Origin of the sequence: Limnohabitans rimovensis (SeqCode) (assembly GCF_965234775.1) — a bacterium.
GTDB classification, from domain to species: domain Bacteria; phylum Pseudomonadota; class Gammaproteobacteria; order Burkholderiales; family Burkholderiaceae_C; genus Limnohabitans; species Limnohabitans rimovensis.
Window position 1 is genome coordinate 54,296 of sequence record NZ_OZ248566.1, and the last position, 221,856, is coordinate 276,151.

Consider the following 221,856-nt stretch of genomic DNA (forward strand, 5'->3'; position numbering starts at 1 on the left):
CTACCAAATCACCAAGTGCTTCCGCGACGAAGATTTGCGCGCCGACCGTCAGCCCGAATTCACCCAAATCGATATCGAAACTTCGTTTTTGACCGAAGAAGAAATCCGCGCCTTGTTCCAAGACATGATCACTGGCGTGTTCAAACACGCCTTGGGCATCGACCTGGGCGAGTTCCCGGTGATGACCTACCAAGACGCGATGCATTTGTATGGCTCCGACAAGCCCGACTTGCGCGTCAAGCTCAGCCTGACCGAACTCACCGACGTCATGGGCGATGTGGACTTCAAAGTGTTCAGCGCCCCTGCCACCAGCAAAGGCGGGCGTGTGGTGGCTTTGCGCGTGCCAGGGGGTGGCGACATCAGCCGTGGAGAGATCGACGGCTACACCGAGTTTGTGAAAATTTACGGCGCCAAGGGCCTGGCCTGGATCAAGGTCAACGATGTCAGCGCGGGGCGTGACGGCCTGCAGTCGCCCATCGTGAAAAACTTGCACGACAAAGCCATTGCCGAAATTTTGCAGCGCAGCGGCGCCCAAAACGGCGATGTGTTGTTCTTTGGTGCCGACAAGGCCAAGGTGGTCAACGACTCCATGGGCGCCTTGCGCTTGAAGGTGGGCCACAGCGACATGGCCAAAAAGAATGGTTTGTTCGAAGACCGCTGGACCCCGCTGTGGGTGGTGGACTTCCCGATGTTCGAGTTTGACGAAGAAGCCCAGCGCTACACGGCGGTGCACCACCCCTTCACCGCGCCCAAAGACGGGCACGAGGACTGGATGGTCACGGCACCCGAGAAATGCATTGCCAAGGGCTATGACATGGTGCTCAATGGTTGGGAGATTGGTGGCGGTTCTGTCCGCATTCACCGCGCGGACGTTCAGCAAAAGGTGTTTGACGCCTTGAAGATCACCCCCGAAGAAGCCCAACTCAAATTTGGCTTTTTGCTCGACGCCTTGCAATACGGCGCGCCACCCCATGGCGGCATCGCTTTCGGCTTGGACCGCGTCATCACCTTGATGACTGGTGCCGAATCGATCCGCGACGTGATCGCCTTCCCCAAAACCCAACGCGCTCAGTGCTTGCTCACCCAAGCGCCTTCGCCGGTGGACGAAAAGCAATTGCGCGAACTGCACATCCGCTTGCGCAACCTCGACGCTGTCAAAGCGGCTTGACGACGACGCAAACAAAGCGGGTCTGTGGGGATTGCCGCCTATAGGCGGTGCCGCAGTATGGGCACGTGCTGCGCCCCTTTCCCCGTTGTGTTGGCTACAGACACTGGCAACGAATGCATTGAAACCGTTTGAGCGCTTGTGTGGGACCCTTTGCCCAGCACTTGCGAAGCGCTGGGTGCGCCCCATTTACGCCGAGGGTGGGTACATGCTCACCCATTGGCCCCAGCGCCCACAAGGCTTTGTCATGGTTTTGGCCGTGACCTGTGTTGCAATGACCCACCTGTCGAACTGTCAAAGGATTGCCCCATGAACCACTCTTTCCAAACGCGGTTGCAACGCATGTTGCTCGCCCTGACCTTGGCCTTGGCCGCGGGTTGGGCTTTGGCCCTGCCCAGCCCCAAAGACATCGAGGCTGCCGTGGGTGCGGGCCAACTGCCCCAGGCCGAGACCATGCTGCGCGAGGTTTTGCAGGCCAAACCCCAAAGCGCCAAGGCCCACTATGAGTTGGGCCAGGTGTTGGCGCGCCAAGGCAAATACTTCGAGGCCCAACAGGCTTTGGACCAAGCCAAAACCATCGACCCCACGCTCAAGTTCGCCACCAGCCCAGAGGCTTTTGCCAAAACCTATGACACGGTGCTCGCCCAGGTGCGCGGTGCACCCAGCCCTGCCAGCGCGAAGGCCGATGTGGCGCCTCCTGCGGCGCCAGTGACCCAAGCGGCGCCAGCCAGCCCAGCCCCCAGTGGCGGTTTCAACCTGATGTATGTGTGGATCGCGGCCGCAGGCTTGGTGGTGTTGGGCTTGGTCCTGCGCCGCCGCGCTGCTGCGGCCTCTGCCATGGCCGCACCAGCCGCCCACTCAACAGCCCCTGCGGGCATGCCCCCAGCCGGGCAGCCCACGGCCTATGCCGGCGCCACCATGGCCACGGGCGGCATCATTGGTTCAGGCCTGACCCCGGCGCAGGCCGCAGCCCCCGCACAGCGCGGCTTTGGTGCCCAATACGCGCCCCAAGCCCCAGCCCAGGCGCATTACCCACCAGCCGCTGCCCCCGCAGCGGGTGGCATGGGCGCCATGGGCGGTGCGGTTTTGGGCGGCGTGGCCGGCTTGGCGGCGGGCTATGCCTTGTCCAAGGCCATGGAGGGCGGCGCCAGCCAAACCAACCCTGCCGCCAGCAGCAACGCGGCCAACCCTGCAAACGACAGCGCAGGTTATGTGCCGTTTGACAACCCCAGCCGCCCCGACATGGGTGCGTTTGATGCGGGTGCGGGCGGGGACAGCTGGGACGTGGGCCAGGCCCCCATGGACGACGACGAGTGGTGATCAGCTGGCGCACCCATGTGCACCAATTTCACACCCACCCGACAAACCGAATGGGCGGCCCAGGCCTTGGGTGTCAGCTGGCCCCAAGGGCATCCTGAAGAAGTCTTTCCCGGGCAACTGGCCCCCATCGTGTTGCGCAGCCACCGCCAAGAGCGGCACGCGGCAGGCTTGGCCCGATTTGGCCTGATCCCCACCTGGGCCAAAGACCTGGGTCAGGGCCGCCACACCTACAACGCGCGCAGCGAAACCGCCTCAGCCAAGCCCAGTTTTCGCCATGCCTGGCAATCGCGCCAATATGCATTGTTGGTGGTCGATCGCTTTTATGAGCCTTGTTACGAGACCGGCCGTGCCGTGCGCTGGTCGATCGCTGCCGACAACAACGGCACGCCCTTGGGTTTGGCTTGTTTGTGGGAGCGCTGGGTCGAGCCCGAAACCCAGCAAATCGTGGCCTCTTTTGCCATGCTCACGGTGAATGCCGATGCCCACCCGGTGTTGAAGCGCTTTCACAAACCCGGTGAAGAAAAACGCAGCCCAGTGCTCTTGCCGCCGGACCAGTGGCAGCACTGGTTGTCGGCCACGCCAGAGCTGGCCCTGAAAATGATCGACGCCCACCAAGCCCCGCCTCTGCGGGTGCAAGCGGACCCCTTGCCGTCACGCCAGCGCGCAACCGTCAGCGCGAGCTGATCAGTCGGTGGCGAATTGCTGCGGGTTTTTGCCCTTGAAGGGCGCGTAAAAGGCCTTGATGCGGGCCATGTCGGCCTCGATGTCGCCACTGGGCTCAAACACCGGGCCCAGGCCGGTGACTTTGCGGGAATAGTCCAAATAGCCCAAAACGATGGGCACTTGGGCGCCTGTGGCAATGTAATAAAAACCAGTCTTCCAATACCTAGTGTGGCTGCGCGTGCCTTCGGGGGGCACCACCAATTGCACCGGGCCTTCGGCTTCCATCAAGGCTTGGGCCGAGGCGGCCACCAGGTTATTGGCCTTGTCGCGTTGCACCGGAATACCGCCCAGCCACATCATCAGGCCGCGAAACGGAAAGCGAAAAATTTGCACCTTGCCCATCCAGTAAATGTTCAGGCGCAAGGCAAATGCCACCATCAAGGTGTAGGGCAGGTCCCAGTTGCTGGTGTGGGGTGCGGCGATCAACACGCTTTTTTGGCCCTCCACCGGCAGGTGGCCTTCGATTTTCCATCCCGTGGCTTTTAAAAACGCCACGGAAAAACCGCGCAGCAAGGTGTTGACGATGGGGGTTTGGAAGATGGTGCGGTGCATGGGGCTGGGGCCTGGCCAGCCTTGCAAAGCCGACAATCCGGGGTAAAACAATGTCAATGATTATGGTGTGTCGACGCTTGTCAAAAAGGCATTTTTTTGTATTCAAAAATACCGCCTCAGGCGTGCCATCGAAGTACCCGGCGGTTTCCCAAAGCGGTAAGGGGCCAGCTATTAACACCCCGGGAGCAAAATGCTTGCGACGCACACCTGCTTTCAGCATTGCAACCCACCACCCATGACGCCCTCTTATAAATTGCCCCAATCCGTGTTGGTGGTCATCCACACCCGCGAGATGCAGGTGTTACTGCTGCGCCGTGCCGACATGGGCAGTTGGCAGTCGGTCACCGGCAGCAAAGACCATGCGCGAGAGAGCTACGCCCAAACCGCTGCCCGCGAAGTGGCCGAAGAAACGGGTTTGGACGTGAACGCACCGGCTTGTGTGTTGTGGGATTGGGGCTTGGAAAACATCTACGACATTTACCCCCAATACTGGCCGCGCTACGCCCCTGGCGTGCGGCGCAACACCGAGCATGTGTTTGGCCTGCAAGTGCCGGCTGACAGCCCGATTGTGCTCAGCCCCAGCGAACACACCGAATACCGGTGGCTGCCTTGGCTGGCGGCTGCCGACGAGGTGTTTTCCCCATCGAATGCCGAAGCGATATTGATGTTGCCACGCCAAATCGCGCAGCGAACAGCGCCCCCGCCCGCAACAGAAGGGGCGACATGACGGGCCTGCAAACCTTGCGCGTGGCCACCTACAACATCCACAAAGGGGTGCAAGGTCTGGGGCCGGCGCGGCGCTTGGAAATCCACAACCTGGGCCATGCCATTGAGCAGCTCGACGTGGACATCGTGTGTTTGCAAGAGGTGCGCAAGGCACACCGCTTGGGCCAGCGGCATTTTGCGCGTTGGCCCGACATGCCGCAGGCCGATTTTTTGCGCCCCGAGGGTTTTGTGGCGGTGTACCGCACCAATGCCATCACGCGCCATGGCGAGCATGGCAACGCCTTGCTGTCGCGCTGGCCGGTGGTGGGTCATCAACATGAAGATATTTCTGACCACGGCTTTGAGCAGCGCGGTTTGCTGCATGTGCAGCTCAGCGTGGACCAGCGCGAGGTGCATGTGATCGTGGTGCATTTGGGCTTGCTGGCGGGCTCGCGCTTGCGCCAGGTGCGGCGCTTGTTTGATTTTGTCGAGCGTGAAGTGCCGGCCCATGCCCCGTTGATTGTGGCTGGTGATTTCAATGATTGGGCGCGGCGCCTGGACCGGCCCTTGGCCCAGATGGGTTTGCGTTGCCACCATGGTTTGCCCACACCCACTTTTCCCGCGCGCATGCCCATGGTGCAACTGGATCGCATTTATGCCCGGGGTTTGCGCCCGTTGAACAGCCACACCCCGCATGGCGCGATTTGGGCGCGCATGTCGGACCACCTGCCACTGACCGCTGAATTTGCGTTCTGAGATGAACCCCAGTTCGAGCGCGGCACACATCAGCTTGTTGGAAGGCAGCCGCGCGCTCTTTCCGGCCATGATCCAAGCAATGGATGGGGCGCGGCATGAGATCCATTTGGAAACCTATATTTTCGATTTCCATGGCGCTGCGGCTGAAGTGGCCCAAGCTTTGGAGCGCGCCGCGCAGCGCGGGGTGCAAACCTGTGTGGTGGTCGATGGGGTGGGCACGCCTGTGGTGCCTGTGGAGTGGCAGCAACGCTTGGCGCAAGCCGGCGTGCAATGGCAAACCTTTGAACCGGTGGCGCCTTTGGGTCTGTTGGTGCCCAGTCGCTGGCGGCGCTTGCACCGCAAACTGTGCATGGTCGATGGCGCGGTGGCATTTTGTGGCGGCATCAATGTGTTGGATGACTTTTTTGAGGGCCAAACACAGGCAACTTTGCGCCAACCCCGCTTGGATTTTGCGGTGCGCTTGCAGGGGCCGTTGGTGAACGATGTGCGCCACACCATGCGCCAACTGTGGTGGCGCACCCAAGCCGTGCGTGATTGGCGCGACAGCAAGCTGTCGGCGGCGGTTGAAGCCCTCAAAGAAGCGGCAGGAGACCGCCAGCGCCTGACAACGGGCCGCTCGCGCTTGGTGTTGCGCGACAACCTGCGCCACCGCACCCGCATTGAGCGGCACTACTTGCATGCCTTGGGTCGTGCACGCAACGAGGTGTGGATTGCCAACGCCTACTTTTACCCCGGTGCGCGTTTGCGCCGAGCTTTGCTGGCGGCGGCCCAGCGTGGTGTGCGCATCACCATTCTGGTTCAGGGCCATTACGACCATGTGGTGCCCTATCGCGCCGCCCGCCACTTGTATGGCCCCTTGCTCGCTGCTGGCGTTCACATCCACGAATACCACGCCAGTTTCATGCATGCCAAAGTGGCGGTGATCGATGCACAGTGGGTCACGGTGGGTTCGTCCAACCTCGACCCCTTGAGCCTGCTGCTGGCGCGTGAGGCCAATGTGGTGGCGCGCGATCCTGAATTGGCGCGGGTGCTCAAGCTTCGCCTGGCGCAGGCCTTGCATGAAGGCGCACACCAAATTCAGCCTGCTGAACATGCCCACCGGGGTTGGGTGGCACGCGCCTTGGACGCCATTTCGGCGGGCTTGTTGCGCTTGGCGATTTTCATCAGTGGCAAGCGCTACTGAGGGGAAGCCATCTGGCCCTTGGGGGACATGGCTTGGCTGATACCATCTGTGCATGTTGAAGCCCAATCCACCTGCGTCCAGCGCCGCTCAACCCGATGTGGGCACGCCCATGTCCGTCAAAATCCGTCAGCGCTTGGCGGCGGCGCGCAAGCGTTATCACTCCAATGACAATATTGCTGACTTTTTGGAGCCTGGCGACTTGGAGGCCTTGCTCGATGAAGTGGAAATCAAGATGCAGGGCGTGTTGGACTCGCTGGTGATTGACACCGACAACGACCACAACACCGGCAACACAGCGCGCCGTGTGGCCAAGATGTACATCAACGAGGTGTTTCGTGGCCGCTATGTGACCTCGCCCACGGTGACTGAATTCCCCAACGCCGAGCACCTCAACGAGCTGATGATCGTCGGCCCCATCACCGTGCGCAGCGCTTGCAGCCACCACTTTTGCCCGGTGATTGGCAAAATTTGGATTGGTGTGTTGCCCAACGAGCACACCAATGTGATTGGCTTGTCCAAGTACGCCCGTTTGGCCGAATGGGTGATGGGCCGGCCACAAATCCAAGAAGAGGCGGTAGTCCAGTTGGCCGACCTCATCCAGGTCAAAACCCAGCCCGATGGTTTGGCCATCGTGATGGAAGCCACCCACTTTTGCATGGCTTGGCGCGGCGTCAAAGACATGGACAGCCGCATGATCAATTCGGTAATGCGCGGGGCTTTTTTGAAAGACCCCAATTTGCGCCGCGAATTTTTGTCCCTCATCCCACAAAAGGATTGACCCCATGCTGGTTCGAATGATTTATGTCAGCCGCGCCGTCAACCCCACCAGCGGCAGCCCCACCGACTCCATCTTGGCGTCCTCGCGCGAACACAATTTGTCCAGTGGCATCACCGGCATCTTGTGCTATGGCGGTGGCATTTACCTGCAGGCCTTGGAGGGCGGGCGCAACCAGGTCAATGCCCTGTATCACCAAATCGCCAACGACGAACGCCACCGCGATGTGGTCATCTTGTTGTACGAAGAAATCAAAGAGCGCCGTTTTGGCGGTTGGACCATGGGCCAGGTCAACCTCACGCGCTTGAACACCTCCATTGTTCTCAAGTACTCGGAAACCCACGACCTCGACCCTTACGCTGTTTCTGGCAGCGTGTCGCTGGCCTTGCTGGAAGAGTTGATGGCCACCGCCTCCATCATTGGGCGCGGCTGACCGGGCCATGCTGGCCGTTCTGGGCTGCGACTTCAGCAGCAGCCCATCCCGACGCAAACCCATTGTGTTGGCCTGGGGCCGCTGTCAGGGTGCGCGCGTGCACCTGGACCGTTTGCAGCGCTGTGACAGCCTGACCGAATGGGGCCAGGTGATGGCGCAAGACGGTGACTGGGTGGGCGGCTTTGACCTGCCCTTTGGTCTGCCGCGTGCATTGGTGACGCAGCTGAATTGGCCGCTCGATTGGCGCGCATGCATGGACCATTACGCCAGTTTGGATCGCGCACAAATTCGGGCCAGCTTCAAAGCCTTTTGCGATGCCAGGCCCGTGGGCCATAAATTTGCCCACCGCGCCACCGATGGCCCTGCGGGCTCAAGCCCGTCGATGAAATGGGTCAACCCGCCTGTGGCCTTCATGCTGCATGCGGGGGTGCCCTGGTTGATCCAAGCCGGGGTGCATTTCCCAGGTTTGCACCCAGGTGACCCGCGCCGCGTTGCCTTGGAGGCCTATCCCGGCTATCTGGCCCGCGCGGTGCTGGGGGGGCGCAGTTACAAAAGCGACGACCGCGCCAAACAAACCCCTGAGCGATTGATTGCCCGCAAAGACCTGATCCATGCCATGGAAATGGGCCAGGCCTTGGACATGCGTTTGGTGCTCAGCCATGCCCAGCGCGACGCTTTGGCAGAGGACGCCAGCGCCGATAGCTTGGACGCGGTGTTGTGTTTGATGCAAGCCGCCTGGGCTGCCCAGCGCCGCGCGCAAGGCGACCCCTTGTGCGGCTTGCCCGCGCAGCTCGACCCTTTGGAGGGGTGGATCGTCACCGCCCCTTGGCCAGCCCCGCAAATTTGATTTCAACAGCCTCCGCAACCCCGAAGACTGGGCCGCACACCATGGGTCATTTGCCACAACTGTTCATCCATGGCCGGGCCATGGCCCGTGCTGGCCTTTGGTTGATCGTGCCCTGGGTGGCGCTGGTCGCAGGATCTGTGGCTTGGGCCGAGGGTGCGGCCCCACCTCTGCAACCCGTTGCCCAGAGCGCAAACCTTGGCACGCCCGCATCGCAATGGGTGGGCTGGGTCACCAAAGTGGTCGATGGCGACACCTTGCATGTGCAGCCAGCCCAAGGTGGGGCCAGCCAGAAACTGCGCATCAAAGGCATTGACGCGCCCGAGGTGTGCCAGGCCTGGGGCATGCAGTCGCGCGAAGCCTTGGCCCGGTTGGTGTGGGGCCAGCGTGTCACGGTGCAATTGAATGATGTGGATGACCATGGCCGCTGGTTGGCCCAGGTGTTTGTCAATGGCGAAGATGTGGGCGCTCGGTTGGTGGCGCAAGGCCATGCCTGGTCATACCAATTTCGCCGCGACCCCGGTCCTTATGCCTTTCAGCAGCAGCAAGCGGCCATCAACCGACTGGGTTTGTTTGGCCAGCCCCAAGCCATGCGCCCACGTGAATTTCGTCAACGCCACGGGCCATGCCCATGAGGTGAAGGCCGCTCAGCGGGCCTGCCTGCTGCCGCACACTGGGCAATCGGGCTGTCGTGGCAAGCGCAATTCGCTCCAAGCCATGTGCCGACCATCGAGCATTTGCAAGCGGCCCATCAAGCTGGTGCCCACGCCCGCGAGTAATTTGAGGGCCTCGGCGGCTTGCAAGCTGCCAATGACGCCCACCAAAGGTGCCAGCACCCCCATGGTGGCGCATTGCACTTCGGGCGGGGGGTGGTCGGGTGCAAACACGCAGGCGTAACACGGTGAGGCACTTTCGCGCGGATCAAACACCGTGACCTGGCCATCCCAGCGGATCACCGCACCCGAGACCAGCGGCACCCGGTGTTGCACGCAGGCGGCGTTCACCGCTTGGCGGGTTTCAAAGTTGTCGCAGCAATCGATCACCACATGGCTTTGGGCCACCAAGGTGTTGAGCAGCGCGGCATCGGCCCGTTCGGTCAGGGCGTGCACCTGCACATCGGGATTGAGGGCTTGCATGGCCGAGGCGGCTGAACTGGCTTTGGGGTGGCCCACACGGGCCGTGGTGTGGGCAATTTGGCGTTGCAAATTGGTCAGGTCCACGTGGTCGTGGTCCACCACGGTGATGTGGCCGACACCGCTGGCGGCCAAGTACAACGCCACTGGGGAGCCCAAACCCCCGGCACCAATCACCAGGGCATGCGCATCGAGCCACCGTTGCTGGCCTTCTACACCCACCTCATCGAGCAAGATGTGGCGAGAGTAGCGCAGCAACTGGTCGTCGGTCATTGCTCCTTTTTCGCAGCAGGTCGTTCGGTTTGGGTTTTGCTGACCACCACCGGGCGACCCTTGAGCTGGTTGATGGCTTGCTGCAGCGGAAAGTCCTCTGCACTGCCCAACTCGGGCGGGCGGCGTTCGCTGTTGGGCTTTTTGGACTCTTCCTCCAAGCGTTTGAGGGCTGCCTCGCGGGCCTTTTCACGCGCCGGGTCTTTCACTTCAGCGCCTTGGCCGCTGTTGAGGTGTTTCTCCAGGTCGGCTTCGCGGGTGCGCAGCACGGCAAAGGGGCTGCCCTCCAAGGTGTCGTCGAGCAACACATCGGGGACGATGCCCTTGGCTTGGATCGAGCGGCCACTGGGGGTGTAGTAGCGTGCTGTGGTGATTTTCAAGGCGGTGTCGGGGCCCAACTGGCGCACGGTTTGCACCGAGCCTTTGCCAAAGGTTTGGCTGCCCATCACAGTGGCGCGTTTGTGGTCTTGCAAGGCGCCAGCCACGATTTCGCTGGCTGAGGCCGAGCCTTCGTTGACCAGCACCACCAGCGGTATCTTTTTATAAATGCCCTTGGTCGTTTCGGTCAGGCGGCGCACGGGGTCGGCTCCACGTCGCAGGTAGAACTGGGGCGAGGCCTTGTAAACGTATTTGCTTTCTTCGAGCTGGCCGTTGGTGGATACCACGGTCACATCGTCAGGCAAAAAGACAGCCGAGACCGCCACCGCCGCGTCGAGCAAACCGCCGGGGTCGTTGCGCAAGTCCAGCACCAGACCTTTGAGTTGCGGGTCTTGGTTGTAAATGTCTTCCAGCTTTTTGACCATGTCCTCGACCGTGCGCTCTTGGAACTGGGTCAAACGCACCCAACCGTAGCCGGGCTCGATGGGTTTGCCTTTGACGCTGACCACCTTGATCTCTTCGCGCACGATGGTGACGGGGAAGGTGCGGTTCTCTGATTTGCGGAAAATGGTCAAAACCACTTTGGTGCGCGGCTCGCCGCGCATGCGTTTGACAGCCTCGTTCAAGCTCAGCCCGCGCACAGCAGTGTCGTCCACCTTGGTGATCAGGTCGCCCGACTTGATGCCTCCCCGGTCGGCGGGTGAGCCTTCAATGGGGGAGACCACTTTCACCAAACCGTCTTCTTGGGTGATTTCGATGCCCACGCCGACAAACCGGCCAGCGGTGCCTTCGCGAAACTCTTTGTAGGATTTTTTGTCAAAGTATTGTGAATGCGGGTCCAGGCTGGACACCATGCCGGCGATCGCGTCGGAGATGAGTTTTTTGTCATCCACCGCTTCGACGTAGTCGCTTTTGACCATGCTGAACACGGCGGCGAGTTGTTGCAACTCTTCCAGCGGCAGCGGAGACATGGCGCTGCGGGCGCCCGAATGCAGCGACAAGGTGGTCAAAGAACCCACCAAAACGCCAATCGAGACCCAACTCACGATTTTCAGTTTTTGACCCATGTTGTCCTGCCGCAGCCGCGAATGAATAAGTGTGCAATATACAACGAGCACGGGGGCCGTGCATGGCCATGCTGGGGCAAGGCCCATCTCGCCTTATTGGATTGGCCTGGGTGCATCAAGCGCGGCCTTGTTGGGCCACTGCCGCTGCGGCCTTGGCGGCCGCTTCTGGGTCGCCCAAATAACGGTGACCCAAGGGGCGCAGTTGGGCATCAAGCTCGTACACCAAGGGGATGCCGTTGGGGATGTTCAAGCCCACGATGTCTTGGTCCGACACTTGGTCGAGGTATTTCACCAAGGCCCGAATGGAATTGCCGTGAGCCGCCACCAATACCCGTTTCCCGGACAAGATGGCGGGCGCGATGGACTCGTTCCAAAACGGCAGCACCCGCGCCACGGTGTCTTGCAAGCACTCGGTCAGTGGCACTTGCTCGGCGGGCAGTTGAGCGTAACGGGGGTCGCCACGTTCGCTGCGCGGGTCGCTCTCGCTCAGGGCAGGGGGCGGAGTGTCATAGCTACGGCGCCAAATCAGCACCTGCTCGGCGCCATATTGCTTGGCCATGTCGGCTTTGTTCAGGCCTTGCAATGCCCCGTAATGGCGCTCGTTCAAGCGCCAACTGTGGGTGACCGGCAGCCAGGGCCGGTCCATGCCGTCCAGGCAATGCCACAGGGTGTGGATGGCGCGCTTGAGCACGCTGGTGTAGGCCACATCAAATTCAAAACCTTCGGCTTTGAGCAAGCGACCGGCGGCTTGGGCCTGGGTCACCCCAGTGGGGGTGAGGTCCACATCGGTCCAGCCGGTGAAGCGGTTTTCCAAATTCCAGGTGGATTCGCCGTGGCGAAGAAGGACAAGCTTGTACATGGTCTTTTGAGGTGTCTGAGGGCAGGGCAAAGCGGGTGATTTTAGAATGGTCGTTTTCCACCCCCACAGAACAGGACACCCGTTGACTTTCATTGCCGACAATTGGATGCTCATCAGCATCGCGCTGAGCTCTGGACTTTTGCTCTTGTGGCCCACTTTGCAAGGCTTCAGCGCCCCTGGTTTGAGCGTGAATGACGCTGTGTTCAAAATCAACCGCGAAAAAGCCGTGGTCATTGATGTGTGCAGCCCCGAAGAATTTGCCGCTGGGCATGTCGTGGACGCCCACAACCTCGGTTTGGACCAACTCGAGGCCCAGCTGCCCCAAGTGGCGAAAAACAAAACCACCCCCTTGTTGATGGTGTGTGCATCGGGCCAGCGCGCCCAACGTGCCGCGGCCAGCGCCAAAAAATTGGGTTACGAGCAGGTGTTTTGTTTGCAAGGCGGCCTCAAGGCCTGGCGCGACGCCAACATGCCCACCGAAAAGGCCTAACCCCTGCGCCCCACCCCAGACCCTTGAATTGCCTCACCCGATCCAGACCTGAAAGGACCCCCATGCCCCCCATCAAGATGTACACCACCGCGGTCTGCCCCTACTGTGTTCGGGCCAAGAACATCCTCAAGTCCAAAGGGGTGGAGCACATCGAAGAAGTGCGCATCGACACCGACCCGAGCCAGTTGGCCCACATGATGTCCATCACCGGGCGGCGCACGGTGCCCCAGATCTTCATCGGTGACGTGCATGTGGGCGGCTGCGACGACTTGATTGCCCTGGACGGCCGTGGCGGCTTGCAGCCTTTGTTGCACCCCTCAACCTGAGATAATCTTCCCCACCCAACCCGACTGGGCGCATGTCCGGTCGGGATTTTTTTCGCACAAGGAACCCCGTCATGGCCGAAGACCAAGCCCCCGTATTCCAAATTCAACGCATTTACCTCAAGGACTTGTCTTTGGAGCAGCCCAACTCTCCCGGCATTTTGTTGTCGCAAGAGCAGCCTTCGGTGGACATCCAATTGGCCTTGGCCGCAGAAAACGTGGCTGACGGGGTGATCGAAGTCACCGTCACCGCCACGGTGACCACCAAAATCCAAGACAAAACCGTGTTTTTGGTCGAGGCCAAACAAGCCGGCATTTTTGAAGTGCGCGGCATTCCCGAAGACCAAATGGGCCCGTTGGTGGGGATTGCGTGTCCGCAAATCGTCTACCCCTACCTGCGAGGCAATGTGGCCGATGTGGTGCAGCGCGCAGGCTTTCCGCCGGTGCACTTGACCGAAATCAACTTCCAGGCCATGTACGAGCAGCAGGCCCTGCAAGCAGCGGCCAACCCCGCCGTTCAATGAGCCACTGAGCGCGCACGGATGTTGGCGTGAGCACCCACAGCATGAAGGTGGCCGTGGTGGGCGCCGGTGCCTGGGGCACGGCATTGGCCATCAGTGCCGCGCAGCAACATCATGTGGTGCTGTGGGGGCGCAACCCGGCCCATGCGCAAGCTTTGCAGCGCGAACGCTGCAACACCCAATACCTGCCCGGCGTGGCTTTGCCCAGCGCTTTGCACATCAGCCACGGGCCCGTGGCCGACTTGTTGCCGGGCTTGGACTTGTTGGTGTTGGCCACCCCTGTGGCTGCGCTGCGCAGCACCTTGGAAAGCTTGGCGCCACACATTGGCGCCACACCGGTGGTGTGGGTGTGCAAAGGTTTTGCGCCAGAAGATGGCGGTCCTTTGCCCCACGAGGTGGCCCATGCCGTGAGTCCCTCATTGATGGGTGGCGCTTTGAGCGGGCCGAGTTTTGCCATCGAAGTCGCGCGCGGCCAACCCACGGCCTTGGTCGCGGCCAGTGCCCATGCCTTGGTGCGTGAGCGCATGGCCGCGGTGTTTCACAGCCCCAGCCTGCGCGTCTACGGCAACGATGACATCGTGGGCGTGGAGGTGGGTGGCGCGGTCAAAAACGTCTTGGCCATAGCCACCGGCTTGTGCGACGGCATGCAACTGGGCTTGAACGCCCGGGCGGCCCTCATCACGCGCGGCTTGGCAGAAATCACCCGCTTGGGCCTGGCCATGGGTGCGCGCGCCGATACCTTCATGGGTTTGAGTGGCTTGGGCGACTTGGTGCTCACCGCCACTGGCGACCTGAGCCGCAACCGCCAAGTCGGCATGGCCTTGGCGCAAGGCAAAAGCCTGCCCCTTATTTTGCAAGCCCTGGGCCATGTGGCCGAGGGCGTGTACACCGCCCACACCGTGGTGCAACGCGCCCAGCACCTGGGCGTGGACATGCCCATCGCCCAAGCGGTGGTGTCGGTGTTGCAAGGCCACACCACGCCGCAGCAGGCCGTGGCGGCGTTGATGGGGCGAGGCGCTAAGGGCGAATAAGCGCTTTCAACCCAAGCGCGAAATTTGTTGACTGGCGCTGTTGAGATGAACTTCTAGCGCATCAATACAAACTTGAAACCCGTCGCTGAACTGGGTGCAGTTTCGCAGGGTCGTCAAGTAACTTTGGGCCAAGGCCAAGGCTTGTCGCCAATGGCTATTGCGAACACTGGCGTGCAGCGTCAAGCTGGGGATGGTGTTGTTCAACTTGCCGCCGCTGTTGGGTGCAAATGCCATGGGCGTCATGTCGTACGCCGGGCCCAGGTGGTAGGGGCGGCCTGTGTTAGACACAAAAGACAAATTGCCTGCGTGCATATCGGTGTTGCCGATGAGAACACCAAAAGCCCACAGAAACTCGGTGGCATCGGCGGCTTCGGGCGGCACCACGCCCAAACCTGCTAATCGACTGACCACCACCGGCCAGGGTTGGTGCGCGTCACCCACAAACTCGGCGTCCAGCGCCCGCAAAGACACCACGGCTTTGCGCCCCATCGCACCGGCGCGGTCAAAGCGCATCACCTCTAAAAACCGTTGGCCAGCGTGGTCCACCACAGTGGAAACCGCCGCCGCTACGCCGGCTTGGCGCAGGGTGTTCAAAGCCAAGTTTTCAGCCAACAACAGGTCGCGCCAGCGCTGGCTCACGGGGTTGTCGGGCAATTCGCTGAACTTGACCAACACATGCGCGGGGCCTGCGCTGGTTTGGGCATAGGCCGTGAACTTGGGTTGCTCGCCACCTGCTGAAGAACCGGGTGAATCGCCTTGTGAAGCACCCTGGGCCAGGTGGGCATAGGCTATTGGTTTATCCAATAGGGGCACAGCAGTGGGTTCTGGCATGCCGATGAACTTTTCTCGCGAAGTGGGGCCCAGCAACAAGTTGCCCACCCCATCGTGCCCATGCACCAGCAAAGCCCGCAGGGCGTGGTTGTCAGTCCATTCCTTGAGGTTGCTTGGCAAGCCCAGCGTGGCCCCATGGTGCGCTGCATAGGCGCGGCCCAAGTAGCCTTGCGGCAGCATGTCCAGCAACCACCAGGGCAAACCATCGCTATGGACTTGAAGTCCATCGGCTTGGGTGAACACAAAACCATCGGGCCGAACGGGTGTCAAAACGCCCAACTCGTGGAGTTTGCCTTGGGCATCCACGCGAAACACGGGCACATCACCAAAACCGCGACCTGTGTCGCGCAACACATAGCGCGAGCCTTTTTTTTGCCCCAACTGAAGCACCTCGCCCGCCATGGCCGCCAAAGCCCGTGACACCGTGGGCTGGCTGATGCCCAACCCTTTAGCCAATTGCGTGCCCGAATGGGGGCCAGCGGCCAGGCGCAGGCGCAGCAGATCGGTGTGAGCGGGCATGAATTTGAATTTAATATTGAATGAAAAATGAATTATAAATGGCGTAAAGTAGTTGGTGTAATTTTTAATACTTAAGTTTTTAAAACTAAGCCAACTTTTGAAAATTTTATTAGTCTTGTCTTTGCCACTTTCCGGTTGATTACCCCTGATATCAGAAGACCTTTTCTACACTATTCACCTAGTTGTTGGTGGATTCGATCCCACTTTGACTTTCTATCAAATTACCGCAGAATCCAAAGAACGCACTAAAGAGTCATTGCTTGATCTACCAGCGCAAACTGCACGTGGTTTTCTGGAAATAGTGCAAGACGAAGTTGAGTGACTCTTATTTTGTAGTTTAAATTTCCCTCAAATCTCTAAGTTATCAATCAATCGCGTGGCCCCCAACTTCGCCGCGCCCAGCACCACCAGTGCATCACCCGCTTGCGGGGCTTGCAGGTCTTGGCGACGGCGCACGGTGAGGTAGTCGGGTTGCCAGCCGCGCTGGCGCAGGTGGTCCATGGCTTGGGCTTCCAACAGGGGCAATTGGGCGGGCAAGGCTGGTCCTGAGGCCAAAGCGTCTTGGCCCAATTGGCGCAGCGCCAGCGACAGTTGCACTGCCTCCGCGCGTTCCGCTTGGCTCAGGTAGCCATTGCGCGAACTCAGCGCCAAACCATCTGGGGCGCGGCAGGTGTCCACGCCGCTGATGTCAATGGGCAGGGCAAACTGGCGCACCATTTGGCGAATCGCCATCAGCTGTTGGTAATCTTTTTTGCCAAACACCGCCACACCTTTGGCTTTGCCAGCAAACACGGCCATGAAGAGTTTCATCACCACGGTGCTGACGCCCGTGAAAAAGCCCTGGCGAAACTGCCCTTCCAAGATATCGGCCAACACCGGGTCGGGTTGCACCTTGAAGGTTTGCGGCTGGGGGTACAGCTCGGCTTCATCGGGCGCGAACAGCAGGTCGCAGCCCTCGGCCTCGAGTTGGGCGCAGTCACCGGCCCAGGTGCGGGGGTAGCTGTCAAAGTCTTCGTGCGGCAAAAACTGCAAGCGGTTGACAAAGATGCTCGCCACGCTCAAGTCGCCCAAAGTTTTGGCCTGGCGCAGCAAGGTCAAATGGCCTTCGTGCAAATTGCCCATGGTCGGCACAAAGGCCGGCTTGTGGGCTGCGGCAAGGTGCTGGCGCAATTCGTCGATGGTTCGGGCGATGAGCATGGAAAGGGTGCTTAAAGAACAGCGCGAAGGGTGAACAGCATCACCAAGCGTGCAGCGCGTTGTCGGGGAATTGGCCGCTTTTGACCGCAGCCACATAAGCAGCCATGGCCGCTTGCACACTGTCGGCACCGGTCATGAAGTTGTGCACAAATTTCGGGTTTTTGCCCAGGTTGATGCCCAGCATGTCGTGCATCACCAGCACTTGACCTGCTGTGCCATCGCCCGCGCCAATGCCAATGGTGTGGCAGCGCGGCAGGGCCAGGGTCAGGCTGCTGGCCAGAACGGCTGGCACCATTTCCAGCACCAACATGCTGGCCCCGGCGTCTTGCAAGTCCACGGCCTCTCGGTGCAGTTGGGCCGCAGCCTCTGGCTCGCGCCCCTGCACCCGGTAGCCGCCCAAGGCGTGCACGGTTTGCGGGGTCAGCCCCAAATGGGCGCACACGGGTATGCCGCGCTCGACCAAAAAATGCACGGTCTTGGTGGTCCAGCCACCGCCTTCCAACTTGACCATGTGGGCACCGGCTTGCATCAGCACCAAGGCGCTGCGCAGGGCTTGTTCGCGCGACTCGTGGTAGCTGCCAAAGGGCAGGTCGCCAATCACCCAAGCCGTGCCTTGCACTCGGCGCAGCCCGCGCACCACGCTTTCGGTGTGGTAGCGCATGGTCTCCAGGCTCACACCGACGGTGCTGGGCAAGCCTTGGCACACCATGCCCAAAGAGTCGCCGACCAAAATGCACTCAACCCCCGCCGCATCGGCCACGGCGGCAAAGGTGGCGTCATAGGCGGTCAGCATGGTGATCTTGTCGCCGCGCGCGCGCATGTCGTTCAAGCGCGGCAGGCTGATCGGCTTGCGCGTGGGCAGCTCGGACGCGGGTGGCAAGGTCCCGTAAGGGGTGGCAGCGTGGGAAACGGTCATGGGGTGGCCTCGGTGAGGCGAAAATTATGCGGGGGTATAGCTCAACCGCACATAAATAGGGGCATAGACCTCGGCTTGGGTGACCTCAATCAAGGTCTCTTTGGCCAGCTCCAGCACGGCGATAAAGGTCACCACCAACACGGATACGCCTTTGTGGGCCTCAAACAAGTCGCTAAATTCAACAAATTTGCGACCTTGTAATTTTTTCAGCACCATGCTCATGTGTTCGCGCACGCTGAGTTCTTCTTGGGCGATTTTGTGGTGCTCGACCAAGCGGGCGCGGCGCACGATGTCGGCCCAGGCTTGGCGCAGGTCCACCACATCCACCTCTGGAAAGCGCGGTTGCAGCGATTGTTCGATGTAGACCTGGGCGCGCAAAAAATCGCGGCCAAACTGGGGCAGCTCGTTGAGGCGGGCCGCGGCCAGTTTCATTTGCTCGTATTCGAGCAAGCGGCGCACCAACTCGGCACGCGGGTCTTCGGCCTCTTCGCCCTCGGCCACCTTCTTGGGGGGCAGCAGCATGCGCGACTTGATCTCAATGAGCATGGCAGCCATCAGCAAGTATTCGGCCGCCAACTCCAGGTTGTGGGTGCGAATCTCGTCCACATAGGTCAGGTACTGGCGGGTCAGGGCCGCCATGGGGATGTCGAGGATGTTGAAGTTTTGCTTGCGGATCAAATACAGCAGCAGGTCCAGCGGCCCTTCGAAGGCCTCCAAAAAGACCTCCAATGCATCGGGCGGGATGTAGAGGTCGGTGGGCAGTTTGAACAGCGGTTCGCCATACAAGCGGGCCACAGCAATGTGGTCCACCACCTGGGGCATGGCTGCCAAAGAGGGGGCGTGCTCAGAGTTCAAATCAAAGCCGGTGGCGGCGCTGGCTTGGGGTGGGTCGCCCAGCAAGTCCGTGTCTGCCGGGCCGGGTGCGGCGTTGTCGCTCACGCTTGCGGGTGATAGACGTAAGGCTTTTGGGCCACTCGGGCGGCGGCGAATTCGGCCGAGGTTTGCCTGTCAATGGTTTTGTCCCACAACAGGGCGCGGCCTTGGCGCTGCTCGGCCTCCAAGCTGGGCTTGTCGGACTTGAGCTGGGTGATGAACTGAGTCACATCCGACTGGTAATCTGGGCGGCGAAAAATCGACATGGGGAAATCCTTTCGGGCCATTTTACCGACCGCCTGAGCCCACCCCGAAGGTCATCGCCGGGAGCACCATTTGCCTTGATCCGTGGCGAGTGGTGGATTGAGGGCCTGAGCCGCCTGGGGTGGAGATGGTGAAGTTTGCTTTCACGTCAAGGTCACGGGCCGGGCCTGGGCCAGGCCGGTGGCCAAATCCGGCGCCAGTGAGCCAGTGCCCAGCAAATTGACCAAGCCACAGCGGCGCGCCATGTCCATGGGCTGGTGGTCCAGGCCGCACAGCACCAGGTGCACGCCTTTTGCGGTGCACAAGCGCGCCAAGGCCAGCATGGCATCTGCCCCTGATGAGTCCATGTAAATCAGGTTTTTCAAGTCCAGCACCAGGGCTTGGCTGGGCAAATCGTCTTCCATGGCCTCGATCAAGCGCACCGCCCCAAAAAACAAAGCCCCATGCAGCCTGTGAGCGCGCACTTGCGGTTCATGGCTTGCCACACTTGGCGGGATGGGCACGGCCTCGGCCCGGGTCAGGCTGGAAATGCGGTAAATAAAGGTCAGGCCAGCGGCAAACAAACCCACTTCCACCGCCACAGTCAGGTCCAGCACCACGGTCAGCACAAACACCGCCAGCAAGGTCACGCGGTAGGGCAGGCGAAATTGCCGCAGCTGTCCAAAGGCGCGCCAATCGCCCATGTTCCAGGCCACAAACATCAAAATCGCCGACAAAGCGGCCAAGGGCACGTGGTAGGCCAAAGGGGCGGCCACCCCAATCACCACCAACAAAGTCAAGGCGTGCACCATGCCCGCCACTGGACTGGTGGCACCACTTTTGGCGTTGGTCACGGTGCGGGCAATGGTGCCGGTGGCAGGCATGCCCCCGAAAAATGGCGTGACAAAGTTGGCCACGCCTTGGGCCATCAGCTCTTGGTTGGGGTTGTGGCGGTCGCCAATCATGCCGTCGGCCACGCGGGCGCACAGCAGCGATTCAATCGCCCCGAGCAAAGCCAGGGTGAGGGTGGGCATGACCAAGGCTTGGGCGCTGGCCCAGCTGAACTCGGGCCACACCCAGCTGGGCAGGTTGGAGGGAATGCCACCAAAGCGGCTGCCAATGGTCTCCAATGGCAAACCCCACCAGGCGGTGAGTGCCGTGGCCAACACCAGCACCACGATGGAGCCGGGCATACTGGCCACGCCACGCACCCACGGCGAAGGCGCGTGGACCAGGCGCCGCCCCCCCGCTTGCCAGACCAACAACACCAGCACGCCCGCGCTGGCCATGCCCAATGCCCAGGGGTTGAATGCGCCCAGGTTTTGCCCCAAGGTTTGCAAAATGCCCCAAAAATCGGCCGGCATGTTGGGCACATTCAGCCCCAAAAAATCTTTGATTTGCGACAAGGCCACCAACACGGCAATGCCATTGGTGAAACCAATCACCACGGCCACGGGGATGAATCGGACCAGGTTGCCCAGCTTGAGCAGGCCCATGGCAAACAACAGCACGCCCGACATCGCGGTGGCCAAGATCAGGTTGGCCACGCCATGGCGCTCCACAATGCCGTAGACGATGACGATGAAGGCGCCCGCTGGCCCGCCAATTTGCACCCGGCTGCCGCCCAATAAAGAAATCAAAAAGCCCGCAATGATGGCGGTGAACAAACCGGACTGCGGGCTCAGGCCTGAAGCAATGGCAAAGGCCATGGCCAAGGGCAAGGCCACCACGCCCACGGTCAAGCCTGCGCCCACGTCTTTGAAAAACCTCTCAGATGTGTAGCCTTGGAGGGCGTCGAAAAGCTTGGGTCTGAAGAACATCAAACCACTATATACCTGTGGTGGTGGCTGCCTTTTGATGCAGCTTAAAGCAACGCCAAATTCTCAGGGCCGGCGAGTTCAGCCCCGCGCATCAGTGGATACGCATGCCCGGCGTCGCACCCGGCCAAGGGTGCAGCACATGGATGCCGGGTTGGGCTTTTTCGTCGGCGTGGGACGCGGCCAGCACCATGCCCTCGGAGACGCCAAACTTCATTTTGCGCAGTGCCAAATTAGCCACCATGACGGTGAGCTTGCCCACCAAGTCAGACGGTTGGTACATGCTGGCGATGCCGCTGAAGACATTGCGGGTGCGGCCTTCGCCCACGTCCAGCGTCAAGCGCAAGAGCTTGGTGCTGCCCTCCACCGCTTCGCATTTGACGATCAAGGCGATGCGCAAATCGATCTTGGCAAAGTCGTCGATGGAGATGGTCTCGGCGATGGGCTCGCCGCCGGGGACAGATAAATTGGGGTCAGATTCCAATTTTCCGGAGGACAACTCGGGCGCTGACACCGCCGCATCAGGCGGTGGCTCAAACAAAGCCTCCAGCATCTTGGGGTCCACGCGTTGCATCAGGTGTTGGTAGTTGCCAATCGTGTGGCCGGCACCCATGCGTTGGTCGCGCTGCGCAAACTGCAAAGGAGCGATGTTCAAAAAGGCTTCCACGTTGGCAGCCAATGCGGGCAGCACAGGTTTCAAGGCGAGGCTGAGCAAACGGAAGGCCTCGATGCAGGTGCTGCACACATCTTGCAAGCGGGCGTCTTGGCCTTCCAACTTGGCCAGTTCCCAAGGCTTGTTGGCGTCCACGTATTCGTTGACCCGGTCGGCCAAGGCCATGGTGTCGCGCAAGGCTTTGGCGCAATCGCGGTTGTCGTACAGGGCTTCAATGGCAGGAAGTCCCGCGTGCAGCTGTGCCAGCAGCGCTTCGCCATCTGCGCTCACCGCACCCAATTGGCCACCAAAGCGCTTGGCAATGAAACCCGCCGCGCGGGAGGCGATGTTGATGTACTTGCCCACCAAGTCCGAGTTGACCCGCGCCATGAAGTCCTCGGCGTTGAAGTCAATGTCTTCGTTGCGGCCATTGAGCTTTGCAGCCAAGTAGTAGCGCAGCCACTCGGGGTTCATGCCGAGCTCCAAGTACTTCAAGGGGTTCAAGCCGGTGCCACGGCTTTTGCTCATCTTCTCGCCGTTGTTCACAGTGAGGAAGCCATGCACAAACACCTTGTTCGGCACTTTGCGGCCGCTGAACTTCAAAATGGCCGGCCAAAACAGCGTGTGAAAGGTGACGATGTCTTTGCCGATGAAGTGGTATTGCTCGGTGTCCTCAGCGGCCATGTACTCGTCAAAGCTGCGCGTCTCACCATGCTGAGCCTTGGGCCCACCCTTGTCGAACCAGTTTTTCAGCGACGCCAAATAGCCAATGGGCGCGTCCAGCCACACATAAAAATACTTGCCCGGTGCGTCGGGAATTTCAATGCCAAAGTAGGGCGCATCGCGGCTGATGTCCCAGTCGCCCAAACCTTCGCTGGTGGAACCATCGGGGTTGGTGCGAACGCTGAACCACTCTTTCACCTTGTTGGCCACTTCGGGTTGCAGGTGTTGGCCGTTTTGTGTCCAGTCTTGCAAAAATTCCACGCAGCGCGGGTCGGAGAGTTTGAAGAAAAAATGCTCGGCGTGTTTCAACACCGGCGTGGCACCCGACAAGGCCGAGTACGGGTTTTTCAAATCGGTGGGTGCGTACACCGCACCGCAACTTTCGCAGTTGTCGCCATACTGGTCTTTCGCGCCGCACTTGGGGCACTCGCCCTTGATGAAGCGGTCCGGCAAAAACATGTTTTTCTCGGGGTCGAAAAACTGCTCAATGGTTTTGCGCTCAATCAGCGTGCCGCCTTGTGTCTCGGACAGGTCACGCAGGTCGCGGTAAATCTGCTGCGCCAAGGCGTGGTTCTCGGGGGCGTCGGTGCTGTGCCAGTTGTCAAAGCCGATGTGAAAGCCATCCAAGTACTGTTGCCGGCCCGCCGCGATGTTGGCGACAAATTGCTGCGGCGTGAGGCCAGCTTTTTCAGCGGCGATCATGATGGGCGCACCGTGGGTGTCGTCAGCGCAAACAAAGTTGACCGCGTGGCCCTGCATCCGTTGGTAACGCACCCAAATATCGGCTTGGATGTATTCCATCATGTGCCCGATGTGGAAGTTGCCGTTGGCATAGGGCAGGGCGGTGGTGACAAATAAGCGGCGCTGGGTCATGGGGGAGTAACCTTGTTTGAAGGGCGCGATTTTAGGCGCTGGCCCTGGCTTTGTGGGGGAATGCGCCCCGCACCGGCAGCAGCCCAGGGCGCTTGGGTAGACTCTGCCGCTTTGCCAGGAGAGAACCATGTCCTTGAACGATGCCACCTTGCGCCAAGCAATCAGCACCGTGGTGGACCCCCACACCGGACAAGACTTTGTTGCCAGCAAGGCCTTGAAAGCCTTGCGCATCACTGGCGCAGACGTGTCGGTCGAGGTGGAATTGGCTTATCCCGCCAAAAGCCTATTTCCGACTTTGCGCCAGCAATTGGTCACGGCCATCAAGCAAGTGCCGGGCGTGGGCCAGGTCACCGTGCAGTTGAGCAGCCGCATCGTGGCCCATGCGGCGCAGCGCGGCGTGCAACTGCTGCCCCAAGTGAAAAACATCATCGCTGTGGCGTCTGGCAAGGGCGGTGTGGGCAAAAGCACCACCGCCGTCAACCTGGCCTTGGCTTTGGCTTCCGAAGGGGCCAGCGTGGGCTTGCTCGACGCCGATATTTACGGCCCCAGCCAACCTATGATGATGGGCATTGAAGGTCGACCTGAGAGCAGCGACGGCAAAACCATGGACCCGCTGGAGAACCACGGTGTGCAAGTCATGTCGATTGGTTTTTTGGTGGCCAAAGACGAGGCCATGATTTGGCGCGGCCCCATGGCCACCCAAGCACTTGAACAGTTGCTGCGCCAAACCAATTGGCGCGACTTGGACTATTTGATCGTTGACATGCCCCCGGGCACCGGCGACATCCAACTCACCTTGAGCCAGCGCGTGCCCATGACCGGCGCCGTGATCGTCACCACCCCGCAAGACATCGCCCTGCTGGATGCCAAAAAAGGCATCAAGATGTTCGAGAAGGTGGGTGTACCCATCCTGGGCATTGTGGAAAACATGGCGGTGCACATTTGCAGCCAATGCGGCCACAGCGAGCACATCTTTGGCCACGAAGGGGGCAAGCGCATGGCCGAAGAATTTGGCATGCCCTACCTGGGCGCCTTGCCCCTGGATTTGAGCATTCGCCTGCAAGCCGACAGCGGCAAACCAACCGTGGTCTCCGACCCCGATGGTTCGGTGGCAGCCATTTACAAAGCCATTGCGCGCCAAGTGGCGGTGGGCGTTGCGGCCAAGGCCAAAGACTTTTCGGCCAAATTCCCCACCATCACGGTGTCCAAAGACACCTGAAAAAAGGCCCGCGTTTCACAGCTTGGTAAACGTAAAGCCGCGCAACAAATGGTGATGTGCCCAGTCTGACAAAGCGTACCAAGCGGGCTCGGCGCGCAAGTCCCAGGCGATGAAAGTGGCCAACACCGCGCTGTGCTGCCACATATGGGGGCTCAGGTGCAAGGCATAGCCCGGTGAGTCAATGAAGTCATCGTGGTGCATGGCCGTCAAGCCCAGGGTCATGGCCGCTGTCAGTGCCAGCAAATGCTTGCGCAGCCCGGCGGCCCAATTTGGATGCCCCTGTCGACGCAGCAAAAGCAGCACACACAGGCCCAAACCCTGGGCAAGGTTCAGCAGGCCAAAAAATGAGGACAAGCCCAGCGCAATCGGTGGGGTAATGGTGTTGCGGTAGGCGTTGTCCAGCATTTCGGGCGAGACCGATGTGGGCAGTGCCGGGGCTTGGGCCACCCAGCCCGAGGCTGGGGCTTCAAAGTCGACCAGCGGTGTACCCAATGCCGCCGCTGGAAACAAAGTTTTGACCGCCTCGCGCACACTGGGCGACATGTTCTCTGTGCCCAAAGGCACACCATGGATGCGCAATTGACCCTGGGCGGCCAAGTCTGCGATGTTGAGCAGGTAAACACTGAGCCTTTTTTCCTCTACCGGCGCGGAGTCCACCAAATGGTCAATCACCATTTTTTGGAAGTGCCACATCAAGGTCATGCCCAGGGCAAAACTCAGCAGCACAGCTTGCCAGCGTTGGGCCATGCGCAGGTCCAGCCAGCGCAGCAGTAGCATGCTCAAACCAAAACCGGCAATGATGCGGCCCCAAAACTGCACGCCATCCAAATCTTTGTCGGACAACACCACATCGGTCAATTCCAGCATCCGGTGGTTGAACGACAGCTCCACCAAGGCGTACAGCACCAGCACCGCCGCAAACCAAACTTGGTCTTGCAAACTCACGGGCGGTTTAGGTTCTGTGTTGGTCATGGGTGGGGGATTATCTTTGATAAATATTCATCGCCCCTCAGACCACTGGTTTTCAGCTCGGTTGCAGGCCGCATACAGCTGGTGGCGTGCGGTGTCAAAACCTCTGGCCAATCTGAGTCGCCCATCACGCTCTCAATGTGCGATTGCAGGGAATCTGCATGGACCAGTTTGGCCAGGTGCTGTGCGTGGGATATGGAGACATCCAAAGGAGCAGTGGCTTTTGGTGCGGTTTTGCGGTTGGCAGGTTTTCGGGCCGGCTGACGGGCACTTTCCATTGGACCTTCATGGCTTTGGCGCTTTTGCCACAGAGGATGTGGTCGCCTTTGCTGCGGATGAGCATGATGGCAGCCAAAAAACCTGTGCAAATGCCCAAGTCCCACAAGCTTGGCCGAAGTGTTTCCAACGCCCATAAAGAATATGCGCGGCTAAAGGCCCTTGCTTTAACATCAAGCTGCTTCATTCTGTTTCAAATACAAACCATTTGTTTCATGCGCACCCTTTCCCAATTCATCCATCAATCGGGGTTTTTCAGCACCTCGGGTGAAGGACAAGCTCGGTGCATGGCGGGGCTTTTTGCCTGGGTGGTGTGCGTCAATTGTTTGATGGTGGCCATGGTGCCCATGGCGCAATACCCCTCTTGGGTGGTGGGCTTGGCCGCGGTGTTTTTTCTGGCCTTGGCCATCTGCATTCAGCGCAACCCCAACCCGGTGTGGTGTATCCATGCGATGCTGGGCTTGTTGATAGCCTTGTTGTTTTTCTTGGTGGTGCACACCGGCGGTGTGGTTTCAGTCGCAACGGTTTGGTTGTCGGGGGTGGCCCTGATTCCTTTTTTGTTGCTACCCATCAAGCCTGCTGTGATGTGGTTGGCGGTTCAAACCCTGGGCTTGGTGTTGGTCATGGCTTTGGATTTTGTGGGTTGGCCCATGGGGCCGGCCGACGCACCCGACATGGTGGTTTGGGGGTGGGCCAATAAAGTGCTGGCCACATTGACCCTGTTGGGCATTTTGGTTTACCTGGGTGAGTCGCAACGTCAGCAACTTTCGGTATTGCAGTTGCAAAGTGATGAACTGAATCGCACCCACGAGGCCCTGATGCGCGCACAAAGCCACAAGGATGAATTCATCGCCTCTGTGGGCCATGAATTGCGCACACCGATGAATGCCATTTTGGGCCTCAACAGCGTGCTCAAAGACCAGCTGACCCAGCACCCCCAAGACTTGGAGCGGGCTGAGCTGATTCGCCAGTCCACCCAGCGCTTGCTGACCTTGGTCAATGACATTTTGGATTTCTCCCAATTGCAAGCCCAGCGCATGAGTTTGGGCAGCCAACCCTATGCCTTGGGCCTTGGGGTGCAAGCACTGTTTGCCCGTTACGAGAACAAACCCCGTGGTGCCCACATTCAAATGCATTGCAGCATCGATCCGAGCTTGCCCCCGTGGGTGTTGCTGGACGCCAGGCGGTTTCACCAGGTGTTGGAGAACTTGCTGGACAACGCACTCAAATTCACCCGCGCTGGGCGCATTGATTTGCGCTGCCTGCCTTGCGAGGTGGGCTTGCGCGTGGAAGTCCAAGACACAGGCATTGGCATGACGCCAGAGCAACAAGCGCAGGTGTTTGGGCGCTTTGAGAAAGCCCATTCAGACGACTTTCACTTGCACGACGGCACGGGCTTGGGCTTGTCCATTTGTGAAAAATTGGTGCAACTCCAAGGGGGCCAGTTGGGCGTGACCAGCCAATTGGGGCATGGTTCAAGCTTTTGGTTGGAAGTGCCACTGCTGTCTGCACCCACGCCGCCGCTGGGTGCGCCAGTCGCATCACCCCCGGGCGCGATCGCTGGTGCCGCCTTGCGATTTTTGATCGTGGACGATCACCCGGTGAATTTGCTCGTGGCCAAAAGCATGGTTTTGAAGCTGTGGCCCAACGCAACGGTGCAGACTTTGGGTGAAGGGGTGCAGGCACTGGCCTATTTGGCCGAGCAAACGGTGGATTTGGTGCTGATCGATATGTACATGCCTGATATGGATGGCCTGGCCTTGACCAAGGCCATCCGCGCCCTGCCTGGCCCCATCCACCACATGCCGGTTCTGGGCATGACCGCCAGCAACCAACCTTTGGACATGCAGCGCTGTTTTGAGGCGGGCATGAACAATGTGGTGCTCAAACCAATGGACGTGCACAAACTCCAAGCGGCGGTAGACATGTGCTTTTGGGGCCCGGACAAGGGGCTTGCCCATGTGGGCTGACCTGCGCACCCATTGGCAGGCTCGCCAATGGATATTGTTTTTTGGGGCCCTCACGCCTCCCAATCTTCGTGCGGGCCGATTGCCCTTTGTGTTTTTTGCGGGCGTGGGTTTGATGGCAGCGATCGGCATGCTGTGGCTGTTCACGCCCAATGTGGGCAGCCAAGAAAGCCGATTGATTTTCATCGCATTCATCGCCTTCAGTTTGGGGTTGCTGAACATGGGGATGTCCACCCAACGGGTTTTGACCTTGGTGGGTGTGTATGCCACGGCACACATTGGCTTGGCAGCCTATTTCGGGCAGGGCATTTTTTCACCCCGCATCAATTGGCTGTACCTGATCCCGATTTTGATGTTCCACATCATTGGCCGCAGAGCTGGTTTGTTGTGGGGTGGTGTGGTGGTGGGGACTTTTTCATTGGTGGCCTTTTTCAACCACTGGGGGGCCTTGCCGCATTGGATGCCCATGACCAAGGGCCACGATGTGTATGCGTTTTTGGTGTACGCGGTGACGGCCACCAGTTTGATCACCATCACCCTGACCTACCAAAGTTTTAGCGCCAAGGCGATTGCGGCCTTGCGCGCCAGCAACCAAGAATTGGAGGCGCGGCGCCAGGAGTTGCAGCAAATTTTGGATATCCGCGATCGTTTCATTTCTTCGGTCAGCCATGAGTTGCGCACACCCATGAATGCCATCATGGGATTCAATGAATTGCTGTGCGAAAACCAAGCGGGCAATGCAAAAGCCATGGAAGTGTTGGCGCTGACCCAGCAATCGGGTGAGCATTTGATGACAGTGATCAACGATGTGCTGGACTATTCGCAGTTTCAATCGGGCAAGTTGGCGGTGAACCCCGAGTCCTTCGAGCTGCGCAAGACCGTGGACAACGCCACGGGTTTGTTTGCCCATCGCTTGAGCAGCATGAAGCTGGATTTCTCACACGCGGTGGATGACAAATTGCCGACCTGGGTCTGGGCCGATCGGCATCGGCTGATGCAAATATTGGTCAATTTGCTGGGCAACGCCATCAAGTTCACGCCCCAAGGCCATGTCAGTTTGGGCGTCAGGCCCGATGGGGCTTTCATCTTGTTTGAAGTGCAAGACACGGGCATTGGCATTGCTGAAGAAAAGCTGTCCATGGTGTTTGACCGTTTTTCACAAGCCACCGACCAGACCCAAAATTTATATGGCGGCAATGGCCTGGGCTTGACCATTTCCAAGCGTTTGGTGGAGCTGATGGGGGGCACGATAGGTGTGCGCAGCCAGTTGGGAGAGGGCAGTTGTTTTTGGTTCAAGCTGCCCCTCAAAGTGGGCCAGGCACCACCCACCTCCGACGTGGCCGATGCCCAACAAGGGGATATGCGCCAAAGGCCTTGGCGTTTTTTGGTGGTCGATGATGTGCAAATCAACCGCATGTTGCTGCGCCAGATGTTGATGTTGGAGTGTCCTCAGGCCCAAATCACCGAGGCGGTGAACGGTGTGGAGGCGCTGAAAACCATGCAGACAGAGGCCTTTGACCTGGTGTTCATGGACATGTTGATGCCCCAAATGGATGGCATCGAGGCAAGTCAGCGCGTTCGCGCCGACTTGCCGGAACCAGCCTGCCACACCCCGATTCTGGGCTTGACCGCCAATGTCAACACCAGCGACAAAGATCGGTTTATGACGGCCGGTGCCAACGAGTTTTTGCTCAAGCCCTTTGCCCGCAAAGACCTGATGCAAGTCACCCAGCGTCTGTTGGTGGGCGACAAACATCCACCCATTGCCCCTGGGTGATGTGCGCCAACAAGGTGACCGACATGCGCACCGCGCTGTTGACCGAGCCCGCCGCGGGCAGCACTTCGTCAAATGCCTGCAAAGAGGCATCCAGGTAAATGGGTAATGCCTGGGCCAAACCAAAAGGACACACACCGCCCACTGGGTGGCCAGTGATGTCGGCCACCACATCGGGGCTGAGCATCTTGCCTTTGCCCAGGGCGGTTTTGAATTTGGCGTTGTCGATGCGAGCGTCACCGCGGGCCACCAACAACACCACACGCTTGTCGTGTAGTTCAAAGGCCAAGGTTTTGGCAATGCGGCCTGGCTCGACCCCATGGGCCGCCGCTGCCAAGGCCACGGTGGCCGTGTTTTCGGCGGTCTCCAAAATCGGGATGTGGAGGTTCAATGCTTCGAAGTGCGCTTTGACGGATGCCACGCTCATGCCAAGGGTCCTGTGTGTGAGGGCGGCGCCATGATAGCCAAGGGAAAAGCCCCGGGTGTGGGCGTGTGGATCGGGTTAGCATCGCCCCCAACATGAAATCCGTTCAACTCGGCACCACCGAACAATTGCGCGACAGCGCCCGGCGTGCGCGCAAACAAGTCAAAGGCCGTGTGCCCGATGCCCAGGCCTTGGTGGCGGTGCGATCGCTGCTGGGCCAAGCCCCACTGGATGGCTACCCACGCGATGGGTTGATCGAACATTTGCATGTGTTGCAAGACGCCCATGGCGCTTTGCACAAAGGCCATTTGGTGGCCTTGGCCCAGCTCATGCGATTGAGCTTGTCAAAGGTCTACGAGGTGGCCAGTTTTTACCACCACTTTCACATCTTGGATGAAGGCCAAGCCGCTCCGCGCTTGACCCTCCGGGTGTGTGACGGGCTCTCCTGCAGCATGGCCGGTGCCGATGCTTTGTTCGAGCAATTGCAAGCGCAGATGGACCCAGGGGTTCAAGTGCTGCGTGCGCCATGTGTGGGGCGTTGCGAAACCGCGCCGGTGGCGGTGGTGCACCAGCGCGCTGTGGTCCATGCCAGTGTGGATGCGGTGAAAGCCTGTGTGGCAGCGGGGGCTTCGCCGCAGGCGCCAGTGCCCCCACCAGCTTGGCCGCAAGCACCACAGGCCTGGTGCGAGCCTGCCCACCCGCAGGCGGTGGGGCTGGACGCTTACCGCGCCGACGGGGGCTACCGTTTGCTGGTTGATGTGGTGGCCGGGCGTGTCGACACCGAGTCTGTGTTGCTCACCATGGAGAGCTCGGGCTTGCGCGGTTTGGGCGGGGCCGGCTTTCCTGCCGGGCGCAAATGGCGCATCGTGCGCGATCAACCCGGGCCGCGTTACATGGCAATCAACATCGACGAGGGCGAGCCCGGCACCTTCAAAGACCGGGTGTATTTGGAGCGTGATCCGCACCGCTTTTTGGAGGGCGCGCTCTTGGCGGCCCAGGTGGTGGGCTGCGAGCGCATTTATATCTACCTGCGTGATGAATACCACGGCTGCCGCGCCACCTTGACCCAAGCGATGGCCGAGCTGCAAGCCCAGCCACCCTGTGCTTTGCCCCACATGGAATTGCGCCGCGGTGCGGGTGCCTACATTTGTGGCGAAGAGTCAGCGATGCTGGAGAGCATTGAGGGGCGCCGTGGCGAGCCGCGCCTGCGCCCACCCTATATTGCAGAGAAGGGTTTGTGGGGCAAACCCACGTTGGCGCACAACTTTGAAACCCTGTACTGGGTGCGCGACATTGTCGAGCGCGGGGCGGCGCATTTTTCCCAGCAAGGCCGGCATGGGCGCACGGGTTGGCGCTCTTTCAGTGTCAGCGGGCGTGTCCGTGAGCCCGGAGTCAAGTTGGCACCGGCGGGCATTACGCTGCGCGAATTGATCGATGAGTACTGCGGCGGCATGGCAACCGGGCATCGCTTGTATGCGTATTTGCCGGGCGGTGCTTCAGGCGGCATCTTGCCGGCGCGTTTGGCCGATGTGCCCCTCGACTTTGACACCTTGCAAGCGCACGGTTGTTTCATCGGGTCGGCGGCCATCGTGGTTTTGGGTCACAACGACCGGGCCCGCAATGCGGCCTTGAACGTGATGCAATTTTTCGCCGACGAAAGCTGCGGCCAATGCACGCCATGCCGGGTGGGCACCGACAAGGCTGCCGCCTTGATGCAAGCCCCGGTGTGGGACGCCGCCACCTTGCAAGACTTGGCCCAAGTGATGGGCGACGCTTCGATTTGCGGTTTGGGCCAGGCTGCGCCCAACCCGATTCAGTGCGTGCTGAAGTTTTTCCCGCATGAAGTGGGCGCCAGCCCTGAGGAGGCCGCGTGAGCCAGCCGATTGCTTTCCACCTCAACGGCCTGCCGGTACACGCCCAAGCCGGCGAAACCTTGTGGGAAGTGGCCCAGCGCCAAGGCATAGAGATTCCGCATTTGTGCCACAAGCCAGGTTACCGACCGGATGGCAACTGCCGTGCTTGTGTGGTCGAAGTCAAGGGCGAGCGCACTTTGGCTGCCAGTTGCTGTCGCACACCGACGGTCGGCATGGTCGTGCACACCGACAGCGAACGGGCGCAGAAAAGCCGCGCCCTGGTGATGGAGTTGTTGTTGGCCGACCGACCCGACAGCGGCGTGCAATGGGTCGACGGAGAAGCCGACTTGCCCCATGGCGAACTCAGCCAGTGGGCGCGCCAAATGGGGGTGAGCGTTCGGCCGGCCTTGCAAGATTTGCGCAACGGGGACACGCACGACGCACAAGGTGTGGCATGGCGCGATGATTCGCACCCCGCGATGGCGGTCGATTTGTCGGCGTGTATCCAATGCGACCGTTGTGTGCGTGCCTGTGGCGAGGTGCAGGTCAACCAAGTCATTGGGGTGCAAGGGCGGGGCGCTGAATCGCGCATCGTGTTTGACCTGGCCGATGCCATGGGCGAGAGCACTTGCGTGGCCTGTGGTGAATGCGTGCAAGCTTGTCCCACGGGTGCCCTCAGCGCCAAGACGCAATTGGGCGACCAGCAGGTGGATCGCCAAGTCGATTCGGTGTGTCCGTTTTGTGGCGTGGGTTGCTTGCTCACTTACCATGTGAAAGACGAGCGCATCATCAAAGTGCAAGGCCGTGCAGGCCCCGCCAACGAGGAGCGCTTGTGTGTCAAAGGCCGCTTTGGTTTCGATTACGCACACCACCCAGACCGCTTGACCACCCCTTTGGTGCGCAAAGCGGGGGTGCCCAAGTCGCTGGACCTCAACCGCGAGCCTTCGCGTTGGGCCGAAGTTTTCCGGCCCGCCACTTGGGACGAAGCTTTGGATCTGGCGGCTCAGGGTTTGATGCGCTTGCGCGAGCAACACGGGCCCAAGAGTCTGGCCGGTTTTGGTTCGGCCAAGGGCAGCAATGAAGAAGCTTATTTGTTTCAAAAATTGGTGCGCACTGGTTTTGGCAGCAACAACGTCGACCACTGCACCCGCTTGTGCCACGCCTCCAGCGTGGCCGCATTGCTCGAAGGGGTGGGCTCTGGCGCGGTGAGCAACCCAGTGCGCGATGTGGCCCAGGCCGAGTTGATCGTGGTGATTGGTGCCAACCCCAGCGCCAACCACCCGGTGGCGGCCACCTGGATCAAAAATGCGGTGGAGCGGGGCGCGCGCTTGGTCTTGATGGACCCGCGCCGCACCGACCTGGCCCGCCACGCCTGGCGCCATTTGGCGTTCAAGCCCGACACCGATGTGGCGTTGCTCAACGCTTTGCTGCACATCATCATCACCGAGGGCTGGACGAACCAAGCCTTTGTGCGCGAGCGCACCCGCGACTTTGAAGCGCTACGTGCGCATGTTCAGGCCTTCACCCCCGAGCGCATGGCACCGATTTGTGGTATCGATGTGGCCACCTTGCGCGAAGTGGCCCACGCCTTTGCCCACTCGCCGGCCGCGATGGTGTTGTGGGGCATGGGCGTGAGCCAGCATGTGCATGGCACCGACAACGTGCGCTGCCTGATTGCATTGGCCAGCGTCACTGGACAAATTGGCCGACCCGGCACCGGCTTGCACCCCTTGCGCGGCCAGAACAATGTGCAAGGGGCCAGCGATGCGGGCCTCATCCCCATGATGCTGCCCAACTACCAACGGATCAGCGACCCCCAAGCTTTGAAATGGTTTGAGGATTTTTGGGGCCAGTCGCTGGACCCCCAACCGGGCTACACCGTGGTGGAAATCATGGACAAGGCCTTGGCCGATGACAGCGACCCGCACAAAGTGCGGGGCATGTACATCATGGGCGAGAACCCGGCCATGAGTGACCCCGACTTGAACCATGCCCGCGCGGCATTGGCTGCCTTAGACCATTTGGTCGTGCAAGATATTTTCCTGACCGAGACCGCTTGGCTGGCCGATGTGGTGCTGCCCGCCAGTGCTTGGCCCGAAAAAATGGGCACAGTGACCAACACCGACCGCATGGTGCAAATGGGCCGACCTGCTTTGACCCCACCGGGGCAAGCCCAGTTGGATTTGTGGATCATTCAGCAATTGGCCCAGCGCATGGGCCTGGACTGGCATTACCCGGGCGAGCACGCCGGTGTGGCTGCCGTGTATGAAGAAATGCGCCAAGCCATGCACGGTGTGATTGCGGGGATTTCTTGGCAACGCTTGTCAGCGGCGTCCAGCGTCACCTACCCCTGCTTGAGCGATCAAGACCCGGGCCAAGCCATGGTGTTTGAACATGATTTCCCCACGCCCGATGGGCGGGTTCGGTTGGTGCCGGCCGATCTCATTTCGGCCAATGAATTGCCCGATGCCGAACACCCATTTGTGCTCATCACTGGGCGCCAGCTCGAGCACTGGCACACCGGCAGCATGACCCGGCGCTCTGCGGTGCTGGATGCGATTGAACCCGAAGCCAGTTTGTTGATGTGCGCTGCCGATCTGCACCGCTTGGGCGTGCAAGCCGGTGACCTGGTGCGGGTGCGCTCTCGCCGGGGCGAGCTGCAAGTGCGGGTTCGCCAAGACGAGGGCACGCCCGAGGGCACGGTGTTTTTGCCGTTTGCTTACAGAGAGGCGGCAGCCAATTTGCTCACCAACGCTGCCTTGGACCCGGTGGGCAAAATACCCGAATTGAAGTTTTGTGCGGTGCAGGTGCTGGCGCTTTCGCTGCCAATGCCGGTGCCTGCCCTTTGAGACCTTCCACCCCAGTCACCTGCCCCACTGAACGACCTTGTTCATCAACCACGCCATGATCATGAAGTACCGACCCATGCAGCGTTTCACTTTTGTTTTTTCGATGGGTTTGGCCCTGGTGACAGCCCTGTGGCTGGGTGGGCCCAGCGTGAAGGCACAAACGCCCCCAGCTTGGGAAAATTTGACCGAGCAATTGGTGGCGGTCGAGTTGTCGGCTGGTGTGCGACAAGAAGGGGTGTTGTCTTTGCGCACCGGCACCCAAAGTCCCGATGTGTTGGCCGTTTTGCTCCCCGGTCACCCATCGGTGTTGCGACCCGTGGTGGCGGATCAACGCATGACCGCATTGCGCTTGCCGGGTAACTTCCTGGTGCGCGCGCGGCGCCATTTGGCCGATGAGCGCATTGCTTTGTTGCTGGTGGACTGCCGCAGCGACAGTGGGGACGAGTGCTCATCCAAATACCAAGCGTCGGCAGGCCGACAAAGCGATGTGGCGGCACTCATCCAATCGGTGCGCCAGCAACTGCCCAGCATCCAAAAAGTGTGGTTGGTGTCCACCAGCATGGGCAGCATCTCCAGCGCTTTCATGCCCATGCATGCCAAAGGGGTCTATGCCGGGGCGATTCACACCGCTGCCATCACCGAGCCTTATGCCATGCACTCTTACCGAGAACTCGGCGGTTTTGACTATGGCCAAATCACCGGCGTGCAGGCCTTTGTGCACCACCAAAACGATCCTTGTCCGATGACCACCCATTCAGGGGCCGCCAAATTAGCGCAGAAATTCAGTATTCCCCTGGTCACCGTGCATGGGGGCAGCGGTTTTCAAGGCCATCCCTGCCGTGCCTTCACAGAGCATGGTTTCACTGGCAAAGAGCGCGAGGTGATGCAGCATATTGGCCAAATTTTAAAAACCGGCCAGGCCAACAACGCCGATGTGCGTTGATCCGCTCATGACCGACTGGACCCCCCTCACCACCAGCGTTTTGATGCGCCGCGAGCGTGTGCCTGGTGCCATGTCCAAATGGCAAACTTGGCGCTGGGTGTTGCACGATGTGGTGTTGCAAGACCCCAGCCACAGCGGACCCGCACGCTTGTTGAGCGACAGCGAAGATGTGCAAATTTGGCTGCACACGGGCTTTGAGGTGGGTTTGTTCAAAGACGATGCCGAAGGCTACTACCTCAACGCCACCTCGCCCCAGCCCTGTTGGTTTGTGCTTTGGCGCATGGAAGAGGAGGCGACATTGGCCCAAGAACCGGTGGCCGTGCCCATCATGGTCAGCTTGAGTTACCACGACGCGGGTCGTTGGCTCGATGCCCAAGAAAGCGTTGACCAAGTGCCCGCGCCGCCAGAGGTGCTGGCTTGGATGAGTGAGTTTGCCCAAACCCATTGGGTGGCAGAGGGCAAAAAACGCCAACGCCCGGAGAGCTTTCGGGGCTTGCAAGACCGCTTTGGCAACCCCGCCTCGATCACCACCGACAAAAACCGCAAGCTTTGATGGCATGGCCTGGGCCTTAACATCTCGCCATGGCTGAAGACGGTTTTTTGCAGCGTTGGTCCAAGCGAAAAGCATCGCTGGGGGGCCCTGTGCCTGATGGGCCTCCAAAGACCCATCCGGCACCACCGCCCAAGGCCGCCCCGGCCATCGGCGGTGTGCAAGCCCCAGACGCTTTGATTTCAAGGGGCGGGCAACAACCGCTCAACACGCCGCCCTCGGCGTTTGCGCCCGCCCCTGGCAGGGTGCAGCCCAGCGAGCCCCACACCGATCCTCAGCCGGTACCCAGCCTGGCTGACACACAAGCACTCACGCCTGCGTCAGATTTCCGACCTTTCATGGGCCAGGGTGTGGCCCCCGAAGTGAAAAACGCTGCGATGAAAAAACTGTTTGCCGATCCGCACTTCAATGTGATGGACCGCATGGACATCTACATCGACGACTACAGCCAACCCGACCCCTTGCCCCTGGCCATGTTGCGGCAAATGAATGGGGCCAAGTTTCTGAACCTGTTTGAAGACGAAGACCAGGACAAAGACAAAGACAAAGCAGCATTGGCTGGCGCGCCTGATGAAGGCACTGTTCAAGCGCCTTTGCGGCCTGTGCCTGATGACGCATCCGTGCCCGCACCTGCACCAACCGTGGCCACCGAAGCGCCTTTGAGCGCGCATGCATCTGACGTGGTTGATGTGAGCGACAGTTCAGATGACCGTCCCCAGCACCTGCGTGGCACCAGCCTTGCTCCCTCGACACTGCCTGTGCCCAAGACCTAGGCCGCTCGGGGGCCAAGCCACAGTCATGCACAATCCGCCGCCATGACCACCTTGATTTGCGACTGCAACCAGACCATGCCCTTGGAAGCCAAGGCGCTGGGCCACAGCCTCGATGAGTCACTGCACCTGCACAGCAGTTTGTGCCGGCGCGAGGCCCAAGGTTTTTTGAATGCCCTCAAAGGCGGCGAAGGGTTGGTGGTGGCGTGCACCCAAGAAAAGCGTTTGTTTGAAGACCTGGCGCAGCAAGCGCGCGAAGCCGATCCCGCTTTGCCATGGGTGCCCATCAAGTTTGTGAACATCCGTGAGACAGCGGGCTGGGGCCGCGAGTCGGCCCAGGCCATGCCCAAAATCGCCGCCTTGTTGGCCCAAGCCCAGATGCCCGATGCCGAGCCGGTGCCCACGGTCACTTACAAAAGCGCGGGCCGTTTGCTCATCGTCGCCGAGTTGGGCCGCGCCCAAGCCTTGGCCGATGTGTTGGGCGATGGCCTGGACATCACCTTGATGTCTGACGGCGTGACCCGTGGCATGCCGGCCCAAGAGCGTCGCTACCCGGTCATCGCCGGTGAGTGGTTGGGTTTGAGTGGTTGGTTGGGCGCATTCACTTTGCAATGGCGACGCAGCAACCCCATTGACTTGGACTTGTGCACCCGCTGCAATGCCTGTGTGGCCGCTTGCCCAGAGCAAGCCATTGGACTGGACTACCAGATTGATTTGACGGCGTGTCAATCGCACCGCGATTGCGTGAAAGCCTGCGGTGTGGCTGGCGCCATTGACTTTCAGCGCGAGCCCAGCACCGAAAGCGCTGAGTTCGATCTGGTGCTGGATTTGCGCAGCGCCTCGGCCTTTGACCGGCATGCCCTGCCCCAAGGTTATTTCCGCCAGGACGACATGGCCACCTTGTTGCGCTTGCGCGAAATGGTGGGCGAATTTGAAAAGCCCAAATTCTTTCAATATAAAGCCTCGATTTGTGCGCACAGCCGCAACACCCAAATTGGTTGCAACGCTTGCGTGGATGTGTGTTCGGCCCAAGCCATTTCATCGGAACCCGCGCGCCAACAAATCAAGGTCAATCCTCATTTGTGTGTCGGTTGCGGGGCTTGCACCACGGTGTGTCCCACAGGCGCATTGACCTATGCCTATCCCCAGGCCAGTGCCTTGGGGGTGACGGCCAAAACATTGCTCAGCACCTATGCCCGCGCTGGCGGCAAGGACGCGGTATTGCTGTTGCACAGCCAAGGCCAAGGTCAGGCCATGCTCAACGAGCTGGGCCGTGCAGCCCAGCTTCAACGCGCCCATGGTTTGTCGGCCCGGGTCATCCCCATGTCGTTGTGGCACACCGCCAGTGTGGGTGCCGATGTGTGGTTGTCCATGCTGGCTTTTGGTGCTGCCCAGGTGGTGGTGTTGGCCACCGACGAAGAGGCGCCGCAATACGCACAAGCGGTGCAAGACCAAATGGCCCAAGTGCAAGCCGTGTTGCATGGTTTGGGCTACCAGGGTCAGCACCTCACCTGGCTGCAGGCCGACAGCGTGGACGCCTTGGATGCCCAGCTCAAAACCTTGCCCGCTGCACCCGCCCGGCCTGCGACGCCTGCGAAATTTGCCTTGACCAGCGACAAGCGCAGCAGCTTGGCACTCGCTTTGGACCATTGGATGAGCCATGCCCCAGCCGCACAGGCTTGGCCCGAGGCGATCGCACTGCCCACCGCTGGGGCTTTTTGGGGCGGTGTTCAAGTGGATGCCCAAGCTTGCACCTTGTGCTTGAGTTGCGTCAGCGCCTGCCCTGCCAGCGCACTGCAAGACAACCCAGACCAGCCAGAGCTGGCCATCATTGAAAAAAACTGCGTCCAGTGCGGTTTGTGTGTCACGACCTGTCCAGAAAATGCCATCCAAACCGTGCCGCGTTTGTTGCTCACCCCCGCGCGCCATGAGCGCCAGGTGCTGAATCAAAGCCAGCCTTACAGCTGCGTGCGTTGCAGCAAACCTTTTGGCACCTTGAAAGCCATTGAAGCCATGCTGGGCAAACTCAGCGGACACGCCATGTTCCAGGGCGCGGCCGCAGAGCGGCTCAAAATGTGCAGCGATTGCCGGGTGATTGATATTTACTCCGCGGGCGATGAACAGCGCATCGTTTAGGCCATGTTCGCCCTGAAGCGCCCCATTCAACCCTTATGAACCTGCCCTTGAACCCGCCGCCCACCTCGTCGGCCATGGACGAAGAAACCGCCCGCGCTGAGCTGTACGGGTTGATAGCGACCCTCTTTTATGCGGCCCCCGATGAGGCCTTTTTGAGCCAGCTGCGCGTGGCTGTGACGCAAGCCCCCGCGGCGGGCGGCTTTTTGGAAGAGCCCTGGCGTCAATTGGTCAGCGTGGCCCGAAGTTGCAACCAAAAGCAAATTGCCGATGAGCACGATGCGTTGTTTGGTGGCCTGGGTCAGCCAGAGGTCTATTTGTTTGCGTCCCACCACCTCAGTGGTTTTTTGAATGAGAAACCCCTGGCCGCTTTGCGCACCGATTTGGCCGAATTGGGCTTGAGCCGCGATGAAAGCTTGCCCGAAACCGAGGACCATGTGTCGTATCTGTGCGAGGCCATGCGCTACTTGATCGCTGGCGATGATGTCGCCGTGGCCAACCTGAGCCGCCAACGAGAATTCTTTGCCCGCCACCTGCAGCCCTGGGTGTACCTCATGTGTGACGCCTTGCAGGCCCACCCGCGCGCCCAGTTTTATGCGGCCTTGGCAGGTTTGCTCAGGGCGTTTGCTGAGGTCGAAACCCAGGGTTTTGACATGCTCGATTGAGCCCAGGTTGACACTTGGAGAGGGTTCAGGACTGCATGTGGCTGAATGAAAACTTACAAATTGGAGGGGGTACCTGGGCAAACCCCTTATGAATTCGATTGCAAAAGGCCTGAAAATGTCCAAAGTCTGGCGAGCGGGCGTGTCCCGCCATGCCAGAGGCGTGAAGCGCCCCATTTCTTTTTGGAGAATTGAATGAACAACGACCAGCCATCTACTTCCCGCCGTGGGTTTTTTTGGGGAGCGGCTGCGGCCAGTGCGGCTGTGGCCACCGTCGCAGGCGTCAAGGCGCTGGACACACCGTCCGTGCCCAACACCGAAAGTCTGCCAGCCGCGCCGGCCAAAGGCGGCGGTTACAGCTTGAGCGAACACGTCAAGCGTTACTACCAAACCACCCGCGTCTGAACGGAGCCACCCATGCTACTCACCAAAAAATCTGACAGCACCGCCCGTGCAGGCTCTTCATTTGTGCACCGTTTGCAGCGCGGTTTGGCCCAGGCCATTCCCACCATGGACCGGCGCGCTTTTTTGCGCCGCTCGGGTTTGGGCGTGGGCGTGGGCTTGGCCGCCAGCCAACTGACCTTGGTGAAAAAGTCCCAAGCTGCTGGCCCCAACAAAGGTGACGGTTCTGGCAAGGTGGAAGTCAAGCGCACCGTTTGCACCCACTGCTCGGTGGGTTGTGCGGTCGATGCGGTGGTGGAAAACGGCGTCTGGGTGCGCCAAGAACCGGTGTTTGACTCCCCCATCAACCTGGGCGCGCATTGCGCCAAGGGTGCGGCTTTGCGCGAGCACGGCCATGGTGAGTTCCGCCTGCGCCACCCCATGAAGTTGGTCGATGGCAAATACCAGCGCATCAGCTGGGACCAAGCGCTGAATGAAATTTCCGAGAAATTGCTGGAGCTGCGCAAGACCAGTGGCCCTGACTCTATTTACTGGGTGGGTTCGAGCAAGCACAACAATGAGCAAGCCTACTTGTTGCGCAAGTTTGTGAGTTTTTGGGGCAGCAACAACTGCGACCACCAGGCGCGCATTTGCCACTCCACCACCGTGGCTGGCGTGGCCAATACCTGGGGTTATGGGGCGATGACCAACTCGTACAACGACATGCAAAACAGCAAGGTCGCCATGTACATTGGCTCCAATGCGGCCGAGGCGCACCCGGTCAGCTTGCTGCACATGCTGCATGCCAAAGAAACCGGCACCAAGATGATCGTGGTCGACCCGCGATTCACCCGCACGGCGGCCAAGGCCGACGAGTTTGTGCGCATCCGCTCAGGCTCAGACATTCCCTTCTTGTTTGGCTTGTTGCACATCATCTTCAAAAACGGCTGGGAAGACAAAAAATACATCAACGACCGGGTCTTTGGCATGGACAAGGTCAAAGAAGATGTGATGTCCAAATGGACGCTCGACAAGGTTGAAGAGGCCTGTGGCGTCAAGCCCGAGCAAATGATCAAAGTGGCCACATGGCTGCATGAAAACCGCCCCGGCACGATTGTGTGGTGCATGGGCCAAACCCAACACACCATTGGCAATGCGATGGTGCGTGCCTCATGCATTTTGCAATTGGCCTTGGGCAATGTGGGCAAGTCCGGCGGCGGCACCAACATCTTCCGTGGTCACGACAACGTGCAAGGGGCCACCGATGTCGGCCCCAACCCCGACTCACTGCCCGGTTATTACGGCTTGGTCGAGGGCTCTTGGAAGCACTTCGCCAAAACCTGGGGTGTGGACTTTGAATGGATCAAGGGCCGCTTTTCCGCCCCGGCCATGATGAGCAAGCCCGGCATCACCGTGTCGCGCTGGATCGACGGCGTGATGGAGAAAAACGAATTCATCGACCAAGACAGCAACCTGCGCGGCGTGTTCTTTTGGGGCCATGCGCCCAACTCGCAAACCCGTGGCCTGGAGATGAAACGCGCCATGGACAAGCTGGACTTGTTGGTGGTGGTCGATCCCTACCCATCGGCCACTGCGGCCATGGCCGCCATGCCGGGCAAGGCCGAAGACAAAAACCCCAACCGCGCGGTTTACCTGTTGCCGGCGGCCACACAGTTTGAAACCAGTGGCTCCTGCACCGCATCCAACCGCTCTTTGCAATGGCGTGAAAAGGTCATCGAACCTTTGTGGGAGAGCCGCTCTGACCACATGATCATGTACCAGCTGGCGCAAAAGCTGGGTTTTGACAAAGAGCTGGTCAAAAACTACAAGATGCAAAAAGTCAAAGGCTTGGACGAGCCGGTGCCCGACGACATCTTGCGCGAAATCAACAAGTGCGTGTGGACCATCGGTTACACCGGCCAAAGCCCCGAGCGGCTGCAAGCCCACATGCGCAACATGCATTTGTTCGATGTCAAAACCCTCAAGGCCAAAGGCGGCAAAGACGCGGCCACGGGTTACGACTTCACCGGCGATTACTTCGGTTTGCCCTGGCCATGTTGGGGCACCCCGGCGCTCAAACACCCTGGCTCGCCCAATTTGTACGACACCTCCAAGCATGTGATGGACGGCGGCGGTAACTTCCGCGCCAACTTTGGTGTGGAGCGTGAGGGCAAGAGCTTGTTGGCCGAAGACGGCTCGCATTCGCTGGGCGCCGACATCACCACCGGCTACCCCGAGTTGGACCATGTGCTGCTCAAAAAGCTGGGTTGGTGGGACGAACTCAATGACGCCGAAAAAGCCGCGGCCGAAGGCAAAAACTGGAAGACCGATAGCTCTGGCGGCATGATCCGTGTGTTCATGCAAAACCACGGCTGCCACCCGTTTGGCAATGCCAAAGCGCGGGCGGTGGTGTGGAACTTCCCCGACGCCATCCCCCAACACCGCGAGCCTTTGTATGGCAACCGGCCTGATTTGATGGCCAAGTACCCGACCCACGACGACAGAAAAGCCTTCTGGCGCTTGCCCACCTTGTTCAAAACCGTGCAAGACAAGAACATCGCCGACAAAGTGCATGAGAAATACCCTTTGATCATGACCTCTGGCCGCTTGGTCGAGTACGAAGGCGGCGGCGAAGAAACCCGCTCCAACCCCTGGCTGGCCGAGTTGCAGCAAGACATGTTTGTCGAGCTCAACCCCAAAGCCGCCGCCGATCGCGGTGTGCGCAATGGCGAGCAAGTGTGGGTCAGCACACCCACGGGGGCGCGCATCAAGGTCATGGCCATGGTCACCGAGCGGGTGGGTCCGGACACGGTGTTCTTGCCCTTCCACTTCTCGGGCCGTTGGCAAGGCGCTGACATGTTGGCGCATTACCCCAATGGTGCGGCACCTGTGGTCCGGGGCGAGGCGGTCAACACCGCCACCACCTATGGCTACGACAGCGTCACCATGATGCAAGAGACCAAGACCACTGTTTGCAATATTGAACGGGCGTGACGGTTGCACAGCGCACCCAGCAGCCAAGCCACCCTCACCCCAGACCTGAATAGGAGATCCCCATGGCCCGCATGAAGTTCATCTGTGATGCCGAGCGTTGCATCGAATGCAATGGCTGCGTCACCGCTTGCAAAAACGAACACGAAGTCCCCTGGGGCGTGAACCGCCGCCGGGTGGTCACCTTGAACGACGGTGTGCCCGGCGAAAAGTCCATTTCGGTGGCTTGTATGCACTGCTCTGACGCCCCTTGCATGGCGGTGTGCCCGGTCAACTGTTTTTACAAAACCGACGAAGGCGTGGTCTTGCACGACAAAGACGTCTGCATCGGCTGCGGTTATTGCTCATATGCCTGCCCCTTTGGTGCGCCGCAGTTTCCGGCCCAGGGCACGTTTGGGGTGCGCGGCAAGATGGACAAATGCACCTTCTGTGCGGGTGGCCCAGAAGCCAATGGCAGCCAAGCCGAGTTTGAAAAATATGGTCGCAACCGTTTGGCCGAAGGCAAATTGCCAGCTTGCGCCGAAATGTGCTCGACCAAGGCCTTGCTCGCCGGTGATGGTGACGTGGTGGCCGACATCTTCCGCAACCGCGTGCTCAAACGCGACAAGGGCGCTGAGGTGTGGGGTTGGGGCACCGCTTATGGCAGCAGCAAACCCGGTCAAGCACCGGCCAAGCAAGGCGGCAAATCATGAGCAAAACCCTTTTATCCGTGGCTTTGGTGGCCTCTTTGGGGCTGAGCGCTTGCATGGAAAAACCCCAGATCTCGGGTACCAAGTCCGACGCCGCCCCCTTCACCGGCACCGGCAATGCGCCAGCTGCTTTTGTCAACGGCGGCTGGAAGGCGGGCGACAAAACCAGTTGGGAGCAAGCATTGCGCGCCCGGGCCCAGGACGGGCAAAACGATTACGCCAAATCCAACTGAGCAAAGGCCAAACACCATGAAACGCACCATGATTTGGGCCATCGCTTGGGCCTTGCCCTGGCTGTGCAGCGGTGTGGCCGCCCAAGACAAGCCAGCCACGCCACCTGCGGCTGTCGAGGCATCGGCCGACCCCAAATACCTGCAACAAAGCAATGCCGAGCGTGCCCAGGTTCAACCCGGCAACAACGCACCGGTGTGGCGCCAAGTGGGTCAAGGCACCACGGGTTACAGCAGCCTTCCCCTCAGCCAAGCGCCTGAGGCGGGCAACCTGGTTCAGCCCTTTGTTCAATACCCGGGCTCGAGCTTGACCAATGCGGGCGAGGCGTGGCGTCAAGTGCGCAACAACTGGATCATTCCTTATGGCGGGTCGCTGCTGGTCATTGTGCTGGGTGCCTTGGCCATCTTTTACTGGCGCCGTGGCACCATGGCTTTGCACGGGCAGACCACGGGTCGCAAGATCGAACGCTTCACACCGTTTGAGCGCAGCGCGCATTGGACCAATGCCATCGCTTTTTGTGTCCTGGCGGTGTCCGGTGTGGTCATGGCCTTTGGCAAATTTTTCCTCTTGCCCATCATGGGCAGCTCCTTGTTTGGTTGGCTCACCTATGCGCTGAAAAACGCCCACAACTTTGCCGGGCCGTTGTTTGCGGTCTCGTTGGTGGTGGTGTTTCTCACCTTTGTGAAAGACAACTTGCCCAGCAAGGGCGACCTGACTTGGTTGCTCAAAGGCGGTGGCATGTTCGGTGGTCAGGAAGTTCCCTCACACCGTTTCAATGCCGGCGAAAAAGTCTTGTTCTGGGGCGGTGTGTTTGCCCTGGGCGTGGTGGTGGTGGTCTCGGGCTTGTTCCTGGACAAGTTGTTGCCCAGTTTTGTTTACACCCGCGGCGAGATGCAAATCGCCCACATGGTGCACGCTGTGGCCACAGTCTTGATGATGGCCATGTTCTTGGGCCACATCTACATGGGTACCGTGGGCATGGAAGGCGCTTACCAAGCCATGCGCACCGGTTATGTCGATGAAACCTGGGCCAAGGAACACCACCAACTCTGGCACGAAGATATCCAAGCAGGCAAGATCCCTGCCCACCGCAGTCCAGCGCCCACCTCGGGGCCGGTGCAAGTTTGAACAGGAGAGCAGCATGAACAAAGTATGTGTTTGGGTTTTGGCCAGTGTGTTGACCACCTCGGCCTGGGCCAAGTTGCCCGCCCCCAGCGATGAAGCCAAGGCCAAAGCCGCTGAAGCGGCGGCCAAGACCGCCCATGCTGGCAAGGTGGATGGTTTCTTGTTGTGCAAGTCACAAGACAAAGTGGCTGCCCATGTGCAGCGCACCAACAAAGCCAAAGCGGGCAAGCCCATGGCGACGCCGGCTTGCGCCGACCCCGGCAAGTTTGAATACAACCCCAACCCTGCAACGGCCACCGCTGCACCTGCACCGAGTCCTGCCAAAAAATCTTGAAGTTTTTGGCCCAAGTCAACACAAGCCCATTTTCCGATGGGCTTTTTATTTTTTGACAGTAAGATTGCCAGTCAGTCATCAAGGGTTTGTGATGCCCATGGTGTGAAAAATTTCAGGAATTGGATCGGGAAACGCGTATGTTGACACTTTTAAACCAGTATGGCGGCTTGCCATTTCTGAAAAAGGTCATCACGGCTTGGCATGAGGCGGTGGTGGAGGAGCGCGATATTCGGCACTACTTCATCAATGTCACGCCGGAAATTTTGATGAAGGACCAAATCAATTACATGGCCTTCATCATGCAACAACCCGACCGCGTTTACCGCGAGTCGCCTTATCAATCGGCACCCTTGGATGTGCAAGTGGGTAGCGGGGTGTTTGACGAAGTGATGGTGGTGTTGCGAAAAATCCTCACCGAAATGAGCGTGCACCGCGACTTTGTGCCGCGCATGTCCACCCAGATTGTGGAGATTGTTGAAGAATCGCGGGCGCAGGCGGAAGATGTCGTCATCACCACTTGGAAGCCGGTGGACATCACGCCCGACAACATCTTGCGCTTTTACAACAAGCAACGTGGAGACGCCCGCTTAGAGGCCAACAACGACATTTTGGCCAGCCGTGGTTATGCCTATCCATTTTGGACCCGCATTCTGCGCGATACCCAACAAATCATGTTTTTTGCTTCGGCCGACATCCAAGAGTGGAGCAACATGGACGAGTTGAAGAAATTGGTGGGCCAGGCCAACGAAAAAGTAGCCAGCCTCACATTCGAAGCGGTGGACGCCAAACCTTTGCCTCAGTTTCGCACCCAGTTTGTGTTGCCCTACCAAAATGGCGTGCCCACGCGATTGTTTTTGCGCGCCGCACGGCAGTTCGCCACCTTTTTTGATACTGGTATGGGCATCGACAAAAAACGCGAAGTTTTACGCAGCGTACTCACCTGAAGCGTCACCACCGCTGTCAAGTGGCCCCAAGCGGCACAATCGGTGACTGGACAGATCCACACGGATAAATCATGCCCCGATTCGCTGCCAATCTCTCTTTCCTGTACGCAGAGTTGCCCTTTTTGGAGCGGTTTGAGGCCGCTGCCAGCGATGGCTTCACAGGGGTGGAGTACATGTCGCCCTATGAATATGAAGCCAGCGAGATTGAGTCACGCTTGCAGGCCCATGGCCTGGCGCAGGTGCTGTTCAACACGCCAGCGGGTGGCTTGGAGCGCGCCGGCATGGCGCGCGCTTGGGCGGCGGGCGAGCGTGGCCGTGCCTGCCAGCCCGGACAAGAAAAAGAATTTCGCCGGGGCATCGAGATGGCCTTGGATTACGCGCAGCGCTTGCGTTGTCCGCGCATCCACATCTTGGCCGGTTTGGTGCCCGAAGACCATCGCCGTGCCCCCCAACCCTTTGATGCGTGTGACACCCATGGCCCGCTGGCGCGCGAAAGCGGGCCCTTGCGCGATACCTTTATGACCAACCTGCGCTGGGCAGCGCGATTGGCCGCCCAGCAAGGCTGCGATGTGCTCATTGAGCCGATCAACACCCGTGACATCGCGCATTACTTTCTCAACCGACAAGCCGATGCCCATGCCATCGTGGCAGAGGTGGGCGAACCCAACCTCAAGGTGCAAATGGACTTGTACCACTGCCAAGTGGTGGAGGGCGATGTGGCCGCCAAAGTGCGCGCTTATTTGCCGACGGGGCGGGTGGGGCATTTTCAAATCGCTGGGGCGCCCCAGCGCCAAGAGCCCGACGCCGGTGAACAAAACTACACCTACATATTGGAAGTGATTGACGAGGTGTCTCAGGCCTGCGGCTGGCAGGGTTGGGTGGGTTGCGAATACCGGCCCGCACGTGGCGAGCAGTCCGGGGCCACACACACCGGGTTGGAGTGGTTGCGGCGCTGGCGCGCCCAGCACCCAAGCGTTATATGATGCTTGAACTACAGCATAGCTTGGAGAGAAGATGAATTTTCATAAGTGGGACCAGTACGGCGACATCTTGGTGGGTGTCTTCCACCGCATCACCTTGTTTGCCATTGGAGCCGCCACGGTATGGGCGGCGGGCTTCACCTTGTTTGATATTGTTTTGACCAAACGCCATGCGTCCATCCAGGACTTGCTGCTGTTGTTTATCTTTTTGGAAATCGGTGCCATGGTGGGCATTTATTTCAAAACCAACCACATGCCGATCCGCTTTTTGATCTACATCGCCATCACCGCATTGACCCGCCACACGGTCGACTTGGTCACCCATTCAGGTGACACCATGTGGGAAATTGCCATCATGGGTGTCACCACGTTTTTGTTGGCCTTGAGCGTTTACGTCATCCGCATGGCCAGCCACAAGTTTCCATCAGGCTCTTCGATGGATATTGGCTGAGTTCCCCTTTTTGTTGGATGATTTTTTAACCCCATCTGGACCCTATTGTGAAAATTGCCCGTTTTGATGACAACCGTTTGGGCCTGGTCGAAGGCGATCAGGTCAAAGATGTGACCGCTGCCCTGGACATCTTGCCGCGTGTGGGTTACCCGCTACCGCTGCACGACCCCTTGATCGCCCACCTCGATGCGGTGTGTGCCGAAATCCGCCGCTTGGCCCCCACGGCCAAAGCCCTGCCCTTGGCCGGGCGCACCTGGCTCGCCCCAGTGGCCAACCCCGGAAAAATTGTGGCCGCACCGGTCAACTACCAAAAGCACTTGGACGAAGCGCGCGAACAAGTGGAGATCCACCACAACAACCAAGTCATCGAGATACAAAAAATTGGCTTGTTCCTCAAAGCCACCAGCTCCTTGGTGGGGCCCAGCGCAGGCGTGGCCATTGAGCACCTGGATCGGCGCAACGACCACGAGGCTGAGTTGGTGGTCATCATTGGCCAAGGGGGGCGCAACATCAGCCGCGCCAACGCCATGCGCCATGTGGCGGCCTACACCAGCGGCCTGGACATGACGGTGCGTGGCCCAGAGGAGCGCAGCTTGCGCAAATCGGTGGACTCATACAGCGTGCTTGGCCCTTGGCTGGTGACGGCCGATGAGATTGCCCACCCCGACCAAATGGACTTCAGCTTGCACGTCAACGGCGAGTTGCGCCAAAAGGCCAACACCCGCGACCTGATTTTGGACATCCCGCACTTGATTGAGTTCGCGTCTTCCTTCTACAGCTTGCGCACTGGCGATTTGCTCTACACCGGCACGCCCGAGGGCGTGGCCCAAGTGCACCCGGGTGACGTCATCACCACCTCTTTTGCGGGCATCGGTGACATGACCGTGGCGGTCAGGTCGTCCAAGTCATAACGGCCTTGAGAAGGGGCGCGCTCAAGGGATGGGCGTGCCGTCCAAACGCCGCACCGGCGGGCCTTTGAGTTCTAACTCGTTGCCATCGGGGTCGCGCAAGTAGATGGATTGACCATGGCCATCGGCGCCATAGCGCTCGCCACTGGCCACCACCGCAACGCCCAAGCTGCTCAAGTGAGCGGTGATGGCAACCGGATCAAACGGGTCGACGCGAAAGCAATAGTGCGCCATATTGCGCTGGGTCGGGTGGGGTGAGCCCGGCACCAGATCGAGCAAGCTCTCACCCACGCGCAGTTGCACCAGCACCGGTTTGTCCAAGCGGCGTTCCACCTGAACACCCAGCAGTTGGGTGTAGAAATTTTCTGCGCGCTGCAGGTCGCTCACGGCCAAAACCACGTGGTCCAAGCGCAGAACTTTAAACGGGGGTTTTTCAGCATTCATGATGCATCCAATCTGGGGTGGCAAGGTTTCAGTCCGTCAAGTATGCACGCTGCGTTGAATGGCACGCACCCGCATGAACAGCACCCAGGCAATGGCACCGTTCAGCAGGTTCCAGGCCGCGCCATTGATGAAGGCGGCGCGGTAAGAGCCGGTGAGGTCATACACCATGCCCGACATCCAGCCGCCCAGGGCCATGCCCAGCATGGTGGCCATGATCACCGCGCCCACCCGCTGACCGGCTTGCGCCGGCGGAAAGTACTCGCGCACGATGATGGCGTAGGACGGCACGATGCCGCCTTGGAACAAGCCAAACAAAGCCGATATGACATAGAGCGACACCAGCCCGTCAAACGGGATGAACATCAACAAGGCGATGCCTTGCAAAGCCGAGCCCAGCATCAGGGTGCGCATGCCGCCAATGCGGTCGCAAATCACCCCCGACACCAAGCGGCTGGCAATTCCGCAAGCGAGCATGAGCGAGAGCATCTCCGCCCCGCGTGCCGCCCCAAACCCCAGATCGGCGCAATACGCCACGATGTGCACCTGGGGCATGGCCATGGCCACGCAACATGACAGGCCCGCCAAGCACAGCCAGGCTTGGGCGGCACCCACGCTCATCCCAAAGGGACGTTCGGATGTCAAGGCTTGGCCGCTGGCGGACACCACCGTTGGACCGAGCAGAGGGGGGCGTTGGCGCATGCCAAAGGCCAGTGCGGCCATGCCCAAACCGCAGACCAAGCCCAGCACAATGTAAGCACTGCGCCAACCCCATTGCTCCACGCCCCATTGGGTCAGCGTGGGCCAAATGCTGCCCGCCAGGTAATTGCCGCTGGCGCACACGGCCACCGCCACCCCTCGGCGTTTGTCCCACCACAGCGAGGTATCGGCCAGCAAGGGCGCAAAGGTGGTCGAGCTGCCCAGCAAACCCAGCAACAAGCCGTGGGCTACGATGAACAGCCAAATATTGGGGGCCATGCCAGCGGCCAAAAAACCCAGCACGATGGCCACCGAGCCCAGCCACAAGACCTTTTGTATCCCGATGCGATCGGCCAAGCGGCCCATCGCAATGCCACCCAAACCAAAACACACCATCATCACCGTGTAGGGCAGTGAGGCATCGGCACGTCCCACACCAAACTCGGCTTGCACCGCCGGCAACACCACCGAAACCACATACATGGGGCTGCAGCCCAAGGTGGTGATGACCAAGGTCATCAACAAGCGGTGGACAGCGTGGCGCGAGTCAATCCACTCGGCGGGTGCGGGTGTGTGGGGCATGCAAAAGGGTAGCATGGCCCCTGCCGATGAACATGGGGACTCACCCGGGTAAGACCTTTAGGGCGTCTCTCAGGTTCAAACCAAGCCAAAGTGAATGGGTTTTCACCGTAGATAGGATGTTGCTGTCATGCGTTTGTTGGTCTTGTCTGATTTGCATGTGGAATTTGCCCCGTTTCAAGCCGTCCAGGGCCAGCAACGCATCGACCAGGGCGTGGACCTGGTGGTCTTGGCGGGCGATATCCATGTGGGCCCGCAAGGCCTGGCGTGGGCCAGACAAACCTTTCCCGACAAACCCATCGTCTATGTGGCGGGCAACCATGAGCTGTACGACGGGCATTGGACCCACACCCTGGACAGCATGCGTGAACAAGCTCGCATTCAGGATGTGCACTTGTTAGAAAACGACCGTGTTTTGGTGGGGGGCGTGCAGTTTTTGGGCACCACGTTGTGGACTGATTTTGAATTGTTTGGTGCCCATACCCGGGACGCGGCCATGGCAGCGGCAAAGCGAACCATGGTGGATTACCGCGCCATTGCCATCGATTCCGACCCGGACGACCCATCCAAGGCAAGCACGCGGAGCTTGCAGCCCATGGACACCTGGGTGCGTCACCGCAGCAGCCGGGCGTGGCTTGATCAAGCGCTTGATCAAGCCGATCCAGCGCGAACCGTGGTCATCACCCACCATTACCCCAGCTTCCAATCCACGGCCCCCATGTACCAGCAAGATGTGGGCAGTGCTGCGTTTGGCTCTGATTTAGACCACTGGATGGGCCGCGCTGCGCTGTGGGTGCATGGCCACACGCACAGCAGCTTTGATTATTTGTTGAACGGCACGCGGGTGGTGTGCAATCCGCGCGGTTATCCATTGCGCCGACAAGGGGGGTTTGAAAACCCTGATTTCAACGCCTCTTTTGCAGTCGATCTGGTGCTGTGAATTCGTTCACAATGGCCCGCATGAACCGCACCCCCGCTTTTCTATTGAACTTCGCCCATGCCTTGGATCACTTGTTTTTGTTGATCTTCGCCACTGCAGTGGCGGCCATTGCCGCTGACTTTGGCGTGGCGCGCTGGGAAGACTTGATGCCCTACACCACGGGTGCTTTTGTGATGTTTGGCCTGGCCTCGGTGCCGGCCGGGCGGTGGGGCGACCTGTGGGGGCGGCGGCGCATGATGCTGATTTTTTTCCATGGCATTGGTTTGAGTGCCATTGCCGTGGCGCTGACCCAAAGCCCTTGGCAAATGGGCGTGGCCTTGACAGTCTTGGGCGCGTTTTCTGCCATCTACCACCCGGTGGGCATACCGCTGTTGGTGCAAAACTCGCCCACCCCTGGGCGCACCATTGGCATCAATGGGTTGTCGGGCAATTTGGGCATTGCCTTGGCGGCTTTGTCCACTGGTTTGCTGGTCAAGTACTTTGGCTGGCGCATGGCTTTTGTGGTGCCGGGGTTGGTGTCCATCGCTTGCGGTTTTTGGTTTGCCCGTTGTGCGCCGCCTGAGCATGCGGCCCCGGCGCGCAAAGCCGCTACCCAGGTGCATTTGCCCAGGAACTTGGCCATCCGAACTTTTGTGGTCATGGTGGCCAGCGCCACCACCGGCAGCTTGTTGTTCAACTTCACCACCAATGGCAATGGCCAATTGATGGTCGAGCGTTTGGATGGCTTGGTGACCGACCCGGCCCAACTGGGCTTTTTGTTGGCTGGCATTTATGCGGTGGCCTCGCTGGCCCAATTGGTGGTGGGTCGCTTGCTCGACAAGGTGGCGGTCAAGCCCTTGTTTTTGGGCATTTTGGCCATGCAAATCGTGGTGTTTTATGCGGCTGCCCACACCACGGGTTGGCTGTGGTACGCGGCGGCCATTGTGTACATGGTGTCGGTGTTTGCGTCCATCCCGTTCAACGAAACCATGGTGGTGCGTTACATCGACAACTCGATGCGCTCGCGCGTGAGCGGCGTGCGCATTGCGGTGTCGTTTGGCATCAGCTCGCTGGCGGTGTATTTGCTGGGGCCCTTCATCAAGGCGTCGGGCTTCACCAGTTTGATGCTGACCATGTCGGCCATTGCCTGTGTCAGCGCTTTGATCGTGCTGTGGCTGCCAACGCAAGCGCAACTCCAAGCCGGTGCACACCAAGCCGCACCTTGACCCAGTGCCCGTGCCAAGCTGCGGGGGCAATCAACTGCTTTGAAATTGCAAGGCTGCCAAGCTGGCATACAGCCCGCCTTGGGCGATGAGTTGGGCGTGGGTGCCTTGCTCGATCAAGCGGCCGCGATCGAGCACCCAAATCACATCGGCCTTTTGCACCGTGGCCAAACGGTGGGCGATGACCAAGGTGGTGCGGTTGGTCATGGCGCGCTCGAGCGCGGCTTGCACCATGCGCTCGCTTTGTGCGTCCAAGGCGCTGGTGGCTTCATCGAGCAGCAGCAGCGGTGGGTTTTTCAAGATGGCGCGGGCGATGGCCAAGCGCTGGCGCTGACCCCCCGACAAGCGCACACCGCGCTCGCCCAAAAAGCTGTCATAGCCCTCGGGCAGCTCGGACAAAAATTCGTGCGCATAGGCCGCCTGGGCGGCGGCGATGACCTCGGCGTCGCTGGCCTCGGGTCTGCCGTAGCGGATGTTGTCCCACGCCGTGCCCGAAAAAATCACCGGCTCTTGCGGCACGATGCCAATGCGTGCGCGCAAGTCGTGCAAGCCCATGCGGTGGATGGGCACACCATCAATCTCGATCTGCCCTTGCTGCGGGTCGTGAAAGCGCAGTAGCAAATCGAACAGCGTGGTTTTGCCTGCGCCACTGGGACCGACCACCGCCACGGTTTGTCCGCTGTGGACTTGTGCGTTGAGTTGGTCAATCGCTGGGATGAGGGGGCGCGAGGCGTAATGAAAGCCCACGCCTTGCAAGGCCAAGGTGGACCCGGCCTCGGGCCACGGGGCGTGTTGCGGCTGGGCCGGTGAGGCCACCGCAGACTGGGTGTGGAGCAACTCCATCAAACGCTCGGTGGCGCCCGCAGCGCGCAACAAGTCGCCATACACCTCGCCCAGCACCGCAAAGGCACTGGCCAGCAAGATCACGTACACAATGATTTGGCCCAACTCGCCCGCGCTCAAGCTGCCCGCATACACCGCCAAGGTGCCTTGGTACAGGCCCCACAACAGGGCTGCGCTGCTGGCCAAAATGATGAAACCCACCAACAAGGCGCGGGCGCGCACCCGGCGCACGGCCGTGGTGAAGGCGTTCAAGGTCGAGACCTCGTAGCGGCGCGCCTCGCGCGCTTCAGCGCCATGGCTTTGCACCACGGTGATGGCGTTGAGCACCTCGGACGCCATGGCGCTGGTGTCGGCCACCCGGTCTTGGCTGGCACGCGACAAGCGCCGCACCCGGCGCCCAAACCACACACTGGGCAACACAATCAGCACCAGCACCGCGATGACTTGAACCATCAGCCAAGGCCGCATCCACACCAGCATGAGCAAAGCGCCCGATCCCATCACCGCATTGCGCAAGCCCATGGACAGCGACGAGCCCACCACGGTTTGCACCAAGGTGGTGTCGGCGCTCAGTCGCGACAGCACCTCGCCGGTTTGGGTGGTTTCAAAAAAAGAGGGGCTTTGTTGCAACACATGGGCGTAGACGGCTTGCCGCACATCGGCGGTGATGCGCTCGCCCAGCCAACTGACCGCATAAAAACGCGCCGCGGAAAACACCGACAAGGCCACGGCCACGGCAAACAGCCAGACAAAGTCGGCGGCCAAGCCATCCGCTTGGCCTTGCGCGCTGCTGGCCAGGCCGCCGTCGATGAGCTGGCGCAGTGCCCATGGAAAGGCCAGGGTCGCCCCCGCGGCCAGCAATAAAAACAAGGCCGCTGCGGCAATCACGGGGGTGTAGGGGCGCAGAAATGGTTTCAAACCCGACAGCGATTGGGGGCTGGTGGCTTTGGGTCGATCGGGGGTGTGGTTGGCCATGGTGGGGTGCAGTGACAAGGCCCGCCATTGTGCCCGTGCCCACTCGCGCAGGTGACAGCCGCTGTGCCTGGGCCATGACAGAATGGATCGCATGGACATCAATTCGATCGAAGTCACTGCCCCCCCGATCCCTGCCGCCACCGTGGTGATGCTGCGCGATGGCGCTGCAGGCCTGGAGGTTTTTTTGTTGCGCCGCCACAGTGCCTCGGCTGTGTTGGGGGGTGTTTTTGTTTTTCCTGGCGGCAAGTTGGACCGCCTGGACGCTGACCCTGGCTTGCATGCGCGGCTCGACCACGCCCCCGATGTGTTGCACCAGCGTTTGCGCGAGAGCGATGTGAGCACCGATACCGCTGCCAGCCTGTGGGTGGCGGCCTTGCGCGAATCGTTCGAAGAGTGTGGCGTGCTGTTTGCACAGGGCGGTGCCCAAGGCTTGCATTGGGATGGTTTGCGGCATGAAGAAGGGGCCTTTGCCGACCTGATTCACCGCCACGATTTGCAACTGCAGTGTGAGGCCTTGTGGCCGTGGTCGCGTTGGATCACGCCGCGCGTGCCCTCCGTCACCAACAAACGCTTTGACACCCGCTTTTTTGTCGCCCGCGCACCCGCAGGGCAACAGGCGGGCCACGACAATGTGGAGGCCACTGAGAGCGTGTGGATGACCCCGCGCGACGCCTTGCACCGTTACTGGGCGGGGCAGATGGAGATGGCCCCACCGCAAATCATGAGCCTGGTCCATTTGGCGCGGTTTGAACATGTGGATGCGGTGCTCCACGATGCGGCCCAGCGTGGCCCGCACTTGGTTGAACCCCAGCCCTTTGACGACAACGGCACGCGGGTGATTTGCTACCCCGGCGACCCACGCCACAGTGTGGGCACGCAAGCCATGCCCGGCCCCACCCGACTGCGCTTTGTGAACCAGCGATTCGAGCCCGATGGCGGCTTGGCCGCTTTTGGGGTGTGAACCCAATGGCAGGGTCTGATCAGCGCTTGCGTATCATGGGCTGTGGTGCCTCGGTGGTCGGGGCAGGAGAAACGCCATGACATGGATGCTTTTGGGGCTGGTTTTGTTTTTGGGTGCGCATTCCGTGCGGGTGTTTGCCGAGGGTTGGCGCAGCCAGCAAATCGAGCGCTTTGGTGAAAAAACCTTCAAAGGCCTTTACGCCTTGGTGTCTTTGGCGGGCTTTGTGCTGCTGTGCTGGGGCTATGACCTGGCCCGAAGCACACCCACCGTGCTGTGGGTGCCACCCGTGGCCACGCGCCATGGTGCGGCCTTGCTGATGCTGTTGGCATCGGTGCTGATGGTGGCCGCTTATGTGCCGGGCAACCACCTCAAAGTCCGGATGCGTCACCCCATGGTGCTCAGCGTCAAGGTGTGGGCATTGGCCCATTTGCTGGCCAACGGCAATTTGGAAGATGTGATTTTGTTCGGCACATTTTTGCTCTGGGCGGTGCTGTGTTTTCGCGCTGCCCGGGCCCGTGACCGCGCTGCCAATCTGCCACCGGTGGTGCCGCAGATGCGCGCCACTTTGGTGGCGGTGATGGGTGGTGTGGTGTTGTATGCGGTGTTTTTGTTCAAAGCCCATGCCTGGTTGGTGGGTGTGAGCCCCATGGGTTTGTGACGTTTTTTTCTGAGGAGTTATTTCATGCCAGTGATCACAGTGACCTTGTTACCGGGTTACCCGGCTGAGACCCAGCACCGCTTGGTGCAGCGCTTGGCCGACACCGCCCGTTCGGTGATTGCTGCCAGCGATGCGGGAACCACCGTGTTCATCAACGAGGCCAGTACCTATCGGCGCGATGGCAAAGTCTATGCTGGGGGTGCTGCAGTGGTGCCCGACGCCAGTGCGCGGGTACAAAGTTTTTTGGAAACCATGGCAGCGCGCAAGCTGGGCGAGGCCCAAGCGTTTTTGGCCCCAGGCTTTGAAATGGTTTTTCCAGGCCCGGCGGTGATGCACCGCTTGGAGCAGTTGATCGAGTGGGGCAAACCGCGCTACCGCTCGGTGGCCAAACGCTACGAGCGCTTTGACGAATGTTGGCAAGGCGACACCACGGTGGTGTATTGCAGCGGCACTTTGTTTGGTGTGTGGAACGATGGCCGTGCATTTGAAGGCATTCGCTTCATTGACCGCTTTGAAGTGGTCAACAACCTCCTCACCCGCCAAGAGGTGTGGAACGATGTGGCCGAGATACAGAGGACTTTGTGACCCGGGCAGTTTGGCTGGCAAAGCTTGCCGTCATCCGTTGGACTTTGTGGGCCCTGGTGTGGGCATGCGGGCACAGTGCAGCACAGGCCAACGCAGACCTGGGCTGGCGCATCATCACCGACCGCAGCCTGGGCAATTGCGGCGCTTGCCATGCTTGGCAAGCGGTACCTGCGTCCACCAGCACCTTTGCACCTTCATTGGACGGGGTGGGGCAGCGCTACAGTGCGGCGCAGTTGAAGCAATGGGTGGTCGATCCGCGCCACCTGCGGCCCGACACCTTGATGCCGGTTTTTGGCAGCTTGATTGGCTTGCGCCAACCCGCACCCGCCCAAGCGGTGTTGAGCCCCGAACAAATTGACGCGGTGGTTGTGGCTTTGCAGTTGCGCACGGGCATTGCACAAACGCCTGCTGTGCCGCCCGCTTTGTCGCCACCCGCATCCGCATCAGCGCCGGTGAACCCTTCGCAAAAAAATCCGTTGCCAGATGTCCAAGGGCGCATCAGCGGCTTGGCTTTTTTGTCGCCCAGCCTGCGTCAAATGAATGACGACGACATGGCCAACCCCATGAGCCTGTGGGTCGAGCGCGGCTTGGCGGCTTGGGGCCAAACCAACGCTGGCCCCAGTTGCCAGTCTTGCCACGGTGCTGTCGGCCAAATGCGCAAAGCTGTGGCCCAACACCCCAAGCTGAGCCCCGATGGCCAGAGCTTGCGCAACATCGAAGATCAGATCGGTGTCTGTCGGCAACGCCAGGGCGCAGCCAGCGCCTTGCCCGATGACACCGTGTTGGCCCTGAGCGCAGCCTTGCACCACACTGCGCGCGGCGAGCCCATCGCGGTACAAGCTCCGCCCCATCAACCAGCTGCTTGGCAAGCCCAGTGGCAAGCCGGTGCCCACCAATACCAAACCCGTCAAGGCCGCATGAATCTGTCGTGTGCCCACTGCCACGATGACCGCGTGGGCGCGCAAATGCGTGGCGACACCATCAGCCCCGCACATCCCACCGGCTTTCCGATTTACCGCTTGTCGTGGCAACAAGCCGGCGGCATGGACCGGCGCTTGCGGGCTTGTTTCTCTGGCGTACAGTCCGCCATGCCCGAACCCGGCAGCGCGATTTTGCGCAGCCTGGAGCTGTATTTGAAAGTGCGCGCCAACGGCATGCCCCTGGAGGGGCCGTCGGTGCGGCGCTGATTTTTTTGATTCACACCTTCGTTCACAGAAAGAACCGACCATGACCCCCTCAATGGACAGCGTGCGCGCAGAACTCGCCCCCCAAGGCACCTTGAAAGTGGGCTTGAACCTGGCCAATTTTTTGTTGGTCAGCATGAAAGACCCAAGCCTTGCCCCCACGGGCATCGCGCCCGATTTGGCGCGTGAAGTGGCGCGAGAAATCGGTGTGCCCATCGAATTTTTCCCCTATGCCACCCCCGGTGAAATGGCCGATGCGGCACACAGCGGTGTGTGGAACATGGCCTTGTTGGCGGTCGAACCTGCGCGTCAAAACGTGATTGATTTTTCGGCACCTTATTTGGAGATCGAAGCCACCTACCTGGTGCCAGCCAACTCACCGTTGCTGCGCATCGAAGATGTCGACCGCGACGGGGTGCGCATTGCAGTCATGCACAAAAGCGCTTACGACCTGTACCTGAGCCGCAGCTTGAAGCATGCGCAATTGGTGCAAATGGCCAGCATGGACGCTTCCTACAACGAGTTTGTGGCCCAAGGTTTGGAGGCCTTGTCGGGCCTGCGCCCGCGTCTGGTGCAAGAGCAGGCCAAGCTGCCGGGCTCGCGCATTTTGGATGGGCGCTTCACCGCCATTGGCCAAGCCATTGGTGTGCCCAAGGGCGGCAGCGCGGCGGCGGCGTTTTTACGCGATTTTGTCGAGCGGGCCAAGGCCTCGGGCCTGGTCGCGCAAATCATCGAGCGCAATGGCGTGCAAGGTGTCACTGTGGCGGGTCCGGCGGCATGAAAAAAACCATTCTGATCACCGGCGGCGGTCGCGGCATCGGCGCGGCCACTGCCCGTCTGCTGGCCCAACAGGGCCATGCCATTTGCATCAATTACGCCAGCAACCAAGCCACCGCCCAAGCGGTGGTGAAAGACATCCAAGCCGCCGGTGGCCAAGCCTGGTGCGTGGCCGCCGATGTGTCGCAAGCCGACCAAGTGCAGGCCCTGTTTGAATTTGTGGATCGTGAATGCCCACCCCTGCATGCGCTGGTCAACAACGCGGGCATCGTCGCGCCTTATGCGCGGGTCGAGGGCATGGATGCGGCGCGTTTTCAGCGGGTGTTTGCCACCAATGTGATGGGCAGCTTCATGTGCGCGCAAGCGGCCGTGGCGCGCCTGTCCACCCGCCATGGTGGCGCGGGCGGCTGCATCGTTAACCTGTCCACTGCGTTTGTGAAAACCGGCGCGCCGGGCATGGCGGTGGACTATGCGGCCTCCAAGTCGGCCATCGAAACCTTCACCGTTGGCCTGGCCCGCGAGGTCGCCGCTGAAGGTGTGCGCGTCAACGCCGTTCGTCCCGGCCTGATCGACACCGAAATCCACGCCGCAGCGGGTGACGCTGATCGCGCCAGCAAAGCCAAAGACTTTGTGCCCATGAAGCGCGCTGGTCGCGCCGAAGAAGTGGCTCAGGCCATCGCTTGGCTGGTGTCCGATGCGTCTTCTTATTCCACCGGCGCGGTGGTGGATGTGTCGGGCGGGGTGTGAGCGTTTGAACTGACCCGTCAAAGTGCCGGCCGATCTGCCGGCGTTTTACTTTTTCAACCGTTTGACCGGGTTGCGCAGCACGCCAATGCGCTCGAATTCGACTTCGACCACATCGCCGTCTTTCATCCAGCGGTCGCACTCCAGGCTGCAGCAACCGGCCATGGTGCCGCTGCCAAAAAACTCGCCGACATGCAAGGTTTCACATTCGGAGATGTAGGCGATCATGTCCTCAAAGCTGTGGATCATGCTGCTCGTTGAGCTATCGCCCCACACTTCGCCATTGACGCGCACTTGGACTTTCAGGTCGCGCGAATTGGGGATTTCATCGGCAGTCACGATCCACGGGCCCATCGCATTTCCGGTGTCAAAGCTTTTGCCTTTGGTCGGGCCCATGCGGCCTTCCATTTCGCGGATTTGTTTGTCGCGCGCCGAAAAATCATTGAACACCGTGTAGCCAAAAATGTGCTTCGGGGCGTCGGTTTTGCTGATGTTTTTGCCGCCCTTGCCAATGAAGAAGCCAAACTCGCCCTCGTAGTCAAACCACTCGCTGTAGCTGGGCCACTCGACGGTGGCCTCGGTACCGACCACATTGAATCGGTTGCTGATGTAAAAAATGGGTTGGGAAAAGTTCACGTCAGGAATGCTCACTTGCACATCGCTGCGTGCGGGCACGGGTTGGCCTTTCATGCGCGCCACCAACATTTGCATGCCGGCCGGTGCATTGCGCATGTGGTCTTCGGCGTTGTTGAAGTCGCGGATTTGCCGTGGCACAGGCACGGGGGCGAGCAGCTTCACGCTGGCCAGGGCATGGCGATGCGGGCCCGCACCTGCACCCAGGCGTTCGATGTCACGGGCGAGCGCCAAGCCGGGTTCGGCGCCGTCCATCAGGGCCAGCATGTCCACCAGATACGGGCTGTCACTGCCCTTGTGCTGGCGGTGTGCAGCTTGCAATGCGAGCACCGTTTGGCTGGCGGTGTCGACCGCGCCAATGACGGTGTGTTGTGAGGCATCGATAAAGGTGGCGAGTTTCATGGGTGTCCTTGGTGTTTATTCGGGTTTGATGTCGGCGGCCGCCACGATGCGGCGGTAGTTGTCGTTGGTTTGGCGGATCTTGTCAACAAATTGCTCTGGCGTGCCGCCGCCCACTTCATAGCCAGCGGCTTCGAGGCGCGGTCGCACGTCATTGGCCTGAGAGGCTTGTTGGATCCAGCCATTGAGCTGTCGTGTGATGGGCGCACTCAAGCCGCGTGGGCCAAAGTAACCGATCCAGGTGTCGGGCATGGTCGCGCCACCAAAACCTGCCTCTTCCAAGGTGGGGATTTGCGGTGCAGCTTTGGCGCGGCTGGACTCGATCACCGCCAGCGCGCGCAACTTGCCGCTTTGCACATGCTGCATGATGGGCCCGAGCACCAAAATACCCATTTGCACCTGACCACCGAGCAAATCGGTCAGTGCCGGTCCACCGCCTTTGTAGGACACGTGGATCAGTTGCGCGCCGGTGACTTTTTCCAGCATCAAGCCCGTGAGGTGCTGCGAGGTGTTGGACCCTGCGGTCACATAGCCCACTTTGCCGGGGTTGGCTTTGGCGTAAGCCATCAGCTCTTTCATCGACTGCACCGGCAAAGCGGGGTTGACCACGATGGCGATGGGTGCGCGTGCCGCTTCCAAAATCGGGGTGAAGTCGCGCTGGTTGTCAAAGGGCACGCTTTTGAGCACATGGGGCTGCAAAATTTGCGATGAAAACGCGCTCAACAGGGTGTGGCCATCGGGCGCTGATTTGGCCACCACATCGGCACCAATGACGCCTGAGGCGCCGGCGCGGTTTTCAATCACCACCGATTGGCCCATCAACTCGGCCAGCTTGATCGACATGGGGCGGTTGAAGACATCGAGCCCACCACCGGGTGCATAGGGCACCACCAGGCGCACCGCTTTGCTGGGGTAGTTTTGGGCCCAGCTGGTACCGCTCAATCCCAGTGCTGCCGCACTGGCCAGCAGATGTCGGCGCTTCATTCCGGTTTGATCCCGGCCGAGACCACGATCTTGCGAAACACCTCGGTGTCGGCTTTGATCGACTGGGTGAACTCGTCAGCGCTGGTGTTTCCGGTGATTTCATAGCCACCGGCCTCCAAGCGCTGCTTGATTTCAGGTGTGTTGATGGCTTGGCGGAATGCGGCATTCAGCCTGTCCACAATGGGCTTGGGCATGTTGGCCGGTCCCAGCACGCCAAACCAGGTGTCGGGCACGGCATAGCCAGGCACGGTCTCGCCAATCGAGGGCACATCGGGGGAAGAGCGGGCGCGTTTGCCTTCAATCACCCCCAAGGCCCGCAAGCGCCCGGCTTTGGCGTGGGGCAAGATGGTCGGCGAGGTGAGGATGACGACCGGGATTTGCCCACCCAGGGCGTCGTTGATGGTGGGGCTGCCGCCCTTGTAGGGCAGGTGCTCCAAGCTGATGTTGGCCATTTGCGCAAACAGCACGCCGCCCAAGTGGTGGGTGGAGCCCACGCCGGTGGTGCCGTAAAACAATTTGCCAGGGTTCTTTTTGGCGTAATCGATCAATTCTTTGATCGAGTTGACCGGCATCGAAGGATGCACCGCCAAGATGTTGGGGGTGATCGCCACTTGGGCAATCGGGGTGAAGTCTTTCATCGTGTCATAGGGCACGTTCTTCGAGAAAAACGGCACCAGGTAATGCACGATGGAGGTCAGCACGATGGAGTAGCCATCGGGGCTGGAGCGCGCCACGTTGTCCGCGCCCAAGGTGGCATTGGCGCCAGGACGGTTGTCCACGATCACCGGTTGTCCCAATATCTCGCTGAGCTTTTGCGCCACCGGTCGCGCCAAGGCGTCCACCGCACCGCCGGGCGCGTAGGGCACCACCAAGCGGATGGGCTTGTTGGGGTAAGCCTGTGACCAGGCCATCAAAGGCGCGCACAACAGGGCCAGCAGGGTGAGGCGGCGTCGGATCATGGGTGGGTCTCCAGTGAAAGGTTTTTAGAGGGGGAAAAAGATTCGGTCAAGCCGATGCACACGCGCTCAACGCGGGTCACCGCCTTGGCGGCGCCAGCGCAAACCACGCAAGGCGTCGCAAACTTGTTCGGTGACCACTTGCTCGATCAAATCGACCTGTGGTGGGCCGATGTCGGTCCATCCTGCGCGCCGAACAACGGTTTCTCGGGCAAACCGAAAGGCCAAACTTTGGCCCAGCAAAGCATGAAAGCGCAACACGGTTTCTTGTTGTCCAGGGGGCTCACCGGTGTAGGCCTCGATCAGGCGCGCGCCCACTTGGTGCAAACGCTCCAGGCAACCTTCGTACAAGATGTCAAAGGCCTTGGTGGGGTGCATTTGCTCCTTGACCACGATGCTGGTCACGGTCAGCATTTCTTGATGGGTGGACAGGCTTGCGCCTATCAACCGCCCAAACAAATGCAAGTACACATCGGGCGCGCTCGGTCCTTGCGCCAGTTGGGCTTCAATCTCATCGAGCAAGGGCCCCAAGCGGTCCAGCAAGGTGTCACAAATGTGCTGGGCCACGGCAAAGTACAAGCCTTCTTTGTTGCCAAAGTAATAGGCGATGGCCGAAATGTTTTGCCCGGCGAGCTGGGCAATTTCTCGGGTCGTGGCACTGGCCAAGCTGTTTTCACCAAACACCTGCACACCCGCCCGAATCAAGGCCGCACGCGCAAGCGGGCCTCGCCCCAACTCGCTGGGTGCCACGGGTTCTGCGGATGGTGCGGTCGCTATCATGCGCGGACTCTAAATCAATTGATTGACTTAATCAAGCGTCTGGCATAGCATGGCCGCGCAAAGGAGACAGCGCATGACAGAAGCAAGCAAATCGGCATCGGCGCGCGAGTTGAGGCCCTTCAGCGGCTACCACAACCGTCCTGTGCCCAACGACGACAGTTTCATCACCCAGGTTGGCCCCGGCACCCCCGGAGGCGAATACCTGCGTCGTTATTGGCACCCTTTTTTGCTGGCTTCTGAGCTCAAAGACCTGCCTGTGCCCGTGCGTTTGCTGGGCGAAGACCTGGTGGTGTTTCGCGATGGTTCGGGTCAATTGGGTTTGCTGCACCGCCACTGCATCCACCGTGGCACCTCTTTGGAATACGGCATCGTGGCCGAGCGCGGCATCCGCTGTTGTTACCACGGTTGGCACTTTGATGTGGACGGCACGGTGCTCGACACCCCTGCTGAGCCACCCACCAGCCGCATCAAGTCCAACTTTGTGCAAGGCGCGTACCGCGTGCACGAGTGGAAGGGTTTGTTGTTTGCGTACATGGGCCCGGTCGACAACCTGCCTGAGTTTCCGATCTACGACTGCGTGGACAACCCCGACGACAACGAGGTGGTGCCATTTCGCATGAACTTACCCTGCAATTGGGTGCAAATTGTGGAGAACGGATCAGACCCCATTCACAACGCCTATTTGCATGCCATCGTGGCGGGGCAACAGTTTTCTGCCGCCTTCAAGGTGTTGCCGCAATTGGACTTCCCCGAAACGCCGCTGGGCTTTTTGTCGATGGCCACGCGCAAGGTGGGCGACTATGTGTTTGTGCGCTCCAGCGACATCATCTTGCCCAACATGGGCCAGTTTCCCAATGGAGCCAACCGCGTTGACTCAGAGAGCGTGGGTCTGCGCCCCTTCTTGACCCGTTGGGCGGTGGCGGTGGACGACCACCACTCTTTTTATATGGGCTTTGCCCACCTCAACAGCTACAACGCCGGTGTGCGCAAAATGACCCGGGACGACTTTGGGGTCGATCAAATCCCCTTCATTGGCCAAACCCAAGACCGGCCGCATGCCGAGCGCCAACGCGAACCTGGGGATTTTGATGCCGTGGTCACCCAAGGCGCAGTCGCCAACCGCAAGGCCGAGCACTTGGGCAGCACCGACCGCGGTGTGGTGCTGTTTCGCCGCTTGCTGGCCAACGCCATCCGCACCACGGCCGAGGGAAAAGTGCCGGCGCAGCCGCGATTGACGACCGACAAGCCGGTGAGCACCTATGCGCACGAGGTGGTCATGCGCGTGCCCAACGATGTCGACTTGGATGACCCACAACGCCTGGCCCAATTTGGCCGCGAGGCGGCGCTGAGCTTTGTTGAATTTGACTCCTTGCCCCCCGTCGAGCGGGAGCGTGCTGTCGAGAAAAAAGTGCGCGAGATATTGCAATCCATGGCCCATGTGGGTGCCAAATAAAAACACCGGAGACCACAGATCATGAACCGCAAAGTTGTTCCCCATGGGAATACACCCGGCGCCCCAGTGGGCGCTGCCTTGGTGTTGGCTTCAGGCTTGGCATGGGTCAACGGGGTATTGCCCGTTGATTTGGAAACCCCCAGCAAAGCCTTGGCCGAGTCGGTGGAAGAGCAGTCGCGCCAGATCATGCGCAACCTCGACCAGCTGCTGTCAGCCCAAGGCCTGTCCCGCCAGCAGGTGGTGGCGGTCACTGTGCACCTGCGCCAGTTGAACCGGTTTGGGGCCAGATTCGAGAAGGTTTATGCGGGATTTTTTGAGGCACCCCACATGCCCACGCGCTCTTTGGTGGGTGTGGCGGAGTTGCCCCGAGAAGCCCTGGTGGCGATGGACTTTGTGGTCCACGCTGGTCAATGAAAATGCTGGATTCATAAAGGAAGCGCAACGTGAATAAATTTGTTTTGGTGGTGGAGTTCGATGTCAAGCCCGAGTGCCTCGACGAGTTCAACCGCTTGATCGACATCAACGCCCATGCCTCCGTGGCCAATGAAGCCGGTTGCTACCAATTTGATGTGGTGCGCGGCATGGAAGACCCGAGCAAAATTTTGCTCTACGAGGTGTATGCCAGCGAAGAAGCCTTCAAGGTGCACATGGGCTGGGCCCATACCCAGACTTTTTTGGCCGCGGCCAAGCCCTTGATCACCCGCCAAGCCGCCACCCGTTGGCTGCGCTCAGTGGCACCCGCCGTCAAAGCGGGCTGAACAGACCTTCTTTCGCAGTTGTTTTTATTTGCCTGCGCCCTGTGTCAGGGGCGGGCTTGTTATGCTTGTTCTTATGCTTGAACTTTTTGTCAAATCGGTCACCTGGGAGGCCGAAGGTGTCCACTCCTACGACCTGCGCGCCCCCGACCTGTCGCCTTTGCCCCCCGCCACTGCCGGGGCCCACATTGACTTGGTACTGCCCCAAGGGCTGACCCGCAGTTATTCCCTGTTGAATGCACCCGGCGAGGTTCACCGCTACTGGGTGGCGGTGCAAAAAGACCCGCAAAGCCGGGGCGGGTCAGCTTGGATCCATCAACAACTCAAGGTGGGCGACCGTGTGCAGGTGCAAGCCCCGCGCAACCACTTTGCCTTGGTCGAAGGCCAAGCCCCGGTGGTGTTGATCGCGGGTGGCATTGGCGTCACCCCCTTGGTGGCCATGGCGGCGCAACTCAACCAGCGCCAAACCCCTTGGGTGATGTACTACAGCGCCCGCACCCGTGCGCGTGCAGCTTTCGTTGCGCATTTGCAAGATTTGCAAGCCGCTTCCGGGGGATTGGGGCAATTGCACCTGAACTTTGACCAAGAGCCCGGCGGAAAAATGCTGGACTTGGCAACCATCGTCCAGGCCGCACCCACCGACGCCCACTTCTATGCCTGTGGTCCGGCACCCATGTTGGCGGCCTACCAGGCCGCGGCCAGCCAACGCCCACCAGAGCAGGTGCATTGGGAGCATTTTTCGGCGGCGCCCGCCGCGCCACCCGAAGGCGGCTTTCAGGTGCACTTGGCGCGCAGTGCCCGCAGCTTCATGGTGGCCCCGGGGGCCAGCATTTTGGACACCTTGCTGGACAACGGCGTGAGCGTGTCTTACTCGTGCATGGAAGGCGTGTGTGGCGCTTGTGAAACCCGTGTCATCAGTGGCGAAGTGGACCACAAGGACATGATCCTCACGCCCAACGAACAAGCGCAAAACAAAACCATGATGATTTGCTGTTCTGGTTGCAAAGGCGCTGAGCTGACGCTGGATTTGTGAATCGGCGGGTGCCCCGCCCGCCGCAAAAGCGCTTCAAACCACGGGCAAAGGCAAAGCGGTTTTGTAGCGCACTTGTTTGAGCGCAAAGCTGGAGCGGATTTTTTCGATGCCCGAAATCGGCGTCAGCTGCTCGAGAATGAATTTCTCCAGCGCGGCAATATCGGGCAGGGCCACGCGCATCAGGTAGTCAGAGTCGCCGGTCATCAAGTAGCACTCCATCACTTCGTCATGCTCGGCAATGCGCTGCTCAAACTCGGCCAAGGCGGCTTTGCTTTGCTCTTTGAGGCTGATGCTGATGAACACATTCAAACCCAAGCCCAGGGCCGCTGCGTTGGTCAGGGCCACATAGCGGTCGATCACACCGTTGTGCTCCAAGGACTTGACCCGCGCCAGGCAAGGCGAAGGGGACAAATGCACCCGGCGCGCCAATTCCACATTGGACAAAGCGCCATTGGTTTGCAGTTCGGCGAGTATGCGTAAATCGGTGGTATCTAGCTTCATGTGCCAAATAATACAAAATTTAAAGCATTAAATGCTGTAAATAATGGATTTCACCCTTAATTAAATACAAAATTTTGCACGCCTGGGCCTAATATTTAGGCCATGAACGCACCCACACCCCTGAACATGAACACCTGGCCCGCCCTGGTAGGCGATGCCGATCCCAGCGAAACCGCCGAATGGCGAGACGCCTTCAGCGCGCTGGTTCAAACCCATGGCCCAGAGCGCGCACGCTTCATATTGGATGAGTTGGCACAACTCGCGCGTGGGAGTCGCATCGGTTGGCAGCCCGACTTGGTCACCCCCTATGTCAACACCATTCCGGTCGATCGCCAGCCGGTGTTTCCAGGCGACTTGGCCTTAGAGGAACGCTTGGCCTCTTACATGCGCTGGAACGCCTTGGCCATGGTGGTGCGGGCCAACCAGGCCTATGGTGAACTGGGTGGGCACATTGCCAGCTATGCCAGCGCAGCCGATTTGTTTGAAACCGGTTTCAACCATTTCTTTCGCGCCCGCAGTGACACCGACTTGGGCGACTTGGTGTTTTTTCAGCCGCACAGTGCGCCTGGTGTTTATGCCCGTGCCTTTTTGGAGGGGCGTTTGCAAGAGGCCGATTTGCTGCATTACCGGCAAGAAATTTGTGCGCCACACGCGCGCACGGGCGAGGGCGCACGCGGCTTGTCAAGCTACCCGCATCCCTACTTGATGCCCGATTTTTGGCAGTTCCCCACGGGCTCCATGGGCATTGGCCCGATCAGCTCGATCTACCACGCGCGCTTCATGCGTTACTTGGCACACCGCCAGTTGCTCAACGGTGTGGAGCGCAAGGTGTGGGGTGTGTTTGGCGATGGTGAGATGGACGAGCCCGAATCCATGAGCGCGCTCACCTTGGCCGCCCGCGAAGGTTTGGACAACCTGGTGTGGGTGGTCAACTGCAATTTGCAGCGTTTGGACGGGCCTGTGCGCGGCAATGGCCGCATCATCGACGAGTTGGAAAAACTCTTCAGTGGCGCCGGCTGGAATGTGGTCAAGCTCATTTGGGGCAGCGACTGGGACGGTTTGTTCGCGCGCGACACCACCGGGGCTTTGCCCCGGGCTTTTGCCAACACGGTGGACGGGCAAATGCAAACCTTTGCCGCTAAAGACGGGCGCTACAACCGCGACACCTTCTTTGGCCAAAACCCCGATCTGGCGCGCTTGGCGCAGGGCATGACCGATGAGCAAATCGACCGCTTAAAGCGCGGTGGCCACGACATGGTGAAGATCCATGCCGCTTACCAAGCGGCGGCGGCGCACACCGGCCAGCCCACGGTGATCTTGGCCCACACCAAAAAGGGCTATGGCATGGGCAGTGCCGGTCAGGGCAAGATGACCACCCACAGCCAAAAGAAATTCGACGACAACGACTTGATCGAGTTTCGCAACCGCTTTCAGCTGCCCTTGAGCGACGAGCAAGCCAAAGGGCTGGCGTTTTTAAAGCCCGACGCCGACAGCGCAGAAATGCGCTACTTGCACCAGCGCCGCCAAAGCCTGGGCGGCTACCTGCCCAAGCGGATGACCACCTGCGCGGTCGTGCCGGTGCCCGATCTGGCCAGCTACGCCAACTTTGCCACCCAAGCGGGCGGCAAAGAAATGAGCACCACCATGGCCTTTGTGCGCATGCTGGGTGCCTTGCTCAAAGACACACAACTGGGCCCCCGGGTGGTGCCCATCGTGGCCGACGAGGCACGCACTTTTGGCATGGCCAATTTGTTCAAGCAAGTGGGCATTTATTCCAGCGTGGGCCAAAAATATGCGCCCGAGGACATTGGCTCGGTATTGAGCTACCGCGAAGCCCTGGAAGGCCAAATTTTGGAAGAAGGCATCTCAGAGGCCGGTGCCATGGCCAGTTGGACAGCGGCGGCCACCAGTTACAGCGTGCATGGCTTGGCCATGTTGCCGTTCTACATTTACTACTCGATGTTTGGCTTCCAGCGGGTGGGCGACCAAATATGGGCCGCTGCCGATCAGCGTGCCCGGGGCTTTTTGTTGGGAGCCACCTCGGGGCGAACCACCTTGGGCGGCGAAGGCTTGCAACACCAAGACGGCTCCAGCCATGTGGTGGCCGCGACCATCCCCAATTGCAAAGCCTGGGACCCCGCTTTTGCCGGAGAACTCGCAGTCATCTTGGACCAAGGCATGCGTGAAATGATGGTTGAGCAGCAAGACGTTTTCTACTACATCACCTTGATGAATGAAAACCATGCCCAGCCTGATCTGCCCGAAGGCGTGTCGGCGGATTTGCTGCGCGGCTGCTACCGTTTTGCCAGTGGGTCACCGGTCGCCGCCGCGGCCGGTGGCAAAAGCACCACCGCCAAAGCACAGGACCAGGCGCGCCGGGTCAGCTTGCTGGGCTCAGGCGCGATTTTGTATGAGGTCATCAAAGCCGCAGAACTGCTGCAGGCCCAGGGCATTGGGGTGGATGTTTTCAGCGTCACCAGTTGGAGCGAGTTGGCGCGGCAAGGCCAAGCCTGCGAAGCCGCTGAGTTGGCTGGTGCGGCATCGGTTGACACGCCCTTCATCACCCAGCAATTGGCGCTGGGCGCGGGACCCATCATTGCCGCCACCGACTATGTGCGCGCCGTGCCCGAAAGCATTCGTGCGTTTGTACCGGCTGGGCGCAGCTACACCACCTTGGGCACCGATGGCTTTGGCCGCAGCGACACGCGCAGCCAATTGCGTCAGTTTTTCAAAGTGGACGCGGCCACCATTGCGGCGACTGCGCTGCGCCGCTTGGGCTGATCACGCCGGTGCGCGCACGCGCTCGCGTTGCAGCATCACCAGGCCTGAGGTCACCAGCAGCGCGATGCCGCTCCAAGCCCAGGCGTTGGGAATTTCCCCCCACAACCAGTAGCCAGCGAGCAAGGCATAAAGCAAGCCGGTGTAACGAAACGGTGCCACCACGCTCAACTCGCTTTGGCGCGTGGCGCGCACCATGAGTGAGTAAGCCATGCACAGGCACAGGGCGGCCAGGCCCAAGTACAGGGCAGGCTGGCCTGTCACCGGTTGCCATGGTTGGCCCAGGCACATCACGCCACCCAGTGCCATGGCGGCCACTGCATTGGTTTGGGTCACCAATGCCGACGGGATGCCCGCCGGAATGCGCCGGGTGATCAGGTCGCGCACCGCATGTAAAAAAGTACCGAGAACGCACAGCCAAGCATGGCCATTGAAGCCATCGATCTGGGGTTGAACCACCAGCAGCACGCCGACAAAGCCGCTGACGATCAGGCCCCAGCGCAAAGCGTCCACCCGTTCATGGAGCACCCCAACCGCCAACACCGTGATGAAAAAAGGCGCTGCCAAATTGATCGCCGTGGCATTGGCCAAGGGCAATTGCACCAGGCCGGCCATGTAAACCAGGGAGGCCACGGCGTCGATGCCAGCGCGCCACAGCACGGTGGGGTGGCACCAGCCGGGGCGCAGGCGAAACGCCCCCATGCGCCAGGCCACCACACTCAGGATCAGTGAGGCCAGCGCACCGCGCAGGAACAAGGACTGAAAGATGCCAATCTGCACGCTGGCCATTTTGACCAAGGCGTCATTGGTCAAAAAGAAAGCCATGGCCAAGCACATGGCCGCAATGCCTTGGCGATTGATCACGGCCTGTGACAAGGGAGCGGGTTGGGTCGGCAAATGGGGTCCATCACAAGGCAAAGGGTGGGGCATGATAAATCCCATAAACTCACAGCCACCATGGACCACACCAACGCCGAACTTCGCCGCATTTTGCAAAGCTGCCGAACCATTGCCGTGGTCGGCTTGTCGGCCGACTGGAACCGCCCCAGTTACTTCGCTGCCAAGTACATGCAAACCGCGGGCTATACCGTGGTGCCGGTGAACCCGCGCTACACCGAGGTTTTGGGCCAGCGTTGCTTTCCCGACCTGGCGTCGATTGATGTGCCCATCGACATGGTCGACGTGTTTCGCCGCAGCGAAGACGTGCTGCCCATTGCCGAGCAAGCACTGGCCATGGGCGTGCGCTGTTTGTGGCAGCAACTGGGGGTGGCCAACATGGAGGCTGACGCGCTGTGGCAACAAGCTGGGCGTGACTCGTTGATGAACCGCTGCGTCAAGATCGAGCATGCGCGTCTTTTTGGTGGCTTGCACTGGGCGGGTGTGAACACCCAGGTCATCTCGGCCCAACGTCCCCACTGACGCCATGGCCGAGCACCGTTTTCAAGCTGAAACCTTGGCCATCCATGCCGGGCAAATTCCGGACGCCGCCACCGGTGCACGGGCCTTGCCGATTTACCAAACCACCAGTTTTGTGTTTGACAGCGCCGAGCATGCGGCCGCCTTGTTCAACCTGCAAACCTTTGGCAATGTGTATTCGCGCCTGTCCAACCCCACTGTGGCGGCCCTGGAAGAGCGGGTTGCCGCCTTAGAGGGTGGCCGCGCCGGGCTGGCTTCGGCCAGTGGCATGGCTGCTGAGACCATGGCTTTGACGACCTTGCTGCAAGCCGGTGACCACGTGGTGGCCGCATCGGCCTTGTACGGAGGCACGGTGAGTTTGCTGGCGGTGAACCTGCGCAAGTTTGGCATTGAATGCAGCTTTGTCGATGCCAGCGATCTGAGCGCCGTGGCCGCCGCCATGCAAGCCAATACCCGGGCGGTGTTTGCCGAATCCCTGGGCAACCCGAGTTTGCAAGTGCTTGACATCGCGGGGGTGGCCGAGGTCGCCCATGCCCATGGCGTGCCCTTGATGGTCGACAACACCGTGGCTTCACCGTATTTGTGCAACCCCATCGATTGGGGCGCGGATGTGGTCATCCATTCGGCGACCAAATACCTGGGTGGGCACGGCACCACCTTGGCGGGCGTGATCGTGGAGTCGGGGCGTTTCCCGTGGGACAACGGCAAATTCCCAGGCATGACCGAGCCTTCGGTGGGCTACCACGGGGTGAAGTTTTGGGAAACCTTTGGCGACTTTGCCTTCACCATGCGTGCGCGCATGGAAAACCTGCGCGTGTTTGGCGCCACCTTGGCGCCCACCAGTGCTTGGCAAATTTTGCAAGGCATTGAAACCTTGCCGCTGCGCATGGAGCGTCATTGCCGCAATGCGCTGGCGGTGGCCCGGCATTTGCAAAACCACCCCAAGGTCAGTTGGGTGCATTACCCGGGCTTGCCCGATCACCCACAACACGCCTTGGTGCAAAAGCAAATGCGCAGCGTGGATGGCGTGCCAGGCGGTTCGGGCCTGCTGGTGTTTGGCGTCAAAGGGGGCTTGCCTGCGGGTGTGCGCTTCATCGAGTCGGCGCGCTTCATGAGCCATTTGGCCAACATTGGCGACACCCGCACCTTGATCATTCACCCCGCTTCCACCACCCACCGCCAACTTGACGAGGCGCAACAAATCAAAGCCGGTGTGCTGCCCGACATGGTGCGCATGTCGGTGGGCTTGGAGCACATCGACGACATCTTGTGGGACATTGAACAAGCCTTGGATCAGGTTTGACCCGAACCCGAAAATAAAAAGCAGGAGATACCCATGGCATCCATTTACGAACAACACCTGGACAAAAACACGGCCAACCATGTGCCGCTCTCGCCGGTGAGTTTTGTTGAGCGCAGCGCCGAGGTGTTTGGCGATTTGCCCGCCGTCATCCACGGCCAGCGTCGCTACACCTGGGCCCAGGTGCGTGAGCGCTCAGCCCGATTGGCCGCCGCCTTGCAAAGCTTGGGTGTGGGAAAGGGGTCCACGGTCAGCGTGATGCTGCCCAACACCCCAGAAATGGTCGAGGTGCATTACGCCGTGCCCGCGCTCAATGCTGTGCTCAATGCCTTGAACACCCGGCTCGATGCCGACTTGATCGCTTGGCAAATGAACCATTGCGAGGCCATGGTGCTGATCACCGACACCGAGTTTTCGCCCACCATGGGCGCGGCTTTGAAAACACTCCGCGAGGTGCACGGGCGTCAAGTCACCGTCATCGATGTGAGCGATTCCGAGTACACCGGCGCGGGTGAGCGCGTGGGCAGCTTGAATTACGAAGAGTGGCTGGCAGCCCACCCGCCGTTGGCCCAGTTGCAGGGCCCGACCGACGAATGGGACGCGATTGCGGTTTCCTATACGTCGGGCACCACCGGCGACCCCAAGGGCGTGGTCACCCACCACCGCGGCGCCTACCTGAACGCGGTGTGCAACGCGGCCACTTGGACCATGCCGCACTTTCCGCGTTACCTGTGGACTCTGCCGATGTTCCATTGCAATGGCTGGTGTTTTCCGTGGACGGTGGCGATGCTCGGCGGCACCCATGTGTGCTTGCGCAAAGTGGATGCCCCATCGATTTTGCAAGCCATGCGCGAGCACGATGTCAACCATTACTGTGCCGCACCCATCGTGCACAACCTGATCATCCAAGCCGACCCTGCCTTGCGCGAGGGCGTGCCGCGTGGGGTGCGCGGCATGGTGGCGGGTGCTGCGCCGCCAGCGGCCATGATCGAGGGCATGGCCCAAATTGGTTTTGACATCACCCATGTGTATGGCTTGACCGAGGTGTATGGACCCGCCGCTGGTGCGGTCAAGCGCGATGCCTGGGCCCATGCCGATGTGTCTGAGCAAGCGCGCCTGAATGGCCGCCAAGGGGTGCGCTATGAGTTGCAAGAGGGCATGACGGTGATGGACCCTGTCACCATGCAAGAAGTGCCTGCCGATGGACAAACCATGGGCGAGATCATGTTTCGCGGCAACATTGTGATGAAGGGTTACTTGAAAAACCCCGGCGCCACGCAAAAGGCGTTTGAAAGCGGTTGGTTTCACACTGGCGACTTGGCGGTGATGGAGCCGGACCGCTATGTGAAGATTCGTGACCGCAGCAAAGACATCATCATCTCGGGCGGCGAGAACATCAGCTCCTTGGAGGTGGAAGACGCCTTGTACCGACACCCCGCCGTGATGGCCTGTGCGGTGGTGGCCAAGCCCGACGCCAAATGGGGTGAGACGCCGCTGGCCTTTGTTGAACTCAAGGCCGGCGCGGCGGTCAAGGCTGAGGACTTGGTGGCGCACTGCCGCAGTTTGCTGGCGGGCTATAAAGTGCCACGCGAGGTGCGCTTTGAGGCCATCCCCAAAACCTCGACTGGCAAAATCCAAAAATTCGTTTTGCGCGAACGCGCTCAATCCACCCAGGCCTTCGACTGACCCCATGGGTTAAATTGTCCGCTTGTGTCCATCCCCGATCAAAAGGAAAACCATGTCACTGCCCGTCACCCAGCACAGCGAAACATTCGCCACCATTGGCCAATTGATGCCCGAAGACTTGGCCAGCGTGGCCGCCATGGGTTTTCAAAGCGTGATCAACAACCGCCCCGACGGCGAGGGAGGACCCGACCAACCCACCAGCGCCCAAATGGCTCAAGCGGCCCAAGCGGCAGGACTCACCTATGCCTATTTGCCGGTGGTGGCGGGCATGATCACCGCCGATCAAGCGCGCTCCTTTGCCCAGTGGTTGGGTCAGCAACCGGGTCCGGTGTTGGCGTTTTGCCGCTCCGGCGCGCGCTCCACCCAATTGCGCGACATGGCCCGCGCCTTCGAATGACCCGATTGCCAAACCTTGGACTGATTGTTTGATGCACTGGCTGCGCGGGCCGACCTGGTGGCGGGCTGATCAGCGGCGCCACTGGGCGGGCGATGCGGTGGCCGGTGCGGTGGTGACGGTGCTGGTCATCCCCCAAAGCCTGGCCTACGCCATGTTGGCAGGACTGCCACCCACCATGGGTTTGTACGCCAGCGTCTGGCCGGTCTTGGCCTATGCTTTTTTGGGCAGCAGCCAGGTGTTGGCGGTCGGACCCGTGGCCGTCACCTCGTTGATGACCGCCAGTGCCTTGTTGCCATTGGCGGTGGCGGCTTCGCCCGAATACGTGGCTTTGGCCATGGGCTTGGCCTTGTTGTCGGGGCTCATGCTCACCCTGGCAGGCGTGCTGCGCTTGGGTTTCTTGGCTTACTTTTTGAGCCAACCGGTGATCAGTGGTTTTGTGTCGGGCGTGGCCATCTTGATCGCCATCGGCCAGTTGCCAGGGATCTTGGGCATCACGGTCCCCGGGCGGGGTGTGGCGCAAACGCTGGTGGGGGTGTGGCAACACGCGCACCTCATCCATGTACCGACCGCTGTTTTGGGGGTGGGTGCTGTGTTGGTCTTGTGGTGGGCGCGTGCGCACTTGGCGCGCCTGTGGGGGCGCTGGTTCGGCGCGCCGGTGGTGGGTGCTTGGATGGCGCGCATGGCCCCTTTGGCGGTGGTGTTGGTCGCCACCCTCATCGTGCTTGCCACCGGTGGTGCGGCCGCGCTGGGCGTGGCCGTGGTGGGCCCGATTGAGCCGGGCTTGCCGCAATGGCAAGGGGTGTCTTTGGACAGCGCGCAATGGCTGTCTTTGTGCATGCCTGCTTTGCTCATTGCCTTGATTGGTTTCGTGGAAAGCGTTTCGCTGGCGCAAGCCTATGCCTTGCAGCGCCAACAGCGATTGGCACCGAATCGCGAGTTGTTGGGCCTGGGCGTGGCCAATGTGCTCAGCGGTTTCACCGGGGGCTACAGCGTGGCGGGGGGCTTTTCGCGCACCGTGATCAATGCCTCGGCTGGGGCCCAAACGCCCATGGCCAGCGTGGTGGCCGCCTTGTTGATGGCAGGGGTGATGTTGGGCTTTTCGCAGGCCTTTGAGGTCTTGCCCGTGGCGGTCTTGTCGGCGTCCATTTTGGTCTCGGTGTTGACTTTGTTCGATGCGCAAACCCTGCGCCAAGCTTGGCGCTACGACCAGGCAGACGCTTGGAGCTGGCTGGCCACCTTTGCGGGTGTGCTGGTGGTGGGGGTGGAGTGGGGCATTGGTTTGGGCGTGGTCTTGTCACTGGCCGTTTTGGTGTGGCGCAGCAGCCGGCCGCACATGGCGGTGGTGGGGCGCATCGCGGGCACTGAGCACTTTCGCAACATCGAGCGCCACCAGGTGCAAACCTTGCCTGGGTTGATCGCCTTGCGGGTGGATGAAAGTTTGTTTTTTGCCAATGCCGCCGCCTTGGAGGAAAAGGTCGCCGATTTGCTGTCCAAACACAGCGACACCCGCAGCCTGTTGTTGATCTTGTCGGCCGTCAACCGCATCGACACCACCGCTTTGATCATGCTTGACGAGTTGGACCGCAGCTTGGCCCTCAAAGGGGTGCAGCTGTGGCTGGCCGAGGTCAAAGGCCCGGTGATGGACCGCTTGGGTCAGACCGATTTGGGTCGGCGCTTGGCCAGCCGCATTTATCTCAGCACCAACGAAGCCTTCAACGCCCACCGCTGAAGTCGGCCAGGGCACGCGCCATGCGGCTGACAAAGCCTGGGAAATGGGCCGGGTCGATCCAGCGCACCACCACCACCGCTTGGTGGGCGGGCTCGATCCACACATAGTTGCCGCCTGCACCGAACATGAATTGGCTGCCCTCGCTGGCACCCGGAAACGCCTTGCCTTGGGGGTTGAGCCAATTGAGCCAACCGTAAAAAGGCGCCAGGGCTTGGGGTTGGCGCATGCGCTCGATCCAGGCCGAGGGCACCAAAGTGCGCTGTTGATCACCGATGAGCCATTGGCCTTGGTTGAGCACCAATTGGGCAATGCGCGCTTGGTCGCTGCTGCTGATACACACCCCACCGCCCCAGTGGCTGCCGCCGGGCACCGAGGCCACGCGCTGAGGGGCTTGGCCATTGAGGGCGGGCAAATCCACCCACGACTGTTCATAGCCCTCCCAGCGAAAGCCTTTGCCGCCACCGATGGGGTGAAGAATGCTTTGCTCAAAGACCTGGGGCAGGGCTTGGCCAAACAAATGCAGCAAGGCCAGAGACAACTGGTTGATGCGCACGTCGTTGTATTCCCAATAAGTCCCAGGGGTTTGCAAGGGACGGGCGTCGCCCTTTTGGCCTTGCACCGGTTTGGGGTCGAGCACCAGTTTGCGGTAGCGGTCCACTTGGTCGGGAATGCCAAAACAAGAGCCTTCCCATTCGCTGGTTTGGCTCAGCAAATGGGCCCAGGTGATGGAACGGTTGTGGTCGCTGTCAAAGCCAATGCCGGGCAAGCGGCGCACCACTGGCTCATCGGCGTCGGGCAACAAGCCCCGCCCATGGGCCACGCCAGCGAGCAGGGCCAAATAGGTTTTGGCCACGCTGAAGGTTTGGTCGGCGCGCTCGGGCTCACCCCAGGATTGGCGCAGTTCACCACCGATCCACACTTGCCCCGACACCGGTCCGCGAGCGTGGACCGGGCCATGCAGCCGGTTCCATGGCGGCGGGTCGTCGTGGTGCACGCCATAGCGCAGCGGCTCTGCATGGGGGTCGCGGGTCCACGCCACCTCGTGGGCTTGGGCGTGGGCGATGGCGTCGTCAAACTGCGTCATGGTGTGCAATGCGGTGGGTCAATCGATGGGGAGCAAATGTACAGCCACTCAGGAGGCCCAAACCATGGGTGAAAATGGCTGATCGATATCCATACCACCCTGATGCCTGGTCGCTAGCATGAAAAAAATATTGGTCATCGTCCCCTTTGCCATGTCCGAGGACAACCGCGAACTGCGCCGCCAGCAGTTGGACAGCCTGTCCCTGCCCCCTGGCGTGCACTTTGAATACCGCTCGGTCAAAGCGGGTCCGGTCAATTACGCCAGCCACCATGATTTTGTGTTGGCCGATGTGTCCATTTTTGAAGCCGGCTGCCGCGCCGAGCAAGAGGGCTTTGATGCCGTGTGCATCGACACCATGAGCGACTCGGGCGTGGCGGCCCTGCGTTCGGTGTTGCGCATCCCCGTGGTCGGGCCGGGCAAGGTGTCGATGCTCAGCGCCTTGATGTTGGGCGAGAACTTCTCCATCATCACCATGGCCAGCCGCTGGAAACCCTTGTACAAGAAGGCCCTGGACGAGTTGGGTTTGCACCGCCAATGCGTGTCGGTGCGGGCAATTGAAATGCCAGCCGACAACCTGGGCTTGTTGGGTGGAAAAGAAGAGTTGGTGTTTCCCTTGCTGGAGCAAGCAGCCCTGCGTGCCATCGACGAAGACGGGGCCCAGGTGCTGATTTTGGGCTCGACCACCATGCACCAGGCCCACGCCTATTTGCAACCGCGTTTGCCGGTGCCGATCATCAACCCCGGCCCCTTGAGCTACCAAACGGCCTTGGGCTTGTTGGGCTTGGGCCTGAGCCACAGCGCGCGCGCTTACCCGCCCCCCTTGCACCCGCGCTTGGACATGCTGCAAGCCATGCTCACAGCGGCCCAACAGCAGTCAGAACAGCATTCACAAGGAAACCCATGACACCGGCACAAATGACCGATTTGGTCGAGGCTTATTTCGATGCGGTTGACCGCATGCACTTGGCCGACACACTGGCCTTGTTTGTGCCAGACGCACAGTTCCACATCCCCACCCACGGCCTGCATTTCAGTGGCCGCGATGGCGAAATTGCCGGCATGTATGAGCGCTTGTTTGCCCGTTACGCCCAAGTTTGGCACGGCGACTTTGTGCACGTGGTGCAAGCGCCCCAGCGCATTGCCAGCCAGTTCAGGGTGGAAAACACGGGTCACCAGGGCGAGCGCTGGACCAAGTACAACTGCAACTTTTTCCGCTTGCGCGGCGCACTGTTCGAGGATGTGAGCGTCTACATGGCGGGTGAAAATTCGCTGACCTGAGCCCAGGCCCCAGGCCCTGTGACACAATTGAATTCAATTGTTCACACAGGGATACAAAATGAAATACAAGGCTTTTTCCATGGCCGTGGTTTTGGGGTGCGGGGTGATGGGGGCCCAGGCACAAACCCACAGCAGCACGGATAAAAAACGATTCTTTGAACTGTCGTACGGCTACTCGCCTGCGGGGGATGTGAACACCAAGCCCTTCACTGCGCCTGTGGTAGGAGCATCGACAGCCAACGCCCAGTACGGCACCAGCCAGACCTATGCCCTCAATTACGGCTGGCGCCAACCCTATGGCTGGCCGGTCGATGTCTCGCTGTGGATCAGCCAAATGCAGACCCCCTTCAACGGGGTCGTGGCCACCACCCCTGCAGGTACCTTTCCTCAGCCTTTGTCAAAGCGCACCTTGCAAAATACCTACGCCGTGGCGCTGGACCGCGATGTGTGGCGCAATACCGATTGGGTGCTGCAAGTGGGCGGCATGCTTGGTCAAATGGATTTGATCGATGCCGACTCCAAGGGAACTACCTGGGGCTTGTCGGCAGGTGTGCGTTACCAACCCCAAACCCCTTGGTTTGCCAGTGCCAAGTTGCGCTATGCGACTGTTCCAGAGTCTAAGATAAAAGACTACGCTTCAACGATTGGCGTGTTGGAAGTGCCGAGTCAAAACATACCCACTTTGCACCTGGGTTGGGGTTGGTCTTACTGAGCGTTGCTTCTGACCAAAGCGGGTTGCGCAGGTGACGCAAGGGCTCTGGCCGCTGTGATCACGCCGCTATCATGCGGCCACATCCCGACCTGACCGTCGGCGCTGGATCACCCACAGAGGCCACCACCATGGACAAGCTCACGCTGAGCATTGCGTTTTCCGACAACGAGCGCACCCGCCCCATCGCCCAAGGGCGGCACCACCCCCAAGGCGTGAACCTGATTCCCACGGTGGTGCACCCCTCCGAAATGTTTTGGCGCCAACTCAAATACCGCGACTTTGATGTGTCGGAAATGTCGCTGTCGTCCTTGATCATTGCCACTGCGCGGGGCGACAACAGCTGGGTGGCCTTGCCCATCTACACCTCGCGCAAGTTTTTTCACACCAACATCTTGATCCGTGCCGACAAAGGCATCCGCACCCCCCAAGACCTGCGCGGCAAGCGCGTGGGCGTGCCCGAATACCAGCAAACCGCCGCGCTGTGGTCGCGCGGTGTGTTGGCCCACGAGTTTGGCGTGCAAGCGCAAGACATCGAGTGGTTCATGGAGCGCGCCCCCGAAAAAAGCCATGGCGGTGTGACTGGCTTCAAACCGCCGCCTGGCGTGCGCTTGAACAGCATCGACCCCAAGACCAATATTGGCGAGATGCTGCTCAACGACCAACTCGACGCCACCTTGCTGTACCTGACCAACCGCAATCTGGTGGACCGCAGCACCATTGATCTGGACGCACACCCCATCATCCAGCCCTTGTTTCCCGACCCACGGGCCGAGGGCCAGCGTTACTTTGCCAAGACGGGCATTTACCCCATCAACCACACCGTGGTCATCAAGCGCGAGGTGTACGAAAAGCATCCTTGGTTGGCGCTCAACCTGTTCCATTGCTTCATGGCGGCCAAAAATGAGGTGGAGCATGAGACGGCAGACACCTTGAAAGACTATTTCGATACCGGTTTGATGGACCCCGCTGGGGCCTCGGCCATGAAGCTCGACCCCAAGTCGTATGGCATGAAATCGTCGCGCGCCGTGGTGGAAACCATTGCCCGCTACGTGCACGAGCAAGGCTTGACCGAGCGTGTGGTTCAGGTCGAGGAAATGTTTGCACCCTCCACCTTGGAGGTTTGAGCGCAGAGGCCTCGCCCGGGGTGAATGCTCAGGCGCCGGTGGGCAGCGCGGCCAAGGGTGCTTGGGCCAGCATCTGGCACCACGCGGACCAATCACGGTCTTGGTCAGGGCCTTGGGACGACAGTGCCACCGTGGCTTGGTACAGCGATTGGGCCTGTTCAGCCGACCACACCCGGGTGCACAAAGACATGAATTTGCCGTGCAACTCGGCATCGGTATAGGGTGAGGCGTCGTCGCCGCGGTTCACCCCCACGGCGGCTTCGCGGACGCTGCCATCGGTGAGCAGCATGCGCACATGGGCCGGGCGCTCATGGGGCAGTCGCGCATTCATGGCTCTGTCTTCGCGAACCACCACTTTTTGCGCCAAGGCCAAGACTGCCCGGTTGCGCACCGCTTCCCATGTGAAGCTGGAAAGTTGGCTGTGGCCGTGCACCAAGCGGGTGGCCACGGCAAACGGCACCGAAAATTTGGCTGCCAAGGTGTTGCGCGGAGCCGGGTCGATCAACTCGGAGGCGATGTTGTAAGTTGCCACCTCGATGCGCTCAATCAGGCTGACATCGGGCAGGCCTGGGCCAGCGGCGATGGCATCCACTGCGTCCAAGGTGCCATGGTTGTAGCGGCAACAAGCGTGCAGTTTGAAGTAGTTTTGGGCGATGTGCCATTCGCTGCCCAGGCCGCGCACCAAGGCGGCAAGGTCGATGCGCTCAGACACCACCTCACCAAAAATGGATTCAATGCCGTGGCGCTCACCGCCAAAGCCGCTTTCAAACAACTGCAGCGCCAGCAGGCCGTTGCGGTTGCTCAAGCCCGCATAGACATTGCGCACCAAGCCGCCTTCGAGCATGGTTTTTTTCGAGGACGCGGTGGTCAAGGAGGTGCTGATGTTGATCACCTCGTGCATGGCGGAGCTGTCCAGCCCCAGCGCACGTGCGCAGCCCGCCGCCGCACCCACCGTGCCCCAGGTGCCGTGCGGGTGCATGCTGGCGCGCAATTGGGCGGCAGCGCCAATGCGTGAGCCCACCTCGTAACCGGCCAGCACCCCATTCAAAAAAGCGCGCAGGCCCAGTTGCCGCTCTTGGCACAAGGCGAGCACGGCGGGGAGCACATGCACAGCGGGGTGGCCGCGAGAAAACCGATTGCCTTCGTCCATTTCTAAAAACGTACCACCGCTGCCGTTGATCATCGCTGCGGCGTCGGCGGCCACATGGCGGCCCAGACCGGGCAACACCGCTGGGCCGCTGCTGTGGGCCAAGCGCTGTCCCATGGCGCGCAGTTCGGGTTCTGCCGAGCCAGCGACGACCGCCGCCAAGGTGTCGGCAATCACCCGGTTGAGTTGGCGCTGGATGTCCGCAGGCGCTTGCGCCACTTCGACGTGGGCGGCAAAGTCGCTCAGGTCTTGGGTTTCATTGGGCATGGATGCTCCGAGGTGTGGGGTGAGGGAAGTGATTGTGCCGCTGCTGTTCGGCTCTTTGCTTGGTGTGGTGCTGGTGTAAAGTCTGCGATCCATCGCCGTTGGGCGGAATTGACACTTTGGTGGTCCTTGTTTGGTGCTTGACCCCGAACTCAAGCGCATTACCCCGGGCTTTGAGCCCTTCTACCTTGGAGAACAGCATGTCAAACCCTGTGCGCGTGGTGACGGCAGATCACATGCCAGATGGCTGCCCAGAGGTGGCTGTGGCGGTGGTTGGAGGTGGCGCTTGTGGCCAGGTGTGTGCCATCCGTTTGCGCCAACTCGGCGTGGAGGTGGTGGTGCTTGAACGCGACGACCAGCCCACAGGCTCCACGGCGCTGTCCTCAGGTTTTATTCCGGCTGCGGCCACGCAGGTGCAGCGCGCGCAAGGCATTGAAGATTCCATCGCGCTTTTTGAAAAAGACATCCAAGCCAAGGCCCATGGTGATGCGGCTGCCCACTTGGTGACGGCCTATGCGCAAGCTGTGGCGCAAGCCATCGATGGTTTGGTTGAATGGGGCTTGAAGCTGGAGGTGTTGACCGGCTTTCGTTACCCTGGTCACTCGGCTTTGCGCATGCATGCCGCCCCTGAGCGATCCGGGGCCGCATTGATGGCCCAATTGCAAAACATTTCACAGCGCGAGGGTGTGGATGTGTTGACCCAGGCCACTGTGCGCGAGCTGTGGTTGCACCCGCAGGGCCATGCCTTGGGGGTGGGCTATGAGCGACCCGATGGACAAATGGAGTATTTGGCGTGCCAAGCCCTGGTCTTGGCCTGCAATGGTTTTGGCGGCAACCCAGCCATGTTGCGCCAATGGCTGCCCGAGATGGCCGACGCGGTGTTTGCTGGCCACACCGGCAACGACGGCAGCGCGATCACTTGGGGCCAACAAATGGGTGCGCGATTGGCCGACATGGGCGCCTACCAAGGTCACGGTTCATGGGCCATGCCCCAGGGTGCGCTGGTCTCTTGGGGTTTGATGATGGAGGGTGGCATCCAGGTCAACCAATTTGGTGATCGGTTCCACGATGAAAACCAAGGCTATTCCGAGGCCGCCACCCAAGTCTTGGCCCAGCCCGGTGGCATGGCGTGGTGTGTGTTTGATGACCCGATCTTGCGCTTTGCCCAAGACTTCCCTGATTTCCGCGATGCCCAGGCCGCCGGTGCAGTCCGCTCCAGCGCTGATATGGCGCAAGTCGCCCAATGGGTGGGCTGCGACGCGGCGCGCTTATCGGCCACTTTGGCGGCCATGGTCCCGGGCCAGGTTGATGCCTGGGGTCGGCGCATTCAGCGGGTGCTGCAAGCCCCCTATCACTTGATCAAGGTCACTGGTGCGTTGTTCCACACCCAAGGGGGTTTGGACATCAATGCCCAATGCCAGGTGTTGTCGCAGCAAGGCCAGCCCTGGCCCAATGTGTTCGCTGGCGGCGGCGCAGCGCGCGGCGTATCTGGCAATGCGGTGTGGGGCTATTTGTCGGGCAATGGCTTGCTCAGTGCCTTTGCCAGCGGCTGGATTTGCGCCAACCAGTCTGCTGCGCTGGTGCGCTGATCAGTGTTGGCTGGCGCGCAGCAGCGTCATCACCTCTTCGGTGGTTTGCACATCGCCGAAGTTCAACAAAAAAGAGTCCAAGCTGGCCGCATGCTCTTGCGGCGTGAAGGCTGAGCATGCATCCGAGACCATCACGGTTTTGTAGTTGAGCATCATGGCGTCGCGGGCGGTAGATTCGCAACACACATTGGTGGCGGTACCGGCAATCAACACCGTGTCAATGCCTTCTTTTTGCAAGCGCTCGTGCAAGTCGCTGGAGCCTTGGATAAAGGCGCTGTAGCGGGTTTTGGGCACGTGCCAATCGCCAGCTTGGGGTTGCAGGTCGGCATACAAAGCGTGGCCATCGTGGCCAGCGGACATGGTTTCACTGCGCAACTTCAGGCCCGCAGGGGAGGACAGGTTTTCGTGAAAGTGGGACCAACTCTGCAAAGACTCTTCGGTGAAGGTGTTGAGGATCCACACCACCGTGCCGCCCTTGTGGCGCAAGGCATCGGCCAATCGGTTGATCGCGCCGCAGGTGGCTGCTGCCGCTGGCACCCATGCATGACCCGCGCCCTTTTTGACAAAAGCGTTTTGCATATCGACCACCACCAAGGCGGTGCGTTGCGGCGCCATGTGGGAAAAAGCATGCAGTTGGCCACGGCGGGCGATCACGCGGGCTTGCAAATCGGCAGATGGGACATAGTCGGTCATGGTGATCCTGACGGCAAAAAGGGGGCACAAAAAACCCCGCCGCAGCGGGGTGGGTATTCAGCGCTTGGCCAAAGGCAGTACGTCGCGGCGATCGGCGCCGGTGAACAATTGGCGCGGACGGCCAATTTTGTACTCGGGGTCGCCAATCATTTCATTGAGTTGGGCAATCCAACCCACGGTGCGGGCCAGGGCAAAAATACCGGTGAACAAATTCACGGGAATGCCAATGGCGCGCTGCACGATGCCTGAGTAAAAGTCCACATTGGGATAGAGCTTGCGCGAGACAAAGTAATCGTCTTCCAGGGCGATTTTTTCCAGGGCCTTGGCCAGTTTGAACAGGGGGTCGTTTTCCAAGCCCAACTCTTGCAAAACCTCGTTGCAGGTTTCCTGCATGAGCTTGGCACGGGGGTCATAGTTTTTGTAAACGCGGTGGCCAAAACCCATGAGCTTGACATTCGAGTTTTTATCTTTGACCTGGTTCATGAACTCGCCGACTTTGGACACGCCACCCATTCTTTGGATGTCTTCGAGCATGTTCAGGCAGGCCTCGTTGGCGCCGCCGTGGGCGGGGCCCCACAAGCAGGCCACACCAGCGGCGATGGCCGCGAACGGGTTGGTGCCTGATGAGCCGCACAAACGCACGGTGGAGGTTGACGCATTTTGTTCGTGGTCAGCGTGCAGGATAAAGATGCGGTCCAAGGCGCGCTCGAGCACGGGATTGACCTTGTAGTCCTCACAGGGATTGCCAAACATCATGCGCAAGAAGTTGCCTGCATAGCTCAGGTCGTTCTTGGGGTACATGAACGGCTGGCCAATGCTGTATTTGTAGGCCATGGCCACGAGGGTGGGCATCTTGGCGATCAAGCGAATGGCTGCAATTTCGCGGTGTTCTGCGTTGTTGATGTCGGTGCTGTCATGGTAGAAGGCCGACAAGCCGCCGATCAAGCCGGTGAGCACGGCCATGGGGTGGGCGTCACGGCGAAACCCACGCAGAAAAAACTGCATTTGCTCGTGCACCATGGTGTGGTTGGTGACCAAGTGGGTGAAATCGGCTTTCTTTTTGGCGTTGGGCAACTCGCCGTACAACAGCAGGTGGCAGGTTTCCAAAAAGTCGCATTGGGTCGCCAGTTGCTCGATGGGGTGGCCCCGGTAAAGCAATTCGCCTTTGTCGCCATCGATGTAGGTGATGGCCGATTGGCAAGACGCGGTGGACAAAAAGCCCGGGTCATAGGTGAACATGCCGGTTTGGCCGTACAGCTTGCGGATATCGACCACGTCGGGGCCGATGCTGCCTTGATACACCGGCATGTCAATGCCGGGTTGACCGTTGCTGAACGACAGGGTGGCTTTGTAATCTGCAATTTTCATGGTGTTATTCCTAGGCAGGGGAGGGAACGGAAGTGGCAGTTATGGCCGTGGCGCGCATCATTTGCAGCACAGCCGTGAATTCAGCCGACACATCGCTGGGTGCTGGGGTGCGCCCGAGCAACAGGTCAAGCAAGTCGTTGTCAGACAGGTCCATCAACAAGCTCAAACCTCGGGCTTGAAATTCAGTCAAGGATTGGGCGTGGCGTTGAAAAAAACGTTCGACAAACAAATCGTTCTCCAACAGACCGCGGCGGCAACGCCAGCGCAGCTTGCTCAAAGCCCGTTCGCCGATCCAATCAGGCTCGGCTATAGGGGGATGGACAACGGTGCTCATGTCGCAGAATCAGACGGTGCGGCTCACCATCAGCTCTTTGATCTTGCCAATCGCGCGGGTCGGGTTCAGGCCTTTGGGGCACACATCGACGCAGTTCATGATGGTGTGGCAACGGAACAAGCGGTAAGGGTCTTCGAGGTTGTCGAGCCGTTCAGCCGTGGCATGGTCGCGGCTGTCGGCAATGAAGCGATAAGCCTGCAACAGACCGGCGGGGCCGACAAATTTATCTGGGTTCCACCAGAAAGAGGGGCAGCTGGTGGAGCAGCTGGCGCACAAAATGCACTCGTATAAACCGTTGAGCTCATCGCGCTCCTCGGGGGATTGCAAGCGCTCTTTTTCAGGCGGCATGGTCTCGTTGACCAAATACGGCTTGATCGAGTTGTATTGCTTGAAAAACTGCGTCATGTCCACGATCAGATCGCGGATGACGGGCAGGCCAGGCAAGGGCTTGAGCACAATTTCGCCGGGCAGGCTGAGCATATTGGTCAAGCAGGCCAAACCATTTTTGCCATTGATGTTCATGGCGTCTGAGCCACACACACCTTCGCGGCAGGAGCGGCGAAAAGAGAACGTCGGGTCTTGGGCTTTGATTTTCATCAAGGCATCGAGCAGCATGCGCTCGTGGCCGTCGAGTTCCACCTCGATGGTTTGCATGTATGGCTTGGCATCGCGCTCAGGGTCGTAGCGGTAAATTTTGAACGTGCGTTTCATGGTGTTTTTGCTGCTGGTGAGGGTTGCCGGGATGGGAATCTCGATCAGAAAGTGCGCACTTTGGGCGGCACGCTGTCAACGGTCAACGGGGTGAGCTTGACCGGCTTATAGGTCAGGCTGTTGCTGGCGCTGTGCCACAGGCTGTGCTTGAGCCATTCGGCATCGTTGCGACCGGCGGCATGCTCAGGGGTGTCACCGTAATCGTTGACGGTATGGGCGCCACGGCTTTCATGCCGCGCTGCCGCTGACTCCATGGTGGACTGGGCGCACTCGATGAGGTTCTCCACCTCCAAGGCCTCGATGCGGGCGGTGTTGAACACATTGGACTTGTCTTTGAGACCAATGTGTTTGACGCGTTCGCGCAGGTCGGCGATTTTTTTCACGCCCTCGTCCATGCTGGCTTGGGTGCGAAACACACCCGCATGCAACTGCATGCTGGCGCGGATGTCGTTGGCCACGTCCTGGGCATATTCACCATCGGTGTTGCCATTGAGCCGCGCCAAGCGAGACAGCGACAAATCGGCGGCATCGGCTGGCAGGGGTTTGTGGGTTTTGTTTTTCTGGTGGAAGTCGACGATGTGGTTGCCCGCCGCTTTGCCAAACACCAGCAAATCGAGCAACGAGTTGGTGCCCAAACGGTTGGCGCCGTGCACCGACACGCAAGAGCATTCGCCCACCGCATACAAACCATTCACCACCGCGTTGTGGTCGGTGGCGGTTTGCGTGACCACTTGGCCGTGGATGTTGGTGGGAATGCCGCCCATTTGGTAATGGATGGTGGGCACCACGGGGATGGGCTCTTTGGTGATGTCGACGTTGGCGAAGTTGTGGCCAATTTCGTAGACAGACGGCAGGCGCTTCATGATGGTCTCGGCACCGAGGTGATCGAGCTTCAAGTGCACATAGTCTTTGTTCGGGCCGCAACCGCGCCCCTCTTTGATTTCTTGGTCCATGCAACGCGACACAAAGTCACGCGGTGCCAAGTCTTTCAAGGTGGGCGCATAACGCTCCATGAAACGCTCGCCATTGCTGTTGAGCAAAATCGCGCCTTCGCCTCGGCAACCTTCGGTCAAGAGCACGCCGGCACCGGCCACACCGGTGGGGTGAAATTGCCAGAACTCCATGTCTTCCAGCGGAATGCCAGCACGTGCTGCCATGCCCAAACCGTCACCGGTGTTGATGAAGGCATTGGTCGAAGCGGCAAAAATACGGCCTGCACCACCGGTGGCCAGCAGCACGGTTTTGGCTTCCAGGATGTACATCTCGCCGGTTTCCATCTCCAAGGCGGTGACGCCCACGGCATCACCCTCGGCATCGCGGATCAGGTCCAGCGCCATCCATTCGACGAAGAAGGTGGTGTTGGCTTGCACGTTTTGCTGGTACAAGGTGTGCAGCATGGCGTGGCCGGTGCGGTCCGCTGCGGCGCAGGCGCGCTGCACGGGCTTTTCACCGTAGTTGGCCGTGTGCCCACCAAAGGGGCGCTGATAAATGGTGCCGTCTGGGTTGCGGTCAAAGGGCATGCCCATGTGTTCCAACTCGTAGACCACCTTGGGCGCTTCGCGGCACATGTATTCGATGGCATCTTGGTCGCCCAGCCAATCCGACCCTTTGATGGTGTCGTAGAAGTGGTAGTGCCAGTTGTCTTCGGACATGTTGCCCAAGGACGCACCGATGCCACCCTGGGCAGCCACGGTGTGCGAGCGGGTGGGAAATACTTTGGACAACACAGCCACATTCAGGCCGGCACGGGCCAATTGCAGCGAGGCACGCATGCCTGAGCCACCGGCGCCGACAATGACGACATCGAACCTGCGTCGGGCGATGGAACTTGAACTAGACATGGGTCACAGCCTCCAGAGAACTTGAATTGCCCAGCCGGTGCAAGACACCAGCCAGACCATGGTGAAAATTTGCAAACCCAGGCGCACGCCCACCGGTTTGACGTAGTCCATCCAAATGTCGCGCACACCGACCCAGATGTGGTAGGCCATGGCCACAATGATGGCGAAGGTCAGCGCCTTCATCCATTGGGTGCTGAAGATGCCCGCCCATTTGTCATAGCCAATGGGGCCACTGCCCCAGGCCAATTGCACCAACACCAACAAGGTGAACAAGGCCATCAAGCCTGCAGTGATGCGCTGGGCCAGCCAGTCGCGCAGCCCGTAATGGGCGCCGACCACCACGCGTTTGGAACCGTAATTGACAGACATGTGTTTCTTTCCTTGAGATCAGTACAGGCCAAACAACTTGGCACCCAGCACCAGGGTCATGGCGATGGACAAGCCCAGGGTGGCAATGGCCGAGGAGCGGCCAAACTCTTTGCTCACCGCATGTTGCACATCCATGAAAAGGTGGCGCATGCCAGCGATCAAGTGGTGCAAATAGGCCCAGATCAGGGCCAAGGCGACCAGTTTCATGAACCAACCGGGGACAAAGCCCAGGCCGACATTGAAAGCCAATTTGAATTTGGCGAATGAAATTTCGGATGAGACCGAGGTGTCGAACATCCAAATGATGAAGGGCAGCAACAAGAACATCAAGGCGCCACTGATGCGGTGCAGGATGGACACCCAGCCCGCAGGGGGCAGGCGATAGGAGGGCAAATCGGTCAGCGCATTGATATTGCGAAACTCAGGCCGTTTGGGGGCAGTCTCGGTCATGGGGAGGAATCCTGGTCGTGGGGTGGGAAAAACAGATGGGTCAACAACAAAGTGGCAAATTCTATTGGACGGCAAAAAGATGACGTGAAAATTGCATGTCAGATTCAGAACAATTGATTTCGGTAGTGGTGCATATCGGTGCGGTACAAACCGCGGCGCAACTCCATGGGAAGGTCTTTGTAGGTGAACGCCACCCGTTCCACACTGAGCAACGGGGTGGTGGTGTTCACTTGCAGCCATTGTGCCTGTTGTTCGTCGGGCAAAACTGCACGCAAGCGTTCATCGGCGCGAACCATGCTGATACCGAACTCAGCCTCGAACATGGCATACATGGGGCCCTGTGAGGCCGCCAGGCGCTCGGCACTCAAGCCCTTGAAGCGGTCGCCGGGTAGCCACAACTCTTCCAAGATGGTGGGCACACCGCCAAAGGACAGGGTGCGGCGAACTTCGATCACTGGTTCACCGGTGCGCAAGGCCAAGGCCCGCGCCACCTCGGCGCTGGCGCGCATGCGTTTGCAACCCAAGATCGTGCGCTCGGCGGGTCCTTGGCTTTGGGGGTTGCCGTGATCGGGTTGCAGTTTGAGAAATCGAAACTGAAATCTTTCTTCTGCATGGGTGGCGACAAATGTGCCCTTGCCTTGGCGGCGCACCAACAGGTTTTCGGTGGCCAACTCGTCGATGGCCTTGCGCACCGTGCCTTGGCTGACCTTGAAGCGAGCTGCCAGGTCCATTTCGCTGGGGATGGCTTCGCCGGGTTTCCACTCGCCGCCTTGGAGGCTTTGCAAGATCAGCCCTTTGATTTGTTGGTACAAGGGGCTGAAAGCCGGCGTCTGTCCAGGTGTCACCAACAGGCCAGGAATTTCACTGGCAAAAGCGGTTGCAGGTGAGGGGTTTGATGGCGGCATGGCGTGGGTGTGACAGGGTGTCAGCCCTGTGTCATGGCCTCATCTTATCTTATATAAGACATAAGACAAACCGCACCCACTAAAAATTGCGGGTACACTCTTTTTTCAATTGTTAAATTCATCATCTGGAGCCTCCACCATGAGCAAAAAGCCCGTTCGCGTCGCCGTCACTGGGGCCGCTGGCCAAATCGGTTACGCCTTGTTGTTTCGCATTGCCTCGGGGCAAATGTTGGGTGCGGACCAACCGGTCATCCTGCAGTTGCTGGAGATCCCAGACGAAAAGGCCCAAAAAGCGCTCAAGGGCGTGATGATGGAACTTGATGACTGTGCCTTCCCCTTGTTGGCCGGCATGGAGGCCCATGGCGACGCCAAGACCGCTTTCAAAGACACCGACTACGCTTTGTTGGTGGGCGCCCGTCCGCGTGGCCCCGGCATGGAGCGGGCCGACTTGTTGGCGGCCAATGCCCAGATCTTCACCGCCCAAGGCAAGGCCTTGGATGCAGCGGCATCGCGCAACGTGAAGGTGCTGGTGGTGGGCAATCCAGCCAATACCAATGCCTATATCGCGATGAAGAGCGCGCCGAGCTTGCCGTCGAAAAACTTCACCGCCATGCTGCGTTTGGACCACAACCGTGCTTTGAGCCAAATCGCCATCAAAACCGGTAAGACCGTGGCAGAAATTGAAAAGTTAGCCGTTTGGGGCAACCACTCGCCCACCATGTATGCCGATTACCGTTTCGCCACCATTGGTGGTCAGTCGGTCAAAGACATGATCAACGACCAAGAATGGAATGCGAATGTGTTTCTGCCCACCGTGGGCAAGCGCGGCGCAGCCATCATTGAAGCGCGCGGTTTGTCTTCGGCCGCCTCGGCCGCGAACGCCGCCATCGACCACATGCGCGATTGGGCTTTGGGCACCAACGGCAAATGGGTCACCATGGGTGTGGCTTCGCATGGCTGGTATGGCATACCCAAGGAAGTCATGTTTGGTTTCCCCGTCACCTGCGAAGGCGGCGAATACAAAGTGGTGGAAGGCCTGCCGATTGATGCCTTCAGCCAAAGCTGCATCGACAAAACCCTCAAAGAGCTCACCGATGAGCAAGCGGGCGTGGCCCATCTGATTTGATGAAACACCCTCGGGAGGTTTTGCTCGGCGCGCAAGCGGCGCTCACCCGCTTGCCCGTTTGTGACCACTACAGCGGTGTGCTGGTTCGCATGCAAAAGAGCTTGCAATTGCAGGCTGAAATGATGCAGGAGTTTGGGGTCTGCGTGTTCGACGCCACCCTCGACTGCGAAGACGGCGCTCCAGTCGGTGGTGAGGCCGAGCAGGCCGCTCTGGTCAGTGAACTGGCCTTGGGGGCCATCCCCGGCGCGCGGGTGGCGGTGCGGGTGCACCCGGTGGATCACCCGGCATTTGAGCAAGATGTGGCCACCATTGCGGGCCGCGCCGGCCATCGGCTCAGCCACATCATGGTGCCAAAAGTGGAGTCGGTGCAAGATGTGCTTACAGCGGTGCGCGCCATCGACGATGCGGGTGCCAAACACCTGCCGCTGCATGTGCTGATTGAGTCGCCAGCGGCGGTACACCGGGCATTTGAGATTGCGGCCCAGCCTCGCGTGGCGTCGCTCAGTTTCGGTTTGATGGATTTTGTGTCGGCCCATGGCGGGGCCATTCCGTCAGCGGGCATGGGCTCGCAAGGCCAATTCACCCACCCCTTGGTGGTGCGGGCCAAATTGGAAATCGCCAGTGCGTGTCATGCCCATGGCAAAGTGCCATCGCACGGCGTGGTCACCGAATTCAGCGACATGTCAGCGATTGAAAATGCGGCACGCCGCGCCAACCATGAACTGGGTTTCACCCGCATGTGGAGCATCCACCCCGCGCAAATCCGCCCCATTTTGGCGGCCATGGCACCCGACTCGGCAGAGGTGGCCAAGGCGTGTGAGATCATTTTGGCGGGCAAGGAACAAGACTGGGCCCCCATCAGCCACCAAGGCCAGTTGCACGACCGTGCCAGTTACCGATTTTTTTGGCAGGTGCTGGAACGCGCCCATGCCACTGGGCAATCCATGCCACCAGCGTTGGCTCATTTCTTTCACCCTTGAACAGGCGGTACCCATGGGCAAGATGATGATGACGATCCTATTGACCTGTGGTCTGGGACAAGGCTGGGCGCAAACCTTGCCAGGCCCAGCCTCCAAAACCAAAGCGCCACAAAACAAGCCACGTGCGACGCAAAAGTCACCTGTCAAACCCAGCACCCAGCTGGTGGAACAAAGAGCTCTTTTGACAACTTTGACCGACGATTTGTTGGCCGTGGCTGCGCAGGTGCACACCGGAAGCATGGTGTGCGAGGCCAGCACGGTGAAAATTGCGCCAATCCCCAGTGCCCAAGGTTATTTTGATGTGCACATGGGCAAGCACCACTACCTGATGGCCCCTGTGGCCTCGCAAACAGGGGCGATTCGTTTGGAGGACACGGCGCATGGCGCGGTGTGGATCCAATTGGCCAACAAATCCATGTTGATGAATCAAAAAGTGGGGCGGCGCATGGCCGATGACTGCCAAAGCCCCGCACAAATGGTGGTGGCAGAGGCCATGGCCAAAATGCCGCCCATCAATATTTTGGAGCCGTTGGGTGATGCACGTGCATTGCCCGCTGCGGAATTGGCCAACAAATAACCCGGTTGACTTTGCCCTTGAACACCGCCTTTTTTGAATTTTGATTGGAGAACTCAGCATGTTGAAAACCTACCGTGACCATGTGGCCGAACGCGCTGCCTTGGGCATTCCCCCCTTGCCCTTGAGCGCCAAGCAAACCGGCGAACTCATCGAGTTGTTGAAAAACCCACCCAAGGGCGAAGAAGCCACCTTGGTGGACCTCATCACCCACCGCGTTCCTGCGGGTGTGGACGATGCGGCCAAGGTCAAGGCCAGCTATTTGGCGGCCGTCGCCCATGGCACCGAAAAATGCGCCTTGCTCAGCCCCGAAAAAGCCACCGAGTTGTTGGGCACCATGCTGGGTGGTTACAACCTCACGCCACTGATTGATTTGCTCGACAACAAAACCTGCGCACCGATTGCCGCCGAAGGTTTGAAAAAGACCTTGTTGATGTTCGACCAGTTTCACGACGTCAAAGAAAAGGCCGACAAAGGCAATGCACTGGCCAAAGCGGTGGTGCAATCCTGGGCCGATGCCGAGTGGTTCACCAGCCGACCTGAAGTGCCGCAAAGCATCACGCTGTCGGTGCTCAAAGTCACGGGCGAGACCAACACCGACGACTTGTCACCCGCGCCCGATGCCTGGAGCCGCCCCGACATTCCTTTGCACGCCTTGGCGATGTTGAAGAACAAGCGCGATGGCATCACCCCTGAAGAAGACGGCAAGCGCGGCCCCATCAAGTTCATCGAAGACCTGCGCGCTCGTGGCCATCTGGTGGCCTATGTGGGCGATGTGGTGGGCACCGGATCGAGCCGCAAATCGGCCACCAACAGCGTGCTGTGGTTCACCGGCGAAGACATTCCGTTTGTGCCCAATAAGCGTTTTGGCGGTGTGTGTTTGGGCAGCAAAATTGCCCCGATTTTTTACAACACCATGGAAGATGCTGGCGCTTTGCCCATTGAGTTGGACGTGAGCCAAATGAACATGGGCGATGTGGTTGAGTTGCGTCCCTATGAAGGCAAGGCTTTCAAAGACGGCAAAGAAATCGCCAGCTTCACCGTCAAAAGCGATGTATTGTTTGACGAAGTGCGTGCCGGTGGCCGCATCCCCTTGATCATTGGTCGCGGCCTGACCGCCAAAGCGCGTGAAGCCTTGGGTCTGCCGCCATCGACCTTGTTCCGTTTGCCAGCTGTACCGAAAGGCCACGGCAAAGGTTTCACGCTGGCGCAAAAAATGGTGGGACGTGCCTGCGGTTTGCCAGAAGGGACGGGCGTGTTGCCCGGCACCTATTGCGAACCGCGCATGACCTCGGTGGGCTCGCAAGACACCACTGGCCCCATGACCCGCGATGAGTTGAAAGACTTGGCGTGTTTGGGCTTCAGCGCCGATTTGGTGATGCAATCGTTTTGCCACACAGCGGCCTACCCGAAACCCGTCGACGTGAAGACGCACCATGAGTTGCCTGAGTTCATCAGCAACCGTGGCGGTATCAGCTTGAAGCCCGGCGACGGCATCATCCATTCGTGGCTCAACCGCATGCTCTTGCCCGACACCGTGGGCACGGGTGGCGACAGCCACACCCGCTTCCCGGTGGGCATCAGTTTCCCAGCGGGTTCGGGTTTGGTGGCTTTTGCTGCGGCCACCGGCGTGATGCCTTTGGACATGCCCGAGAGCGTGCTGGTGCGCTTCAAAGGTCAGATGCAACCCGGTGTCACCCTGCGCGATTTGGTGCATGCCATCCCGCTGTACGCGATTAAAAAAGGGCTGCTCACCGTCGAGAAAAAGGGTAAGAAAAATATTTTCTCGGGCCGCATTTTGGAAATCGAAGGCCTGCCCAATTTGAAGGTGGAGCAAGCCTTTGAGTTGTCCGATGCCTCTGCCGAGCGCAGTGCCGCTGGTTGCACCGTGCACCTGAACAAAGAGCCGGTCATCGAGTACATCAATAGCAACATCGTGTTGCTCAAGAACATGATCGCCCAAGGTTATGCAGACGCTCGCACCATTGGCCGCCGTATCCAAGCCATGGAGGCTTGGTTGGCCAATCCGCAACTGTTGCAAGCCGACAAAGACGCCGAGTACACCGAGGTGATCGAGATCGATTTGAGCGAAATCAAAGAGCCCATCGTGTGCTGCCCCAATGACCCCGATGACGCAAAGACCTTGAGCGATGTGTCCGGCGCCAAGATCGACGAGGTGTTCATTGGTTCGTGCATGACCAACATCGGCCACTTCCGCGCTGCTTCCAAATTGTTGGAGGGCAAGCGTGATATCCCCGTGAAGTTGTGGATGGCACCACCCACCAAAATGGACGCGCAGCAACTCACCGAAGAAGGCCACTATGGCGTCTTCGGCAATGCTGGCGCACGCATGGAAATGCCCGGTTGCAGCCTGTGCATGGGTAACCAAGCGCAGGTGAAAGAGGGCGCGACGGTGATGTCCACCAGCACCCGCAACTTCCCCAACCGCTTGGGCAAAAACACTTTTGTGTATTTGGGCTCGGCCGAGTTGTCAGCGATTTGCTCCAAGCTCGGGCGCATTCCCACCCAAGCCGAATACTTGGCCGACATGGGCGTGATCAACGCCGATGGCAGCAAGATTTACAAGTACTTGAACTTCAACCAGATTGACAGCTATCAGGAAGTGGCTGACGGCGTCAAGGCCTGACCTTCTTGCGCGCATAAAAACATGGCCTCAACCCTGCAAGCCGATCAGGCTTGCAGGGTTTTTTCATTCGGGTTCGATTTTGGCGTCGCGCACCACTTTGCCCCAGCGCGGTGACTCGGTGCGAATGAGGGCGGCAAAGACCTCGGGAGAGCCGCCCCCCACCTCATTGCCCTGGCTGAGAATCTTTTCGCGCACTTCGGCGTTTTGCAGGGCCTGGTTGCAAACGGCGTTGAGAGTTTTGATCAGTTCAGGGCTCATGCCTTTGGGGCCCACCAAACCTTGCCAGTTTTGCACTTCAACGGCGGGGAAGCCCAATTCCGCCATGGTCGAAATTTGGGGCAGCAAAGGGGATCGCACCCGGCTGGTGATGGCCAAGGCGCGCAGGCGCCCACTTTTGATCGCAGGCATGGCCGAATACATTTGCTCAAACATCATGTCCACTTGTCCGCCCATCAAATCGCTGGCCCCAGCGGCACCACTTTTGTAGGGAACGTGTATCAAGTCAATGCCTGCGGTGTGCTCGAACAAGGCCCCACTCAAGTGATGAGACCCGCCAAGGCCGCCCGAGGCAAAGCTGTATTTGCCAGGCGTGGCTTTGGCCGCTGCCACCACCTCGGCCACGGTTTTAAAGGGTGACTCGTTGCGCACCATCAATATCAAAGGGCCTTTTTCAATCAAGGCGATGGGCACGATGTCGTTGATGGGGTCGAAGTTCAGTTTTTTGAACAGCGCATGGTTCACGGCCAAGGGTGCGAAATTGCCCATGCCCACGGTGTAACCGTCGGGCCGCGCGCGCGCGATGATCTCGGTGCCAATATTGCCGCCAGCCCCGGCCTTGTTGTCAATGAGGATGGGTTGTCCCAGCAAGGTGCTCATCACTTTGGCGACTTGGCGCGAGCGGCTGTCGGCATTGCCGCCAGCTGCATACGGGCATACCCAGGTGATGGGTTTGGACGGGTATTTGTCTTGGGCCAGCGTGGCCAAGGGCAGCAGAGCGGTTGCGCCCGCAGCTTGCACCAGGGATCTGCGTTTCATGGGCTTTTTCCTCAGGAATGTGGACAGGTCAAGTCATCATAAGGCCTGCACTTGTGGCTGGAGATGGACTGCACTGGGGGGTTGTGCGTGTGCGCACTTGATGGCTGACAATCGGGTGGCATGTCACACACTTTGTTGATTGCTGGTGCCGGAATTGCCGGTTTGGCCACAGCCTTGGCTTTGTCACGCGCGGGTGCCCGTGTGGATGTGGTGGAGCGTGCGCCCGAGTTATCCACCGAGGGCGCTGGGGTTCAATTGGGCCCCAACGTCACGCGTATTTTGCATGCCTGGGGCTTGCAAGATGGGTTGAATGCCGTGGCGGTTTTTCCTGAACATTTGTCGGCACTGGATGCCCGTGACGGGCGAGTGGTGGGGCAGGTTGCGTTTTCCCATGCGCTGTCGCGCTATGGCGCGGCGCATGTTTGCATTCATCGCGCAGATTTACAGGCCCTTTTGTGGCGCGCAGCGCAGCAAGAGTTGGGCGTGCATTGTCATTGGGGTCAGGCTTTGCAAACGGTGAGCCAAACAGCTGATGATGTGTCGGTGCGCAGTGAGACAGGCCAGCGTTGGAGCGCCGATGGTTTGGTGGTGGCCGATGGCATTGGCAGCCTGATGCGCCGCCATGTCTTGGGCGATGGCGCAGTCACGCCAACTGGCCATGTCGCCTTGCGTGCTTTGCTCCCCATGGCCGATGTGCCACATGCTTTGCGCAGCAATGGTGTTCGGGTTTGGATGGGTCAAGATTTTCATGTGGTTCATTACCCGGTGCGGGGTGGGCAATGGCTCAACCTGGTGTTGGTGATCAACCGAGCTGACATGGCCTTGCGCGATGGCTGGAGTTTCACGGGAGAGGCTGTCTGGGCGCAGCGGGCCGTGGCTGGCAGTTGTGACCTGCTGCGCGATGTGGTGGGAGCGGTTGCTGAATGGCGCTATTGGGTACTGGCCGAGCGCGCGCCGATGGTTTCAGCCCGTGAGATGGCCGTTGGACGGGTGGCATTGGTGGGCGATGCCGCCCACCCCATGCGGCCTTATTTGGCCCAGGGTGCCGGCATGTCGATCGAGGATGCGGCCGCACTCCAAACGGCGTGGCTCAGGCATGCCAACGCCGGCGTGGCAGCGGTTTGGCAAGCCATGGCCCACAGCCGTTGGCAGCGGGTGGCCCGGGTGCAGCAGCAGTCGCGCCGCAATGGCCGCATCTTTCACAGCACGGGCCTGGTGCGCTGGGGTCGGAACTGGGCTTTGCAGACCTGGGGCCCGCATTTGATGGACCCTGCGTGGTTATATGGTGGTGGGCCCATGCCCTCTGCGTGACACCCTCTGACCCAGGCGGGCAGGAGGGGGACCTTGAAGTGCTTGGCGGTTAAGCGGCTTGTTGGCCCAACAACAGCCATTCCATCAAAGCTTTTTGCACGTGCAAACGGTTTTCCGCTTCGTCCCAAACCACCGATTGGATGCCATCGATCACATCGGCACTCACTTCTTCGCCGCGGTGGGCCGGCAAGCAGTGCATGAACAAGGCGTCGGGCCTGGCCGCAGACATCATCTCGGCGTCCACACACCAGCGCGCAAAGGCTTTTTTCCGCACTTCGTTTTCAGCCTCAAAACCCATGCTGGTCCACACATCGGTGGTGACCAAATCAGCTTGGTGGCAGGCGTCCAGCGGGTTTTGAAACACCTGGTAGCTTTCAGGTCGGCGCAGGCCCGCCACAGATTGGTCAATCTCATAGCCACTGGGGGTGCTGACATGAACTTTGAAGCCGAGCAAATCCGCGGCTTGCAGCCAGGTGTTGGCCATGTTGTTGCCGTCCCCCACCCAAGCCACGATCTTGCCGCGAATGCTGCCACGGTGCTCGATGTAGGTGAAGATGTCGGCCAAAATTTGGCAGGGGTGAAATTCATTGGTCAGGCCATTGATCACCGGCACGCGTGAATTGGCGGCGAAGCGCTCCAACTTGCTTTGCTCGTAGGTGCGAATCATCACCAAGTCCACCATGCGGCTGATCACTTTGGCGCTGTCTTCGATGGGTTCGGCACGACCCAGTTGGCTGTCTCCAGTGGTCAAGTGCACCACCGAACCACCCAGCTGGTACATGCCCGCTTCAAAGCTGACCCGGGTGCGGGTCGAGGCCTTTTCGAAAATCATGGCCAAGGTGCGGTCCACCAAGGAATGGTGTTTTTCGTAGGCCTTGAACTTCTTTTTGATCAAAGCTGCGCGTTCAAAAAGATACGCGCACTCTGGTGCGCTCAGATCGTTGAATTGCAGAAAGTGGCGCATGGCTGCCTCAGGCTGCTGGGGCGGTTTCGGCCAGCCATTGGCGCACCAAGGGCGCCAACAAAGCCACCACCTCGTCGGCTTCAGCTTCGGTGATGATGAGAGGCGGCACCAAACGGATCACTTTGTCGGCGGTCACACTGATGAGCAAACCCGCGTCCAAGGCGCGTTGCATCAAGCCGCCGCAGGGTGCGGTGAGTTCGATGCCGATCATCAAGCCCTGGCCGCGTATGTCTTTCACACCAGCGAGGGAGCCCAGCTCACGCGACAAGGCGGCGCGCAGGTGCGCACCGACTTTGGCCACATGCGCCAACAGCTGGTCTTCTTCGATGATGCGAATGGTTTCCACCCCTGCGCGCATGGCCAAGGGGTTGCCACCAAAGGTGGTGCCGTGGTTGCCGGGTTGAAAAATGTGCGCTGCCTTGGGACCGGCCACCACTGCACCAATGGGCACGCCCGAAGCCAAGCCTTTGGCCAGGGGCATCACATCGGGCAAGATGCCCGCCCATTGGTGAGCAAACCATTTGCCGGTGCGGCCCATGCCGCACTGAACCTCGTCGATCATCAGCAACCAGCCGCGCTCATCACACAGTTTTCTCACGGCTTGCAGGTATTCGACCCGAGCCGGGTTGACACCGCCTTCGCCTTGGATGGTTTCCAAAAATACCGCGACCACGTCTTGGCGAGCTGCGGTGGCTTTTTGCAAGGCGTCGATGTCGTTCAAGGGCACCCGAATGAAGCCATCGACCATGGGACCAAAACCCTGCTGGATTTTTTCGTTGCCGGTGGCGCTGAGGGTGGCAATCGAGCGGCCATGAAAAGCTTTGTCATAGACCACGATCTGGGGCAGGTCTATCCCTTTGTCATGGCCAAATTTGCGCGCCAATTTGATGGCCGCTTCGTTGGCCTCCAAGCCCGAATTGCAGAAAAAAACGTTCTGCATGCCCGACAACTCGACCAGCTTGCGGGCCAGGTTCTCTTGATCAGGGATGTGGTAATAGTTGCACGAGTGCATCATCTTGGCCACTTGGTCCTGCAAGGCAGGCACCAATTTGGCATGTCCATGGCCCAGGGTGTTGACGGCGATACCAGCCAAAGCGTCCAAATAGCATTTGCCAGCGGTATCCCAGACGCGGACACCGCGACCATGAGAAACGGCCATGGGCAAGCGCCCGTAGGTGTTCATGGTGTGCGGAGAGCTGGGCGCAACGGGCGTGGTCATGTCGTGTCCTTGGACAGTGGGGCAAAGCGTTTCAAAGGCTTGAACCGCGGGGAGCAGATTCTAGGGCCAGCGAATGACGACTTCATGGCGCAGGTGGCAAGCGTCTGTGCGTGGGCTTGGCTGTGCAGCATTGTCAGGCTCCAACAAGGCGCATCGATAGAATCGATGCAGGGCAAAAGTTTTTGTGCGCCCCTTCACACCACCCCCACGATGTCATCACCCTCTGCGCATGAAGTTTGGATTTTGGGCGTGACCGTCGGTGGTCAAACCTTCAGGCCCAGCGATTGGGCCGAGCGGTTGGCGGGGGTCATGTCGTCATTTCGCCCCGGTGGCGTGGCCCCTGGTGACCACCTGAGTTATTCGCCTTGGTGCGTGCCAACCACCAACGAATTGGGTCAAAAATGTGTCATTGTTCATGTGGATTTGCGCGAAGCTGAGGTCATGGCCTGGGACTTTGTGCTGAACTTTGCCCGGGACAACCAGTTGCAGGTGGTCAAAGGGGCTTTGGCGCTGTGACAACAAAAAAGCCGTCTTGCGACGGCTTTTTGCTTTGCTGACAGCGCACCCGTTACAAACGGCGGCCTGACGAATCAGACCGGGCTGATGGGCCTGGTGTTCAGGCCGCGGTGGCCAAGGTCTTGACCTTGGCGCTGAGGCGGCTCTTGTCGCGAGCAGCCTTGTTTTTGTGAAAAATGCCTTTGTCAGACACAGAGTCCACGACGGTTTGCATTTTGGCAAACAGCTCGGTGGCCTTGGTCTTGTCGCCAGCCAAAACCGCTTTTTCAACGTTTTTGACGGCAGTGCGGTACTTAGAGCGCAGTGAGGTGTTGGCGGCGTTCAGATGGACGTCTTGACGCGCGCGTTTACGGCCCGACGCCAGGCGCGGGTTCTTTTTCTTGGGCTTTCCAGATGCCATGATGGTGTTCCTATGTGTCTGTGGATGTTGTCAGCAAAGCCCGCGATTGTATCAAAGCGCCAGACATGGGCACTGTCCCCCGAATGTCGCCCGAAAGAGGCCGTCCCTGCCCAGGGGCGAGGGCTACACTTGTGGCGTGTCTTTGTTCAAATCTGCCTCCACCGTCTCTTTGTGGACCTTGGTCTCGCGTGTCACTGGCTTGGCGCGCGAGCTCTTGATCGCGGCCACTTTTGGCGCCAGTGCCATGACCGACGCCTTCAATGTGGCGTTTCGGATACCCAATTTGTTTCGTCGCCTGTTTGCCGAAGGGGCTTTTGCCCAGGCCTTTGTGCCTGTTCTGGCCAGTACCCGCAACCAGGAAGGCGATGAGCGGGCTGTTGAGTTGCTGGGCCATGTCGCCACGGCGCTTTTTTGGGTGTTGGCACTAACTTGTGTGGTCGGTGTTGCAGCCGCGCCTGTGTTGGTGTGGGCCATGGCGTCTGGTTTGGGCCGCGATGCGGCGGCCCAAGAGGCGGCGGTGTTCATGACGCGCTGGATGTTTCCCTACATCGGCTTCATGTCTTTGGTGGCCTTGGCAGCGGGGGTTCTGAACACCTGGAAGCGCTTTGCGGTGCCTGCGGCCACCCCGGTGTTGCTCAATGTCAGCATGGTGGCTTGCGCTTGGTGGGGGGGGCCATGGTTCGAATCGCAGGGATGGCCGGCCATTTATGCATTGGCCGCTGGCGTCATGTTGGGAGGCTTGATGCAGCTGGGTGTTCAGCTGTGGGCGGTACACCGTTTGGGCTTGCGGCCGCGCTTGGTCTGGCCTGGCTGGGGATGGATGGCGGTTTGGCGAGACCCGGGGGTGGGGCGTATTTTGGGCCTGATGGCACCAGCCCTGCTGGGGGTGAGCGTGGCCCAAATATCGCTCATCATCAACACCCAAATTGCCTCGCATTTGACCCCTGGCAGCGTGACCTGGCTGGGTTATGCCGATCGATTGATGGAGTTTCCCACCGCCTTGTTGGGGGTGGCCTTGGGGGTGGTTTTATTGCCCGCTTTGACCCAGGCCAAAGCCAGTGGTGACCTGCAACGCTACAGCGAATTGATCGATGACGGCTTGCGCTGGGTGCTGGTGTTGGCCCTGCCGTGTGCGCTGGCCTTGTTGATTTTTGCCAAACCCTTGGTGAGTGTGTTGTTTCACTATGGAGCCTTCACCGATCGCGATTTGATGCAAACCAGCTTGGCTTTGGTGGGGTATGGGGTTGGTTTGATCGGCTTGGTGGCCATCAAGGTGTTGGCGCCAGGCTTTTATGCCAGCCAAGACACCCGCACCCCCATGCACATTGCCTTGGGGGTCTTGGCCCTGACCCAATTGCTCAACCTGGTGTTGGTGCCTTGGTTGGGGCATGCCGGTTTGGCCCTGGCCATTGGCTTGGGTGCTTTGGTGAACGCCAGTGCTTTGTGTGTGGGCCTGATTCGCCAAGGGCGTTATCAACCCCGTCCAGGGTGGGTACGCTACTCGGTCCAAGTGGTGCTGGCGTGTGCCGTGTTGGCGCTGCCGTTGATGTGGTTTGCCCAGGTGATCGATTGGGCCGCTTGGCGCGTGACGCCTTGGGCCCGCGTGGCGGCGTTGGCCGTCACCTTGTTGACCGCTGCCATCACCTATGGCGTGGCTTTGTGGGTCTTGCGGGTTCCCTTGCAAACGTTGTGGCGGCGGTGAGGTGAGCATGGCTGCATGGAACCCGATGGACACCACGACACCGATGGACTACTTCCGTTCCTTGGTGGCCTCGGATGCGCAGTTTCCTTTGTTGGAGGCCGCTGCCAGCCTGGCCCAAGTGCAGTTACCGCAGACCGATGTGCAGTCTGTGCTGGCCCAAGTGGACGAATGGTTGGCGCGCTTGCGCCGCAGGGTGTCCAAGGACACCGATCCAATCGCCAAGCTGCGCTTGGTGAATCGTTTTTTCTTTGAAGAGCTGGGTTTTGCGGGCAATGTCAACGATTACTATGCGCCTGAGAACAGCTTCATCCACTGTGTGATCGAGTCGCGCCGGGGTATTCCCATCAGTTTGGCGGTGCTGTGGTTGGAGATGGCGCAAGGCCTGGGTTTGAACGCCCAAGGCGTTGGCTTTCCGGGGCATTTTTTGGTCAAGGTGAACTTGCCCGAGCCGCATGTGGGTGTGATCGTGCTGGACCCGTTCACCGGACAGTCCTTGGGGCGCGAGGATTTGCTGGAGCGCATGGGTCAGTGGTTGGGCGACACCGATCCTGGTTTGGGGACGCGCAAAACAGATGTGTTGTTGTCACAGCATTTGCAGGCCTGTCCGCCGCGACGCATGGTGCTGCGCATGCTGCACAACTTGCAGGAAATTTACCGTTCCCGACAAGAGGCCCCGTTGTTGAATGCTTTGGAGCAGCGCATCGCCATCGTGGATCCGGCCAGCTGAGGGCTGGAGCGCGTCAAAAATCCGTGTTGGGCCGTTTCAGCGCAACACCACCGCAGGCCCATTGCCGCGCGATTGGATCTCCCCCACCACGTGCACCTGCTCACCCAAGTCTCGAAGCGTCCCTGCACAAGCCGCAGCGGCGTGGGCCGGCACCACCACCACCATGCCGATGCCATTGTTGAAGGTGCGGTTCATTTCTGAGTCGTCAATGCCAGCTTGGGTTTGTAACCAAGCGAACAGTTCTGAGCGGGGCCAACTGCCCAGTTGGATGTGGGCGCAAAGCCCCTCTGGTAAAACCCGTGGGATGTTTTCCAGCAAACCACCACCCGTGATGTGGGCCAAAGCGTGGATGGGGTGTTGGGCCAAAGCCGCGAGCACGGACTTGACATAAATCCGGGTCGGTGCCATCAGGGCTTGGCGAAAGGGCAGGCCATCGAGTTGCTGGGGCAAAGCGCTGGCGCTGCGTTCGATCACTTTGCGCACCAATGAAAACCCATTCGAATGCACACCGGATGAAGCCAGGCCCAGCACCACATCGCCTTGCGCCACCATGGCACCGGTGAGAATTTTGGATTTTTCCACCACACCCACGGCAAAACCGGCCAAGTCGTATTCGCCGGGTGGGTACATGCCCGGCATTTCTGCGGTTTCGCCGCCCATCAAGGCGCAGCCGGCCTGTTCGCAACCGGTGGCGATGCCTTGAACCACGGTGGCCGCGGTATCGACGTCCAGTTTGCCGCAGGCAAAATAATCCAAAAAGAACAGCGGTTCGGCCCCTTGAACCAACACATCATTGACACTCATGGCCACCAAGTCGATGCCCACGCTGTCATGCATGCCCCACTCAAAGGCCAATTTGAGTTTGGTGCCCACACCATCGGTGCCGCTGACCAAGACCGGCTCTTGGTAACGTTTGGGGACCTCAAACAAGGCGCCAAAGCCGCCCAAACCCGATAAAACACCTTCACGCAGCGTTTTGGCGGCCATGGGCTTGATGCGTTCAACCAAAGCGTCACCGGCATCGATGTCCACGCCGGCATCTTTGTAGGAAAGGGGTTTGTTCATGTGGGGGATTGGAATAAAGGCGAGGGAAGGTGCGCCGATAGAATCGGATGATTTTAAGCCTGCCCTGAACCAGACCGACCCATGACCCCGAACCAACAACAATTTGTTGCATGGAGCGCCATCACCGCTGTGGCGGGCTTGGTGTTGTGGGTCTTGTCACCGGTGCTGATGCCCTTTGTGGTCGCGGCGGTGCTGGCTTATGTGCTGTCACCCTTGGTCAAAGGCTTGTTGCGCCTCAGTGCCGGGGCCTTGCCTGTGCTGCTGGCGGTGGGTGTGGTTGAGTTGTTGTTCTTGATCGTGGCGTTGGCCATCTTGTTGCTGGTGGTGCCCATCTTGGCCAAAGAGTTGCCCTTGATGCGAGAGCAATTGCCCGGCTTGCTGCTCAAGGCCCAAGCGGTGTTGGCGCCTTGGCTCAAAGAGCTCGGCATCGAAATGGCCTTGGACCCGGCATCTTTGAAGGCCTTCATCATCAAATATTTCAATACGTCGGTGGAAGACTCACTCGATGGCTGGCTGACATCCTTGCGCATTGGCGGCAGTGTTGCTTTGGCGGTGGTGGGCAATGTGATCCTGATACCCGTGGCATTGTTTTACCTATTGGCCGATTGGGACCGCTTTGTGGCCCATGTGGTGGGTTTGGTGCCGCAACGCATGCGGCCTGGTTTTGACGGATTTGTGGCCGAAGTGGACGAGGTGCTGGGCCAATACCTGCGGGGCCAACTGACGGTGATGGTCATCTTGGCGGTTTTTTACAGCGCAGGTCTGGCCTTGTTTGGTTTGGATTTGGCTTTGCCCATTGGCGTTTTCAGTGGCTTGGCGGTGGTCATTCCTTATTTGGGTTTTGGTGTTGGATTGGTGCTGGCCCTGCTGGCGGGCTTGCTGCAGTTCGCGGCCTGGAAGGCCGCCGTGATGGTGGCTGTGGTGTTTGGCCTGGGTCAATTGTTGGAGGGCTTTGTGCTGACGCCCCGCTTGGTGGGTGAGCGCATTGGCTTGCACCCTTTGGCGGTGATTTTTGCTTTGCTGGCTTTTGGGCAGGTGTTTGGCTTTGTGGGGGTGTTGGTGGCTTTGCCCGCCAGTGCCATCTTATTGGTTTGTTTGCGCCGTGCACGCCAGCGTTATTTGGCCAGCCAGTTGTTCACCGGTTGACATCAGGGCATGAAGCAAATCGCGCTTGACATTGGATTGGCCCCAGGGCCGAGCCTGGACAATTTTTTGGCCGGTCAAAACCAGTTGGTTTTGGAGCATTTGTCCCTGTGGGTGTCGAACCAAGTGCGATCCCCCGTGCCCACTTATCTGTGGGGCGAGGTGGGTTGTGGCAAAAGCCATTTGCTGCAAGCCGTTCGCTCTGCATTGGGCGAGCAAGGCGGCTTGGGTTCGGTCGGTTGGATGGACCCCCAGTTGGCCGAACCCGGTGCCTTTCGCGAAGATTGGCAAGTGGTTTTGCTCGATGACGTGCACCTGTACAACGCCGTTCAGCAACATGCGGCCTTCAATTGGTTTGTCAACGCCACCTCGGCCACCGATGGGCAGCAGCGTTGGGTGCTGGCCAGTGGCGCCATGCCACCCAGCGATTTACCGGTGCGCGAAGACTTGCGCACCCGCTTGGCCTGGGGCCATGTGTTCCAGCTTCAATTGCTGAGCGAGATTGAACGCCGTTCAGTGCTGCGTCAGCATGCGGATGCCCGGGGTTTGTTTTTGAGCGATGAGGTGATGGACTATTTGCTCCACCGCTTCAGCCGCGATTTGGCCAGCTTGATGCATTGGCTCGATCAAATCGATCGCTTTGCCTTGCAATCCAAGCGAGCCATCACCGTGCCCTTGGTGCGTGACATGATGGAGCAACTTTGATGAAAGATGGGTTTGGAATCTATTTGCCTGTTTGATTTGGACCACACCCTTTTGCCATTGGATTCTGACCACGCGTGGGGCCAGTACACCACCCGAATGGGTTGGACCGATGCCGAAAACTTTGCGCAACGCAATGACGCTTTCTACCGTCAATACCAGCAAGGCGAACTCGACATCCACGCCTATGTGCAATTTGCCACCCAGGCTGCGCGTGAACGTGGCCTGCAAGCCAGTTCGATTGCACACCAAGCGTTCATGCGCGATGTGATCATTCCGGCCATGCGGCCCGAAGCCACGGCATTGGTGCAGCGACACCGCGCGCAAGGTGACCGGTTACTGATCGTCACCGCCACCAATGAATTTGTCACCGCCCCCATAGCCCAGGCATTTGGCATTGACACCTTGATCGCGGTACAACTTGAGCGCGATCCAAATGGCGAGCTCACAGGACAAATTGCGGGCACGCCATCGTTTGGGCCGGGCAAAGTCGTTCGTCTGCAACAATGGTTGGAACAGCAAGGTTTGACTTGGGCGGGGATTCGCAGCACCTTTTACAGCGACTCCATCAACGATTTACCCCTGCTTGAAAAGGTCAACCACCCGGTGGCGACCAACCCCGATGCGCGTTTGCGTGCCGTGGCGCAGCAGCGAGGCTGGCCCATTTTGGAATTGTTCCCATCCCCATGATCAAAAAATTCATCGATAAGCTGCTCGGACGCAGTGACGCCACCGACAAGCCCACTTTGGGCAAGCGTCATGTCATTGCGGCCAGTGTCCACGGCATTGACCCACAGCTGGTCGACGAGCGCGCGGTTCAGGTGGTCAAAACTTTGCAAGAGCGGGGCTATGCGGCTTATATCGTGGGCGGCGCAGTGCGCGATTTGCTCATGGGCCTGTCTCCCAAGGATTTTGATGTCGCCACCAATGCGACGCCAGAGGAGGTCAAATCACTGTTCCGGCGTGCCTTCATCATTGGGCGCCGTTTTCGCATCGTGCATGTGGTGTTTGGGCGTGGGCGTGAACACGAGGTGATAGAGGTGTCCACCTTTCGTGCTTACCTGGACAGCGCTGACGCCCAGCAAGTCAAGGGCAACGAGCGCAGCAGCAAGACTGAATTGGCGGGCATGAAACACGCTGTTGATGTCAGCGGTCGCGTGCTGCGCGACAACGTGTGGGGACCGCAAGACGAAGATGCAGCGCGGCGCGACTTCACCATCAATGCCATGTACTACGACCCGCTGACAGGGGATGTGATTGATTACCACGGGGGCATGAAGGACGCCCAGAAAAAGCTTCTGCGCATGATCGGCGACCCTGCAGCCCGGTATCGCGAAGACCCTGTGCGCATCATCCGAGCGGTACGCTTTTCGGCCAAGCTCAGCGCTTTGGGCTTCAAAATCGAAACCCACACCGCCGCACCGCTCAAGCGTTTGGTGGGTCTGCTGGCCGAGGTGCCACAAAGCCGCCTGTTCGACGAGATGCTCAAGTTGCTGCAAACCGGCCATGCCCTGGCCAGCATTGCGCAACTCAAGGCGGTGGGATTGCAAAAAGGGATTTATCCCCTGCTCGATGTCGTGGTGGAGCGCGCGGATGACGCCTTTGTGAAAGCAGCGCTGGCCGACACCGACCGGCGGGTGGGCGAAAGCAAACCTGTGGCACCAAGTTTTTTGCTGGCATGTGTGCTGTGGTCGGATGTGCGCCAGGCCTGGGATCGGCTGCGCGAGCAGGCCCCGCCTTTTCCTGCATTGCAACAAGCCATCGATGAAGTCTTTGAGTCGCGCATTGGCGATGTGTCAGGGCGCGGCAAACTGGCCGCGGATATGCGCGAAATTTGGATGATGCAACCCCGTTTTGAAAAGCGCAGCGGTAGCGCCCCGTTCACCTTGATTGAGCAAGCGCGCTTCCGTGCTGGTTTTGATTTCATGCGTTTGCGCGCCGATGTGGGCGAGGTGGATGAGGACTTGGCCGATTGGTGGCAAACCTTCAGCCTGGCCGACGATCTCGGCCGTGAAGATTTGCTCGCCCAATTGCGCACCGCCACCACACGGCCTCATCGCGTGGCACGCGCTCCCAGGGCGGTCCCAACCGACGCTTCGGATGTGCCGCTAGAGCCCAACGCCAGCGAAGACCCAGATGCGCCCAAAAAACGCCGCCGTCGCCGTCGCCGCCGTGGCGATGCCGATGTGGCCCCACCTGCGACTGACTGATTGCCAACGTGGCCATGGGGCGCGACTGGGTTCGGGCATTCATTGGTTTGGGGGCCAATGCGGGTGACCCACTGACACAGATTGAACAAGCCATGGCTGCATTGATGAGCCTGCCAGCCACGGTGGGCCTGCAGCGATCACGGCTTTATCGCACGGCTCCCTGGCAAGCACAGGGCCCAGACTTTATCAACGCCATGGTTCAGCTCGAAACCCAACTCAGCGCCCCGGAACTGTGGGTGCAGATGCAGCGCATTGAGCAAGCTGCAGGCCGCATTCGGCCCTATCACCATGCACCCAGAACCCTGGATTTGGACTTGATTTTTTATGGCCAGGCGGTCATCAACAGCCCGGCCTTGGTGCTGCCCCACCCGCGGTGGCGAGAGCGGGCATTTGTGTTGCGACCCCTGTCAGATTTGGCGCCGGAACGCATTCTGGCCAGCGATTGGGCTGCAGTGGAAGATCAAGATATCACGCCCTTGGAGACATAAAACCTGCAACACTGGTGTGCCATGTGGGATGAAGGCGAGTGAGTCCGTTGGAGCGAAAAAGTTATCTGTTTCACTCAGATATTTTTCGTGCCTCTTCGATCTGGTACTCAAAGTAGCGCTGAAAACCGTAGGCTAAGCTCGATAGCAGGGCGGTGGTCCCCACCAACAAACTCAACACCAACGCAGCAATGGTGAGCCAATTGGTTTGGCCGGCTTTGGCCGATGGATCTTCTAATGGGTTGAAGCGTTGGTTCCAGGCTTCTTTGTTCATCAAGGCATACACAATGGCGGTGAGCGCACAGCCTGCGATGTTGATACCCAAGGGCAACACCAACCACCAACTGGCCATGTCATCCACGCCAAATTCTTGGATTCGGGATATCCCATACATGCCCAAAGCGGTGGGCACGGGCAACAACCACCCCAAGTTGTCGGCCCAGCCAAACAAATAAAAGCGGTGCAAACCCAGGGGGCCACCCATAAAAGCCAGCCATGCGGCCGCGGTTTTGTTTTTCATGGTGTCTCAGTGGTGGGGGTTGTCAGGTCACCCAGGCCCAATGGGCGTTGCATCATGACCGTGTCAAGCCAACGTTGGTGTTTCCAACCGCTGGAGCGTATCAGACCCACTTGCTCAAAGCCCAGGCTTTGGTGCAAACGAATGGAACCCAGATTGGCCGAATCACCGATCACCGCGATCATTTGGCGTGCCCCTTGTGCTTCACAGCGCTGGATGAGCTCTGCCATCAGGGCGCGGCCCAGGCTAAGCCTTTGCGCTGCGTGGTCGATGTAAACAGAGTTTTCCACCAAGTAACGGTAAGCTGGGCGCGGGCGGAACAGGTTGGCATAGGCATACCCCATCACCGCACCATCGACCTCTGCGACCAAATAGGGCAGGTCGTTGTCCAACACCGCCGTTCGGCGACGGGCCATCTCATTTTCATCCGGTGCGATCAACTCAAAACTGCCACTGCCGTGCACAACATGGTGCGCATAAATGCCGGTCAGGCGTCGCACATCGCTGGCTTGGCTGGGTCGAATCAGGGTGGTCATGGGGTTGGGGATATAATGTTTGGTTTTCAGCGTGTCGCTGGCCGGGTGGCCTAGTCGCGTGTCTCAAACGTTGAAAAACTCAACCACCCGAAGGATAAACCATGGTCGTCATTCGACTCTCCCGCGGCGGCGCAAAAGCCCGCCCATTTTTCAACATCGTTGTGGCCGACAAGCGCGTGCGTCGCGATGGCAGCTTCATTGAGCGCATTGGGTTTTACAACCCGATCGCCAAGGGCGGCGAAGAAGCCCTGCGCATTGCCCATGACCGCCTGAGTTACTGGGTGGGTGTGGGTGCTCAAACTTCTCCCACCGTGGACCGCTTGGTCAAGCAAGCCGGCCAAAAAGCCGCTTGATGCGCGGCTTTCGCCGCTGAACCGGCCAAGGCTCGCTGATGACGCCATGGCTGGAACCTGCCAACCTGCCGCCCGATGCGGTGGAGGTGGGCAAAGTGGTCGATGCTTGGGGCATCAAAGGCTGGGTCAAGGTGCATGCCTTCAGCCCAGACCCCCAGGCCTTGTTTTCGGCCAAGCGCTGGTTTTTGCTGCCACCTGAGAGCGGCCCCAAATTTTTCGCAACCACCTCTTTGGTTCGCGTGCAACAAGCGCGCGAGCATTCCGGGGCTGTGGTGGCATCTTTTCATGATGTGACCGACCGCAATCAGGCTGAAACGCTGAAGTCGGCCCGCGTTTTCATTCCCCGATCCAGTTTTCCCACGCCCGATCTCGATGAGTTTTATTGGGTTGATTTGATGGGCTTGCAAGTGATTAACCGGGAAGGCATGGCGTTGGGCGAGGTGTGCGATTTATTGGCCACCGGTGCCCAGACGGTGTTGGTGCTCAAACAAATGCAAGAGGGCCAAAACGTGGAGCGCATGATCCCCTTTGTGGGTGTCTATATTGACAAAGTCGACCTGGCGCAGCGTCAGATTTTGGTGGATTGGCAAGCCGATTATTGAAGGTGGCACCGACCATGCGTTTTGACATCATCACTTTGTTCCCGGAAATGTTTGGAGCCTTCTTGGTCTCTGGTGTGACCCGCCGTGCATTCGACAGTGGACAGGTTCAGGTGCACTTGTGGAATCCGCGTGACCACGCCACGGGGAACTATAAGCGGGTGGATGACCGCCCCTTTGGCGGCGGGCCAGGCATGGTCATGATGGCCGAGCCCCTGTGGCTTTGCCTGCAAGCCATCCGTGCAGATCGCCAGCAAGACAGAACCCAGGCGCCGTTGCTTTTTTTTGCACCCCATGGGCAGGTCTTGAGTCATGCGGTGGTTTCAAGCTGGGCGGCATCAGAGGCGGGGGCGGTGCTGTTGTGTGGGCGCTATGAAGGGGTGGACCAACGCTTCGTGGATGCCCATGTGGATGGACACATCAGCCTGGGCGATTTTGTGCTGTCGGGGGGCGAAATCCCCGCCATGGCTTTCTTGGATGCTTTGGCCCGCTTGCAGCCTGGGGTCTTGCACGACCCAGACAGCCACGCCAGTGACAGTTTCAACCCCAGGTTGGATGGATTGCTCGACTGTCCCCACTTCACCCGGCCAGAGGTCTGGCAAGACCAAGCGGTGCCCGAGGCCCTTTTGTCGGGCCACCATGGTCACATTGGGCGTTGGCGCCGTCAGCAAAGTTTGAGCCTGACGGCTCAGTTGCGCCCAGACCTGATTGAAACCGCCCGTGCCCAGCAAAAACTCTCACCCGAGGACGAGGCTTGTGTGGCGGCAACCCCCCCAAGGGGGCCGGTCGGAAAGACTGGGCTATAATCATGGGCTTTCCGATCCTCTGGTTGGCCGCCCCCAGCAAACTGGTTTTTTAACCTGTCACGCATGGGGGCCCCCAGTGCAGCGCAACCAAGATCGACAGAGGTGTATATGAATTTGATCCAAACCTTGGAGCAAGAAGAAATTGCTCGACTCGGCAAAACCATTCCCGAGTTTTCACCTGGCGACACCGTGATCGTCAGCGTCAACGTGGTCGAGGGCAGCCGCAAGCGGGTCCAGGCTTATGAAGGCGTGGTAATTGCCAAGCGCAACCGCGGCCTCAACAGTGGCTTCACGGTGCGCAAAATCTCCAGCGGTGAAGGCGTGGAGCGCACCTTCCAAACCTACAGCCCTTTGATCGCCAGCATTGAAGTCAAGCGCCGGGGTGATGTGCGCCGTGCCAAGCTGTACTACTTGCGTGACCGCAGCGGCAAATCAGCCCGCATCAAAGAAAAGCTTGTTCACCGCGCCTCTGCCCCCAAGGCATAAAGCCTGGCCTACCAGCCACACCAACCGCCCTTTGCCATGCAGTGGGCGGTTTTTTGTTGAAGGCAGAGACCTTGACGACGCCGCTGTCAAAACTGCCGGGGTTTGATGCCCAAAAGGCCCCGGTCTTGTCGGTCGATACCCATTTACCAGCGGTGCCCCATGAACGCATGCTTGCACAGGCTTTGCGGGACCGGTTCATGGCCCCCCCAGTTTGGCAGCCTGAATTTGTCCAAGAGCGCGCCTACCTGGATCGACCCATGTCACGCGCGGCGGTGTTGTTGGGCTTGGTCATGCGAGACGAACCCATGGTGTTGCTCACGCGCCGCGCCAACCACATGTCTACCCATTCGGGGCAGGTGGCTTTTCCCGGTGGCAAGGTCGACCCTGAAGACACAGATGTGCGGCACACCGCTTTGCGAGAAGCCCATGAAGAAGTGGGCTTGAACCCGGCATTGGTTCACGTGTTGGGCGAGTTGCCCACCTACACCACGGGCTCGGCCTTTGTCATCACACCCGTGGTCGGCCTGGTCGACCCGGGCTTTGAGGCCGTTGCCAATCCCAGCGAGGTGGCACAGGTTTTTGAGGTGCCATTGTCATTTCTCATGAACCCTGCCCACCATCGTCGCCATGCCCATGAGGCCCAGGGTGTTCGCCGTGAGTGGTACTCCATGCCCTACAGCCAAGGGGAGCAGGAGCATTTCATATGGGGTGCCACGGCGGGCATGTTGCGCAACTTTTATCGCTTTTTATCGGTCTGAATCGGGCCAGTCGCAGGCCCCCGCTATGATGGGCCCATGAGCTTTATCGCCCTCATGTTTGCATTGATCTTGGAGCAAGTTCGCCCCCTGTCAGAAAAGGGCTGGGTGCAAACCGGCTTGCGTTCCTGGATCACTTGGGTGTGCCGTGCGCTGGACATGGGACAAAGCCAACGCGCCTGGGTGGTGTGGTTGCTGGCGGTGGCGACGCCTACCCTGATCAGTTGGTTGATTTATGGCTTGTTGATGTGGTGGGTCGGTTGGCCCGTGGCTGTGCTGTGGAGCATGGTCGTGCTCTATGTCACGCTCGGCTTCAGACAATTCAGCCATCACTTCACCGACATCCGCGTGGCTTTGGAGGCGGGAGATGAAGTCTTGGCGCGTCAATTGTTTGCAGACTGGCACCAGGTCGATGCCATGGACTTGCCGCGCAGTGAAATGGTGCGTCATGTGATTGAGCATGCGCTGATTGCGGCCCACCGGCACGTGTTTGGTGTGCTGGCCTGGTTTTCCGTGGGGGCTGCATTGGGCCTGGGCCCAGCGGGGGCCGTTTTGTACCGCATGAGCCAATACGCCATGGCCGTCAAACTGCAACAAACCGGCAACCCAACGGACGTGCTCCAAGGTGTGAGCGAGGCCTTGTACCAGGTCACCCAGCGCGCCTGGCATGCCATCGATTGGGTACCTGCCCGGTTGACTGCTTTATTTTTTGCCGTGGTGGGCAATTTCGAAGAAGCCATTGATTGCTGGCGACAACACGCCAGCCGTTACCCAAACGACAATGACGGCACTTTGATCGCCGCCACCGCAGGCGCGCTCAATGTCCAATTGGGCGGCGTGCAATTGGGTGCCAAAAGTGACACCTTGGGCGAAGAGGGCGACACGCCGTTCAGCGAAAGCCTGCCGGGGCGTGAGCCTGAGTTGGGCCACTTGCGCAGCTTGGTGGGTTTGGTTTGGCGCACCGTGGTGCTGTGGTTGGTGTTGCTGTCTTTGCTCAGCCTGGCCCGCTTGCTGGGTTGAACGGTCCTGAATTCATATCCGCGCAACCTTTCGGCCTGCATCATGAGGAGGGGCTGAGTTGGGCAAACAAGCGTTGGTAAATTTGGTACCTGCTCGCGTCAATCAAACCCTGATCTAAAGCCAATCGCACCCCGCAGCCGGGTTCGTGCAGGTGGGTGCAGTTGTAAAACTTGCAGTCGCCCAGTTGAGCGTGCATGTCGGGCATGAAGCGCGCCAAATCACGTGCATCTAAGTGGTGCAAACCAAACTCTTGAAACCCCGGTGAATCGATCAAGGCCGCCCCGCGCTCTGCACCCAGCCAATACCAGTGGGTGCTGGTGGTGGTGTGCCTACCGCTGTGCAAGGCCTTTGAGATTTCTCCCGTGGCGGCTTGCGCGCTGGGCACCAAACGGTTGACCAAGGTGCTCTTGCCAGCGCCAGAGGGGCCCAAAATCAAAGTGGTTTTGCCCTGCAATTGGGCCAGCAGCTCATCCAAGCCCGCCCCGCTTTTCAGCGACAAAGCCAAGGTTGTTTCGCCCATGTGTCTATACGGCTCCATCCGTTGCCAGGCCAGCGCAAATGCTGGGCCCAAATCTGACTTGTTGACCACCAGCAAGGGCGTGATGCCTTGAGCGTGGCTGGCGATGAGCGCGCGTGCCAATTGGTCTTGTGAAAAATCAGGCTCAGCTGCCACCAACACCAAAACCTGGTCCAAGTTGGCTGCAAATGACTTGGTGCGCAATTCATCTTGGCGATAAAGCAAATTGCGTCGCGGTTCTATCGACTCGATGGTGCCCTCATCTTGGCTGGGCCGCCATTGCACCCGGTCCCCCACCACGGCACTGTTTTTCTTGCCACGGTGGTGGCAAATGCGGCGATTGCCTTGGTCATCCTCCACCCAGCAATGGCGGCCATGGCTGGCCACCACCAAGCCAGGTTGGTTCATGCGCTCATGCGCGCCAAGCGCTGGGCAGCGGGCGGATGCGAGTGGTAGAAAGCCACAAACCACGGGTCAGGCGTGAGCGTGGTGGCATTGTCCTGATAGAGTTTTAGCAAGGCACTGGCCAATTGTGTTGAGTTGGCATGGGCGCCTGCAAAGGCATCGGCTTGAAACTCACAGCGGCGTGAATGCAGGGCTGACAGGGGGGACAGAAAAAACATCACAACCGGCATGCCCATCAAAAAAAGCAGCAGGGCCAGCGCTTGGTTGGTGCCGTCCATGTGGGGCTGCACGCCCAGGCCCGTGAAAAACCAAGCTTGTTGCATCAGCCATCCCAACAACGCAAAGCCGAGCAGACTTTGGACAGTTTGCAGCAGCATCATTTGGGTGATGTGTTTGTGTTTGAAGTGACCCAGTTCATGGGCCAACACCGCTTCCATTTCATCGGCCGACAATTGCGCGAGCAAGGTGTCAAAAAACACCACGCGTTTGTGCGTGCCAAAGCCGGTGAAAAATGCGTTGGAGTGCGCTGAACGGCGACTGCCATCCATCACATAAAAACCTTTGGCAGAAAATCCCGTGCGCTGCATCAATGCGTTGACACGCGCTTCCAGCGCCGGGTCATTCAAGGGCGTGAACTTATTGAACAAGGGCATGATCCAATTGGGTGCGATCCACATCACAAACAATTGGTACACCGCCAGCGCTGCCCAAGCGTAAAACCACCACGCATCACCTCCGACTTGCATCAACCACAGCACCAAGGCCAAGATCGGTAGCCCCAAGACCGCGCCCACTGCGATCCCTTTGGCCATGTCACTCCACCACAAGGCCGGGGTCGATCGGTTAAAGCCAAAGTGCTGCTCCAAAACGAAAGTTTGGTACCAAGACATGGGCAAATTGATCAAGCCACCGATAAATACAAAACCGACGATCAGCGCCATTTGTTGAACCAACCCAGCCCCGATCCATGCCAACAAGGTTTGGTCCAGCCAATGGAGACCGCCCAACAATGTCCAGGCCAGCAACAGCAATGCGTCCAAGGCCAAGTCATACAAGGCCAAGCGCGATTTGGCCAAGGTGTAATCAGCTGCTTTTTGGTGTGCGGGCAAGTCAATGCTGTTGGCAAAAGACGCTGGGACTTGGGCGCGATTCATCGATACGCTTCGGACTTGGCGGGTCAACAGCCACAATTTGGTGAGGGTGTTGAGCAGCAGAGCCAGGCCGAATGCCAATGACATGTAAAGGGTTGCGTTCATGGCTGGCAAGTGTAGGCCCAATCACTTGGTGCAGGCATCTTGGGGGACAATGAGGCCATGAGCGAACACACCCCTGACAGCCCAGCGCCCAGCTTGGCCAAATCCGACCAAAATTTGGTTTGGATCGATTGCGAAATGACCGGTCTGGACCCAGAGGTCGAAAGATTGATTGAAATTGCCGTGGTGGTCACTGGGCCCCAATTGCACCCGCGCATCGAAGGCCCCGTTTTGGTGGTGCATCAAAGCGATGCCTTGCTCGACCGAATGGATGCATGGAACAAAGGCACCCATGGGCGCAGTGGGTTGATTGACAAAGTGCGTGCCTCTGTGCTGAGCGAAGCGCAAGCCGAAGAGCAGTTGCTGGCATTTTTGGCCCAGTACGTGCCCAAAGCCACCTCGCCCATGTGTGGCAACACGATTGGCCAAGATCGGCGATTTTTGGTCAAGTACATGCCCAAGTTAGAGGCATGGTTGCATTACCGCAACCTTGATGTGAGCACCCTCAAAGAATTGGCCAAACGTTGGCGACCCGATGTCTACAGTGCTTTCAAAAAGCAACAAAAACACACGGCGCTGGCCGATGTGCACGAATCGATTGATGAGTTGCAGCACTACCGCACGCATTTTTTACGCGCCGACCCCCCATCTGCGGGTATGCCATAATTGCGGGCGTTGTTCAATGAGAACAACCAACGCACATCTGCCTCACACCTTGGGCTCTGCTGATAGAGCCACCCGCGCCGCAAAGCTTTTGGGCGTTGACTTTGTCTGATGGTTGATGTTTTTTCAAACCTCAGATGGAGTCGCTGGCCCTTGCGCCAGCGTGTTTTGCATGAACGATACCGTTTCCACTTCCCCCGTTTTGGCCGCCCATGAAGCCGCCACTCAACCCACGTCAACACCTGATTTGGCACCCAGCTTGCCCGCAACGGTGCCATTGCATGCAGCCCCTGCGGTGACCCAACCCGAGCCGATGGTGACCCCTGTCGCCGCCCTGCAAAGTGCTGACGCCAGCGCTGTCGTACCTGAATTGGCCCCAGAAGCGGCCCCCGATGCATTTGCTGCCTTGGGTTTGGCTGGTGAATTGCTGGCCGCCGTGCGGGACTTGGGCTTTACCACGCCGACCACCGTGCAGCTGAAAACCATTCCCTTGGCGATGCGCGTGGACGGTGGTGAGCAGGCTTACAACGACTTGATGGTTTCCAGCCAAACGGGCAGTGGCAAGACAGCGGCATTTTTGCTGCCGGTTTTGCACACCTTGCTGCAACAGCACCAGGCCCAAGCCCGTGCCCAATCTGAAGAGTGGGAACAAAAAGTGGCCCAAGCTCAAGCACGCGGCGAAGAGCCGCCCAAGCGGCCCAAGCGGAAAAATCCCACCCATCCGAGCAATTTCAAACCGGCCACACCCGGTGCTTTGGTGCTGTGCCCCACCCGTGAATTGGCCCAGCAAGTGGCCCACGACGCGATTGACTTGGTGCGCCACAGCCCTGGACTGCGCATTGCCAACGTGGTCGGTGGCATGCCCTACGCCTTGCAAATTGCCAAGTTGCAGAACGCCAATTTGGTCGTGGCCACGCCAGGTCGATTGCTCGATTTGCAACGCTCAAACCAAATCAAATTGGACCAGGTGCAGTTTTTGGTGGTGGACGAGGCCGACCGCATGCTCGACCTGGGCTTTTCCGATGACTTGGCCGAGGTCAACCAATTGACCATCAAGCGCCGCCAAACCATGATGTTCAGCGCCACCTTTGCGCCGCGCATTCAGCAACTCGCCACCCGCGTGATGCGCCAGCCCCAGCGCGTGCAAGTCGACGCCCAGCATGCACAACACGTCAACATCACCCAATCCCTGTTTTGGGCCGACAACCCCCAGCACAAACGCAAGTTGCTTGACCACTGGTTGCGCGACACCACCATCGACCAAGCGATTGTGTTTGCCAGCACCCAAATTGAGTGCGATGCCTTGGCGGTGGATTTGCAGCAGGCCGGTTTTTCAGCCGTGGCTTTGCACGGTGCCTTGAGCCAAGGTTTGCGCAATCGCCGCTTGATGGCATTGCGCCAAGGCATGGTGCAAATTTTGGTCGCCACCGATGTGGCCGCGCGCGGCATTGATGTGCCCACCATCAGCCACGTGTTTAACTTTGGTTTGCCGATGAAGGCCGAAGACTATGTGCACCGCATTGGCCGCACTGGCCGAGCCGGCCGCGATGGCTTGGCGGTAACCTTTGCCGAGTTCCGCGATCGCCGCAAAATTTTTGACATTGAAGCCTATACCCGCCAGCCGATCAAGGCCGAAGTGGTGCCCGGTTTGGAGCCCCAGCAACGCGCTGAGCGCCCCCGTGACTTTGACGGTCCCCGCCGTGGTGCCCCTGGTGGTGGGCGCTTTGGTGGCCGTGGAGCGCCGGCGGGTGGCCGATCCTTTGACCGTGCGCCCAGGCCTGCAGACAGCCGCGAACGCAATGACCGTCCGCCGCAAGTGTGGGGTGCGCCTGCTGCGGGCAAGCCCGCCGAAGGCAGGTCTTTCAATGATCGAAACAGCCGTGGTCCCAGGGTGGTGGGCGCGGGTGATCGCCCCGAGCGCTCAGGTCCTGGTGCTGGCAAGGTGTTCGTACCACGCGACATGAAAAAACGCCCAGCCAAAGGGGCCCGTTCAGACCATTGATGCGTCAACCGCATGAAAAAAGCCAGCAGTGATGCTGGCTTTTTTATGGGTGGTGGAGAGGAGGATCCAACGCCCAAACTTGTCATTGCGAACGGTGCGCTCTCCCCGCTGAGCTACCTCCCGCTTTGTTTTCTAACACTGGCCCACCCGGGGTGCTCAACCCTTATTGGTTTTGATGTGATGGGTGAATAAGCACTGGGGGTTGCCGCAGTGGGTGCAAGGGCCACCGGCGGCCTGTTGGGCGGCGGCCAATACCTCATGGTTCAACCCCGCCAACTGGTCAAGGCGCAAGCGCAATTGAATCACGTGCTCGCTCAATTGTTTGAGCCGATTGGCTTTTTGCACCACCGCGCGGGCAGCGTTCAGGTTCTGTCCTGGGTGGGTAGCCGGGCTTTTGGCGATCGAAACGCTGGCGCGGGTGACCGATGTGTCGGGCAATTTGGCCCGGTGGGTGCCGATGGTCTGAATCGGTGCGTCAGCACGGTTGGTGCTTTGCAGGTCTTGGGGCGCGGCTTGCCGATTGAGCGCTGCCGCAGGTGAGGGCACGGCTTGAAGGTTTGCACCGACGGGCTTGTTGGGCAGGGCTTGTCGATTGGTGTTTTGCGCTGTATCTGGCAATGCCTGGACATTCACCACCCCTTGGGCAGCGGGCATTTTTTCAAGGTGGTCTTCGTTGGCATGGGCAACCAGCTGGATGGCGTTGTCGCCCCCACTGGTCGCTGCCAGTTTGATGGCGTTGTCGAGGACACCTGAAGCCGCCAATTTGATCGCGTTATCGCTGGCACCCGCAGGGGCCAGTTTGACTTGATTTGCCCCTTCAATGGATGTTTCCAAAGGCAGGTTTCGATCGGCCACGGCTTGGTTTGGCAGCTTGGCCTTGTTGTCACCCAATGAATGATTGGGCAGGCCAATGACGTTGGAGCTGGCCTGCGCTGGTGTCGGTAAAGGCTGGGCTGCCTGGGTTGCATTGGTGTTCGATAAGCTGGGCCCTGAACCACGGGCCACAGCGGCCTGCAACACAGGTCCCCCCAAGGCCGGGGACGGGGCATGGCCATCAACGGTTTGGATGTTGTCGTCGATGCCTGATGACTTCAAGCCTAGGATGCTTTGATCGGCCAGCGCATTTTCTTGAACCTGATGGATGCGATCTTCGTCTCCAAAGCCTTGCGAGACCTTATCGATGTTGTCTTGCATGGTGCGGTTGCCCGCATAGCCACCCTCTTGCCCCGGCAAAACATGTGAAAGCACCGGACCCTTGGGCGTGGCGGCCTCAGCCTTTCCCCCTGCTTTGGCAGCATCCTCTTGGAAAGAGTTGTCGCGGTTAAAGCGCACCCCTTTTTCGTCTTGGCCTGAGGCCACATTGCTGTAAATCAACTTGGGCTTGAGCACCGAAGCCGAGAAGGTTTTGATGTTTTTGACCTTGATCGACTGGTAAAAAGGCTTGAAGCTTGTGCTGTCGTGTCCATAGCCGGTCAGCATGGTTTGGAAAATCTTGCTCTCCAGCGCATCCACGTCGCCATCGGCCATCATCGAATCACACACATTGGTCAAGATGTACAGCTTGACGTCTGGGCTGAGACTGGGCGTGACGCGCTTTAAAAATTCGGGCAGCTTGACGGACCGCACCTGCTTCAAAGCGGCTTCTTGCAGGCCTTTGAATTCACCAATCACCGTTTGCAATTGGCCAATTTCTTCCGTGGCAATATTGCCGTCGGCGGCCATCATGTACAGCAGCGATGTTGCCAGCGCCAGGTGAGCGGAGCCAGTCGGTTGATCCAGTTGATCGGCTTTGTACTCGCCCATCACCGTATCGTTGTTTTTCAGGGCGATCGCTCTTTCAAAGGGAGCGAAGGTCGCGGTGTCAATGCCCCAAGCGGTTTTCATGCGCTCAAACAACGCCACTTCATCGGCACCCGCACTGCCATCGGCCAGCAATGAGTCGCACACATTGGTCAATACGCACAAAGTGCTGGCTTTGTCCAGCACTTGGTAGGCATCGGTCAAAAACTGGGCCAATGGAACGGCTTGCACATATTGCACCGCCACGTTCATCACATGCTGGTCGCCACCGATCACCGATTGCAGTTGGCTGCTCTCGGCGTCGTCAATTGCCCCGTCGCTGGCCATCATGTGCAGCAATGCCGCGGCCAACACCAAATGCGGGGTCAATCTGAATGTGGCTTGGTGTCCGGCTGGCGCCTCTTCAGGCGTGTCTTTGAACTGATCCAGCAGACCCAGGTTGTGTGCCGCCAAGCTCATGACCGCACCTCGGCCATGCCTGTGCCTGCTGCACACCTATGGATGGGTGTGTTGCGATGGCGTGAAAAAAACCATGTGTGGGGCATGCCTGCACGTTAGGCATGACCCCCCAGGCAAAGCCCACAATTTCACCCAAAAACTCTCAATGCATCTCAATAACCCATGGATGTTGGCTTAAAACTGAGAGCTTTGAAATTTTTTTTAAGGCCAAGTCTTATCAACGAAAGCAACTTAATCTTTCAAAGAAATGATCTGCACCGACGCCAGCAATCTCGCCACATCAGGGGCCTGGCACAGTGCTGTTCCCAAGGAGGCCAGTGCTGCCGCTGAAGCTGCCATGGCGTGGCGCAATGCCTGGCGAAGTGTGTCGGGTGAGGTGTCGGGATTCATTTGGTCCAAGGTGGCCACAAAGGCCCCCACAAACGTATCGCCCGCACCAATCGTGCTGCGCACCGGCACCGCCAAGCCGGGTGCATGCCACGTGCCTTGAGCGGTGACCAACAAGGCGCCCTCTGGCCCCAAGGACAAAGCCACCAACTCACACCAAGCATTGGCCAGCCATTCGCGCGCCACCGCCAAGCGCTGTGGCATGGTGGGCAGTGCCCTGCCGACCACTTCTTCCATTTCGCGCAAGCTGGGCTTGACCATGTAAACCCCCACGCGCATCGCTGCCATCAAAGCTGGACCAGACGCATCGAGCACCAATTTTTTGTGTTGCGCATGGGCCAGCCTGGCGATGTCGGCATAAAAGTCTTGCGGTGCATCGGGTGGCAAACTGCCGCTGACCACCCAATAGCGGCTGTCTAGGGCGGTGCCCTTGAGGGTCTGCAAGACTTGGGTCAAGGCATCAGGGTCTGCTGTGGGGCCTGGCATCACAAAGCGAAAGTCCCGGCCACTTTGGGTTTCGTGCACCGAAAAGCCCATGCGGGTCGCTTGCGCGGTCGCCATGCATCGGTGCGCAACCCCTTCGGCATCCAACATATCGGCCAACTGCACGCCAGTGCTGCCGCCGCCCAGCCAAAGGGCTTGCACCGATCCGCCCAAGCGGTGCACCACCCGCGCCACATTGATGCCCCCACCACCGGGGTGGTACTCAGGCGCTGTGCAGCGCAACTTGTGCGTGTCCATCACCTGCGCAGTGGTGGTGAGCACATCCACACTGGGGTTGAGGGTTAAGGTGGTGATGTGCGCCATATCAAGCATCATGCCAGAGATGCACAAGCGGACTGCTATGCTCATTCATCAATTCGCCATCAGCCCGTGAACCCCGCTTACCCAGATCACCCCGCCAATCGCCGAGCTTCGACAGAGGCCTTGGCAGGTGGCAAAGTGCTCACGGTGTTCAGTGTGGCGGCGCTCGAGGTCGCATTGAAGCAGACCATTCTCCGTTTTGAGCAAACCAGTGAGTGGCAGGTGGCCTTGTACTTCAATACCGCCCCTGAGTTGATGGCCAAACTGCGCGATGGTTGGCGTGCCGATGTGTGGATTGCGCCAGCGCCTGTGCTCGAGCAGGTCGCCGCGCTCGGCAGGGTGGGCACGCATCAGCCTTTGGCCCAGGTGGGGGTGGGGGTGGCTGTGGCGCAGGGACAGGTGTTACCGGATATCTCGACGGTGGCCGCGTGGCAACGCGCTGTGCGCAGGGCGTCGGGCGTTTTTTACACCCATGCCTCATCGGGTCAGTACATCCACGGCTTGCTCACATCGATGGGTCTCATGGACGAGGTGCGCAGCAAAGTGCATCGATTTGACAACGGTGAGGCCATGTTGCTTGCTTTGTCACAAGTGGGTACAGGACAAGAAGTCATGGCCATGGGCGCGATCAGTGAAATCCTCACATTTGCCCAGCGGGGGGTGGTCTGTGTGGGGCACTTGCCCCCTGCGATTGCGCACAAAACCATTTACGCGTTGGCCATGGACGAGCAAAGCCCTCGGCTGTGCCACGCCCAGCGTTGGGTGCAGATGTGCGAACAAGCCGATGTGTGGGGCGATGTATCGCGCACCGGCATCGAGCCCCTGTGAGGAAAAGGCTCAGGGTATTCAAGGGGTCCGTGACGCTGGAGCTGCACCCCCCATTTGGTAAGATGAAACGACATTCAACAGGAGAAAAGTCATGGCTTTGTATGAGTTGAGAACCTATTCCGTGGTGGTGGGAAAAATGGCCGAAGTGGTTTCTTTGTATGGCTCAGAAGGCTGGGCTGCTTTGGACAAGCACCCCAAGAAATTGATTGGTTATTTCACGGGCGATGTCGGTGCGCTCAACGAAATCATCCACGTGTGGAAGTTTGATGACGATGCCGATCGACGTGCTTTTTGGGCGGGTGTTTTTGCCGATCAGGCTTTCATGGCTTTTGCGGGCAAGTTGCGCCCCATGATCCTCAAGCAAGAAAACAAACTCATGATGGCTGCGCCATGGGGTCCTCACCCATGACCATGGATCAGTCCCAGACGCACACCACCGCCCATCATCTGCTGCAAGGCTTCAATGAACTGGGCTTGGATTATTTGTTCTGCAATCTGGGTACCGACCATGCCCCGCTGATCGAAGAGATGGCGCGCTGGCGCCAGCAGGGTCAGGCTTTTCCCAAAACGGTTTTGTGCCCGCATGAAAACACAGCTGTCCACATGGCCGCCGGTTATGCCTTGGCCTCGGGCCGGGGCCAGGGGGTGTTGGTGCATGTGGATGCGGGGACCGCCAATGCCAGCATGGGCATTCACAATATTTCCAAAGCCCGCTTACCCCTGATGCTGATGGCGGGACGCGCGCCCTACACCTCGCATGGTGAATTGCCCGGCACCCGCGACACCTTTGTGAATTTTGTGCAAGAGCCCTATGACCAAGGTGGCTTGGTGCGCCAATATGTCAAATGGGACTACAACCTCCCGTCTGGGGTGATCGCCAAGGAAGCCTTGCGCCGTGCCCACAGCGTGATGCAAAGCGACCCCAAGGGCCCTGTTTATTTGACCTTTGCCAGGGAAACCTTGACCGAAACTTGGCGTGACGATCAGTTGCATGATTTCCCCGCTCAAGCATATGGCGCGACCCCTGCCTTGGGCACCGATCCCGATGCTGTTGATCAAGTGGTCGATCGTCTGTTGGCCGCCAGCCACCCCTTGATCATCACCTCATACAGCGGTCGCAACCCAGCGACGGTGGCCACCGTGGATGCTTTGGCCCGCTTGGCCGGTATCCGTGTGATCGAGTGCAATGCCGTGGATCTCAACATTCCCCACGACTCGCCTTGCTTCAGTGGTTTCGTTCCTGGGGCCCATGTGACCCAGGCCGATGTGGGTTTGATGGTGGATGTGGATGTGCCTTGGATACCGCGCGATACGCCGGTCAACCCGGCCACCTGGTGGGCCCACATCGACGTGGACATCGACAAGCGCAGCTACCCGATGTGGAGTTTTCCGCGCCACTTGAAGATGCCGGGTGACAGTGGTCGCATCTTGGCGCAAATTTTGGCGCGCATGCAGCAGCGCGTGAACCCGGCGTTCACCCAAGCAGCGCAAGCGCGGGTCGCTGGCATGGCCCAGGAGGGACAACAGCGGCGTCAACGCGCCACCGATTTGGCCGCCGATCCGGGAAAAGTCGGGCAAATCAACCCCCATTTTTTGTGTGCAGCTGTGGCCCACGCCATTCCGGCCGACGCCATCGTGCTCAACGAAGCCATCCGCAACGCCCCCGTGGTGGCGATGCAAGTGCCGCGCACGGTGCCGGGCTCCCATGTGGGTTTGGCCGGTGGCGGATTGGGCTTTTCAGCGGGCATGGCTTTGGGCATCAAGTTGGCCCAACCGAATCGTTGCGTGGTGGCTTTTTCGGGCGATGGCTCGTTTTATTTCGGCAACCCGCAGTCCAGCATGGCCGTGTCCAAGCAATACGGCTTGCCGGTGTTCACCATCGTGCTCGATAACGGTGGTTGGGCCGCGGTCAAAGAAGCCACGCTGCGCGTTTTCCCCGAAGGGGTGGCCAAAGCCACCCAAGCCTACGAAGCGCATTTGGCGCCCGACATGAATTTCGCCATGGTGGCCCAGGCAGCTGGCGCCCATGGGGAGTGGGTCAGTGATCCCGCCGATGTCCCCGCTGCCATCGAACGCTGTTTGGCTGCCTTGGCCCGAGGGCAAAGTGCTTTGTTGCAAGCCAAAGTCATCCGACTGTGATCCGCACTTGGGTTTCCCTGGATCATCACGCGATTTTTTATCACCAGGAGCAGTACATGAGAAAAACCAATTTTCGATGCTTGACAACCCTTCTTTTCGGCTTGAGCCTGGGTTTGGCCCTGGCCGCTGATCCCAAACCAGCCGAAGAACCAGCGGTGAAAAAGTCTGACACGGGCATTTGCCACGACAAAACCAGTGCCAGCTATGGCAACACCAAAAAGTTCACCGCCTTCAAAACCGTGGACGAATGCGTGAAGAGCGGCGGCACCTTGCCCGCCAAAACTGCGGCGGCGGCTGAACCCGTGGTGAAAAAATCGGACTCGGGCATTTGCCACGACAAGAGCAGCCCCAGCTATGAGCGCACGAAAAAATTCACCGAGTTCAAAACCATCGATGAATGCGTGAAAAGTGGTGGCAAATTGCCGGGTGCGAAATAAGCCTTACCGCTGGCCTGCTGCCAGCAGGGTTTCGATTTGTTTGGACAAGCGGTGCACCGAGTCGGCCAAGGCTTTGAGTTCTTGTTCGCGCAGCAAATCCACTTTTATGTGCAGCAACTCAATTTCCAATTCGGCCTTGACATTGACCTCGTAGTCGTTGTCAGCGCGGCGCCGATCGGTTTCGGCCAATCGGTTTTGGCTCATCATGATGGCCGGCGCGGTATAGGCGGCTTGGAATGACAGCATCAAATTGAGCAAGATAAACGGATAGGGGTCCCACGGGCCACTGGTTTGCGTGTTCCAGCTGATCCACAGCACGATCAATGTGCTTTGAATGATGATGAAGCGCCATGACCCCACCGTGGCCGCCACGTGATCGGCCACCTTTTGCCCCCAAGTCAAGGGTGCAGGCGCTTGCGGCGCAGGTGCCGTCACTGGCATTTGGATGCGCCGATGGGTTTGCCGATGTTGGCGCAAGCTGTGCAATAAATGTTGCTCATCATGGCTCAGATTGGGTGGGGGGAGTGTGCTTGAAGCAGTCATGGTTGTGTTGGGTTGGGGATTCAAAGACGCGGTGCTGGCAACTTAGCACAAACCCCCTCTGAACAGTCGCAAGTGCTTGGAATAAAACAAATATATATAAGCCCCCAAGCTGAGCCCACAGGCGTACATTAGGTTCACCCACCTCGGAAGTGTTTTCCGCTCAATAAAGAAAGTTCACATGATTCAATGGCCTGCTCAAACCGAGTCCGTTTTGTGGGGTGCTGTCGCTGGCGCAGTGATTTTGTCGGTGGTGGGTTTTAGTTTTTCAGGTTGGCACACCGCCAGCCAAACCGATGCCATTGCCAGTGTCAAGGTGGCCACGGCATTGACCGCGGCCATGGCCCCCGTGTGTGCCACTGCTTTCAAGCAAGACGGCAAATATGCAGCCAATCTGGTGGAGTTGAAGAAAACCGATGAATGGTCACGCAGCAACCTGATTGAAAAAGGCGGCTGGGGCAAAGTGGCTGGCGGTCAAGACTTGAGCCCAGAGGCCGCCCGTGCCTGCGCTCTGCTGCTGATCCCGGCTTAAAGCGTTAGACAGTCTGCCAGGGCTTTGCCCCGGCAGACCCCTGGCCACGCTGAACCCAGGCCTTTCACAGGCTTGGGGCTCAGATGCTCAATCCCCCCAGCGATTTTCCGCCGTCCACAAACAGGGTTTGACCGGTGATGAAGTGGGTTTGGGGCGACGCCAAGAAAGACACCGCATGCGCGATTTCGTCGGGCGATGCGGCTTTTCCACGTGGCTCCAACGCTTCCCACTGTGCAAACATCTCGGGTGGCGCGGAGCGTGTCATGGGCGTGTCGGTGAATCCAGGTGCCACAGAGTTCACAGCAATTTCTTTGTCGCGCAATTCCATGGCCATGGCACGGGTGAGCCCGACCACGGCCGATTTGGACGCCACATAGTGGGCAAAGCGGGTGCCGCCCAAAGCACCCCGCGAAGAAATGGTCACGATGCGCCCACCCGCCACCATGCGCCGCGCGGCTTCTTGCGCAGGAATGAAGGTGCCCACCACATTGACTTGCAACATTTGGGTGAAGGCTTGCTCGGTCAATTCCAAAAACCGGGCATCGTTGTAGATACCTGCCGCGCACACCATCACATCCACCCGCGCATGGGCTTGCAAGGCCTGGTGCACGCTGGCGCGATCACACACATCCACCACCGCCGCACTCATCCGCAGCCCTTGCGCTTGCAAGGGTTTCAAAGCGGCGGCCAGCACATCGGCTTGGCGGTCCATGGCCACCACATGAAAACCATCTTGGGCCAAGCGTTTGGCAATCGCCAAACCGATGCCTTGGGCGGCGCCTGTGACAAATGCATTGAGGGGGGTGTTCATATCAGTTCTGTGTCGGGGTAAAGGCCTTCAATTTTCAGCGCCATCAGCCGACATAGCCAAACTGGCGCGGCAGCCACAGCGTGATGGAAGGAAAGAAGATCATCAAGAACATCACCACGCTCAAGGGGATGCAAAACTGCCATATCTCGCGGTTGATCTCTTTCATCGGTACTCCGGTGAGAGAACCCAATACAAACAAAATCAAACCATAGGGCGGGGTGATCATGGCGATCATGAAGTTCAAAATCACCACCACGCCAAACTGCACCAAATCAATGCCCAAGGCGTTGACGGTGGGCAGCAGCACCGGCACGAACACCAGCAGCATCACCGCGCCATCGAGCACCGTGCCCAAGATCAAAAACATCACATTGACCAGCAGCATGAAGACAATCGCAGACAGATTCAAGCTGGCAATGTAGGCGGCCAGTTGCACCGCCACTTGCTCCGAGGTGATGGCATAGTTAACGATGAATGAGCTGGCAATGAGCATCATCACCACGGCCGATTGGCGTGCTGACATGGCGAAAATGGCGATCAAGGCTTTCAAGCCCAGATTGCGATAAATGAAGGCGCCGATCACGATGGCCCACAAGCCTGCCATGGCCGCCGATTCAGTCGGGCTGAAAACGCCCGACCAAATGCCGCCCAACAGCATCACCGGCAAGGTCAGCGGCAAAGCGGCGCGCCAAAGCACCAAGGGCATTTCCGACCAGGAAATGGATTTTCCAAAGGGCAGGTTGCGCTGGCGGGCGATGAAGGCAATCCACAGCATCAAACTTGCGGCCATCAATAAACCCGGCACCACACCGGCCAAAAACAGAGCGCCCAAGGAAGCCGTGCTGATCAAGGCGTAAATCACCATGGGAATGGACGGTGGAATGATGGGCCCCAAGCAAGCAGCTGCCGCCGCAATGGCCACAGCCAGTCCACGTGGGTATTGACCCACTTTTTCCATCATGCGGATGGACACCATGCCTGGACCTGCGGCATCGCTGATGGCGCTGCCACTCATGCTGGACATGACCACATTCATCAATACCGTGATGTGACCCATGCCCCCACGCAAGCGACCCACCAGCACATCGGCCGCGCTCCAAATGCGCTCGCTGACCGTGGATGCATTCATCACATTGCCGGCAAAAATGAACATGGGCACCGCCAACAAGACATACATGCTGAACATGGAGTTCAAAGTTTGATCAACGATCAAACCGATGTCTTGGCCTTTGAGCCAGAGGTAAACAATGCCGCTGCTGAACATCATCAAGACGATGGAAAACCGCAGCAGCGCGCACACCAGGATCACGATGCCCATGGCGATCAGAGCGGTGCTCATGCGGCGCTCACGGAAAAATCAACCCAACACATTGGTTTTTTCATCTGCTTTATGGTCTCGGACATGTTCGGGCCATTGATCGGAGATGAGCCACAAGAACCGATTGGCTGCGCGAACAATCACAGCCAACCAATAAATGACAAAACAGGCATATACGTAATCCAAGCGCCATTCGAGCGCGTTGGTTTTTTCGCGCCACAAAAATGCCACATAGCCCCAAATGGTGGGCGCCGCGAGTGTGAACAGCAGCACAATCAAAACAGACGCGGTGAGACCGATCAGGCGCCGACCGCTGGGACCGCATTGGTCCCACACCACGTCAAAGGTGACTTGCTCTCGCTCGCCGAGCACCAGCGCTTCGGTCAAAAAGGTCGACCACAAAAACAAAATCAAAATGGATTCGTCCACCCAATTGACCGGCTGAACCAAGACATAGCGCTGAAACACAGAAATCACGAACAGCACAAAAATGCCGATGAACATGGATACCGTCAGCCATTCAGCATAGCGGCTTAAGGCCTTGAATTTTTGCCGAATGGCTGCGATACCCATGGGTGGCAAAGTGTTCAGAGCAGTTCTGTGCTTGGGCTCACTTGACGGCCTGGATGCGCGCCATCAAGCCGGGCTTCCATTTGGCGGTCATGCCACTGGTTTCATATTCTTTGAACACGGTGGTGCGAAACAGGCTGGCATCGGGCTCGCTGATGCGCACGTTGGCGGCCCGAAAGGTGTCCAGCGCTGATTTTTCGTCTTGCAGCGTTTTGGCAATTTGCATGTCAGAGGCTTCGCGTGCGACCGATCGGAGTTCGGCTTGTTGTGCGGGCGTGAGTTTGTCAAACGCGGGCTTGGCCATGGCAATGAACACCGGTTGCACCAAATGCTTGGTCAACACCACTTGCTTGGTCACTTCGTGGAATTTCCAGTCGCGTGTCATGTTGGTGGGGTTGTCTTGGGCGTCGATTTGCCCGGTTTTGAGTCCCAAATACACCTCGGTGATGGGCATGGCCACGGGTGTGGCACCCAGTGCTTTGGCCAACACTTGGAAAGATGCGCCCGGGGGCATGCGCATTTTGGTGCCATTCAAGTCGGTGGGCTTCTCAATTTTTTTATCGTTGTTCAAGTTGATGGTGCGGGTGCCCAGGTAAGCGGTGTCCAAGATCACCAAGCCCACTTTATTGGCCACATCGTCGTAATACTCTTTGCCAATGTCGCTGCGGAAAGTTTTGATCAGGTGGTCGGCGTCACGGAACAAATAGGCGGCACTGAAAACCCCATACTCGGGCAATTGGGCTTCAATTTCAAAGGTCACTGGGCTGGCCATCTCCAAGTTGCCGCGCTGCATGGCGGGCAATTCGGTGCCTTGTCGGAACAAGGCGCTGGCGGTGTGCACAGATACCTTCACAGCGCCTGGAAATTTGCTCTCCATGCGCGCTTTGATCGTTCGAAATGCGTCCGACAGCGGTGAGCTGTCGGGCGCTGCCGTCGAAACCCTGATCTCGGTTTGGGCATGGGCCAAAGGCCATGCCAACAAGGTAGCCACGCTGATGGCTGTGGCAATGAACGTTCTTTTCATGTTGCGCTCCTGAAAGTAGTGAAAGACCCGACAGAACAGGCTGGGTCCATGGCCTTGGCAAAAACCATTTCAGCGTGAAGGACCAATGTCCACGGATAAGCGGCCAATGCCTTGGATATCGGCATCGACGTGGTCACCCACGCTTAAAAAAGTTTTGTGCGGTACACCCACGCCGGCGGGGGTGCCGGTGAGCAACACGTCGCCTGGGTCCAGCGTCATGATGCGTGAGGCGGTGGCAATTTGTTCGGCGACAGAAAAAATCATGTCTTTGGCGTTGCCATTTTGTTTCAGCGTTCCATTGACCGCCAACTTCAAAGCGGCCTGCTGGGGATCGCCAAATTGATGGGCGGGGATCAGGCGCGGCCCCATGGGGCAGCAGGTGTCGTGGCCTTTGCCGGCGACCCAATCGAGTTTGTAAAAGGTTTCCGGTGCGCGGTTGTGGTCACGGGCTGAAAAGTCAATCGCCACCGTGTAAGCCGCCACATGCGATAGCGCTTGCTCAACGCTCACATTGCGCGCGGTCTTGCCGATCACCAAGGCCAATTCGACCTCCCAATCAAAGGCCTGGGTGTTGATGGGCATGTGCACTGTTTTGCCTTCGCCCACCACCGCGTTGCGGGGTGGTTTCATGAAGAAAAACAAGCGCTGGTCTTCTTTTTTGGCGCCTGGCATGCCCATTTCAGCCAGATGATCGAAGTAATTGGCCCCGGCGCACAAAATTTTCCCCGGATACAAAAGCGGTGCCAAGCGCTGGCCTGCCGGCAGGGCGTCGGCCGCTTGGACCTGGCTGGCAGCAGCGTTGAGTGCGGCCAAGGAGCTGGCCCAATCACCAAACAAGCCCAGCACGCTGTCTTGTCCGGCCAGACCCACGCGGGCCAAACTGGGGGCCAGGCGGTAAGCCACACCGCCCACTTCCAGGGCGGCCATGGCCTGGTCGCCTTGTGCAAAAGTGGCCAACGACCAAGGGGTTTCAGGGCTCGCCATGTTTTTCCTCTTGTGAGAATAATATAAATCCATCATAATTTTATAAAATCACCCCGTCAAGGCATTTTTACAAATGGAAAACCCTGAAGCCTCATCACTGGCAGAGCGCGCCTACCAACGTTTGCGCAGCGAAATCTTGTATGGCGACCTGATGCCGGGGGAGCGGTTGCGCCCAGCTGATTTGCAGGACAAGTTTCATCTGGGCCTCACCCCCATTCGCGAAGCTTTGATGCGCCTGTCCTCTGAGAACTTGGTGGCCTTGGACACCCACCGCGGGTCGCGGGTGAGCGAAACCAGCCTGACCGAGTTGAGCGACTTGATGGCCACGCGCCGATCGATCGAAGGCTTGTGTCTCACATCCGCCATGACCCATGGGGACGCCGCCTGGGAGGCCGAGGTGGTCTCGGCCATGCATTTGCTCTCCAAAACCCCACTGCCGCGCTCGGCCAAAGACCGCGAGGCCGCCACCTTGTGGGAGTCGCGCCACCGCCGCTTTCACCATGCCATGGTCGGCGCTTGTCAGGAAAAATGGTTGCTGTGGTTTTGGAACATATTGGCCGATCATTCCGAGCGCTACCGCAAATTTCGGCTGTTGCAGCGCATGCCGGTCAAGAGCAAGGCCAGGGACATTGAGGCCGAGCACCATGCCTTGATGGAGGCCGTTTTGGCACGCGACCACAGCTTGGCCACCCGTTTGATGTCAGACCATTTGAGTGCCACTGAAAAGTCGGTGGCGCTGGGTTTGGCGGCGTCTCCCCCATCTCCATTGCCCACGAAAGGTTCCGCATGATTGTTCGCACCGCCATTTTGGAGGGCACAGTGGCCCCCGAACACAAAGCCGAGTTTGATCAACACATGCGCACCACGGTGGTCGCCGCTCTGGGGCGCTATCCGGGCTTGATCAAAGCTGTGTTGCGCGAGATCGCTGAGGCCGATGCAGATGCACCGCCGGTCTACATGGCTTTTGATTTGTACTTTCACAACCTGGCCGATATGCATGCGGCTTTGGCCAGCACGGTGCGGCAAGCGGTGCGCGCCGAATTGGCCTTGCTCATGCCGCGCTTTCAAGGACGGGTTTACCACTTGGTGTTTGACGAAACCGCGCAAACGGGCGATTTGGCATGACGGTATTGGTTCTGGGCGCAGGCCTGATCGGTGGGCTGACTGCCCAGTTATTGGCCCAGCGTGGCGACAAAGTGGTGTTGGCTGATGTGCGTGATGGCGCGGCGCCCGATGGGGTGCTGCGGGTGCGCTGCGATGTGACCGATGAACCCGCCTTGAAGACCCTCATGCAAAACCATGGTGTTCGTGATGTGGTGCACACGGCAGCCTGGTTGTCCACCGCCATTCGGCAAGACCCGCTCAAAGGCATCGGCGTCAACATCATGGGGACCGCCCATGTGTTGGAGTGCGCCCGAACGCTGGGTTTGCGCCGGGTGGTGTTGGCCAGTTCGACCACGGTGACTTACACCGGGTTTGCCGCGCATGGCCCCCAGCCCATCGAGGAGGATTTGCCTTTGCACGTGATCAGTGAGCGACCGGCGAGCATTTATGCCGCTTGCAAACTGGCGGGCGAGCATTTGGCGCAGCTGTATCACGATCTGTATGGTGTCGATGCTGTGTCATTGCGCTATGCCGCGGTGCTGGGCGACTTGGGCAACATCACCAGCGTGCCGGGTCGCCTGCTGCAAACCTTGGTGCAGGCGGGCCAATCGGGGCGGGCTGTGCAATTGGACGATCCCTTTTTGGTCTGGGGTGGGCGTGAAGAATTTGTCGATGCGCGCGATTGCGCCCGGGCCAATGTGTGTGCCTTGGATGCCTTCAACCCGCAGCAACGGGTCTACCACATCGCCGATGGGCAGTGGCACTGCTTGGGGGACTTTGTGGCAGCCGTCCAGCGCCTGTACCCCGCTTTGCCAGTCACCTGGCCAGACAAATTGACCACCGGGTTTGCTGGTTTTCCGCAGCAAAGACCGGCCCCATCAGACCACCGACGGGCGCAGAGTGAATTGGGCTTTGCGTGCGCGCATGGGTTGCAAGATTCGATTGCCCATTGGGCTGCGTTGGCACCCGCTTCAACGCACATCAGACCCTAGGAAATCGCTGCATCCTTGCCGATCGCCATAACGGGTTTGGGCCGGCCATGCGCAGCCCGGTTCAAGCCGGTTTGCATTGCCCTTGCAGGCTCATGCGCTGCGTTTTTCGCTGGTAGGGGACATCGGCATAACCGCTCAAGGCCATGTTGGCGCGGGCGAAGCGCAACTCGCGCACCTCACCATTGGCCACGGTCTTTTGTTGGATGCCCATGCTGCTGGGGTTGGTCAGGTTTTTGCCCACAAATTGATCGGTGGTCAAGGTGTTGATGAACATCTCATAAGGCTTGGCGCCTTGCACTTTGAAATACAGGTTGTTGCCAATCGATTGGATTTCGATGCTCACCTCTGCGGCCGGGACTTTTTTGTCCTCCAGGGCAGGAAAGCTACCCTCGATGGTGCAGCGCATGGTGAAGATTTCTGCCTGGGCCGTGGCCGGCAAGCCAAGCAGCAAAACAAGGTGCAAAAGCACGGTGGGCGCAACCCACTTCAGGGTGATGGACGTCATGTGCGAACAGGTGATGTGCGAGCCTTGAATGTAGCAAATCACCGGCGGTGTTGGTCTTCAGCGCTTGCTTAGAATCAATTCATGAATCCGCGACTGATCTGTGTGGGCCATGTCGCTTTGGACATGATGTTTGGTGTGCAGGCCTTCCCCGCCCACCCGACCAAAACCCCAGCCCATCACCACCACCAAGGCGTTGGTGGCATGTCGGCCAATGCCGCTGTGGCGCTGGCCCGTTTGGGCGCCGATGTGGCCTTTTGTGGGCCGGTGGGCGACGATGCAGCGGCCGACGTGTTTGCGCGCCATTTCCAGCGCGAGGGGGTGGACGCCTCGCGCATGCAGCGCTTGAGCGGGCACAGCAGCTCGGTCTCGGCCATCATCATCGATGGTCAGGGTGAGCGCATGATCTTCAATCACCGGGGCAGTGCCCTCACTGCGCCGGCTGCGTTCGATCCGGCTTGGCTGAGTGGCTGTCAAGCCCTGTGGGTGGATCCGCGCTGCCCCGCTTGGGCTTTGCAGGCCTTGCAATGGGCACGCGTCCATGGCGTGCCCAGCATGCTCGACGGCGATATTTCCCCTGCACCAGACTTGACCGCGTTGGTCCCTTGGGCCGATTGGGTGGTGTTCTCAGAGGCGGGCTTGATTCACGCTTATGGCGTCGGTGGTGAGGCCGGTTTGGAGCGTGCTTTGCAAACCGACGCGCATGGCCGTACACCGCTGGCGGTGGCGCAAACCTTGGGTGCCCAAGGGGTGTGTTGGAAGCGTGCAGGTCAGCCATTGCAACAGCTGCCAGCATGGCCGGTGGGGCCGGTGATCGACACCTTGGGCGCGGGAGACGTGTTCCATGCCGCCTTGGGCTTGGCTTTGTGGGAGGGCTTGGACGACACAGCCGCCATGCGTTGGGCCAGTGCAGCGGCGGCACTCAAGTGTTTGCAGCCCAGAGGGATTTTGGGTGCACCCACGCGCGCCGAGGTGGATGCTTTTTTGGCCCAAGCGGGAGCGCCGCTTATTCTCTGAGGCCTCCGCTGCGCTGCGTCACCCGTGCGCAGGCATTCCACCAAACCTGGGGTTCGGGCGCCCAAATACCCAGGCTGTGGCGAGCGCGGGTGATGCCGGTGTAAATCAGTTCCCGTGACAACACGGGTGCATCGCGTTCGGGCAACACCAACAGCACCGCGTCAAACTCAGAGCCTTGCGACTGGTGCACCGTCATGGCCAAGGCGGTGTCCACATGCTCTAAGCGCGTCGGGGCCACCCAGCGCACCCCATCGGCACCATCGGCAAAGGCCACTTGCAAGGCGGTTTGGCCATTCACTGCGCGCGGCAAACACAGCCCCACATCGCCATTCATCAAGCCCAATGCGCTGTCATTGCGTGTGACCACCACGGGACGACCGCTGTACCACCCGCTCCCGGGCAAACCCAGGCTGCGTGCCAGACCGAGGTTGAAGGCGTGCACCCCCCAAGGCCCCTCGCGCAAGGCACACAACACGCCCAAGCGAGAGAAATCGTTCAAGCACAGGCGCGCTTGGGCGTCGCTGAAAGCCGTTGGTTCGGGCCATGGGCCTGGGCTGAGCGCGGGGTGTATGCGCTGTAACCACTCTGACCATCCGGCACGCACGCGCGCCACTTGTGCGGTACCCCACATGGCGTGCTGGTTTGCGCCCGCCTGCCAGCGTGAAACGCCCACGGCGTGCGGGTCTGAATCCGTGCTGGCCTGCTGCCACAGGGCTTGTAACCGAGCACGGTCGCCGGTGTTGACCGCCTGGGCCCATTGGCCAATGGCACTGTCATGGCCAAAGCGGTGGCTGTGGGTCAAGGTGGCGGTGGCGTTGCGCAGCCATGGGCTTTCACACAACTGGGCCATCACCGCGCCCGCTTCGACCGAGGCGAGTTGGTCTTTGTCGCCCAGCAGCACCAGGCGGGCTGGTGTGGGGACGGCTTGCAGCAGGCGGGCCATCATTTCCAGATCGATCATCGAGGCTTCGTCCACCACCACCACATCCGCATGCAACTGTCGCTGACCCGTGAGAGGGGTTGCCAAGCCATGCCAACCGAGCATTTTGTGCAGCGTTTGCGCCTCGGCGGGTAGGGCGGTTTGCCAATCTGCGGGCAACGCCGCGTGGGCTTGCGCCATGGACGCATTCAGCCGGGCGGCGGCTTTGCCCGTGGGGGCTGCCAACAACACACGCAAAGGTGCTGGGCCATGCGCCGCTTGCAACAAAGCCAATAAGCGCATCACCGTGGTGGTTTTCCCCGTGCCCGGGCCGCCGGTGATGATGCAGGTGAGCTGGCGCAAGGCCATGGCGCAGGCCAAGCGTTGGCTGTGCTGCGGGGCCTGCGGGTCAACCGGACCAAACAAGGCGTCCAGACCATTTGTGGATGGATCGACCTGAACAGGGGCCCCGTCTTGGCGCGCTTGCAAATGTTGGCGAATGCGGGTCTCAGCGCGCCAGGCCCGGCGCAGGTACAAGCGGTTGGCGCTGGCGACCAGGGGCGCGGTGTCACCCTCGCACCACGGCAGGCTGGCCAGCGCCTGTGCCCAGTTGCTGGGCAGGGCTTGGGCGTCGGCTTGGGTCCAGCCCAACAAAGCCGCTGCATCGGTTTGCAATGCCGTCACATCCAGGCACGCATGGCCACGCCCCCATTGGTGGCTGGTCAGTGCGGCCAGCCAAATCTGCGTCTCGCACGTGGCAGGGATTTGTTGGCACAAAAAATCCGCCCATGCCCGGTCCAGCGTGGTCAAAGCCTGCACCGGTGCCAGCACAGAACGGGCTTGACCTTTCGCGTGGCTGGGCATGTTCATGCCACTTCCTTTTTGAGCAGCGCATCCAAGGCTTCGATCAATGCCCGTGCGGGGCGATGCCAGTGCACACCGGCACCGGCTTGGTCGATGCCGCGCAGAAACACATACACAGCCCCCCCCATGTGTTGGTCGTAGTCGTAGTGGGGCAGCCGCACTTGCAGCAAGCGGTGCAGCGCCAGGGTGTACAAAACATATTGAACGTCATAGCGGTGGTCCAGCACCGCGGCGTTCAGGTCTGGCGCTTGGTAGTTGTCCAGGCGGTTGGACTTGTAGTCCAGCACGCCGTAGCGGCCATGGTGTTCAAACACCAAGTCCATCACCCCGGTGAGCATGCCGTTCAAGCGCTGGGGCCACAAGGCGCGGCGCGCCAGGCCGGGCAACACATGGGCACAGATCAAGGCGTCAATGGCCTGCGTCGCGGCACTGGAGACGGCCAGGGTGAAAGGCATTTCGGCCCAGGCCTGGGTGGGTTTGAGTTGCCCCAAGATCAAGGGGGGTGCATTCTGCATGGGCGTGGGCAAAGGGGTGTGCAGCAAGGCTTGCAGCCAGGGGTTGATGAGCGCTGTTTGCACCTCGGTCAAATCCAGTGCCATGGCCTTGCGCGCGACCACGCCTGGCCAAGCACCAGGGGCCAAGGCCGTTTCGGTGGGCCCGTCGTGGGCCAATGGCCAGCCATGCTCGCACTGCCACTGCAGCAAATCGTGCAGCAACAAACCACTGTGCGCACCCGCTGGAAAAACCTGCCATCGGCTGAGTTGCGTGGCTTGCCGCTCGCCAACGGGTATCCAGCTTGTGGCTTTGTCCAGGGGGTCCGCCACCACTGGCAAGGGTGTATCGGCGGCAGGCTGTGGGCTCAATTCAGGTGCATCGGGGTGGACCTCGTCGCTGGCTTGGATGGCCAGTTCGGCGTCGAGTTGGCGCGTCATGGCGCTGAAGCTGGCGGTCCACCAACGGGTCGGGTTCAAAGGCCTAGGGGTGGCCAGCCGAGAAAAATCGAGCTGCGGGCTGGGGCCCAGATACATGCTTTTTTGCGCCTCGATGGTGGTGGCTTCCAGGGCGGTGATGTGGATGTCTGTGCAGGTCCCCCATGCCGATTGCAAGCGGTCCATCAGGTCTTTTTTGGTGGTGCGTTGCAGCAGCTCACACGGGGCAGAGCGCAACAAGCCCTCCTTGGCAGAGGCTTCGCGCAGCTCACCCGTCACGGGGCCCAGACCCACCCAAGCGGCTTCTCGGGCACGGGTGAGGGCGACGTATATCAAGCGCATGTCCTCGTCGCTGCCGACCTCGTCCTCGCCTGGCGTGGGCTCTGCTTCGGACACCGGGACGGGGCGCTGTGCAGCGTCCGTGGGCCTGCCAAAGCTGGATAGAAACGGCACCCACACCCATGGGTATTCCAGCCCTTTGCTCTTGTGGTAAGTGATGATTTGAACCCGCTGCGCATCGGACTCGAGCCGCATGTGGGCCGAATCGAGCGGGGGTGAGCGGGATTGAATTTGCTCTCCCAAAAACCGCACCAAGGCCTCGCAACCACTCAGGCGGGTGCCGGCATGCTGCAACAACTCGCCCAGGTGCAACAAATGGTTGATGCGGCGTTCACCATCTGGGCTGGCGAGCAAGCGCTGGGCCAAGCTGCTGCCCAAGCGGTTGTCGGCATGCATCCACTGTTGCAGCATGGGCCACACGCCAGCACGCACCCAGGTTTGGTGCCAAGCGTGGGCCAGGGTTTGCCAGTCATCCAGCGCGCCGTTGTCGGCCAGGCTGTCCGGCAGGGTGTGGGCCGGTAAGCCCCACAAGCGGGTGGCCAATGCGGCGCGCAAGCGGGCGGTGTTGCGTGGCGCACTCAAGGCGTGCAGCCAATGCCACAGGTCCATGGCCTCTTCGCTGTGATAGACGCTGTCGCGCTCTGACAAATAGACACTGGCCACGCCGCGTTGTTGCAAGGCTTGGCGCATCAAGCGGTGGTGGTGGTGGCCGCGCACCAGCACCGCCATCTGGCCCGCTTGGATGCATTGGTTTTGCAAAGATTGGGCAATGTGCTCGGCCGCCGCTTGGGCCATCAGGTCTTCATACCGGCCTTTGCCCAGCGTGTCTTTGTGGGCCGCATTGTCTTGCACCACCCACACCGACAAACTGCTGGCCTGCGTGGGCTGGCTTTGCAGGTTGGGGGGGGGTGGGCGCGCTGGCAAAACCGTTGGAAAGTCCAAGGTGACAAAGGCTTTGGGGTGCTCGCCAAACACGTGGTTGACTGCGTTCACCAGGGCTGGGGTCGAGCGGTGGTTGTGCGTCAGCACATGCACCGCGTCTGGGTTTTCATGCTGGGCCTTGGCGCGTGCTTGTAAATACGTGGTCAGGTCGGCACCGCGAAAGCTGTAAATCGCTTGCTTGGGGTCGCCAATCATCACCCAGCACACTCCGGCTTGGGCGGCGTAAACGCGCTCCAAGCTGCCACACTGCCAGGGGTCGGTGTCTTGAAATTCATCCACCAAGGCCACCGGGTACTGGTCGCGCACAGCTTGGGCCATGCGGCCATCGGCTTGCTGCAAGGCCGCGTGCAGGCGCTGCAGCAAATCTGAAAAATCAAATTGCCCGCTGTGGTTTTTGCTCGCTTGCATGGCCTGCCAACCGGCGCTGGCGGCATGGTTGAGCATTTGATCTACAAATAGTGAGCCCTGCTCAGTGTGGGCGAGGTATTGGTCGATTTGCGCAAACACCGATGCGGGTGGCGCATCCACCCAATTTTTGGCCATCAAGGTTTTGCGACCAAACCGACTCAGCACCTGGGGGTCGATGTCCGCACCTTGGCGCCAGGCTTGCATGCGGGCCAACCAGCGTGGCAGGTGCGCGGCAGAGTAGCTGCGCAAGTCCAGTTGGCCCTGCGCCGCAGCCTGTTGCAAGGCGGCAATCGCCGCGTCATCCCATGCCGAGCGCGCAGCTTCACCCAGCACGGCCAGTTGCTGGGCCCATGCGGCACGCTGGGCACAAATGATGGGTGGCGTGTGTGTGGCCCAGGCCATGGCCTGCGCCAGGTTTTCGGGGCTGCGCTCCATGTGCCGCCAAATCGGCAGCAGTCGCTCCAGCAAGGCCTGGGGGGATGCGGCGACTTCGCTGTGCAGCCATTGGGCGTCTGAGGTGCCCAAGGGGTAAAACCAGCGCCGCCAATGGTCTTGCACGGTTTGGCGTTGCAAGGCTGACACGTCCTCCAGGCGGGTTTGCTCAAACAAGCTTTGGCTGTCGAAAGCGTGTTCGAGCAGCATGCGCAGGCTCCAGCCATGGATGGTGTGGATGGCCGCTTCGTCCATCCACTGCGCGGCATGCTCTAAGCGTTGCACGCAGCTGGCATGCCAATGGGGTTGGATGCGGTCGCGCAATTGCGTCAAAAATGCATCGGCACCTGGCCCTTGTGGGCCAAAAGCCTGGGCAGCTTCGCTCAGACGCTGACGTATGCGCTCGCGCAGCTCGGCAGTGGCGGCCTCGGTGAAGGTCATGACCAAGATCTGCGGCGGCATCAAGGGTGGCCCCAAAGCGGCCTGCGGTTCGATGGGGTCGCGCAAGCCCAAGACCAAGCGCAGGTACAACGCGCTCAAGGTCCAGGTTTTGCCCGTGCCAGCGCTGGCTTCAATCACTTGGCGACCGTGCAAGGGCAGCGCCAATGGGTCCAGGGCAGCGGGCTGGATCATGTGGCCTCCCCCGGTGGGTGACGCGTCAACACCAAGTCGGCCAGCAAGGGGCCATAAAAGCGCGCGCTCCAAATGGGCAAGTGGGGGCGCAGTTGCTCAAAGTTTTCCCAATGGCGGCGCAGCAAAGGGCTGAGGCGGTGCTCGCCTGGCCAGCGTGCACCCGTGCCCACATGGTCTTCAAACACGGCACGGGCATGGCGATCGGCCGCAGCCACAGCCGATGCGTCATCGCTGTCAAAGGCTTGCACCGTGGCCAGCCATTCACCGGCTGTTTGGCAGGCCAGTGGCATGGGCTGTGCCCAGGCTTGTTGGTACAGGGCGGCCAGGTCCAGCAACTGCTGGTGGGCTTGTTCGCGCGCCAAGCTGGGCCAGCAGGCCAGCGCGTCCAGGCCAGCCACCACGCTGGTGCCCTCCCACCCGTTGGCACACAGAACCAGGTGTTGCAACCAAGTGCGGGTCAGCTTGTGCATGCGGGCGCGCAAAGGCTCTTTGGTCGTCGTTTTGCGCAGCAATTGGGATGGGCTGTATTCAATGTGCAGCACCCGACCCCGGTCATCGCACCACCATTCATGCGGGTCGAACTCGCCACTGAGTTGAGTCTGTTCATCCAGGTCCATGTCCACGGCGGGGGTGGTCCAGGGGAGGGGGTGCTGTGCGCGCAAGCCCTGGGTGTGGGCGCGAAGTGCGTCCAATTGCGCTTGGAGTGCGCCAATGGCGATGTCGCCAAAGCCGGCCAAGGGAAGTGTGCCGCTGTGGTGCAAGCCCACGGCAGCACCATCGGCGCTGCGCAGCAAACCTGCCAATGCTTGGTGCCGTTGCAAGGGGTTCAAGTCAAAGTTTTCTTCGCTCTCCAAATCGGCTTCGGGTGCGTCGAAATGGATGCGCAAACGATCTTGGTAGTAAACCGACAAGGGCTGGCGCAGCATGCTGTGCCAACGCGCCAGCGTGTGTGAGCTTGGCGCTTTGTCGCCACAGGGCACCACCCCATTGGAAGCTGAATGGGATGCCATGGGCAGGACTCCTGCGCCCGCCGTTGCAGTTGCTGGCCCAGGGGCAGGTTCAGGTGCTTGATCTGGTGTTGGTGTAGCCGCGCGCGATGACGCCTTGTACAGCGCTTGCGCGGCCAAGGCCCATGGGGCGTCGAAGGTGGTGAGCGTGCTGCCGGGCAAAAAGTAGCTGGGAGAAAAGGCTTGCAAGGGCATGCTGTGAATTGGTGCTTCGCTGTCCCAGGTTTGGCGCAAATGGTCGCGCAGTTGACCCACCAGCACCGATGGCGGCAGTGGTTGGTGGTCGTGGGTGCGCCAAGCCTGCCAGCTGATGTACAAGCGCTCACGCGCTGACAGCAAGGCCTCTAAAAACAGGTAACGGTCGTCGTCGCGGCGCGAGCGGTCGCCCATGCGGCGCCAAGCTGGGTTGGCCATCAGGTCAAAGTCGCGTGGGGCCTGTGCGCGGGGGTAATCGCCGTCATTCATGCCCAGCAAAGCGACCACCCGAAACGGCACCGAGCGCATGGGCATGAGGGTGGCGAATTGCACGCCTTCGCCCAAAAAGCGCTGGTGCATGCCTGGTGTGGCCAGGTTTTGCAGCCAGTGTTCGCGCACCACGACGGCGGGCACCGGTGTGTCCAAGCGCGCTTGTTCGCACAAGCCCACCCAGTCGGCCAGCCCCGCATGCAGTCGCTCAAGCAACCGCTCCTCGGCCTCTTGGGTGGGTTTGAAAAAACGTTTCAACATGGGTGCCAGCATCGCTTGCCATTGGGCAGGTGTGTGGGCTTGGCCCATGGTGTCGCCCCAATCGGCCATGGCCTGCAGCCAATCGAGCAAGCGGCTGATCAGCGCTGCGTCCAAGCCGCCCACCCCCGGTGTGGGCACCGTGTCACCCCAGGCTTGGCCCCAGGGGTCACTGAGGGGGTCGGTGCCACTGGCGTAGCCCAGCAACAGCCGGCGCAGGCCGAAGGCCCAGGTGTTGTGGTCTGCGTCAGGCAAATCGGGCGTCATGCCCCATTGCTGGCGGTGCTGCGCGTCCATGCCCCAGCGAACGCCTGATGCTTGCAGCCAATCGGTCAAGGTGGCCAAGTCGTCGCTGCGCAGACCAAATGCCTGGCGGATGGCTTCGATCTCGAACAAGGCCTGCCAATCGCTCAGGCCCAGCCGCCATTGGGGCCATTGCATCAATGGGTCCAGGGCCAAGAGCCAGGGGTGGGTGGCGACTGTTTGATCCGCCACGGAATAAGGCAGATGCAGCGCTTGGCCCACCGTGGTGCGGCCAAAAACCGCATGGATGTGGGGCGCGAAATGGGACATGTCTGGCACCATGACCATGATGTCGCGCGGGTCCAAGCTGGGATCGTCTTTGAGCCAGCGCAGCACATGATCGTGCAGCACTTCCACCTCGCGTTGGGCGCTGTGGCACTGCACCCATTGAATGCTGGTGTCGTTGGGTTGGCGCTGGTGCTGGCTTTCTGCCGTGGGGCGCAGGTTCAAGATATCTGACTGCAACTGTTGCAATTGGGTGGCCGGTCCGGGTTCTGCGGTATCGACAAAAGCCGACACCCGGGCTTGTGGGTGGTCCTCGAAGACATCGATCAAATGAAGTTGGTCGCGCACCTGTTGGCCCCAAGCGGCCAGCAAGGGATGGCCATTTTCGGGCTCACTGGGTGCGTCGGTGTTGGTTGCGTCTGGGAGGTGTTGCTGTAAGGCGTCTTGAGCCAGGGCCTGCCATCGCTGGGCCGCAAAGCGCGTGGCCGATGGGCTCAATCCCCAGGGGGTGCTGGCGCGTTGTGGGCGCACATCGCCCCAATACATTTGGCACGGGTTGGTCACCGCCATCACCACTTGCGACACCTGTGCCACAGCCGCCAGGGCTTCCAGGGTGGACAAGGGCAAGGACGATATGCCAAACACCACCACCCGGGGGGGCAAACCGGCGGCGGAGGGTGGCGGTTCGGCCATGGCCTGCATGAAGGCCTGGTGCACCTGGGACCGCGAATGCATCACTGTTGTCTGCGATTGGGCCACGCCTGGCATGTCTTGTTGCACATCTTGCAGCAAGCAGCGCCACAAAGCGGGTTGCCAGCGTTGGGCTTCGGGCAAGGCTTGCACCTGGTTGCGCGCCCCCCGGATCTGGTCTTCGCCCCCGGCCCAATCTTGCAGCCAGTCGGCGCGGTGATTTTGGTAACCATCGAACACATCGGCCACTTGCATGGCGAGTTGGTAGGCCCGGCGTGCAGGCGACGCCTGAGCGCCAGGCGGTTCGTTGGCTGACGGGTGCGGGCTCAAATAACTTTTCAACGGCGCGTAGACCGGGTCTTCCAAGCCTTGCGAAAAAAGGCGCAGCAGTCGCCAACACAAAGCATCCTTGTCCAAGGGCATGTGCTCGCTCACACGCTGGCCCCCCAGCACTTGCCGATACATGCGCCACAAAGCGGTGGATGGCAAGTCCATGCGGGTGGCGGCGCATATGCCCAAACCATCTGGGCTGGCCAGCTGCAACTCCAGCCAATGCTTCATGCCGTTGCTTTGCACCAAGACCTGTTCGGCCTGCAAAGGCGGCAAAGGGTGTTGTTGCATCACGTGCAAAACCAGTTCGAACAGCACCTCCAGTTGGTTGCTGTGCAAAACGATCAATCCGGGGCGCAGGGAGTGGGTCATGGGCAGGTGACAAGCTTACTGGAGCCCAGGCCCATGGGGTGCGCCTGTGCCCGCTGGGATCCTGTTGCTCCCCCATCGGGAAACCACTTGTTGATATAAAAGTAAAACCATATAATTAATTAATATGGTTTAATTAATTAAAAATGCAATGATAAGTATCCGTTGGTATGTTGTGGGCGCGTTATCGGCTTTGGCACTGTGTCTGGGGGCGTGCAGCCCTGCGGGCAGCTCGCCGGTTCCCAACACCTTGGCCCAAGCCTGCGCCCAGGCCGGTGGGATGGTGGCTTTGTCGCGCAGCGACGATGGCATGGCACGCCAAATGTGCAAGTCCCCAACGGGCCGCATTTGCGATGAATGGGCCATTCGCCGTGGGCAGTGTGGCCTGTGATGGACTGGGCAAGCCCGCACCAGCCAAGCCGCTTGGCACCAGTTTGCAAAATCACGGCCCGGGCTTTCAAGGTATTGGCTTGCCGCGTGGGCGCTGAGGGATATCAAATTGACGCTTTTGGCGAGGATCTGTTCATCCTCGTGGGGGCCGATGAGCCGGCGGCCCATTACCTTTTGGTGGGCTCGCGTGCAGGCTCCATCACCTTGACGGGCCCGGGGTCAGGCCATGTGTACCGCGATGGCTCAGGGGTGGGCCATGCCCGGCGCGCGGGCAGCGGCCCAGGTTGTGCCATGCGCAGCGGCGCGGGCCATGGCCATGCTTACCGCGATGGTCAAGGCGACGGGGCTGCCATTCGCTCGGGCACAGGTAGCGGCCACGCCATCAACCACAGCACCGGCGTGGGCAACGCCTGGCGCGAAGGCAGCGGGGCCGGGGATGCGGTTCGCTCGGGTTTGGGTCAAGGCCACGCCTACCGCCTCGACAACGGGCAGGGCCAGGCGCTGCGAAATGGCCAGGGCAATGGCGACGCTTTGCATTTTGGGCTGAACCCAGGCCTGACAGCCCGCTTGGACACGGGCGTGGGCCAGACCTGGAGCATTGCTGGGGCGCTGGCGCGCAAGCAAGCGATCTACTCACCCCAGCGCTAACCCCCCAACGGTGTTCTGGCCGCCGTCTATCGCTGCCCGGTTGACATGCACATCCTTCAAGGCAAGGGGGCAGCCCCGCCATCAGGCACAGTTGCGGGGCGCTCGGGCAGATCCGGTCTTGCGATTACGATAGGCGCTGGATTGACTCAACCGATTTTTGCCCACTGCATTGAAAGCAAGGGGCACTTTTTTTATGTGGAAACCTCCCCAGCGTATCAAGTTTCACAGCCAACTGGGCCATCCGCCCAGCGCTCAACAGGCCCAAGCCTCGCGCTTGTTCAGCCCGGTCCATATCGGTGCGTTGACCTTGCCGCAGCGCACCTGGGTGCCGGCCATGGTGCCATGGCGCTCCAACGACGAAGGCTGGGTGACCGAGGATGTGTTGCAGTGGTATGGCCGCTTTGCGCGCGGTCGACCGGGCGCCATCGTGATCGAAGCCACCGGCATCCGCGATGTGCCCAGCGGCCCGTTGTTGCGCATTGGCCATGACCGCTATATCGAAGGCTTGCAACGTTTGGTGCAAACCATCCACCGCGAAAGCCGGGGCCAGACCCGTGCATTGATCCAAATCATTGACTTTCTCAACATCCGCCGCCGCCCCGAGCCGGCCAAATACTTTGAGCGTTTTTTGCGCATCACCCCGCGTTTGCGCCAAGCCCTGGGGGCCCAAGACTGGAGCGAGGAAGCGGTGCGTGAACACCTCACACAGATGGACCCGCAGCAATGGCCCGAGGTGTTGGATGCGCGGGAATGGGAGGCCTTGCACATGGGTGCGCGTGAGCGCGTCACCGACACAGAATGGCCGCATATCCAAGAGCTGCCACAGGTGTTGCCCGGTTTGTTTGCCGCGGCTGCGGGGCGCGCCCAGCAAGCCGGTTTTGACGGGGTGGAGTTGCACTACGCCCATGCTTACACCATGGCCTCCTTTTTATCTGCCACCAATGTGCGCACCGACGGCTATGGCGGATCGCGCGAGCAGCGCATTCGCTTGCCGCTGGAGGTCTATGCCGCGGTGCGCCAAACCGTTGGCCCCCAGTATGTGGTGGGTTGCCGCTATTTGGCCGAGGAATGCATCGACGGGGGCCACACCTTGGACGATGCGGTGTGGTTTGGCGAGCAGTTTGCGCGTGCGGGCATGGACTTCATTTCAACCTCGCGCGGTGGCAAGTTCGATGATGCCAAGCAGCCCGGCGTGGGGTCCAGCGCCTACCCTTACACCGGGCGCAGTGGCTACGAATGCATGCCCCAGTATTTGTCCGACGAGCAAGGGCCTTTTGGCCGCAACATCGCTGCCACGGCGCGCATCCGCAGCGCCATCCGCGCAGCGGGCCTGGCCACCCCGGTGGTGTGCACCGGTGGCGTGCACAACTTTGACATGGCCGAGGCCATGCTCGAGCGCGGCGACTGCGACATCGTGGGCACCGCCCGACAAAGCCTCGCCGACCCCGATTGGGCCTTGAAAACCTCGCTGGGCTTGGGTGACCAAGTGCGCTTGTGCGAATACACCAATTACTGCGAAGGCCTGGACCAAAAGCACAAACAAGTCACCTGCCAACTCTGGGACCGAATGGAATTGGACGAACCGGGATTGCGCAAGTCCAGCGATGGCAAGCGACGCTTGGTGGCCCCTGCATGGGAGCCGCCCGATGCTTGACGTCGGTGGCGCCGGGGGGCTGGATGTCCAAGTTTCTTTTTTGAATTGATTTATTTGGCGGCCATGGCAACCCCTTTTTCCACCCCTCTTCACCCCAGCGGATACGCCGACAGTTTTGCCCGCGATCATTTGCCCCCACCCGAGCAATGGCCCGAGTTGGTGTTCGATGCCAGCACCTCGGCCTACCCGGCGCGGCTCAATGCTGCCGCGCAATTGCTCGATGCAGCGGTGGCCCGTGGTCAGGGCGATCGCACCGCGTTGATCGGTCAGGCATCGACCTACACCTATGGGCAGTTGTTGGCGCGCGTCAACCAGTTGGCCCGGGTGATCCGCGAAGACTGGCGCTTGCCCACCGGCAGCCGCATCTTGTTGCGGGGTGAAAACAGCCCCGACTTGGCCCTGGCTTGGTTGGCGGTGCTCAAAGCCGGATGCATTGCCGTCACCACCATGCCCTTGTTGCGCGCGCGCGAGCTCACGGTGATCGTGGAAAAAGCCCAGGTCACGGCCGCCTTGTGCCAGCACGCCTTGGCCGATGCCTTGGTCCAAACCCAGGCCAACTGTCCGGGCTTGGCCCATGTGCTGTACTTTCAAGCCCCGCCAGACCACCCCCAAAGTGCCGAAAAGCACATGGACGCACACGGCACGTCGTTTGACCATGCCGACACCGCCCAAGACGATGTCGCCTTGATCGCTTTCACCTCGGGCACCACCGGCGTGCCCAAAGGCACCTTGCATTTCCACCGCGATGTGTTGGCCATTTGCGATGTGCTGTCGCGCCACCTGCTCGACCCCCAGCCCAGCGATGTGTTCATCGGTACGCCGCCGCTGGCTTTCACCTTTGGCCTGGGCGGCCTGTTGCTGTTTCCCTTGCGCGTCGGCGCAGCTGCGGTGTTGGTCGAGCGCTGGAATCCTCAAAGCTTGGTTCAAGGGATGGCCCAACACCAGGCCACGGTGTGTTTCACCGCCCCCACTTTTTATCGGCAAATGGCCCCACTGATTCCTGCCGGGGGATTGCCCAGCTTGCGTGTCACCGTTTCATCGGGCGAGATGCTGCCTGCCGACACCCGCGCCACCTGGCAACGGGCCACGGGCTTGGAGATGACCGAGTGCCTGGGTTCGACCGAAATGTTGCACGCCTTCATTGCCTGTCGCCCGGGTCGGGTGCGGGCTGGGGCCACCGGTCAGGTGGTGCCCGGCTATCAGGCCTGTGTCCTGGGCGACGACGGCCAGCCTGTGGCACCAGGGGTGGTGGGCCGTTTGGCGGTCAAAGGGCCCACCGGTTGCCGCTATTTGGACGACCCGCGCCAGACCAGCTATGTTCAAAACGGCTGGAACCTCACCGGCGACGCTTACCGCGTGGACGAGGACGGCTTTTATTGGTACCAGTCGCGCACCGACGACATGATCATCAGCGCCGGCTACAACATTGCAGGTCCTGAGGTGGAGGACATGCTGCTGGCCCATCCAGCGGTGGCCGAATGCGGCGTGGTGGGCGCACCCAGCGCCGAGCGCGGTCAAATCGTCATGGCGTTTGTGGTGTTGCGCCCGGGCCATGTGGGGGATGCGGCGATGGTCGAGCAGTTGCAAAACTGGGTCAAACAAGGCATCGCTGCCTACAAGTACCCGCGCTCCGTGGTGTTCGTGAACGCGCTGCCGCGCACGGAAAACGCCAAAATTCAGCGATTCAAATTGCGGGAGTGGGCACTGACGGTGCCCAACGGTGTCGAAGAAGCCACAAGGGCTGCAAGCTAAGCGGTGCAAAAGCGTCAATTTATAGACACTTAGGTGTTCAATAAATCGTTAAATTCGTTAATTTATAAATTATTTGATTTATTTAATGGTTTTAAAATGAGTTCTTTTTGACGCTTTGTCGACGCTGTCTGAAAATTGACTCCCATTGTGTCGGTATTGTTGATTGAGTTAATTTATTTGTTTTCAAAAAATCGACACCTGTCGATCAACCGACACCAAGGTATTCATGTGGCTGTCGCGCAGTCACAAGCTGCGGTCTGGGGCTGCACGTAAACTGTGCATCCATGCCCCTTGGCAGCCCCATATTTGAGGAGATAAACCATGAACCTGAGCCCCGAGCAACTGGCCGCCTTTGACCGTGATGGTTATTTGTTTTTCCCGGGTTTGTTCACCCCCGAAGAGACCGCCTCGCTGAATGCCGTGGTGCCCGATTTGTACAGCCGCCGCGAGGCCTTCAATGTGCGCGAAAAAGGCAGCGATGCGGTGCGCACCAATTTCGCAGCCCACATGTACAGCGAGCCCTTTGCCAAGCTGGCACGCCATCCGCGCATGATTTTGCCGGTGCAAGACCTGTTTCAAGAGCAGCTGTACATGCACCAGTTCAAGATCAACGGCAAGATGGCTTTTGAGGGCGATGTTTGGCAATGGCACCAAGACTATGGCACGTGGCTCAACGACGACCACATGCCCACCGAGCGGGCCATGAACGTGGCCATCTTTTTGGACGATGTGAACCCCTTCAACGGCCCCTTGATGTTCATTCCGGGCAGCCACAAAAAAGGCGTGGTCAATGCCAAGCACGACCTGACCACCACCAGCTACCCGCTGTGGACGGTGGACAACGACTTGATCACCCAATTGGTGGCCCGTGCCGGTGACAAAAATGGCGGCATCGTCAGCCCCACCGGTCCTGCGGGCTCGATGATTTTGTTCCACAGCTGCTTGGTTCACGCCTCCACCAGCAATTTGACGCCTTGGAACCGGGTCAGTGTGTATTTGAGCCTGTGCGCCGTGAGCAACCACATCCGCCGCCACAAGCGCCCCGAGTACATCGCCCACCGCGACTTTGCCCCCATCGAGTGCTTGCCTGACGATTGTTTGCTCAAAGACTACCCGGTCGATTTGCCCTGGAAAAACGGCATGCCCGCCAGCGCCTTGCAAACTTCCACCGAAGACTTTGCGGTGGCCGCATGAACTTGCATGCCAAATTGCTCGAGCGCGAAGCCAGTCAGCGGCCCATTCGCATCGGCTTGATCGGGGCGGGTAAATTTGGCTCCATGTACTTGGCCCAGGTGCCGCGCACCCCGGGTGTGCATTTGGTGGGCATTGCCGACCTGTCCCCAGCGGGTGTGCACACCAACCTGGCCCGCGTGGGCTGGGAGCCCGAACGCTTGCAAGCCAAGTCGCTGGACGAGGCCGTCCAAAAAGGCTCCACCCATGTGTCCGACGATTGGCAAGCCTTGGTGCGGCACCCGGCGATTGATGTGGTGGTGGAGTGCACAGGGTCTCCCTTGCACGCGGTGGACCATATTTTGGAAGCCTTTGCCCAGCGCAAGCATGTGGTCAACGTGACGGTGGAGGCCGATGCCTTTTGTGGCCCCTTGTTGGCCACCCGCGCCCAAGCCGCTGGGGTGGTGTACTCGCTGGCCTTTGGTGACCAGCCCGCATTGATTTGTGACCTGGTTGATTGGGCCCGCACCTGTGGCTTTCCAGTGGTCGCCGCTGGACGTGGCCACAAATGGTTGCCGCACTTTGCCCAGTCCACCCCCGAGACGGTGTGGGGCTACTACGGCCTGACCCCCGAGCAGGCGGTGCGCGGCGGGCTCAACCCGAAAATGTTCAACAGCTTTTTGGACGGCTCCAAACCCTCGATTGAAAGCACGGCGGTGGCCAATGCCACCGGTCTGGGTGTGCCCAGCAACGGCTTGCTCTACCCGCCCGCCAGCGTGGAAGACATTCCCTTTGTGACGCGCCCGATCAGCGAGGGGGGTGTGCTCGAGCGCAAAGGCATGGTCGAGGTGATCTCAAGCTTGGAGCCCGATGGCCGCAAAATTCCCTATGACATCCGCATGGGTGTGTGGGTCACGGTGGAGGGCGAGACCGAATACATCCGCAACTGTTTTGAAGAATACAACGCCCACACCGACCCCAGTGGCCGCTACTTCACCTTGTACAAGCGCTGGCACTTGATCGGCTTGGAGGTGGGGGTGAGCGTGGCCAGCGTGGCCTTGCGTGGCGAGCCCACCGGGGTGGCCACGGGTTGGCATGCCGATGTGGTGGCCACGGCCAAACGCGATTTGAAGCCTGGGGAAATCCTCGACGGCGAGGGTGGTTACACGGTGTGGGGCAAATTGCTGCCCGCCACAACTTCTTTGCGCATGGGCGGTCTGCCACTGGGCTTGGCGCACGGCGTGAAGGTGGTGCGCCCGGTCGCACAAGGCCAGAGCCTGAGTTGGGACGATGTGGCCATGGACACCCAAACCCATGCGTACAAAATCCGCCGCGAGATGGAATCGGCCCACCGCGCTTGAATGACCCCATGCAGCCACTGACGCCCCCAGAACCGCGCGGTGCCTGGTGGGTGGTGGCAGCGGCCTTTTGCAGCTTGGCGCTGATCTTTGGCGTCTCGTATTCCTTTGCTGCTTTCTTCACCGACTTTTCCAGTGAATTCCAAGTCCCCCGGGCCGATGTGTCGTGGGTGTTTGGTTTGTGCGGCTTGGTTTATTTCGTCTTGGGGGTGGGCGGGGGCATGATGGCCGACCGTTGGGGGCCACGGCGGGTGGGCGCTTGCGGCATGGTGTTCATTGCCGCCGGCCTGTGGTTGACCAGCTCGGCGCAGACCTTGACCACGATTTACCTTACCTATGGGGCCTTGGTCGGCTTGGGCATTGCATTGGTCTATACCCCGGCGATTGCCTGCGTGCCCCCTTGGTTTGTGGCGCGGCGCGGATTGGCTGCGGGCATTGCCAGCTCGGGCATTGGCGCGGGTACCTTGATCGGCCCCTTGTGCGTGAGCGCCGCCATTGGTGCTTGGGGCTGGCGCGGCGCATTGCAGGCCATGGCTGGGGTGGTTTTGGTGGGGGGCTTGGCGGTCACCGCCTTGCTGCGCCAAGCGCCCCAGGCGCGGGCCAGCCACCAAGGCCAGGCCCCCGGCTTGACCTTGGCCCAGGCCTGGCGCACGCCAGCGTTTGTGTGGCTTTACTTGGGCACCTTGTTGGGTGGACCAGCGATGTTCATTCCATTTGCCCATGTGTCTGCCGCCGCCCGTGACCTGGGCGTGGACCCGGCCCGCGCCGTGGGTTTGGTGGGCATGATTGGCGTGGGCAGCCTGGTGGGGCGCTTTGCGATTGGCCCCTTGGCCGACCGTTGGGGTCGCACCACCACCTTGATGGTGATGCAAATCTCGCTCGGGGCTTCTTATGCGCTGTGGTACGGCGCCGAGGGCTACCTGGCGCTGCTGATGTTCGCCCTGTGGTTTGGGGTGAGCTACGGCAGCATGGTTTCTTTGTATCCGGCGATTTGCATGGATGTCTTTGGGCCCCGGTCGGTGTCGGCCATTGTGGGGGCGCTGTACACCGCTGCGGCCCTGGGCAACCTGCTCGGCCCGGTGATGGCTGGCGCCATGTTTGACCACAGCCAAAACTATGTCGGTGTGATGGCGGCGTGCACGCTGTTGTCGCTGCTGGCCACCGCTTGCCTGTGGCGCTTGAGCCGTGTGGGCAGGGCGCAGTACTGAGCCAGCCAGAGCGCCTGCTGGCGCGTTCAGCTGCCAGTGGGCCAGGTGCAGGTCCAGCCCGTTTCCAGTTGCAGTTTTTCGATGTCTTGCGGCGTGTCCAAGTCGGTCACATAGCCCAGGTGATTGCTGGGCCATGCCAGCACCCGCGCCGATTGGGCTTGGCGCCAAGCCTTGCATGCAAAGTCGCTTGGCGTGCTCAAAATTTCGGCCACGGCCTTGCGGCTGAACAGCACAGGGTTGCCTGGCTGACCATTCACCTGCGGGTACAGGGCTTGCATCCCTGGGGGCCTGTTTTCAAAAGCGTCGATCAACGCCCGCACATCGCTGGCTTGCAGCAGGGGTTGATCGGCCAAGGCCATCATCACCCAGGGGTGCGAGGCTTGCATCTGCGCCAAGCCCAGGCGTTGCGACGAGGCGATGCCCAGGGCCATGGCTTGAGGATTGAAGATGGTGGCCACCTCCAGGCTTTGCAACAGCGGTGCCAAAGCGTCGTGGTGCTCGCCCACCACTACCACCACGTCTTGAATACCTGCACCGCGCAAGTGGGCCAGGGTGCGTTGGATCAGCGCTTGGCCGTTGATGTGCAGCAAGCCTTTGGGTCGGTGGCCCATGCGCGAACCGGCCCCAGCGGCCAGCACCACGGCCAGGCCCAGGGCTGGCGGGGCCGCTGGTTCGATGTGGGTGGGCGTGTTCATGGGGTGTTGGGGTTGACCCGGTGTATGCGGTCCGGGCGCATTATTCACCAGCCCAGGGGTGATTTTTTGCGCCACAGGCCCAGATTGGGGTCAGCTTGAGCGAAGATATGGTTTTTTTGAAAACACCAGCACCATGAACGCCAATGAACAAGCCCATGCCTTGAATTGGGAAATGGGCGACACCAGCCGCATTCCCTTTGCCGCCTACACCCAGGCCGCCTTGCACCAATTGGAGATGGAGCGATTTTTTTACCAAAAGCATTGGTCTTATGTGGGCCTGGAGGTCGAAGTGGCCGAGGTGGGTGACTTCAAACGCACCGCGGTGGGCGAGCGTTCGGTCATCATGGTGCGCGATGCCCAAGGCCAGGTGCAGGTGTTTGAAAACGTTTGTGCCCACCGCGGCATGCAATTCATGCGCGAGCGCCACGGCAATCGCAAAGAGTTGGTCTGCCCCTATCACCAGTGGAGCTACAACCTGCAGGGCCAGTTGCAGGGCGTGCCCTTTCGGCGTGGCGTGCGCCAAGGCGGCAAGGTCAATGGCGGCATGCCGGCCGACTTCAAAACCGAAGACCACAGCCTGACCCCGCTCAAGGTGGCCACCCGTGGTGGTGTGGTGTTTGCATCGTTTGACCACGATGTGGAGTCCTTGGAGGACTTCATGGGCCCCACCATCTTGCATTACTTTGACCGCTTGTTCGATGGCCGAAAACTCACCTTGCTGGGCTACAACCGCCAGCGCATCCCTGGCAACTGGAAGCTGATGCTGGAAAACATCAAAGACCCGTACCACCCGGGTTTGCTGCACTCGTGGTTCGTCACCTTTGGTTTGTGGCGTGCAGATAACAAATCCGAACTCAAAATGGACGCCCACCACCGCCACGGTGCCATGGTCTCCACCCGGGGCGCGATGGGCAAGGCCGATCAGGTGACCCAGGTCTCGAGTTTCAAAGAAGACATGAAACTCAACGATGACCGTTTTTTGGACATCGTGCCCGAAGCTTGGTGGAATGGTCCCTCGGCGGCGATGGTCACCTTGTTTCCGAGCGTGATTTTTCAGCAGCAGGTCAACAGCGTGTCCACCCGCCACATCCAACCCGATGGCCACGGCGCCTTTGATTTTGTGTGGACGCATTTCGGCTTTGCCGAGGACACACCTGAGATGACCCGCCGCCGCTTGCGCCAATCCAATTTGTTTGGACCGGCAGGCTTTGTCTCGGCCGACGATGGCGAGGTGATCGAGTTGTCGCAAATGGGCTTTGAACAAAAACCCGAGCACCGGGCCTTGGCCGAGTTGGGCGGGCGCGATGTGGCCGACGCCGACCACATGGTGACCGAGTCGTTGATCCGGGGCATGTACGAATACTGGCGCAAGGTGATGCAAGCATGAAGATCGATTTGGAACTGTTTTTTCAACTGCAAGCGCTGTACACCGATTACGCCTTGGCGGTGGACTCGGGCCACTGGGACGCCTGGCCGGAATTTTTCACCGACGAATGCGAATACAAACTGCAACCGCGTGAAAACCACGAGCGTGGTTTCCCTTTGTCCACTTTGTCGTTCGAGAGCAAAGGCATGTTGATGGACCGCGCCTATGCCATCCGCGAAACCCTGTTCCACGACCCCTATTACCAACGCCATGTGGTGGGCACGCCCGTGGTGCGCGAGGTGCGCGACGGCGTCATCCGCAGCGAGGCCAATTACGCGGTGTTTCGCACCAAGTACAACAAAGACAGCACGGTGTTCAACGTGGGCCGCTACATCGACGAAGTGGTGACAACCCCGCAGGGTTTGAAGTTTGCCAAGCGCTGGTGCATCTACGACTCTGAGATGATTCCCAACTCCATCATTTACCCGATTTGAGGTTTGCATGACGACTGAATGGACGGCCGTGGCCGCAGAAACCGATTTGTTCGACGGCGCTGGCATTGGCGTGCAAGTGCAGGGGCGGCACATCGCCTTGTTCAGCATCGAAGGTCAGGCCTATGCCACCGACAACTATTGCACCCACGGCAACGCCTTGCTGTGCGATGGTTTCATCGAAGGCCACGAGGTGGAATGTCCTTTTCACCAAGGTCGCTTTGATGTGCGCACCGGTGCGCCCACTTGTGCGCCGGTGACCGAGGCGATCAAAACCTACCCCATCAAGATCGAAGGCGGGCAGGTGTTTTTGCAGTTGTGAGTTTGGATCGGTCAGCGGCTTGACCCGGGGCCACCCCATGGGCCTTGCCCAGTGGCCCCTTATTTCGGCCGGTACATCTTGAACAGCTGCTCGGGCCCGATGCCAAAGTAGTCGCCCGGCCCGCCGCCCCGGGTGATGTGTTGGGCGTTGGCGGTGTCGTACACACCGTCTTTGAGCATGCGCCGCTCAATGTGCACACCCACCACCTCGCCCAGCACCAGCCAGGTGGGCACATCGGCACCGGCGGCTGATTTGAGCTGCACGATTTGCGTCACCTTGCATTCAAAGGCCACGGGGCTTTCGGCCACGCGGGGCACATCGACGATGCGCGAGGCCACGGGGGTGAGGTGGGCCAATTCAAATTCGTTCACATCCGGCGGCACGGCGGCACAGGTTTGGTTCATCGCCTCGGCCAAGGGCCGGGTCACCAGGTTCCAGACAAACTCGCCGGTTTCTTCCACGTTGTTGAGCGAGTCTTTGCGCGAGATGCTGGAAAAACCCACGATGGGTGGGATGTAGTTGAAGGCATTGAAAAAGCTGTAGGGTGCCAAGTTCAACACACCGCTGGCGCTGCGGGTCGACACCCAACCAATCGGTCGCGGTGCCACGATGGAGTTGAACGGATCGTGGGGCAAGCCATGCCCTTGTGCGGGCTCGTAGAAATGAATGTCAGTGGACATGGTGAATGTGGAGGGGAGAAAAAAATGAAGATGGCGTTGAACGCCGCGGTACGGTTGATCAGGCGTGCTGGGACCAGGGTGGCCCCGATTTAACCATGGGCAGGTAGCATGCCTTTGCGCACGATGAATTCCACCACCTCGGTCACACCGGTGAGGGTTTTCAAATTGGTCATCACATAAGGCCGCAAACCTTGGGCCTGGGTGCGCATGCGCACCGTGTCGGCCTCCATCACCGCCAAGTCAGCACCCACATGGGGTGCCAAATCGGTCTTGTTGATCACAAATAAATCACTCTTGGTGATGCCAGGCCCACCCTTGCGGGGAATTTTTTCACCCGCGGCCACGTCGATCACATAAATCGTCAAGTCGCTGAGCTCAGGGCTGAAGGTGGCGGCCAGGTTGTCACCGCCGCTTTCCACAAACACCACATCGGCATTCGGAAACTTTTCCAGCATGCGATCAATCGCCTCCAAATTGATGGAAGCGTCTTCACGGATTGCGGTGTGCGGGCAGCCGCCGGTTTCCACCCCCATGATGCGCTCGGCCTCCAATGCGCCGCTTACGGTGAGGATGCGCTGGTCTTCTTTGGTGTAAATGTCGTTGGTGATGGCCACCAGGTCGTATTGGTCGCGCATGGCTTTGCACAGCATTTCGAGCAATGTGGTTTTGCCTGAGCCCACGGGGCCACCAATGCCCACGCGCAGGGGTGGGAGTTTTTTGTGGCGATTGGCAATGTGGTGAAGGGGTGTGGTCATGATCTGAACAGCCTGGAGTATTGGGTTTCGTGGCGCGCCGACAAAATCGCCAAGCGCGGGGCAAAGGCTTGGCGCGTGTCATCGCTCAGGCCAATGGCATGCGAGACTGCCTCGGGAATGGCCGCGCTCAAGGCGGCCAAGATGCGCTGCCCACTGCGTTGGCCCAGTGGGACGGACTTCAATGCGGCCTGCACCATGTTTTCGGCCCAGCCAAACGCGCTGGCCAGCAGCCCATCGCGCACCGGTGCCTGGTGGGTGTGCAAGGCCAGTGCAAAAGCCAGCGGCCACGTCGGCGGCAGCGCCGCGCAAATGGACAAGCGTGCGGCATCGGCTTGCGCTTGGTTGCGCAGCCAATCTACCAATGAACGGCCCATTTGTTCGGTTTGCAAACGCATCTCATGGGTTTCGCGGGTTTGCAGCAGCCAGTCGTTGAGCTGCTGCAAGCGGGGCACATCGGGTTGGGCCCATGCGGCCATGGCTTGGGCCAGCACCGCCAAATCGCTTCGGGCTTGCACGAGCAGCAGTTGATCGATCAACCAGGTCTGGGCAGAGGCTTCGTCGTGCACCAGGCCATGCTCCACCGCCGCTTCCAGGCCTTCGGAATACGAAAACCCACCCACCGGTAAAGCCGGTGAGGCCAGTTGCATCAGCATCATCAAAGCGGTGGGAGACAACTCACGCATGTTTCAGCAACGGGATTGGGCAGACTTCGGAAACGGCCGCATCAAGCTTTGGGCTTGTCATGCCCATGCCCATGCCCATGAGCGTGGCTGTGGTCGTGGTCGTGGTCGTGGTCACATTGCGACCCATGCACATGCGGGTGGTGCGCATCCGATGGGTCATGGCCATGATCGTGGTGTGCATGGTGGTCATGCCCATGGGTATCGCCATGGCCATGGTGGTGACCACCCCCATGCTCGCCATAAGCACCGTTTTCGGGTTCGAAACTTTCACTCACCTCGTTGACGATGAGGTGCATGGCACGCAGCATATCGGCCAGCACATGGTCGGGTTCAATCTTCAAGTGATCGGCTTGCAGTTCAATGGGCACATGGCGGTTGCCCAAGTGGTAGGCTGCGCGGGTCAAGTCAAACGGTGTGCCGTGCGCTGTGCAATGGGTGATGCGCAACACGGCTTGGGGCGCGGCCAGCACTTTGAGCAGCGAGCCGTCTTCACCCACCAACACATCGCCACCGCGCACCACTTGGCCGCGCTGCAAAAACACACCCACCTGACGCCCCGCGCTGTCGGTGGATTCAAAGCGGCTTTTTTGCCGCACGTCCCAGTCCAAGGTGATGGACGTTGCACGTTTCAAGAGCACAGGTGCCAAGCCGTGGCCATTGCGAATGAGTTTGGAGAAATGGATCATGGTGATTTAAATGGGGTCAGATTCCAATTATTGAGGCAAAAGTCGAAATGCAATTTAATTGGAATCTGACCCCAAATAAAAATCAGAACAAGAAATAGCGCTGCGCCATGGGCAGCACGCTGGCGGGTTCGCAGGTGAGCAGTTGCCCATCAGCCCGCACCGCATAGGTTTGGGCGTCCACATCCATGTGTGGCGCGTAGTCGTTGTGCAGCATGTGGCGCTTGCCAATGCCGCGGATGTTTTTCACCGCGCTCAATGTTTTGTGCAGGCCATAGCGTTCACCAATGCCGCCAGCCAATCCCGCTTGCGACACAAAGCTGAGTGAACCCCGGTGCAGCGCACCGCCAAATGCGCCAAACATGGGTCGGTAGTGCACCGGTTGCGGTGTGGGGATGGAGGCATTGGGGTCGCCCATGGCGGCCATGGCAATGAAGCCACCCTTCATGATGATGAAAGGCTTCACCCCAAAAAACGCCGGTTTCCACAACACGATGTCGGCCCATTTGCCCACCTCGATGCTGCCCACCTCGTGGCTGATGCCGTGAGCAATAGCGGGGTTGATGGCGAGCTTGGCCACATAGCGTTTGACGCGGCCGTTGTCGTGCCGGTCGCTGTCGCCCACCAAACCATCTGGGCCAAAAGCGGGCAGCTTGCCGCGTTGCTGTTTCATTTTGTGCGCGGTCTGCCAGCAGCGCATGATGACTTCGCCCACACGGCCCATGGCTTGCGAATCAGACGAGAACATGCTGATCGCACCCAAGTCGTGCAAGATGTCTTCTGCGGCGATGGTTTCTTTGCGGATGCGGCTCTCAGCAAACGCCAAATCTTCGGCGATGGACGCATCCAAGTGGTGGCAGACCATCAGCATGTCCACGTGTTCGTCCAGCGTATTGATGGTGTAGGGGCGTGTGGGGTTGGTGGAGGAGGGCAGTACATTGGCCTCGCCCACCACTTTCAAAATGTCGGGCGCATGGCCGCCACCCGCACCCTCGGTGTGAAAGGTGTGGATGGTGCGGCCCTTGAATGCGGCCACCGTGTCTTCCACAAAACCCGACTCATTCAAGGTGTCGGTGTGGATGGCCACTTGGGTGTCGGTGGCTTCGGCCACGTTCAAACAGTTGTCGATGGCTGCTGGCGTGGTGCCCCAGTCTTCGTGCAACTTCAGGCCAATCGCACCGGCGTTGATTTGCTCATGCAGCGAATCGGGCAAGGCCGCATTGCCCTTGCCCAAAAAGCCCAAGTTCATGGGGAAGGCATCGGCCGCTTGCAACATGCGCTCGATGTTCCATGGGCCGGGTGTACAGGTGGTGGCAAAGGTGCCGGTGGCCGGTCCCGTGCCGCCGCCGAGCATGGTGGTGACGCCGCTGGCCAGGGCCTCTTCAATTTGTTGCGGGGCGATGAAGTGGATGTGGGTATCGATGGCGCCGGCGGTCACGATCATGCCTTCGCAAGAAATGATTTCCGTCCCCGGCCCAATGACGATGTCCACACCCGGTTGGGTGTCGGGGTTGCCCGCTTTGCCAATGGCGGCAATGCGAGAATTTTTGATGCCGATGTCGGCTTTCACAATGCCCCAGTGGTCGATGATGAGCGCATTGGTCAACACACAGTCCATCGCGCCACCGGCTTGTGCGCCTGTGCCCAGGGGGCCGTTGCGGGTGCGCTGGCTTTGCGCCATGCCGTCGCGGATGGTTTTGCCGCCACCAAATTTCACTTCCTCGCCATAGCTGCCCGCCCGCAAGGTGTAGTCTTGTTCCACTTCAACAATGAGGTCGGTATCGGCCAAGCGCAAGCGGTCGCCCACGGTGGGGCCAAACATTTCGGCGTAAGCGCGTTTTTCAATCTGGGCCATCACGCGGCTCCTTTCAATGCGCCTTGCACCTCGCCGCGAAAGCCATAGACCTCGCGTGTTCCCGCGTAGTCCACCAATTCCACGGTGCGTTCTTGGCCCGGCTCAAAGCGCACCGCCGTGCCTGATGCGATGTTCAAGCGCATGCCACGTGCGGCCTCACGGTCAAACAGCAAACCCGTGTTGGTTTCGGCGAAGTGGTAGTGCGAGCCCACTTGAATCGGGCGGTCGCCGCTGTTTTTCACCACCAAGGTGTGGGTGCGTCTGCCGGTGTTGAGTTCGTGGTGGCCGGTATCGGTGAACAACTCACCAGGGATAAAGCGTTGGCTCATTTGCGGCCAGCCCACCACACAGCGGCCACGACCACCAGCACTGCTAAAAAGCCCAGGGCATCGGTGGGGTGCCAGTGGGAACCCGCCAAGCCATGGCCGTCATGGGCCTGTACCCAGCTGCTCAAACTGACTGCGGACAACAAAAATAGGTTTTTCATGGGGAGTGCCTTCAAACTGTATATGTGAGGTTTGTGGTGGATGTGGATCAAACAATCGGTTGGTGCACCGTCACCAGCTTGGTGCCATCCGGAAAAGTGGCTTCGACTTGGATGTCAGGGATCATTTCAGCAATGCCCTCCATCACATCGGCACGGGTGAGCAGGGTGCGCCCTTCGCTCATGAGTTGCGCCACGGTCTTGCCGTCACGCGCACCTTCCATGACGGCCGCGCTGATGAAGGCCACCGCTTCGGGGTAGTTGAGCTTCAGACCGCGTGCCTTGCGGCGCTCGGCCAGCAAACCGGCTGTGAAGATCAAGAGCTTGTCTTTTTCGCGGGGCGTGAGTTCCATGTCATTTCCAGGTCCGTTTCATCGGCATGATTGTGATGCAAATGTTGTGCCCCTGAATCTCAGGACCAGCGACTTGTGCGGTGCTTTGTCGCTCTGTTTTGGTGCGGCCCACTCGCGCGTTTCGACCCGACAAGCGGGGAAATGGTGCGATGCCCGATTCGACCCTCACCAAAACAGTGCGCGTGAGCGGCTAATGGAGTCTTTTTTGTGATCTTTTTGAGACCTTTGAATGTCAGATTGACTGCGGTCGCAATCTGGCGCAGTCGAGTTGCGCAAGCCTTTGGCGAGAGGCGTGCACAGAGGCGTTCATCAGTGCGATGGCGGTCAACTACAAAATTTTTTTGTGCCTTGGCATGGTGATTGCGTAGAGATGCATGAGCGCTGATAACGCCCATCACTTTCAACCCTTTTGTCTGGAGCCTGTTCATGTTCAATCGTCGTGGTCATTTGAAATCGTTGGCGTATGCCGCCGCTGTGGTCAGTGGCAGCCTGATCGCTGTGCAACCTGTGTTTGCCCAAGCCACCATCAAGGTGGGCGTGTTGCACAGTTTGTCGGGCACCATGGCCATTTCTGAAACCGTGTTGAAGGACACCGTGTTGATGGCCATTGACGAGATCAATGCCAAGGGCGGTGTGTTGGGCAAAAAACTCGAGCCCGTGATCGTTGACCCCGCATCCAACTGGCCTTTGTTCGCTGAAAAAACCAAGCAACTGCTGACCCAAGACAAGGTGTCTGTGATCTTTGGTTGCTGGACATCGGTGAGCCGCAAGTCGGTATTGCCCGTGGTCGAAGAGCTCAACGGTCTTCTGTTCTATCCCGTGCAGTACGAGGGTGAAGAGCTGTCCAAAAATGTGTTCTACACCGGTGCCGCCCCGAATCAGCAGGCCATCCCTGCGGTGGATTACCTCATGAGCAAAGACGGCGGCAGCGCCAAGCGTTGGGTGTTGCTGGGCACTGACTATGTCTACCCCCGCACCACCAACAAAATTTTGCGCGCTTACTTGAAGAGCAAGGGCGTCAAAGACAGCGATATCGACGAAAAATACACCCCCTTTGGCCACAGCGATTACCAGACCATCGTGGCCGATGTGAAAAAGTTTGCCGCCGGTGGCAAGACCGCCGTGGTGTCGACCATCAATGGTGACTCCAACGTGCCGTTCTACAAAGAGTTGGGCAATGCAGGCTTGAAAGCCAAAGACGTGCCTGTGGTCGCATTCTCCGTGGGTGAGGAAGAGTTGCGTGGCGTGGACACCAAGCCTTTGGTCGGTCACTTGGCCGCTTGGAACTACTTCATGAGCATCAAGAACCCCGCCAATGACGAGTTCACCAAAAAGTGGGCGGCGTATGCCAAGGCCAAAAACATCGCAGGCCACAAAGACAAGCCTTTGACCAACGACCCCATGGAAGCCACCTACATCGGTATCAACATGTGGAAGCAAGCCGTCGAGAAGGCCAAGTCCACCGACACCGACAAAGTGATTGCTGCCATGGCCGGTCAAACCTTCAAGGCACCCTCTGGCATCACCTCCAAAATGGATGAGAAAAACCACCACCTGCACAAGTCGGTGTTCATTGGCGAGATCAAGGCCGATGGCCAGTTCAATGTGGTGTGGAAGACCCCAGGCCCGGTCAAGGCCAAACCTTGGAGCCCGTACATCGAAGGCAACGACAAAAAGCCTGACGAGCCCGCCAAAAAGTAAGGCGCACAGCGCGGCTGTGGGTGACCCATCAGGGCATGGGTTGCTTTATCAACCAGGGGAGGAGGCGACTGTCCCTCCCCTTTTCATTGTGATCTGACACCCCATGTTTTTTCTTTTGCGTTGCTTGCAGCGCTGTGTTTTGGCGACTTGTTTGTTGGGATGGTCGGTGGGCGCACAGGCCCTCACCATGGCCCAAGCGCGTGGCATGGCCGAGGGCGATACCGACGCGCGTTTGCAAGTCTTGAACCAAGCCTTGTTGCAGGCCGATGCGTCCACCGCCACTTTTTTGCAGGCACTGGCCGACGACCTGGTGAAGTTTTCAGGCGACACCGTTTGGGTGCTGCGCGATGGGCAGTCATTCAGCCCGGTGGATGGATCAGCCCAAGCCCTTGCAGCTGATGCGCAGGATGTGGTCAGCAACAACCGCATGCGCGGTGAAATTGATGCGGCTTTGGCCGCCTTGAAGTTGCTCAGTCCCGACAACGCTGTGCGCATGAAAGCCGCGCAAGCCTTGATCAAAGAGCCCGACTTGGCCAAAGCCCCACTGATTGCCAAGGCCTTGGCCGCTGAAGGCCGCGATGACATTCGCCAAGCATTGCTTTGGGCCCAGGCGGCCATAGAAATCACCAGCGAAGATACAGCTCAGCGCATGCGTGCTGCGCAAGCCTTGGCGCAGGCCAAAACCCCAGAGGTGCAGTTGCTGCTCAACCAGCAATGGGCCGTGGAGAGCGATGCCCAGGTCAAGGCACAAATCGGTGCTGCCCTGCGCGACATCCAAGCCGCACTGGCCTGGGGCGAGCGCTGGGGGGTGTTGTTCACTGGATTGAGCTTGGGTTCTATTTTGCTGTTGGTTGCCCTTGGTTTGGCCATCACCTATGGCTTGATGGGCGTGATCAACATGGCCCATGGCGAACTGATGATGGTGGGGGCTTATGCGACCTATGTGGTTCAGGGCTTGTATCGCCAGTACCTGCCGGGGTGGTTTGATGCTTACTTGATCGCGGCATTGCCGGTGTCCTTTCTGACCGCCGCATTGGTGGGGGCTGCGATGGAGCGCGGTGTTTTGCGGCATTTGTATGGACGCCCCTTGGAAACCTTGTTGGCCACCTGGGGCATCAGCTTGGTGCTGATGCAAGCCGTGCGCAGTTTGTTTGGGGCGCAAAACGTGGCGGTGGAAAACCCCAGTTGGATGAGCGGTGGCGTACAAGTGCTGGCCAATTTGGTGCTGCCTTGGAACCGCTTGTTCATCGTGGTCTTCGCCATGCTGGTGTTGGTGGGCATGGCCTTGCTGATCAGCCAAACCCGTTTGGGTTTGTTTGTGCGCGGCGTCACGCAAAACCGCGCCATGGCATCTTGCATGGGTGTGCACACTGCACGCATTGACACCATCGCCTTTGCCCTGGGTTCGGGCATCGCCGGTTTGGCAGGTTGCGCTTTGAGCCAGGTGGGCAATGTGGGGCCCGACTTGGGCCAAGGCTATATCGTTGATGCCTTCATGGTGGTGGTGCTCGGTGGCGTCGGCCAACTCGCTGGCACGGTGTACGCGGCCCTGGGCCTGGGGGTGCTAAATAAATTCCTGGAGGGCTGGACCGGCGCCGTGTTGGCCAAAATCGCGGTCTTGGTGTTCATCATTGTCTTCATCCAAAAACGACCGCAAGGTTTGTTCGCGATGAAGGGCCGCAGCGCGGAGGCTTGATCGATGGGCGCTGTTTTGTTACCCAGCCCCAAACCTTTGCTCAGCCCCAGTGGCTGGACGGTTTACATCGTGTGTGTGGCCGTGGTGGCGGCCTTGGCACCCCTGCTCAATTTGATGCTGCCCGCCGGTCACCCCTTGCATTTGAGTGACTTCGCGGTTTCACTGCTGGGCAAGATCATGTGCTATGCCATATGCGCCTTGGCCATGGACCTGATTTGGGGCTTCACCGGTATTTTGTCTTTGGGGCACGGCTTGTTCTTTGCCTTGGGTGGCTATGCCATGGGCATGTACCTGATGCGCCAAATTGGGCGCGATGGCAACTACAAATCGGACTTGCCCGACTTCATGGTGTTTCTGGATTGGAAAGAACTGCCTTGGCACTGGGCCTTGAGCGACAGCTTTGCCGCCACCTTGGCCTTGGTGGTGTTGGCGCCCGGTTTGTTGGCCTTGGTGTTTGGCTTTTTTGCCTTTCGCTCGCGCATCAAAGGGGTTTACTTTTCCATCATCACCCAGGCCATGACCTTTGCCTTCATGCTGCTGTTTTTCCGCAATGAGACCGGCTTTGGCGGCAACAATGGTTTCACCGACTTCAAGCGCATATTGGGCATGCCCCTGGCCACACCGCACATGCGCATGGTGTTGTTTGTGCTCACCGGTTTGACCTTGCTGGGCTTTTACCTGTTGGCACGCTGGCTCATGCGCAGCAAATATGGCCGGGTGCTGCAAGCCGTGCGTGACGCCGAAAGCCGTTTGATGTTTTGCGGCTATTCACCCTTGCCCTACAAGCTCAGCATTTGGGTGTTGTCGGCGGTGATGTGTGGTGTGGCGGGCGCTTTGTATGTGCCACAAGTGGGCATCATCAACCCCAGCGAAATGAGTGCGGCCAACTCGATTGAAATCGCCATTTGGGCGGCTGTCGGTGGGCGCGGCACCTTGATCGGCCCCATCGTCGGTGCATTCTTGGTCAATGGTGCCAAAAGCTGGCTGACGGTCACTGCGCCGGAAATTTGGTTGTATTTCTTGGGCGGCTTGTTCATCATCGTCACCCTGTATTTGCCCCATGGTGTGGTGGGTTGGGTGCGACAGCTTAGGGGCCGCTGGGGTGCCAGTGTTGGCCCGTCCCAGCGGGGTGACGCATGACCCCCGATTTGATGGCCCAAGGGGCCGAGCGTTACCAAAAAGCCCAGGCCCAACGTGCGCAGCCTTCAGAGTCTGGCGGCCGGGCAGCGTCCTACGCCCGTTTGCACCAGGCCGGCGAATTGGACCTGACCCATGGCCGCATCCTTTACTTGGAAGATGTCCATGTGAGCTTTGATGGCTTCAAGGCCATCAACGGTTTGTCATTGGACATTGCCCCGGGCGAGTTGCGTTGCATCATTGGCCCCAATGGCGCGGGCAAAACCACCATGATGGACATCATCACCGGCAAAACGCGACCCGATGCGGGCCGGATTTTTTTTGGCAGCACGATAGACCTGTTGCGCCACAACGAACCCGGCATTGCCCAGCTCGGAATTGGCCGCAAGTTCCAAAAGCCCACCGTGTTTGAGCAACTCAGCGTTTACGAAAACCTGGAACTGGCCTTGAAAACCAACAAAGGCGTGGCGGCTTCCATGCGCTTTCGCCCGAACGGTGTTCAGCGCGACCGATTGGCCGAGGTGCTGGAGACGATTCACCTGTCCACTGCGGTGAATGCCATGGCCGGCAACCTTAGCCACGGCCAAAAGCAATGGCTGGAGATCGGCATGTTGCTGATGCAAGAGCCCAAACTGCTGCTGCTCGATGAGCCGGTGGCCGGCATGACCGACCACGAAACCGAGCGCACCGCCGAATTGTTTTTGTCCTTGAAGGGCAGGCACTCGCTGATGGTGGTGGAGCACGACATGTCCTTCATTCGGCGCATTTCAGACATCGTCACCGTGCTGTGCGACGGGTCGGTATTGGCCCAAGGCACGCTCGACCAGGTGCAGGCCGATGAGCGGGTCATCGAAGTTTATTTGGGGCGCTGACATGCTGAACGTGCAACACATTCACCAGTATTACGGCGGCTCACACATCCTGCGCAATGTTTCGCTCACCGCCCAGCCGGGGCAGATCACCGTCTTGCTGGGGCGCAACGGGGTGGGCAAAACCACCTTGCTCAAGTCGCTGATGGGTTTGGTGCCCATCCGTGAGGGCAGCATCAATTTTGAAGGTCAGTTGATCACCCGTGCCACCCCCTACGAGCGGGCCCGCGCCGGCATTGGCTATGTGCCTCAGGGGCGCGAGATTTTCAACCGCTTGACGGTGGAAGACAACTTGCGCATGGGCTTGGCCACCCGCCCAGGAAGCGCCCGCATTCCGCAAGAATTGTTTGAGTTGTTTCCCATCCTGGACCAAATGCGCCATCGCCGTGGCGGTGATTTGTCGGGTGGTCAGCAACAGCAATTGGCGATTGCCCGCGCATTGGCTGGCGGCCCGAAGTTGTTGGTGTTGGACGAGCCGACTGAAGGCATTCAGCCCAGCATCATCAAAGACATTGGGCGCGTGATTCAACAATTGGCCCAGCGCGGCGACATGGCCATTTTGTTGTGCGAGCAGTACTACGACTTTGCCCAAGAGCTGGCCGACCAATACCTGGTGATGGAGCGCGGAGAGATCATCGCCCATGGGCCTGGCTCTGAAATGCACAGCAAAAATATTCGGCAGTTGGTCTCGATTTAATGGGGGTCAGATTCCAATTCTTTTGGCCCATGTGACTTTGAGCGTCAAGCTACCAGCCTGATTTGTCGCTGAGCTCGCCCCGCCGGTGGGTACGCCGCCCTCCGCCAGTCGCTGCGCTCGGATGTTGTCGGGCGACGCACCCACCACCGGTGCTGCGAAAGAGATGGATGCGCGCCAACAAATGGCAAATCCACATCACTTTGAAATCGGCACGAGTGGGTGTGCGGCCCAACTGGGTTCTGAGCCCGCCCCGCCGGTGGGTACGCCGCCCTCCGCCAGTCGCTGCGCTCAGATGTTGTCGGGCGACGCACCCACCACCGGTGCTGCGAAAGAGATGGATGCGTGCCAACAAATGGCATACCCACATCACTTTGAAACCGGCACGAGTGGGTGTGCGGGCCGACGACGTTGGAGCGAAGCGACCGGAGGAGGCTTGCACACCCCGAGATGGCGGTTTAGAGGGGGAGTTAAATGCCACGCACCGGAGATGGCGGTTTAAGAGGGGGAGTTCAAAGCCACGCATACCCCGAGATGGCAGTTTAAGAGGGGGAGTTACATCGCCCAAATCCGCGGCGGCACCGTGGGCATGCGCCATATGTCGGTGCGCCAAGCCAGCCACACCAACTTGAGCAAATGAAACACCGCTTCCACCTGCGGCGCCAACACACGCAACACCACCATGCGCGGGTCTGGGGAGGTGACGCCTGACCAAACTGTCAAAGGGCTTGCTTCGCACACTTGGCGTGCCACATCCACTGCCAGTTGACGCTGCGCCTCAGCCCACGGGCTGCCTTGGGCCATCACCAAAGTGCCCATGCAGCGCTGGCCGGCCAGCCCCAGGGGGCTGTTGAGCAAGCGTTCATCGCTTGCGGCCAAATGGGCGCGCTCCAACCACATGCCCTTGATTTCCAGGTGCTGCGCATAGTGCCCTTGATCAAAGGCCAAGTTCGCATGTGGCAGGCCCAAAGCCAGCATGTCCCAGGCCATCAATTCGCTGCCGGGTGACAACTGGCCCACCCATTGATTCAAAGCTTGGCAACCGCTGTAGGCAATCGTCTCCAATGGCAACCATTCCAGTTTGGCACCAGGCGCCAAGGCCACACTCACCTTTTGCTGGGCCAAGCCTTGTTCGCTGCGGTAAAAACGGGTCGCCCCTGGGGTGGTGATCAGGGCGTGGGCACCCGCATCGACTTGTATTTGGATGTCCAGGGTGTCACCGCCCACCAAGCCACTCGGCGGATGCACCAGCACGTTGTGGCACACCGCGTCGCCTTCGGGGTACAGGCTTTTGAGCACCCGCAAGGGGCCCTGGTGTTGGTGGTGGACGACGCTGCGCCCCGAGGCTTGTTGGTAATGCAGTGCCAAGCTGGCGGGCCAGCGGTGGGCAGAGGAGGGCAGGTCAGCGGACATATCAGCCGCATTGTGGCGCAGGCGCTTGGCCTGCGCGGGCCATCAAGAGGCGGATTTTTTCTCGGCGGCCACTTGCCGTGCAATGGCCTCGACCTGTTCGTTGGACATGCCAAATTTGGCTTGCAAGGTTTTCAGCTTTTGCTTCTCAGCCTCACTGACCACGCCATCGGCCAAGACCTCGCGCACTTCCATCTCATACAGCGACTCGCGCCGTTGCACTTGGGCGGTGTAAGCCGTGGCCACCACACCGGTCAGGATGGCCGCCAAGGCAATGGCCAAAATTTGGGTCACCACCACCAAGGCCACGCCAAAGTAAGTGACTGGGTCCACATTCCCCCAGCCCGCGATGATGGTCAAGATGAACCAATGCATGGCCGCTGGGATGGATGGGAAGACTTCGGGCTGGTCGTGACCTTCAATGATGTAAATCAAAGACGAAAACAGCAGGCAACTGATGAACAGCAAAAACAGGGCCGAAGAAAAGGAGTCGCGCTCGGATTTGATGGCCTCAAACATGTCGTCCATGGCGCTGTTGTAGCGCGACAGCTTGAAGATGCGCAGCAAACGGAACATGCGCAACACCCGCAAATCGGCGCCGGGCATGAGCAATTGCAGGTAAAAAGGCACGGTGCTGAAAAAGTCGACCAAGCCGTAAATACTGAACAAATATTCTTTGCGACCCTTCCAGGCCAAGCCGGGCTCGGTACCCATGTATTTGCGGCCATACGACCACACCCGCAACACGTATTCAATCGAAAACACGATCACGCTGAACGTGTCGAACACATGGAAAAACTGCTCGTATTCGTCGTGAAAGGATTGCACCGACTCCAAAATGATGGCCACCACATTGGCCACCACCAAAGAGGCGATGAAAATTTCAACCATTTTGCTGGTGCGGTCCATGACCGCGCCATCCAACACCTCGTAAATACGGCGCTGGATGCGGGCCACGGTGCCCAGGCTTTCGGCGGTGGCTTCATTCATGATGACTTCTCCGCTTTGTGCTCATCAATCATGGACTGAACCTGGGCATCCGACAAACGAAACTGTTGTTGCAAGCGGCGCAGGCTTTCGCGCTCAGCATCAGACACCACCCCATCGGACAAGACTTGGCGCAACTGGCTTTGGTAGGCGGCTTTTTTGCGCGACATCTGGTTGGAAAAGGCCGAGGCCACAATGCCGGTCATGATGGCCGCCATGCAAACCCCCAAAAAGCCAGTTAGCAAGGCAATGATTTCTCCGGCTTTGGTCACTGGTTCCACATTGCCGTAACCGGCGGTGATGGTGACAATGGCCCAGTAAATCGAGTGCGGAATAGAGCCAAAGTGCTGGGGCTGTTCGTGCCCTTCGGCAAAGTGCATGAGCGACGCTGACACGACGGTGGCAATCAGCAGCAAAAACGCCGCAGAGCCAAAAGCGCGCCGCTCAGAATGAACCGCAGCAAACAAGTCTTGCAAGGCGGTGTTGTATTTGGACAGCTTGAGGATGCGCAGCAAACGCAAAACCCGCAAGATGCGCAAATCCAAGGTGGGGAAAAACACATGCAGGTAAAACGGCATGGTGGCAAAAAAATCGATCAAGCCAAAGGCACTGAAGATATAGCCCCGGCGGCCTTTCCAGGCACCACCTTCTGTCGCGGCGAACTTGGCCCCGAGCGACCACACCCGCAGCACATATTCCAGCGTGAAAAACATCACGCTCCAAAATTCCAACTCATGAAAAAAATCTTTGTATTCGGCATGGACTTCGGGGATGGAGTCCAAAATCACGGCCGAGCAATTGACCAAGACGACGATGGTGATCAGCCACTCCACATAGCGGCTGACCGCATGTTTGGGCGACCCATCAAGCACCTCCATCACGGTGCGCTGCAGGGATTGCGGTGAAGAAATAGGGGTCACATCAACTCAAGTCAGGATAAAAAACGCACCCCCTAAGGGGCGCGTGTCGGTTTTCAAAGCTTCAACGGTGCTCGAGGATGCGCTTCCAGATTTCGACTTCACTCACGGTCAATCGGTCATCTGACTGTGCCTTTTCCAAAAAGGCTTTCTGATCCACGTAAATACCCAACTGCGCAATTTGGTTGAGCAAGTACTTGTAGTGCTCCACCGCATGCAAGGGGGTTTGTGCAATCACGTTGACCGGCAGTTGCATCAAGCTCTTGCGGGCGTTTTCCATCTCCAATTGGAGGACTTCCAAGATGGAGTTCATTTCCTCCACCGTCAAGTGCAAACGCTTGGCCTCTGAGCGCAACAAGGCCATTTCTTCTTCGTCCAATTCACCATCGCCCAACATTCGCAAAATACTGGCCTTCAAGGCGTCGCGTTCTTTGTGCAGTTGGTCGCTGAAGGCAGACGCCAACAAACCGGCGGGGATGGCAAAAATACCAATGCCCAGCAAGGACATGACCACGGTGATGGCGCGACCAATCGGTGTGACGGGTGAGATGTCGCCATAACCCACCGAGGCCAGGGTGATCACCGCCCAATAAATGGCGGTCGGGATGTTTTCAAACTTCTCGGGTTGGGCCGCGTGTTCAACCAAATAGCCCAAGCTGGCGGTCAGCACGATCAGCAAAATCATGATGAAGGCTGCGGCGCTCATCACCGGCCACTCGCGTTTGATCACCTTGAACAAGGTGGCCGTGGCGTCGCTGCCGCGGGTGAGCTTGAGCAAGCGGGCCAAGCGGAAGATCCGCAAGAAGCGCAAGTCCAGCACATGGTGCAACAAGGCCTCCAAAAAGAAGGGCAAGATCGCCAAAAAGTCGATGAAGGTCGACGGGTTGGTGAACTGTTTGACGCGACCTGTCAGCGGATTGCGGTGGCCCGGTTCCTCCACCGCTGAATAAATGCGCATCATGAATTCGATGGTGAAAATTGCCACCGCGATGGTGTCCAAAATCACAAACTCGATATTGATCAGGTAACTCACCGAGGCCACCGTCTCCAGCACCACAGCGAGCACCGAAATCAGCACCCACACGCCAATGAACAAATCAAAAAAGTCTTTCAGCTTGCCGCCGTAAGCACTTTCAAAGACCAAGGCATGGATTTTTTGGCGGAACGTGCGCTCGCGGTTGAGCTCTTTGAACTCTTTGATGGCCGGCAACAGGACGCGGAAGATTTTCAGAATTCGCAGCAACCGCAAAAAACGCAGGGCCCGCAAGTCCACCGGCACAAAGGCCTGCAAAAAGAAGGGCAGGATGGCCAGCAAGTCGATGATGGCAAATGGGCTCGCCACATAGGCCAAGCGGGGATTGCCTTTTTCTTTGAATTCTTCGTCCTCGGGCGCCAGGTAAAAGCGGGTGAGGTATTCAATCACGAACACGATGATGGAGAACACATCAAAGGCGTGGAACCAGTTTTTGTAGGGTTCAAAGATGGCGGGGACTTGTTCGAGCACCATGGTGAACAAGTTGGCGATGATCAAAATGGCGATCCACTTGTCCACAGACTTTTGGTAGTTGCCCGGGATATTGGGGTTGAGCAGCCAGGCGTACAGCCACTGGCGGCGCGGCAAATCAGGTGAAATGTCGGCCTCTACTTCGACACCCAACAGGTGTGCGGCGTCAAGGTCAGCGATTTGGATGGCTTTGCGGGGTTGTTCCATGGGGCACCTCAGAATTCAAACTCGGCCACTTTGACCGCATAAGCACCCTTGTCACAAACCGACACGCGCACCTGGATTTTTTGATCGATCACCACATCGGGGGTGATCGGAGAAATGATGGTCGGAATGGCCGACCCGGGGGGGGTAGCGGTGATTTTTTCAATCACGATGTTGCCCGCCAAGCTGCGGTCATCGGGGTTGCAGGCGGGCGCAAAGTCCAGCGCAATGCCATCGCGAAACGGGTTGTCCAAGGCCTTCATGTTCGATTGCATCAAGATGGCTTCCAAACAACCACCCCAGGTGTTGGGTGCTTTCGCTGTGGCCGCTTTATCGGCCGCAGGTGCAGCGCCATCAGGGGATGGTGCAGTGCCTGCGCATGCGGCCACGCCAAAGTCCGCTTCAAAGCGGCCCGCGGTGGCCTCTTGCATCCAAGAAACAACGGCTTCGCCATTGCGTTTGGCGGTCTCGGTTTTGTTGGCTTCGGTGTAATTCATCTTCCCAAACCATGCCACCACGGCCAAAGCCACTGCGCAAGACAGCAGGAAGAGCCAGTCTGTGGCAGTGGGTTGCGTCGACACTGGTGGGGTGGGCTGCGCTTGTGCAGAGCTCATAAATATCATCCTCTTGAAATCGCTGACATTTTGAAATTCCAGCTTGTTGTGATTCCGATGATATTCGTAAATCAATTAACAAAATAGAAAAATTTGATGCTGAATGCCAGGATGGTTTATATGTGGCCCACGGCTGAATAATTTAGGGTTCACCCCGGGTGAATAGCGCTGGCAACTCAAACATAAGACTGTTGCGTTATGCGCAAGCATGGCCGCATGCAAATGGATGCATCACGCCAACTGGGATTTCAAAACCCTCAAAGTCTCTCAAGATGCAGCCAGGTCAGGGCGCTGCACAGCCCTGTGCCACGGCAGTGGCGTGGCACTCGGCTCAGGTGTTTTGCGAGCCGCGGTGGGCCCAGGCCGTGGTGTTCTTTTCGATGTAGCTGAACAGCTCATACATGGCCATGGCCATCACGCCCACCACAACCAGGCCAGAAAAGGCCAGGCCCATTTGCATGGCCGATCCGGCAGAAATCAGCAAGTAGCCAATGCCTTCGTTGGCGGCGGTCATCTCAGACACGGTGGTGCCGACAAAGGCCAATGTGATGGCCACTTTGAGCGAACCAAAAAAGTAAGGCATGGAGCGCGGCAGGCCGACCTTGACCAACACGTCCCAGCGCTTGGCCCCCAAGACGCGTAACACGTCTTCGAGTTCAGGCTCCAAGGTGGCCAAGCCGGTGGCGATGTTGACGGTGATGGGGAAAAAACTGATCAAAAAAGCGGTCAAGATGGCCGGGCCAATGCCAATGCCAAACCACACCACCAAGATGGGCACAAAGGCGGCTTTGGGCAGGGCGTTGAAGGCCGTCATCAAGGGGTAAACCGCGGCATAGGCCAAGCGCGAGCTGCCAATCACAAAGCCGAGCAGCACGCCCACCACAATGGCAATGCCAAAACCGGCCATGGTGACCCAATAGGTGCGCCAAGCGTGGGCGGCGATCACCCCCGAATACTCCACGGTTTGCTGGGCGATGCGCGAGGGGCTTGGGAAGATGAATTCAGACACCGAGAAGGCCCGGCACAGGCCTTCCCAGATGAGCAATGTCACCACCAGCAAAATCAGTGGCGACCAGCGTTCGAGTTTTTTGTTGTTCATGGGGCTTGGCGATCGGCTCAGGTTTTGCGAATCGCGCCAATGTGGCTGCGCAATTCGTGCACGATGTCGGTGAATGCGGGGGTGTAGGTGATTTCCAAATCACGCGGGCGCGGCAAATCAATCTCGCGGCGCACCACAAAGCGGCCAGGGCTTTTGCTCATCACATAAACGGTATCGGCCAAAAACACCGACTCGCGCAGATCGTGGGTGACCAAGATGACATTGAAGCGTCGCTCGGTCCACAGGTCGCGCAGGGTGCACCAGAGTTCTTCGCGGGTGAAGGCGTCCAAGGCACCAAAGGGCTCGTCAAGCAACAGCATTTTGGGCTCATGGATCAGGGCGCGGCAAATGCTGGCGCGCTGCTGCATGCCGCCCGAGAGTTGCCAGGGAAATTGGCGCTCGTAGCCGCCCAAGCCCACGCTGCGCAACAAGTCGATGGCGCGGGCTTCAAATTCGGCACGTTTTTCTTTGAACTGGCTGCGGTAGGGTTCGACAATTTCCAGCGGCAGCAGCACGTTGTCCAAGGTGGTGCGCCAAGGCAGCAGCGATGGCGCTTGAAACGCCATGCCACTGATCTTGAGCGGACCGTCGACCATTTGCCCACCCACATGGATGCTGCCCTTGGTGGGGCGGCGCAAACCCGTGGTGAGCTTCATGAAAGTGGATTTGCCGCAACCCGAAGGCCCCACGATGGCGATGAACTCGCCTTGTTTGACCTGGAGGTTGATGTCTTCGACCGCAAAGTGGTTTTGCGCCAACAACTCGTCGTTGTAGGCCAGCCAAACGTTTTGAAAGTCGACGAAGTTTTCGGCAGCAGCAGTCATGAATTCGGGTGCTTATTTTTTAGGCAGGATGTCGAGGTCTTTGGCGCTGGGCAAAAAGCTGCCGTTCCAAATCGCATCGGGGTTGACGCGTGACTTGGTGTTGAAGGCGTCGGAGACTTGCGACGCCATCAGGGCCATGCGTGGGCCTTGGATTTGACCAAAGCCTTCTTTGCGCGCATCGGGGCTGTTGATCACGGTGTCGATGGCCAGCTTGAGGCGGCGCACTTCGAGTTCGGTGTTGATGATGCCGTCGCGGGCCTTGACCGATTCGATGCCTTTGGCAGGGCTGGCGATCACATCTTTGGCGCCTTTGGTGAAGGCCCGCAGGAAGGCTTTCACGGCTTCGGGGTTTTCGCGCAGGATTTTGGGTGTGGCGATGATGGCGTTGCCATACAACTTCACGCCAAAGTCGGGGTACTGCATGACCACCACGTCTTCGGCCTTGACGCCGCGGGCTTCGATGTTGAGCAGCGAGGTGAAGGTGAAGCCGGTGATGGCGTCCACGTCGCCGCGCACCAACATGGTTTCACGCAACGGGGGGTCCATCGCCGTCCAGGCCACGGTGCCAATGCCGTTGGCTTTTTGGAAGATGGGGAAGGCACGGCGGCCGGCGTCAAACACCGGTGCGCCCAATTTTTTACCGGCCAAATCAGCGGGCACTTTGATGCCTGACTTTTTCAGCGCCATGACCGATGCCGGGGTGTTGTTGTAGACCATCATGATGGCCACGGGCTTGTTGGGGGCGTCGGGGTTGTTGGCGTGGAATTCCATCAAGGCGGCCAAATCGGCAAAGCCCATGTCGTAAGTGCCAGAAGCCACGCGGGTGACCGCACCGCCCGAGCCGTTGCCGGCGTCCACTGTCACATCGAGCTTGGCGTCTTTGAAGTAGCCGGCGGCCACGGGGTGGGTGAAAAAGGCGGCTGGGCCTTCAAAACGCCAATCCAATTGGAATTTGATCGGGGTGGTTTGGGCCTGGGCCCAGGTGGCTGACAGGGCCAAGGTGGCCAGCAGGGAAAGTTTGAGGAAGGGGCGTTTGGACATGGAAACTCCTAATGATGGTGAAAGGGTTTAGCAATATAGATGCCCAGCATGGGCAGGTCGCTGGGGGGTCAACACGCATTTTCCCCCATCTGACAACCTGCGCCGCACCTGCGGTGTGCATTGCCAATCCTCATTGGTGCACCTTGCACCAGTTTCGCCTTTGTGCCTGGGAGGGCAGCGCGGGCCTGGCGCGCAGGATCGATCAATCCATACAAAATTGTATACAGTTTGGGTGCGGCGCCACCCCATGAAAACCCGAGGAGGAGCGGTGCCCACCTCAGCGGAAGTGGGTGCTGGGGTTGGCATCGGGTGCAAGGATTGGGTCACTGGCCAAGGGGTTCAGCTGAGCAAATCCAACAGACTGCGCGCCACCACCTTGGTGGCGCGGCGCAGGTCTTGCAAATTCAGCCGCTCATCAGCCCTTTTGGCATGTGACTCGAGCACGGTGCGTGGCCCCGCGCCGTAAATCACGCCGGGGATGCCGCGCTCCACATACAAGCGCACATCGGTGTAGAGCGGTGTGCCCACAGCCGGGATGGGCTCGCCAAAGACCTCCGTGCCATGTTTTTGCAAAGCTTGCACCAAGGGGCGGTTGCCACTCAGGGGCACCATGGCCCGGGCGAGCAACAGGCGTTTGACATCGGCGCGGATGTGGCGGCCCCCCCGCGGCGGCTTGAAGCTGTCCACGGCTTTGGCGATCACTTCGCGCAAATGCGCTTCCACTTGCGCGGGGTCTTCCTCGGGGATCATGCGCCGATCCAGCTTGATGACCACTTTGCCGGGGACCACATTGGTGTTGGTGCCGCCTTGGATCAAACCGACATTCAGATAGGGGTGGGTGATGCCCTCCACTTGGGAGGTGACCTTGAGGTAATCGGCGTTCAGCGCATACAAGGCGTTCAGGATGTGGGTGGCGCCTTGCAGCGCATCCACGCCACTGTCGGGAATCGCGGCATGGCTCATCTCGCCGTGCACCGTCACCTCGAGTTGCAAGCAGCCGTTGTGGGCCACCACCACTTGGTAGCTGAAGCCTGCGGCCATCATCAAATCGGGCTTGGTCAACCCCTTTTCGAGCAACCAACCGGGGCCGAGTTCGCCACCGAACTCTTCGTCGTAAGTGAAGTGCAATTCCACCCCCCCTTTGAGCGGCAAGCCCAGGGACTCAAGCGCCCGCACCGCAAAAGTGAAGGTGGCGAAGTCGCATTTGCTCACCGCGGTGGCGCGGCCAAACATCTGGCCGTCGACAATTTCAGCGCCATACGGGTCGTGGCGCCAGCCCTCGCCGGGGGGCACCACATCGCCGTGCGCATTCAGGGCAATGGTGGGGCCGTCGCCATAGCGGCGGCGCACGATCAGATTGGTGATCGATTCCAAGCCTTGGGCCTGCACTTCGGCGGCAGGCACCTCATGGGCTTCGACCACCATGCCCATGGCGCGCAGCAATTCGGCGGTGCGCTGCGCATGCGGTGTGTTGTTGCCCGGCGGGGTGTCGGTGGGCACCCGCACCAAGGCCTGCAAAAAGCCGACTTCTTCGTCAAAGTGCTGGTCAATCCAGGTATCAATTTGGGCGTGGTGGTTCATGGTGTGGGTGTTTCGTGCAAGTGGTCGAGCAAATGGGCAAAGGCGTCGATGGCCAGTTGGAGGTCATCGCAGCTCACGCTCTCCAAGGGGTTGTGGCTGATGCCGCTGTTTTCGCCGCGCACAAACAGCATGGCCTGGGGCATGACTTCATGCAATTTCATGGCGTCGTGTCCTGCGCCGCTGGGCAAGCGGTGCACCGGCAAACCCAAAGCGGTCACCGCGTTTTCCCAGCGCCGTTGCCATTCGGGGTGGCTGGGTGCGGCCGAAACGCTCATGGCTTTTTCGGTGTGGTGGCGCACCCCACGGCGTTGGCAAATGGCGTCCAACTCGGCCATCACATCGGCCACCAGGGCGTCGCGTTGGGCGTCGAGCGGTGCGCGCATGTCCAAGCTGAATTGGCAGCGACCCGGCACCACATTGATCGAGCCATTGGGCACTTGCAACTGACCGATGGTGGCCACCGAGTCGCCGTCGCGCGCAGCACGCCGCTCCATGTACAAGGCCAATTCGGCCATGGCCACGGCGGCGTCTCGGCGGCGGTCCATGGGTGTGGTCCCCGCGTGGCTGGCCATGCCGTGGATGTCGCACAAATAACGTTCGCTGCCGTTGATGCTGGTCACCACGCCCAAGGGCATGTCCAGTTCGTTGAGCACCGGGCCTTGCTCGATGTGGACTTCCACAAAGCCCAGGTAACGGGATGGGTCGCGTTGCAAGGTGCCAATGGCCTTGGGGTTCAGCCCCACTTGGGCCATGGCCTCGCGCATGGCAATGCCGTCGGCATCGGTTTGATCCAGCCAAGCGGGGTTGAACTGCCCCACCAAGGCCCCAGAGCCCAAAAACGTGGCCCGGTAGCGCTGGCCTTCTTCTTCGGCAAAGGCCACCACCTCAATGCCGTGGGCCAAGCGCCGGCCCTGGCGGGCGAGTTCGCGCACACAGGCCATGGGCACCAAGATGCCCAAGCGCCCGTCGTACTTGCCCCCATTGCGCACCGTGTCGTAATGCGAGCCGGTGAGCAAGCGTTGGGCCTTGGGCGATGCCCCGTGATAGACGCCCACCACATTGCCCACCGCGTCGGTGTGGACCTCGTCAAAGCCGCAGGCTTGCATGCCCAAGGTGAGGGTTTGGGCGCAGGCTTGGTGCGCGGCGGTGAGGTAGGTGACGGTCAACTCGCCGCGCTCGGCAAAGCCGGGGTCGCTGAATTGCGCCAGCCACTCGTGCCAGTCCCAGACCTCTTGGCCCAAGCTGGGGTGAACGCCGAGTTTGTCGTTGAGGCGAATTTCGGCAATGCGGTGGATGTTGCGCAAGGCCTCGGCGAATTCAAAGTCCACCGGGTTGCCCAAACGCCTTTGCCAGGTGGCGATGATTTGTGCACGGTTCAGCCCCTGGCTGCGCGGACCCCGCACCGCCAAGATGAAGGGAAAGCCAAATTTGGCGTTGTAGTCGCGGTTGAGTTGCTGGATCAGGGCCAGCTCTTGCGCATTGCAATGGGTCAGGCCCGCTCGACTTTGCTCATCGGTGGAGGCGGCGGTCAGGGCATTGCCCAACATGGCCTTGCCGGCCAATTCGGGGTGGGCACGGATCAGTGTGAGCTGCGCTTCACGCCCCGCAGAGCGCAGCACCTGCACCATGGCTTGTTTCAGGTGTGCGGCGCTGGTGAAGGGGCGCTGGGCCAGGGCTTTTTCGGCGATCCAATCGGAGTGCTCGTACAAACCATGCAAGGCCTGCAATGCCGCAGCGGGCGGCATCGCATTCAGTTGGTCAAGGCTGAGTGTCATGGTGCTTCCTGGTAGGGGTGGACTTGGCGCCAATGCTGGGCCACGTCGATGCGCCGGCACACCCAAACCCGGTCGTGGCGCTCAATGTGGTCCATGAACTTTTGCAGCGCCACGATGCGGCCAGGGCGGCCGAGCAATCGGCAGTGCATGCCTACGCTCATCATCTTGGGGCTGTCAGCACCTTCGGCATACAAGGCGTCAAAGGTGTCACGCAAGTAAATAAAGAAGTCTTCGGCTTGGGCAAAGCCTTGGGCCGATGAAAAGCGCATATCGTTGGTGTCCAAGGTGTAGGGCAGCACCAGGTGGGGCACCACTTGTCCATTGGTTTTGGCCACTTTCATCCAAAAGGGCAGGTCGTCGCCGTAGTAGTCGGAGTCGTAGACAAAGCCGCCGTGGTCGACCACCAAGCGGCGGGTGTTGGGGCTGTCGCGCCCGGTGTACCAACCCGCACCGTGCACGGTGTCGCTTTGGCCATGGCGCTGCCCGGTCAGGCGCTCGATGATGGCCAGGGCTTTGTGCATGTGGTCGCGCTCGGTGGCTTCGTCCAGGTTTTGGTAGTGGATCCAGCGCCAGCCGTGGCAGGCGATTTCATGTCCCAGCTCATGGAAAGCGGTGGTCAATTCAGGGTGACGCTCCAGGGCCATGGCCACGCCAAACACGGTCATGGGCCAGCCTCGGCGCTCAAACTCGCGCAGGATGCGCCACACCCCCACGCGCGAGCCGTATTCGTAAATGCCTTCCATGCTCATGTGGCGGTCGGGGTAGCTGGCCGGGTTGAACATTTCGCTCAAAAACTGTTCGCTGCCGGCGTCGCCGTGCAAGGTGGCGTTTTCGCCGCCTTCTTCGTAGTTGAGAACAAATTGCACCGCCACCCGGGCTTGGCCGGGCCATTGGGCGTGCGGCGGGTTGCGGCCGTAGCCGACCAAGTCGCGGGGGTAGGGCCGGGTGCTGTCGTAGTTCATGGGGGGGTCCTTTTCCTCAGTGCCAGACATCAGCGCAAGGCTTGTGCCACATCGTTGCTGGGCACGGTGCGCTCAAACATCAAGCTGTCTTCCACATGTTGCAGGTGCTCGGCCATCAAAGACACGGCCAAGTTTTCGTCGCGCGCCGCCATGGCTTGCACGATGGCAGCGTGCTCATCAGCCGAATGCCGCGCGGCGTGGGCGCTTTGGTACATCAGGGTGATCAGGGCGCAGCGCGAGATCAAGTCGTTGAGCATGTCGGCCAAAACTGGGTTGTCCATCAACTCGGCCATGCGCACATGAAAGTCGCCGAGCAACTCGGTTCGGGCGCTCACATTGTCTTGGGCGATGGCTTCGCGCTCTTGGGCCACGTGCTCTTGCAAACTTTTCAACCACGCTGGTTGTAATTCGCGCACAAAAGCGCGGGTCATTTCGGCCTCCAACATGCGCCGCACGCCAAACACCTGGCGCGCTTCGCTCACCGACGGGGTGGCGACAAATGCGCCGCGTGCGGGCTCCATTTGGATCAGCCGCTTTTGCGACAGCTGAAACAGGGCTTGGCGCACCAGGGTGCGCGACACGCCGTAGTGGTCGGCCAGCTTTTGTTCGGCCAGTTTGGCGCCGGGCTGCAAGCGGTGCTCGACGATGGCGCGGGTCAGGCCTTCCACGATTTGATCGGTGGGTGTGCTGGTGTCGGGCATGGCAGGGGGATGGCTATCAATCTGAAATTTCAAAAAATTGTATACACTTTTGATTTTGACCAACGCCAAGGAATGCCCATGGGATTGAGCACACATGTTTTGGACACCATGCACGGCTGCCCGGCGGCGGGCATGGGTGTGGCCTTGTTCACCACCCAAGGCGGGCAAGCCCAGCTCGTCAAGCGGTTTGTACTGAATGCCGATGGGCGCAATCCCGACGGCCCTTTGTACGACAACCACAGTTTGAAAGCAGGCATTTACCGCCTGGTTTTTGATGTCAAAGCCTATTTCGCCGGTCGGGGTGTGGCGCTGCCAGAACCCGCCTTTTTAGACCAAGTGAGCCTTGACTTTGGCGTGGCCGACGCCAGCAGCCACTACCACGTGCCTTTGCTGGTCAGCCCCTGGGCTTATTCCACCTACCGGGGCTCCTGAGGCAAATCGGCCTTTTAGGGGGGCCCCAGACTTTTTTCATGCGCGACAGGGGCGTGCTGTCGGCTGTCCCTAAAATGCCTTGAACCCCTCAACCCAACACCCCCATCCCATGTTTCCTGTCACCAACACGGTTCGCTTTGTGCTCGACGGCCAGATCGTTGAAGCCAAGGGTGTGCGCCGCACCACCACAGTTTTAGATTACCTGCGCGAGCAGCTTCAACGCACGGGCACCAAAGAAGGTTGCGCCGAAGGCGATTGCGGCGCTTGCGTGGTCATGGTCGGCGAGCTCAACGCCAGCGGCAAAGGCGTGGATTACCGCCCGATCAACAGCTGCATCCATTTGCTGCCGTCGCTGGATGGCAAATCGATCAAAACCGTTGAAAGCTTGAAGCGCACCGATGGCAGTTTGCACCCAGTGCAACTGGCCATGGTGGACTGCCACGGCTCGCAGTGCGGCTTTTGCACCCCCGGCATCGTGATGAGCCTGGTCAATCTGGTGCAAATCAAGCCCCAACCCCAGCGCTTGGAGATCACCGACGCCCTCAGTGGCAACCTGTGCCGCTGCACTGGCTACAAACCCATCATCGATGCCACCGAGCAAGCCTGCCAAAAGGGCACCGGGCTCAAACTCGATGACCAAGCCGATGTGCCGCTGCTGCAAGAGATTCGCCGCGCCAGCGTGCCCACCCTGAGCTTAGAAGGTGAAATCATCTCCCAGCCGGTGCTGCGCACCCGCAAGGGCAATGAGTTTGTGGCCCCCGCCACCGTGGCCGAGGTGGCCGCCTATTTGACCCAGCACCCCCAAGCGACTTTGCTGGCGGGCAGCACCGAAATCGGTCTGCAGGTCAACAAGCAATACACCCGGCCCGACCACATTGTTTATTTGGGCAATGTGACCGAGCTGCGCCAAGTGCAAGACAGCCCCCAAGCTTGGCGTGTGGGTGCTGCGGTGTCCTTGGAAGACACCATGAACCTCATCAAAGACGCCTACCCCGACTTTGCCGAGGTGCTGCGCCGCTTTGGCTCACCGCCCATTCGGTCCACCGCCACCTTGGCGGGCAACATCGCCAATGGTTCACCGATTGGCGACTCCATGCCCTGCTTGCTGGCCTTGTCGGCGGTGTTGCACCTGCGCCGGGGCAGCAAAACCCGCGCACTGTCCTTGGAGCAGTTCTACACCGGCCAGAAAAAAACCGTTTTGCAGCCCGGCGAATTCATCGAGGCGGTCGAGATCCCCAAACCACGGCCTGGACAGGTGTTCAAGGCGCACAAAATCAGCAAGCGCTTTGAGCAAGACATTTCGGCCACCTGCGCGGCCATGCGCTTTGAGTTGGTCAACGGCCGTCTCAAAAATGTGCAACTGGCTTACAACGGCTTGGCGCCGTCACCCTGCCGCGCGCCGCGCTTGGAAGCGGTGCTGGAAGGCCAAGCGCCAGCTTCGGTCACACCGGCCGCCTTGGACACGGCCATCGCCGCCAGCTTCACCGCACGTGACGGCTTGCGCGCCAGTTGGGCCTATCGCGCCTTGGTGGCGCGCAACCTGGTGTTGCAATTCATTGAAGACAACCAAACCGTGGAGGCTTGACCATGAACGCACCCAATACCCTTCGCGAGTTGTTGCCTGCCGGTGTGCAAGGCACAGAGTTGATCCACGAATCGGCCCATTTGCACGTCACGGGTGAGGCGGTGTACACCGACGACATCCCCGAGCTGCGCGGTACCTTGTATGCCGCCCTGATCAAGTCCCCAGTGGCCCATGGCGAGCTGATCGGCGAGGGCATTGACCGCGCCGCTTTGCTCGCCGAGCACGGCGTGGTGGCGGTGTTCACCGCCCGCGATATTCCCGGCGAAAACAACTGCGGGCCCATCGTCCATGACGACCCGTTTTTGGCCGATGGCAAGGTGGAGTTTTTGGGCCAGGCGGTGGCCGTGGTGGTGGCGCGTGAAATGATTTATGCCCGCGAAGCCGCCAACCGCGCCAAGGTGGCTGTGCGCGAATTGCCAGCCATTTTGACCATCGACGACGCCATGGCGCAGCAAAGTTTTGTCATGCCTTCCAAGGGCATCAGCCGGGGTGACGCCAGCGCCGCTTTGGCCAGCGCGCCCCACCGCTTGCAAGGCCAAACCCATTGTGGCCAGCAAGAGCAGTTTTATCTGGAAGGGCACATCACTTACGCTGTGCCGCGCGAAGACGGGCAACTCACTTTGTATGTGTCCACCCAGCACCCGGATGGCAACCAGCGCGAGGCCGCAGCGGCCTTGAACCTGACCACCAATGACGTGGAAGTGATTTGCCGCCGCATGGGCGGCGGTTTTGGTGGCAAAGAGGGCAATGCCAGCATCTTCAGCCAAAGCGCGGCCTTGGCCGCGTACAAGCTGCAAAAGCCTGTCAAGCTGCGCGTCAACCGCGACGACGACATGATGATCACCGGCAAGCGCCACGACTTTCGAATCGACTACGACGTGGGCTTTGACGACAGTGGCCGCATCTTGGGTTTGGATGTGACCTTGTATTCACGCTGCGGCTACAGCACCGACTACTCTGGCCCGGTCAACGACCGCGCTTTGCTGCACATCGACAACTGCTACCACATCCCGCATTTGAAGGCCATGAGCCACCGCTGCAAAACACACATGCAAAGCGCCACCGCTTTCCGTGGGTTTGGCGGGCCACAAGGCATGTTTGGCATCGAGACCATGGTGGAGCAAATCGCCAACACCTTGGGCAAAGACCCGCTGGATGTGCGCCGCATCAATTTGTACCGCGACCCGGCGGTCTCCGGCGACCCGTCTACGTTGATGACCCAATATGGCCAGCGCATCGAAGACTGGATTGGCGACAAAGTCCTCGACCAACTCGAGGTCGAGTCCGCCTACCGCGCCCGGCGCGAAGCGGTGAATGCCTTCAATGCCAAGCACAGCCAACGCAAGCGCGGCTTGGCCATGGTGCCTTTGAAATTTGGCATCAGCTTCACCGCCACCATGCTGAACCAAGGCGGCGCTGTGATCAGCATTTACATGGATGGCTCTGTCAGCGTCAACCACGGCGGCACCGAAATGGGCCAGGGCCTGAACACCAAGATGGCCCAAGTCGCCGCCGATGGTTTGGGCATCTCCGTCTCCAGCGTGCGCGTGACCGCCACCGACACGCAAAAAGTGCCCAACGCCTCGGCCACGGCCGCGTCCAGCGGGGCCGACATCAATGGCGCGGCGATCAACAACGCCTGCGACCAAATGCGTGCCCGCTTGGCACCGGTGGCGGCGCGCTTGCTCGGCTGCGATGCCAGCGAAGTGCGTTTTCACAGCCATGCGGCCCATGCCGGTTCGGCCCAAGGCGCTGCGTCGGTGCCCTGGGAAAAAGTGGCCAAGCAAGCCTGGCTAGACCGCGTGGGTTTGAGCGTCACCGGGTTTTACATGACGCCTGAAATCAAGTACGACTTTCAAACCCTGAAAGGCCAGGCGTTTTATTACTTTTGCTATGGCGCGGCAGTGACCGAGGTGGAGATCGACACCCGCACCGGCGAGTGGTGGCTCAAAGCGGTGGACATCGTCCACGACGTGGGCCGCAGCATCAACCCAGCGGTGGACAAGGGCCAAATTGAAGGCGCCTATGTGCAAGGCATGGGCTGGCTCACCATGGAAGAGTGCATTTGGGACAAAAAAGGCCGCTTGCTCACCCATGGGCCCAGCACCTACAAAATTCCGGTGGCTGGCGATGTGCCCGAGCATTTCAAGGTCAGTTTGTTTGATGGCGAAAACGTCAAAGCCACGCCCTTCAAAAGCAAGGCCACCGGTGAGCCTCCGCTGATGCTCGCGTTGTCCACCTACTTTGCGATGCGCGACGCGGTGTCGGCCAGTGCCAATCACCAGGTGCTGGTGCACATGGATGCACCGGCAACGCCCGAGCGCATTTTGTTGGCCTGCGAGCGCGTGCGCGCCCAACTCAGCGCCTGATTCAGCGCTTGCGCCAGCGACCCAAGTCCCCCATACCGCCGCAGTGCGGTGGGGGCAAGCTCAGCGCTGACCTTCGGTCAGGGTGTCGAGTTGGAAGCGCCCGCTTTTGTCCCACAACCAGGTGTCGGTGTAGGTGGCTTGGCCCAAATGGATGGGGGCAGGGTAGGGAGAAGCCGCCATCACGGTGCGCTCAATTTCTTTGATCACATCGGGTGCATGTTTGGGTGCCCGTCGCCATTCCACCCGCAGCACATGGCCGCGCCGGTCCACCACCACATCCATCACACCCACCGCCTTGAGCAAGGGCGGCAGCCGACCGGTGTAGATCCGGTGCGCGTTTTGTTCGTAAATGTGGCGCGCTGCATCTTTGCGAAACTCTCGTTCGCTGCGCGCTTTGGACACCAACACGGGTGCCGGTTCTGGCGCTATGACCGGTGGCACTGGTTTGGGGGGAGCCACGATCACCACGGGTTCAGGGCGGTGGGGCGGTTCGATCACCGGTGGGGCCACGGCCACGGGGGGGGGACTCACGCAAGCTGCCAACGCCAACGCCATGACAGGCCAAAACAGTTGGGTTCGCCAGTGGCGGTGATGCAGGTGCAAGTGCAAGATATTCATGGATTGCAAACTTCTGGCGTGCGCAAGGGGCACGGCATTCACAGAACAAAACGAGCGCGTGCGCCATACTGTGCGCTTGTTTCATCCTTTGTGGCACAAAGGCAAACCCGGAGAAACTTTTGTATTCATTGTCTGATTTGATCCCCATGTTGCAAGCCGCGCCTGCCATCTGGGTCAGCGTGCGTTCTGTCCAGGGTTCGGGCCCGCGTGAGGAGGGCGCTTGGATGGCGGTGACTGCCAGCGCCATCGTGGGCACGGTGGGCGGCGGGCATTTGGAGCACGAGGCCATTCGCTTGGCCCGCGCCGCTTTGGCGGGGTCGACATCGGCCGAAGCGACTTTGTCTGCGCCGGTGTCGTTTGAGCACCGCTATGCCCTGGGCCCGAGCTTGGGCCAATGCTGTGGGGGCGTGGTGGTGCTGGGTTTTGAGGGCATCACCGCCAGCGACCTGCCGCGTTTGCAAGCGCAAACCCAAGCGCAGGCCCAAGCCGTGGCCTTGTTTGGCGGCGGTCATGTGGGCAAGGCCTTGATCGAGGTGCTGGGTCGCTTGCCCATGTCGGTGCTGTGGGTGGACAGCCGCGATGAAATCTTCCCGCCCCAAGTGCCGGCCAATGTGCGCTGTGAACACTCCGATCCCGTCCAGCAAGCCGTGTGGGACTTGCCCGCTGGCTGCCATGTGCTGATGATGAGCTTCAGCCATGCCGAAGACCTCGACATCTTGGCCGCTTGTTTGCAGCGTGCGCGCCAACACAAGGACCTGCCCTACATCGGCCTGATTGGCAGCGACACCAAATGGGCCACTTTCCGCCATCGCTTGGAGGCCAAAGGCTTTGGCCCGGATGACTTTGCCCGCGTCACCTGCCCGATTGGCATACCGGGCATCGAGGGCAAACAACCCGAGGTGATTGCAGTCGCAGTGGCCGCCCAGTTGCTCCAGCGCTAAAACTGTATACACTTGCCACTCCTGTCGCAGCGGAGCGGGGCCTCACCCTTGTTCGCGACCTGTTCTCCCCCTCACAGCGCCCGCAGTGGTGAGGGTGACACCGTCACACCGAGCTGACCGAGACATTGACATGGAAACATACTTTTTAGACTGGGCCAACCTTTTGCTGAGGTGGGTGCACGTCATCACCGCCATTGCCTGGGTGGGGTCATCCTTTTACTTTGTGTTTTTGGACAACAACCTGGTGCGCCCGAATTCGCCCGACTTGCTGGAAAAGGGCGTTGACGGCGCCATGTGGGCGGTGCACGGCGGGGGCTTTTACAACCCGCAAAAGTACATGGTGGCACCGAAAAAAATCCACACCCCTTTGCATTGGTTTTACTGGGAAAGCTACAGCACCTGGCTGAGTGGTTTTGCCCTGTTCACCGTGCTCTACCTGTGGAATGCGGGCACTTTTTTGATCGACCAGTCTTTGTTCGCCTGGTCGCCAGTGGCCGCTGGCGCCACGGCCGTGGGTTTGTTGGTGGCGTTTTGGTTTGTTTACGACGCCATCTCCCGCATCTTTGGGTTTCGCGAAAACGGCGAGGCCTGGGTCGGTGGCTTGATGTTCCTCGTGATCGCCTTTTCGTGTTGGCTCACCTGCCAGTTGTTTGCCGGTCGGGCGGCCTTTTTGATCGTGGGCGCGATGATCGCCACTGCCATGAGCGCGAATGTGTTTTTCTGGATCATTCCCGGCCAACGAAAAGTGGTGGCCGCCATGACCTCTGGCAAGACCTATGACCCGATGGAGATGGCCATCCACGGCAAACGCGGCAAGCAGCGCAGTGTGCACAACACCTACTTCACCCTGCCGGTGCTGTTTGCCATGTTGTCCAACCATTACAGCTTTTTGTACACCCACGAAAAGCACTGGCTCATCTTGTTGCTCATGATGTTGGCCGGCGCCCTCATTCGACAGTTTTTTGTGCAGCGCCACGCTTGGAACCACCAGCGCGCCGCCAACCCTTGGCCGTTTGCCGCAGCAGGGGTGGTCATCATCATCGCTGTGGTGGTGTGGCTGCGCCCAGCGCCCGCAGCAGCCCCCAGCGCCGCCCCCGCTGTGGCCACTTTGGCCCAAGTGCAAACCATCGTTGCCCAGCACTGTGTGTCCTGCCATGGGGAGCAAGTGCAAATGAAAAACATCCGCTTGGACAGCGCAGACACCCTTCGCCAACACGCGCAAAACGTCTACCAACAAGTGGTCGTCACCCGCCAAATGCCGATGAACAATTCCACCGGCATCACCGAGGGTGAACGCGCCACCATTGGGCGATGGTTTCAGGCGGGGGCCAAGGCGGATTGAGGGGAGTGTTTTAGACGCTGACAGGATATGGCGGTGGCTTGAAAAACGCCATCAGCAAGAGACTGGCAGCGACGTGGTTACCCCAAGTCAACTGCTGAAAAGCTCTGCGTGAGTACCAGCCCGAACGAAGTGGATGCGGTTCTCCACCACCTGGTAAATCAACAAAAAATCCCCGCCAATATGGCATTCGCGGTGGTCCGACCAGTCGCCTTTCAGGGGGTGGTCTAGCCACTCGGGCCCCAGCGGTGCATCGTTGGCCATCAACAGCAACATGGCCTCTTTGAGCCTTGCCATGTCGTACCGACCCGAGTGCGACAAGCGCTGCCAATCCTTTAAAAAGACTTTGGTGTAGTTGGCTAAACGAGGCGGATCTGCCCGTTTAGGCTTGGCTGTTTTTTTCAAGTTCAGCCAAGAGTTCGTCAACCGTGGCAAAGCCCGCACGGCCTTTGGCCATCATGGCGCGGGACTCCTCCATCGCAGCCAGCGTTTCGGCGTTGGGTACTTTGAGTTCTAGCGGAAACGCTTGGTCAATCACCACGCGGCGCAAAAACAAACGCACTGCGTCAGACATGGACAAACCCATGGCAGACAAAGCCACCGTGGCTTGCTCTTTGGTGTCGTCGTCCACACGGATGTGGAGCATGGAAGTTTGTGCGCTCATCTGGCCCCCTGCTTGATTGCGTGAATTTTGTATCTCAAATGAGATTTTGTCAAGGTCTCTTGTAGATTGGCTTTGCCTGTTTGCTCGCAAGCCAATTGCAAATCGCGCTCTTCACGCTCGGTCAATCGCACAGTCAGGGTGCTCATTTCAATCCTTTCAACGCCATATTCAAAGGGGGCAGCCCGTACGACAACGCAATACCGCATTCTCAAGCTTGCATATCCCCATGACCACTGCCACCCCAATGAAGATGCTTTTAGATAATGAAACTCAGACAGCGCGTGTTTGGGTGATGCGTTGATAAGCCCAAGTGAACACCGGCCACAGCAAAATCACAAAGGTGCCGATGGCCAACCCATGGGCCTGTCATGCCCTCAATGGGACCCAGCCGCCAAGGTCTGGGCCAGCTGGTTGTGCCGCTCAATCAGGGGCCCCATGTCCACCGTGGCCAGCTGCCCTTGGCGCACCACCACACGGCCGTTGACGATGGTGAAGTCGGCGTTGTCACTGGCGCACAGCAGCAGGGCGCCCACTGGGTCGTGGACGGCGGCACCGGCCATGCTCAGGGTGTCGGTGCGAAACATCGCGATGTCGGCGCAAAAGCCAGGGGTGATTTGCCCAATTTCATGTGCACGCCCCAGCACCTGGGCGCCCCCCCGGGTGGCCAGGTGAAGCGCGTCGCGGGAGGTCATTTCGGCGGGTCCCAAGTCGCAGCCAAACACGGTGCGCCCTTGCTCTTGGCGCGGCGCGTCCATCGCCCGGCCCACGCGCGCGAGCAGCATGGCTTGGCGCGCTTCGTTGAGCAAGTGGCCCGCATCGTTGCTGGCGCTGCCATCCACGCCCAGACCCACGGGCACGCCGGCGTTGAGCATGTTGCGCAAGGGCAAGATGCCGCTGGCCAAGCGCATATTGCTGCACGGGCAGTGGGCAATGCCGGTGCGGGTTTTGGCAAACAAATAGGTGCCGGCTTCGTCCAGCTTGACGCAATGGGCATGCCAAACGTCTTCGCCCACCCAGCCCAGGTCTTGCGCGTACTGGGCGGGCGTGCAGTTGAATTTTTCTTTCGTATAGGCGATGTCGTGGTCGTTCTCTGCCAAGTGGGTGTGCAGGCGCACGCCGTGGGCGCGGGCCAGTTCGGCCGATGTGCGCATCAGGTCTTGGCTCACGCTAAAGGGCGAACAAGGGGCCACGGCCACATGGGTCATGGCGCCAAAGCGGGCGTCATGGTGCGTCTCGATCAAGCGCTGGGTCTCTTTCAGGATGAAGGCTTCGTTCTCCACCACGCTGTCAGGTGGCAAGCCGCCTTGTGACTGGCCCACGCTCATGCTGCCGCGAGTGGCGGTGAAGCGCATGCCCATGGTGTGCGCGGCCTCGATGCTGTCGTCCAAGCGCACGCCGTTGGGGTAGATGTAGAGGTGGTCGCTGCTGGTGGTGCAACCGCTGAGCAGCAACTCGGCCATGGCGACTTGGCTGGAGACACGCACCATCTCGGGGGTGAGGCCTGCCCACATCGGGTAAAGCCCTTGTAGCCAGCCAAACAGCTCGGCGTTTTGCACTTGAGGCACGGCCCGGGTCAGGCTTTGCACCATGTGGTGGTGGGTGTTGACCAAGCCGGGCACCACGACATGGCGGCGCGCATCGATGACTTCGTCGGCGCTGCTCAGCCATTCGGCGGGCACTTCGGCCGCATTCACAACGGCTTGAATGCGCCCGTCGCGCACCCAAATGGACGCGTCGCGCCATTCGGTGCCCGCGTCGTCCTGGGAGGCAATGCATTGGGCTTGGTGGATGAGCAGACTGGGCATGGTTGATCCATAAAACAGTGGGTGACAAAGTGTCGCATGGCACAGGGCTGGGACCGGGGCCAGGGCCCAGGCGGTATATTCACCCACCACGTGTCCAACCGACCCATGTCCAGCCCTTTGACGCCTCCCCCCACTACCGCGCCCATGCCCTTGTTGGCTCTGGAGGGCATCACCAAGCGTTACCCCTCAGTGGTGGCCAATGATGCGGTTTCACTGCGCGTGATGCCGGGTGAAATCCATGCGGTGTTGGGTGAAAACGGCGCTGGCAAGTCCACCCTGATGAAGGTGATTTACGGGGCCACCCAGCCCGATGCCGGACGCATTTTGTTCCAAGGCCAGGAGGTGCGCATTGCCAATCCGCAAGTGGCGCGTCAGTTGGGCATTGCCATGGTGTTTCAACACTTCAGCTTGTTTGACAGCTTGAGCGTGGCACAAAACGTTTGGTTGGGTTTGGATGCGCAATGGACTTTGCCCCAGGTGCGCGCGCGCATTGTTGAGAAGGCTGCCCAATACGGTTTGGACATCGAACCCGAGCGGCCGGTGCACACCTTGAGCGTGGGTGAGATGCAAAGGGTGGAAATCATCCGCGCGCTGCTCACCGAACCGCGCCTGCTGATATTGGACGAGCCCACTTCGGTGCTCACCCCACAAGCGGTGGACAAATTGTTTGTGGTCTTGCGCCAATTGGTTGCCGAGGGTCGCAGCATTTTGTACATCAGCCACAAACTGCATGAAATCCGTGCCTTGTGCACCCGCTGCACGGTGTTGCGCGCTGGCCGCGTCACGGGGGAGTGCGATCCGCGCCTGGAGAGCAACGCGTCGCTGAGCCAACGCATGATTGGCGCCGAGCCACCCACCGTGCAGCGCCAGCGCCAAAAACCTGGCGCGGTGGTGATGCAGGTGATGGACCTGCATGTGCCGCGCAGCGAGCCCTTTGGGGTGGACATCCATGGGGTGAATTTCAGATTGCGCGCTGGAGAAGTGTTGGGCATTGCTGGTGTATCGGGCAATGGGCAGCGCGAGCTGTTGGCCGCTTTGTCGGGCGAGGACTGCCGCGCCAAAGCCCAAGCCATGGCGCTTGACGGGCAAGCCGTTGGCAACTGGTCGCCTGCGGCGCGGCGCGCTTTGGGTTTGCACTTTGTGCCCGATGAACGATTGGGACGCGGTGCTGTGCCGGGCATGGACTTGGCGCACAACCTGTTGCTCACCCGACAAGAGGCGGTGGGGCGCTGGGGCTGGATTCATTTGCGCGCGTTGCGCGCCCAAGCGCAAGCGGTGATCGAGCGTTACCGTGTCAAGGCCAGTGGGCCACAAGCCCTGGCCCAATCTTTGTCGGGCGGTAATTTGCAAAAGTTCATCGTCGGGCGCGAGATCGATGCACAACCGCGGGTGCTGTTGTTGTCGCAGCCCACCTGGGGGGTGGACGTGGGCGCGGCGGCCCACATCCGCGCGGCCATTTTGGGCTTGCGCGAGGCCGGTTGTGCGGTGCTGGTGGTCAGCGAAGAGCTCGATGAATTGTTTGAACTGTGCGACGGCTTGCATGTGATGGCACAAGGCCGTTTGTCACCGCGTGTGGAGCGTGATCAAGCCGACGTGGCACTGATCGGCAGTTGGATGAGTGGTCTGTGGCCGCCACAAGCCAGCGCTGCATTGGCGGGGGCCGCATGATTCGTTTGGAGCCCCGTGCATTGCCTTCAACCGCATGGACCTGGGCTGCGCCCTTTTTGGCCCTGGCCTTGACGGTGGTGTTGGGGGTGATGCTGTTTGCTGCGTTGGGCAAAGACCCCGTTGCGGCCTTGCGGGTGTTTTTTTGGGAGCCGATCAAAAGCCCTTATGCCCTGGGGGAGTTGGTGGTCAAGGCCACACCGTTGCTCATCATCGCACTGGGTTTGGCGCTGTGCTTTCGCGCCAATGTGTGGAACATTGGGGCCGAGGGTCAGTACGTGATGGGGGCGATTGCCGCATCCGGGGTGGCTTTGCAGTTGGCTGGGGTGGCTGGTGCCTGGGTATGGGTGATCGTGGCCGGGGTGCTGGGCGGCATGCTGTGGGCGGCGTGCGTGGCCTGGTTGCGTGAGCGCTTTCACGCCAACGAAATTTTGGTCAGCCTGATGCTGGTGTACGTGGCGGTTCAGGTCTTGGGTTATTTGGTGTTTGGGCCCTGGAAAGACCCGGCAGGCTACAACTTTCCGCAAACCCAAACCTTTGATGCGGCGACCCGCATCCCGCGATTGATGAGCGGCTCGCGCGTGCATTGGGGCATGGTGCTGTCCCTGGTGGGCGTGCTGGCCTTGTGGGTGTTTTTGTTTCGAACCCGCGCAGGTTGGGCGCAGCAAGTTGGCGGCTTGGCCCCGATGGCAGCGCGTTACGCGGGCTTTTCTTCTCGCCAATCGCTGTGGGTGGCTTTACTGGTCTCGGGTGGTGCGGCGGGTTTGGCTGGTGGCTTGGAGGTGGCAGGCCCGATTGGCCAACTCACGCCGTATGTGCCTGCAGGCTATGGCTTTGCCGCCATCATCGTGGCGTTTGTGGGCCGCTTGCACCCGGTGGGCATGGTGTTTTCGGCGCTGCTGATGAGCATGTTCTACATCGGGGGTGAGTTGGCGCAGTCGCGCTTGGGCTTGCCCAAATCGCTCACGGGGGTGTTCCAGGGCTTGCTGTTGTTTTGTTTGCTCACCTGCGATGTGCTGATCCATCAGCGCGTGCGCTGGGTGCCTGCCGCCAGGGGGACAGCCTGATGGAGACCTACGCGCTGCTGCTGGCGGCCACCCTGCAAGCCGGCACGGTGCTGGCTTTGGCGGCCTTGGGCCTGCTCATCAATGAAAAAGCCGGTGTCGTTAACCTCGGGGCCGAGGGCATGATGTTGTGCGCAGCGATTGCAGGCTTTGCCACCGTGGTGCACACCGGCAGCGATGCCCTGGGTTTTGCCGCGGGCATGTTGGCTGGCGCGCTGATGGCTGCTGTCTTTGGTGCCTTGGTGGTGGGCCTCAACACCAACCCTTATGCCACCGGTTTGGCGCTGAGTTTGCTCGGCACGGGTTTGTCGGCCTTTGTGGGGGTGTCGTATGTGCAAGCCAAAGTGCCCGAGCGCCAAAGTTACGCCGTGCCATGGTTGAGCGATGTCCCGTGGCTGGGGGACGCGTTGTTCAAGCACCACCCCATGGTGTACGCCGTGATCGGATTAACCCTGTTTTTAATGTGGTGGTTTGAGCATACGCGCACTGGTTTGGTGCTTCGTGCGGTGGGCGAGTCGCCCCAATCGGCGCATGCCTTGGGCCACCCGGTGCGGCGCATCCGCATGGCAGCGGTCATCGCTGGTGGCGCTTTGTGCGGTTTGTCGGGCGCGTATTTGTCCATCATTTACACCCCCTTGTGGGTCGAGGGCATGGTGGCGGGCAAGGGCTGGATCGCCTTGGCCCTGACCACTTTTGCCACCTGGCGTGCTGCGCGCGTTTTGTGGGGCGCGTATTTGTTTGGTGGGGTGACCATGCTGCAGTTTCACCTGCAAGCCAGTGGCTGGGAAATACCCAGCCAGTTTTTGAGCATGTGGCCTTATCTGGCCACCATTGTGGTGCTGGCCTTGATTTCGAAAAACCCCATCTGGATCAAAGCCAATATGCCGGCCTCGCTTGGCAAATCCTTCACACCGGGCTCATAATGCCCCTTGTTTTTTTTCGTTCATCAAAGGAAATTTCATGACGCATGTGAGCAAACGTTCTTGGTTGAAAACCCTGGCCTTGGGCACCGTGGCTGCGGCCGTGTTGGTGGCTTGTGGCAAAAAAGAAGAACCCAAAGTGGTGGAGGCGCCCAAGCCCGAACCCCTGAAAATCGCCTTCGCCTATGTCGGTCCTGTGGGCGACGGCGGCTGGACGTTTGCACATGACAACGCGCGCAAGGCCATCGAGGCTGAGTTTGGCGACAAGATCAAAACCTCGTTCGTTGAGAACGTGCCCGAGTCGGCCGACGCTGAACGCGTCATCCGCGACATGGCCAGCCAGGGCAACAAGCTGATTTTTGGCACCACCTTTGGCTATATGGAACCCATGCTCAAAGTGGCAGCCGATCACAAGGACATCAAGTTCGAGCACGCCACCGGCTACAAACAAGCTGAAAACATGCGCACCTATGACAGCCGCACCTATGAGGGTGCTTACATGGCGGGTGTGATCGCAGGCAAGATGACCAAGAACAACACCTTGGGTGTGGTGGCCTCCATTCCCATCCCTGAGGTGGTGCGCAACATCAACTCCTTCACCCTGGGTGCGCAATCGGTCAACCCCAAAATCAAAACCAAGGTGGTGTGGGTCAACGAGTGGTTCAACCCGCCCAAAGAGACCGAAGCCGCGACTTCATTGATCAATGGCGGTGCCGATGTGCTGTTCCAAAACACCGATTCAGCCGCAGTGCTCAAAACCGCCGAAGAAAAAGGCAAGCGCGCGTTTGGCTGGGACTCGGACATGACCGCCTACGGCCCCAAAGCCCACTTGGCTTCGGCCATCATCAACTGGACGCCTTACTACAGCAAAGCCACCCGCGAGGCCTTGGAAGGCAAGTGGACCGGTGGTGCTGGCGTGTGGTGGGGCGTGAAAGAAGGCGCGATCGACATCGTCTCCATTGCTGAAGACGTGCCTGCCGACATCAAGGCCAAAGTGGCTGAGATCAAAGCGGGATTGAAAGACGGCAGCTTTGTGATTTGGAAAGGCCCGATTGTTGACAACACGGGCAAAGAGGTTTTGAAAAAGGGTGATGCAGCCGATGACAAGTTCTTGGGCGGCTTGAACTTCTACGTCAAAGGCGTGGAAGGCAAAGTACCGGGTGGCGACAAAAAGTAAACCAACCGGTTGCTGATGAAAAAAACCGCCGCAAGGCGGTTTTTTTTCGGGCGTCAAAAAGCCTGGGGCAAAATCATCGCCACACTTTGACCGATGAACATGTGCATTGGAGACGCGAACCATGAATTTTTCAGCCATCGACCCAGCCCGCTTGCCAGAGCTGTTGTGCGCCATGCCCAAGGCCGAGTTGCATTTGCACATTGAAGGCAGCTTGGAGCCCGAGTTGATGTTTGAGTTGGCCCGACGCAACCAGGTGCGATTGCCCCATGCGGATGTGGCGGCGGTGCGCGCGGCCTATGCCTTCACCAATTTGCAAAGCTTTTTGGATATTTACTACGCTGGCGCCAGTGTGCTGCAGCAACCGCAAGATTTTTATGACTTGGCGTGGGCTTACTTCGAGCGCGCAGCCGCCGATCATGTGGTGCATGCCGAGATCTTTTTTGATCCGCAAACCCATACCCAGCGCCGCGTGTCCATGCGCACCGTGGTCAGTGGTTTGCACCGCGCTTGTGAAGACGCGCGCACAAAGTGGGGCATGGATGCGCAATTGATCATGTGCTTTTTGCGCCATCTGAGCGAGGACGAGGCCTTCGAGACCTTGGAGCAAGCCATGCCGTTTCGCGACCAAATCGTGGGCGTGGGATTGGATTCCAGCGAGGTGGGCCACCCACCTGAAAAGTTTTTGCGCGTTTTTGCGCGCGCGCGGCAACTGGGTTTTCGTTGTGTGGCCCATGCGGGCGAGGAGGGGCCACCGGCATACATCTGGTCGGCCTTGGATGGCTTGCATGCCGAGCGCATTGACCATGGGGTGCAGGCCACACAGGACGCTGCCCTGATGCAGCGCTTGGCCCAAGAGCGCATGCCCTTGACGGTGTGCCCCCTGTCCAACATCAAGCTGTGCGTGTTTCCCGATATGGCCGCGCACAATTTACCGGCCTTGCTGGACGCGGGTTTGTGCGCATCGCTGCATTCCGATGACCCGGCCTACTTTGGCGGTTACATCAATGAGAACTTTTTGCAAACCTTTGCGGCATTGCCCTTGACCGCAGCCCATGCCTACCAACTTGCACGCAACAGCTTTGAGGCCAGTTTCGTGTCAGAGGCGCAAAAGCAAGCTTGGGTGGCACAGTTGGATGCCTGTTTTGTGGTGTTCGGTGCATAAAACGCAGCATGGGTGTCGCCTGCGTGCACGCCCTGTGCCGCGTGTACTGGCTTTCCACATTGACAAGGCGATGGGCTGAATGCACATTTGCGGCATGTTTTTGGAGACCTTTGATGTTGAAACGTTTGACCCGCCGCAGCCTGGCTTTGGTTTTGTCTTTGGCCTGTGTGGGCGTGATGGCCCAAAGCGATTACCCGAATAAACCCATTCGCATGGTGGTGGCTTGGCCACCTGCCAGTGGCATTGACATCGTGATGCGCCACATCTCTGAGGCTTTGCGCGTCGAGTTGGGACAGCCGGTCATCATTGAAAACCGCGCTGGTGCTGCGGGTGCTTTGGGCTCGGTGGCAGTGGCCAATGCCGCGCCCGATGGCTATACCTTGTTGTTCAACTCGGCGGCCATGAACATGCTGGCCGCCATGGGCACGCCCACGCAGTACAGCATGCCCGACTCATTCACCCCGGTGGTGAACGTGTTTTCTTCGCCCATGGTGTTGGTGGCACATCCGTCGCTGGACATCAAGTCACCCCAAGACCTGGTGGCCCTGGCCAAGGCCAAAAAAGGCGATTTGTTTTATGCCACTTCAGGCCACGGTGCACCTTCGCATTTTGTGGCCGAGTTGTTCCGTGCCCGCACCGGCATCGAGGCCACCGCTGTGCCCATGAAGGGCTCGCCCCAGGCCATGCTGGAGCAAATTTCAGGTCGGGTGGCATTCCACTTTGCCGTGGCTTCTACCGCCTTGGCCCCGGCCAAAGACGGCAAGGTCAAGGCGGTGGCGGTGACCAGCAAGTCGCGCTTGTCTGTCGCCCCAGACATTCCCACCATGGAAGAGTTGGGCTTTAAAAACTTCAATGCCAGTTACTGGAATGGGGTGTTTGGCCCCAAAGGTCTGCCGGCACCGATCGCGGAGCGCTTGGCCAATGCCTTCAATAAAGTGATGGCCCGCCCCGACATCCAGGAAAAGCTCATGCCCACCGCCAATGAGATCGACACCAGCAGCAGCCCGGCACGATTCACCAGCATGATCCGTGACGACTTGGCGGTGTGGAGCGAAGTGGTCCGTTACGCCAAGATCAAACCCGAGTGATCGGGCTTGGGGTCGGCTGGCCGGTGCTCAAGCCCGTGCTTGCCAGCCCCCATCAATGGGAATGGGTGTGCCGGTGATGTCACCCGCATCATCGCTGCACAAAAAAGCCGCCAAGGCCCCAACTTTGCTTGGCTGAACAAAGCGTTTGGAGGGTTGGCGGGCTTTCAAAAAATCCGCCGTCAATGCCTCTTCGGACACACCGGCGTCTTGCGCCCTTTGGGTGATGAGTTGTTTCAAGTGTGGCGTGTGCACGGCAGCCGGGCACAGCGCATTGCAGGTGATGTGGTACTCGGCGCATTCCAAGGCCACCACCTTGGTCAGCCCGACCAAGCCATGCTTGGTCGCCACATAGTCGCTTCGGTTAGCCGTGCCTTCCACACCATAAATGGATGCGAGGTTGATGATGCGGCCCCAATTGCGCGCTTTCATGCCAGGCACCAAGCGGTGCATGAAGTGGTAGGGCGCTGTCAAATTCACCGCCAGCGCATACGCCCATTTGTCGGGTGAGAGGTTTTCAATCGTCGCATCGTGGCGCGTCACTGCGTTGTTGACCAAGATGTCGATGTGGCCGTACAGCCGCTCGGCCTCGATGACCATGGCGTCGATGTCTTCGGGTTTGGAGATGTCTGCACCGTGGTAGTGGGCTTGGGCACCGGTGTCGCGCAACACCTGCAATTGGTTTTGGATCAAAGCATCGTCACCAAAGCCATTGATCAACACGTTGCAACCTTTGCGTGCCAGGGCCGCAGCGATTTCAAAACCAATGCCCCCCAACGAGCCAGTGATCAGGGCAGATTTTCCTTGGAGCATGGTTGTCCTTGTGTGAGCAGTTCAATGGTTCATTGGCCGTGGCGCAAACGGGTGCCCAAAATTTGTCCGGTGGTGAAGCTGCCACCCACGCCCGCCAAAAACAACAAGGTTTGTGCCGCTTGCTCGGGCAGGTTGGCCGTGCCCAGCACATCAAGGGCAATTTTTTCGTCCCACAGGTGGGGGTTGGCGTCGCGCGCCAAAGGGGTGTCGGTCATGCCGGGGTTCAAGCCATTGACGGTGACGCCGTATATCCCCAGGCTCAGCGCCAGGCTTTTGGTCAGGGCAATCATGCCGCCTTTGGAAGCCGCGTAGTGCGCATAGGTTTGGCTGCCATACAAACCGCGGTCAGAGGTGAGCAGCACCATGGTGCCGCTTTTTTGTTGCACCATGGCCTTGGCCACTTCGCGGGTGATGAAAAAACTGCCATCCAAATTGATGCGCAAGGTCTCGCGCCATTGGTCGTCGCTCATCTCCAGCAACGGACAAGCCTGGCAAATGCCCGCCGCATGGATCAGCACATCGATGCGGCCATGTTGCGCCACGCTGAGGTCGACCAAGGCTTTGCATTGGCTGGAGTCGCCCACATCAAATGCCATGCTGTGCACCGATGGCGCTTGGCTGCGCAACGATGCGCTGAGCGTTTGCAATGCGGCGTCGTTTCGATCGGCCAACACCAAGCGCGCACCCTCACGGGCAAACAATTCGGCGCAGGCTTTGCCGATGCCTGATGCAGCGCCGGTGATGAGGATGGACTTGTTGCGGATGGTCATGCTTGTTCTCCAGATTGACACCCAAATGAGATTAACATAAGATGAAAAAATCCCACGATGCGAGATAATCAAAATGCAAAAAACAGCCCCCAGGGACTTCAAGGTTTACAAAGAAGCGGACTATCCGCAAGACAAAAAAGCAAGCCCTTATCCCGATTGGCCACCCCAAGCTTTTCACGTCAGCCACCTCGGTGAAGGCTCTTTCAAAACCGATGGATTCCGGCCCTGGGCTTTGTCCCGTGACATGGGCATGATCGAAGCCACGGGCGGCATGGTGGACGTGCATGTCAACCGCCGCGCCAAACCCTACGACCCCGCAGAAATTGCGCACCGCCACTTTCACAATGTCCACTACCAAATGGTTTATGTGCTCAAGGGTTGGGTGCGCAGTGAGTTTGAAGGCCATGGCGAGCACCTGATGAAAGAGGGCAGCTGCTGGTTGCAGCCGCCGCGCATCAAGCACACGGTACTGGGCTTTTCCGATGACCTGGAAATTTTGGAAGTCATCATCCCCGCCAATTACGACACGATTAACCTTAACGAGCCGCCCAAGGGAACACCCGATCCAGCAGGAGGAGCCCCCCATGCGCGATAAGCTCGATGCCATGCGCGGCAAACGCGCTTTGATCACTGGGGCCAGTGCCGGCATTGGCCGCGCCAGTGCCATTTCTTTGGCTGAATGCGGTGTGCATTTGGTCCTGACCGGTCGCAAGCTGGCCGAGCTCGAAGCCGTGGCCCAAGAATGCCGCGCCAAAGGTGTTCAAGTGGTGGCCCTGTCCGGTGACTTGAATGACAAACCCTTTGTGCGTCAGTTGGCGCAAACCGCGCATGACGCCGATGTGTTTGTGAACAACGCAGGCATCTTGAACTACGCGCCCATTTTGGACATGCCGGTTGAAGAATGCGAACAGATGTTCGCCACCAACGTGATCGCTTGTTATGACATTTCGCGCGAAGTGGCCCAGCACATGGTGGCGCGCGGTGGTGGCCACATGATCTTCATCACCTCGGGTTCGGCGCGCAGCGTGGGCATGCATGCGGTGGTGTATGCCGCCACCAAGCACGCGGTGTCTGCATTTGCCAAAGGCTTTCGCTTGGAGCTCAAAAGCGCCAATGTGCGGGTCACCGAGTTGGCCCCGGGCATGGTCGATACCGACATGCGCAAGGGCATCACCCACCCCGATGTGCTCAAGGCTTTGGCGGCGCGGCCCTACCAACCCATTTCGGCGCAAGACGTGGCCGATGGCGTGGTCTATGCGGTGTCATGCCAAGCGACCAACAGCCCGGATTTGATCGAACTGCGCCCACCCCGCGCCTGAGGCAGACCATGGATTTGGGACTGAAACAACAAACCGCGCTGGTCACCGGCGCATCGCAAGGCATTGGCCGTGCGATCGCCATCGCACTGGCCCGTGAGGGTTGTCACCTGCATTTGGCGGCGCGCAACCCCGAGGTCTTGGCCGCCTTGGCCCAAGAGTTGACACAAGCCCACGGTGTGACCGTGCACACCCATGCGCTGGACTTGAGCCAGCCGGGTGTGGCCGATCAATTGGCCGCCGATTGCGGGCCCATCGACATATTGGTCAATAACGCGGGCAATACCCCACGTGGCACGTTGTTTGAAGTCGACGAGGCCACTTGGCGACAGGGGTGGGAGCTGAAAATTTTTGGCTACATCAACCTGACCCGCGCCGTTTACCGCGAGATGTTCAAGCGCCAGCGTGGCGTGATCGTGAATGTGATTGGCATTGGTGCTGAAAAATTGGAATACGCTTACGCCGCGGGTTCGATGGGCAATGCCGCCTTGGTGGCCCTGACCAAAACCCTGGGCAGCGTGAGCTTGGACCACGGCGTGCGCATTTTGGGGGTGAGCCCCGGTTGGGTCGAAACCGAAAAAGCCAAACGCACCCTCAAGCGCCGCGCCACCCAAGAGTTGGGTGACGAAAACCGCTGGCGCGAATTGACCGCACATTTCCCGCGCGGGCATTTGATCCAGCCCGATGAAATCGCCGATGTGGTGGCCTTTGCGTGTTCGCCCAAAGCCAGCGCCATATCAGGCCATGTGATCACGGTGGACGCGGGCTTTGCCGCGCGTGGCTATGCGCCGCCCGTGATCAAGCTGTGATGCGCACCGAAAGTCCCATGCCCAACACCTTGCAACAAAAACTCGCCGCGGGTGAAGCGGTCAAGTTGGTGTCCCTGCGTTTGAGCCACCACATCGATGTGGTGCACATGCTCAAGGCCGCTGGCTTCGATGGTTTTTACATCGATGCCGAACACGGCATGTACAGCCTGCGTGATATTTCCGATCTGTGCCAAATGGCCCAAGCCTGTGGCCTCACGCCTTGGGTGAGGGTGCACAGCGCGACCGTGGGTGCGATCGGTCCGGTGCTTGACGCAGGCGCCCAGGGCATCATCTTGCCGCATGTCAACAGCGCCGCAGAGGCCGCGCTGGCTGTGGACCTGTGTCGCTACCCGCCCCAAGGCCATCGGTCCATGGCGGCTTTGGGGCCCGCCTCCGCTTATCAGCGGGTGCCGGCCAAAGATTCGCTGGTGCAGCGCAATGCAGCGGTGATGGTGGTGGCCATGATCGAAACCCAATCGGGCTTGGACCAAGCGCACGCCATTGCCGCTGTGCCGGGTGTGGATGCTTTGATGATGGGGCCGATGGACTTGAGTTTGGAGTTGGGCATCCCTGGCGAGTTGCGCCACCCACGCATCTTGGCCGCTTACGCCGCCAGCTTGAAGGCAGCGGTGGCCGCTGGCAAGCACTTCGTGTGTGGCGATGCGGGTGGCCCGCCTGTGGCGCAACTGGTGGCCCAGGGGGCGCGCATTTTGCTCGGCAGCAATGACGCCAATTACCTGCTGCAAGCCCTGACGCAAGCGGCCCAAACTTTGGACCGCGAGGCGCAGGTCAGTGGTTCTTGAGCGCCTGACGCCTGCCCCAGGCCATGGGGGCAGGTTGGCTTGATCGGTGTTGGGTCAATCGAAGCCGGGTGGCTCGTCGACGTTGACGGTGTCAAAGGTGCCGGGGATGATGATCTCCAGCACCTCCAGGTCGTCTGAATATTCCAGCACCGTGTGTTTGATGCCCGCTGGTTGGATCCAACAACTGCCCGCGACCATCATGTGTTCGCCTTGGCCTTCAAACTCCACCCGGTTCCAGCCTTTCAGGACATAGACCATTTGGAATTTGACGTCATGAAAATGGCGCTTGCTCACCGCGTTCTCATCAAACGGGCGACCGCGTCCGTTCACATGGGCATCGACCAAGCCACCGGTGGCCTCTTTGGCGCCCAAATCGCGATACACCACATAAGGGCGCAGGCCTTCGCCTTTGAACTCCGACGTGGCCAGGTGGCTGACATGGAATTTTTGGATGGGCCATTGGCCCAAGTCGCGCATGGCGGTTTCGGCCTTCACTGGGTGCAAGGGGGGATCGTAGGTTTTGGGTTTGGGTGTCATGGGGTTCTCCGGAGTGGTGGGACGGCTCTGCAGTTGGTGCAGCCTCAGTCGGCGCGGATGTGGGCATCTTTGACGATGCGGCTCCAGGTTTTTTGCTCTTTGGCGATGTACGCCGCAAATTCGCTGGGTGGACCGCCGCCGCCGACGGCGTTGTCGGTGGCAAAGCGTTCTGTGACGGCATTGGATTTGAGCGCTTTGAGGCTTTCTTCTTGGATCTTCTTCACCACATCGGCAGGCGTGCCAGCGGGCACCAAGATGCCATACCACTGGGCGGTTTCAAAATCTTTGAAGCCCATTTCCGCCACGGTGGGGATGTCGGGCAAACCAGAAATGCGCTGCTGGGTACCCACTGCAATCGCGCGCAATTTGCCGGCCCGGATGTGGGCCCCCAAGGCGGGCAGGCCCGCCGAAGATGCATGGGTGCGGCCGGCCAATAAGTCGGCCAACTGCGGCCCCGTGCCGCGGTAGGGGATGTGGGTGAGGGAGATGCCGGTGACCAGCTTCAAGTACTCCATCGCCAAGTGCCCGGCGCTGGCGTTTCCGGCCGAACCGTAGTCGAGCTTGCCAGGGTTTTTCTTGGCGTAGGCGATGAACTCTTGAAAGGTTTTGGCCGGCACATCGGGGTGAATGACAAACACATTGGGCACTTTGGCCAACAAGGTCACGGGCATGAAGTCTTTGTTGACGTCGTAAGGCTGGTTGCTCAGCATGTAGGGGTTGACCGCCAAGGTGCCCACATGGCCCAAGATGAGGGTGTGGCCATCGGGCACCGACTTGGCGGCTTCGACCATGGCCACGGTGCCGGCACCTCCCGGTTTGTTTTCCACAAACACCGACTGCCCCAGGCCTTTGGTCAACTCTGCGGCCACCGAGCGGGCCACGATTTCGCTGGTGCCACCGGGGGCAAAGGGCACCAAAAACCGCACAGGTTTGGTCGGCCAGTTGCTGGCTTGTGCTGTGGCCCAAGTTGCGCCCATGGCCAATGCCCCAGCACTTTGCAGCCAGGCACGGCGGGTCAGCGCATCAAAGGGTGAGGCAGTCTTGGACATGGGGGGTGCAATCGTTCAAGGGGTTGGCGAAATGGGCATGCCAGACTGGGCACTCAAAACTGATAGCGGCGCAAACCACCATCGACGGGAATGACCGCACCGGTGATGTAACTGGCCCGGGGAGACGCCAAAAAGGTGACCAAATTGGCCATGTCCTCGGGCTCGCCATAGCGCGCCATGGGAATTTCGTTCTCGCATTGCCACTGGCGATATTCGGGGGTGTAGTTGCGAAAAATTTGCTCCGAGTGGATGCGCCCAGGCGGCACGCAATTGACGGTGATGCCGTGCGGCCCCACCATGCGCGACAAGCCTTTGGCCCAGGAATGCATGCCGGCTTTGGCGCAAAAAGCGCCGTTCACATGGTCGGGCTCGCTTTTGCCCGTGATGTTGATGATGCGCCCCCAGCGGTTGGCAATCATTTGGTCGATCAAGGCGTCGGCGAGTTGGCGCGGGCGGTGAAAGTTCAGCGTCATCGCCTCTTGCCACTGGGCTTCGCTCACATGCAGGTCTTTGAAGCTGCGCGAGCCACCGGCGTTGTTGATCAAGATGTCCACCCGACCCAGGCCTTTCAGGGCCGCTTGGCTCAGTTGTTGAGCGGCATCTTCGGCATACATGTCTTGGGCGATCAGGATGGGCGCTTTGCCACCAGCGGCCACGATGGCGGCCGCCACCGCTTGCAGCTTGTCCATGCGGCGCGCGGTCAATGCCAGTTGCACCCCTTCAGCAGCCAGGGCCAGAGCAATGCCTTCGCCAATGCCCACAGAGGCACCGGTCACCAAGGCGGTTTTGTCGTTGAGTTGCATGTCCATGGGGGGAGTCCTTTCGCTGGGGTTGTTGTTCTAATGGATGTGGGGTCGCTGGCGTTCAGGCAAGCTCACTCTGAGCCCAGACGCAAGCGGTTGGGCAAGCGTTTTTCAATCGCAAATTTGAGCAAGGCCGCCACGCGGTAAATGCCGTGGGCAAATTTGCCGTATGGCATGGTGAGGAAAAACGCCATCACAGTGGCCAAATGGATGGCCAAGCTCAGCGGCAGGGCGGCGGTTTCGCGCAGGGCCAGCAGAACCAGGCCACTGGCACCGCACAAGAACAGCAGGGCAATGAAGGCGCGGTCCATGGGCTTTTGGGCGGCGTCGCCATGCTCGGGGTGGCGGTGCAGATTGAGCCACAACAAACCCACAGGGCCGATCACCAAGCCAATGCCACCCACCGTGCCCAAGACCACCGGCAGGCTGGTCAACGGGTAGGGTGCCACCCAGCCAAAGGCATAGTGGTAGAGCGTGGCCACACTGGTGGCGGCAAAGCACAGCATGAAGCCGTAAAAAGTGGCGTGGTGAAAACGCTTGCGCCACAGGGTGGTGCTGTCATCGGACTCGTTGCAACCCAGGCCATGTCCGCCGTCCAGGTATTTGAGGCGCAGCGCATCATGGGCGGCTTCGGCGCTGGCCGCGCTGTGGATGGGTGCGGGCGCAGAGCCGTCCATGGGCAAGACGGCGCGCCAAAAATCGCGCACACCCACGCCCAAGGCGAACACGCTCCAAGCAAACACCGGCGCAAACATCCACACCAGCAAGCCATGCGGGAAGATGGCGTAAAAATTTCCACCTTCAATGCGTTGCCACCACGTGCCTTGCACCACCATGGTGGCAATCAAGAACAAGGCCAAGGACAGGCTCAAGGCCCAGGCCACGGTCAGGCCATTGCGTTGGTACAGAGTGCCCAAAGCGCGCGGCCAGGCAAAGCGTTCGTAAGTGGTGATGCGCACTTGCGCCAGCGATTGCGGCACGTTCACGCCAAACGGGTTGGGCGGTGCGTATTGGCAGGCGTGCAAGCATGCGCCGCAGTTGTGGCACAAATTGGCCAGGTAATGGGTGTCGGCGGCGGTGAATTCCAGGCGCCGCGTCATGGCGGGGAACACCGCGCAAAAGCCTTCGCAATAGCGGCAGGCGTTGCAAATTTGCATGATGCGCGCCACCTCGGCTTCGGCCGGCCCCATGTGCAGACCGCCTTGCGCCAAGGCCCTTGCCTGGTCGGTGAGGCTTTGCAAAGATTCAAGCTGCGACATGGTCTACCCCCTGATGCAAAGCAGCTTGCGCCGCGTGTTGCCCGGCCACCCGGCCAAAAATGGTGCCGATGGTCATGCCCACCCCGGCGGTATAGCCCTGGCCCAGCACATTGCCCGACATCACCTCGCCCGCCGCAAACAAGTTGGGGCTGGGTTCACCGCGCACAAACACCGCCGCTTGGTCATTGACTTTGACGCTGAGGTAAGTGAAGGTGATGCCCGGTCGCAGCGCGTAACCATGGTAGGGCGGCGTGTCGATGCGCCGCGCCCAATGGGTTTTGGCGGGGGTGATGCCTTCGGTGTGGCAGTTGTCGAGCACGGCATGGTCGAACTCGCCTTCAACGCAAGCTGCGTTGAATTGCGCCACCGTATTGACCAAGCTGTCGGGGTTCAAGCCGAGTTTTTCGGCCAACTCGGGCAGGCTGTTGGCGGTGATGGGCGGAAACACCGAGGGCATGAACCGACCGACCGCTTTGGCGTCAATGATGGCGTAACCAATTTGGCCTTGTTGGCCAGCGATCAGGCGGCCCCAAATGGCGTAGCGCTTGGGCCAAAAGTCTTCGCCCTCGTCATAAAAACGCTGGCCATGCTGGTTGACCATGATGCCCAGCGACACGCAATCCAAGCGGGTGGTGATGCCGCCATCAAACAAAGGTGCGCGCGCGTCAATGGCCACGCAATGCGCTTGGGTGGGGTCGCCAATGGCGTCGGCGCCGCTTTCGAGCATGTGCTTGAGCAACACGCCCATGTTGTAGCGGGTGCCGCGGATCAAAAAGTTGTCTGCGGTCCACTCGCCCCATTGGTTTTGGCCCCAGGCTTCGCGCTGCCAAGGGATGTTGGACTCGTAGCCCCCACACGCGACCACGCAGGCACGGGCGGCAAACCGCCGCTCGCCCGCCCAAGCGGCGACAAAGCGCGGGCCGTCCCATTCCAGGCGATCCACCTCGGTCTCGTAAAGGATGTCCACGCCCAGCTTTTCGGCGCTGCGGAAATAGGCATTGATCAGTGCTTTGCCCCCGCCCATGAAAAAAGCATTGGTGCGCGACAGGTGCAAGGTGCCCGACAGCGATGGCTGAAAGTGAACGCCGTGGCTGCGCATCCAATCGCGGCAGCGTGAGGACTCGCGGATCACCATGCGGGTCAGGTGCTCGGTGGTCTTGCCCGCCGTGACCTTGAACATGTCTTGCCAGAACTCTTCTTCTGGGTAGGCCTCGGTGAGCACGTCTTCGGGCGCATCGTGCATGCAGCGCAGGTTGCGGGTGTGCACCGAGTTGCCGCCGCGCCACGCTTTGGGAGCGGCTTCGAGCAACAGCACTTTGGCGCCAGCTTCGCAGGCGGTCAAGGCGGCGCACAAGGCGGCATTGCCGCCCCCCACCACGATCACGTCCCACACGGTTTCGGTCATTGCAGTGTCATTCATGGGGCCAGACTGTAGCGGTTTTGGCGGTCCAAGCCCCCATCAGCGAGTCCGCTGCGCGGCACCTAAAATGCGCCCATGAGCATCAAATCAGACAAATGGATTCGCCGCATGGCGCAGCAGCACGGCATGATCGAGCCCTTCGAGCCCGGCCAGGTGCGCGAGGTCAATGGGCAAAAAATTGTCAGCTATGGCACCAGCAGCTATGGTTACGACATCCGCTGCGCGCCCGAGTTCAAGGTGTTCACCAACATTTACAGCACCGTGGTGGACCCGAAGAACTTTGACGAAAAGAGCTTTGTCGACATCACCGCCGATGTGTGCATCATCCCGCCCAACAGCTTTGCCTTGGCGCGCACCATGGAGTACTTTCGCATTCCACGCAATGTGCTGACCATTTGCCTGGGCAAAAGCACCTATGCGCGCTGTGGAATCATTGTCAATGTGACGCCTTTTGAGCCCGAGTGGGAAGGCTATGTCACCTTGGAGTTTTCCAACACCACCCCGTTGCCGGCCAAAATTTATGCGGGTGAAGGCTGTGCCCAGGTGTTGTTTTTCGAGAGCGACGAGGTCTGCGAGACCAGCTACAAAGACCGGGGCGGTAAATACCAAGGCCAAGTCGGCGTGACCCTGCCCAAGGCCTGATTTGCCCGCTGATTCGGGGCCCCCACGCCGGGGTGAGACAATGGCGACATCCATGAGTTCTTTTTCAAACCTTCAGCTGGCCCCCGAGCTGGCCCGCGCCGTGGCCGAAATGGGCTACGAATCCATGACCCCGATCCAAGAGCAGGCCATCCCGGTGGTCTTGTCGGGTCGCGATGTGATGGGGGCCGCCCAAACGGGCACCGGCAAAACCGCCGCTTTCTCGCTGCCCCTGTTGCAGCGCATGATGAAGCACGAAAACGCCTCCACCTCCCCAGCCCGCCACCCCGTGCGTGCCTTGGTTTTGTTGCCCACCCGTGAGCTGGCCGACCAAGTGGCCCAGCAGGTGGCGGCTTACGCCAAGCACACCAACTTGCGCAGCACCGTGGTGTTTGGCGGCATGGACATGAAGCCCCAAACGCTGGAATTGAAAAAAGGCGTTGAGGTGTTGGTCGCCACCCCTGGGCGGCTGCTCGACCACATCGAGGCCAAAAATGTGGTGCTCAACCAGGTGGAGTACGTGGTGCTCGACGAGGCCGACCGCATGCTCGACATCGGCTTTTTGCCCGATTTGCAGCGCATATTGAGCTATTTGCCCAAGCAGCGCATCACCTTGTTGTTTTCGGCCACTTTTTCGCCCGAGATCAAGCGCTTGGCGTCCAGCTACTTGCAAAACCCGATCACCATTGAGGTGGCGCGACCGAATGAAACCGCTTCCACTGTCAGCCAGCATTTCTACAGCGTGAGCGACGACGACAAGCGCCGCGCCCTGCGCCAGTTGATCAAGCAACACGCCATCACCCAGGCCTTTGTGTTTGTCAACAGCAAGCTGGGCTGTGCCCGGCTGGCCCGCACGCTGGAGCGCGATGGCCTCAACACCACGGCTTTGCACGGCGATAAAAGCCAAGACGAGCGGCTCAAAGCGCTGGATGCGTTCAAACGCGGCGACGTGGACTTGCTGATTTGCACCGACGTGGCCGCCAGGGGCCTGGACATCAAAGACGTGCCCGCGGTGTTCAACTTTGACATCCCCTACAACGCCGAAGACTATGTGCACCGCATTGGCCGCACCGGTCGCGCCGGGGCTTCTGGTCTGGCCTTGAGCTTTGTGTCGGGCAATGACAACCGCTTGGTGGTGGACATCGAAAAGCTGATCAAGAAAAAGATCGAGCTCGAAGCCATTGAATTTGACGAAGACCGCCCGCGCGAGCGCATCAACACCGGCCGCCGCGCTTGGGGCGAAGACGATCCGCGCGATGTGCTGGACGCCCCTCGCGCCCCCAGCCTTCGCTCTGCACCCCCAGCGCGTGCGCCACGGTCTGCCCCCCGCGACCCGTTTTTTGACAAACCCTATGAGGCCCCGACCGAAGCGCCTCCTCCCGCCTGGGAGCCCGGCGAGCGACCCTCTGGCCGCATCTCGGCCAACATCAAGCCCAAGCGCAAAGTGGCAGCGCTGTTCAAAACCGAATCGTGAATGCCCCCAGCCCTGCGCCTAGACGGCAGGGTTGATCTGACGGCCCACCCAGGGCCTGTCCAGCCCGTGGGGCTCAAGTCAAGGGTGCCACTGCCTCTGGGTTGGCGACTTGCACCCGCTCACCCCAGCGTCCATCGGGGCACAGCTCCAAGGCGGTCAATACACCGCCCCACACGCAGCCCGTGTCCAAGCACGCCACGTCGCTGCGGTCCAACCAGCCCAGGGTGGACCAGTGGCCAAACGCGATGCGGTGATCGGCGCTGTGGCGCTCAGGCACGTCAAACCAAGGCAAGTAGCCCGCGGGGGCGTGTCCTGCCCCCTCTTTGGTGTTGAATTCCATCAGCCCATCGGGTGTGCAAAAGCGCAAGCGGGTGAGCACATTGACAATGCAACGCCAACGCGCTACCCCATGCAAAGAGTCCTGCCATGCAGCGGGCGTGTTGCCATAAAGCTGGGGTAAAAACTCCGCCAATTGAGTTGACTGCAACACCGCTTGCACCTCTCCGGCCAGCGCCAAGGTTTTCTCGGCGTCCCAAGCCGGTAGCACGCCCGCATGCACCATCAGGCAGCCGTGTTGGCGCAAGGCCAGGGGTTGCTGGCGCAACCAGTCCAACAGCGCAGCGCTGTCAGGGGCTTGTAACAAATCGGTCAAGGTGTCGCTGCGGTGGGGCGGGCGCACGCCGTGGGCCACGGCCAGGGCGTGCAAGTCGTGGTTGCCCAGCACACATTGCGCCGAACCTTGCAGGGCCATCATGCGGCGCAGCACCGCCGCCGAGGAAGGCCCGCGGTTGACCAAATCCCCGAGCAGCACCAACTGGTCGCGGCTGGGTGAAAAACCAATGCGTTCCAGCAATTGGGACAAGGCTGCGTCGCAGCCTTGAACATCGCCGATCAGGTAAAGTGCCATGCATGCCATTGTCTACCCTTAGCCACCCATGCCATTGAACCGCGGGTCCAAATGGAACTGTTGCTGATCATTGGCTTGACCCTCCTCAACGGGGGCTTTGCCATGGCCGAAATGGCCTTGTCTTCCAGCCGCAAAGCGCGCTTGTTGGCCTTGGAGGAGGCGGGTGCCGCAGGGGCTCGGGCTGCTTTGGATTTGATGGAGCAACCCACGCAGTTTTTATCCACTGTTCAAATTGGCATCACCTCCATCGGGGTGCTCAACGGCATCGTGGGTGAAGCCGCTTTCAGCCAAGGTTTGGGGCAATCGCTGATCGCTTGGGGCTGGAGCCCGTGGGCCGCTGCTTGGGTGGCCACAGCGGTGGTGGTCACGGTGATCACCATCACCACCATCATCTTTGGCGAGTTGGTGCCCAAGCGCATTGCCCAGCTGCACCCCGAGACCGTGGCACGCTGGTGCGCCCCGGTGATGTTGGCCTTGGCGCGTGTGGCCCGGCCCATGGTGTTTTTATTGTCGGCTGCCACCGCCGGCGTGCTCACCTTGTTGCGCATCGACACCCGTGGTGGCCCCAGTGTGACCGAGGAAGAAATCACCGCCAGCTTGGACCAAGGGGTGGACGCCGGGCTGATCGAGTTGCACGAGCACCAAATGGTGAAAAACGTGTTTCACTTGGACGAGCGCAGCTTGACCTCGATGATGGTGCCGCGCGCCGATATCGAGTGGTTGGATGCGCGCACCACTGTCGAGGAGGCATTGGCCCAAGTGGGCCAAGGAGGGGCCCATTCTTGGTACCCGGTGTGCCGCGACGGCTTGGACCATGTGCTGGGTGCGGTCAGCGTGGGCCAGCTGCTCGCCCCGACCTTGGACCGCCAAACCCCGATGGAAACCCTGGCCCAGCCAGTGCCCTTTGTGCCCGAAACCCTCAGCGGACTGGACCTGCTGTCCCAGTTTCGCCGCCCTGCGGTGGGTGACTCCGCAAGCCCCCTTTGGCGCGACCACAGCCGGGGCCGACTCACCTTGGTGGTGGACGAATATGGCGTGGTGCAGGGCATGATGACCCCGCGCGATGTGCTCGAAGCCATCACCGGTGAGTTGTTGCAAACTTCTTCCCCAGAAGAGACCTGGGCTACCCCGCGGGGTGACGGCAGCTGGTTGCTGGATGGCCTGATGCCCATCAGCGAGCTCAAGGCGCGCTTGGATCTCACCGATTTGCCCCACGCAGACAAGGGGCGCTACAACACCGTGGCCGGCTTGGTGTTGGTGCTGGCTGGCCGTTTGCCCCGCACGGGTGAACGGTTCGAAGGGGTGCAGTGGTCCTTTGAGGTGGTTGACATGGACGGGCGGCGCATTGACAAGGTGCTGGCCAAACCCTTGCCCGACCCAGACAACACAGGGTAAGCACTGGTTCTGGCTGGCTTGATAAATTTGACAATGCAGGGTTATTTAAGTTTTACCGAGCTTTGCGACCAGCCCATATGCCCGTGCCCCACGACACTGAAAAAGCACCCATGGATGGGGTGGATGGTGCACGCCTGAAGCAACTGCGCGAGGCGGCCGGTTGGGACGCCAAAGTGCTGGCTATCCGGGTCAGTTTGTCCAAGGAACAGGTCGAGCAAATCGAAAATGGTGGCAACGGTTTGTTCTACAACGTGTCCATCAAACGCGCCTGTGCCCGCAAGTTGGCCGTGGCCCTGGGGGCCGACCCGCACAGCGTGATCACAACCTTGGCGACCGACCTCCCATTGCCCCCCACCATGCCCGCCGCAGAGGGCGTGTCGAATTGGCAAACCCCTGAGTTTGAAGGCATGCGCCCCGATCGCTTGAACGGGCCTCTGACCGCCATGTGGGTGTGTGCTGGCTTGGCGCTGACCGTGATGGTCTTGGGTGTCACCCTGGGCCGTTGGGGCGATGGTGCAGCACCCCCATGGAACCAGTGGCGCGCGGGATGGGAAGGCTGGCAACAAAGGGCTTGGGGCCTGATCAGCGCTACCGCACCCGCCCCCCAGGCACAAAGTCAGCCGCCAGCAGCGCCAACAGCCGTGTTGCCGCCCGAGCCCCAGGGCAGCCCAGAGCCGCCGCACCAAGCCTTGTCATTGGCCAACACGCCGGTCAACGACCCGGGCTTGGCCTGTCCACAGCCCAGCGCTGACAGCCCAGTGGTGCAACCGCTCAAAGCCTTCAAGGCCGGACAAATGGTTTTTGTGCAAGCCGTGGGGGATGCGCATTTGTGCTTGCGGGACCACAGCGGCCAGGTGTGGTCGGTGAACTTCAAGGCTGGACAAGAGCGCAGCTTTCAGGGGGCGCCGCCGTGGACGGTGCAGTCGCCCAGCCTGGCCCAGTTCAATGTGTTTTTCCAGGGCTGGAAGCTGCGCTTGCCCACCGACACCACCAAGAGTGTTCAGATCGTCGAATTGCAGCGCTGAGCCGCCATCTGGCTGACCCGTGCGCGGTTTGCCAGACAATGGATTGAACACGCATCTGGCCTGCGGGGTGTGGCGTGTACTGGGCTGGGAGACAATTCAAGCATGTCAAACCCGTCACAACCTCCCATCGATTCGCCCCCTTCTGCCTCTGGTCCCTTGGCAGGCATCAAGGTCGTGGAACTCGGTCAACTGATTGCCGGGCCTTTTGCGGCCAAAACCTTGGCCGACTTTGGTGCCAACGTCATCAAGATCGAACCCCCCGGAGTAGGTGACCCCTTGCGCAAATGGCGCTTGCTCAAAGACGGCACCTCGGTGTGGTGGCAGGTGCAGTCGCGCAACAAGCGCTCCTTGGCTTTGAATTTGCGTGATCCCCAGGCTCAGGACATCGTGCGCCAACTCGCCACGGATGCCGATGTGTTGATCGAAAACTTTCGCCCCGGGGCCATGGAGGGCTGGGGCTTGGGCCCCGACGTGCTGCAACAACTCAACCCACGGCTGATTGTGTTGCGCATCAGTGGTTATGGGCAGACCGGGCCATGGCGTGACAAGCCCGGCTTTGGTGTGGTGGCCGAAGCCATGGGGGGCTTGCGCCACCTCACCGCCGAGCCTGGCCACGTACCAGTGCGTGTGGGGGTCAGCATTGGCGACACCCTGGCGTCCTTGCACGGCGTGATTGGCATTTTGATGGCCTTGCACGAGCGCCACCGCAGTGGCCAGGGCCAGGTGATTGACATGGCTTTGTACGAAGCGGTGTTCAATTGCATGGAAAGCCTGTTGCCCGAGCACAGCGCCTTTGGTGCGGTGCGCGAGCCTGGCGGCAGCGCCTTGCCCGGGATTGCGCCGACCAATGCCTACCGCTGCAAGGACGGCGGCTACGCCCTGGTGGCGGGCAATGGCGACAGCATTTTCAAACGCCTCATGCACGCCATTGGGCGCGACGATTTGGGTCAGGACCCGGCCTTGGGCGATAACGCCGGGCGCGTCCAGCGGGTGGCCGACATTGATGCCGCCATCGAAGCCTATACCTTGCAGCACTCGGTCGACGAGGTGCTGAAGATGCTCGAGCAGGCCGAAGTCCCGGGCGGGCGCATTTACACCATTGCAGACATTGCCAACGATGCCCATTACCAGGCGCGCGGCATGATTCAAAACATCACCTTGGCCGATGGCAGCAGCCTGAGTGTGCCGGGTGTGGTGCCCAAGCTCTCGCGCACCCCGGGGGGCTTGCGCCATTTGGCGCCCACATTGGGCCAAGACACCGATGCGGTGCTCACCGAAATGGGCTTGACCCCGGCCCAAATTCAAACCCTGCGCGAGCGCGGCGTGGTGGCTTGATGGAGTTGCAAGACCTGTTGTACAGCCAAGGTTTTGGCACCCGCCGGGTGTGTGTCGGTTTGGTGCAAAAAGGCTGTGTGCGGCTGCAAAGCGCTGGCCTGTGGCAAACCTGCGAAGACCCGTGGTTGGAGGTCGATGCCCAGCCAGATTGGCCGTTTGAAGTGCAAGGCCAGGCCTGGCGCTACCGTGAGCGCGCCCACCTCATGCTGCACAAGCCAGCGGGCACCGAATGCTCGCGCAAGCCCTCGGCCTGGCCCAGCATTTACACATTGTTGCCCGCACCCTTGCGCCAGCGGCCGCAAAAGGGTGCGGTGGATGGGGTGCAAGCGGTGGGGCGCTTGGACCAAGACACCACCGGCCTGTTGTTGCTCAGCGATGACGGCCAATTCATCCACCGCATGGCCTCGCCGCGTCACCACGTGCCCAAGGTCTATCAAGTGCACACGGTGGACGCCATCACCGCGCCACAAATCGACAAACTCTTGGCTGGGGTGGTGCTCGACGACGACCCCCAAGCCGTGCGCGCAGCGGCTTGTGAAGCCCTGGGCAGCCACCACCTGGCCTTGACCCTGACAGAGGGCAAGTACCACCAGGTCAAGCGCATGTTGGCGGCGGTGGGCAACCGCGTGCAGGCCTTGCACCGTTCGTCCATGGGTGAGTTGCATTTGCCCGCAGATTTGTTGCCCGGTCAGTGGCGCTGGCTCACCCTCAGCGATTTGCGTGCGCTGGGCTACACGCCCTGATTCGGTACTGTGGGTGCGCAGGACGCCAAAAAATCCACCACCGCATCCAGCGCCTGGGCGGGCTGATCGCGGTGCGGCGTGTGGCCGCAGTCCTCCAGCACCACACGCTGAATGCGGCCTTGGGGTTGGATGTCGTTGATTTGTTGCAAGCTTCCATAGGCGTCGTGGCGGCCTTGCAGGGCCAACACCGGGTCCGCGATGCTGTGGCAGGTGGCGCGGATGTCAAAGGGGCGAAAAGCAGGCGACAACCAGATGTCGTTCCATTGCCAAAAGGCGGTGTCCACATCGGCATGGAAAGGCGCCAAGCGCTGGCGCAAATTGCTTTCCACGTAAGCGGTTTTGGCCAATTGGATGGCGGCGATGGACAGGTCCTCCACGATGACGTGAGGAGCCATGGCGATGCAAGCCTGCACCGGATATCGACTGGCATACAGCAGGGCAATGCTGCCGCCATCGGAATGCCCCAGCAACACCGGTTTTTGAATGCCGGCTTGGGCCAAAAGTTCGGGCAATACCTGCCAGGCTTCATGCTGCAAATAATCGGGCCTGAGCGCGTTGCTGCCGCGCACATCGGGCACGCTGTCGGATTGGCCATACCCTCGGCGTGAATACACCCAGCCCGAGCGGCCCGTGGCTTGGCAAACGGCCAGCGGCCAGTCCACGCCACGCTGTGTCCACATCGCCACTGAGCCCAGACCTTCGTGCAAAAAGACCAGTGGTGCCAACGCGGGGTTGGTGTCGGGCAGGGCAATGTGCCTGACCTCTAAGGCGACGCCATGGCAAATGATGTGTTGCATGTGGATATATTAGCCGCGCGGGCCATTCAACCCCGTGCCATCGTTACACTTGTCACATGGAATCAAACAGGTGGCTCCTTGGGCCTTGGGTTGTCAATATGCACGCGTTTATTCGCCCAGGCTTGGCATGTTTATGTTGGTTTTGGGCGGTTTCGGTGGGCGCGCAAACCCACCCAATTTTTGTGCTCAACTCCTTGGACGCCAGCGTCAGCGTCATTGACCCCAAGACGTGGAAAGTCACACGCCAAATCCCCACCGGCAAGCAACCCCACCACCTCTACCTCACCCCAGATGAAAAGTCGGTGATTGTGGCCAATGCGGGTGGCGATTCGCTCAGCTTTATCGATCCCAAAACCGCTCAGGTGCAGCGGGTCGTGCGCGGCACCATTGACCCCTATCACCTGCGGTTTTCGCCCGACATGAAGTGGTTCATCACCGTGGCCAACCGGCTCGACCACATCGACATTTACCGCTGGGATGGCCAAAACCCGCAACTGGTCAAACGCATTCCTTCGGGCAAAACGCCCAGCCACCTGTGGATCGATAGCCAAAGCACCACCGCTTACGCCAGCATGCAAGACAGCGATGAGTTGGTGGCGGTGGACTTGGCCACGCAAAGTATCAAATGGCGTATCAAAACCGGCTCTCTGCCAGCCGATGTGTTTGGCACCCGCGACGACAGCACCTTGTTGGTGGCCTTGACCGGCGGCAAAGAGGTTCAGGTGTTTGACTTGCGTGCCAACCCGGCCAAATTGGTTCGCACCATTACCACGGGCGAGGGGGCACACGCCTTTCGTTCTGCCGGAGATGGCCGCCATGTGTTTGTCAGCAACCGGGTGGCCAACACCATCAGCAAAATCGATTTGCAAACCTTCGCGGTGGTGTCACAGCTCAAGGCCCCGGGTGGACCCGATTGCATGGAACTCAGCGCCGATGGGCGTTGGCTGATGGTGTCGTCCCGCTGGATCAAAAAAGTGAGCGTCATCGACACCCAAAACGGCGCCTTGGTGCGCCAAATCAAAGTGGGCAAATCTCCGCATGGCATTTGGACCTTGGATCACGCGCCGCGCCTGTGAGCCTTTCATGCGCCAGGGGCTGAACCGGCTGTGGCTGGCACTGGGCTTGTCACTGTGCATGGGCCACGCGCTGTCCCAATCCGGACCAGCCATCAGCCATGCAGCGCTGGTGGTGGTGCAAGCAGGCCAGGCCGCGCAAACCCCTGCTAAACCCACCAGCGTCAGCGAGCCTCTGCCCGCGGGCACAGCTTCTTGTGCGCGCCCGCTCTACCTGACCTTTGACACCGGCCACATGGGTGTGGCCGACCTGATCGCCGATGTGTTGCGCCGCCAGCAGGTGAAGGTGACTTTTTTTGCCGCCCATGAACCCACCCAAGTGGGCGATGGCAGCTTGGGCGAGCACTGGGCACCGTGGTGGCGCGAGCGCGCTGCCGAGGGCCATGCGTTTGCCTCTCACACGCATGACCACGTGTACTGGAAGTCTGATCTGCCAGCCGGGCGCTTTCGCATGCGCGCCAGCGCGGGGCCGGACAAAAACAAAACCCAATATTGGGATGGCGCTCAGTACTGCCAAGAAATCACCCGTGCCCGCGACCGCTTGCAGACCGTCACGGGGAGAACCCCTTTGCCTTTGTTTCGCGCGCCGGGGGGCAAGACTTCCCCGGCCCTGTTGAGCGCCGCCCGCGCCTGTGGCTTTGCCCACGTGGGTTGGGCACCAGCGGGTTTTTTGGGCGACGAATTGTCCAGCCAGACCCACCCCAATGCCCAACTGTTGCAAACCGCTTTGGCGAACATTCGCTCTGGCGATATCTTGATGGCCCACCTGGGTATTTGGTCACGCCAAGATCCATGGGCACCCGCCGTTTTGGAGCCGTTGATTGTGGGACTGAAGCAAAAAGGTTTTTGCTTTGCCACCTTGCGCGAGCACCCGCAATTTGCATCCCATGTGCGCCAAGCCTTGGACGGCCGCGCATCCACCGCACTGGCCCGCGCCAGCGGTGCGCCTTGAGGCCCAACCATGGACGCCTTGATCGACCTGTTTGCTGCGGCCCAATCGCTGCTGTTTGAAACGCTGGTTCAACCCTTGGTTTTTGCGCTGGGCCTGGGTCAGTGGATGGAGGTGGCCTTTGAGGGTACGGGTTGGCTGCTGGTGGGTTTGTTGCAACTGGTGGTGATGCTGCTGGTCATCCAACCCCTGGAGTGGTGGCGTCCGGTGGAGCCCGTGACTGACCGCTGGGCCGTGCGCAGCGATGTCCTCTACACCTTGATCCATCGCCTGGGGCTGTTTCGCTTGGTATTGTTTTTCACCCTCGACCCGCTGGCCGATGGCTGGTTGGGCGAGCTGCGCGCCGCGGGTTGGAGCGGCATCCACTTGGATGACCTGTGGCCGGGCGTCACCGATGTGGCGGCGATCGCGTTTGTCATGTACCTGGTGTTGTTTGATGCCCTCAATTACGCGATTCACCGCGCCCAACACCAGTGGGGCTGGTGGTGGGCTTTGCACGCCGTGCACCATTCCCAGCGCCAAATGACCCAGTGGACCGATCAGCGCAACCACTTTTTGGACGATGTGCTGGTGGCGGTGGTCTGGGTGGTGGTGGCCCAGGTGGTGGGCATGCCCCCTGGGCAATTTGTCGCGGTGGTGGCGCTGACCCAGTTGTTGGAAAACTTTCAGCATGCCAACTTGCGCTTGTCCTTTGGTGCGTGGGGAGAGCGAATGTTGATCAGTCCGCGTTTTCACCGCTGGCACCACAGCGTGGGTTGGGGCCATGAAGGCTCGCGCGCAAAAGACGACCCCGTGGGCCGCCCCATGCCTTTGGGCGGGCACAACTTTGGTGTGTTGTTCCCCTGGTGGGACGACCTGCTGGGCACTGCTTTGCGCCGTAACCAAGACCCGGTCACGGGCATCCGCGATCAAGTTGAAAGCGGTCGCGATTACGGCCAAGGGATTTGGGCGCAACAGGTGTTGGGCCTGCAAAGGTTGTGGCAAGCCTTGCGCCAGCACCATTGAGCCATTCCCACCTAAGTCAAGACTCTCAGATGGCGTAGGATGCGCGCCATGACTGCTGCCACCCCCCCATCCCCCCACCCCCTGGACGCCTTGAAAGGTTTTGGCCTGATCATCGTGGGCGACGAAATTTTGTCGGGCAAGCGCGCCGACAAACACCTGAGCAAAGTGATTGAACTGCTCTCAGCCCGAGGCTTGGGCCTGGAAATGGCCGAGTATGTGGGCGACGACCCGCAGCGCATCACCGACAGCCTGCGCCGCGCCTTCCACAGCGGCATGGTGGTGTTCTCTTGCGGCGGCATTGGCGCCACCCCAGACGACCACACCCGCCAGTGCGCCGGCCAAGCCTTGGGCCTGCCCTTGGCCTTGCAGCCCCAAGCCAAGGGATTCATCTTGGAGCGCATCCGTGACCAAGCGGCTGAGCAAGGTGTTCCTTACGAGCCCGAGCGCCCGGAGCACCTGCATCGATTGAACATGGCCATGTTTCCCCAAGGCGCAGAGGTCATCCCCAACCCCTATAACAAGATCGCTGGTTTCACTTGCCACGGCCCGCGCAGCCCGGTGCACTTTGTGCCCGGTTTTCCGGTGATGGCCTGGCCAATGATGGAATGGGTGTTGGACACCCACTATGCGCCCTGGTTCCATGTGGCCGAAAAAATCGAAAAATCCATCGTCATCTATGGCGGCATGGAGGCCACCCTCACGCCCCTCATGCAATCCATCGAGGCGCGGTTTGACGGCGCCAAGGTGTTCAGCTTGCCCAGCGTCGATCACCCGGTGCATGGGCGCCATGTGGAGCTGGGCGTCAAGGGCTTGGTCGATGTGGTTGAGTTGGCCTATCCAGCCATGTTGGAAGGCTTGAAAGCCTTCGACTTCCAGACGGGCCCCGAAATGGTGCGAAAATAAAAAACGCACCAATTTGGATCAAATACAATTGCACCATTAAAGTGCGTTATTGGCCTTTTTGAAGTTGATCTTTGCCCAATCCCCGCAAGCGTGTCTTTAAGTTCATAAACTCAAGGCAAAATTCGCATTTCTGCTTGAAGCCTGACTGCGTCGTGATGGCACAGATTCTGCATAAGGCTTTGTAACTATTTTTCAACCACCAACCTACTGGAGAAATTGATGGCCAAGACCGTCGCTGACGTACTCAAAATGGTGAAAGAACACGATATCAAGTTCGTGGATTTTCGCTTTACCGATACCCGTGGGAAAGAGCAGCATGTGAGCGTGCCCATTTCCCACTTTGACGAAGGCAAGTTCACCGACGGACATGCATTTGACGGTTCCTCCATCGCCGGTTGGAAAGGCATCGAGGCATCGGACATGTTGCTCATGCCCGATCCCAACACCGCCAACATCGACCCGTTCTTTGAAGAGACCACCCTGATTTTGTCCTGCGACGTGCTCGAGCCCGGTGACGGCAAGGCCTATGACCGCGACCCCCGCTCGATCGCCAAGCGCGCCGAAGCCTACTTGAAGGCCTCTGGTTTGGGCGACACCGCCTACTTCGGACCAGAACCCGAATTCTTCATCTTTGACGATGTGCGCTGGGGTGCCGATATGTCGGGCTCTTTCGTTCACGTTGACGAGTACGAAGCCCCTTGGAACACCGGTAAAAAAATGGACGGCGGCAACCGCGGCCACCGCCCCACCGTCAAAGGTGGCTACTTTCCCGTGCCGCCCGTGGACAGCACGCAAGACCTGCGCGCTGAAATTTCCTTGGTGCTCGAGTCCTTGGGCATCCCCGTTGAGGTGTTCCACCACGAAGTCGCTGGCGCCGGTCAAAACGAAATCGGCACCAAGTTCAGCACTTTGGTTGAGCGCGCTGACTGGACCCAAACCCTGAAATACGTGGTGTGGAACGTGGCCAATTCCTACGGCAAAACCGCCACCTTCATGCCCAAGCCCCTGGTGGGCGACAACGGCTCGGGCATGCACGTGCACCAGTCGGTGTGGAAAGACGGCAAAAACCTGTTCGCTGGCAAGGGCTACGCGGGCCTGTCTGACTTTGCGCTGTACTACATCGGCGGCATCATCAAGCACGCCCGTGCCTTGAACGCCATCACCAACCCCACCACCAACAGCTACAAGCGTTTGGTGCCCGGCTTTGAAGCCCCGGTGAAGTTGGCCTATTCCAGCCGCAACCGTTCTGCTTCGATCCGCATTCCCCACGTGGCTTCCGACAAGGGCCGTCGCATTGAGGCGCGTTTCCCCGATCCCATGGCCAACCCCTACCTGTGCTTCAGCGCTTTGCTGATGGCCGGTTTGGACGGTGTGGAAAACAAAATCCACCCCGGCGAGGCTGCCACCAAGGACCTGTACCACCTGCCCCCCGAGGAGGACGCTTTGGTCCCCACCGTGTGCCACAGCCTGGATCAGGCCTTGGAATACTTGGACAAAGACCGTGCTTTCCTGACCAAAGGTGGCGTGTTCACCGACAGCATGTTGGATGCCTACATTGAACTCAAGATGCAAGAAGTCACGCGTTTCCGCATGACCACGCACCCGATCGAGTTCGATATGTATTACTCTCTCTGATCTGGGCAGCGCTCACGCACAAGGGACGGCGCTGCCGTCCCTTGTCGTTTGCCAGCACATGAACCTTATTTGGCCCCATCCTGTAACCCTTTCCCCCACCGGCTTGGGGGTGGGACGCGCTGTGCTGCTGGCTGCCTTGTGGCTCAGTGCGACAGGTCTGGCGCAGACACCCGCCGAGATTTACCGCTGCGGCAATGCCTACACCAATCAACCGGTGGCCGGCGCGGACTGTGCTCGCATGGGCGCCACGCCAGTCACCGTGATCGAGGGCACGCGGGTGCATGCCACCCCTGGCGCACCTGTTTCTCCTGCAACCACCGGTTCAGTCAGCAACCCACGCGCCGCAGCTGTGTCGGATGCGGCACCGAATACCAAGGTGGACGCACAAGCGCAACGAGAGCGTGACCAACAGGCGCGCCAAATCTTGGAGGCCGAATTGGCCAAAGCCATCGCTGCCCAAGCCGAAATCGCCCGCTTGTGGAACAACGGCGAGCCGCACAAGCAAGGTGACGAATTCAAAAACCCAGCCAGGTACCAGGAGCGGGTGGCGCAGATGCGCATGGGTTTGATGCGATCTGAATCAGACATCGCGGGATTGCGCCGCGAACTGGCCCGCTTGGGCACGGTGGCGGCCAAACCATGAGCCTGAACCCACCGCCATCTTTGTCCTTGGCCCAGCGCTACCAGGCCTTTGACATGCTGGCCACCTTGGTTGCCGTGGTTGACATCCAAGCTCGGGTGTGCTTTGCCAATGCGGCCCTGGAAGACATGCTGGGTGTGTCGCGCCGCGCCTTGCAAGGCGCGAGTTTGTTGGACTTTTTGAGCGAGGCAGACACCTTGTCCCAGGCCCTGGCCGATGCCGACAAGTACCGCTTTTCAGCCTTGCGCTACGACGCCCGTTTGCTGCGCGCCAACCAAGAAACCACCCCAGTGCATGTGATTGTGGCGCCCGGCGAGCAAGCCGACGAGGTGTTGATCGAGTTGTTGCCCCAAGAGCAGCAAGCGCGCCAAGATCGCGAAGAACGCATGGTCAGCCAAGCCCAGGCCAACAAAGAGTTGATCCGCAACCTGGCCCATGAAATCAAAAATCCTTTGGGCGGTATCCGTGGCGCTGCGCAATTGTTGGAAATGGACATCCAGTCGCGCGAGCTGACCGAGTACACCCAGGTCATCGTGCGCGAGGCCGACCGATTGCAGACCCTGGTTGACCGCTTGCTCGCGCCGCACCGGCGGCCCCATGTGGTGACCGACGTGAATATCCATGAGGTCTGCGAGCGGGTGCGCTCGCTGATCTTGGCCGAGTTTCCGCGTGGCTTGCGGGTGCAACGCGACTACGACACCTCTTTGCCCGAATTCCGGGGGGACTTTGAGCAGCTG

At 59.9% G+C, this 221,856-nt stretch carries 219 protein-coding genes (2 of these 219 only partly in view); 131 read left to right on the forward strand and 88 right to left on the reverse strand.

Going from position 1 to position 221,856, the window contains the following annotated elements; translation table 11 throughout:
• The 3 genes from aspS to AC8GFZ_RS09095 form a co-directional block, all read left to right on the forward strand.
• A protein-coding gene (gene aspS / locus AC8GFZ_RS09085; RefSeq protein ID WP_506644558.1) for an aspartate--tRNA ligase crosses the window boundary here: on the forward strand, nt 1-1,168 show its 3' portion. It extends 635 nt beyond the left edge of the window; only the last 1,168 of its 1,803 coding nucleotides appear in the window; its start codon lies off the left edge, out of view; it ends in the stop codon at nt 1,166-1,168.
• Nucleotides 1,169-1,474: 306 nt separating this feature from the next.
• Nucleotides 1,475-2,485 carry a tetratricopeptide repeat protein gene (locus AC8GFZ_RS09090; protein ID WP_506644559.1) on the forward strand — a complete coding sequence of 337 codons (1,011 nt, stop codon included), beginning with the start codon at nt 1,475-1,477 and terminating at the stop codon, nt 2,483-2,485.
• A 15-nt stretch (nt 2,486-2,500) separates the two neighbouring features.
• A complete protein-coding gene (locus AC8GFZ_RS09095; protein ID WP_506644560.1) occupies nt 2,501-3,169 on the forward strand; it encodes an SOS response-associated peptidase in 669 nt (222 codons plus the stop codon).
• Here the strand turns inward: AC8GFZ_RS09095 and AC8GFZ_RS09100 are convergent, their stop codons facing one another.
• A complete protein-coding gene (locus AC8GFZ_RS09100) occupies nt 3,170-3,760 on the reverse strand; it encodes a lysophospholipid acyltransferase family protein (protein WP_506644561.1) in 591 nt (196 codons plus the stop codon).
• 235 nt (nt 3,761-3,995) lie between these two features.
• Here AC8GFZ_RS09100 and nudB point away from each other — a divergent pair, with 235 nt between their 5' ends.
• The 7 genes from nudB to AC8GFZ_RS09135 are packed head-to-tail and all read left to right on the forward strand — an operon-like array spanning nt 3,996 to nt 9,091.
• Nucleotides 3,996-4,487 (forward strand): dihydroneopterin triphosphate diphosphatase, encoded by a 492-nt coding sequence (gene nudB / locus AC8GFZ_RS09105; protein ID WP_506644562.1) that lies wholly within the window; start codon nt 3,996-3,998, stop codon nt 4,485-4,487.
• Nucleotides 4,484-5,221: an endonuclease/exonuclease/phosphatase family protein gene (locus AC8GFZ_RS09110; protein ID WP_506644563.1), complete on the forward strand. Its 738-nt coding sequence runs from the start codon at nt 4,484-4,486 to the stop codon at nt 5,219-5,221. The genes nudB and AC8GFZ_RS09110 overlap by 4 nt, the downstream gene beginning before the upstream one ends.
• A gap of 1 nt (nt 5,222) precedes the next feature.
• Nucleotides 5,223-6,404 (forward strand): cardiolipin synthase ClsB, encoded by a 1,182-nt coding sequence (clsB, locus tag AC8GFZ_RS09115; RefSeq protein ID WP_506644564.1) that lies wholly within the window; start codon nt 5,223-5,225, stop codon nt 6,402-6,404.
• 52 nt (nt 6,405-6,456) lie between these two features.
• The gene (folE, locus tag AC8GFZ_RS09120) at nt 6,457-7,182 is read left to right on the forward strand and encodes a GTP cyclohydrolase I (protein WP_506644565.1); all 726 of its coding nucleotides are present in this window, start codon (nt 6,457-6,459) and stop codon (nt 7,180-7,182) included.
• A gap of 4 nt (nt 7,183-7,186) precedes the next feature.
• Nucleotides 7,187-7,612 carry a BLUF domain-containing protein gene (locus AC8GFZ_RS09125; RefSeq protein WP_506644566.1) on the forward strand — a complete coding sequence of 142 codons (426 nt, stop codon included), beginning with the start codon at nt 7,187-7,189 and terminating at the stop codon, nt 7,610-7,612.
• 7 nt (nt 7,613-7,619) lie between these two features.
• Nucleotides 7,620-8,459 carry a DUF429 domain-containing protein gene (locus AC8GFZ_RS09130; protein ID WP_506644567.1) on the forward strand — a complete coding sequence of 280 codons (840 nt, stop codon included), beginning with the start codon at nt 7,620-7,622 and terminating at the stop codon, nt 8,457-8,459.
• A 41-nt stretch (nt 8,460-8,500) separates the two neighbouring features.
• Nucleotides 8,501-9,091, forward strand: coding sequence for a thermonuclease family protein (locus tag AC8GFZ_RS09135; protein ID WP_506644568.1), 591 nt, complete (start codon nt 8,501-8,503; stop codon nt 9,089-9,091).
• 12 nt (nt 9,092-9,103) lie between these two features.
• Here AC8GFZ_RS09135 and AC8GFZ_RS09140 read toward each other — a convergent pair whose 3' ends face one another.
• From AC8GFZ_RS09140 to gpmA, 3 genes are all read right to left on the reverse strand, one after another.
• Nucleotides 9,104-9,862 (reverse strand): HesA/MoeB/ThiF family protein, encoded by a 759-nt coding sequence (locus AC8GFZ_RS09140; protein WP_506644569.1) that lies wholly within the window; start codon nt 9,860-9,862, stop codon nt 9,104-9,106.
• The gene (locus tag AC8GFZ_RS09145) at nt 9,859-11,304 is read right to left on the reverse strand and encodes a S41 family peptidase (protein ID WP_506644570.1); all 1,446 of its coding nucleotides are present in this window, start codon (nt 11,302-11,304) and stop codon (nt 9,859-9,861) included. The genes AC8GFZ_RS09140 and AC8GFZ_RS09145 overlap by 4 nt, the downstream gene beginning before the upstream one ends.
• A gap of 115 nt (nt 11,305-11,419) precedes the next feature.
• On the reverse strand, nt 11,420-12,163 hold the full coding sequence (gene gpmA, locus AC8GFZ_RS09150; RefSeq protein ID WP_506644571.1) for a 2,3-diphosphoglycerate-dependent phosphoglycerate mutase: 744 nt from the start codon (nt 12,161-12,163) through the stop codon (nt 11,420-11,422).
• An 82-nt stretch (nt 12,164-12,245) separates the two neighbouring features.
• Between gpmA and AC8GFZ_RS09155 the strand changes: the two genes are divergently transcribed.
• The 4 genes from AC8GFZ_RS09155 (at nt 12,246) to AC8GFZ_RS09170 (ending at nt 14,528) form a co-directional block, all read left to right on the forward strand.
• Entirely contained in the window at nt 12,246-12,653 is a 408-nt protein-coding gene (locus AC8GFZ_RS09155; protein ID WP_506644572.1) for a rhodanese-like domain-containing protein, read from the forward strand.
• Nucleotides 12,654-12,715: 62 nt separating this feature from the next.
• Nucleotides 12,716-12,979: a glutaredoxin 3 gene (gene grxC / locus AC8GFZ_RS09160; RefSeq protein ID WP_506644573.1), complete on the forward strand. Its 264-nt coding sequence runs from the start codon at nt 12,716-12,718 to the stop codon at nt 12,977-12,979.
• 71 nt (nt 12,980-13,050) lie between these two features.
• Complete coding sequence (gene secB / locus AC8GFZ_RS09165; RefSeq protein ID WP_506644574.1) at nt 13,051-13,500, forward strand: protein-export chaperone SecB; 450 nt, start codon at nt 13,051-13,053, stop codon at nt 13,498-13,500.
• Between the two features lie 41 nt (nt 13,501-13,541).
• The gene (locus AC8GFZ_RS09170) at nt 13,542-14,528 is read left to right on the forward strand and encodes an NAD(P)H-dependent glycerol-3-phosphate dehydrogenase (protein ID WP_506645105.1); all 987 of its coding nucleotides are present in this window, start codon (nt 13,542-13,544) and stop codon (nt 14,526-14,528) included.
• A 6-nt stretch (nt 14,529-14,534) separates the two neighbouring features.
• On the opposite strand, the gene yjjJ is transcribed toward AC8GFZ_RS09170, so the two are convergent.
• The 7 genes from yjjJ to metG all read right to left on the reverse strand — a co-directional run bounded on the left by yjjJ (nt 14,535) and on the right by metG (nt 23,172).
• Nucleotides 14,535-15,878 (reverse strand): type II toxin-antitoxin system HipA family toxin YjjJ, encoded by a 1,344-nt coding sequence (yjjJ, locus tag AC8GFZ_RS09175; RefSeq protein WP_506644575.1) that lies wholly within the window; start codon nt 15,876-15,878, stop codon nt 14,535-14,537.
• A gap of 348 nt (nt 15,879-16,226) precedes the next feature.
• On the reverse strand, nt 16,227-17,075 hold the full coding sequence (panC, locus tag AC8GFZ_RS09180; RefSeq protein ID WP_506644576.1) for a pantoate--beta-alanine ligase: 849 nt from the start codon (nt 17,073-17,075) through the stop codon (nt 16,227-16,229).
• Between the two features lie 40 nt (nt 17,076-17,115).
• Nucleotides 17,116-17,991, reverse strand: coding sequence for a 3-methyl-2-oxobutanoate hydroxymethyltransferase (gene panB, locus AC8GFZ_RS09185; protein ID WP_506644577.1), 876 nt, complete (start codon nt 17,989-17,991; stop codon nt 17,116-17,118).
• A 24-nt stretch (nt 17,992-18,015) separates the two neighbouring features.
• Complete coding sequence (locus AC8GFZ_RS09190; protein ID WP_506645106.1) at nt 18,016-18,813, reverse strand: segregation and condensation protein A; 798 nt, start codon at nt 18,811-18,813, stop codon at nt 18,016-18,018.
• A gap of 113 nt (nt 18,814-18,926) precedes the next feature.
• Nucleotides 18,927-19,130, reverse strand: a complete 204-nt coding sequence (locus tag AC8GFZ_RS09195; RefSeq protein WP_506644578.1) for a DUF3460 family protein — start codon at nt 19,128-19,130, stop codon at nt 18,927-18,929.
• A 141-nt stretch (nt 19,131-19,271) separates the two neighbouring features.
• The gene (locus AC8GFZ_RS09200) at nt 19,272-20,927 is read right to left on the reverse strand and encodes a SulP family inorganic anion transporter (protein WP_506644579.1); all 1,656 of its coding nucleotides are present in this window, start codon (nt 20,925-20,927) and stop codon (nt 19,272-19,274) included.
• Nucleotides 20,928-21,018: 91 nt separating this feature from the next.
• Nucleotides 21,019-23,172, reverse strand: a complete 2,154-nt coding sequence (metG, locus tag AC8GFZ_RS09205; protein WP_506644580.1) for a methionine--tRNA ligase — start codon at nt 23,170-23,172, stop codon at nt 21,019-21,021.
• Between the two features lie 127 nt (nt 23,173-23,299).
• On the opposite strand from metG, the gene apbC reads away from it, so the two are divergent.
• Nucleotides 23,300-24,391 carry an iron-sulfur cluster carrier protein ApbC gene (gene apbC, locus AC8GFZ_RS09210; RefSeq protein WP_506644581.1) on the forward strand — a complete coding sequence of 364 codons (1,092 nt, stop codon included), beginning with the start codon at nt 23,300-23,302 and terminating at the stop codon, nt 24,389-24,391.
• 15 nt (nt 24,392-24,406) lie between these two features.
• Here the strand turns inward: apbC and AC8GFZ_RS09215 are convergent, their stop codons facing one another.
• Both AC8GFZ_RS09215 and AC8GFZ_RS09220 read right to left on the reverse strand, forming a co-directional pair.
• Nucleotides 24,407-25,363 carry a hypothetical protein gene (locus AC8GFZ_RS09215; RefSeq protein ID WP_506644582.1) on the reverse strand — a complete coding sequence of 319 codons (957 nt, stop codon included), beginning with the start codon at nt 25,361-25,363 and terminating at the stop codon, nt 24,407-24,409.
• Nucleotides 25,364-25,487: 124 nt separating this feature from the next.
• The gene (locus tag AC8GFZ_RS09220; RefSeq protein WP_506644583.1) at nt 25,488-25,823 is read right to left on the reverse strand and encodes a hypothetical protein; all 336 of its coding nucleotides are present in this window, start codon (nt 25,821-25,823) and stop codon (nt 25,488-25,490) included.
• A gap of 28 nt (nt 25,824-25,851) precedes the next feature.
• Here AC8GFZ_RS09220 and AC8GFZ_RS09225 point away from each other — a divergent pair, with 28 nt between their 5' ends.
• A complete protein-coding gene (locus AC8GFZ_RS09225) occupies nt 25,852-27,606 on the forward strand; it encodes a hybrid sensor histidine kinase/response regulator (RefSeq protein WP_506644584.1) in 1,755 nt (584 codons plus the stop codon).
• A complete protein-coding gene (locus tag AC8GFZ_RS09230) occupies nt 27,596-29,380 on the forward strand; it encodes an ATP-binding protein (RefSeq protein ID WP_506644585.1) in 1,785 nt (594 codons plus the stop codon). The genes AC8GFZ_RS09225 and AC8GFZ_RS09230 overlap by 11 nt, the downstream gene beginning before the upstream one ends.
• Here the strand turns inward: AC8GFZ_RS09230 and AC8GFZ_RS09235 are convergent.
• Nucleotides 29,328-29,804 carry a YbaK/EbsC family protein gene (locus AC8GFZ_RS09235; protein ID WP_506644586.1) on the reverse strand — a complete coding sequence of 159 codons (477 nt, stop codon included), beginning with the start codon at nt 29,802-29,804 and terminating at the stop codon, nt 29,328-29,330. The two genes, AC8GFZ_RS09230 and AC8GFZ_RS09235, sit on opposite strands and share 53 nt — an antisense overlap.
• A gap of 92 nt (nt 29,805-29,896) precedes the next feature.
• On the opposite strand from AC8GFZ_RS09235, the gene AC8GFZ_RS09240 reads away from it, so the two are divergent.
• The 17 genes from AC8GFZ_RS09240 to AC8GFZ_RS09320 all read left to right on the forward strand — a co-directional run bounded on the left by AC8GFZ_RS09240 (nt 29,897) and on the right by AC8GFZ_RS09320 (nt 48,598).
• A complete protein-coding gene (locus AC8GFZ_RS09240; RefSeq protein ID WP_506644587.1) occupies nt 29,897-31,675 on the forward strand; it encodes an NADH-ubiquinone oxidoreductase-F iron-sulfur binding region domain-containing protein in 1,779 nt (592 codons plus the stop codon).
• Nucleotides 31,672-34,503, forward strand: a complete 2,832-nt coding sequence (gene fdhF / locus AC8GFZ_RS09245) for a formate dehydrogenase subunit alpha (protein ID WP_506644588.1) — start codon at nt 31,672-31,674, stop codon at nt 34,501-34,503. The genes AC8GFZ_RS09240 and fdhF overlap by 4 nt, the downstream gene beginning before the upstream one ends.
• Nucleotides 34,504-34,564: 61 nt before the next feature.
• Entirely contained in the window at nt 34,565-35,446 is an 882-nt protein-coding gene (locus tag AC8GFZ_RS09250; protein WP_506644589.1) for a hypothetical protein, read from the forward strand.
• Nucleotides 35,447-35,453: 7 nt separating this feature from the next.
• Complete coding sequence (locus tag AC8GFZ_RS09255; protein ID WP_506644590.1) at nt 35,454-35,999, forward strand: DUF3305 domain-containing protein; 546 nt, start codon at nt 35,454-35,456, stop codon at nt 35,997-35,999.
• A 29-nt stretch (nt 36,000-36,028) separates the two neighbouring features.
• Nucleotides 36,029-36,769 (forward strand): DUF3306 domain-containing protein, encoded by a 741-nt coding sequence (locus AC8GFZ_RS09260; protein WP_506644591.1) that lies wholly within the window; start codon nt 36,029-36,031, stop codon nt 36,767-36,769.
• A gap of 42 nt (nt 36,770-36,811) precedes the next feature.
• Nucleotides 36,812-38,902 carry a 4Fe-4S binding protein gene (locus AC8GFZ_RS09265; RefSeq protein WP_506644592.1) on the forward strand — a complete coding sequence of 697 codons (2,091 nt, stop codon included), beginning with the start codon at nt 36,812-36,814 and terminating at the stop codon, nt 38,900-38,902.
• A gap of 35 nt (nt 38,903-38,937) precedes the next feature.
• Nucleotides 38,938-39,564 (forward strand): TorD/DmsD family molecular chaperone, encoded by a 627-nt coding sequence (locus tag AC8GFZ_RS09270; protein ID WP_506644593.1) that lies wholly within the window; start codon nt 38,938-38,940, stop codon nt 39,562-39,564.
• A 192-nt stretch (nt 39,565-39,756) separates the two neighbouring features.
• Nucleotides 39,757-39,966 carry a formate dehydrogenase gene (locus tag AC8GFZ_RS09275; protein ID WP_506644594.1) on the forward strand — a complete coding sequence of 70 codons (210 nt, stop codon included), beginning with the start codon at nt 39,757-39,759 and terminating at the stop codon, nt 39,964-39,966.
• 12 nt (nt 39,967-39,978) lie between these two features.
• Nucleotides 39,979-42,936 carry a formate dehydrogenase subunit alpha gene (locus AC8GFZ_RS09280; RefSeq protein ID WP_506644595.1) on the forward strand — a complete coding sequence of 986 codons (2,958 nt, stop codon included), beginning with the start codon at nt 39,979-39,981 and terminating at the stop codon, nt 42,934-42,936.
• 62 nt (nt 42,937-42,998) lie between these two features.
• Complete coding sequence (gene fdh3B / locus AC8GFZ_RS09285; protein ID WP_506644596.1) at nt 42,999-43,625, forward strand: formate dehydrogenase FDH3 subunit beta; 627 nt, start codon at nt 42,999-43,001, stop codon at nt 43,623-43,625.
• The gene (locus AC8GFZ_RS09290) at nt 43,622-43,855 is read left to right on the forward strand and encodes a hypothetical protein (RefSeq protein ID WP_506644597.1); all 234 of its coding nucleotides are present in this window, start codon (nt 43,622-43,624) and stop codon (nt 43,853-43,855) included. Before fdh3B ends, AC8GFZ_RS09290 begins: the two co-directional genes overlap by 4 nt.
• A 16-nt stretch (nt 43,856-43,871) precedes the next feature.
• On the forward strand, nt 43,872-44,981 hold the full coding sequence (locus tag AC8GFZ_RS09295; protein ID WP_506644598.1) for a formate dehydrogenase subunit gamma: 1,110 nt from the start codon (nt 43,872-43,874) through the stop codon (nt 44,979-44,981).
• A 13-nt stretch (nt 44,982-44,994) separates the two neighbouring features.
• Nucleotides 44,995-45,312 (forward strand): hypothetical protein, encoded by a 318-nt coding sequence (locus AC8GFZ_RS09300; RefSeq protein WP_506644599.1) that lies wholly within the window; start codon nt 44,995-44,997, stop codon nt 45,310-45,312.
• A gap of 137 nt (nt 45,313-45,449) precedes the next feature.
• Nucleotides 45,450-46,256 carry a hypothetical protein gene (locus tag AC8GFZ_RS09305; RefSeq protein ID WP_506644600.1) on the forward strand — a complete coding sequence of 269 codons (807 nt, stop codon included), beginning with the start codon at nt 45,450-45,452 and terminating at the stop codon, nt 46,254-46,256.
• Nucleotides 46,257-46,327: 71 nt separating this feature from the next.
• Entirely contained in the window at nt 46,328-47,239 is a 912-nt protein-coding gene (locus AC8GFZ_RS09310; protein ID WP_506644601.1) for a hydroxypyruvate isomerase family protein, read from the forward strand.
• Between the two features lie 31 nt (nt 47,240-47,270).
• Nucleotides 47,271-47,687, forward strand: a complete 417-nt coding sequence (locus AC8GFZ_RS09315) for a phosphate-starvation-inducible protein PsiE (RefSeq protein ID WP_506644602.1) — start codon at nt 47,271-47,273, stop codon at nt 47,685-47,687.
• A 47-nt stretch (nt 47,688-47,734) separates the two neighbouring features.
• Nucleotides 47,735-48,598, forward strand: a complete 864-nt coding sequence (locus AC8GFZ_RS09320; protein ID WP_506644603.1) for a fumarylacetoacetate hydrolase family protein — start codon at nt 47,735-47,737, stop codon at nt 48,596-48,598.
• Between the two features lie 21 nt (nt 48,599-48,619).
• On the opposite strand, the gene AC8GFZ_RS09325 is transcribed toward AC8GFZ_RS09320, so the two are convergent.
• Complete coding sequence (locus tag AC8GFZ_RS09325) at nt 48,620-49,039, reverse strand: VOC family protein (protein WP_506644604.1); 420 nt, start codon at nt 49,037-49,039, stop codon at nt 48,620-48,622.
• 36 nt (nt 49,040-49,075) lie between these two features.
• The gene (locus tag AC8GFZ_RS09330) at nt 49,076-50,317 is read right to left on the reverse strand and encodes an MFS transporter (protein ID WP_506644605.1); all 1,242 of its coding nucleotides are present in this window, start codon (nt 50,315-50,317) and stop codon (nt 49,076-49,078) included.
• Between the two features lie 127 nt (nt 50,318-50,444).
• On the opposite strand from AC8GFZ_RS09330, the gene AC8GFZ_RS09335 reads away from it, so the two are divergent.
• Nucleotides 50,445-51,254 carry a metallophosphoesterase gene (locus AC8GFZ_RS09335; protein ID WP_506644606.1) on the forward strand — a complete coding sequence of 270 codons (810 nt, stop codon included), beginning with the start codon at nt 50,445-50,447 and terminating at the stop codon, nt 51,252-51,254.
• A gap of 20 nt (nt 51,255-51,274) precedes the next feature.
• Nucleotides 51,275-52,459: an MFS transporter gene (locus AC8GFZ_RS09340; RefSeq protein ID WP_506644607.1), complete on the forward strand. Its 1,185-nt coding sequence runs from the start codon at nt 51,275-51,277 to the stop codon at nt 52,457-52,459.
• A 30-nt stretch (nt 52,460-52,489) separates the two neighbouring features.
• On the opposite strand, the gene AC8GFZ_RS09345 is transcribed toward AC8GFZ_RS09340, so the two are convergent.
• Nucleotides 52,490-54,274, reverse strand: a complete 1,785-nt coding sequence (locus AC8GFZ_RS09345) for an ABC transporter transmembrane domain-containing protein (RefSeq protein WP_506644608.1) — start codon at nt 54,272-54,274, stop codon at nt 52,490-52,492.
• A gap of 91 nt (nt 54,275-54,365) precedes the next feature.
• On the opposite strand from AC8GFZ_RS09345, the gene AC8GFZ_RS09350 reads away from it, so the two are divergent.
• The 6 genes from AC8GFZ_RS09350 (at nt 54,366) to AC8GFZ_RS09375 (ending at nt 59,186) form a co-directional block, all read left to right on the forward strand.
• On the forward strand, nt 54,366-55,235 hold the full coding sequence (locus AC8GFZ_RS09350) for an NUDIX hydrolase (protein ID WP_506644609.1): 870 nt from the start codon (nt 54,366-54,368) through the stop codon (nt 55,233-55,235).
• Between the two features lie 76 nt (nt 55,236-55,311).
• Nucleotides 55,312-55,893, forward strand: coding sequence for an NnrU family protein (locus AC8GFZ_RS09355; protein ID WP_506644610.1), 582 nt, complete (start codon nt 55,312-55,314; stop codon nt 55,891-55,893).
• Nucleotides 55,894-55,917: 24 nt separating this feature from the next.
• The gene (locus AC8GFZ_RS09360) at nt 55,918-56,478 is read left to right on the forward strand and encodes a tautomerase family protein (RefSeq protein ID WP_506644611.1); all 561 of its coding nucleotides are present in this window, start codon (nt 55,918-55,920) and stop codon (nt 56,476-56,478) included.
• Nucleotides 56,475-57,665, forward strand: coding sequence for a sulfur oxidation c-type cytochrome SoxA (soxA, locus tag AC8GFZ_RS09365; protein WP_506644612.1), 1,191 nt, complete (start codon nt 56,475-56,477; stop codon nt 57,663-57,665). Before AC8GFZ_RS09360 ends, soxA begins: the two co-directional genes overlap by 4 nt.
• A 40-nt stretch (nt 57,666-57,705) precedes the next feature.
• Nucleotides 57,706-58,443: a transporter substrate-binding domain-containing protein gene (locus AC8GFZ_RS09370; protein WP_506644613.1), complete on the forward strand. Its 738-nt coding sequence runs from the start codon at nt 57,706-57,708 to the stop codon at nt 58,441-58,443.
• Nucleotides 58,440-59,186: an SDR family oxidoreductase gene (locus AC8GFZ_RS09375; RefSeq protein ID WP_506644614.1), complete on the forward strand. Its 747-nt coding sequence runs from the start codon at nt 58,440-58,442 to the stop codon at nt 59,184-59,186. Before AC8GFZ_RS09370 ends, AC8GFZ_RS09375 begins: the two co-directional genes overlap by 4 nt.
• Nucleotides 59,187-59,231: 45 nt before the next feature.
• Here AC8GFZ_RS09375 and AC8GFZ_RS09380 read toward each other — a convergent pair whose 3' ends face one another.
• The 4 genes from AC8GFZ_RS09380 to AC8GFZ_RS09395 all read right to left on the reverse strand — a co-directional run bounded on the left by AC8GFZ_RS09380 (nt 59,232) and on the right by AC8GFZ_RS09395 (nt 62,935).
• Complete coding sequence (locus AC8GFZ_RS09380; protein WP_506644615.1) at nt 59,232-60,218, reverse strand: fumarylacetoacetate hydrolase family protein; 987 nt, start codon at nt 60,216-60,218, stop codon at nt 59,232-59,234.
• Nucleotides 60,219-60,233: 15 nt separating this feature from the next.
• The gene (locus tag AC8GFZ_RS09385) at nt 60,234-61,199 is read right to left on the reverse strand and encodes a Bug family tripartite tricarboxylate transporter substrate binding protein (RefSeq protein ID WP_506644616.1); all 966 of its coding nucleotides are present in this window, start codon (nt 61,197-61,199) and stop codon (nt 60,234-60,236) included.
• Nucleotides 61,196-62,158, reverse strand: a complete 963-nt coding sequence (locus AC8GFZ_RS09390) for a Bug family tripartite tricarboxylate transporter substrate binding protein (RefSeq protein ID WP_506644617.1) — start codon at nt 62,156-62,158, stop codon at nt 61,196-61,198. The genes AC8GFZ_RS09385 and AC8GFZ_RS09390 overlap by 4 nt, the downstream gene beginning before the upstream one ends.
• A 66-nt stretch (nt 62,159-62,224) precedes the next feature.
• Nucleotides 62,225-62,935: a CerR family C-terminal domain-containing protein gene (locus AC8GFZ_RS09395; RefSeq protein WP_506644618.1), complete on the reverse strand. Its 711-nt coding sequence runs from the start codon at nt 62,933-62,935 to the stop codon at nt 62,225-62,227.
• A 73-nt stretch (nt 62,936-63,008) separates the two neighbouring features.
• Here AC8GFZ_RS09395 and AC8GFZ_RS09400 point away from each other — a divergent pair, with 73 nt between their 5' ends.
• From AC8GFZ_RS09400 to AC8GFZ_RS09415, 4 genes are all read left to right on the forward strand, one after another.
• Nucleotides 63,009-64,388, forward strand: coding sequence for a Rieske 2Fe-2S domain-containing protein (locus AC8GFZ_RS09400; protein WP_506644619.1), 1,380 nt, complete (start codon nt 63,009-63,011; stop codon nt 64,386-64,388).
• A gap of 21 nt (nt 64,389-64,409) precedes the next feature.
• Nucleotides 64,410-64,802 carry a RidA family protein gene (locus tag AC8GFZ_RS09405; RefSeq protein WP_506644620.1) on the forward strand — a complete coding sequence of 131 codons (393 nt, stop codon included), beginning with the start codon at nt 64,410-64,412 and terminating at the stop codon, nt 64,800-64,802.
• A 29-nt stretch (nt 64,803-64,831) separates the two neighbouring features.
• The gene (locus tag AC8GFZ_RS09410; protein WP_506644621.1) at nt 64,832-65,146 is read left to right on the forward strand and encodes a putative quinol monooxygenase; all 315 of its coding nucleotides are present in this window, start codon (nt 64,832-64,834) and stop codon (nt 65,144-65,146) included.
• 73 nt (nt 65,147-65,219) lie between these two features.
• A complete protein-coding gene (locus tag AC8GFZ_RS09415; protein ID WP_506644622.1) occupies nt 65,220-66,176 on the forward strand; it encodes a PDR/VanB family oxidoreductase in 957 nt (318 codons plus the stop codon).
• 33 nt (nt 66,177-66,209) lie between these two features.
• Here AC8GFZ_RS09415 and AC8GFZ_RS09420 read toward each other — a convergent pair whose 3' ends face one another.
• Nucleotides 66,210-66,677: an Lrp/AsnC family transcriptional regulator gene (locus AC8GFZ_RS09420; protein WP_506644623.1), complete on the reverse strand. Its 468-nt coding sequence runs from the start codon at nt 66,675-66,677 to the stop codon at nt 66,210-66,212.
• A 102-nt stretch (nt 66,678-66,779) separates the two neighbouring features.
• Here AC8GFZ_RS09420 and mdeB point away from each other — a divergent pair, with 102 nt between their 5' ends.
• Entirely contained in the window at nt 66,780-69,458 is a 2,679-nt protein-coding gene (gene mdeB, locus AC8GFZ_RS09425) for an alpha-ketoglutarate dehydrogenase (protein ID WP_506644624.1), read from the forward strand.
• Here the strand turns inward: mdeB and AC8GFZ_RS09430 are convergent, their stop codons facing one another.
• Entirely contained in the window at nt 69,459-70,385 is a 927-nt protein-coding gene (locus AC8GFZ_RS09430; protein ID WP_506644625.1) for a DMT family transporter, read from the reverse strand.
• A 27-nt stretch (nt 70,386-70,412) separates the two neighbouring features.
• Between AC8GFZ_RS09430 and AC8GFZ_RS09435 the strand changes: the two genes are divergently transcribed.
• The 5 genes from AC8GFZ_RS09435 to AC8GFZ_RS09455 are packed head-to-tail and all read left to right on the forward strand — an operon-like array spanning nt 70,413 to nt 75,983.
• Nucleotides 70,413-70,874, forward strand: coding sequence for a CoA-binding protein (locus AC8GFZ_RS09435; RefSeq protein WP_506644626.1), 462 nt, complete (start codon nt 70,413-70,415; stop codon nt 70,872-70,874).
• 4 nt (nt 70,875-70,878) lie between these two features.
• Nucleotides 70,879-72,174: an O-acetylhomoserine aminocarboxypropyltransferase/cysteine synthase family protein gene (locus AC8GFZ_RS09440; RefSeq protein ID WP_506644627.1), complete on the forward strand. Its 1,296-nt coding sequence runs from the start codon at nt 70,879-70,881 to the stop codon at nt 72,172-72,174.
• Nucleotides 72,175-72,207: 33 nt separating this feature from the next.
• On the forward strand, nt 72,208-73,857 hold the full coding sequence (locus AC8GFZ_RS09445; protein ID WP_506644628.1) for an acyl-CoA synthetase: 1,650 nt from the start codon (nt 72,208-72,210) through the stop codon (nt 73,855-73,857).
• Between the two features lie 52 nt (nt 73,858-73,909).
• Nucleotides 73,910-74,254, forward strand: coding sequence for a protein tyrosine phosphatase family protein (locus tag AC8GFZ_RS09450; RefSeq protein ID WP_506644629.1), 345 nt, complete (start codon nt 73,910-73,912; stop codon nt 74,252-74,254).
• A 31-nt stretch (nt 74,255-74,285) separates the two neighbouring features.
• Nucleotides 74,286-75,983 carry a SulP family inorganic anion transporter gene (locus AC8GFZ_RS09455; protein ID WP_506644630.1) on the forward strand — a complete coding sequence of 566 codons (1,698 nt, stop codon included), beginning with the start codon at nt 74,286-74,288 and terminating at the stop codon, nt 75,981-75,983.
• On the opposite strand, the gene AC8GFZ_RS09460 is transcribed toward AC8GFZ_RS09455, so the two are convergent.
• Complete coding sequence (locus AC8GFZ_RS09460; protein WP_506644631.1) at nt 75,967-77,067, reverse strand: serine hydrolase domain-containing protein; 1,101 nt, start codon at nt 77,065-77,067, stop codon at nt 75,967-75,969. The two genes, AC8GFZ_RS09455 and AC8GFZ_RS09460, sit on opposite strands and share 17 nt — an antisense overlap.
• Nucleotides 77,068-77,185: 118 nt before the next feature.
• Between AC8GFZ_RS09460 and AC8GFZ_RS09465 the strand changes: the two genes are divergently transcribed.
• From AC8GFZ_RS09465 to AC8GFZ_RS09480, 4 genes are all read left to right on the forward strand, one after another.
• Nucleotides 77,186-77,971 (forward strand): aspartate/glutamate racemase family protein, encoded by a 786-nt coding sequence (locus AC8GFZ_RS09465; RefSeq protein ID WP_506644632.1) that lies wholly within the window; start codon nt 77,186-77,188, stop codon nt 77,969-77,971.
• Nucleotides 77,968-78,345 carry a nuclear transport factor 2 family protein gene (locus AC8GFZ_RS09470; protein WP_506644633.1) on the forward strand — a complete coding sequence of 126 codons (378 nt, stop codon included), beginning with the start codon at nt 77,968-77,970 and terminating at the stop codon, nt 78,343-78,345. The genes AC8GFZ_RS09465 and AC8GFZ_RS09470 overlap by 4 nt, the downstream gene beginning before the upstream one ends.
• Before the next feature lie 58 nt (nt 78,346-78,403).
• Entirely contained in the window at nt 78,404-79,057 is a 654-nt protein-coding gene (locus tag AC8GFZ_RS09475; RefSeq protein WP_506644634.1) for a hypothetical protein, read from the forward strand.
• Nucleotides 79,058-79,185: 128 nt separating this feature from the next.
• On the forward strand, nt 79,186-80,181 hold the full coding sequence (locus AC8GFZ_RS09480; RefSeq protein ID WP_506644635.1) for a hypothetical protein: 996 nt from the start codon (nt 79,186-79,188) through the stop codon (nt 80,179-80,181).
• Nucleotides 80,182-80,209: 28 nt separating this feature from the next.
• On the opposite strand, the gene AC8GFZ_RS09485 is transcribed toward AC8GFZ_RS09480, so the two are convergent.
• Nucleotides 80,210-81,595, reverse strand: a complete 1,386-nt coding sequence (locus AC8GFZ_RS09485) for an MmgE/PrpD family protein (protein WP_506644636.1) — start codon at nt 81,593-81,595, stop codon at nt 80,210-80,212.
• A gap of 197 nt (nt 81,596-81,792) precedes the next feature.
• Here AC8GFZ_RS09485 and AC8GFZ_RS09490 point away from each other — a divergent pair, with 197 nt between their 5' ends.
• Nucleotides 81,793-83,181, forward strand: coding sequence for an FAD-dependent oxidoreductase (locus AC8GFZ_RS09490; RefSeq protein ID WP_506644637.1), 1,389 nt, complete (start codon nt 81,793-81,795; stop codon nt 83,179-83,181).
• Here AC8GFZ_RS09490 and AC8GFZ_RS09495 read toward each other — a convergent pair whose 3' ends face one another.
• From AC8GFZ_RS09495 to AC8GFZ_RS09530, 8 genes are all read right to left on the reverse strand, one after another.
• Nucleotides 83,182-83,874, reverse strand: coding sequence for an isochorismatase family protein (locus tag AC8GFZ_RS09495; protein WP_506644638.1), 693 nt, complete (start codon nt 83,872-83,874; stop codon nt 83,182-83,184).
• A 57-nt stretch (nt 83,875-83,931) separates the two neighbouring features.
• Nucleotides 83,932-85,242, reverse strand: a complete 1,311-nt coding sequence (locus AC8GFZ_RS09500; protein ID WP_506644639.1) for a citrate synthase — start codon at nt 85,240-85,242, stop codon at nt 83,932-83,934.
• 10 nt (nt 85,243-85,252) lie between these two features.
• The gene (locus tag AC8GFZ_RS09505) at nt 85,253-85,576 is read right to left on the reverse strand and encodes an FAD assembly factor SdhE (RefSeq protein WP_506644640.1); all 324 of its coding nucleotides are present in this window, start codon (nt 85,574-85,576) and stop codon (nt 85,253-85,255) included.
• A gap of 9 nt (nt 85,577-85,585) precedes the next feature.
• Complete coding sequence (locus tag AC8GFZ_RS09510) at nt 85,586-86,287, reverse strand: succinate dehydrogenase iron-sulfur subunit (RefSeq protein WP_506644641.1); 702 nt, start codon at nt 86,285-86,287, stop codon at nt 85,586-85,588.
• Between the two features lie 44 nt (nt 86,288-86,331).
• Entirely contained in the window at nt 86,332-88,128 is a 1,797-nt protein-coding gene (gene sdhA, locus AC8GFZ_RS09515; protein WP_506644642.1) for a succinate dehydrogenase flavoprotein subunit, read from the reverse strand.
• A gap of 3 nt (nt 88,129-88,131) precedes the next feature.
• Nucleotides 88,132-88,497, reverse strand: a complete 366-nt coding sequence (sdhD, locus tag AC8GFZ_RS09520) for a succinate dehydrogenase, hydrophobic membrane anchor protein (RefSeq protein WP_506644643.1) — start codon at nt 88,495-88,497, stop codon at nt 88,132-88,134.
• An 18-nt stretch (nt 88,498-88,515) separates the two neighbouring features.
• Nucleotides 88,516-88,947, reverse strand: a complete 432-nt coding sequence (sdhC, locus tag AC8GFZ_RS09525) for a succinate dehydrogenase, cytochrome b556 subunit (RefSeq protein WP_506644644.1) — start codon at nt 88,945-88,947, stop codon at nt 88,516-88,518.
• 104 nt (nt 88,948-89,051) lie between these two features.
• A complete protein-coding gene (locus AC8GFZ_RS09530; RefSeq protein WP_506644645.1) occupies nt 89,052-89,852 on the reverse strand; it encodes a GntR family transcriptional regulator in 801 nt (266 codons plus the stop codon).
• Between the two features lie 139 nt (nt 89,853-89,991).
• Between AC8GFZ_RS09530 and AC8GFZ_RS09535 the strand changes: the two genes are divergently transcribed.
• The 4 genes from AC8GFZ_RS09535 (at nt 89,992) to acnB (ending at nt 95,179) form a co-directional block, all read left to right on the forward strand.
• A complete protein-coding gene (locus AC8GFZ_RS09535) occupies nt 89,992-90,978 on the forward strand; it encodes a malate dehydrogenase (protein ID WP_506644646.1) in 987 nt (328 codons plus the stop codon).
• Entirely contained in the window at nt 90,978-91,958 is a 981-nt protein-coding gene (locus AC8GFZ_RS09540) for an HpcH/HpaI aldolase/citrate lyase family protein (RefSeq protein WP_506644647.1), read from the forward strand. Before AC8GFZ_RS09535 ends, AC8GFZ_RS09540 begins: the two co-directional genes overlap by 1 nt.
• A 181-nt stretch (nt 91,959-92,139) precedes the next feature.
• Nucleotides 92,140-92,535: a hypothetical protein gene (locus tag AC8GFZ_RS09545; RefSeq protein WP_506644648.1), complete on the forward strand. Its 396-nt coding sequence runs from the start codon at nt 92,140-92,142 to the stop codon at nt 92,533-92,535.
• Between the two features lie 58 nt (nt 92,536-92,593).
• Nucleotides 92,594-95,179, forward strand: a complete 2,586-nt coding sequence (gene acnB, locus AC8GFZ_RS09550; RefSeq protein ID WP_506644649.1) for a bifunctional aconitate hydratase 2/2-methylisocitrate dehydratase — start codon at nt 92,594-92,596, stop codon at nt 95,177-95,179.
• A 63-nt stretch (nt 95,180-95,242) separates the two neighbouring features.
• On the opposite strand, the gene AC8GFZ_RS09555 is transcribed toward acnB, so the two are convergent.
• Nucleotides 95,243-96,214 (reverse strand): Bug family tripartite tricarboxylate transporter substrate binding protein, encoded by a 972-nt coding sequence (locus tag AC8GFZ_RS09555; RefSeq protein WP_506644650.1) that lies wholly within the window; start codon nt 96,212-96,214, stop codon nt 95,243-95,245.
• A gap of 120 nt (nt 96,215-96,334) precedes the next feature.
• On the opposite strand from AC8GFZ_RS09555, the gene AC8GFZ_RS09560 reads away from it, so the two are divergent.
• Nucleotides 96,335-97,525: an FAD-dependent monooxygenase gene (locus AC8GFZ_RS09560; protein WP_506644651.1), complete on the forward strand. Its 1,191-nt coding sequence runs from the start codon at nt 96,335-96,337 to the stop codon at nt 97,523-97,525.
• Between the two features lie 49 nt (nt 97,526-97,574).
• On the opposite strand, the gene argF is transcribed toward AC8GFZ_RS09560, so the two are convergent.
• Together argF and AC8GFZ_RS09570 are read right to left on the reverse strand one after the other, a co-directional pair.
• On the reverse strand, nt 97,575-98,489 hold the full coding sequence (argF, locus tag AC8GFZ_RS09565; RefSeq protein ID WP_506644652.1) for an ornithine carbamoyltransferase: 915 nt from the start codon (nt 98,487-98,489) through the stop codon (nt 97,575-97,577).
• Nucleotides 98,490-98,496: 7 nt separating this feature from the next.
• Nucleotides 98,497-99,708 (reverse strand): aspartate aminotransferase family protein, encoded by a 1,212-nt coding sequence (locus tag AC8GFZ_RS09570; RefSeq protein WP_506644653.1) that lies wholly within the window; start codon nt 99,706-99,708, stop codon nt 98,497-98,499.
• A gap of 210 nt (nt 99,709-99,918) precedes the next feature.
• Between AC8GFZ_RS09570 and AC8GFZ_RS09575 the strand changes: the two genes are divergently transcribed.
• Entirely contained in the window at nt 99,919-100,224 is a 306-nt protein-coding gene (locus AC8GFZ_RS09575; protein WP_506644654.1) for a DUF3579 domain-containing protein, read from the forward strand.
• 100 nt (nt 100,225-100,324) lie between these two features.
• Here AC8GFZ_RS09575 and rpsT read toward each other — a convergent pair whose 3' ends face one another.
• The gene (rpsT, locus tag AC8GFZ_RS09580) at nt 100,325-100,624 is read right to left on the reverse strand and encodes a 30S ribosomal protein S20 (RefSeq protein WP_506644655.1); all 300 of its coding nucleotides are present in this window, start codon (nt 100,622-100,624) and stop codon (nt 100,325-100,327) included.
• A gap of 136 nt (nt 100,625-100,760) precedes the next feature.
• On the opposite strand from rpsT, the gene murJ reads away from it, so the two are divergent.
• Complete coding sequence (murJ, locus tag AC8GFZ_RS09585; protein WP_506644656.1) at nt 100,761-102,326, forward strand: murein biosynthesis integral membrane protein MurJ; 1,566 nt, start codon at nt 100,761-100,763, stop codon at nt 102,324-102,326.
• Between the two features lie 7 nt (nt 102,327-102,333).
• Nucleotides 102,334-103,053, forward strand: coding sequence for a SirB1 family protein (locus AC8GFZ_RS09590; RefSeq protein WP_506644657.1), 720 nt, complete (start codon nt 102,334-102,336; stop codon nt 103,051-103,053).
• Nucleotides 103,054-103,089: 36 nt separating this feature from the next.
• Here AC8GFZ_RS09590 and purM read toward each other — a convergent pair whose 3' ends face one another.
• Nucleotides 103,090-104,118, reverse strand: a complete 1,029-nt coding sequence (gene purM, locus AC8GFZ_RS09595; RefSeq protein ID WP_506644658.1) for a phosphoribosylformylglycinamidine cyclo-ligase — start codon at nt 104,116-104,118, stop codon at nt 103,090-103,092.
• Between the two features lie 81 nt (nt 104,119-104,199).
• On the opposite strand from purM, the gene AC8GFZ_RS09600 reads away from it, so the two are divergent.
• Genes AC8GFZ_RS09600 through folK form a run of 5 tightly spaced genes read left to right on the forward strand, consistent with a single transcriptional unit; the run spans nt 104,200 to nt 108,661 of the window.
• Nucleotides 104,200-105,264, forward strand: a complete 1,065-nt coding sequence (locus tag AC8GFZ_RS09600; protein ID WP_506644659.1) for an AI-2E family transporter — start codon at nt 104,200-104,202, stop codon at nt 105,262-105,264.
• A gap of 9 nt (nt 105,265-105,273) precedes the next feature.
• The gene (gene hda / locus AC8GFZ_RS09605; RefSeq protein WP_506644660.1) at nt 105,274-105,966 is read left to right on the forward strand and encodes a DnaA regulatory inactivator Hda; all 693 of its coding nucleotides are present in this window, start codon (nt 105,274-105,276) and stop codon (nt 105,964-105,966) included.
• Between the two features lie 6 nt (nt 105,967-105,972).
• On the forward strand, nt 105,973-106,653 hold the full coding sequence (locus tag AC8GFZ_RS09610; protein WP_506644661.1) for a histidinol-phosphatase: 681 nt from the start codon (nt 105,973-105,975) through the stop codon (nt 106,651-106,653).
• A complete protein-coding gene (gene pcnB / locus AC8GFZ_RS09615; RefSeq protein WP_506644662.1) occupies nt 106,650-108,173 on the forward strand; it encodes a polynucleotide adenylyltransferase PcnB in 1,524 nt (507 codons plus the stop codon). The genes AC8GFZ_RS09610 and pcnB overlap by 4 nt, the downstream gene beginning before the upstream one ends.
• A gap of 14 nt (nt 108,174-108,187) precedes the next feature.
• Nucleotides 108,188-108,661, forward strand: coding sequence for a 2-amino-4-hydroxy-6-hydroxymethyldihydropteridine diphosphokinase (gene folK, locus AC8GFZ_RS09620; RefSeq protein WP_506645107.1), 474 nt, complete (start codon nt 108,188-108,190; stop codon nt 108,659-108,661).
• A gap of 70 nt (nt 108,662-108,731) precedes the next feature.
• Here the strand turns inward: folK and AC8GFZ_RS09625 are convergent, their stop codons facing one another.
• Together AC8GFZ_RS09625 and AC8GFZ_RS09630 are read right to left on the reverse strand one after the other, a co-directional pair.
• A complete protein-coding gene (locus AC8GFZ_RS09625; RefSeq protein WP_506644663.1) occupies nt 108,732-109,178 on the reverse strand; it encodes a TM2 domain-containing protein in 447 nt (148 codons plus the stop codon).
• A complete protein-coding gene (locus tag AC8GFZ_RS09630) occupies nt 109,175-109,711 on the reverse strand; it encodes a GNAT family N-acetyltransferase (protein ID WP_506644664.1) in 537 nt (178 codons plus the stop codon). Before AC8GFZ_RS09630 ends, AC8GFZ_RS09625 begins: the two co-directional genes overlap by 4 nt.
• Before the next feature lie 101 nt (nt 109,712-109,812).
• Between AC8GFZ_RS09630 and rpsP the strand changes: the two genes are divergently transcribed.
• From rpsP to AC8GFZ_RS09660, 6 genes are all read left to right on the forward strand, one after another.
• Entirely contained in the window at nt 109,813-110,064 is a 252-nt protein-coding gene (gene rpsP / locus AC8GFZ_RS09635) for a 30S ribosomal protein S16 (RefSeq protein ID WP_506644665.1), read from the forward strand.
• 38 nt (nt 110,065-110,102) lie between these two features.
• Nucleotides 110,103-110,666 carry a ribosome maturation factor RimM gene (gene rimM / locus AC8GFZ_RS09640; RefSeq protein WP_506644666.1) on the forward strand — a complete coding sequence of 188 codons (564 nt, stop codon included), beginning with the start codon at nt 110,103-110,105 and terminating at the stop codon, nt 110,664-110,666.
• 14 nt (nt 110,667-110,680) lie between these two features.
• A complete protein-coding gene (gene trmD, locus AC8GFZ_RS09645; protein WP_506644667.1) occupies nt 110,681-111,469 on the forward strand; it encodes a tRNA (guanosine(37)-N1)-methyltransferase TrmD in 789 nt (262 codons plus the stop codon).
• A gap of 108 nt (nt 111,470-111,577) precedes the next feature.
• The gene (rplS, locus tag AC8GFZ_RS09650) at nt 111,578-111,955 is read left to right on the forward strand and encodes a 50S ribosomal protein L19 (protein WP_506644668.1); all 378 of its coding nucleotides are present in this window, start codon (nt 111,578-111,580) and stop codon (nt 111,953-111,955) included.
• Between the two features lie 71 nt (nt 111,956-112,026).
• Entirely contained in the window at nt 112,027-112,713 is a 687-nt protein-coding gene (locus AC8GFZ_RS09655) for a CoA pyrophosphatase (protein WP_506644669.1), read from the forward strand.
• Between the two features lie 36 nt (nt 112,714-112,749).
• Nucleotides 112,750-113,730, forward strand: a complete 981-nt coding sequence (locus AC8GFZ_RS09660) for a CobD/CbiB family protein (RefSeq protein WP_506644670.1) — start codon at nt 112,750-112,752, stop codon at nt 113,728-113,730.
• 40 nt (nt 113,731-113,770) lie between these two features.
• Here the strand turns inward: AC8GFZ_RS09660 and rsgA are convergent, their stop codons facing one another.
• Together rsgA and AC8GFZ_RS09670 are read right to left on the reverse strand one after the other, a co-directional pair.
• Entirely contained in the window at nt 113,771-114,655 is an 885-nt protein-coding gene (gene rsgA / locus AC8GFZ_RS09665) for a ribosome small subunit-dependent GTPase A (protein ID WP_506644671.1), read from the reverse strand.
• Complete coding sequence (locus AC8GFZ_RS09670; RefSeq protein WP_506644672.1) at nt 114,652-115,908, reverse strand: M48 family metallopeptidase; 1,257 nt, start codon at nt 115,906-115,908, stop codon at nt 114,652-114,654. Before AC8GFZ_RS09670 ends, rsgA begins: the two co-directional genes overlap by 4 nt.
• Nucleotides 115,909-115,965: 57 nt before the next feature.
• On the opposite strand from AC8GFZ_RS09670, the gene orn reads away from it, so the two are divergent.
• From orn to AC8GFZ_RS09685, 3 genes are all read left to right on the forward strand, one after another.
• Entirely contained in the window at nt 115,966-116,571 is a 606-nt protein-coding gene (gene orn / locus AC8GFZ_RS09675) for an oligoribonuclease (RefSeq protein WP_506644673.1), read from the forward strand.
• A gap of 169 nt (nt 116,572-116,740) precedes the next feature.
• Nucleotides 116,741-118,570: a DEAD/DEAH box helicase gene (locus AC8GFZ_RS09680; RefSeq protein WP_506644674.1), complete on the forward strand. Its 1,830-nt coding sequence runs from the start codon at nt 116,741-116,743 to the stop codon at nt 118,568-118,570.
• A gap of 12 nt (nt 118,571-118,582) precedes the next feature.
• Nucleotides 118,583-118,762: a hypothetical protein gene (locus tag AC8GFZ_RS09685; protein ID WP_506644675.1), complete on the forward strand. Its 180-nt coding sequence runs from the start codon at nt 118,583-118,585 to the stop codon at nt 118,760-118,762.
• Here AC8GFZ_RS09685 and AC8GFZ_RS09690 read toward each other — a convergent pair.
• Both AC8GFZ_RS09690 and AC8GFZ_RS09695 read right to left on the reverse strand, forming a co-directional pair.
• Nucleotides 118,727-120,829: a TerB family tellurite resistance protein gene (locus AC8GFZ_RS09690; protein ID WP_506644676.1), complete on the reverse strand. Its 2,103-nt coding sequence runs from the start codon at nt 120,827-120,829 to the stop codon at nt 118,727-118,729. The genes AC8GFZ_RS09685 and AC8GFZ_RS09690 overlap by 36 nt on opposite strands.
• A 231-nt stretch (nt 120,830-121,060) precedes the next feature.
• Nucleotides 121,061-122,068: a 1-phosphofructokinase family hexose kinase gene (locus AC8GFZ_RS09695; RefSeq protein ID WP_506644677.1), complete on the reverse strand. Its 1,008-nt coding sequence runs from the start codon at nt 122,066-122,068 to the stop codon at nt 121,061-121,063.
• A gap of 21 nt (nt 122,069-122,089) precedes the next feature.
• On the opposite strand from AC8GFZ_RS09695, the gene AC8GFZ_RS09700 reads away from it, so the two are divergent.
• The 4 genes from AC8GFZ_RS09700 to AC8GFZ_RS09715 all read left to right on the forward strand — a co-directional run bounded on the left by AC8GFZ_RS09700 (nt 122,090) and on the right by AC8GFZ_RS09715 (nt 125,424).
• Entirely contained in the window at nt 122,090-122,848 is a 759-nt protein-coding gene (locus AC8GFZ_RS09700; protein WP_506644678.1) for a substrate-binding domain-containing protein, read from the forward strand.
• Nucleotides 122,849-122,939: 91 nt separating this feature from the next.
• Nucleotides 122,940-123,257 carry an NIPSNAP family protein gene (locus tag AC8GFZ_RS09705; RefSeq protein WP_414015975.1) on the forward strand — a complete coding sequence of 106 codons (318 nt, stop codon included), beginning with the start codon at nt 122,940-122,942 and terminating at the stop codon, nt 123,255-123,257.
• A gap of 2 nt (nt 123,258-123,259) precedes the next feature.
• Nucleotides 123,260-124,987, forward strand: a complete 1,728-nt coding sequence (locus AC8GFZ_RS09710; protein WP_506644679.1) for a thiamine pyrophosphate-requiring protein — start codon at nt 123,260-123,262, stop codon at nt 124,985-124,987.
• A 56-nt stretch (nt 124,988-125,043) separates the two neighbouring features.
• The gene (locus tag AC8GFZ_RS09715) at nt 125,044-125,424 is read left to right on the forward strand and encodes a hypothetical protein (protein WP_414015977.1); all 381 of its coding nucleotides are present in this window, start codon (nt 125,044-125,046) and stop codon (nt 125,422-125,424) included.
• 3 nt (nt 125,425-125,427) lie between these two features.
• On the opposite strand, the gene AC8GFZ_RS09720 is transcribed toward AC8GFZ_RS09715, so the two are convergent.
• Nucleotides 125,428-125,967, reverse strand: a complete 540-nt coding sequence (locus tag AC8GFZ_RS09720) for a DUF1003 domain-containing protein (RefSeq protein ID WP_506644680.1) — start codon at nt 125,965-125,967, stop codon at nt 125,428-125,430.
• Nucleotides 125,968-126,145: 178 nt separating this feature from the next.
• Here AC8GFZ_RS09720 and AC8GFZ_RS09725 point away from each other — a divergent pair, with 178 nt between their 5' ends.
• Nucleotides 126,146-126,496 carry a hypothetical protein gene (locus tag AC8GFZ_RS09725; RefSeq protein ID WP_414015979.1) on the forward strand — a complete coding sequence of 117 codons (351 nt, stop codon included), beginning with the start codon at nt 126,146-126,148 and terminating at the stop codon, nt 126,494-126,496.
• A gap of 79 nt (nt 126,497-126,575) precedes the next feature.
• Here the strand turns inward: AC8GFZ_RS09725 and AC8GFZ_RS09730 are convergent, their stop codons facing one another.
• The 5 genes from AC8GFZ_RS09730 to AC8GFZ_RS09750 all read right to left on the reverse strand — a co-directional run bounded on the left by AC8GFZ_RS09730 (nt 126,576) and on the right by AC8GFZ_RS09750 (nt 131,203).
• Nucleotides 126,576-127,307 (reverse strand): SDR family NAD(P)-dependent oxidoreductase, encoded by a 732-nt coding sequence (locus AC8GFZ_RS09730; protein WP_506644681.1) that lies wholly within the window; start codon nt 127,305-127,307, stop codon nt 126,576-126,578.
• A 43-nt stretch (nt 127,308-127,350) separates the two neighbouring features.
• A complete protein-coding gene (locus AC8GFZ_RS09735; RefSeq protein WP_506644682.1) occupies nt 127,351-128,646 on the reverse strand; it encodes a TRAP transporter large permease in 1,296 nt (431 codons plus the stop codon).
• 18 nt (nt 128,647-128,664) lie between these two features.
• Nucleotides 128,665-129,198: a TRAP transporter small permease gene (locus tag AC8GFZ_RS09740; RefSeq protein ID WP_506644683.1), complete on the reverse strand. Its 534-nt coding sequence runs from the start codon at nt 129,196-129,198 to the stop codon at nt 128,665-128,667.
• Nucleotides 129,199-129,235: 37 nt separating this feature from the next.
• Nucleotides 129,236-130,219, reverse strand: a complete 984-nt coding sequence (gene dctP / locus AC8GFZ_RS09745; protein WP_506644684.1) for a TRAP transporter substrate-binding protein DctP — start codon at nt 130,217-130,219, stop codon at nt 129,236-129,238.
• A 69-nt stretch (nt 130,220-130,288) separates the two neighbouring features.
• Nucleotides 130,289-131,203, reverse strand: coding sequence for a fumarylacetoacetate hydrolase family protein (locus tag AC8GFZ_RS09750; RefSeq protein ID WP_506644685.1), 915 nt, complete (start codon nt 131,201-131,203; stop codon nt 130,289-130,291).
• A 73-nt stretch (nt 131,204-131,276) separates the two neighbouring features.
• On the opposite strand from AC8GFZ_RS09750, the gene AC8GFZ_RS09755 reads away from it, so the two are divergent.
• Genes AC8GFZ_RS09755 through AC8GFZ_RS09765 form a run of 3 tightly spaced genes read left to right on the forward strand, consistent with a single transcriptional unit; the run spans nt 131,277 to nt 133,299 of the window.
• Nucleotides 131,277-131,993 (forward strand): GntR family transcriptional regulator, encoded by a 717-nt coding sequence (locus AC8GFZ_RS09755; protein ID WP_506644686.1) that lies wholly within the window; start codon nt 131,277-131,279, stop codon nt 131,991-131,993.
• The gene (locus AC8GFZ_RS09760) at nt 131,990-132,328 is read left to right on the forward strand and encodes an EthD domain-containing protein (protein WP_506644687.1); all 339 of its coding nucleotides are present in this window, start codon (nt 131,990-131,992) and stop codon (nt 132,326-132,328) included. Before AC8GFZ_RS09755 ends, AC8GFZ_RS09760 begins: the two co-directional genes overlap by 4 nt.
• A complete protein-coding gene (locus tag AC8GFZ_RS09765; protein WP_506644688.1) occupies nt 132,325-133,299 on the forward strand; it encodes an NAD-dependent epimerase/dehydratase family protein in 975 nt (324 codons plus the stop codon). Before AC8GFZ_RS09760 ends, AC8GFZ_RS09765 begins: the two co-directional genes overlap by 4 nt.
• Before the next feature lie 61 nt (nt 133,300-133,360).
• On the opposite strand, the gene AC8GFZ_RS09770 is transcribed toward AC8GFZ_RS09765, so the two are convergent.
• Nucleotides 133,361-133,768, reverse strand: a complete 408-nt coding sequence (locus AC8GFZ_RS09770) for a hypothetical protein (RefSeq protein WP_506644689.1) — start codon at nt 133,766-133,768, stop codon at nt 133,361-133,363.
• Nucleotides 133,769-133,885: 117 nt separating this feature from the next.
• On the opposite strand from AC8GFZ_RS09770, the gene AC8GFZ_RS09775 reads away from it, so the two are divergent.
• On the forward strand, nt 133,886-134,818 hold the full coding sequence (locus tag AC8GFZ_RS09775) for a carbohydrate kinase family protein (RefSeq protein ID WP_506644690.1): 933 nt from the start codon (nt 133,886-133,888) through the stop codon (nt 134,816-134,818).
• Here the strand turns inward: AC8GFZ_RS09775 and recD are convergent.
• The 3 genes from recD to recC are packed head-to-tail and all read right to left on the reverse strand — an operon-like array spanning nt 134,808 to nt 143,934.
• On the reverse strand, nt 134,808-136,607 hold the full coding sequence (gene recD, locus AC8GFZ_RS09780) for an exodeoxyribonuclease V subunit alpha (RefSeq protein ID WP_506644691.1): 1,800 nt from the start codon (nt 136,605-136,607) through the stop codon (nt 134,808-134,810). The genes AC8GFZ_RS09775 and recD overlap by 11 nt on opposite strands.
• A complete protein-coding gene (gene recB / locus AC8GFZ_RS09785; protein WP_506644692.1) occupies nt 136,604-140,284 on the reverse strand; it encodes an exodeoxyribonuclease V subunit beta in 3,681 nt (1,226 codons plus the stop codon). Before recB ends, recD begins: the two co-directional genes overlap by 4 nt.
• Complete coding sequence (recC, locus tag AC8GFZ_RS09790; RefSeq protein ID WP_506644693.1) at nt 140,281-143,934, reverse strand: exodeoxyribonuclease V subunit gamma; 3,654 nt, start codon at nt 143,932-143,934, stop codon at nt 140,281-140,283. The genes recB and recC overlap by 4 nt, the downstream gene beginning before the upstream one ends.
• Nucleotides 143,935-144,124: 190 nt before the next feature.
• On the opposite strand from recC, the gene AC8GFZ_RS09795 reads away from it, so the two are divergent.
• The 7 genes from AC8GFZ_RS09795 to AC8GFZ_RS09825 all read left to right on the forward strand — a co-directional run bounded on the left by AC8GFZ_RS09795 (nt 144,125) and on the right by AC8GFZ_RS09825 (nt 152,111).
• Entirely contained in the window at nt 144,125-144,322 is a 198-nt protein-coding gene (locus AC8GFZ_RS09795) for a DUF333 domain-containing protein (RefSeq protein ID WP_506644694.1), read from the forward strand.
• A 32-nt stretch (nt 144,323-144,354) separates the two neighbouring features.
• Complete coding sequence (locus tag AC8GFZ_RS09800) at nt 144,355-144,969, forward strand: hypothetical protein (RefSeq protein ID WP_506644695.1); 615 nt, start codon at nt 144,355-144,357, stop codon at nt 144,967-144,969.
• 193 nt (nt 144,970-145,162) lie between these two features.
• Entirely contained in the window at nt 145,163-146,623 is a 1,461-nt protein-coding gene (locus tag AC8GFZ_RS09805) for an oxidoreductase (RefSeq protein WP_506644696.1), read from the forward strand.
• Nucleotides 146,624-146,686: 63 nt separating this feature from the next.
• Nucleotides 146,687-148,375, forward strand: a complete 1,689-nt coding sequence (locus tag AC8GFZ_RS09810; protein WP_506644697.1) for an AMP-binding protein — start codon at nt 146,687-146,689, stop codon at nt 148,373-148,375.
• Between the two features lie 321 nt (nt 148,376-148,696).
• A complete protein-coding gene (locus AC8GFZ_RS09815; protein WP_506644698.1) occupies nt 148,697-149,569 on the forward strand; it encodes a phytanoyl-CoA dioxygenase family protein in 873 nt (290 codons plus the stop codon).
• Nucleotides 149,566-150,906, forward strand: a complete 1,341-nt coding sequence (locus AC8GFZ_RS09820; protein WP_506644699.1) for an NAD(P)H-dependent oxidoreductase — start codon at nt 149,566-149,568, stop codon at nt 150,904-150,906. Before AC8GFZ_RS09815 ends, AC8GFZ_RS09820 begins: the two co-directional genes overlap by 4 nt.
• 8 nt (nt 150,907-150,914) lie before the next feature.
• Nucleotides 150,915-152,111 carry an MFS transporter gene (locus AC8GFZ_RS09825; protein ID WP_506644700.1) on the forward strand — a complete coding sequence of 399 codons (1,197 nt, stop codon included), beginning with the start codon at nt 150,915-150,917 and terminating at the stop codon, nt 152,109-152,111.
• A 26-nt stretch (nt 152,112-152,137) separates the two neighbouring features.
• Here the strand turns inward: AC8GFZ_RS09825 and AC8GFZ_RS09830 are convergent, their stop codons facing one another.
• Nucleotides 152,138-152,806 (reverse strand): nucleotidyltransferase family protein, encoded by a 669-nt coding sequence (locus AC8GFZ_RS09830; RefSeq protein ID WP_506644701.1) that lies wholly within the window; start codon nt 152,804-152,806, stop codon nt 152,138-152,140.
• 133 nt (nt 152,807-152,939) lie between these two features.
• On the opposite strand from AC8GFZ_RS09830, the gene AC8GFZ_RS09835 reads away from it, so the two are divergent.
• The 3 genes from AC8GFZ_RS09835 to AC8GFZ_RS09845 are packed head-to-tail and all read left to right on the forward strand — an operon-like array spanning nt 152,940 to nt 154,985.
• Nucleotides 152,940-154,193 (forward strand): aromatic ring-hydroxylating dioxygenase subunit alpha, encoded by a 1,254-nt coding sequence (locus AC8GFZ_RS09835; protein ID WP_506644702.1) that lies wholly within the window; start codon nt 152,940-152,942, stop codon nt 154,191-154,193.
• On the forward strand, nt 154,190-154,666 hold the full coding sequence (locus AC8GFZ_RS09840; RefSeq protein ID WP_506644703.1) for an aromatic-ring-hydroxylating dioxygenase subunit beta: 477 nt from the start codon (nt 154,190-154,192) through the stop codon (nt 154,664-154,666). Before AC8GFZ_RS09835 ends, AC8GFZ_RS09840 begins: the two co-directional genes overlap by 4 nt.
• A 7-nt stretch (nt 154,667-154,673) precedes the next feature.
• Nucleotides 154,674-154,985: a non-heme iron oxygenase ferredoxin subunit gene (locus AC8GFZ_RS09845; protein WP_506644704.1), complete on the forward strand. Its 312-nt coding sequence runs from the start codon at nt 154,674-154,676 to the stop codon at nt 154,983-154,985.
• Between the two features lie 59 nt (nt 154,986-155,044).
• On the opposite strand, the gene AC8GFZ_RS09850 is transcribed toward AC8GFZ_RS09845, so the two are convergent.
• The 8 genes from AC8GFZ_RS09850 to ureA form a co-directional block, all read right to left on the reverse strand.
• Nucleotides 155,045-155,665 carry a flavin reductase family protein gene (locus AC8GFZ_RS09850; RefSeq protein ID WP_506644705.1) on the reverse strand — a complete coding sequence of 207 codons (621 nt, stop codon included), beginning with the start codon at nt 155,663-155,665 and terminating at the stop codon, nt 155,045-155,047.
• An 89-nt stretch (nt 155,666-155,754) separates the two neighbouring features.
• Nucleotides 155,755-156,420 (reverse strand): urease accessory protein UreG, encoded by a 666-nt coding sequence (ureG, locus tag AC8GFZ_RS09855; RefSeq protein ID WP_506644706.1) that lies wholly within the window; start codon nt 156,418-156,420, stop codon nt 155,755-155,757.
• Nucleotides 156,417-157,103, reverse strand: coding sequence for an urease accessory protein UreF (locus tag AC8GFZ_RS09860; RefSeq protein WP_506644707.1), 687 nt, complete (start codon nt 157,101-157,103; stop codon nt 156,417-156,419). Before AC8GFZ_RS09860 ends, ureG begins: the two co-directional genes overlap by 4 nt.
• Nucleotides 157,104-157,144: 41 nt before the next feature.
• The gene (gene ureE, locus AC8GFZ_RS09865) at nt 157,145-157,789 is read right to left on the reverse strand and encodes an urease accessory protein UreE (RefSeq protein WP_506644708.1); all 645 of its coding nucleotides are present in this window, start codon (nt 157,787-157,789) and stop codon (nt 157,145-157,147) included.
• An 82-nt stretch (nt 157,790-157,871) separates the two neighbouring features.
• A complete protein-coding gene (gene ureC, locus AC8GFZ_RS09870; protein ID WP_506644709.1) occupies nt 157,872-159,641 on the reverse strand; it encodes an urease subunit alpha in 1,770 nt (589 codons plus the stop codon).
• Nucleotides 159,641-159,970 (reverse strand): urease subunit beta, encoded by a 330-nt coding sequence (locus tag AC8GFZ_RS09875; protein ID WP_506644710.1) that lies wholly within the window; start codon nt 159,968-159,970, stop codon nt 159,641-159,643. Before AC8GFZ_RS09875 ends, ureC begins: the two co-directional genes overlap by 1 nt.
• A complete protein-coding gene (locus tag AC8GFZ_RS09880) occupies nt 159,967-160,128 on the reverse strand; it encodes a hypothetical protein (protein WP_506644711.1) in 162 nt (53 codons plus the stop codon). Before AC8GFZ_RS09880 ends, AC8GFZ_RS09875 begins: the two co-directional genes overlap by 4 nt.
• Before the next feature lie 47 nt (nt 160,129-160,175).
• Nucleotides 160,176-160,478 (reverse strand): urease subunit gamma, encoded by a 303-nt coding sequence (gene ureA / locus AC8GFZ_RS09885; protein ID WP_506644712.1) that lies wholly within the window; start codon nt 160,476-160,478, stop codon nt 160,176-160,178.
• 426 nt (nt 160,479-160,904) lie between these two features.
• Between ureA and urtA the strand changes: the two genes are divergently transcribed.
• The 5 genes from urtA (at nt 160,905) to urtE (ending at nt 166,578) form a co-directional block, all read left to right on the forward strand.
• Nucleotides 160,905-162,179 carry an urea ABC transporter substrate-binding protein gene (gene urtA / locus AC8GFZ_RS09890; protein WP_506644713.1) on the forward strand — a complete coding sequence of 425 codons (1,275 nt, stop codon included), beginning with the start codon at nt 160,905-160,907 and terminating at the stop codon, nt 162,177-162,179.
• Nucleotides 162,180-162,282: 103 nt separating this feature from the next.
• Nucleotides 162,283-163,875, forward strand: a complete 1,593-nt coding sequence (gene urtB / locus AC8GFZ_RS09895; RefSeq protein ID WP_506644714.1) for an urea ABC transporter permease subunit UrtB — start codon at nt 162,283-162,285, stop codon at nt 163,873-163,875.
• Nucleotides 163,876-163,878: 3 nt separating this feature from the next.
• Entirely contained in the window at nt 163,879-165,015 is a 1,137-nt protein-coding gene (urtC, locus tag AC8GFZ_RS09900) for an urea ABC transporter permease subunit UrtC (RefSeq protein ID WP_506644715.1), read from the forward strand.
• A complete protein-coding gene (gene urtD / locus AC8GFZ_RS09905) occupies nt 165,012-165,884 on the forward strand; it encodes an urea ABC transporter ATP-binding protein UrtD (RefSeq protein WP_506644716.1) in 873 nt (290 codons plus the stop codon). The genes urtC and urtD overlap by 4 nt, the downstream gene beginning before the upstream one ends.
• 1 nt (nt 165,885) lies before the next feature.
• A complete protein-coding gene (gene urtE / locus AC8GFZ_RS09910; protein WP_506644717.1) occupies nt 165,886-166,578 on the forward strand; it encodes an urea ABC transporter ATP-binding subunit UrtE in 693 nt (230 codons plus the stop codon).
• A 552-nt stretch (nt 166,579-167,130) separates the two neighbouring features.
• On the opposite strand, the gene AC8GFZ_RS09915 is transcribed toward urtE, so the two are convergent.
• From AC8GFZ_RS09915 to AC8GFZ_RS09970, 12 genes are all read right to left on the reverse strand, one after another.
• Nucleotides 167,131-167,988, reverse strand: a complete 858-nt coding sequence (locus AC8GFZ_RS09915; protein WP_506644718.1) for an urease accessory protein UreD — start codon at nt 167,986-167,988, stop codon at nt 167,131-167,133.
• A gap of 42 nt (nt 167,989-168,030) precedes the next feature.
• Nucleotides 168,031-168,975, reverse strand: a complete 945-nt coding sequence (locus AC8GFZ_RS09920; RefSeq protein ID WP_506644719.1) for an ion transporter — start codon at nt 168,973-168,975, stop codon at nt 168,031-168,033.
• Nucleotides 168,972-169,892 (reverse strand): ion transporter, encoded by a 921-nt coding sequence (locus AC8GFZ_RS09925; RefSeq protein ID WP_506644720.1) that lies wholly within the window; start codon nt 169,890-169,892, stop codon nt 168,972-168,974. Before AC8GFZ_RS09925 ends, AC8GFZ_RS09920 begins: the two co-directional genes overlap by 4 nt.
• A 61-nt stretch (nt 169,893-169,953) precedes the next feature.
• Nucleotides 169,954-171,600 carry an ion transporter gene (locus tag AC8GFZ_RS09930; RefSeq protein ID WP_506644721.1) on the reverse strand — a complete coding sequence of 549 codons (1,647 nt, stop codon included), beginning with the start codon at nt 171,598-171,600 and terminating at the stop codon, nt 169,954-169,956.
• Nucleotides 171,601-171,608: 8 nt separating this feature from the next.
• The gene (locus AC8GFZ_RS09935) at nt 171,609-172,211 is read right to left on the reverse strand and encodes a hypothetical protein (protein WP_506644722.1); all 603 of its coding nucleotides are present in this window, start codon (nt 172,209-172,211) and stop codon (nt 171,609-171,611) included.
• Between the two features lie 331 nt (nt 172,212-172,542).
• A complete protein-coding gene (locus AC8GFZ_RS09940) occupies nt 172,543-173,310 on the reverse strand; it encodes an ABC transporter permease (RefSeq protein ID WP_506644723.1) in 768 nt (255 codons plus the stop codon).
• A gap of 17 nt (nt 173,311-173,327) precedes the next feature.
• Nucleotides 173,328-174,134, reverse strand: coding sequence for an ABC transporter ATP-binding protein (locus AC8GFZ_RS09945; RefSeq protein ID WP_506644724.1), 807 nt, complete (start codon nt 174,132-174,134; stop codon nt 173,328-173,330).
• Between the two features lie 12 nt (nt 174,135-174,146).
• A complete protein-coding gene (locus AC8GFZ_RS09950; RefSeq protein ID WP_506644725.1) occupies nt 174,147-175,175 on the reverse strand; it encodes an ABC transporter substrate-binding protein in 1,029 nt (342 codons plus the stop codon).
• A 339-nt stretch (nt 175,176-175,514) separates the two neighbouring features.
• Nucleotides 175,515-176,756 carry a M20 family metallopeptidase gene (locus AC8GFZ_RS09955; protein ID WP_506644726.1) on the reverse strand — a complete coding sequence of 414 codons (1,242 nt, stop codon included), beginning with the start codon at nt 176,754-176,756 and terminating at the stop codon, nt 175,515-175,517.
• Complete coding sequence (gene uraD / locus AC8GFZ_RS09960; protein ID WP_506644727.1) at nt 176,753-178,531, reverse strand: 2-oxo-4-hydroxy-4-carboxy-5-ureidoimidazoline decarboxylase; 1,779 nt, start codon at nt 178,529-178,531, stop codon at nt 176,753-176,755. The genes AC8GFZ_RS09955 and uraD overlap by 4 nt, the downstream gene beginning before the upstream one ends.
• Nucleotides 178,528-179,493: an allantoinase PuuE gene (puuE, locus tag AC8GFZ_RS09965; RefSeq protein WP_506644728.1), complete on the reverse strand. Its 966-nt coding sequence runs from the start codon at nt 179,491-179,493 to the stop codon at nt 178,528-178,530. Before puuE ends, uraD begins: the two co-directional genes overlap by 4 nt.
• A 29-nt stretch (nt 179,494-179,522) precedes the next feature.
• Nucleotides 179,523-180,194, reverse strand: coding sequence for a GntR family transcriptional regulator (locus AC8GFZ_RS09970; protein WP_506644729.1), 672 nt, complete (start codon nt 180,192-180,194; stop codon nt 179,523-179,525).
• A gap of 78 nt (nt 180,195-180,272) precedes the next feature.
• On the opposite strand from AC8GFZ_RS09970, the gene uraH reads away from it, so the two are divergent.
• From uraH to xdhB, 3 genes are all read left to right on the forward strand, one after another.
• Nucleotides 180,273-180,626 (forward strand): hydroxyisourate hydrolase, encoded by a 354-nt coding sequence (uraH, locus tag AC8GFZ_RS09975; protein WP_506644730.1) that lies wholly within the window; start codon nt 180,273-180,275, stop codon nt 180,624-180,626.
• 109 nt (nt 180,627-180,735) lie between these two features.
• Nucleotides 180,736-182,211, forward strand: coding sequence for a xanthine dehydrogenase small subunit (gene xdhA / locus AC8GFZ_RS09980; RefSeq protein WP_506644731.1), 1,476 nt, complete (start codon nt 180,736-180,738; stop codon nt 182,209-182,211).
• 2 nt (nt 182,212-182,213) lie between these two features.
• A complete protein-coding gene (gene xdhB, locus AC8GFZ_RS09985) occupies nt 182,214-184,580 on the forward strand; it encodes a xanthine dehydrogenase molybdopterin binding subunit (RefSeq protein WP_506644732.1) in 2,367 nt (788 codons plus the stop codon).
• A 60-nt stretch (nt 184,581-184,640) separates the two neighbouring features.
• On the opposite strand, the gene AC8GFZ_RS09990 is transcribed toward xdhB, so the two are convergent.
• The gene (locus tag AC8GFZ_RS09990) at nt 184,641-185,111 is read right to left on the reverse strand and encodes a hypothetical protein (protein WP_506644733.1); all 471 of its coding nucleotides are present in this window, start codon (nt 185,109-185,111) and stop codon (nt 184,641-184,643) included.
• Between the two features lie 206 nt (nt 185,112-185,317).
• On the opposite strand from AC8GFZ_RS09990, the gene xdhC reads away from it, so the two are divergent.
• A complete protein-coding gene (xdhC, locus tag AC8GFZ_RS09995) occupies nt 185,318-186,139 on the forward strand; it encodes a xanthine dehydrogenase accessory protein XdhC (protein WP_506644734.1) in 822 nt (273 codons plus the stop codon).
• Between the two features lie 130 nt (nt 186,140-186,269).
• On the forward strand, nt 186,270-187,481 hold the full coding sequence (locus AC8GFZ_RS10000) for a urate hydroxylase PuuD (RefSeq protein ID WP_506644735.1): 1,212 nt from the start codon (nt 186,270-186,272) through the stop codon (nt 187,479-187,481).
• Nucleotides 187,482-187,568: 87 nt separating this feature from the next.
• Here AC8GFZ_RS10000 and AC8GFZ_RS10005 read toward each other — a convergent pair whose 3' ends face one another.
• From AC8GFZ_RS10005 to AC8GFZ_RS10015, 3 genes are all read right to left on the reverse strand, one after another.
• The gene (locus AC8GFZ_RS10005) at nt 187,569-187,883 is read right to left on the reverse strand and encodes a type II toxin-antitoxin system YafQ family toxin (protein WP_506644736.1); all 315 of its coding nucleotides are present in this window, start codon (nt 187,881-187,883) and stop codon (nt 187,569-187,571) included.
• Nucleotides 187,861-188,142: a type II toxin-antitoxin system RelB/DinJ family antitoxin gene (locus AC8GFZ_RS10010; RefSeq protein ID WP_506644737.1), complete on the reverse strand. Its 282-nt coding sequence runs from the start codon at nt 188,140-188,142 to the stop codon at nt 187,861-187,863. The genes AC8GFZ_RS10005 and AC8GFZ_RS10010 overlap by 23 nt, the downstream gene beginning before the upstream one ends.
• A 374-nt stretch (nt 188,143-188,516) precedes the next feature.
• Entirely contained in the window at nt 188,517-189,947 is a 1,431-nt protein-coding gene (locus AC8GFZ_RS10015) for an 8-oxoguanine deaminase (protein ID WP_506644738.1), read from the reverse strand.
• Nucleotides 189,948-190,052: 105 nt separating this feature from the next.
• On the opposite strand from AC8GFZ_RS10015, the gene AC8GFZ_RS10020 reads away from it, so the two are divergent.
• The 6 genes from AC8GFZ_RS10020 (at nt 190,053) to AC8GFZ_RS10045 (ending at nt 197,023) form a co-directional block, all read left to right on the forward strand.
• Complete coding sequence (locus AC8GFZ_RS10020) at nt 190,053-191,615, forward strand: ABC transporter ATP-binding protein (RefSeq protein WP_506644739.1); 1,563 nt, start codon at nt 190,053-190,055, stop codon at nt 191,613-191,615.
• Nucleotides 191,612-192,679: an ABC transporter permease gene (locus tag AC8GFZ_RS10025; RefSeq protein ID WP_506645108.1), complete on the forward strand. Its 1,068-nt coding sequence runs from the start codon at nt 191,612-191,614 to the stop codon at nt 192,677-192,679. The genes AC8GFZ_RS10020 and AC8GFZ_RS10025 overlap by 4 nt, the downstream gene beginning before the upstream one ends.
• Nucleotides 192,679-193,599 (forward strand): ABC transporter permease, encoded by a 921-nt coding sequence (locus AC8GFZ_RS10030; RefSeq protein WP_506644740.1) that lies wholly within the window; start codon nt 192,679-192,681, stop codon nt 193,597-193,599. The genes AC8GFZ_RS10025 and AC8GFZ_RS10030 overlap by 1 nt, the downstream gene beginning before the upstream one ends.
• 37 nt (nt 193,600-193,636) lie before the next feature.
• Entirely contained in the window at nt 193,637-194,773 is a 1,137-nt protein-coding gene (locus tag AC8GFZ_RS10035; protein WP_506644741.1) for a BMP family ABC transporter substrate-binding protein, read from the forward strand.
• Between the two features lie 121 nt (nt 194,774-194,894).
• Nucleotides 194,895-195,935 carry an adenosine deaminase gene (locus AC8GFZ_RS10040; protein WP_506644742.1) on the forward strand — a complete coding sequence of 347 codons (1,041 nt, stop codon included), beginning with the start codon at nt 194,895-194,897 and terminating at the stop codon, nt 195,933-195,935.
• Nucleotides 195,936-196,048: 113 nt separating this feature from the next.
• Nucleotides 196,049-197,023, forward strand: a complete 975-nt coding sequence (locus AC8GFZ_RS10045; protein WP_506644743.1) for a Bug family tripartite tricarboxylate transporter substrate binding protein — start codon at nt 196,049-196,051, stop codon at nt 197,021-197,023.
• A 27-nt stretch (nt 197,024-197,050) separates the two neighbouring features.
• On the opposite strand, the gene AC8GFZ_RS10050 is transcribed toward AC8GFZ_RS10045, so the two are convergent.
• Together AC8GFZ_RS10050 and AC8GFZ_RS10055 are read right to left on the reverse strand one after the other, a co-directional pair.
• Complete coding sequence (locus AC8GFZ_RS10050) at nt 197,051-197,833, reverse strand: 3-hydroxybutyrate dehydrogenase (RefSeq protein ID WP_506644744.1); 783 nt, start codon at nt 197,831-197,833, stop codon at nt 197,051-197,053.
• Between the two features lie 29 nt (nt 197,834-197,862).
• Nucleotides 197,863-198,603 carry an SDR family NAD(P)-dependent oxidoreductase gene (locus tag AC8GFZ_RS10055; RefSeq protein ID WP_506644745.1) on the reverse strand — a complete coding sequence of 247 codons (741 nt, stop codon included), beginning with the start codon at nt 198,601-198,603 and terminating at the stop codon, nt 197,863-197,865.
• Nucleotides 198,604-198,676: 73 nt separating this feature from the next.
• Between AC8GFZ_RS10055 and AC8GFZ_RS10060 the strand changes: the two genes are divergently transcribed.
• The 4 genes from AC8GFZ_RS10060 to AC8GFZ_RS10075 are packed head-to-tail and all read left to right on the forward strand — an operon-like array spanning nt 198,677 to nt 201,531.
• Nucleotides 198,677-199,198: a cupin domain-containing protein gene (locus AC8GFZ_RS10060; RefSeq protein ID WP_506644746.1), complete on the forward strand. Its 522-nt coding sequence runs from the start codon at nt 198,677-198,679 to the stop codon at nt 199,196-199,198.
• Complete coding sequence (locus AC8GFZ_RS10065; protein WP_506644747.1) at nt 199,188-199,922, forward strand: SDR family oxidoreductase; 735 nt, start codon at nt 199,188-199,190, stop codon at nt 199,920-199,922. The genes AC8GFZ_RS10060 and AC8GFZ_RS10065 overlap by 11 nt, the downstream gene beginning before the upstream one ends.
• 8 nt (nt 199,923-199,930) lie before the next feature.
• Complete coding sequence (locus AC8GFZ_RS10070) at nt 199,931-200,728, forward strand: short-chain dehydrogenase/reductase (protein WP_506644748.1); 798 nt, start codon at nt 199,931-199,933, stop codon at nt 200,726-200,728.
• Nucleotides 200,728-201,531 carry an HpcH/HpaI aldolase family protein gene (locus AC8GFZ_RS10075; RefSeq protein ID WP_506644749.1) on the forward strand — a complete coding sequence of 268 codons (804 nt, stop codon included), beginning with the start codon at nt 200,728-200,730 and terminating at the stop codon, nt 201,529-201,531. The genes AC8GFZ_RS10070 and AC8GFZ_RS10075 overlap by 1 nt, the downstream gene beginning before the upstream one ends.
• 54 nt (nt 201,532-201,585) lie before the next feature.
• Here the strand turns inward: AC8GFZ_RS10075 and AC8GFZ_RS10080 are convergent, their stop codons facing one another.
• The 5 genes from AC8GFZ_RS10080 to tcuA all read right to left on the reverse strand — a co-directional run bounded on the left by AC8GFZ_RS10080 (nt 201,586) and on the right by tcuA (nt 206,572).
• On the reverse strand, nt 201,586-202,068 hold the full coding sequence (locus AC8GFZ_RS10080; protein WP_506644750.1) for a cupin domain-containing protein: 483 nt from the start codon (nt 202,066-202,068) through the stop codon (nt 201,586-201,588).
• A 44-nt stretch (nt 202,069-202,112) separates the two neighbouring features.
• Complete coding sequence (locus AC8GFZ_RS10085) at nt 202,113-203,117, reverse strand: Bug family tripartite tricarboxylate transporter substrate binding protein (protein WP_506644751.1); 1,005 nt, start codon at nt 203,115-203,117, stop codon at nt 202,113-202,115.
• A 53-nt stretch (nt 203,118-203,170) separates the two neighbouring features.
• Nucleotides 203,171-203,926: an SDR family oxidoreductase gene (locus AC8GFZ_RS10090; protein WP_506644752.1), complete on the reverse strand. Its 756-nt coding sequence runs from the start codon at nt 203,924-203,926 to the stop codon at nt 203,171-203,173.
• A 65-nt stretch (nt 203,927-203,991) separates the two neighbouring features.
• Nucleotides 203,992-205,179 carry a tricarballylate utilization 4Fe-4S protein TcuB gene (tcuB, locus tag AC8GFZ_RS10095; RefSeq protein WP_506644753.1) on the reverse strand — a complete coding sequence of 396 codons (1,188 nt, stop codon included), beginning with the start codon at nt 205,177-205,179 and terminating at the stop codon, nt 203,992-203,994.
• The gene (gene tcuA / locus AC8GFZ_RS10100) at nt 205,166-206,572 is read right to left on the reverse strand and encodes an FAD-dependent tricarballylate dehydrogenase TcuA (RefSeq protein ID WP_506645109.1); all 1,407 of its coding nucleotides are present in this window, start codon (nt 206,570-206,572) and stop codon (nt 205,166-205,168) included. The genes tcuB and tcuA overlap by 14 nt, the downstream gene beginning before the upstream one ends.
• Nucleotides 206,573-206,674: 102 nt before the next feature.
• Here tcuA and dcd point away from each other — a divergent pair, with 102 nt between their 5' ends.
• Both dcd and AC8GFZ_RS10110 read left to right on the forward strand, forming a co-directional pair.
• Complete coding sequence (dcd, locus tag AC8GFZ_RS10105; protein ID WP_506644754.1) at nt 206,675-207,241, forward strand: dCTP deaminase; 567 nt, start codon at nt 206,675-206,677, stop codon at nt 207,239-207,241.
• Between the two features lie 52 nt (nt 207,242-207,293).
• Nucleotides 207,294-208,712 (forward strand): DEAD/DEAH box helicase, encoded by a 1,419-nt coding sequence (locus AC8GFZ_RS10110; RefSeq protein WP_506644755.1) that lies wholly within the window; start codon nt 207,294-207,296, stop codon nt 208,710-208,712.
• Nucleotides 208,713-208,785: 73 nt separating this feature from the next.
• Here AC8GFZ_RS10110 and AC8GFZ_RS10115 read toward each other — a convergent pair whose 3' ends face one another.
• Nucleotides 208,786-209,619: a symmetrical bis(5'-nucleosyl)-tetraphosphatase gene (locus AC8GFZ_RS10115; protein WP_506644756.1), complete on the reverse strand. Its 834-nt coding sequence runs from the start codon at nt 209,617-209,619 to the stop codon at nt 208,786-208,788.
• A gap of 51 nt (nt 209,620-209,670) precedes the next feature.
• Here AC8GFZ_RS10115 and AC8GFZ_RS10120 point away from each other — a divergent pair, with 51 nt between their 5' ends.
• The 4 genes from AC8GFZ_RS10120 to AC8GFZ_RS10135 all read left to right on the forward strand — a co-directional run bounded on the left by AC8GFZ_RS10120 (nt 209,671) and on the right by AC8GFZ_RS10135 (nt 214,117).
• Nucleotides 209,671-211,014 carry a hemolysin family protein gene (locus tag AC8GFZ_RS10120; RefSeq protein ID WP_506644757.1) on the forward strand — a complete coding sequence of 448 codons (1,344 nt, stop codon included), beginning with the start codon at nt 209,671-209,673 and terminating at the stop codon, nt 211,012-211,014.
• An 83-nt stretch (nt 211,015-211,097) separates the two neighbouring features.
• Nucleotides 211,098-212,039: a helix-turn-helix domain-containing protein gene (locus tag AC8GFZ_RS10125; protein ID WP_506644758.1), complete on the forward strand. Its 942-nt coding sequence runs from the start codon at nt 211,098-211,100 to the stop codon at nt 212,037-212,039.
• 102 nt (nt 212,040-212,141) lie between these two features.
• Nucleotides 212,142-213,374, forward strand: a complete 1,233-nt coding sequence (locus tag AC8GFZ_RS10130; protein ID WP_506644759.1) for a CaiB/BaiF CoA transferase family protein — start codon at nt 212,142-212,144, stop codon at nt 213,372-213,374.
• Nucleotides 213,374-214,117 (forward strand): 16S rRNA pseudouridine(516) synthase, encoded by a 744-nt coding sequence (locus AC8GFZ_RS10135; protein ID WP_506644760.1) that lies wholly within the window; start codon nt 213,374-213,376, stop codon nt 214,115-214,117. The genes AC8GFZ_RS10130 and AC8GFZ_RS10135 overlap by 1 nt, the downstream gene beginning before the upstream one ends.
• Here the strand turns inward: AC8GFZ_RS10135 and AC8GFZ_RS10140 are convergent.
• Complete coding sequence (locus AC8GFZ_RS10140) at nt 214,105-214,914, reverse strand: alpha/beta fold hydrolase (RefSeq protein ID WP_506644761.1); 810 nt, start codon at nt 214,912-214,914, stop codon at nt 214,105-214,107. The two genes, AC8GFZ_RS10135 and AC8GFZ_RS10140, sit on opposite strands and share 13 nt — an antisense overlap.
• A 98-nt stretch (nt 214,915-215,012) precedes the next feature.
• On the opposite strand from AC8GFZ_RS10140, the gene AC8GFZ_RS10145 reads away from it, so the two are divergent.
• From AC8GFZ_RS10145 to glnL, 7 genes are all read left to right on the forward strand, one after another.
• Nucleotides 215,013-215,990 carry a YncE family protein gene (locus tag AC8GFZ_RS10145; RefSeq protein WP_506644762.1) on the forward strand — a complete coding sequence of 326 codons (978 nt, stop codon included), beginning with the start codon at nt 215,013-215,015 and terminating at the stop codon, nt 215,988-215,990.
• Nucleotides 215,991-216,222: 232 nt separating this feature from the next.
• Nucleotides 216,223-216,939, forward strand: coding sequence for a polysaccharide deacetylase family protein (locus tag AC8GFZ_RS10150; RefSeq protein ID WP_506645110.1), 717 nt, complete (start codon nt 216,223-216,225; stop codon nt 216,937-216,939).
• A gap of 9 nt (nt 216,940-216,948) precedes the next feature.
• Nucleotides 216,949-217,941, forward strand: coding sequence for a sterol desaturase family protein (locus AC8GFZ_RS10155; protein WP_506644763.1), 993 nt, complete (start codon nt 216,949-216,951; stop codon nt 217,939-217,941).
• A gap of 48 nt (nt 217,942-217,989) precedes the next feature.
• Entirely contained in the window at nt 217,990-218,844 is an 855-nt protein-coding gene (locus tag AC8GFZ_RS10160; protein ID WP_506644764.1) for a competence/damage-inducible protein A, read from the forward strand.
• A 219-nt stretch (nt 218,845-219,063) separates the two neighbouring features.
• On the forward strand, nt 219,064-220,479 hold the full coding sequence (gene glnA / locus AC8GFZ_RS10165) for a type I glutamate--ammonia ligase (protein ID WP_506644765.1): 1,416 nt from the start codon (nt 219,064-219,066) through the stop codon (nt 220,477-220,479).
• Nucleotides 220,480-220,537: 58 nt separating this feature from the next.
• Nucleotides 220,538-221,122: a hypothetical protein gene (locus tag AC8GFZ_RS10170; RefSeq protein ID WP_506644766.1), complete on the forward strand. Its 585-nt coding sequence runs from the start codon at nt 220,538-220,540 to the stop codon at nt 221,120-221,122.
• Nucleotides 221,119-221,856 carry the 5' portion of a nitrogen regulation protein NR(II) gene (glnL, locus tag AC8GFZ_RS10175; RefSeq protein WP_506644767.1) on the forward strand. The gene runs 345 nt beyond the window's last position, so the window shows 738 of its 1,083 coding nt (coding positions 1-738); it begins with the start codon at nt 221,119-221,121; its stop codon lies off the right edge, out of view. Before AC8GFZ_RS10170 ends, glnL begins: the two co-directional genes overlap by 4 nt.

What these genes read in the sequence shown, in the direction of transcription:
- AC8GFZ_RS09090 (WP_506644559.1), top strand. Translation starts at nt 1,475, where the DNA reads ATGAACCACTCTTTCCAAACGCGGTTGCAACGCATGTTGCTCGCCCTG.
- AC8GFZ_RS09095 (WP_506644560.1), top strand. Translation starts at nt 2,501, where the DNA reads ATGTGCACCAATTTCACACCCACCCGACAAACCGAATGGGCGGCCCAG.
- AC8GFZ_RS09100 (WP_506644561.1), bottom strand. Translation starts at nt 3,760, where the DNA reads ATGCACCGCACCATCTTCCAAACCCCCATCGTCAACACCTTGCTGCGC.
- nudB (WP_506644562.1), top strand. Translation starts at nt 3,996, where the DNA reads ATGACGCCCTCTTATAAATTGCCCCAATCCGTGTTGGTGGTCATCCAC.
- AC8GFZ_RS09110 (WP_506644563.1), top strand. Translation starts at nt 4,484, where the DNA reads ATGACGGGCCTGCAAACCTTGCGCGTGGCCACCTACAACATCCACAAA.
- clsB (WP_506644564.1), top strand. Translation starts at nt 5,223, where the DNA reads ATGAACCCCAGTTCGAGCGCGGCACACATCAGCTTGTTGGAAGGCAGC.
- folE (WP_506644565.1), top strand. Translation starts at nt 6,457, where the DNA reads ATGTTGAAGCCCAATCCACCTGCGTCCAGCGCCGCTCAACCCGATGTG.
- AC8GFZ_RS09125 (WP_506644566.1), top strand. Translation starts at nt 7,187, where the DNA reads ATGCTGGTTCGAATGATTTATGTCAGCCGCGCCGTCAACCCCACCAGC.
- AC8GFZ_RS09130 (WP_506644567.1), top strand. Translation starts at nt 7,620, where the DNA reads ATGCTGGCCGTTCTGGGCTGCGACTTCAGCAGCAGCCCATCCCGACGC.
- AC8GFZ_RS09135 (WP_506644568.1), top strand. Translation starts at nt 8,501, where the DNA reads ATGGGTCATTTGCCACAACTGTTCATCCATGGCCGGGCCATGGCCCGT.
- AC8GFZ_RS09140 (WP_506644569.1), bottom strand. Translation starts at nt 9,862, where the DNA reads ATGACCGACGACCAGTTGCTGCGCTACTCTCGCCACATCTTGCTCGAT.
- AC8GFZ_RS09145 (WP_506644570.1), bottom strand. Translation starts at nt 11,304, where the DNA reads ATGGGTCAAAAACTGAAAATCGTGAGTTGGGTCTCGATTGGCGTTTTG.
- gpmA (WP_506644571.1), bottom strand. Translation starts at nt 12,163, where the DNA reads ATGTACAAGCTTGTCCTTCTTCGCCACGGCGAATCCACCTGGAATTTG.
- grxC (WP_506644573.1), top strand. Translation starts at nt 12,716, where the DNA reads ATGCCCCCCATCAAGATGTACACCACCGCGGTCTGCCCCTACTGTGTT.
- secB (WP_506644574.1), top strand. Translation starts at nt 13,051, where the DNA reads ATGGCCGAAGACCAAGCCCCCGTATTCCAAATTCAACGCATTTACCTC.
- AC8GFZ_RS09170 (WP_506645105.1), top strand. Translation starts at nt 13,542, where the DNA reads ATGAAGGTGGCCGTGGTGGGCGCCGGTGCCTGGGGCACGGCATTGGCC.
- yjjJ (WP_506644575.1), bottom strand. Translation starts at nt 15,878, where the DNA reads ATGCCCGCTCACACCGATCTGCTGCGCCTGCGCCTGGCCGCTGGCCCC.
- panC (WP_506644576.1), bottom strand. Translation starts at nt 17,075, where the DNA reads ATGCTCATCGCCCGAACCATCGACGAATTGCGCCAGCACCTTGCCGCA.
- panB (WP_506644577.1), bottom strand. Translation starts at nt 17,991, where the DNA reads ATGACCGTTTCCCACGCTGCCACCCCTTACGGGACCTTGCCACCCGCG.
- AC8GFZ_RS09190 (WP_506645106.1), bottom strand. Translation starts at nt 18,813, where the DNA reads ATGCCCCAGGTGGTGGACCACATTGCTGTGGCCCGCTTGTATGGCGAA.
- AC8GFZ_RS09195 (WP_506644578.1), bottom strand. Translation starts at nt 19,130, where the DNA reads ATGTCGATTTTTCGCCGCCCAGATTACCAGTCGGATGTGACTCAGTTC.
- AC8GFZ_RS09200 (WP_506644579.1), bottom strand. Translation starts at nt 20,927, where the DNA reads ATGTTCTTCAGACCCAAGCTTTTCGACGCCCTCCAAGGCTACACATCT.
- metG (WP_506644580.1), bottom strand. Translation starts at nt 23,172, where the DNA reads ATGACCCAGCGCCGCTTATTTGTCACCACCGCCCTGCCCTATGCCAAC.
- apbC (WP_506644581.1), top strand. Translation starts at nt 23,300, where the DNA reads ATGTCCTTGAACGATGCCACCTTGCGCCAAGCAATCAGCACCGTGGTG.
- AC8GFZ_RS09215 (WP_506644582.1), bottom strand. Translation starts at nt 25,363, where the DNA reads ATGACCAACACAGAACCTAAACCGCCCGTGAGTTTGCAAGACCAAGTT.
- AC8GFZ_RS09220 (WP_506644583.1), bottom strand. Translation starts at nt 25,823, where the DNA reads ATGAAGCAGCTTGATGTTAAAGCAAGGGCCTTTAGCCGCGCATATTCT.
- AC8GFZ_RS09225 (WP_506644584.1), top strand. Translation starts at nt 25,852, where the DNA reads ATGCGCACCCTTTCCCAATTCATCCATCAATCGGGGTTTTTCAGCACC.
- AC8GFZ_RS09230 (WP_506644585.1), top strand. Translation starts at nt 27,596, where the DNA reads ATGTGGGCTGACCTGCGCACCCATTGGCAGGCTCGCCAATGGATATTG.
- AC8GFZ_RS09235 (WP_506644586.1), bottom strand. Translation starts at nt 29,804, where the DNA reads ATGAGCGTGGCATCCGTCAAAGCGCACTTCGAAGCATTGAACCTCCAC.
- AC8GFZ_RS09240 (WP_506644587.1), top strand. Translation starts at nt 29,897, where the DNA reads ATGAAATCCGTTCAACTCGGCACCACCGAACAATTGCGCGACAGCGCC.
- AC8GFZ_RS09250 (WP_506644589.1), top strand. Translation starts at nt 34,565, where the DNA reads ATGAAGTACCGACCCATGCAGCGTTTCACTTTTGTTTTTTCGATGGGT.
- AC8GFZ_RS09255 (WP_506644590.1), top strand. Translation starts at nt 35,454, where the DNA reads ATGACCGACTGGACCCCCCTCACCACCAGCGTTTTGATGCGCCGCGAG.
- AC8GFZ_RS09260 (WP_506644591.1), top strand. Translation starts at nt 36,029, where the DNA reads ATGGCTGAAGACGGTTTTTTGCAGCGTTGGTCCAAGCGAAAAGCATCG.
- AC8GFZ_RS09265 (WP_506644592.1), top strand. Translation starts at nt 36,812, where the DNA reads ATGACCACCTTGATTTGCGACTGCAACCAGACCATGCCCTTGGAAGCC.
- AC8GFZ_RS09270 (WP_506644593.1), top strand. Translation starts at nt 38,938, where the DNA reads ATGAACCTGCCCTTGAACCCGCCGCCCACCTCGTCGGCCATGGACGAA.
- AC8GFZ_RS09275 (WP_506644594.1), top strand. Translation starts at nt 39,757, where the DNA reads ATGAACAACGACCAGCCATCTACTTCCCGCCGTGGGTTTTTTTGGGGA.
- AC8GFZ_RS09280 (WP_506644595.1), top strand. Translation starts at nt 39,979, where the DNA reads ATGCTACTCACCAAAAAATCTGACAGCACCGCCCGTGCAGGCTCTTCA.
- fdh3B (WP_506644596.1), top strand. Translation starts at nt 42,999, where the DNA reads ATGGCCCGCATGAAGTTCATCTGTGATGCCGAGCGTTGCATCGAATGC.
- AC8GFZ_RS09290 (WP_506644597.1), top strand. Translation starts at nt 43,622, where the DNA reads ATGAGCAAAACCCTTTTATCCGTGGCTTTGGTGGCCTCTTTGGGGCTG.
- AC8GFZ_RS09295 (WP_506644598.1), top strand. Translation starts at nt 43,872, where the DNA reads ATGAAACGCACCATGATTTGGGCCATCGCTTGGGCCTTGCCCTGGCTG.
- AC8GFZ_RS09300 (WP_506644599.1), top strand. Translation starts at nt 44,995, where the DNA reads ATGAACAAAGTATGTGTTTGGGTTTTGGCCAGTGTGTTGACCACCTCG.
- AC8GFZ_RS09305 (WP_506644600.1), top strand. Translation starts at nt 45,450, where the DNA reads ATGTTGACACTTTTAAACCAGTATGGCGGCTTGCCATTTCTGAAAAAG.
- AC8GFZ_RS09310 (WP_506644601.1), top strand. Translation starts at nt 46,328, where the DNA reads ATGCCCCGATTCGCTGCCAATCTCTCTTTCCTGTACGCAGAGTTGCCC.
- AC8GFZ_RS09315 (WP_506644602.1), top strand. Translation starts at nt 47,271, where the DNA reads ATGAATTTTCATAAGTGGGACCAGTACGGCGACATCTTGGTGGGTGTC.
- AC8GFZ_RS09325 (WP_506644604.1), bottom strand. Translation starts at nt 49,039, where the DNA reads ATGAATGCTGAAAAACCCCCGTTTAAAGTTCTGCGCTTGGACCACGTG.
- AC8GFZ_RS09330 (WP_506644605.1), bottom strand. Translation starts at nt 50,317, where the DNA reads ATGCCCCACACACCCGCACCCGCCGAGTGGATTGACTCGCGCCACGCT.
- AC8GFZ_RS09335 (WP_506644606.1), top strand. Translation starts at nt 50,445, where the DNA reads ATGCGTTTGTTGGTCTTGTCTGATTTGCATGTGGAATTTGCCCCGTTT.
- AC8GFZ_RS09340 (WP_506644607.1), top strand. Translation starts at nt 51,275, where the DNA reads ATGAACCGCACCCCCGCTTTTCTATTGAACTTCGCCCATGCCTTGGAT.
- AC8GFZ_RS09345 (WP_506644608.1), bottom strand. Translation starts at nt 54,274, where the DNA reads ATGGCCAACCACACCCCCGATCGACCCAAAGCCACCAGCCCCCAATCG.
- AC8GFZ_RS09350 (WP_506644609.1), top strand. Translation starts at nt 54,366, where the DNA reads ATGGACATCAATTCGATCGAAGTCACTGCCCCCCCGATCCCTGCCGCC.
- AC8GFZ_RS09355 (WP_506644610.1), top strand. Translation starts at nt 55,312, where the DNA reads ATGACATGGATGCTTTTGGGGCTGGTTTTGTTTTTGGGTGCGCATTCC.
- AC8GFZ_RS09360 (WP_506644611.1), top strand. Translation starts at nt 55,918, where the DNA reads ATGCCAGTGATCACAGTGACCTTGTTACCGGGTTACCCGGCTGAGACC.
- AC8GFZ_RS09370 (WP_506644613.1), top strand. Translation starts at nt 57,706, where the DNA reads ATGACCCCCTCAATGGACAGCGTGCGCGCAGAACTCGCCCCCCAAGGC.
- AC8GFZ_RS09375 (WP_506644614.1), top strand. Translation starts at nt 58,440, where the DNA reads ATGAAAAAAACCATTCTGATCACCGGCGGCGGTCGCGGCATCGGCGCG.
- AC8GFZ_RS09380 (WP_506644615.1), bottom strand. Translation starts at nt 60,218, where the DNA reads ATGAAACTCGCCACCTTTATCGATGCCTCACAACACACCGTCATTGGC.
- AC8GFZ_RS09385 (WP_506644616.1), bottom strand. Translation starts at nt 61,199, where the DNA reads ATGAAGCGCCGACATCTGCTGGCCAGTGCGGCAGCACTGGGATTGAGC.
- AC8GFZ_RS09390 (WP_506644617.1), bottom strand. Translation starts at nt 62,158, where the DNA reads ATGATCCGACGCCGCCTCACCCTGCTGGCCCTGTTGTGCGCGCCTTTG.
- AC8GFZ_RS09395 (WP_506644618.1), bottom strand. Translation starts at nt 62,935, where the DNA reads ATGATAGCGACCGCACCATCCGCAGAACCCGTGGCACCCAGCGAGTTG.
- AC8GFZ_RS09400 (WP_506644619.1), top strand. Translation starts at nt 63,009, where the DNA reads ATGACAGAAGCAAGCAAATCGGCATCGGCGCGCGAGTTGAGGCCCTTC.
- AC8GFZ_RS09405 (WP_506644620.1), top strand. Translation starts at nt 64,410, where the DNA reads ATGAACCGCAAAGTTGTTCCCCATGGGAATACACCCGGCGCCCCAGTG.
- AC8GFZ_RS09415 (WP_506644622.1), top strand. Translation starts at nt 65,220, where the DNA reads ATGCTTGAACTTTTTGTCAAATCGGTCACCTGGGAGGCCGAAGGTGTC.
- AC8GFZ_RS09420 (WP_506644623.1), bottom strand. Translation starts at nt 66,677, where the DNA reads ATGAAGCTAGATACCACCGATTTACGCATACTCGCCGAACTGCAAACC.
- mdeB (WP_506644624.1), top strand. Translation starts at nt 66,780, where the DNA reads ATGAACGCACCCACACCCCTGAACATGAACACCTGGCCCGCCCTGGTA.
- AC8GFZ_RS09430 (WP_506644625.1), bottom strand. Translation starts at nt 70,385, where the DNA reads ATGCCCCACCCTTTGCCTTGTGATGGACCCCATTTGCCGACCCAACCC.
- AC8GFZ_RS09435 (WP_506644626.1), top strand. Translation starts at nt 70,413, where the DNA reads ATGGACCACACCAACGCCGAACTTCGCCGCATTTTGCAAAGCTGCCGA.
- AC8GFZ_RS09440 (WP_506644627.1), top strand. Translation starts at nt 70,879, where the DNA reads ATGGCCGAGCACCGTTTTCAAGCTGAAACCTTGGCCATCCATGCCGGG.
- AC8GFZ_RS09445 (WP_506644628.1), top strand. Translation starts at nt 72,208, where the DNA reads ATGGCATCCATTTACGAACAACACCTGGACAAAAACACGGCCAACCAT.
- AC8GFZ_RS09450 (WP_506644629.1), top strand. Translation starts at nt 73,910, where the DNA reads ATGTCACTGCCCGTCACCCAGCACAGCGAAACATTCGCCACCATTGGC.
- AC8GFZ_RS09455 (WP_506644630.1), top strand. Translation starts at nt 74,286, where the DNA reads ATGCACTGGCTGCGCGGGCCGACCTGGTGGCGGGCTGATCAGCGGCGC.
- AC8GFZ_RS09460 (WP_506644631.1), bottom strand. Translation starts at nt 77,067, where the DNA reads ATGACGCAGTTTGACGACGCCATCGCCCACGCCCAAGCCCACGAGGTG.
- AC8GFZ_RS09465 (WP_506644632.1), top strand. Translation starts at nt 77,186, where the DNA reads ATGAAAAAAATATTGGTCATCGTCCCCTTTGCCATGTCCGAGGACAAC.
- AC8GFZ_RS09470 (WP_506644633.1), top strand. Translation starts at nt 77,968, where the DNA reads ATGACACCGGCACAAATGACCGATTTGGTCGAGGCTTATTTCGATGCG.
- AC8GFZ_RS09475 (WP_506644634.1), top strand. Translation starts at nt 78,404, where the DNA reads ATGAAATACAAGGCTTTTTCCATGGCCGTGGTTTTGGGGTGCGGGGTG.
- AC8GFZ_RS09480 (WP_506644635.1), top strand. Translation starts at nt 79,186, where the DNA reads ATGGACAAGCTCACGCTGAGCATTGCGTTTTCCGACAACGAGCGCACC.
- AC8GFZ_RS09485 (WP_506644636.1), bottom strand. Translation starts at nt 81,595, where the DNA reads ATGCCCAATGAAACCCAAGACCTGAGCGACTTTGCCGCCCACGTCGAA.
- AC8GFZ_RS09490 (WP_506644637.1), top strand. Translation starts at nt 81,793, where the DNA reads ATGTCAAACCCTGTGCGCGTGGTGACGGCAGATCACATGCCAGATGGC.
- AC8GFZ_RS09495 (WP_506644638.1), bottom strand. Translation starts at nt 83,874, where the DNA reads ATGACCGACTATGTCCCATCTGCCGATTTGCAAGCCCGCGTGATCGCC.
- AC8GFZ_RS09500 (WP_506644639.1), bottom strand. Translation starts at nt 85,242, where the DNA reads ATGAAAATTGCAGATTACAAAGCCACCCTGTCGTTCAGCAACGGTCAA.
- AC8GFZ_RS09505 (WP_506644640.1), bottom strand. Translation starts at nt 85,576, where the DNA reads ATGAGCACCGTTGTCCATCCCCCTATAGCCGAGCCTGATTGGATCGGC.
- AC8GFZ_RS09510 (WP_506644641.1), bottom strand. Translation starts at nt 86,287, where the DNA reads ATGAAACGCACGTTCAAAATTTACCGCTACGACCCTGAGCGCGATGCC.
- sdhA (WP_506644642.1), bottom strand. Translation starts at nt 88,128, where the DNA reads ATGTCTAGTTCAAGTTCCATCGCCCGACGCAGGTTCGATGTCGTCATT.
- sdhD (WP_506644643.1), bottom strand. Translation starts at nt 88,497, where the DNA reads ATGTCTGTCAATTACGGTTCCAAACGCGTGGTGGTCGGCGCCCATTAC.
- sdhC (WP_506644644.1), bottom strand. Translation starts at nt 88,947, where the DNA reads ATGACCGAGACTGCCCCCAAACGGCCTGAGTTTCGCAATATCAATGCG.
- AC8GFZ_RS09530 (WP_506644645.1), bottom strand. Translation starts at nt 89,852, where the DNA reads ATGCCGCCATCAAACCCCTCACCTGCAACCGCTTTTGCCAGTGAAATT.
- AC8GFZ_RS09535 (WP_506644646.1), top strand. Translation starts at nt 89,992, where the DNA reads ATGAGCAAAAAGCCCGTTCGCGTCGCCGTCACTGGGGCCGCTGGCCAA.
- AC8GFZ_RS09540 (WP_506644647.1), top strand. Translation starts at nt 90,978, where the DNA reads ATGAAACACCCTCGGGAGGTTTTGCTCGGCGCGCAAGCGGCGCTCACC.
- acnB (WP_506644649.1), top strand. Translation starts at nt 92,594, where the DNA reads ATGTTGAAAACCTACCGTGACCATGTGGCCGAACGCGCTGCCTTGGGC.
- AC8GFZ_RS09555 (WP_506644650.1), bottom strand. Translation starts at nt 96,214, where the DNA reads ATGAAACGCAGATCCCTGGTGCAAGCTGCGGGCGCAACCGCTCTGCTG.
- AC8GFZ_RS09560 (WP_506644651.1), top strand. Translation starts at nt 96,335, where the DNA reads ATGTCACACACTTTGTTGATTGCTGGTGCCGGAATTGCCGGTTTGGCC.
- argF (WP_506644652.1), bottom strand. Translation starts at nt 98,489, where the DNA reads ATGCGCCACTTTCTGCAATTCAACGATCTGAGCGCACCAGAGTGCGCG.
- AC8GFZ_RS09570 (WP_506644653.1), bottom strand. Translation starts at nt 99,708, where the DNA reads ATGACCACGCCCGTTGCGCCCAGCTCTCCGCACACCATGAACACCTAC.
- AC8GFZ_RS09575 (WP_506644654.1), top strand. Translation starts at nt 99,919, where the DNA reads ATGTCATCACCCTCTGCGCATGAAGTTTGGATTTTGGGCGTGACCGTC.
- rpsT (WP_506644655.1), bottom strand. Translation starts at nt 100,624, where the DNA reads ATGGCATCTGGAAAGCCCAAGAAAAAGAACCCGCGCCTGGCGTCGGGC.
- AC8GFZ_RS09590 (WP_506644657.1), top strand. Translation starts at nt 102,334, where the DNA reads ATGGCTGCATGGAACCCGATGGACACCACGACACCGATGGACTACTTC.
- purM (WP_506644658.1), bottom strand. Translation starts at nt 104,118, where the DNA reads ATGAACAAACCCCTTTCCTACAAAGATGCCGGCGTGGACATCGATGCC.
- AC8GFZ_RS09600 (WP_506644659.1), top strand. Translation starts at nt 104,200, where the DNA reads ATGACCCCGAACCAACAACAATTTGTTGCATGGAGCGCCATCACCGCT.
- hda (WP_506644660.1), top strand. Translation starts at nt 105,274, where the DNA reads ATGAAGCAAATCGCGCTTGACATTGGATTGGCCCCAGGGCCGAGCCTG.
- AC8GFZ_RS09610 (WP_506644661.1), top strand. Translation starts at nt 105,973, where the DNA reads ATGGGTTTGGAATCTATTTGCCTGTTTGATTTGGACCACACCCTTTTG.
- pcnB (WP_506644662.1), top strand. Translation starts at nt 106,650, where the DNA reads ATGATCAAAAAATTCATCGATAAGCTGCTCGGACGCAGTGACGCCACC.
- folK (WP_506645107.1), top strand. Translation starts at nt 108,188, where the DNA reads ATGGGGCGCGACTGGGTTCGGGCATTCATTGGTTTGGGGGCCAATGCG.
- AC8GFZ_RS09625 (WP_506644663.1), bottom strand. Translation starts at nt 109,178, where the DNA reads ATGAAAAACAAAACCGCGGCCGCATGGCTGGCTTTTATGGGTGGCCCC.
- AC8GFZ_RS09630 (WP_506644664.1), bottom strand. Translation starts at nt 109,711, where the DNA reads ATGACCACCCTGATTCGACCCAGCCAAGCCAGCGATGTGCGACGCCTG.
- rpsP (WP_506644665.1), top strand. Translation starts at nt 109,813, where the DNA reads ATGGTCGTCATTCGACTCTCCCGCGGCGGCGCAAAAGCCCGCCCATTT.
- rimM (WP_506644666.1), top strand. Translation starts at nt 110,103, where the DNA reads ATGACGCCATGGCTGGAACCTGCCAACCTGCCGCCCGATGCGGTGGAG.
- trmD (WP_506644667.1), top strand. Translation starts at nt 110,681, where the DNA reads ATGCGTTTTGACATCATCACTTTGTTCCCGGAAATGTTTGGAGCCTTC.
- rplS (WP_506644668.1), top strand. Translation starts at nt 111,578, where the DNA reads ATGAATTTGATCCAAACCTTGGAGCAAGAAGAAATTGCTCGACTCGGC.
- AC8GFZ_RS09660 (WP_506644670.1), top strand. Translation starts at nt 112,750, where the DNA reads ATGAGCTTTATCGCCCTCATGTTTGCATTGATCTTGGAGCAAGTTCGC.
- rsgA (WP_506644671.1), bottom strand. Translation starts at nt 114,655, where the DNA reads ATGAACCAACCTGGCTTGGTGGTGGCCAGCCATGGCCGCCATTGCTGG.
- AC8GFZ_RS09670 (WP_506644672.1), bottom strand. Translation starts at nt 115,908, where the DNA reads ATGAACGCAACCCTTTACATGTCATTGGCATTCGGCCTGGCTCTGCTG.
- orn (WP_506644673.1), top strand. Translation starts at nt 115,966, where the DNA reads ATGAGCGAACACACCCCTGACAGCCCAGCGCCCAGCTTGGCCAAATCC.
- AC8GFZ_RS09680 (WP_506644674.1), top strand. Translation starts at nt 116,741, where the DNA reads ATGAACGATACCGTTTCCACTTCCCCCGTTTTGGCCGCCCATGAAGCC.
- AC8GFZ_RS09685 (WP_506644675.1), top strand. Translation starts at nt 118,583, where the DNA reads ATGAAAAAAGCCAGCAGTGATGCTGGCTTTTTTATGGGTGGTGGAGAG.
- AC8GFZ_RS09690 (WP_506644676.1), bottom strand. Translation starts at nt 120,829, where the DNA reads ATGAGCTTGGCGGCACACAACCTGGGTCTGCTGGATCAGTTCAAAGAC.
- AC8GFZ_RS09695 (WP_506644677.1), bottom strand. Translation starts at nt 122,068, where the DNA reads ATGAGCATAGCAGTCCGCTTGTGCATCTCTGGCATGATGCTTGATATG.
- AC8GFZ_RS09705 (WP_414015975.1), top strand. Translation starts at nt 122,940, where the DNA reads ATGGCTTTGTATGAGTTGAGAACCTATTCCGTGGTGGTGGGAAAAATG.
- AC8GFZ_RS09710 (WP_506644679.1), top strand. Translation starts at nt 123,260, where the DNA reads ATGGATCAGTCCCAGACGCACACCACCGCCCATCATCTGCTGCAAGGC.
- AC8GFZ_RS09715 (WP_414015977.1), top strand. Translation starts at nt 125,044, where the DNA reads ATGAGAAAAACCAATTTTCGATGCTTGACAACCCTTCTTTTCGGCTTG.
- AC8GFZ_RS09720 (WP_506644680.1), bottom strand. Translation starts at nt 125,967, where the DNA reads ATGACTGCTTCAAGCACACTCCCCCCACCCAATCTGAGCCATGATGAG.
- AC8GFZ_RS09725 (WP_414015979.1), top strand. Translation starts at nt 126,146, where the DNA reads ATGATTCAATGGCCTGCTCAAACCGAGTCCGTTTTGTGGGGTGCTGTC.
- AC8GFZ_RS09730 (WP_506644681.1), bottom strand. Translation starts at nt 127,307, where the DNA reads ATGAACACCCCCCTCAATGCATTTGTCACAGGCGCCGCCCAAGGCATC.
- AC8GFZ_RS09735 (WP_506644682.1), bottom strand. Translation starts at nt 128,646, where the DNA reads ATGAGCACCGCTCTGATCGCCATGGGCATCGTGATCCTGGTGTGCGCG.
- AC8GFZ_RS09740 (WP_506644683.1), bottom strand. Translation starts at nt 129,198, where the DNA reads ATGGGTATCGCAGCCATTCGGCAAAAATTCAAGGCCTTAAGCCGCTAT.
- dctP (WP_506644684.1), bottom strand. Translation starts at nt 130,219, where the DNA reads ATGAAAAGAACGTTCATTGCCACAGCCATCAGCGTGGCTACCTTGTTG.
- AC8GFZ_RS09750 (WP_506644685.1), bottom strand. Translation starts at nt 131,203, where the DNA reads ATGGCGAGCCCTGAAACCCCTTGGTCGTTGGCCACTTTTGCACAAGGC.
- AC8GFZ_RS09755 (WP_506644686.1), top strand. Translation starts at nt 131,277, where the DNA reads ATGGAAAACCCTGAAGCCTCATCACTGGCAGAGCGCGCCTACCAACGT.
- AC8GFZ_RS09760 (WP_506644687.1), top strand. Translation starts at nt 131,990, where the DNA reads ATGATTGTTCGCACCGCCATTTTGGAGGGCACAGTGGCCCCCGAACAC.
- AC8GFZ_RS09765 (WP_506644688.1), top strand. Translation starts at nt 132,325, where the DNA reads ATGACGGTATTGGTTCTGGGCGCAGGCCTGATCGGTGGGCTGACTGCC.
- AC8GFZ_RS09775 (WP_506644690.1), top strand. Translation starts at nt 133,886, where the DNA reads ATGAATCCGCGACTGATCTGTGTGGGCCATGTCGCTTTGGACATGATG.
- recD (WP_506644691.1), bottom strand. Translation starts at nt 136,607, where the DNA reads ATGAACATGCCCAGCCACGCGAAAGGTCAAGCCCGTTCTGTGCTGGCA.
- recB (WP_506644692.1), bottom strand. Translation starts at nt 140,284, where the DNA reads ATGATCCAGCCCGCTGCCCTGGACCCATTGGCGCTGCCCTTGCACGGT.
- recC (WP_506644693.1), bottom strand. Translation starts at nt 143,934, where the DNA reads ATGACCCACTCCCTGCGCCCCGGATTGATCGTTTTGCACAGCAACCAA.
- AC8GFZ_RS09805 (WP_506644696.1), top strand. Translation starts at nt 145,163, where the DNA reads ATGTGGAAACCTCCCCAGCGTATCAAGTTTCACAGCCAACTGGGCCAT.
- AC8GFZ_RS09810 (WP_506644697.1), top strand. Translation starts at nt 146,687, where the DNA reads ATGGCAACCCCTTTTTCCACCCCTCTTCACCCCAGCGGATACGCCGAC.
- AC8GFZ_RS09815 (WP_506644698.1), top strand. Translation starts at nt 148,697, where the DNA reads ATGAACCTGAGCCCCGAGCAACTGGCCGCCTTTGACCGTGATGGTTAT.
- AC8GFZ_RS09820 (WP_506644699.1), top strand. Translation starts at nt 149,566, where the DNA reads ATGAACTTGCATGCCAAATTGCTCGAGCGCGAAGCCAGTCAGCGGCCC.
- AC8GFZ_RS09825 (WP_506644700.1), top strand. Translation starts at nt 150,915, where the DNA reads ATGCAGCCACTGACGCCCCCAGAACCGCGCGGTGCCTGGTGGGTGGTG.
- AC8GFZ_RS09830 (WP_506644701.1), bottom strand. Translation starts at nt 152,806, where the DNA reads ATGAACACGCCCACCCACATCGAACCAGCGGCCCCGCCAGCCCTGGGC.
- AC8GFZ_RS09835 (WP_506644702.1), top strand. Translation starts at nt 152,940, where the DNA reads ATGAACGCCAATGAACAAGCCCATGCCTTGAATTGGGAAATGGGCGAC.
- AC8GFZ_RS09840 (WP_506644703.1), top strand. Translation starts at nt 154,190, where the DNA reads ATGAAGATCGATTTGGAACTGTTTTTTCAACTGCAAGCGCTGTACACC.
- AC8GFZ_RS09845 (WP_506644704.1), top strand. Translation starts at nt 154,674, where the DNA reads ATGACGACTGAATGGACGGCCGTGGCCGCAGAAACCGATTTGTTCGAC.
- AC8GFZ_RS09850 (WP_506644705.1), bottom strand. Translation starts at nt 155,665, where the DNA reads ATGTCCACTGACATTCATTTCTACGAGCCCGCACAAGGGCATGGCTTG.
- ureG (WP_506644706.1), bottom strand. Translation starts at nt 156,420, where the DNA reads ATGACCACACCCCTTCACCACATTGCCAATCGCCACAAAAAACTCCCA.
- AC8GFZ_RS09860 (WP_506644707.1), bottom strand. Translation starts at nt 157,103, where the DNA reads ATGCGTGAGTTGTCTCCCACCGCTTTGATGATGCTGATGCAACTGGCC.
- ureE (WP_506644708.1), bottom strand. Translation starts at nt 157,789, where the DNA reads ATGATCCATTTCTCCAAACTCATTCGCAATGGCCACGGCTTGGCACCT.
- ureC (WP_506644709.1), bottom strand. Translation starts at nt 159,641, where the DNA reads ATGGCCCAGATTGAAAAACGCGCTTACGCCGAAATGTTTGGCCCCACC.
- AC8GFZ_RS09875 (WP_506644710.1), bottom strand. Translation starts at nt 159,970, where the DNA reads ATGAGCCAACGCTTTATCCCTGGTGAGTTGTTCACCGATACCGGCCAC.
- AC8GFZ_RS09880 (WP_506644711.1), bottom strand. Translation starts at nt 160,128, where the DNA reads ATGAAAAACCTATTTTTGTTGTCCGCAGTCAGTTTGAGCAGCTGGGTA.
- ureA (WP_506644712.1), bottom strand. Translation starts at nt 160,478, where the DNA reads ATGGAACTCACGCCCCGCGAAAAAGACAAGCTCTTGATCTTCACAGCC.
- urtA (WP_506644713.1), top strand. Translation starts at nt 160,905, where the DNA reads ATGTTCAATCGTCGTGGTCATTTGAAATCGTTGGCGTATGCCGCCGCT.
- urtB (WP_506644714.1), top strand. Translation starts at nt 162,283, where the DNA reads ATGTTTTTTCTTTTGCGTTGCTTGCAGCGCTGTGTTTTGGCGACTTGT.
- urtC (WP_506644715.1), top strand. Translation starts at nt 163,879, where the DNA reads ATGGGCGCTGTTTTGTTACCCAGCCCCAAACCTTTGCTCAGCCCCAGT.
- urtD (WP_506644716.1), top strand. Translation starts at nt 165,012, where the DNA reads ATGACCCCCGATTTGATGGCCCAAGGGGCCGAGCGTTACCAAAAAGCC.
- urtE (WP_506644717.1), top strand. Translation starts at nt 165,886, where the DNA reads ATGCTGAACGTGCAACACATTCACCAGTATTACGGCGGCTCACACATC.
- AC8GFZ_RS09915 (WP_506644718.1), bottom strand. Translation starts at nt 167,988, where the DNA reads ATGTCCGCTGACCTGCCCTCCTCTGCCCACCGCTGGCCCGCCAGCTTG.
- AC8GFZ_RS09920 (WP_506644719.1), bottom strand. Translation starts at nt 168,975, where the DNA reads ATGAATGAAGCCACCGCCGAAAGCCTGGGCACCGTGGCCCGCATCCAG.
- AC8GFZ_RS09930 (WP_506644721.1), bottom strand. Translation starts at nt 171,600, where the DNA reads ATGGAACAACCCCGCAAAGCCATCCAAATCGCTGACCTTGACGCCGCA.
- AC8GFZ_RS09935 (WP_506644722.1), bottom strand. Translation starts at nt 172,211, where the DNA reads ATGAGCTCTGCACAAGCGCAGCCCACCCCACCAGTGTCGACGCAACCC.
- AC8GFZ_RS09940 (WP_506644723.1), bottom strand. Translation starts at nt 173,310, where the DNA reads ATGAACAACAAAAAACTCGAACGCTGGTCGCCACTGATTTTGCTGGTG.
- AC8GFZ_RS09945 (WP_506644724.1), bottom strand. Translation starts at nt 174,134, where the DNA reads ATGACTGCTGCTGCCGAAAACTTCGTCGACTTTCAAAACGTTTGGCTG.
- AC8GFZ_RS09950 (WP_506644725.1), bottom strand. Translation starts at nt 175,175, where the DNA reads ATGTCCAAACGCCCCTTCCTCAAACTTTCCCTGCTGGCCACCTTGGCC.
- AC8GFZ_RS09955 (WP_506644726.1), bottom strand. Translation starts at nt 176,756, where the DNA reads ATGAACCACCACGCCCAAATTGATACCTGGATTGACCAGCACTTTGAC.
- uraD (WP_506644727.1), bottom strand. Translation starts at nt 178,531, where the DNA reads ATGACACTCAGCCTTGACCAACTGAATGCGATGCCGCCCGCTGCGGCA.
- puuE (WP_506644728.1), bottom strand. Translation starts at nt 179,493, where the DNA reads ATGAACTACGACAGCACCCGGCCCTACCCCCGCGACTTGGTCGGCTAC.
- AC8GFZ_RS09970 (WP_506644729.1), bottom strand. Translation starts at nt 180,194, where the DNA reads ATGCCCGACACCAGCACACCCACCGATCAAATCGTGGAAGGCCTGACC.
- uraH (WP_506644730.1), top strand. Translation starts at nt 180,273, where the DNA reads ATGGGATTGAGCACACATGTTTTGGACACCATGCACGGCTGCCCGGCG.
- xdhA (WP_506644731.1), top strand. Translation starts at nt 180,736, where the DNA reads ATGTTTCCTGTCACCAACACGGTTCGCTTTGTGCTCGACGGCCAGATC.
- xdhB (WP_506644732.1), top strand. Translation starts at nt 182,214, where the DNA reads ATGAACGCACCCAATACCCTTCGCGAGTTGTTGCCTGCCGGTGTGCAA.
- AC8GFZ_RS10000 (WP_506644735.1), top strand. Translation starts at nt 186,270, where the DNA reads ATGGAAACATACTTTTTAGACTGGGCCAACCTTTTGCTGAGGTGGGTG.
- AC8GFZ_RS10010 (WP_506644737.1), bottom strand. Translation starts at nt 188,142, where the DNA reads ATGAGCGCACAAACTTCCATGCTCCACATCCGTGTGGACGACGACACC.
- AC8GFZ_RS10015 (WP_506644738.1), bottom strand. Translation starts at nt 189,947, where the DNA reads ATGCCCAGTCTGCTCATCCACCAAGCCCAATGCATTGCCTCCCAGGAC.
- AC8GFZ_RS10020 (WP_506644739.1), top strand. Translation starts at nt 190,053, where the DNA reads ATGTCCAGCCCTTTGACGCCTCCCCCCACTACCGCGCCCATGCCCTTG.
- AC8GFZ_RS10025 (WP_506645108.1), top strand. Translation starts at nt 191,612, where the DNA reads ATGATTCGTTTGGAGCCCCGTGCATTGCCTTCAACCGCATGGACCTGG.
- AC8GFZ_RS10030 (WP_506644740.1), top strand. Translation starts at nt 192,679, where the DNA reads ATGGAGACCTACGCGCTGCTGCTGGCGGCCACCCTGCAAGCCGGCACG.
- AC8GFZ_RS10035 (WP_506644741.1), top strand. Translation starts at nt 193,637, where the DNA reads ATGACGCATGTGAGCAAACGTTCTTGGTTGAAAACCCTGGCCTTGGGC.
- AC8GFZ_RS10040 (WP_506644742.1), top strand. Translation starts at nt 194,895, where the DNA reads ATGAATTTTTCAGCCATCGACCCAGCCCGCTTGCCAGAGCTGTTGTGC.
- AC8GFZ_RS10045 (WP_506644743.1), top strand. Translation starts at nt 196,049, where the DNA reads ATGTTGAAACGTTTGACCCGCCGCAGCCTGGCTTTGGTTTTGTCTTTG.
- AC8GFZ_RS10050 (WP_506644744.1), bottom strand. Translation starts at nt 197,833, where the DNA reads ATGCTCCAAGGAAAATCTGCCCTGATCACTGGCTCGTTGGGGGGCATT.
- AC8GFZ_RS10055 (WP_506644745.1), bottom strand. Translation starts at nt 198,603, where the DNA reads ATGACCATCCGCAACAAGTCCATCCTCATCACCGGCGCTGCATCAGGC.
- AC8GFZ_RS10060 (WP_506644746.1), top strand. Translation starts at nt 198,677, where the DNA reads ATGCAAAAAACAGCCCCCAGGGACTTCAAGGTTTACAAAGAAGCGGAC.
- AC8GFZ_RS10065 (WP_506644747.1), top strand. Translation starts at nt 199,188, where the DNA reads ATGCGCGATAAGCTCGATGCCATGCGCGGCAAACGCGCTTTGATCACT.
- AC8GFZ_RS10070 (WP_506644748.1), top strand. Translation starts at nt 199,931, where the DNA reads ATGGATTTGGGACTGAAACAACAAACCGCGCTGGTCACCGGCGCATCG.
- AC8GFZ_RS10075 (WP_506644749.1), top strand. Translation starts at nt 200,728, where the DNA reads ATGCGCACCGAAAGTCCCATGCCCAACACCTTGCAACAAAAACTCGCC.
- AC8GFZ_RS10080 (WP_506644750.1), bottom strand. Translation starts at nt 202,068, where the DNA reads ATGACACCCAAACCCAAAACCTACGATCCCCCCTTGCACCCAGTGAAG.
- AC8GFZ_RS10085 (WP_506644751.1), bottom strand. Translation starts at nt 203,117, where the DNA reads ATGTCCAAGACTGCCTCACCCTTTGATGCGCTGACCCGCCGTGCCTGG.
- AC8GFZ_RS10090 (WP_506644752.1), bottom strand. Translation starts at nt 203,926, where the DNA reads ATGGACATGCAACTCAACGACAAAACCGCCTTGGTGACCGGTGCCTCT.
- tcuB (WP_506644753.1), bottom strand. Translation starts at nt 205,179, where the DNA reads ATGTCGCAGCTTGAATCTTTGCAAAGCCTCACCGACCAGGCAAGGGCC.
- dcd (WP_506644754.1), top strand. Translation starts at nt 206,675, where the DNA reads ATGAGCATCAAATCAGACAAATGGATTCGCCGCATGGCGCAGCAGCAC.
- AC8GFZ_RS10110 (WP_506644755.1), top strand. Translation starts at nt 207,294, where the DNA reads ATGAGTTCTTTTTCAAACCTTCAGCTGGCCCCCGAGCTGGCCCGCGCC.
- AC8GFZ_RS10115 (WP_506644756.1), bottom strand. Translation starts at nt 209,619, where the DNA reads ATGGCACTTTACCTGATCGGCGATGTTCAAGGCTGCGACGCAGCCTTG.
- AC8GFZ_RS10120 (WP_506644757.1), top strand. Translation starts at nt 209,671, where the DNA reads ATGGAACTGTTGCTGATCATTGGCTTGACCCTCCTCAACGGGGGCTTT.
- AC8GFZ_RS10130 (WP_506644759.1), top strand. Translation starts at nt 212,142, where the DNA reads ATGTCAAACCCGTCACAACCTCCCATCGATTCGCCCCCTTCTGCCTCT.
- AC8GFZ_RS10135 (WP_506644760.1), top strand. Translation starts at nt 213,374, where the DNA reads ATGGAGTTGCAAGACCTGTTGTACAGCCAAGGTTTTGGCACCCGCCGG.
- AC8GFZ_RS10140 (WP_506644761.1), bottom strand. Translation starts at nt 214,914, where the DNA reads ATGCAACACATCATTTGCCATGGCGTCGCCTTAGAGGTCAGGCACATT.
- AC8GFZ_RS10145 (WP_506644762.1), top strand. Translation starts at nt 215,013, where the DNA reads ATGCACGCGTTTATTCGCCCAGGCTTGGCATGTTTATGTTGGTTTTGG.
- AC8GFZ_RS10150 (WP_506645110.1), top strand. Translation starts at nt 216,223, where the DNA reads ATGGGTGTGGCCGACCTGATCGCCGATGTGTTGCGCCGCCAGCAGGTG.
- AC8GFZ_RS10155 (WP_506644763.1), top strand. Translation starts at nt 216,949, where the DNA reads ATGGACGCCTTGATCGACCTGTTTGCTGCGGCCCAATCGCTGCTGTTT.
- AC8GFZ_RS10160 (WP_506644764.1), top strand. Translation starts at nt 217,990, where the DNA reads ATGACTGCTGCCACCCCCCCATCCCCCCACCCCCTGGACGCCTTGAAA.
- glnA (WP_506644765.1), top strand. Translation starts at nt 219,064, where the DNA reads ATGGCCAAGACCGTCGCTGACGTACTCAAAATGGTGAAAGAACACGAT.
- AC8GFZ_RS10170 (WP_506644766.1), top strand. Translation starts at nt 220,538, where the DNA reads ATGAACCTTATTTGGCCCCATCCTGTAACCCTTTCCCCCACCGGCTTG.